The sequence below is a fragment of the Rhodococcus sp. ZPP genome, assembly GCF_017656075.1.
In the GTDB taxonomy this organism is placed as follows: domain Bacteria; phylum Actinomycetota; class Actinomycetes; order Mycobacteriales; family Mycobacteriaceae; genus Rhodococcus_F; species Rhodococcus_F oxybenzonivorans.
This window is the reverse complement of record NZ_CP058639.1, coordinates 458,541-689,226: the sequence shown is the minus strand read 5'-3', so window position 1 is coordinate 689,226 and position 230,686 is coordinate 458,541. Positions and strand designations below refer to the sequence as shown.

General features: G+C 65.0%; 194 protein-coding genes, 1 tRNA gene and 18 pseudogenes (1 of these 213 running past the window's edge). 101 read left to right on the top strand and 112 right to left on the bottom strand.

Annotated elements, in window-relative coordinates; all coding sequences use genetic code 11:
• A protein-coding gene (locus HYG77_RS34460) for a hypothetical protein (RefSeq protein ID WP_208964060.1) crosses the window boundary here: on the top strand, positions 1–364 show its 3' portion. Its footprint begins 197 nt before the window's first position; only the last 364 of its 561 coding nucleotides appear in the window; its start codon lies off the left edge, out of view; its stop codon occupies positions 362–364.
• Between the two features lie 2 nt (positions 365–366).
• Here HYG77_RS34460 and HYG77_RS34455 read toward each other — a convergent pair whose 3' ends face one another.
• Positions 367–822, bottom strand: a complete 456-nt coding sequence (locus HYG77_RS34455) for a helix-turn-helix domain-containing protein (protein ID WP_244461497.1) — start codon at positions 820–822, stop codon at positions 367–369.
• A gap of 204 nt (positions 823–1,026) precedes the next feature.
• Positions 1,027–1,458 carry a helix-turn-helix transcriptional regulator gene (locus HYG77_RS34450; RefSeq protein WP_109335866.1) on the bottom strand — a complete coding sequence of 144 codons (432 nt, stop codon included), beginning with the start codon at positions 1,456–1,458 and terminating at the stop codon, positions 1,027–1,029.
• 1,165 nt (positions 1,459–2,623) lie between these two features.
• On the opposite strand from HYG77_RS34450, the gene HYG77_RS34445 reads away from it, so the two are divergent.
• The 3 genes from HYG77_RS34445 (at position 2,624) to HYG77_RS34435 (ending at position 5,022) form a co-directional block, all read left to right on the top strand.
• Positions 2,624–3,001, top strand: a complete 378-nt coding sequence (locus HYG77_RS34445; protein ID WP_244461496.1) for a hypothetical protein — start codon at positions 2,624–2,626, stop codon at positions 2,999–3,001.
• Positions 2,998–3,315, top strand: coding sequence for a hypothetical protein (locus HYG77_RS34440; RefSeq protein WP_208964058.1), 318 nt, complete (start codon positions 2,998–3,000; stop codon positions 3,313–3,315). The genes HYG77_RS34445 and HYG77_RS34440 overlap by 4 nt, the downstream gene beginning before the upstream one ends.
• Before the next feature lie 381 nt (positions 3,316–3,696).
• Entirely contained in the window at positions 3,697–5,022 is a 1,326-nt protein-coding gene (locus tag HYG77_RS34435; RefSeq protein WP_208964057.1) for a Rep protein, read from the top strand.
• A gap of 792 nt (positions 5,023–5,814) precedes the next feature.
• Here the strand turns inward: HYG77_RS34435 and HYG77_RS34430 are convergent.
• Together HYG77_RS34430 and HYG77_RS34425 are read right to left on the bottom strand one after the other, a co-directional pair.
• Positions 5,815–6,615 (bottom strand): CopG family transcriptional regulator, encoded by an 801-nt coding sequence (locus HYG77_RS34430; protein WP_244461495.1) that lies wholly within the window; start codon positions 6,613–6,615, stop codon positions 5,815–5,817.
• A 183-nt stretch (positions 6,616–6,798) separates the two neighbouring features.
• Complete coding sequence (locus HYG77_RS34425) at positions 6,799–7,287, bottom strand: hypothetical protein (RefSeq protein WP_208964055.1); 489 nt, start codon at positions 7,285–7,287, stop codon at positions 6,799–6,801.
• 188 nt (positions 7,288–7,475) lie between these two features.
• Between HYG77_RS34425 and HYG77_RS34420 the strand changes: the two genes are divergently transcribed.
• On the top strand, positions 7,476–7,835 hold the full coding sequence (locus tag HYG77_RS34420) for a hypothetical protein (RefSeq protein ID WP_159928792.1): 360 nt from the start codon (positions 7,476–7,478) through the stop codon (positions 7,833–7,835).
• Between the two features lie 109 nt (positions 7,836–7,944).
• Here the strand turns inward: HYG77_RS34420 and HYG77_RS34415 are convergent, their stop codons facing one another.
• On the bottom strand, positions 7,945–8,880 hold the full coding sequence (locus HYG77_RS34415) for a hypothetical protein (RefSeq protein WP_244461494.1): 936 nt from the start codon (positions 8,878–8,880) through the stop codon (positions 7,945–7,947).
• 392 nt (positions 8,881–9,272) lie between these two features.
• On the opposite strand from HYG77_RS34415, the gene HYG77_RS40180 reads away from it, so the two are divergent.
• A complete protein-coding gene (locus HYG77_RS40180; RefSeq protein ID WP_244461493.1) occupies positions 9,273–9,440 on the top strand; it encodes a hypothetical protein in 168 nt (55 codons plus the stop codon).
• Between the two features lie 90 nt (positions 9,441–9,530).
• Here the strand turns inward: HYG77_RS40180 and HYG77_RS40175 are convergent, their stop codons facing one another.
• Positions 9,531–10,169, bottom strand: a complete 639-nt coding sequence (locus tag HYG77_RS40175; protein ID WP_244461492.1) for a hypothetical protein — start codon at positions 10,167–10,169, stop codon at positions 9,531–9,533.
• Positions 10,170–10,481: 312 nt separating this feature from the next.
• Positions 10,482–11,285, bottom strand: a complete 804-nt coding sequence (locus HYG77_RS34400) for an alpha/beta fold hydrolase (RefSeq protein WP_208964054.1) — start codon at positions 11,283–11,285, stop codon at positions 10,482–10,484.
• A gap of 99 nt (positions 11,286–11,384) precedes the next feature.
• On the opposite strand from HYG77_RS34400, the gene HYG77_RS34395 reads away from it, so the two are divergent.
• A complete protein-coding gene (locus tag HYG77_RS34395) occupies positions 11,385–12,446 on the top strand; it encodes an AraC family transcriptional regulator (protein WP_208964053.1) in 1,062 nt (353 codons plus the stop codon).
• Positions 12,447–13,603: 1,157 nt separating this feature from the next.
• On the opposite strand, the gene HYG77_RS34390 is transcribed toward HYG77_RS34395, so the two are convergent.
• Positions 13,604–14,851, bottom strand: coding sequence for an IS256 family transposase (locus HYG77_RS34390; protein ID WP_208962286.1), 1,248 nt, complete (start codon positions 14,849–14,851; stop codon positions 13,604–13,606).
• Positions 14,852–15,358: 507 nt separating this feature from the next.
• Between HYG77_RS34390 and HYG77_RS34385 the strand changes: the two genes are divergently transcribed.
• Both HYG77_RS34385 and HYG77_RS34380 read left to right on the top strand, forming a co-directional pair.
• Positions 15,359–15,430, top strand: a tRNA-Gly gene (locus HYG77_RS34385).
• A gap of 153 nt (positions 15,431–15,583) precedes the next feature.
• Complete coding sequence (locus HYG77_RS34380) at positions 15,584–17,290, top strand: DEAD/DEAH box helicase family protein (RefSeq protein WP_208964052.1); 1,707 nt, start codon at positions 15,584–15,586, stop codon at positions 17,288–17,290.
• An 817-nt stretch (positions 17,291–18,107) separates the two neighbouring features.
• Here the strand turns inward: HYG77_RS34380 and HYG77_RS34375 are convergent.
• Complete coding sequence (locus HYG77_RS34375; RefSeq protein ID WP_072948949.1) at positions 18,108–18,368, bottom strand: Txe/YoeB family addiction module toxin; 261 nt, start codon at positions 18,366–18,368, stop codon at positions 18,108–18,110.
• Entirely contained in the window at positions 18,365–18,616 is a 252-nt protein-coding gene (locus tag HYG77_RS34370; RefSeq protein WP_005569061.1) for a type II toxin-antitoxin system prevent-host-death family antitoxin, read from the bottom strand. The genes HYG77_RS34375 and HYG77_RS34370 overlap by 4 nt, the downstream gene beginning before the upstream one ends.
• Before the next feature lie 46 nt (positions 18,617–18,662).
• On the opposite strand from HYG77_RS34370, the gene HYG77_RS34365 reads away from it, so the two are divergent.
• Entirely contained in the window at positions 18,663–19,064 is a 402-nt protein-coding gene (locus HYG77_RS34365) for a hypothetical protein (RefSeq protein ID WP_244461539.1), read from the top strand.
• Between the two features lie 55 nt (positions 19,065–19,119).
• Here HYG77_RS34365 and HYG77_RS34360 read toward each other — a convergent pair whose 3' ends face one another.
• Together HYG77_RS34360 and HYG77_RS34355 are read right to left on the bottom strand one after the other, a co-directional pair.
• Complete coding sequence (locus HYG77_RS34360; protein ID WP_208964051.1) at positions 19,120–20,694, bottom strand: MFS transporter; 1,575 nt, start codon at positions 20,692–20,694, stop codon at positions 19,120–19,122.
• Positions 20,691–21,404, bottom strand: coding sequence for an LppX_LprAFG lipoprotein (locus HYG77_RS34355; protein WP_208964050.1), 714 nt, complete (start codon positions 21,402–21,404; stop codon positions 20,691–20,693). Before HYG77_RS34355 ends, HYG77_RS34360 begins: the two co-directional genes overlap by 4 nt.
• A gap of 1,720 nt (positions 21,405–23,124) precedes the next feature.
• Between HYG77_RS34355 and HYG77_RS34345 the strand changes: the two are divergent.
• Positions 23,125–24,144: pseudogene (locus tag HYG77_RS34345) on the top strand (LLM class F420-dependent oxidoreductase).
• Positions 24,145–25,205: 1,061 nt separating this feature from the next.
• Here the strand turns inward: HYG77_RS34345 and HYG77_RS34340 are convergent.
• Positions 25,206–25,544: an Lsr2 family protein gene (locus HYG77_RS34340; RefSeq protein WP_208964048.1), complete on the bottom strand. Its 339-nt coding sequence runs from the start codon at positions 25,542–25,544 to the stop codon at positions 25,206–25,208.
• A 223-nt stretch (positions 25,545–25,767) separates the two neighbouring features.
• On the opposite strand from HYG77_RS34340, the gene HYG77_RS34335 reads away from it, so the two are divergent.
• The gene (locus HYG77_RS34335) at positions 25,768–26,565 is read left to right on the top strand and encodes a class I SAM-dependent methyltransferase (protein WP_244461491.1); all 798 of its coding nucleotides are present in this window, start codon (positions 25,768–25,770) and stop codon (positions 26,563–26,565) included.
• Positions 26,566–26,708: 143 nt separating this feature from the next.
• Complete coding sequence (locus tag HYG77_RS34330) at positions 26,709–27,755, top strand: DNA ligase (protein WP_208964047.1); 1,047 nt, start codon at positions 26,709–26,711, stop codon at positions 27,753–27,755.
• A gap of 552 nt (positions 27,756–28,307) precedes the next feature.
• Here the strand turns inward: HYG77_RS34330 and HYG77_RS34325 are convergent.
• On the bottom strand, positions 28,308–28,511 hold the full coding sequence (locus HYG77_RS34325; RefSeq protein WP_208964046.1) for a cold-shock protein: 204 nt from the start codon (positions 28,509–28,511) through the stop codon (positions 28,308–28,310).
• Positions 28,512–29,075: 564 nt separating this feature from the next.
• Here HYG77_RS34325 and HYG77_RS34320 point away from each other — a divergent pair.
• Together HYG77_RS34320 and HYG77_RS34315 are read left to right on the top strand one after the other, a co-directional pair.
• Positions 29,076–29,438 carry a helix-turn-helix domain-containing protein gene (locus HYG77_RS34320; RefSeq protein WP_244461533.1) on the top strand — a complete coding sequence of 121 codons (363 nt, stop codon included), beginning with the start codon at positions 29,076–29,078 and terminating at the stop codon, positions 29,436–29,438.
• A gap of 583 nt (positions 29,439–30,021) precedes the next feature.
• The gene (locus tag HYG77_RS34315) at positions 30,022–30,294 is read left to right on the top strand and encodes a WGxxGxxG family protein (RefSeq protein WP_208964045.1); all 273 of its coding nucleotides are present in this window, start codon (positions 30,022–30,024) and stop codon (positions 30,292–30,294) included.
• Positions 30,295–30,484: 190 nt separating this feature from the next.
• Here HYG77_RS34315 and HYG77_RS34310 read toward each other — a convergent pair.
• The 4 genes and pseudogenes from HYG77_RS34310 to HYG77_RS34295 form a co-directional block, all read right to left on the bottom strand.
• A pseudogene (locus tag HYG77_RS34310) lies at positions 30,485–31,005 on the bottom strand (PAS and ANTAR domain-containing protein).
• Positions 31,006–31,119: 114 nt separating this feature from the next.
• Positions 31,120–32,352, bottom strand: a complete 1,233-nt coding sequence (locus tag HYG77_RS34305) for an MFS transporter (protein WP_208964044.1) — start codon at positions 32,350–32,352, stop codon at positions 31,120–31,122.
• On the bottom strand, positions 32,339–32,881 hold the full coding sequence (locus HYG77_RS34300) for a phosphopantothenate--cysteine ligase family flavoprotein (RefSeq protein WP_208964043.1): 543 nt from the start codon (positions 32,879–32,881) through the stop codon (positions 32,339–32,341). The genes HYG77_RS34305 and HYG77_RS34300 overlap by 14 nt, the downstream gene beginning before the upstream one ends.
• Positions 32,882–33,129: 248 nt before the next feature.
• On the bottom strand, positions 33,130–33,546 hold the full coding sequence (locus HYG77_RS34295; RefSeq protein ID WP_208964042.1) for a cupin domain-containing protein: 417 nt from the start codon (positions 33,544–33,546) through the stop codon (positions 33,130–33,132).
• Positions 33,547–33,811: 265 nt separating this feature from the next.
• On the opposite strand from HYG77_RS34295, the pseudogene HYG77_RS41055 reads away from it, so the two are divergent.
• Positions 33,812–34,188, top strand: a pseudogene (locus HYG77_RS41055) (lipase family protein); the annotation flags it as partial.
• Positions 34,189–34,730: 542 nt separating this feature from the next.
• A pseudogene (locus HYG77_RS41050) lies at positions 34,731–34,876 on the top strand (haloacid dehalogenase-like hydrolase); the annotation flags it as partial.
• 125 nt (positions 34,877–35,001) lie between these two features.
• On the opposite strand, the gene HYG77_RS34285 reads toward HYG77_RS41050, so the two are convergent.
• Both HYG77_RS34285 and HYG77_RS34280 read right to left on the bottom strand, forming a co-directional pair.
• Positions 35,002–35,163, bottom strand: coding sequence for a hypothetical protein (locus HYG77_RS34285; RefSeq protein ID WP_208964041.1), 162 nt, complete (start codon positions 35,161–35,163; stop codon positions 35,002–35,004).
• 38 nt (positions 35,164–35,201) lie between these two features.
• Positions 35,202–35,621, bottom strand: a complete 420-nt coding sequence (locus tag HYG77_RS34280) for a hypothetical protein (protein ID WP_208964040.1) — start codon at positions 35,619–35,621, stop codon at positions 35,202–35,204.
• 562 nt (positions 35,622–36,183) lie between these two features.
• On the opposite strand from HYG77_RS34280, the gene HYG77_RS34275 reads away from it, so the two are divergent.
• Entirely contained in the window at positions 36,184–36,378 is a 195-nt protein-coding gene (locus HYG77_RS34275; protein WP_208964039.1) for a hypothetical protein, read from the top strand.
• Here the strand turns inward: HYG77_RS34275 and HYG77_RS34270 are convergent.
• The 3 genes from HYG77_RS34270 to HYG77_RS34260 all read right to left on the bottom strand — a co-directional run bounded on the left by HYG77_RS34270 (position 36,365) and on the right by HYG77_RS34260 (position 39,004).
• Positions 36,365–36,547 (bottom strand): hypothetical protein, encoded by a 183-nt coding sequence (locus HYG77_RS34270; protein ID WP_208964038.1) that lies wholly within the window; start codon positions 36,545–36,547, stop codon positions 36,365–36,367. The genes HYG77_RS34275 and HYG77_RS34270 overlap by 14 nt on opposite strands.
• Before the next feature lie 258 nt (positions 36,548–36,805).
• Positions 36,806–37,489, bottom strand: coding sequence for a rhomboid-like protein (locus HYG77_RS34265; protein ID WP_208964037.1), 684 nt, complete (start codon positions 37,487–37,489; stop codon positions 36,806–36,808).
• Positions 37,490–37,702: 213 nt separating this feature from the next.
• Positions 37,703–39,004: an alpha/beta hydrolase-fold protein gene (locus tag HYG77_RS34260; protein WP_208964036.1), complete on the bottom strand. Its 1,302-nt coding sequence runs from the start codon at positions 39,002–39,004 to the stop codon at positions 37,703–37,705.
• Positions 39,005–39,177: 173 nt separating this feature from the next.
• Between HYG77_RS34260 and HYG77_RS34255 the strand changes: the two genes are divergently transcribed.
• The 3 genes from HYG77_RS34255 (at position 39,178) to HYG77_RS34245 (ending at position 40,800) form a co-directional block, all read left to right on the top strand.
• The gene (locus tag HYG77_RS34255) at positions 39,178–39,495 is read left to right on the top strand and encodes a transposase (RefSeq protein ID WP_208964035.1); all 318 of its coding nucleotides are present in this window, start codon (positions 39,178–39,180) and stop codon (positions 39,493–39,495) included.
• Positions 39,492–39,908: an IS3 family transposase gene (locus HYG77_RS34250; protein WP_208964034.1), complete on the top strand. Its 417-nt coding sequence runs from the start codon at positions 39,492–39,494 to the stop codon at positions 39,906–39,908. Before HYG77_RS34255 ends, HYG77_RS34250 begins: the two co-directional genes overlap by 4 nt.
• A gap of 202 nt (positions 39,909–40,110) precedes the next feature.
• Entirely contained in the window at positions 40,111–40,800 is a 690-nt protein-coding gene (locus tag HYG77_RS34245) for a ZIP family metal transporter (RefSeq protein ID WP_208964033.1), read from the top strand.
• 305 nt (positions 40,801–41,105) lie between these two features.
• Here the strand turns inward: HYG77_RS34245 and HYG77_RS34240 are convergent, their stop codons facing one another.
• The 7 genes and pseudogenes from HYG77_RS34240 to HYG77_RS34210 form a co-directional block, all read right to left on the bottom strand.
• Positions 41,106–41,621: a hypothetical protein gene (locus tag HYG77_RS34240; RefSeq protein WP_208964032.1), complete on the bottom strand. Its 516-nt coding sequence runs from the start codon at positions 41,619–41,621 to the stop codon at positions 41,106–41,108.
• A 231-nt stretch (positions 41,622–41,852) separates the two neighbouring features.
• Positions 41,853–42,359, bottom strand: coding sequence for an RES family NAD+ phosphorylase (locus HYG77_RS34235; protein WP_244461490.1), 507 nt, complete (start codon positions 42,357–42,359; stop codon positions 41,853–41,855).
• 838 nt (positions 42,360–43,197) lie between these two features.
• A complete protein-coding gene (gene ribB / locus HYG77_RS34230; RefSeq protein WP_208964031.1) occupies positions 43,198–44,409 on the bottom strand; it encodes a 3,4-dihydroxy-2-butanone-4-phosphate synthase in 1,212 nt (403 codons plus the stop codon).
• A gap of 38 nt (positions 44,410–44,447) precedes the next feature.
• The gene (locus tag HYG77_RS34225; RefSeq protein WP_208964030.1) at positions 44,448–44,759 is read right to left on the bottom strand and encodes a hypothetical protein; all 312 of its coding nucleotides are present in this window, start codon (positions 44,757–44,759) and stop codon (positions 44,448–44,450) included.
• A gap of 6 nt (positions 44,760–44,765) precedes the next feature.
• A pseudogene (locus HYG77_RS34220) lies at positions 44,766–45,274 on the bottom strand (flavin reductase family protein).
• 31 nt (positions 45,275–45,305) lie between these two features.
• Positions 45,306–47,018 (bottom strand): AMP-binding protein, encoded by a 1,713-nt coding sequence (locus HYG77_RS34215; protein ID WP_208964029.1) that lies wholly within the window; start codon positions 47,016–47,018, stop codon positions 45,306–45,308.
• 126 nt (positions 47,019–47,144) lie between these two features.
• Positions 47,145–48,311, bottom strand: coding sequence for an LLM class flavin-dependent oxidoreductase (locus HYG77_RS34210; RefSeq protein WP_208964028.1), 1,167 nt, complete (start codon positions 48,309–48,311; stop codon positions 47,145–47,147).
• A gap of 565 nt (positions 48,312–48,876) precedes the next feature.
• Between HYG77_RS34210 and HYG77_RS40795 the strand changes: the two genes are divergently transcribed.
• Together HYG77_RS40795 and HYG77_RS34205 are read left to right on the top strand one after the other, a co-directional pair.
• Entirely contained in the window at positions 48,877–49,005 is a 129-nt protein-coding gene (locus tag HYG77_RS40795) for a hypothetical protein (protein WP_280123336.1), read from the top strand.
• A 342-nt stretch (positions 49,006–49,347) separates the two neighbouring features.
• Positions 49,348–50,367, top strand: a complete 1,020-nt coding sequence (locus HYG77_RS34205; RefSeq protein WP_208964027.1) for a helix-turn-helix domain-containing protein — start codon at positions 49,348–49,350, stop codon at positions 50,365–50,367.
• 180 nt (positions 50,368–50,547) lie between these two features.
• Here the strand turns inward: HYG77_RS34205 and HYG77_RS34200 are convergent, their stop codons facing one another.
• Positions 50,548–51,348 (bottom strand): CopG family transcriptional regulator, encoded by an 801-nt coding sequence (locus tag HYG77_RS34200; RefSeq protein WP_244461489.1) that lies wholly within the window; start codon positions 51,346–51,348, stop codon positions 50,548–50,550.
• A 517-nt stretch (positions 51,349–51,865) separates the two neighbouring features.
• On the opposite strand from HYG77_RS34200, the gene HYG77_RS34195 reads away from it, so the two are divergent.
• The 15 genes and pseudogenes from HYG77_RS34195 (at position 51,866) to HYG77_RS34130 (ending at position 68,879) form a co-directional block, all read left to right on the top strand.
• Positions 51,866–52,813 carry a recombinase family protein gene (locus HYG77_RS34195; protein WP_208964025.1) on the top strand — a complete coding sequence of 316 codons (948 nt, stop codon included), beginning with the start codon at positions 51,866–51,868 and terminating at the stop codon, positions 52,811–52,813.
• Positions 52,814–53,333: 520 nt separating this feature from the next.
• Positions 53,334–53,540 (top strand): hypothetical protein, encoded by a 207-nt coding sequence (locus HYG77_RS34190; RefSeq protein WP_208964024.1) that lies wholly within the window; start codon positions 53,334–53,336, stop codon positions 53,538–53,540.
• Between the two features lie 573 nt (positions 53,541–54,113).
• Complete coding sequence (locus tag HYG77_RS34185; protein WP_208964023.1) at positions 54,114–55,451, top strand: MFS transporter; 1,338 nt, start codon at positions 54,114–54,116, stop codon at positions 55,449–55,451.
• 351 nt (positions 55,452–55,802) lie between these two features.
• Positions 55,803–56,681: a crotonase/enoyl-CoA hydratase family protein gene (locus HYG77_RS34180; protein WP_208964022.1), complete on the top strand. Its 879-nt coding sequence runs from the start codon at positions 55,803–55,805 to the stop codon at positions 56,679–56,681.
• Positions 56,682–57,094: 413 nt separating this feature from the next.
• Positions 57,095–57,535, top strand: a pseudogene (locus HYG77_RS41045) (AAA family ATPase); the annotation flags it as partial.
• 54 nt (positions 57,536–57,589) lie between these two features.
• Positions 57,590–59,434: a LuxR C-terminal-related transcriptional regulator gene (locus tag HYG77_RS34175; protein ID WP_244461488.1), complete on the top strand. Its 1,845-nt coding sequence runs from the start codon at positions 57,590–57,592 to the stop codon at positions 59,432–59,434.
• A 464-nt stretch (positions 59,435–59,898) separates the two neighbouring features.
• The gene (locus HYG77_RS34170) at positions 59,899–61,098 is read left to right on the top strand and encodes a cytochrome P450 (protein WP_208964021.1); all 1,200 of its coding nucleotides are present in this window, start codon (positions 59,899–59,901) and stop codon (positions 61,096–61,098) included.
• 46 nt (positions 61,099–61,144) lie between these two features.
• Entirely contained in the window at positions 61,145–62,698 is a 1,554-nt protein-coding gene (locus tag HYG77_RS34165; RefSeq protein ID WP_244461487.1) for an aldehyde dehydrogenase family protein, read from the top strand.
• Between the two features lie 54 nt (positions 62,699–62,752).
• Complete coding sequence (locus HYG77_RS34160; RefSeq protein ID WP_208964020.1) at positions 62,753–63,865, top strand: Zn-dependent alcohol dehydrogenase; 1,113 nt, start codon at positions 62,753–62,755, stop codon at positions 63,863–63,865.
• Positions 63,866–64,026: 161 nt separating this feature from the next.
• A complete protein-coding gene (fdxA, locus tag HYG77_RS34155; RefSeq protein ID WP_208964019.1) occupies positions 64,027–64,380 on the top strand; it encodes a ferredoxin in 354 nt (117 codons plus the stop codon).
• 20 nt (positions 64,381–64,400) lie between these two features.
• Positions 64,401–65,750, top strand: a complete 1,350-nt coding sequence (locus HYG77_RS34150; protein WP_208964018.1) for an FAD-dependent oxidoreductase — start codon at positions 64,401–64,403, stop codon at positions 65,748–65,750.
• Positions 65,751–65,887: 137 nt separating this feature from the next.
• Entirely contained in the window at positions 65,888–66,154 is a 267-nt protein-coding gene (locus HYG77_RS34145; RefSeq protein ID WP_208964017.1) for a hypothetical protein, read from the top strand.
• Positions 66,155–66,366: 212 nt separating this feature from the next.
• Complete coding sequence (locus HYG77_RS34140; protein ID WP_208964016.1) at positions 66,367–67,260, top strand: NADP-dependent oxidoreductase; 894 nt, start codon at positions 66,367–66,369, stop codon at positions 67,258–67,260.
• A 97-nt stretch (positions 67,261–67,357) separates the two neighbouring features.
• Positions 67,358–68,347, top strand: coding sequence for a PDR/VanB family oxidoreductase (locus HYG77_RS34135; protein WP_208964015.1), 990 nt, complete (start codon positions 67,358–67,360; stop codon positions 68,345–68,347).
• 76 nt (positions 68,348–68,423) lie between these two features.
• On the top strand, positions 68,424–68,879 hold the full coding sequence (locus tag HYG77_RS34130) for a WhiB family transcriptional regulator (RefSeq protein ID WP_348273600.1): 456 nt from the start codon (positions 68,424–68,426) through the stop codon (positions 68,877–68,879).
• A gap of 467 nt (positions 68,880–69,346) precedes the next feature.
• Here HYG77_RS34130 and acs read toward each other — a convergent pair whose 3' ends face one another.
• From acs to HYG77_RS34040, 18 genes are all read right to left on the bottom strand, one after another.
• The gene (acs, locus tag HYG77_RS34125; RefSeq protein ID WP_208964013.1) at positions 69,347–71,305 is read right to left on the bottom strand and encodes an acetate--CoA ligase; all 1,959 of its coding nucleotides are present in this window, start codon (positions 71,303–71,305) and stop codon (positions 69,347–69,349) included.
• A gap of 402 nt (positions 71,306–71,707) precedes the next feature.
• Positions 71,708–72,337 (bottom strand): PaaI family thioesterase, encoded by a 630-nt coding sequence (locus tag HYG77_RS34120; RefSeq protein ID WP_208964012.1) that lies wholly within the window; start codon positions 72,335–72,337, stop codon positions 71,708–71,710.
• A gap of 11 nt (positions 72,338–72,348) precedes the next feature.
• Entirely contained in the window at positions 72,349–72,780 is a 432-nt protein-coding gene (locus tag HYG77_RS34115; protein WP_244461486.1) for an OB-fold domain-containing protein, read from the bottom strand.
• On the bottom strand, positions 72,777–73,946 hold the full coding sequence (locus HYG77_RS34110; protein ID WP_208964011.1) for a thiolase family protein: 1,170 nt from the start codon (positions 73,944–73,946) through the stop codon (positions 72,777–72,779). The genes HYG77_RS34115 and HYG77_RS34110 overlap by 4 nt, the downstream gene beginning before the upstream one ends.
• Before the next feature lie 35 nt (positions 73,947–73,981).
• On the bottom strand, positions 73,982–75,397 hold the full coding sequence (locus HYG77_RS34105) for an MFS transporter (protein WP_208964010.1): 1,416 nt from the start codon (positions 75,395–75,397) through the stop codon (positions 73,982–73,984).
• A 74-nt stretch (positions 75,398–75,471) separates the two neighbouring features.
• Positions 75,472–76,644, bottom strand: coding sequence for an acyl-CoA dehydrogenase family protein (locus HYG77_RS34100; protein ID WP_208964009.1), 1,173 nt, complete (start codon positions 76,642–76,644; stop codon positions 75,472–75,474).
• Positions 76,644–77,438: an enoyl-CoA hydratase-related protein gene (locus HYG77_RS34095; RefSeq protein WP_208964008.1), complete on the bottom strand. Its 795-nt coding sequence runs from the start codon at positions 77,436–77,438 to the stop codon at positions 76,644–76,646. Before HYG77_RS34095 ends, HYG77_RS34100 begins: the two co-directional genes overlap by 1 nt.
• Positions 77,439–77,452: 14 nt before the next feature.
• Positions 77,453–78,631, bottom strand: a complete 1,179-nt coding sequence (locus HYG77_RS34090; protein WP_208964007.1) for an acyl-CoA dehydrogenase family protein — start codon at positions 78,629–78,631, stop codon at positions 77,453–77,455.
• Between the two features lie 32 nt (positions 78,632–78,663).
• Positions 78,664–79,443 (bottom strand): aspartate/glutamate racemase family protein, encoded by a 780-nt coding sequence (locus HYG77_RS34085; protein WP_208964006.1) that lies wholly within the window; start codon positions 79,441–79,443, stop codon positions 78,664–78,666.
• 114 nt (positions 79,444–79,557) lie between these two features.
• Positions 79,558–80,307 carry an SDR family NAD(P)-dependent oxidoreductase gene (locus HYG77_RS34080; RefSeq protein ID WP_208964005.1) on the bottom strand — a complete coding sequence of 250 codons (750 nt, stop codon included), beginning with the start codon at positions 80,305–80,307 and terminating at the stop codon, positions 79,558–79,560.
• 11 nt (positions 80,308–80,318) lie between these two features.
• Positions 80,319–81,095, bottom strand: a complete 777-nt coding sequence (locus HYG77_RS34075) for an enoyl-CoA hydratase/isomerase family protein (RefSeq protein ID WP_208964004.1) — start codon at positions 81,093–81,095, stop codon at positions 80,319–80,321.
• A 50-nt stretch (positions 81,096–81,145) separates the two neighbouring features.
• Positions 81,146–81,901: an SDR family oxidoreductase gene (locus HYG77_RS34070; protein WP_208964003.1), complete on the bottom strand. Its 756-nt coding sequence runs from the start codon at positions 81,899–81,901 to the stop codon at positions 81,146–81,148.
• 32 nt (positions 81,902–81,933) lie between these two features.
• Positions 81,934–83,121: a thiolase family protein gene (locus HYG77_RS34065; protein ID WP_208964002.1), complete on the bottom strand. Its 1,188-nt coding sequence runs from the start codon at positions 83,119–83,121 to the stop codon at positions 81,934–81,936.
• 103 nt (positions 83,122–83,224) lie between these two features.
• The gene (locus tag HYG77_RS34060; RefSeq protein WP_208964001.1) at positions 83,225–84,169 is read right to left on the bottom strand and encodes a TIGR03620 family F420-dependent LLM class oxidoreductase; all 945 of its coding nucleotides are present in this window, start codon (positions 84,167–84,169) and stop codon (positions 83,225–83,227) included.
• Positions 84,166–85,875, bottom strand: coding sequence for an AMP-binding protein (locus HYG77_RS34055; RefSeq protein WP_208964000.1), 1,710 nt, complete (start codon positions 85,873–85,875; stop codon positions 84,166–84,168). Before HYG77_RS34055 ends, HYG77_RS34060 begins: the two co-directional genes overlap by 4 nt.
• Positions 85,876–86,178: 303 nt before the next feature.
• The gene (locus tag HYG77_RS34050) at positions 86,179–86,817 is read right to left on the bottom strand and encodes a TetR/AcrR family transcriptional regulator (RefSeq protein ID WP_280123335.1); all 639 of its coding nucleotides are present in this window, start codon (positions 86,815–86,817) and stop codon (positions 86,179–86,181) included.
• A gap of 186 nt (positions 86,818–87,003) precedes the next feature.
• Complete coding sequence (locus HYG77_RS34045) at positions 87,004–87,489, bottom strand: nuclear transport factor 2 family protein (protein ID WP_208963998.1); 486 nt, start codon at positions 87,487–87,489, stop codon at positions 87,004–87,006.
• A complete protein-coding gene (locus HYG77_RS34040) occupies positions 87,486–88,667 on the bottom strand; it encodes an NADH:flavin oxidoreductase/NADH oxidase (RefSeq protein WP_208963997.1) in 1,182 nt (393 codons plus the stop codon). The genes HYG77_RS34045 and HYG77_RS34040 overlap by 4 nt, the downstream gene beginning before the upstream one ends.
• A gap of 224 nt (positions 88,668–88,891) precedes the next feature.
• Here HYG77_RS34040 and HYG77_RS34035 point away from each other — a divergent pair, with 224 nt between their 5' ends.
• The 3 genes from HYG77_RS34035 to HYG77_RS34025 are packed head-to-tail and all read left to right on the top strand — an operon-like array spanning position 88,892 to position 91,770.
• Complete coding sequence (locus HYG77_RS34035; protein WP_208964269.1) at positions 88,892–90,013, top strand: Re/Si-specific NAD(P)(+) transhydrogenase subunit alpha; 1,122 nt, start codon at positions 88,892–88,894, stop codon at positions 90,011–90,013.
• A complete protein-coding gene (locus HYG77_RS34030) occupies positions 90,014–90,346 on the top strand; it encodes an NAD(P) transhydrogenase subunit alpha (protein WP_109328582.1) in 333 nt (110 codons plus the stop codon).
• Positions 90,346–91,770, top strand: a complete 1,425-nt coding sequence (locus tag HYG77_RS34025; protein ID WP_208963996.1) for an NAD(P)(+) transhydrogenase (Re/Si-specific) subunit beta — start codon at positions 90,346–90,348, stop codon at positions 91,768–91,770. The genes HYG77_RS34030 and HYG77_RS34025 overlap by 1 nt, the downstream gene beginning before the upstream one ends.
• 705 nt (positions 91,771–92,475) lie before the next feature.
• Here the strand turns inward: HYG77_RS34025 and HYG77_RS34020 are convergent.
• Positions 92,476–92,978 (bottom strand): annotated as a pseudogene (locus HYG77_RS34020) (integrase); the annotation flags it as partial.
• 443 nt (positions 92,979–93,421) lie between these two features.
• Here HYG77_RS34020 and HYG77_RS34015 point away from each other — a divergent pair.
• Positions 93,422–94,114 (top strand): alpha/beta hydrolase, encoded by a 693-nt coding sequence (locus HYG77_RS34015; protein ID WP_208963995.1) that lies wholly within the window; start codon positions 93,422–93,424, stop codon positions 94,112–94,114.
• Between the two features lie 69 nt (positions 94,115–94,183).
• On the opposite strand, the gene HYG77_RS34010 is transcribed toward HYG77_RS34015, so the two are convergent.
• From HYG77_RS34010 to HYG77_RS33965, 10 genes are all read right to left on the bottom strand, one after another.
• Complete coding sequence (locus HYG77_RS34010; protein ID WP_244461484.1) at positions 94,184–95,338, bottom strand: hypothetical protein; 1,155 nt, start codon at positions 95,336–95,338, stop codon at positions 94,184–94,186.
• Position 95,339: 1 nt separating this feature from the next.
• On the bottom strand, positions 95,340–95,696 hold the full coding sequence (locus tag HYG77_RS34005; protein ID WP_208963994.1) for a hypothetical protein: 357 nt from the start codon (positions 95,694–95,696) through the stop codon (positions 95,340–95,342).
• The gene (locus tag HYG77_RS34000; protein WP_208963993.1) at positions 95,693–96,700 is read right to left on the bottom strand and encodes a phosphotransferase family protein; all 1,008 of its coding nucleotides are present in this window, start codon (positions 96,698–96,700) and stop codon (positions 95,693–95,695) included. Before HYG77_RS34000 ends, HYG77_RS34005 begins: the two co-directional genes overlap by 4 nt.
• On the bottom strand, positions 96,697–97,899 hold the full coding sequence (locus HYG77_RS33995; protein ID WP_208963992.1) for an acetyl-CoA hydrolase/transferase C-terminal domain-containing protein: 1,203 nt from the start codon (positions 97,897–97,899) through the stop codon (positions 96,697–96,699). Before HYG77_RS33995 ends, HYG77_RS34000 begins: the two co-directional genes overlap by 4 nt.
• Positions 97,899–98,774 (bottom strand): cyclase family protein, encoded by an 876-nt coding sequence (locus HYG77_RS33990; RefSeq protein ID WP_208963991.1) that lies wholly within the window; start codon positions 98,772–98,774, stop codon positions 97,899–97,901. Before HYG77_RS33990 ends, HYG77_RS33995 begins: the two co-directional genes overlap by 1 nt.
• A complete protein-coding gene (locus HYG77_RS33985) occupies positions 98,771–100,450 on the bottom strand; it encodes a class I adenylate-forming enzyme family protein (RefSeq protein WP_244461483.1) in 1,680 nt (559 codons plus the stop codon). The genes HYG77_RS33990 and HYG77_RS33985 overlap by 4 nt, the downstream gene beginning before the upstream one ends.
• Positions 100,451–100,607: 157 nt before the next feature.
• Positions 100,608–101,372, bottom strand: coding sequence for a crotonase/enoyl-CoA hydratase family protein (locus HYG77_RS33980; protein ID WP_208963989.1), 765 nt, complete (start codon positions 101,370–101,372; stop codon positions 100,608–100,610).
• Complete coding sequence (locus tag HYG77_RS33975; protein WP_208963988.1) at positions 101,369–101,770, bottom strand: Zn-ribbon domain-containing OB-fold protein; 402 nt, start codon at positions 101,768–101,770, stop codon at positions 101,369–101,371. The genes HYG77_RS33980 and HYG77_RS33975 overlap by 4 nt, the downstream gene beginning before the upstream one ends.
• A gap of 1 nt (position 101,771) precedes the next feature.
• On the bottom strand, positions 101,772–102,923 hold the full coding sequence (locus HYG77_RS33970; RefSeq protein WP_208963987.1) for a thiolase family protein: 1,152 nt from the start codon (positions 102,921–102,923) through the stop codon (positions 101,772–101,774).
• 12 nt (positions 102,924–102,935) lie between these two features.
• Positions 102,936–104,267 carry an FAD-dependent oxidoreductase gene (locus HYG77_RS33965; RefSeq protein ID WP_280123334.1) on the bottom strand — a complete coding sequence of 444 codons (1,332 nt, stop codon included), beginning with the start codon at positions 104,265–104,267 and terminating at the stop codon, positions 102,936–102,938.
• A gap of 411 nt (positions 104,268–104,678) precedes the next feature.
• On the opposite strand from HYG77_RS33965, the gene HYG77_RS33960 reads away from it, so the two are divergent.
• Entirely contained in the window at positions 104,679–105,908 is a 1,230-nt protein-coding gene (locus tag HYG77_RS33960) for a CoA transferase (RefSeq protein ID WP_208963985.1), read from the top strand.
• Positions 105,909–105,940: 32 nt separating this feature from the next.
• On the opposite strand, the gene HYG77_RS33955 is transcribed toward HYG77_RS33960, so the two are convergent.
• Together HYG77_RS33955 and HYG77_RS33950 are read right to left on the bottom strand one after the other, a co-directional pair.
• A complete protein-coding gene (locus tag HYG77_RS33955; RefSeq protein ID WP_208963984.1) occupies positions 105,941–107,113 on the bottom strand; it encodes a CaiB/BaiF CoA-transferase family protein in 1,173 nt (390 codons plus the stop codon).
• Positions 107,110–107,958, bottom strand: a complete 849-nt coding sequence (locus HYG77_RS33950; protein ID WP_208963983.1) for an IclR family transcriptional regulator — start codon at positions 107,956–107,958, stop codon at positions 107,110–107,112. The genes HYG77_RS33955 and HYG77_RS33950 overlap by 4 nt, the downstream gene beginning before the upstream one ends.
• A 731-nt stretch (positions 107,959–108,689) precedes the next feature.
• Here HYG77_RS33950 and HYG77_RS33945 point away from each other — a divergent pair.
• From HYG77_RS33945 to fdxA (HYG77_RS33915), 7 genes are all read left to right on the top strand, one after another.
• Entirely contained in the window at positions 108,690–109,844 is a 1,155-nt protein-coding gene (locus HYG77_RS33945) for an acyl-CoA dehydrogenase family protein (protein WP_208963982.1), read from the top strand.
• 205 nt (positions 109,845–110,049) lie between these two features.
• Entirely contained in the window at positions 110,050–111,036 is a 987-nt protein-coding gene (locus HYG77_RS33940; protein ID WP_208963981.1) for an AraC family transcriptional regulator, read from the top strand.
• Between the two features lie 733 nt (positions 111,037–111,769).
• A complete protein-coding gene (locus HYG77_RS33935; RefSeq protein WP_208963980.1) occupies positions 111,770–112,267 on the top strand; it encodes an ester cyclase in 498 nt (165 codons plus the stop codon).
• A gap of 121 nt (positions 112,268–112,388) precedes the next feature.
• Entirely contained in the window at positions 112,389–113,621 is a 1,233-nt protein-coding gene (locus HYG77_RS33930; RefSeq protein WP_208963979.1) for a cytochrome P450, read from the top strand.
• The gene (locus HYG77_RS33925) at positions 113,618–113,824 is read left to right on the top strand and encodes a ferredoxin (protein WP_208963978.1); all 207 of its coding nucleotides are present in this window, start codon (positions 113,618–113,620) and stop codon (positions 113,822–113,824) included. Before HYG77_RS33930 ends, HYG77_RS33925 begins: the two co-directional genes overlap by 4 nt.
• A gap of 361 nt (positions 113,825–114,185) precedes the next feature.
• On the top strand, positions 114,186–115,658 hold the full coding sequence (locus HYG77_RS33920; protein WP_208964267.1) for an FAD-dependent oxidoreductase: 1,473 nt from the start codon (positions 114,186–114,188) through the stop codon (positions 115,656–115,658).
• 132 nt (positions 115,659–115,790) lie between these two features.
• Complete coding sequence (fdxA, locus tag HYG77_RS33915) at positions 115,791–116,108, top strand: ferredoxin (RefSeq protein WP_208963977.1); 318 nt, start codon at positions 115,791–115,793, stop codon at positions 116,106–116,108.
• A gap of 250 nt (positions 116,109–116,358) precedes the next feature.
• On the opposite strand, the gene HYG77_RS33910 is transcribed toward fdxA (HYG77_RS33915), so the two are convergent.
• The 3 genes from HYG77_RS33910 to HYG77_RS33900 form a co-directional block, all read right to left on the bottom strand.
• Positions 116,359–116,622: a hypothetical protein gene (locus HYG77_RS33910; RefSeq protein ID WP_208963976.1), complete on the bottom strand. Its 264-nt coding sequence runs from the start codon at positions 116,620–116,622 to the stop codon at positions 116,359–116,361.
• 1,930 nt (positions 116,623–118,552) lie between these two features.
• Positions 118,553–120,394, bottom strand: a complete 1,842-nt coding sequence (locus tag HYG77_RS33905) for an RNB domain-containing ribonuclease (protein WP_208964266.1) — start codon at positions 120,392–120,394, stop codon at positions 118,553–118,555.
• 883 nt (positions 120,395–121,277) lie between these two features.
• On the bottom strand, positions 121,278–121,991 hold the full coding sequence (locus HYG77_RS33900) for an HNH endonuclease family protein (protein ID WP_208963975.1): 714 nt from the start codon (positions 121,989–121,991) through the stop codon (positions 121,278–121,280).
• 1,760 nt (positions 121,992–123,751) lie between these two features.
• Between HYG77_RS33900 and mihF (HYG77_RS33895) the strand changes: the two genes are divergently transcribed.
• Entirely contained in the window at positions 123,752–124,069 is a 318-nt protein-coding gene (gene mihF, locus HYG77_RS33895) for an integration host factor, actinobacterial type (RefSeq protein WP_208963974.1), read from the top strand.
• A 74-nt stretch (positions 124,070–124,143) separates the two neighbouring features.
• Here the strand turns inward: mihF (HYG77_RS33895) and HYG77_RS33890 are convergent.
• Positions 124,144–124,486: pseudogene (locus HYG77_RS33890) on the bottom strand (Lsr2 family protein).
• Positions 124,487–124,984: 498 nt separating this feature from the next.
• Here HYG77_RS33890 and HYG77_RS33885 point away from each other — a divergent pair.
• The 3 genes from HYG77_RS33885 to HYG77_RS33875 all read left to right on the top strand — a co-directional run bounded on the left by HYG77_RS33885 (position 124,985) and on the right by HYG77_RS33875 (position 129,684).
• A complete protein-coding gene (locus HYG77_RS33885; protein WP_208963973.1) occupies positions 124,985–125,464 on the top strand; it encodes a helicase associated domain-containing protein in 480 nt (159 codons plus the stop codon).
• Positions 125,465–128,047: 2,583 nt separating this feature from the next.
• On the top strand, positions 128,048–128,968 hold the full coding sequence (locus tag HYG77_RS33880) for a ParA family protein (protein WP_208963972.1): 921 nt from the start codon (positions 128,048–128,050) through the stop codon (positions 128,966–128,968).
• The gene (locus HYG77_RS33875; protein ID WP_208963971.1) at positions 128,965–129,684 is read left to right on the top strand and encodes a hypothetical protein; all 720 of its coding nucleotides are present in this window, start codon (positions 128,965–128,967) and stop codon (positions 129,682–129,684) included. Before HYG77_RS33880 ends, HYG77_RS33875 begins: the two co-directional genes overlap by 4 nt.
• A gap of 636 nt (positions 129,685–130,320) precedes the next feature.
• Here the strand turns inward: HYG77_RS33875 and HYG77_RS33870 are convergent.
• Positions 130,321–131,178: a ParA family protein gene (locus HYG77_RS33870; protein WP_159928707.1), complete on the bottom strand. Its 858-nt coding sequence runs from the start codon at positions 131,176–131,178 to the stop codon at positions 130,321–130,323.
• Between the two features lie 112 nt (positions 131,179–131,290).
• On the bottom strand, positions 131,291–132,925 hold the full coding sequence (locus HYG77_RS33865; RefSeq protein WP_244461482.1) for a ParB/RepB/Spo0J family partition protein: 1,635 nt from the start codon (positions 132,923–132,925) through the stop codon (positions 131,291–131,293).
• Positions 132,926–135,096: 2,171 nt separating this feature from the next.
• Here HYG77_RS33865 and HYG77_RS41040 point away from each other — a divergent pair.
• A pseudogene (locus HYG77_RS41040) lies at positions 135,097–135,375 on the top strand (transcription initiation protein); the annotation flags it as partial.
• 5,752 nt (positions 135,376–141,127) lie between these two features.
• On the opposite strand, the gene HYG77_RS40165 reads toward HYG77_RS41040, so the two are convergent.
• From HYG77_RS40165 to HYG77_RS33850, 3 genes are all read right to left on the bottom strand, one after another.
• Positions 141,128–141,367 carry a hypothetical protein gene (locus HYG77_RS40165; protein WP_244461481.1) on the bottom strand — a complete coding sequence of 80 codons (240 nt, stop codon included), beginning with the start codon at positions 141,365–141,367 and terminating at the stop codon, positions 141,128–141,130.
• 58 nt (positions 141,368–141,425) lie between these two features.
• Positions 141,426–141,752, bottom strand: coding sequence for a hypothetical protein (locus tag HYG77_RS33855; RefSeq protein ID WP_244461480.1), 327 nt, complete (start codon positions 141,750–141,752; stop codon positions 141,426–141,428).
• A gap of 497 nt (positions 141,753–142,249) precedes the next feature.
• Positions 142,250–143,185 carry a recombinase family protein gene (locus tag HYG77_RS33850; protein ID WP_208963970.1) on the bottom strand — a complete coding sequence of 312 codons (936 nt, stop codon included), beginning with the start codon at positions 143,183–143,185 and terminating at the stop codon, positions 142,250–142,252.
• Between the two features lie 235 nt (positions 143,186–143,420).
• On the opposite strand from HYG77_RS33850, the gene HYG77_RS33845 reads away from it, so the two are divergent.
• The 12 genes from HYG77_RS33845 (at position 143,421) to HYG77_RS33790 (ending at position 155,379) form a co-directional block, all read left to right on the top strand.
• Complete coding sequence (locus tag HYG77_RS33845; protein WP_244461479.1) at positions 143,421–144,707, top strand: ATP-grasp domain-containing protein; 1,287 nt, start codon at positions 143,421–143,423, stop codon at positions 144,705–144,707.
• Positions 144,704–145,543: a hypothetical protein gene (locus HYG77_RS33840; RefSeq protein WP_208963969.1), complete on the top strand. Its 840-nt coding sequence runs from the start codon at positions 144,704–144,706 to the stop codon at positions 145,541–145,543. Before HYG77_RS33845 ends, HYG77_RS33840 begins: the two co-directional genes overlap by 4 nt.
• Complete coding sequence (locus HYG77_RS33835; protein ID WP_208963968.1) at positions 145,540–146,616, top strand: PLP-dependent cysteine synthase family protein; 1,077 nt, start codon at positions 145,540–145,542, stop codon at positions 146,614–146,616. The genes HYG77_RS33840 and HYG77_RS33835 overlap by 4 nt, the downstream gene beginning before the upstream one ends.
• On the top strand, positions 146,613–147,638 hold the full coding sequence (locus HYG77_RS33830) for a dipeptide epimerase (protein ID WP_208963967.1): 1,026 nt from the start codon (positions 146,613–146,615) through the stop codon (positions 147,636–147,638). The genes HYG77_RS33835 and HYG77_RS33830 overlap by 4 nt, the downstream gene beginning before the upstream one ends.
• Positions 147,638–148,894: an MFS transporter gene (locus HYG77_RS33825; protein ID WP_208963966.1), complete on the top strand. Its 1,257-nt coding sequence runs from the start codon at positions 147,638–147,640 to the stop codon at positions 148,892–148,894. Before HYG77_RS33830 ends, HYG77_RS33825 begins: the two co-directional genes overlap by 1 nt.
• Positions 148,891–149,721 carry a class I SAM-dependent methyltransferase gene (locus tag HYG77_RS33820; RefSeq protein WP_208963965.1) on the top strand — a complete coding sequence of 277 codons (831 nt, stop codon included), beginning with the start codon at positions 148,891–148,893 and terminating at the stop codon, positions 149,719–149,721. Before HYG77_RS33825 ends, HYG77_RS33820 begins: the two co-directional genes overlap by 4 nt.
• Positions 149,722–149,766: 45 nt before the next feature.
• The gene (locus HYG77_RS33815; protein ID WP_208963964.1) at positions 149,767–151,347 is read left to right on the top strand and encodes an ABC transporter substrate-binding protein; all 1,581 of its coding nucleotides are present in this window, start codon (positions 149,767–149,769) and stop codon (positions 151,345–151,347) included.
• Complete coding sequence (locus tag HYG77_RS33810) at positions 151,344–152,294, top strand: ABC transporter permease (protein WP_208963963.1); 951 nt, start codon at positions 151,344–151,346, stop codon at positions 152,292–152,294. Before HYG77_RS33815 ends, HYG77_RS33810 begins: the two co-directional genes overlap by 4 nt.
• On the top strand, positions 152,291–153,136 hold the full coding sequence (locus HYG77_RS33805; RefSeq protein ID WP_208963962.1) for an ABC transporter permease subunit: 846 nt from the start codon (positions 152,291–152,293) through the stop codon (positions 153,134–153,136). Before HYG77_RS33810 ends, HYG77_RS33805 begins: the two co-directional genes overlap by 4 nt.
• Positions 153,133–154,620, top strand: coding sequence for an ATP-binding cassette domain-containing protein (locus HYG77_RS33800; protein WP_208963961.1), 1,488 nt, complete (start codon positions 153,133–153,135; stop codon positions 154,618–154,620). Before HYG77_RS33805 ends, HYG77_RS33800 begins: the two co-directional genes overlap by 4 nt.
• A gap of 11 nt (positions 154,621–154,631) precedes the next feature.
• Positions 154,632–155,018 carry a hypothetical protein gene (locus tag HYG77_RS33795; RefSeq protein WP_208963960.1) on the top strand — a complete coding sequence of 129 codons (387 nt, stop codon included), beginning with the start codon at positions 154,632–154,634 and terminating at the stop codon, positions 155,016–155,018.
• A gap of 82 nt (positions 155,019–155,100) precedes the next feature.
• Entirely contained in the window at positions 155,101–155,379 is a 279-nt protein-coding gene (locus HYG77_RS33790) for a DUF1490 family protein (RefSeq protein WP_208964261.1), read from the top strand.
• Positions 155,380–155,704: 325 nt separating this feature from the next.
• Here the strand turns inward: HYG77_RS33790 and HYG77_RS33785 are convergent, their stop codons facing one another.
• From HYG77_RS33785 to HYG77_RS33770, 4 genes and pseudogenes are all read right to left on the bottom strand, one after another.
• Positions 155,705–155,968 carry a hypothetical protein gene (locus HYG77_RS33785; protein ID WP_208963959.1) on the bottom strand — a complete coding sequence of 88 codons (264 nt, stop codon included), beginning with the start codon at positions 155,966–155,968 and terminating at the stop codon, positions 155,705–155,707.
• A 771-nt stretch (positions 155,969–156,739) separates the two neighbouring features.
• Positions 156,740–157,806: pseudogene (locus HYG77_RS33780) on the bottom strand (potassium channel family protein).
• A gap of 156 nt (positions 157,807–157,962) precedes the next feature.
• A complete protein-coding gene (locus tag HYG77_RS33775; protein ID WP_244461477.1) occupies positions 157,963–158,628 on the bottom strand; it encodes a TrkA family potassium uptake protein in 666 nt (221 codons plus the stop codon).
• Positions 158,621–159,997 (bottom strand): potassium transporter TrkG, encoded by a 1,377-nt coding sequence (locus tag HYG77_RS33770; RefSeq protein WP_208963958.1) that lies wholly within the window; start codon positions 159,995–159,997, stop codon positions 158,621–158,623. Before HYG77_RS33770 ends, HYG77_RS33775 begins: the two co-directional genes overlap by 8 nt.
• Between HYG77_RS33770 and HYG77_RS33765 the strand changes: the two genes are divergently transcribed.
• On the top strand, positions 159,984–160,223 hold the full coding sequence (locus HYG77_RS33765; protein ID WP_208963957.1) for a hypothetical protein: 240 nt from the start codon (positions 159,984–159,986) through the stop codon (positions 160,221–160,223). The two genes, HYG77_RS33770 and HYG77_RS33765, sit on opposite strands and share 14 nt — an antisense overlap.
• Before the next feature lie 271 nt (positions 160,224–160,494).
• On the opposite strand, the gene HYG77_RS33760 is transcribed toward HYG77_RS33765, so the two are convergent.
• The gene (locus HYG77_RS33760; protein ID WP_208963956.1) at positions 160,495–160,689 is read right to left on the bottom strand and encodes a hypothetical protein; all 195 of its coding nucleotides are present in this window, start codon (positions 160,687–160,689) and stop codon (positions 160,495–160,497) included.
• Positions 160,690–161,025: 336 nt separating this feature from the next.
• On the opposite strand from HYG77_RS33760, the gene HYG77_RS33755 reads away from it, so the two are divergent.
• The 3 genes from HYG77_RS33755 to HYG77_RS33745 all read left to right on the top strand — a co-directional run bounded on the left by HYG77_RS33755 (position 161,026) and on the right by HYG77_RS33745 (position 163,351).
• Positions 161,026–161,490, top strand: a complete 465-nt coding sequence (locus HYG77_RS33755) for a hypothetical protein (protein WP_208963955.1) — start codon at positions 161,026–161,028, stop codon at positions 161,488–161,490.
• Positions 161,491–162,142: 652 nt separating this feature from the next.
• Positions 162,143–162,316, top strand: coding sequence for a hypothetical protein (locus tag HYG77_RS33750; RefSeq protein ID WP_208963954.1), 174 nt, complete (start codon positions 162,143–162,145; stop codon positions 162,314–162,316).
• A gap of 810 nt (positions 162,317–163,126) precedes the next feature.
• Positions 163,127–163,351, top strand: a complete 225-nt coding sequence (locus HYG77_RS33745) for a hypothetical protein (protein WP_244461476.1) — start codon at positions 163,127–163,129, stop codon at positions 163,349–163,351.
• A 332-nt stretch (positions 163,352–163,683) separates the two neighbouring features.
• On the opposite strand, the gene HYG77_RS33740 is transcribed toward HYG77_RS33745, so the two are convergent.
• Complete coding sequence (locus HYG77_RS33740) at positions 163,684–164,655, bottom strand: hypothetical protein (protein ID WP_208964303.1); 972 nt, start codon at positions 164,653–164,655, stop codon at positions 163,684–163,686.
• A 148-nt stretch (positions 164,656–164,803) separates the two neighbouring features.
• Entirely contained in the window at positions 164,804–165,085 is a 282-nt protein-coding gene (locus tag HYG77_RS33735; protein ID WP_208964302.1) for a hypothetical protein, read from the bottom strand.
• Here HYG77_RS33735 and HYG77_RS33730 point away from each other — a divergent pair.
• The 3 genes and pseudogenes from HYG77_RS33730 (at position 165,073) to HYG77_RS33720 (ending at position 166,187) form a co-directional block, all read left to right on the top strand.
• Positions 165,073–165,264 carry a glutaredoxin domain-containing protein gene (locus HYG77_RS33730; RefSeq protein WP_208964259.1) on the top strand — a complete coding sequence of 64 codons (192 nt, stop codon included), beginning with the start codon at positions 165,073–165,075 and terminating at the stop codon, positions 165,262–165,264. The genes HYG77_RS33735 and HYG77_RS33730 overlap by 13 nt on opposite strands.
• A 29-nt stretch (positions 165,265–165,293) precedes the next feature.
• Positions 165,294–165,524: pseudogene (locus HYG77_RS33725) on the top strand (hypothetical protein); the annotation flags it as partial.
• Between the two features lie 321 nt (positions 165,525–165,845).
• Entirely contained in the window at positions 165,846–166,187 is a 342-nt protein-coding gene (locus HYG77_RS33720) for an Lsr2 family protein (protein ID WP_208964258.1), read from the top strand.
• A gap of 447 nt (positions 166,188–166,634) precedes the next feature.
• Here HYG77_RS33720 and mihF (HYG77_RS33715) read toward each other — a convergent pair whose 3' ends face one another.
• Positions 166,635–166,946 (bottom strand): integration host factor, actinobacterial type, encoded by a 312-nt coding sequence (gene mihF, locus HYG77_RS33715; RefSeq protein WP_208963953.1) that lies wholly within the window; start codon positions 166,944–166,946, stop codon positions 166,635–166,637.
• Positions 166,947–167,122: 176 nt separating this feature from the next.
• Between mihF (HYG77_RS33715) and HYG77_RS33710 the strand changes: the two genes are divergently transcribed.
• The 4 genes from HYG77_RS33710 (at position 167,123) to HYG77_RS33700 (ending at position 168,694) form a co-directional block, all read left to right on the top strand.
• On the top strand, positions 167,123–167,440 hold the full coding sequence (locus HYG77_RS33710) for a hypothetical protein (RefSeq protein ID WP_208963952.1): 318 nt from the start codon (positions 167,123–167,125) through the stop codon (positions 167,438–167,440).
• Positions 167,440–167,568: a hypothetical protein gene (locus HYG77_RS40790; protein ID WP_280123333.1), complete on the top strand. Its 129-nt coding sequence runs from the start codon at positions 167,440–167,442 to the stop codon at positions 167,566–167,568. The genes HYG77_RS33710 and HYG77_RS40790 overlap by 1 nt, the downstream gene beginning before the upstream one ends.
• The gene (locus tag HYG77_RS33705; protein WP_208963951.1) at positions 167,565–168,395 is read left to right on the top strand and encodes a CopG family transcriptional regulator; all 831 of its coding nucleotides are present in this window, start codon (positions 167,565–167,567) and stop codon (positions 168,393–168,395) included. Before HYG77_RS40790 ends, HYG77_RS33705 begins: the two co-directional genes overlap by 4 nt.
• A gap of 95 nt (positions 168,396–168,490) precedes the next feature.
• Complete coding sequence (locus HYG77_RS33700) at positions 168,491–168,694, top strand: hypothetical protein (RefSeq protein ID WP_208963950.1); 204 nt, start codon at positions 168,491–168,493, stop codon at positions 168,692–168,694.
• A gap of 148 nt (positions 168,695–168,842) precedes the next feature.
• Here HYG77_RS33700 and HYG77_RS33695 read toward each other — a convergent pair.
• From HYG77_RS33695 to HYG77_RS33645, 11 genes and pseudogenes are all read right to left on the bottom strand, one after another.
• Positions 168,843–169,199: pseudogene (locus tag HYG77_RS33695) on the bottom strand (ferritin-like domain-containing protein); the annotation flags it as partial.
• A complete protein-coding gene (locus HYG77_RS33690; RefSeq protein WP_208963949.1) occupies positions 169,160–170,026 on the bottom strand; it encodes an NmrA family NAD(P)-binding protein in 867 nt (288 codons plus the stop codon). The gene HYG77_RS33690 and the pseudogene HYG77_RS33695, both read right to left, overlap by 40 nt.
• Before the next feature lie 4 nt (positions 170,027–170,030).
• Positions 170,031–171,980: a hydantoinase B/oxoprolinase family protein gene (locus HYG77_RS33685; RefSeq protein WP_208963948.1), complete on the bottom strand. Its 1,950-nt coding sequence runs from the start codon at positions 171,978–171,980 to the stop codon at positions 170,031–170,033.
• A pseudogene (locus tag HYG77_RS33680) lies at positions 171,977–174,080 on the bottom strand (hydantoinase/oxoprolinase family protein). The gene HYG77_RS33685 and the pseudogene HYG77_RS33680 overlap by 4 nt, the downstream one beginning before the upstream one ends.
• 180 nt (positions 174,081–174,260) lie before the next feature.
• Positions 174,261–174,917, bottom strand: coding sequence for a carbon monoxide dehydrogenase subunit G (locus tag HYG77_RS33675; protein WP_208963947.1), 657 nt, complete (start codon positions 174,915–174,917; stop codon positions 174,261–174,263).
• Positions 174,914–177,416: pseudogene (gene cutA, locus HYG77_RS33670) on the bottom strand (aerobic carbon-monoxide dehydrogenase large subunit). The gene HYG77_RS33675 and the pseudogene cutA overlap by 4 nt, the downstream one beginning before the upstream one ends.
• Positions 177,413–178,057: a (2Fe-2S)-binding protein gene (locus HYG77_RS33665; protein WP_208960954.1), complete on the bottom strand. Its 645-nt coding sequence runs from the start codon at positions 178,055–178,057 to the stop codon at positions 177,413–177,415. The pseudogene cutA and the gene HYG77_RS33665 overlap by 4 nt, the downstream one beginning before the upstream one ends.
• A 2-nt stretch (positions 178,058–178,059) precedes the next feature.
• Complete coding sequence (locus HYG77_RS33660; protein WP_208963946.1) at positions 178,060–178,971, bottom strand: FAD binding domain-containing protein; 912 nt, start codon at positions 178,969–178,971, stop codon at positions 178,060–178,062.
• A 76-nt stretch (positions 178,972–179,047) separates the two neighbouring features.
• Complete coding sequence (locus HYG77_RS33655) at positions 179,048–180,475, bottom strand: solute carrier family 23 protein (protein WP_208960955.1); 1,428 nt, start codon at positions 180,473–180,475, stop codon at positions 179,048–179,050.
• A 109-nt stretch (positions 180,476–180,584) separates the two neighbouring features.
• Positions 180,585–182,345: a PucR family transcriptional regulator gene (locus HYG77_RS33650; RefSeq protein WP_244461475.1), complete on the bottom strand. Its 1,761-nt coding sequence runs from the start codon at positions 182,343–182,345 to the stop codon at positions 180,585–180,587.
• A 91-nt stretch (positions 182,346–182,436) separates the two neighbouring features.
• Positions 182,437–183,540, bottom strand: coding sequence for an XdhC/CoxI family protein (locus tag HYG77_RS33645; protein ID WP_208963945.1), 1,104 nt, complete (start codon positions 183,538–183,540; stop codon positions 182,437–182,439).
• A gap of 183 nt (positions 183,541–183,723) precedes the next feature.
• Between HYG77_RS33645 and HYG77_RS33640 the strand changes: the two genes are divergently transcribed.
• Positions 183,724–184,911 carry a CoA transferase gene (locus HYG77_RS33640; RefSeq protein ID WP_208963944.1) on the top strand — a complete coding sequence of 396 codons (1,188 nt, stop codon included), beginning with the start codon at positions 183,724–183,726 and terminating at the stop codon, positions 184,909–184,911.
• A gap of 23 nt (positions 184,912–184,934) precedes the next feature.
• Here the strand turns inward: HYG77_RS33640 and HYG77_RS33635 are convergent, their stop codons facing one another.
• A complete protein-coding gene (locus tag HYG77_RS33635) occupies positions 184,935–186,296 on the bottom strand; it encodes an amidase (RefSeq protein WP_208963943.1) in 1,362 nt (453 codons plus the stop codon).
• 142 nt (positions 186,297–186,438) lie between these two features.
• Here HYG77_RS33635 and HYG77_RS33630 point away from each other — a divergent pair, with 142 nt between their 5' ends.
• Entirely contained in the window at positions 186,439–187,614 is a 1,176-nt protein-coding gene (locus HYG77_RS33630) for an MFS transporter (protein WP_208963942.1), read from the top strand.
• A 975-nt stretch (positions 187,615–188,589) separates the two neighbouring features.
• On the opposite strand, the gene HYG77_RS33625 is transcribed toward HYG77_RS33630, so the two are convergent.
• Entirely contained in the window at positions 188,590–189,534 is a 945-nt protein-coding gene (locus tag HYG77_RS33625; RefSeq protein WP_208963941.1) for a phospholipase D family protein, read from the bottom strand.
• 206 nt (positions 189,535–189,740) lie between these two features.
• Between HYG77_RS33625 and HYG77_RS33620 the strand changes: the two genes are divergently transcribed.
• From HYG77_RS33620 to HYG77_RS33575, 10 genes are all read left to right on the top strand, one after another.
• Positions 189,741–189,968, top strand: coding sequence for a hypothetical protein (locus HYG77_RS33620; RefSeq protein WP_208963940.1), 228 nt, complete (start codon positions 189,741–189,743; stop codon positions 189,966–189,968).
• 111 nt (positions 189,969–190,079) lie between these two features.
• Entirely contained in the window at positions 190,080–190,265 is a 186-nt protein-coding gene (locus tag HYG77_RS33615) for a hypothetical protein (RefSeq protein WP_109335661.1), read from the top strand.
• A gap of 227 nt (positions 190,266–190,492) precedes the next feature.
• Entirely contained in the window at positions 190,493–190,837 is a 345-nt protein-coding gene (locus HYG77_RS33610; protein WP_208963939.1) for a hypothetical protein, read from the top strand.
• On the top strand, positions 190,834–192,804 hold the full coding sequence (locus HYG77_RS33605) for a hypothetical protein (protein WP_208963938.1): 1,971 nt from the start codon (positions 190,834–190,836) through the stop codon (positions 192,802–192,804). Before HYG77_RS33610 ends, HYG77_RS33605 begins: the two co-directional genes overlap by 4 nt.
• Positions 192,804–193,601 (top strand): hypothetical protein, encoded by a 798-nt coding sequence (locus HYG77_RS33600; protein WP_208963937.1) that lies wholly within the window; start codon positions 192,804–192,806, stop codon positions 193,599–193,601. The genes HYG77_RS33605 and HYG77_RS33600 overlap by 1 nt, the downstream gene beginning before the upstream one ends.
• Positions 193,602–193,956: 355 nt before the next feature.
• On the top strand, positions 193,957–195,309 hold the full coding sequence (locus HYG77_RS33595; RefSeq protein WP_208963936.1) for an MFS transporter: 1,353 nt from the start codon (positions 193,957–193,959) through the stop codon (positions 195,307–195,309).
• Positions 195,310–195,327: 18 nt separating this feature from the next.
• Positions 195,328–196,089, top strand: coding sequence for an IclR family transcriptional regulator (locus tag HYG77_RS33590; RefSeq protein ID WP_208963935.1), 762 nt, complete (start codon positions 195,328–195,330; stop codon positions 196,087–196,089).
• A 189-nt stretch (positions 196,090–196,278) separates the two neighbouring features.
• A complete protein-coding gene (locus HYG77_RS33585) occupies positions 196,279–197,991 on the top strand; it encodes an FAD-binding protein (RefSeq protein ID WP_208963934.1) in 1,713 nt (570 codons plus the stop codon).
• 1 nt (position 197,992) lies between these two features.
• Positions 197,993–198,301, top strand: coding sequence for a YciI family protein (locus HYG77_RS33580; RefSeq protein WP_208963933.1), 309 nt, complete (start codon positions 197,993–197,995; stop codon positions 198,299–198,301).
• Entirely contained in the window at positions 198,298–199,050 is a 753-nt protein-coding gene (locus HYG77_RS33575; protein ID WP_208963932.1) for a glucose 1-dehydrogenase, read from the top strand. Before HYG77_RS33580 ends, HYG77_RS33575 begins: the two co-directional genes overlap by 4 nt.
• Before the next feature lie 73 nt (positions 199,051–199,123).
• On the opposite strand, the pseudogene HYG77_RS40160 reads toward HYG77_RS33575, so the two are convergent.
• A pseudogene (locus tag HYG77_RS40160) lies at positions 199,124–199,528 on the bottom strand (hypothetical protein); the annotation flags it as partial.
• A gap of 150 nt (positions 199,529–199,678) precedes the next feature.
• On the opposite strand from HYG77_RS40160, the pseudogene HYG77_RS33570 reads away from it, so the two are divergent.
• Positions 199,679–199,909 (top strand): annotated as a pseudogene (locus HYG77_RS33570) (transposase); the annotation flags it as partial.
• 377 nt (positions 199,910–200,286) lie between these two features.
• Here HYG77_RS33570 and HYG77_RS33565 read toward each other — a convergent pair.
• From HYG77_RS33565 to HYG77_RS33515, 11 genes and pseudogenes are all read right to left on the bottom strand, one after another.
• Positions 200,287–200,427: pseudogene (locus HYG77_RS33565) on the bottom strand (3-hydroxyacyl-CoA dehydrogenase NAD-binding domain-containing protein); the annotation flags it as partial.
• A complete protein-coding gene (locus tag HYG77_RS33560) occupies positions 200,418–200,576 on the bottom strand; it encodes a hypothetical protein (RefSeq protein ID WP_208963931.1) in 159 nt (52 codons plus the stop codon). The gene HYG77_RS33560 and the pseudogene HYG77_RS33565, both read right to left, overlap by 10 nt.
• Before the next feature lie 4 nt (positions 200,577–200,580).
• Positions 200,581–200,835: a hypothetical protein gene (locus HYG77_RS33555; RefSeq protein ID WP_208964301.1), complete on the bottom strand. Its 255-nt coding sequence runs from the start codon at positions 200,833–200,835 to the stop codon at positions 200,581–200,583.
• A 160-nt stretch (positions 200,836–200,995) separates the two neighbouring features.
• On the bottom strand, positions 200,996–202,066 hold the full coding sequence (locus HYG77_RS33550; RefSeq protein WP_208963930.1) for a PDDEXK nuclease domain-containing protein: 1,071 nt from the start codon (positions 202,064–202,066) through the stop codon (positions 200,996–200,998).
• Positions 202,067–202,251: 185 nt separating this feature from the next.
• Positions 202,252–202,794, bottom strand: a complete 543-nt coding sequence (locus HYG77_RS33545) for a sigma-70 family RNA polymerase sigma factor (RefSeq protein WP_208963929.1) — start codon at positions 202,792–202,794, stop codon at positions 202,252–202,254.
• 143 nt (positions 202,795–202,937) lie between these two features.
• Complete coding sequence (locus HYG77_RS33540) at positions 202,938–203,360, bottom strand: hypothetical protein (protein WP_244461474.1); 423 nt, start codon at positions 203,358–203,360, stop codon at positions 202,938–202,940.
• A gap of 186 nt (positions 203,361–203,546) precedes the next feature.
• Positions 203,547–204,479 carry a C39 family peptidase gene (locus HYG77_RS33535; RefSeq protein ID WP_208963928.1) on the bottom strand — a complete coding sequence of 311 codons (933 nt, stop codon included), beginning with the start codon at positions 204,477–204,479 and terminating at the stop codon, positions 203,547–203,549.
• 135 nt (positions 204,480–204,614) lie between these two features.
• A complete protein-coding gene (locus tag HYG77_RS33530) occupies positions 204,615–205,490 on the bottom strand; it encodes a hypothetical protein (RefSeq protein WP_208963927.1) in 876 nt (291 codons plus the stop codon).
• 209 nt (positions 205,491–205,699) lie between these two features.
• Entirely contained in the window at positions 205,700–207,628 is a 1,929-nt protein-coding gene (locus tag HYG77_RS33525; protein WP_208963926.1) for an Hsp70 family protein, read from the bottom strand.
• A gap of 236 nt (positions 207,629–207,864) precedes the next feature.
• Positions 207,865–209,292, bottom strand: coding sequence for a GTPase (locus HYG77_RS33520; RefSeq protein WP_208963925.1), 1,428 nt, complete (start codon positions 209,290–209,292; stop codon positions 207,865–207,867).
• A complete protein-coding gene (locus HYG77_RS33515) occupies positions 209,289–211,175 on the bottom strand; it encodes a dynamin family protein (protein ID WP_208963924.1) in 1,887 nt (628 codons plus the stop codon). The genes HYG77_RS33520 and HYG77_RS33515 overlap by 4 nt, the downstream gene beginning before the upstream one ends.
• A gap of 279 nt (positions 211,176–211,454) precedes the next feature.
• Between HYG77_RS33515 and HYG77_RS33510 the strand changes: the two genes are divergently transcribed.
• From HYG77_RS33510 to HYG77_RS33485, 6 genes are all read left to right on the top strand, one after another.
• Positions 211,455–212,729: a hypothetical protein gene (locus HYG77_RS33510; RefSeq protein WP_244461473.1), complete on the top strand. Its 1,275-nt coding sequence runs from the start codon at positions 211,455–211,457 to the stop codon at positions 212,727–212,729.
• Positions 212,730–212,935: 206 nt separating this feature from the next.
• Positions 212,936–213,145, top strand: a complete 210-nt coding sequence (locus tag HYG77_RS33505; protein ID WP_208963923.1) for a hypothetical protein — start codon at positions 212,936–212,938, stop codon at positions 213,143–213,145.
• Between the two features lie 455 nt (positions 213,146–213,600).
• Entirely contained in the window at positions 213,601–215,283 is a 1,683-nt protein-coding gene (locus HYG77_RS33500) for a CopG family transcriptional regulator (protein ID WP_208963922.1), read from the top strand.
• Positions 215,284–215,328: 45 nt separating this feature from the next.
• Positions 215,329–215,604: a hypothetical protein gene (locus HYG77_RS33495; RefSeq protein ID WP_244461472.1), complete on the top strand. Its 276-nt coding sequence runs from the start codon at positions 215,329–215,331 to the stop codon at positions 215,602–215,604.
• 147 nt (positions 215,605–215,751) lie between these two features.
• On the top strand, positions 215,752–216,102 hold the full coding sequence (locus HYG77_RS33490; RefSeq protein ID WP_208963921.1) for an Lsr2 family protein: 351 nt from the start codon (positions 215,752–215,754) through the stop codon (positions 216,100–216,102).
• A gap of 14 nt (positions 216,103–216,116) precedes the next feature.
• Positions 216,117–216,449, top strand: coding sequence for a hypothetical protein (locus HYG77_RS33485; protein ID WP_244461471.1), 333 nt, complete (start codon positions 216,117–216,119; stop codon positions 216,447–216,449).
• 410 nt (positions 216,450–216,859) lie between these two features.
• Here the strand turns inward: HYG77_RS33485 and HYG77_RS33480 are convergent, their stop codons facing one another.
• The 6 genes from HYG77_RS33480 to HYG77_RS33455 all read right to left on the bottom strand — a co-directional run bounded on the left by HYG77_RS33480 (position 216,860) and on the right by HYG77_RS33455 (position 223,030).
• Entirely contained in the window at positions 216,860–217,690 is an 831-nt protein-coding gene (locus HYG77_RS33480) for an alpha/beta hydrolase (RefSeq protein WP_208963920.1), read from the bottom strand.
• A gap of 79 nt (positions 217,691–217,769) precedes the next feature.
• Positions 217,770–218,696, bottom strand: coding sequence for a VOC family protein (locus HYG77_RS33475; RefSeq protein ID WP_208963919.1), 927 nt, complete (start codon positions 218,694–218,696; stop codon positions 217,770–217,772).
• 9 nt (positions 218,697–218,705) lie between these two features.
• A complete protein-coding gene (locus HYG77_RS33470; RefSeq protein WP_208963918.1) occupies positions 218,706–219,590 on the bottom strand; it encodes a fumarylacetoacetate hydrolase family protein in 885 nt (294 codons plus the stop codon).
• A 102-nt stretch (positions 219,591–219,692) separates the two neighbouring features.
• Positions 219,693–220,229 carry a carboxymuconolactone decarboxylase family protein gene (locus HYG77_RS33465; protein WP_208963917.1) on the bottom strand — a complete coding sequence of 179 codons (537 nt, stop codon included), beginning with the start codon at positions 220,227–220,229 and terminating at the stop codon, positions 219,693–219,695.
• A 50-nt stretch (positions 220,230–220,279) separates the two neighbouring features.
• Positions 220,280–221,785: an FAD-dependent oxidoreductase gene (locus HYG77_RS33460; RefSeq protein WP_208963916.1), complete on the bottom strand. Its 1,506-nt coding sequence runs from the start codon at positions 221,783–221,785 to the stop codon at positions 220,280–220,282.
• Between the two features lie 273 nt (positions 221,786–222,058).
• Positions 222,059–223,030: a LysR family transcriptional regulator gene (locus HYG77_RS33455; protein ID WP_208963915.1), complete on the bottom strand. Its 972-nt coding sequence runs from the start codon at positions 223,028–223,030 to the stop codon at positions 222,059–222,061.
• A 179-nt stretch (positions 223,031–223,209) separates the two neighbouring features.
• On the opposite strand from HYG77_RS33455, the gene HYG77_RS33450 reads away from it, so the two are divergent.
• The 4 genes and pseudogenes from HYG77_RS33450 (at position 223,210) to HYG77_RS33430 (ending at position 228,105) form a co-directional block, all read left to right on the top strand.
• Positions 223,210–224,598: an amidohydrolase family protein gene (locus HYG77_RS33450; protein WP_208963914.1), complete on the top strand. Its 1,389-nt coding sequence runs from the start codon at positions 223,210–223,212 to the stop codon at positions 224,596–224,598.
• 156 nt (positions 224,599–224,754) lie between these two features.
• Positions 224,755–226,050: an MFS transporter gene (locus HYG77_RS33445; RefSeq protein WP_208963913.1), complete on the top strand. Its 1,296-nt coding sequence runs from the start codon at positions 224,755–224,757 to the stop codon at positions 226,048–226,050.
• A gap of 167 nt (positions 226,051–226,217) precedes the next feature.
• Positions 226,218–227,308 (top strand): annotated as a pseudogene (locus HYG77_RS33440) (hypothetical protein); the annotation flags it as partial.
• Positions 227,308–228,105, top strand: coding sequence for a hypothetical protein (locus HYG77_RS33430; protein ID WP_208963910.1), 798 nt, complete (start codon positions 227,308–227,310; stop codon positions 228,103–228,105). The pseudogene HYG77_RS33440 and the gene HYG77_RS33430, both read left to right, overlap by 1 nt.
• Positions 228,106–228,240: 135 nt before the next feature.
• Here HYG77_RS33430 and HYG77_RS33425 read toward each other — a convergent pair whose 3' ends face one another.
• Complete coding sequence (locus HYG77_RS33425) at positions 228,241–229,536, bottom strand: acyl-CoA dehydrogenase family protein (RefSeq protein WP_208963909.1); 1,296 nt, start codon at positions 229,534–229,536, stop codon at positions 228,241–228,243.
• A gap of 36 nt (positions 229,537–229,572) precedes the next feature.
• Entirely contained in the window at positions 229,573–230,625 is a 1,053-nt protein-coding gene (locus HYG77_RS33420) for a phosphotransferase family protein (RefSeq protein ID WP_208963908.1), read from the bottom strand.
• Between the last annotated feature and the right edge of the window lie 61 nt (positions 230,626–230,686).

Genomic DNA, 230,686 nt, shown 5'->3' with positions numbered 1-230,686 from the left:
CGAGCGACATCTCTTGATCGTCGTGCTTCTGGTTGTTGCGGTGGGTGGTTTGATCATTCAGATCCTCGGGCACGCACCGATCGAGATGATCGCATTCATGTCGGCGGGCCTGGTGGCGCTGGGAGTCGCCGCGGTCATCACGAGCATTTTCCACTGGAAGGTAAGCGTCCATACCGGCGTTTCAGCCGGTGTGACCGTTGTGTTGGCTCTGGCGGTGTCACCGTGGTGGCTGCTGGCGTTGGTCTTCACACCGTTGGTGGGATGGTCCCGGGTCCATCTCGGGGACCACACGAAAGGCCAGGTAGTTGTCGGTTCGATCGCGGGTGCCGTCGCTGCTGGTATGACCTACGCATTGATTGCTTAGGACTAGTCCTCGTCGCTGGTCAGCTTCCGAAATGGGTCGTAGGTCCTGGCCGCGACACGCTGATCCTGTGAATCTCGTAGGTTCTGAATCCATTCAATCTGTTGCTTGATTTCTTGATAGGCCTCTTCGTCCCCGAAGTAGTCCATCGGCACACGGAATACCCGACAGATGTCTCGGACTGTCTCCAAGCCGGGCGACGATCGCTTCCCACTGAGCAACTGCGACATGTAACCAGTAGTCATCTTGCTGCCGCTGAACCGGAGCATATCGACGACCTCGGTCTGTGTGTATGGGCCCCGGTCCTTCGGGTGGACGGTGTCAAAGAGATAGCGAAGCCTTTCAGCGAAGCTGCTCATCGTTCCTGCCCAACCCTTCAACCTTTTAGCCCGGATTGACCCGTAGGTACAGGCAACACTCTTGACTACCCGCATTCTCGCAACAGCATAGATCTTTCGCAACTTGCAATTGTAAGTTGCGAAACGTAGCCTGATCCCTGGTCTAAGACGGACGTCACCATCGGAAAGAATGTGATGTGGCCAGATTCTGGAATAAGCAGTGGTAGAGAGCGGATTGACGCCGACCTGCACATGATTCACACAGAGCGAGCACGCCCGACAGTCAACCGGTTGGATACCGCCGCCGCAGCGATCGGTTGCGTAGGGTCACGCCGGGGTGCCAGCAGGCCGATTCCGTGCGCGCTCGTATGCGGCGCGGTAGACACTTTCGGACACGCCCAGAGCCGCCGAGAGTTTCCGGGCATTGTCTTCCGTCAACGCCGCCTGCCCACGCTCGACCTGAGCCACCGTCGTGGTGCTGACCTCCGCCAGTTTTCCGAGTTGCGGCTGCAGCAAACCTGCAAGAACTCGCCAATCGCCTGGGAGTCGCTCAGCCTCCGGAACAATGACGATATCGCTGATCTTCGCGCCAAGGGCGTCGGCGACCCGCTTAAGGAGGTCTACCTGTGGCGACGTTGCTCCCGTTTCCCACTGGTAGAGGGTCGCGTGCCCGATACCCGCTACGCGAGCGAGTTCGGGCCGACTCAGGCCGGAGCGCTCACGACGTGCCTTGAGCCGAGAAGGATCGAATCCGCGCATCACCCGTCGGCTCACCGAAACACTCCGTCCATCACTCCTGGACACCTTGCACTATCCCCCTTACGATCACTTCAGTACACAGTTTTGCCTCACGGAAATAGATCAAATATGACTCCGCCAACCAAGAAGGGTCTGTGATCTAACAAAAGGACCCCCGCCCGGTTACCGCCGGGCGGGGGCCTGAACCGAACAGGGTTGCCGCCCTGATCAGCGTATTTCTTCAGCTAGCAGAATGGAGATCTGCCAATGCAAACGATAGGCGACGTCGGCGGAAGTGTCGACGAGACTGACGTGCTGAGTTGGACAACTGCTCAACTCCGACGGTTCATCAAACATCACGACTCGCTATGCGCATGCTCAGGAAGTTCGAAGCGCTGCGCGGTCTACCGCGCAGCGCACGAAGAGGCCTTCTTCCGGCGGCTCAGCACAAACCTTCCCGATCGCGTCGACGGGCTTCAGGCCACTGACGGTCTCCCGTGCGCGCGCAATCCACGCGGATGGGACACCGACGTCGCCAGCACAGGTCAACTCTTGGCCGCGATCGACGCCTGCAAAAGCTGCCCGTTCTTTGCGAGTTGCGAGGAGCAGGCGCAGGTCGGCCCAGCACGATCGATGGTGTGGGCCGCGGTGGCTTATGACCGCGACGGCGAGCCGATCAAAATCTCAGCGCTGTCAGCGTGGGTGCGAACGCGGGACGGCATACGTCTTCGCGACCAGAAGCAGCCGTTCCCGGTCCCTACTCTCTCTGTAGCGCAGAGAAGGTCGACGCCAGTGCGGTGGGCGTCGTGATTGCGCCGCGGGAGGTAGATGAGGGGCTCTCTGGGGCGATGTTCGATACCCAGTGTGAGTGCGTGCAGCTCCCGGGATTCGAGACCTGCTGCGCGGATACGGTGGTGATGATGGAGGCCGGTGGGGGTCCGACGCCTTCCGTGATCCGGGCGGGTGTTGGAGATCGCCACGTCGGAACATTGATCGCCGCCAATCGTGAGCTTCGGATGTACTACAACCGTGGCGAGGGGCAACGAGTAGTCGATCGGGGGTCGGCGGGATGATCGGGCTTTCTGACCGCGTCCTTCTCATGGCGACCGGCGAGGTCGAGTGCCCTGGAACCGAAGGGCCCGCTTCACTGCGTTGGGGGTGGTTCGCTGATCTTTACACTCACCCGGTGTGGGGTCTTGCCACTGTTCCAGGCTTCTCCACGCCCGTGGGATACACCATGGCCGAGTTGTGCCGCGCCACTCCGACCGGAACGGTCGACTCTCTCACTGTCCGATGGGAGGCGATGGAGCGGCTGGCTGCGATCGGCGCCGGCCGCGCTCAGTCAGCGGCTATGTACGCCTGGTCTGCGGTCGCCGATTCCGTCGTCGACGCCCACGACTACCTGGGCGGCCATCAGTTCAGTGGTGCGGAAGCGGTCGCCGCCGCCTTCTGGGCGCATCTGGCCGCGAAACCAGGGGCTGTCGCCGAGATGTGCATCGCCGCGGCCATCGAGGCGTGGAACTCACGCCTGCATTACCCCGCGACGAGAGGGGCGGTCGCATGACAAGTGTTACTGCCACCGACCGCCACGGGCGAACGTGGGAGCTCATCGCGATGGACAGCGTCATCTGTGCGCTACTCGTCGCCGACGCGGGCACGCCGACCGTGATGTCCGCCGCGGATCTTATCGGCACGCATGGTCCAGTCCAGCTCTCGCCTGCCGGGTCTCGTCTCAGTCCGGGATCATGCGATGCGCTTGTCGACGTTGTCGATCTTGTCGCATCCGATCCTGAAACAGCGACCGTCGAGCAGATACGTGAGGTCGCCGCCGCGGCGCGCCTGTTGCTTGGGGTGAAATCGGTACCTCGGTCGGCGTAACTGATAGGGCCACAGCCACAACCGCGTTTCTCTGATCCCTTTTCAGCGGACCCGAGCGGAACCTCAGCCGTTCGCGGTGGCGGCCGTCGTGGATCGGCACTCACACATGCCCAACAGTAAGGCGATGCCCTTGACCGAGTAGATACCCGCGCGACCCCGAAACACAAACAAAATTGCGCAGACCTCAGAAACACGAAAACCCCCTTGGTGGGGGTGGTTTCGGATTCACGAACCGCTCCGCGGCATTTCGTTGAGGAGGACTTGCCGGTCCTCCTCAACCAAGAGGGTGAAGGCCTTGCCGGGCCGTCACATTCTCAGAGGTGAGTGGCGAAAGTTCACAGCTTTCGGCGCTCGTTCTGCATTCCCCGAAGGGACTTACCTATGCCAGGTACGTCTGATGCTAACGCATGCGCTGAATCAGCATCAACACAACACGTTGCCACCACCCACACCACGTCATCGACACACGCCGATACGCGCATTCCGCAGTCGGTAGAAGTCGACACCTGGGAAGCCTCCGTCCACGCCGCCACCCAAGCCATCAACCAGCTCCACCAGTACAACCACGACACCGGGCAACGCGGCCAATCCTTCACCCTCCCCACCACACCAGGACGCGAAGCCACCATCCCCGTATGGACCAGCCGCACCGAATGGCTCCGCCAACTCCGCCACCACATCACCCACACCACCACCGGCCAGACCGCACTCACCACACACAGCATCAGCATCGAACGCCTCATTGCCGTCGCCACAGCCCACGCCCGATTCGCGGATTCGACCACCGGACGCGGTGTCACCGCATCCCGGCAACTCATCGCGCACCACGCCGGCGTCTCACTCTCCGTCGTCAACCGCGCCCGCCGCGTCCTCAAGCAACTTCACATGGGCGTCGAACTCGAACGCGGCCGAACACTCCGCACCCACGAATACATGGCCGCTGAACTCCACCACGGCGGCCAACAACACCAAGCAGCCTCCGTCTGGGCACTCAGCTCCCCCAAAGACGTTGTCGAATCCACTCCCCCACGCCCACAACAAATATCGCGTCCACAGCGCGCCCGCACCAAACGGCCCCTCACACGCCACCGCACCCCACCCCAACAACGCACCCCCGCAGCCACCACAACAAATCCCCAAGCCGACAACGCTGACACCCTATCCCCCAGTACTTACGTTCCTTCCCATAATCTTTCGTCACGAAGTACTCACCAACGCGCACACGCGCGGCACAACGAACCCACCCCACAACCCCGACCGCTCCACCTCCAACGAGCAGCCGCCACACTCATCGCCTCCTCACCCGCACTCACCAAGCACCGGCACATCGGACACATCTGCGACGCCATCCAAGCCGCAGGCATCGACACCACACACTGGACCGGCCACGACATCGCACACACCCTCGACCGCGACACCCGCCAACGCGGATGGACCTGGCCCACCAGAGACCACATCAACTCACCGATCGCCCTCTTCCGCTGGCGACTCACCCACATCAACTGGACCGGACCCTCCCCCAGCCAACTCCGCACCACCGCCGACGCAACACGACGCCGCGAACAGACTGCTCGCCGCACCGCAATCGCACACCGCAACGCCAGCCAAGCAACCCCCGAGCAGAGGAACGCTGCACTCGCTGAGGTGCGCCGAATCCTTCACCGAACTCCTCGACATCACCGCCAGACCGGCCAAAGGCTGGAATGAAAGGCGCGACGATGTTCGACCCGATGCCCGGGTGCCACATCAGAATCGTCGCGTCGAGCGACCACTTGCCAAGAGGCGCACTGGCGGGCACCGTCACCCTTACCGGGTCAGACCTACATCGCGTAACGTGCCCGGGAAGGAAACGAAGCCGCTGACACCACCAGGTGCCGGCAGCTTCCCACCTCGGAGCCCTCGAACCGTCAGGTCGGGACCCCGCCCGCCCCCTGCATCAGCTCCGCCGATCCGCAACCGGATCGAACCCTCGCGTCGACGCAACACGTTGAACGCAATCGACTGCGTAACGCGTGGACAGGCGTGCCCGGTGCACACCGTGTCCGGCCCGGGCCGCCCCGTGCCGAAAGGGGCTCCGTACGCTGGGCCGAAAGGTTCTTGGACGTCGAGCGTGCATCCGGCCGCGCGAGGAGATCTCGTAGCCGCTGTCGCCATCCGCTCCCGCACCTCCCGGCCTGTGCGCAGGACCGCGCCGAGCTCGATTGCCGCCGCAGACGCCTCGTCGCACTATGCACCGAAAGCTTCCACCCATCTCGTGCCGGCAGTCATCCTCGCCAGATTGGAGACCCGCCCGCGACCGAACCTCGAATTGGCGGCCCCGAGCAGGTCGCGCAGACCAGCGCCGTTGTTCTTCCAGGGCGGAGCACAGCTCGACTCGAGGGAACCGCAGGTGGCCTGGAGACCGCCGGAGGCGGATATACCGAAACACAACCCAGCCCCGGCACACTGACCAGCGGCTGCGGTCGATCAGTTCGTGTAGAGCGAATGGCGTCCGGCTGATCAGTCCGGCTGCGGGCGGCGCCGCGCCTGGCGACGGGCGTGGCGGGCCATGAGATGCGCTCTGTTCTTTTCGCTGCGGAAGATCTCGCTGTTCACAGCCTGTTCGATCATGCCTGGGGCCTCGAGCAGACGCTGCGCGGCCAGACGCATCAACTCGGCACGATCGGACCCGACTCGTGCGGCCAAGGCGTCTAGCCTGTCCCGCAGTGGGGCGTCGAAGTGCACATTTACCCTGGCGGAAAAGATCTCGGGCCGGAGATCGCGCAACGGTGCGATGGCCTCCAGGTCTGCGGTGAGATCACCCGGCTTGTCGAGTAGGCGCCGAAGGGCAACCCGAAGAAGCGCGGTGCTGAGCTTGTCCCCGTGCCGGCCGGCGAGGCGCCAGATCTGTTGCTTCGCTGAGGGGTTGACCATGACCTCGAGCTTGTCGGACAGTCCGGTCCGCTCCGCCTCGCGGAGCATCGGATGTTTGTAGCGGCCGGGGGTTCCGAGGAATCGGTGCAGGGCAATCCGCATGAGTGCGCTGACCGTGGTGTCGTGCTCGGCGGCCAGCGCCGTGAACTTCTGCGCGGTGTCCGGTTCCAGTTTGAGCGTGAGCATGACCAGCGGGATCGCCCGCCGGACTGCCGAGAGTCGCCGCGCTTCCTCGAGACGGTTGCGGACGGCTTTGGGCTGGGTGACCAGTCGTCGGCAGGCGACGCGGATCAGCGCCCCGAACCGGCGAGGGCCGATGCCCTCGGCCATCTCGTCGAGTAGGTGTTTGGTCTCTGGGTCGAAGCGCAGCGCGATAGGATCACCCACCGGGATCCGCCCTGGCCTCGACTCCGTCATCCCTCGATCTTTTCTCGTCCGCAGGTGCGCAATAGTCGGCCCCGGCATCCGGGGGGCGGATTCCAGCGGTCGTCGCAACACACATGGTTTGGCAGAAGCATAGTGCAGCTCCGATTATGGATCCGTCAGAGACTCACGGACCAGGGTCTTGCCCTACCGCTCGATGTACTGACATAGCTCGCCAATGGCGGCAACCGTGGCATCGGTATGGGTATCGATCCACACCGGACCATCGTCGCGCTTGCGCGGCTGCAGCATGCGTTGCCCCTGTGAGGGCCACTGCACGAAGTCGTAGCCAGCGAGGTCTGACTGAACGGTGTCTGCCACCCAGACCGCGGCCTCAGTGAACGGAGCATCCATCGACAAGCCGTCGCAGCGGCTGAACCCACTGATGCCATGTACGCCCTGCCAGCCGATGGTGACGGCGTAGTTGCCGTTAACGGCAAGCTCCCACACCAATCCTCCCAACCGCACGTCGCGCCCGTACCGCAGGCACCGCAGATCGCGGGCGACGGCTTCGAGTGCACGCACCCATACCTGCGGCGCCTCGACGTCGTGATCGGATCCGATCGCCGGGCCTCCGTCGAACAAGCCGAAGTGCCACACCAAACTGTCCTGATTCCACAAGTCCCGGGTCGGCATAACGTCATCTTCGCGCGTCCGAGCTGCCCGCCCGTGTCATTAGCCTGATTGCACGCCAGGCCGGTCTCGACGCTGTTACCTCGGTGACGAAGCGGGGTATCGTGCGCACCATCCAGCTCTGCGATACCAGCCTGCTGGTTGGAAAGGCATCGGCAAGCGGAAAGCGAGAGGCAACGATATGGTTCGGTGTGCCCGAAATCGGCAGTCGGCGCCGGACCCAACCGCCGCCGCCTCGCATCGTCTACGAAGCCCTCACCGACCCTGACCGTGACCCGATTCGTCCGTGGCTGATCCTGCACAACGATGAACAACGTCCGACGATCGCAGAAGCTACCGATCCGAACCTCGTCGTATGGACATCGATCTGGCCGTGGCGACCGGATGCACGGATCCGATTCGACATCGTTGGCCCACCACACGGCGCCACTACTCTGTCCTGGACGTTGATCGTCGACGAACCGGTGCCGGACGGGGAAACGATCGTCCGCATGCGAAAGCGAATGAACGAACTCATCAACGCGAACCTGCGCTTCACGTTCGGTCAGTAGTCACCCGGTCAAGGATCCTTCTCCGGGGCTCAGACTCGTACCCAGTGTTCGTCGTCGTCGCACCATCGCCACAAGGCTGGCTCGTCGTCGAGGTGAGCGACGTGGTTGTTCAGCCACCACGTCGCGTCCGGGTTCCACCCGGCCAGCACAGTGCACCCTTGTTGCCTGCCAATGGGATTGCGAGACCGGGTGTGGTCAGGTAGCCGTGCAAAGTGAGGTGCACGGCGTCGTAGTCGTCGGCCACCGCAGCCCAGTCAGGAATGAACCAGTCGTGATACTCACCGGTGGTGTGGAACCAATCGGAGCGCTTGGACTCGCGGACGGCCAATGGATACGCGTCGACCAAACGCGCCCAGTCCGTCGGATTCGTGATCTCGTAGACCCGGGGTGTGCGGCGGACAGTGACCGGCCAGACCCTCGCTTCGTCCCCGCCGAACGAGTCCTCCTCCAGGAGCAATTCCAGTGCGCCCACATCATGCCGCGCCCGGCTGGTTTCCAACACGGCACTGGGTAACGGTGTCGACCACCATTCACCACCGATGTCGTTGTCCGGACGTTCCGCGCGCCAAGTACGAAATTGCGCTTCGTCCGCGAGTACGTGGTCACGCCATTGATCGAGACCGACAGCAGTACTGCGGTACGGCAGCGTCGATTCCGGCCACTCCTCGTTCGAAGGCAGTCGGACGATCATCCGCTGGTTGTCGAGGTCGACCGGCTCCGCCCACCACCGGGTGAGCGGGGTTTCCAGAACGGCGGCAGCGACCGGACGTAAAGCCGCCACCGTGTCCGGCGTGGCGAACATGACATCCTCCTCGTCCGGCGGCTGCCAGTACCGTGCACAGTCTGTCGCGAACGCGAGAGCATTGAGTAAGTTCAGTTCGGACAGCCCCGACATGGCTCGAACATCGACTGCCTCGATCACCTCGAGGACGTCCGCAAGCGTTCGTGGACGGGCGGCTCGCTCGTCCGCACCGCACATGTACGCGACGTTCGCGCAGAAAAATCGCCCGCGTGGTGACGCGAGAACGAGAGTGACCAGGTCCATCAATGAACGCTACCGAACCCGCGCTGTCCGTCGCACGCAGTTACCCGCTGTGAAGTTCTGCCCGTTCATACTCGAACGATGTCGCAGTTCAGCTGGATCGACGACCCCGTCTCCCCGGAACTGGGTGCAATCGCGCACGGGCCCCTCCTGCTATCCGACTCGAACGGCTACCGCGTGGGAATCCGATACCTCATCGCGTATCGAAACGTCATGGATATGACGCTGGCCGTCTCCGCTACGGATCGAAGTCTGCCGAACTCGCCCGCCAGTTCCGAGCCACTTACGGGACCGGCCGGCTTTCGGCTGCAAAACCCGAGGACGGGTTCAGTACATGGGTGGTCTCGCCCGAGCTGAACATCCATACAGAGCGATCGAGCCAGAATCCACACACGATGGAAGGGCACTACGTCCGCGAGTTCTCCTATGTCGTCAACGGGCGCCCGACAGGCACCTTCCTCGAGATCGAGTACCGCTGGCCAGCAATCGGCCTCGACCGCACACGCGTCGTCTTGGAGATCCCACCGGCTCATGCTCTCGACGAAGCGATTGTGCCGATCTAATCCGCCTGTGCCTCCGCGTCCGAAGGGTCGGCGAAGCGATGACCGGTCGAGCATCGCCGACCGAACACCGATCCTTGGCAACTCCGAGCGCTACCTACCGATTCGTTCGACGCGCCAAGGTGGGATCTCCCGCCGCGGCCTGACCTTGATCGCACGGAATTTGTATCCATCCTGATCGATGACCGACTCCCATTCGAAGTCGACCTGCTCGCCGACGTCGAGACCACGGATTCCTCCGCCGATGCTGAAACTGTCGCCCGGCTGGGCATTGATGACTTCGTCGGGGTGTAGGGCGCTGTAGAAGGTCCAACAACCGCCCGGTGTGTCCGCAGAGTCGATGACTCCCCAGCCTTCGTCGTCATTCCACGTGGTGACGACGCCGCTCGCTGGGGTGCCGATCCGGGGCGGGATCGTGTCGTCGAGGTCGGTAATCTCGTGGGCACTGCCGTCGGGATCGATATGCCAAGCCCTCGAGCTGAACGGCCCCGGCCGCGTGTAGGGCTCGGCGCCGACTGGCCATGCGCGCACCGTATGAAAGTCGTAACCGTCTGCGGACTCGTCGAGTTGATGCCACTCGAACTCGACTTCCTGACCTTCAGCCAAACCGGGGAATCCAGGAACCGCTACGGATATCCATGGAGTCCAGCTACCGCCGGGGGTGTGTGCGGAGTCGATCACGCCCTGCATACCCCGCACGTCCCAACTGCGGACCACTCCTCGGCTCGTCATGACCTCAGTATGTCCAAGACCGCTGGTGGCCAGCGAGTAGAACCCGAAAGCCGAACGCCTATCGGCGCCGGATGACGATCGTCAAACGCGACACCCGAACCGAAAATTCTGTTCTGCCGACCTACGATTCGCGGAGATATGTGGCGGCAATCTCACGCGATAGGAGGCGGTGCGGTCTCAGCCAAAAAGTCGGTAGATGGTTCGGCGTCGGAGTTGCGGCGTCCAAGTTTGTATGACTGTAGATAAGTGCACCGGACATGTTCCCGAGAGTCCGGACCCACTCCTGCAGCGTCCACAGTCTCGCTCATCGGCTCAGGCACCAACCGACTGGCTGCTGATGCCCTTCGTGTGGGCCCACCTGTCGAACTCCGCCAGGACTGCCGGCATGAAGGGACCACCAATCATCAGGTGATCCGAGCCGGGCAGTTCAACGTAGTCCGCGCGCCCGCGGTATCGCTTCGCGGTGGCCTTTACCATGGTCGGGACGCAACACTTGTCTTCGCTGCCCGCGACCACGAGCACGTCGCCGGTGATCTTGTCGAAGTCGACCCTGGAGGCCCGCTTTCGGTCGAACATCCAGAACACCATCTCCCGGTAGGCTCGGCCGGACTCGGCGCACAGGTTGCCGTAGAACTCGTCGGACAACTGCTGCGGCATGGCGTTGCCCACGTATTTGTCCCAGGTCGCCTTCTTGACCGGATACATCGGCCGCCCCAGGACCCAACGGGGAAGGAACCCTCCCCACAGTAGAACCTGGGAGGGATACAGGGCAAAGATGCCGGCTGCCGGGGCGGGCGCCAGGAGGACGATGCCCCGATGCGGTACCCGAGCCGCAACCAGCTGCGCCAGCAGTCCGCCGACGGAGTGCCCGAAGATCACCGGCGGCGTGTCCATGGTCCCCGCCAGTTCACACAGGGCGTTCACATAGTCGAGCAAACCGAGCTTGGTCACCTCCTCGGCCGTGCCCCAGATATCGATTTCCTTGGGATGACCGTGCCCGAGCCAGCTCGGGGCATGTACCCGGTACCCACGTGTCTCGAGCTCGGCAGCGAAGTCGTCCCACTCCGCGCCATGCCCCCAAGTGCCGTGAATGAGAAGAACGTCCTGCTGTGCCATGGATCCTCCTGCGCAAGTTGGCATGTGTCGCGCTCCAGAGTGCGACCGACCCCGACCCAAATACTTGACATATCGAGACACCATCCCGAGCCTGAACGGGTGACCCCCATCGTCCGAGCCGGAGCCCTTCAAGGCTTCGACGACCTCGTTCGCCGCTGGGGAGCCGACCCCGCTCGGCTTCGCCGCCAGCACGGACTCGCCGGCAAGGAGATCGAGGACCCCGAATCCATGGTCTCGCTCAACGCCGTAGCCCACCTGCTAGACGATGCCGCCCGCGTCTGCGACAGGCCGGACTTCGGGCTCCGCCTCGGGGCAACGCAAAACCCACAGATGCTGGGACTTCTCGCCGTCGTCATACAGGGTTCCAATACAGCTGGGGCCGCACTGCTGGACTCGTCGCGGTACCTGTTCGTTCACAGCCCCAGCTACCAGCTCGTCCTCGAACCCTCCACCGCGCCGAACCCGCACAACTGGGTCACGCTGCGGTTCGACGTAGAGGTCGATCCCGGTGTGCCCTACCGGCAGATCATCGATGGATGCCTCGCCTCGCTCCTCACCCTGGCGCGCGGTGTGACCGGCCTTCCGATCACACCGCTCAGCGTGTCGTTGCCGCACACCCCGGCGGCCTCGCCACGGGCATACCGGTCCGTCTTCGGTGCCCCCGTCGCGTTCGGACAGCCAAAAGGCGCCCTCCACCTCGACCCGAACGTCTTCGCTGTCAAGCTGCATCACGCGCGCCCGGCCATCAGGCGGGCCGCACTCGCATACATCGCAGCCCGACTTCCACACCAGGACACGAGCGCCGCCACCCGCGTCCGAAACACTCTCGGCAGCACGATCGGCGCCACCCGAGGCACCAAGTCGGAAATCGCCGATCTGCTCAGCATTCACCCCAGAACCCTGCAGCGGCGACTTCACGACGAAGGCACCACCTTCGAACAGATCCGCGACGAGGTCCACCGCACAGCGACCCTGCGACTGCTCACCGAGTCGAACCTGCCGTTCAGCCAAGTCAGCTATGCGCTCGGATTTTCCGATCAGTCCGCCATGAGCAGGAAAGTCCGCCAATGGTTCGGCACCACCGCCACACAGATGCGCGCCCAAGCCGCACGATCGGCTGCACGGACCCCCGAACTCGAGAGCATCACTGTGCCCAGCTGAAGCCGTGTCACAAGCTCGCACACAAGTTGGTCCGCAACAAACAGCTTCGCCCCAGACATCGGCCGCTCCGACGCCGTCGAACACGCTGCCGGCGCCCCGGCCTGGCATCGTTGCTGCGTCCACTTGCGGATCGGTCACCGGGCGGCCGGCGGAATCCATGTAAGAGGTGCTCGATAACCGCTCTCCGTACTAGATCACTACTCGTCGTTTTCGCTTCGGAGTCCCTTGTCCATGGTTTCCGTTCTTTGCCATACCTCGTACGCTCGGTCGACGAGTTGGTAGTGGCGCTCCACTTCTGAGATCGGATCGATACCCTCAAGTGCACGCAGCAAATAGTGCCAAGTAACTGCCCCGTGCAGCGCGGTTTCGTAGAGGGTGACCTCAACCCACTTGTCCCGATGGTCTAGGACACTCATCGCAGGTTCCGGAACGGGGTGGCCGCCAATTTCACAGTGATCGTGAAAGTCCTTATTCGGAAATCGTCCTCCGAACGCTGGCAGATCTTGCCCGGCTGCCATCGCTGTAGGCGGGTTCTTTGTCCGACTTGAACCACTCCACGCATCGTCTGGATCATTGGTCACCGCCCAAGCGAGGTACTCAATCTCGACCAGCTGGCGAACAAGGGCAGCACCGGCGTACGCCCAACGCCCCGCTGCGAGATACGTGACACTCGCAACGAGTTCACCACCAATTGCTCCAACTAATCCAGCAGGTAGGAGTCGGCGAACTTGGTCGCCCGTGAGGTTTCCGTCAGCGGTGAGGCTCCGGGCCTCCGCGCCGAAAACGACGAGACCAGCCCCAGTGACATGACGAGGTCGCGGCGCGACTGAGCTGGGGATGACGTGAAAGAGTCATGCATCGCGCAGGCTACTACGCGAGCCCTCCACACTGCCTCTGGCGACGCCTTGTGCCATTATCCCAACCCTGACCGGCGTGTATCTCGCCACCGGATCTACTTGCCCACTTTCGGATCGAGTGACGGGATGTGCCCCTCCACCTTTTCTCGAGTGAACTGAATGAGTCATCCGCATGGCATGCAACGCGGCGTCCGCCCAGCTGCAATGCGGATGCTCGACGACGTTGGATAGTGCCCCGTGGAGTGGTGGACTTCGGATCGGCACGCGGTACGCATAGCGATCAACGAGTCGCGGTGAATACTATGCTGTTCCGCTCGAGCCGGTCAACGACAACGCCGGCTCGGTAGCGTGTCCCTTCGCGGCGATCACCGCACGGAGCTCGTCCATGCTCACATCCGAGACGTAGCGGCGGGTGACCTGCCATTCGTCGTGCTGCTCGATCACCACCGCGGTCGCCAACCGCAGGAACGCGGCCGGGTTCGGGAAGATCTCCACCACATCGGCTCGACGCTTGATTTCCTTGTTCAACCGCTCAATTGGATTGTTGGACCAGATTTTTTGCCAATGCGCCTTCGGAAACGCGGTGAAGGCGAGCACATCGTGCTTGGCGGCTTCCATCAACGCCGCAACCTTCGGGAACGAACCGGTGAAGGTATCGGTGACCTGGTCCCACTGCGCGGCCACGTCGACCGGATCGGTGTGCGAAAAGATCGTCTTGACCGCCGCCATCACCGGCGGCACATGCTTGGCCGCCACTGCCGATCGGATGTTACGCATGAAATGAACCCGACACCTCTGCCACGATGATCCCGCGAACTGCTGCATCACAGCAGCTTTGAGACCGCTGTGCGCATCGGAGATCACCAGATGCACCCCCGACAGACCACGGTCTTTGAGGCTGGTGAGGAACTCACGCCAGAACTCGTAGGATTCACTGTCGCCGACCGCGGTACCGAGGACCTCGCGGGTGCCGTCGATCGACACCCCGGTGGCGACCACCAACGCCTGGGACACCACGTGCGCACCGACCCGGACCTTACAAAAAGTGGCATCGAGGAACACGTACGGAAAGCTCGTGTGCGTCAGGGTGCGCTCCCGGAACCGGGCGATCTCGGTATCGAGACCGGCGCAGATCCGCGAGACCTCCGACTTCGAGATTCCGGATTCGACCCCCAATGCACCGACCAGGTCATCGACGCTGCGAGTCGAGACCCCGTGCACATACGCCTCCATCACGACCGCGTACAGGGCTTTGTCGATCCGCCGGCGCCGTTCCAGCAAGGATGGGAAGAACGACCCGGACCGTAGCTTGGGGATCTTGACCTCGACATCGCCGCTGGTCGTGGAGACGGTCTTGGTGCGGTGGCCGTTGCGGTGGGTGGTGCGGGTAGCGGTGCGTTCGTAGCGGCCGGCGCCGAGCTTGTCGGTGGCTTCGGCTTCGATCAAGGCCTGCAGGCCGGCGCGGATCAGTTCGGCGAACACGCTGGCGCTGTCGGCGCCGGTGAGTGCGTCGAGTTGGGCGAGCAGTGCAGAATGGTCGTGGGTCATCGCGTAGCTCCTGGTAACGAGTCACTGTGAGAGGTAACTCGTTGATCACTACGCGATGGCCCACCCTTTTCGAGGGAGCGACACGCCCGGACCTGGCCGGATGCCGTCAGCCGATTCCCACCACTCCCTGGGACTTACCCCGACGTTGCACTCGACGACGTTGCAATGGTGTTGCGTCCGCTACGCGCCCGGAATGGCCTGGTTGACTAGGGCGGCCGTCGATAATGCCGATGAGCTGGGTGTGGTTGCCTGCGCCATGGAGCCACTGATCCTCCCTGTAACGGTTGCGCCTCGGCTCTCCCGCTTCCCGCGCTCTCCTCGCGGCGGCGCAGCGGCGGCGTGACAGCAGGATCAGGCCACCCGTTAACACCGCTGCGGGCGAGTCGGGCGTCCCCCGGTGCGGGCGTTGATCCGCTGGATCCTCTTCGCGATCCCTGCGCGTCAGTGGGCGACATATGCTTCCGTCGCAGGGTGTTGGGAAGCCTACGCGCACCCAATGTCGTGCGCGCCGATGTAGTTCAATGGCAGAACATCAGCTTCCCAAGCTGAAACACGCGGGTTCGATTCCGGTCATCGGCTCCCTCCATTCCATTCCCTCCCTCCACTCCATCCCTCCCTCCCCGGTGGCTGACGCCGAGAAATCGCGTGCTGTCGCGGCGGGCGATGGACGGACTGGCCCGGCCGAGGATGGTCGTTGACCTCGACGATTCGTCTTTGGAATAGCCTGCACTCATGGCCGCACGGAAGACCACCCAGCGACGCTCCAAGCCCAGACGAGCCAGCGCCGCGCCGCTGATACCCACCCCGGGGCACGGGGAGCAGATCTGGATCCTCGATGTCCCTTATCGGGCATCCGCGCCCGGTGCCAAGTACTACAAAGCGCTCAAAGCGTATGCCTACATCGGCGCTCAATTGCCCGACGAACTCACCGTCTACGCGTCGAAACCGTACTCGTACAGCCGCTGGGTCGAAGAGGACCTCAACGGCGTGCGGCAACCGGGCGCTACTGGTTTCCACAAGATACCGCGGCCCGAACAGGTGGACGCCGCGAAGGCGATCGCGACGGCCTTTCACCACGGCAAGCGCGGATTCCTGTTGGCCGACGAGCCCGGTGTAGGCAAGACCGGCAGCGCAATCATCGGCGCGAAGGCTGCGCTGAAATTAGGGGGCGGCGAAACCGTACTCATCACCGTGGACCGGCCGGCCCAGATCACCATCGCCGCGTGGCGCGACGCCCTCGCTGCGTTCGGCGACGGTGGGTATCGGTGGCTGATCATCTCCCCGGACCAGCTCAAGAAGTTACTCGGACGCAACGGCCAACCGAAGTACTCCTTCTCCCTCATCATCAATGACGAGGCACAGCAATTCAGGCACCTCACGGCCCAGCGCACCCAATACCAGCGGCGCATCAACCGTCTCTCCGCGACGCCTGAGAAGGCGCCGTTCGTCATCACCGTGACGGCGACGCCGGGTCATCACCCAGGCGAATACACCTACTTGTCTTCGCTTTTCGCGCAACTACACGATGACCCGCCGGGCGAGTGGGCCGATCTCGGTAAGAAACTGGTCGAGCGTGGCCTACCCCTGGCTCCCGGGTGGGACAAGGGCAAATGGGACTGGAACGACCAAGCCAAAGGCTCTCAGCGGCTGCAGCATCAGGCCGTCACCCGCGTCCGAAAATGGATGACCGACTGCGACCCGCCCGTCATGGTGCATCGCGACGCGCCCTGGGGGGCGCCACCTATCGACGGCCTGCCACTCGACTTCACCGCCACACAATGGGCTGCGTACCAACAGGACTGGAGTGAGTTCCGGAGCGCGATGAGAATCGCCCGGCAGGGGAACGACACCGCCCGCGGCCGGGCCGCTCTGATGCGGTTCCGGCAGAAGGCAGGCATGCTGCGAGCCCCGCAGACCGCCGAGTTGGTAGCCGCACACGTCGAACGCGGCTACCAGGTACTCGTCGCCGTCGAATTGGTCACCACGGCCGCCGACCCGGTAGCCAACCTCCTGGAGGAGCAGGGCATTGGCGTCTCGCGTATCTTCGGCGGCGGCGATCTCGAGACGGAGCGCATTCGATTTCAGCGCGGCCACAACCCGGTCGTGGTGTTCAACACCGCATCTGCGATCAATCTGCAGGCCTCCGAGTTGATGGTCGACGGTTCCCGCGCCTCATCGGCACGTCGCATCGGGTTCTTCCACCAGCCTCGCTACTCCGGAATTGCCGCACGCCAAACGATGGGTCGTGCGCATCGCGACGGGCAGGTTTGCTCATGGTCACTCCTGTTCGCCGCCGGAACGGTGGAGGAGCAGGCGGCTCGGATCATGATCAATCGGCTCATGGTGACATCAGCCAGTGTCGATGGCGATCTCGGGGCGTTCGGAAAGCTCGCCCGACTGTTCGACGCAGACTGGCTTCCCGAAAGCATCTTCGAGTAGGCATGATGCCTGGACCAGGGACTCCTACAATCGAGAGCGAGCGGATGTACATAATCCCCGCAAGTGTGCTCACAGTTGGGTGTCCACCTTGGTGTGGGCCGCCGAGTAACGACACAAGGATGGGTCGCTACCCGATGAGCGGGAGCGCAACCAGACCGAGGATCGGCAGAGAGTTCGCCGCCGTCGATCTTGGTCGGTTCGAGGGGGCGGAGAGACGGCGATGGTGAACGCGTGCGCGGCCGGCGGGTGGTCCTGGGCTCATACTGGCCGGCGCGCACTCGGCATCGGATTGGGCGAAGGGGACTCGCGAGTGGAGCGCCGCTGGGTTCGAGGGCGCGGCTCGTCGCCGGTTCCTCCTCGGCCGGTGACACATTGCTCCTCCGAGTCATCGCGGTGATCGTGATCGGCAGAACCGTGGAAACGACCGTCAAGGGCACCCTGCCACTCGCCGGCCGAAACACGCCGTCCATACGCATCAGCTGGCTGCAGCGAGAGCGTCGGTGCGGGGAGTCCGTTCGCCGGCTGAGGTGATGGCCTGTGCAGCGATTCGCGTGGTGCACGATTTCCCCGAAGGTCGTCGAAGCCGATCGTCAGCAGACGCTGCCGATCGGTTCTACGGGTCAGCAGGCCGCGGTCGGTCAGGGCGTCCAGCCCAGCCTCCAAGACGTCCCCAACTCGGCGGGTCGGCCACACCTCAACCACCAATCCTGCCTACTGCGAGCCCTCCCAAAACGCGGACAGTCGGAGCGTCATGCCCAGTGGACTAGAACCATTCCGCAGTCGTTGTCGACAAGCCCAGCCGCCGCGGTGAGCGCGATCAGTGTCCGTAGTGGTAACGGCAGGCAGCAATGCGGATCTGATCATCGACAATTTTATAGACCAGCCGGTGCTCATCGGTGATACGCCGGGACCAGTAGCCTTGAAAACCGTGCTTGAGGGGCTCGGGCTTGCCGATTCCGTCGTTCCCGTTGCGTTCGACATCCTTGAGTAGTGTGTTGATCCGCTTGACGATCTTCCGATCCTGCGCCTGCCACCAGACGTAGTCCTCCCACGCGGACTCGTCCCAGACAAGTTTCATTCAGCCAGATCCCGGACAGTTCCCCCGCCGGACTCCAACCGATCGATCGACGCCAACAGCCGGCGGGCGTTCTCCGGACTCCTGAGCAAGTATGCCGTTTCCTTCAACGACTCATAGTCGTCGAGCGAAACCATCACCACCGGCTCGTGACCCGCCCGCGTGATGACGATTTCTTCCCGGTCATCGACGACGGCGTTGAGGACCTCGGCGTACCGCGCGCGAGACTCCGAGTAGGTCATAGTTCGCATGAGCACACCTCCGTTATTGCGTACAAGAAACTGTACGTTACCTGACATGCTTCCACAATCCAAGGGGGACGACCCACCGTGGGGCGAGCTCCAGAACCGAAATTCACCCCGTGGTCCGCATCCCCTCACCGCCCGCCGACCCCCGCCGCTCCGGCGAGCGACTCGTCCGGACCCGGGACCGAGCGCGTCCACCAACCGGTGCGGGGCTGCGCAGCGATCCCTGGCCGACGCCCATCCGGATCGAAAATCCGAAAGTGAGGACCCGCAGCGGGACAAATGGGCGGAGCAGCTGCTGCGCAGCCTGGACGTCGCCCCCGAGGACACTCCCCTGGTGATCTGGCACGGCGAGAAGGTGCTGCGCAATCCGACGAATGCGGAACTCGCCCGCATCGTCGGTCTTCCGGTCCCGGACTCGGTCCGGACGCGGACGCGGACGCGGCGACCGTGAGCGCCAGGCTGTAGTGAGGATGCTTTGTACTCGGTCAGGTCGCCATTCGACGGGGTCATGTCCGCTTGGTGATGCTGTTCTCGGCGGAGTCCGAAGCCTTGGCTGGGCGGCGGCCGAGGAACAATGCCAGCAGCGCTCCCGCCGCGCACACCACCGACGTGATCAGAAATATCTCGGTGTACTGGGTAAGCAGAGCACGGTCGACTGCCCCGGTGTACTCGGCCAGCTCCCTCGCCGCCTGCTCGGGAGGTTTGCCGACGGGGAACGGCACCTGCAGGTTCGCAGTCAGGCTGTGGAAGCGGTGCAGCCCCCACGCGGATAACGCGGCAACCCCGACGAGCATCCCGGTCATCCGGGCGACCACCACACCGGCAGAGGCGATCCCGTGCTGGCTGGGCGGCACGGCGCGGAGCACCGCAACGGAGAGCGGCGCGATCACCAGGCCGAGACCTAGTCCAGCGATGGCCAGGTCGGTGTCCAGCCGGGGCACCGCAATCGGCCCGACCTGGTACGGCACGGACAGCACGTCCATCGGCCACCGGGCCATCCGGAAGTAACCCGCCGCGGCCAGCAGCATGCCGGCCGCCGCGACCACCCTGTCGCCCAGCCTTGCCGCCAGCAGCCCACCGAGCAACGCGCCGACCGGGAGCGCGGCCAGGAACCGCAGCAGCAGTATGACCGCTCCCCGGTCGTCCCGATCGAGCAGCGACTGGGCGAACAGGTCGACGTCTACCAGGGTCACCATCAGCGCGACGCCTGCCGCACCGGATACGCCGAGCGCGGCGAGGAACGCGCCCATCTGCACGTCGACCGGGTCGATCAGCCGGGTCTTGGCGCGCAACTCCCAGCCGACGAAGGCGACGGTCGCGACACCGACCCCGATCAGCATCGGCCCGCCCCACGGTGGCAGCACGGCGGTGCGCGGGTCCGGGTTGTACAGGCCGACGACGGCCAGCCCAAGGGCGACCGCGAGCAGCACCCCCCCGGCCACGTCCACCCGGACGGGTTCGTGCGCCGGATCGCGGCGCGACACCGAAACCTGCACCGCGATCATGGCGAGCACGCCGAGCGGTACGTTCATCCAGAACACGCCGCGCCAGCCGGCGATGCCGAACGCGTTTGACCACACGGCAAGGCCTGCGATCGCCACTCCGTATAGCGGGCCCAGCACGCTGCCCAGCTCCTGCACGGCACCCACCGCGCCGAGCACGTTCGACCGCTTGTGGGTTGCCCACAGGTCGGCGGCAAGCGCCATGGTCACTGGCAGCAACGCTCCACTTGCGACACCCTGGACGACCCGCCCGGCAACGAGCATGGGCAGGTCGTCGGCGAGCGCGGTGACCACCGAGCCGACCAGGAACCCGGCGAGGCAGCTCTGCAGCACTAGCTTGCGGCCGAACCGGTCCGATGCCTGGCCGAGCAGCGGCATCGCGGCAATGTAGCCGAGCAGGTACCCGGTGACGATCGGGGTCACCCGCTCCAGTCGGTTCACCGGGATCAGCAGGTCGTCCATGATCTGCCGGATCATGCTCACCACGACGTAGGTGTCCAGCGCGCCGAGCAGCACGGCGAGCGCCGCGGCGCCGATGGCGACGGTCCTGCTCCGCCCCGGGATCAGCTCGACACTCACGGCGGGGGTGTCACCGTCACGGGCTTGTCCAGATCGGACACCACCACGTCGACGGTCGGGGCGTCTGCGCCGGCCGGCTTCGGGAACGTGACCAACGCTCTCATCGGGAGGTGCATGCCGTCCTCGTCAAGCCACACCGTGATGTCCACCTCGGACTCGACCCCGGGAACGATGTTGCCCACCGCATCCTTGTCCGCCCGTCCGGTGATCTTGTACGCCGGTGTCCCGTCAACCTTTTCCCTCGTCTCGGTCTTCGCATCCGTGATGCTGGTCAGCACCTTCGCGAAGCCCCGGTCCGGGTCGAGAATGGCGGTCGGGTCGTAGTACTCGGAGGTGAGCGAGGACGGATACCGCTGAAAGGTGCCGGTCGGGCCCCTCAGGTACAACGAGTCGTCGACCAGCACGAATTCACCTTCGATCAGCTGGCCGGCCAGGGTCAGCTTCACCGTGCCCTTCGCGCCACCGGCCGGACCGCCCTCCCTGGTCAAATCGCCCTCGGCGGTCTGCACGCTGATGCCCGGAATCGAGCCGTTGACGGTCATCGTGAAGTGTGCGCTCTTGATATCGCGGAGGGCGGACGCCGACTCGGCGAGCAGCCCGGCCGCGTCCGGCAGGTTCTCACTCCCTCCCGGATTGGTGTCGGTGCTGCAGCCGGCGACTACCGCCACGCTGAACGCGAGGGTCCTGAGGAAGATACGGCGGGTGAGCATGCCCGAATCCTAGGACGCCGGCTCCGAAAACGCCCGGGCTTGCGGCCAGAACCGGTGTCGTCGCGGGAACGCCGGGCGGCCACCGAGTCACCGGGCACGGCAGGTGCGCCGAAATGGCCGGCGTTGCGCAAGTCCCGGTACGACGCACTTGACGGTCTCGGCGCGGGGCGCGCTTCGGTGACCTTGTGGTTTCTGGCGCTTCCACATGCGCGGGTGATCGCAGTTGCTCTTCGTCCCTTCCACAGGAACCGTCTGCTCTCTACCACTCTTTACCGCCCTCTAGCGTCTACGTAAATTTCATACTTTCTGACACCGAGGTGGCAGGCGGTGAAGATGTACGTGCTTCACGGCTATCCGTAACACCGTGCGGTGCTGCGGGTTCGACCGTGTCCCACACCGACGCTTGTGATGCAGGACGGGTAACCAAAGTCGCCTCGCCTACGGTCAGCAGCTGATCTGCCGGGACTGCGCCTGAGAACATCGATACATCCGCGTGTCTCGGACATCTCCGGGACTCTTGAAATCCTGAGGTCAGTTGCCCGACGGGAGCCATCACCGCCGTGGGCGTAACCGCACTCACCCCTAACACTCCCACAAATGTGGGACAGACACCACGATCCGCACCGCACTCAACAACGCAGCCACCGGCAACGGAGACATCTACGACGCCCGCGCCCACGCCAGCCAATTCGCCGTCATCGCCGCTGCCTACTGCGCCACCGCCGCAGGAAGCCTATCCATCCATCGCGGCCAACCCACCGACAGAATGGTCCGGGAAGCCGCCTTCAGCATGGCCTGCACCACCACCCCGGAAATCAACTCACGCATCCTGACCGCACGCACTCCCTAGTAAAACCGCCGACCGAGATCCATGACGGCGCACCCAAACCCCCGACTACTCGCACCCTCACTCCCACCGCAAGCCTCCCCGTCTCGCTCCACCGGAACCGGCGATCAGACGGACCGACCTGCCCGTCTGATCAGTCAGCAGAACAGCGCCCGAACCAGAAGAATCGTCCGCCAGGTCGCCATGCACCATGATGCACGGTGCATCACCCCAACCCCGGCGTATGTGCCACCTACCCCGGGACGACCAGTCGCGCATCGGCGACTTAGTTAAGGTCATCGACCCAGACACCGGTCATCGCGTGAACGAAGGCGAGAGCGGTGAACTTGCGATCAAGGGATGGAGCCTGTTCGCAGGGTAGATCGATGGCACAGACGGACGTGAGGAGAACGGCTTCCTCCGCACTGGCGATCGAGTGAGATTAGGCCAGGACGGCGCCTTCACCTTCGAAGGTCGGCTGAAGGAGATGGTCAAGACGGGCGGCGAGAACGTTGCCTGCACGAGGTCGAAGACTTCCTTGTAGCCAACATCCCCTCGGTGCGATCAGCCGTCGTCTTGGGCGTTCCAGATCCGCGGTGGGGTCAAGCTGTGGTCGCCTGTGTCGAGTTCGCTCACGGGTCTTCGTTGTCCGACTCCGAGATTCGAAAACGATGCTCGGGGAAGCTGTCAGCGTTCAAAATCCCCAAGCATGTACTCAGCGTGGCACCCGGAACGTGGCCCTCGATGGTGACAGGGAAGGTCGACAGGAAAGCCCTGACTGAGCTGGCCACAAAGACACTCCATTCTTCGCTGACCTCGGCCAAGGCATGACGAGATCCGCAATTCCAACCAACGCACATCTGCAGTCCTCCCGGAATGTGAGAACAAATCGTTATGAAACTCGGCCTGCCACTTGATTATTGGACCGGAAGGCCGCCACCGGGACAAGAGGATCTCATAACGACTGTGGAAGAACTGGGGCTCGATTCCGTTTGGACGTCGGAGGCATATGGCTCAGACGCAATTTCTCCGCTGGCCTGGTTGGGTAGCAGGACGGCGCGGCCCAGGCTCGGAACCGCGATCATGCAGATGTCCGCTCGAACTCCGACCGCAACCGCGATGGTTGCTATGACGATGGACCATCTGAGCGGCGGACGCTTCATCCCCGGCCTCGGAGCATCGGGCCCCCAGGTTGTGGAGGGCTGGTATGGGCAGGAATTCGCGAGGCCGTTGGCGCGAACACGCGAGTACATCCAGATTATTCGACAGGTCACGACGCGCCAACTTGTCGAGTTCACGGGCAACCATTTCGAGATTCCGGCGCGAGCGAGCGGTCTTGGGAAGCCGTTGAAGTCGACGCTGCATCCGCTGCGTCCCGAGATACCAATTTTCCTTGCCGCCGAGGGTTCGAAGAACGTCGCGTTGGCGGCCGAGGTCGCAGACGGTTGGTTGCCGTTGTTCTACTCGCCGTTCGCCGACTCCGGATATCGTGCAGCCCTGGCTGAGGGCTTCGCACGTCCAGGGGCCCGTCATGGTCTCGACGATTTCGAGATCGCTTGTCAAGTAACGGTGGGCCTCGATGAAGACTTGGACGGAGCAATGACCCGGGTGCGGCAGGGGCTTGCGATGTACATCGGAGGAATGGGCGCGAGAGAGGAAAATTTTCACAGCAATGTCTTCGTTTCGAATGGGATACGAAGGCGTGTGTGCAGACGTAGCCGAACTGTTTCTCGACGGGCGCAAGGCTGAAGCGGCCGCGCGCATCCAAGCCTCGCTAGTCGAGAAAGTGGCCCTGGTCGGCCCCAAGGAGAAAGTCGCTGAGGAACTGTCGATATGGAAAGGCACCCTGCTAACACAATGCTGATCTCGGGGAGCCCGGCGACCCTTCGGGTGATGGCGAACCTGCTGAGGTAGGGCCAACTGTTCCGAACAGCACTAAACAGTTGCAACCTGCACGCTCCGCGATGTCGGCTCCAAATCAAACCTCGGCCGCCGTTGACAGACCCTCCGATCACCAACCACTTATGGCACGTGCGCACCACGGGACATGTTTACTGCGCCTCCCCACGAGATTCTGGGCTGGCCGCCTGCTGGCTGCGTGAATGATCTTCGTGGTCAGGAGGCGACTCATCCCGCAAGCGTAAACCGGCTCCAGGAGTGACTGGCCCTCGAGATGACGCGAGCCATGCGTACCCAGTGCCCCGACGAAGAAGTATTCGCCCATCTTGTCCGGGGATACGTCCGCATAGCACTCGAGGAGACCGATCTGTTGGCCGTCTCCCTCACCGAGCGGCTCTACCTGCCCGCCACCGTCAGCGAGCGCATCGACCGCGTCCAGGCCGACTGCTCTGCTGAGTGGCCGCGCTGGTTGTCAATCGCCGCCGCGACCTGTCCGAGGCACGCGCAGCAACACTGGTCAAGACGGCCAAGACGTTTATCGACGACTGCGTGCGGATCCCGCATCTCCGGCAATATCGAGACTTTCCTGCAGAACCCACGCACGCTACTCTCGCGACACTCGGACTTCAGCTCAGCTCCCCTGTGGTCGAGGAGTCTGCGTACGGCCTCGATCTGGTGAAGCCAACCCGACTGCCAATCAACAGGTCGGCACTTAGAGTAAAAGAAGAGTCTCTGTTCGAGCAGCTCCGAGCACAGTCGCACGCGTGTTGGCTTCTGCAAAGTCTTGTAGCAGGGGATTCTCACTAATGTCAGAATCTTTCGCCGACGTACAGGTCTCTGACCTGGGGGTAGACCCTAGGTTCGCGAGCTAGGGACACGAAGTCGAGACTTTCGCGCCCTGCATCAGATCGTCGAGTCACACTGCCCAAACCCTCATGTCGACACGACGCGGCGAGCGGGACCGTCTGGGAGTACTACGGAGTTCAGGCGTGCCCGGTATTTCGGAGTATCGGTCGCGTTTAGGCCGCGCACGGTTCTGCAGTGAGCCGGCGCTGCCGCCTCGTGTCGTGATGGGTTCAGTGCGCTGCGTCGAACGCTTCCTGGACGTCGGCGGGGATCCGGCCGCGTGCGGACACTTCGTAGCCGTTCGCGGTCGCCCACTCCCGCACCTCCCGGGCCTGCGACCGGGACCGCGCCGCGCCGGCCTTGGCGGTCGGGCGCTTGCGGCTCCCGACCTTGGTGGCATGGTCGATGTAGAACTCCATCGTCTTGAGGAACTCGCGGGCGTTCTTCGTCTTGAGGTCGATCTCGTAGTCGACACCGTTCACCGAGAACGTGATGTGCTCGCCCTCGCCGGCCTCGATGACACTGCCGTCGAGGTCGTCAACCAGGTCCACGACAATCTTCCGCGCCACCTGTGCACTCCTTCGCTTCAGGAAACAGCCAGGCAGACACTACTGCCCAGGCGACCACAGCCACCGGATTCATTGTCGCGCAGGAAGACAATCACCACGGAATAACCGCTCGTCGGGCGGACAATCAGCGGATGAGCGATGCCAACCGGGGGCTGATTGCCCCAATGTTGGCGACCCTGACGGAAAGGGAAGAGGTTTCCTGACGCGGCGCTACCGTCATGAGATGACAGGAATCAATGCCGACCGGCGATGGTCAGAATCCATGCCGGCGGCCTATGAGCAGTACCTCGTGCCGGTGGTCTTCCGGCCCTTCGCCGAGGACCTGACCGCCCGGGCGGCGGCACTCCACCCTCGACGAATCCTCGAACTCGCGGCGGGGACTGGCGTGTTGACAGCGAACCTGCTCGCAGCGGCACCCTCGGCCGAGGTGACGGCCACCGACCTGAACGAGGCCATGGTCGCTTTCGGGTCGACCCGCGCCCCGGGCGCGGTGTGGCGGCAGGCCGACGCGCAGCGGCTGCCCTTCCGGGATGGAGGCTTCGACCTGGTGGTTTGCCAGTTCGGCGTGATGTTTTTTCCCGACCGCATCGCGGCCTTCAAAGGGGTCCGCCGGGTGCTGGCCCCAGGCGGCCGGTTCCTGTTCAACACCTGGGGCCCGCTCGGGACGCATGCCTTCGAAGTCGCGCTGCAGGCCGGGCTGGAGCGGGCCTGTCCGGTCGATCCGCCACGGTTCTTCCAGACGGTTCCGCACGGCTACGCCGACCCCACTGTCGTGGCCGCTGATCTGGCGGCCGCCGGGTTCGCCGTCGAGGACGAGCAGGAACTGACGCTTCAGGGGCGGGCCGCGTCGACCGCCGACCTTGCCACCGGGTACCTCAGCGGGACACCGGTGCGCGCGGCCGTTGAAGAGCGCGGCGACGGACCAGCCATCTGGGCCACCGTCATCGCGGAGATGACGGCCAGGCTGGGCCCGGGGCCGGTCACCGCCCCGATGACGGCGTACGTCTTCCTCGCGGCCTGAACGCAGCACGCGCCTGCCCAGAGGGTGGGCGAGTCGACCAGCTCCACGACCACTGCCCAGGCGACGGAAAGCCACCGGATTCATTTGTCGCGCAGGAAGTCAATCACCACGGAATAACCGCTCGTCGGGCGGACAATCAGCGGATGAGCGATGCCGACCGGGGGCTGATTGCGCCGATGTTGGCGACCCTGGGCGCTCCGCCCGAGGGTGAATCGAGTGGGTCGTCGGCGGCGGAGATCAAGTACGACGGCTGCCGACTGCTGGCATCGGCCGGTCGCCACGGCGATCCGGTCCTGTGGTCCCGAAACTTGAACGTAGTGACATCGTCGTATCCGGAACTGGTCGAGGCCCTGGCCGACGCTTTCGGCGGCCGCCTAAGGGTGGTGCTGGACGGGGAGGTCGTCGCATTGGGAGACGATGGGCGGCCCTCGTTCGGCCGTTTGCAACGCCGCATGAACGTGGTGCACCCATCTGCGGTGCTGCGCCGCCAGGTCACCGTCAACTTCTTCGCCTTCGACCTGCTCGTCGAGGGGTCATCACTGATGTCGGCGCCGTATCTCGATCGGCGGGCGGCGCTCACCGAGCTCGTCCCGTCCCACGGTGCGGGTCTGCCGGTCCAGGCACCTCCGCATTGGCTCGGACTGGACGCGGACACCATGCTCGGTGTGGCCCGCGAGACCGGGATGGAGGGGTGCGTTTTCAAGAAGGTCTCCTCGATCTACCTGCCGGGCAGACGAACTCGGTCGTGGATAAAAACACTCGTGAGACAGAGAATGTCGGCCGTCGTCATCGGTTGGATCGCTGGAGGTGGGGCGCAGCGGAACGTAGTCGGCTCCCTCCTCCTGGGGGCCTATGACCGCAAGGGCGTTCTGGTGCATATCGGTCAGGTCGGCACTGGGTTTACTGCATCGATGCGCCGGCAGCTGCGCGACCAACTCGAGCAGCTCGAACGCCCGACCAGCCCCCTTCCCGCCTCGCATGCTGACGCCCCTCGTGGTGCGCACTGGGTCGAGCCACACGTCGTCGTCGACGTCGAGTTCCGCGAGTTCAGCAAGGCAGGCGGCCTGAGACATCCCTCGTACAAAGGCCGCCGATCGGATATCCCGCCGGAGGAAGCCAAATGGGATTATTGCCGTAGCTGCAACATCACGCATCGCGCGAAGCTGACGTTTCTGCCGGTCGACGCCTAGCGAGCCCGTGACACCCGATCCGCGAGATCACGTGGGACAGCGACACGATCAACCCGCTGCCTTCCGGCCTGTCGGGCCTGTGACCCACCCGCATGCCAGCGAAGGCCCCACCCACTACGGGACCTGAAGCAGCAAGCGAGCTGATCTCCAAGGAATCGACCCGATCGAGAGTCTTCTCTCGTGTGTAACGCCGCCTTCCCTCCGCCCGCTACACCAAGTAGGCCGGAGCCCCGCGACGGAGGGACGAGCGCATGACCAACCCGTGGTATCCGCAATGGTGGGTCGATTTCGTGGCAGCCGTCGCCACGTGGTGGATGAGCGTGACGTGACGGAGTGACGAGAGAGGCACCGGAGATAACTTGCGCCTCGTCGCAGACAAGAGCGCTGGCACCTCTCGCGGCCTTCCTCACCCTCGTGGTCTAGATTTCCCCCCAGCCGCCGCAGCGTGACAAAGCCCGTGCCACATCAGCCCCCTTGGATGCATCTGCATCAACGATCCTCATCCGGCTGCTGAAGGGGACCGCACCCAACGGGTGCGGTCCTCCAGAAATGTTAGACAGCCCGCACATTCGTGGCCTGCGGGCCCTTCTGCCCCTGGCCCACCTCGAACTCCACCCGCTGGTTCTCCTCGAGCGACTTGTAGCCGCTGCCCGAGATTTCTGAGTAGTGCACGAAGACGTCCGCACTTCCGTCGTCGGGTGCGATGAAACCGAAGCCCTTCTCCCCGTTGAACCACTTCACAATTCCCTGCGCCATGCCGATACTCCCTGCAACCACGATCCGGGAACCCACATCGGATCCCCGATCTCGATACCGCTGAATCCTGCCACCCGAAGAACGGTTCCGGACAACCGTACCCGAACCGAGGAAAGCGGACAGACTGCTCGACACCTACTGCGACTGTTGACACTGCCACCTCACCATCGATGTGAACCGATCCGCCGCGGGGACTGCCCGTCCATGTCGGAGCCAACGCGCCTCTCGATGCATAAAAAAAGCCTGGACAACCCACTCCAGAATATCTGTAGTGGCGACTGTAGACATTGAGGATTCGCCGTTGTAGAGTTCCTGTCGTTGCAAGGAAAGAGTTCACGAGGTGCGGGAGAGAATGAACTGCCCGCAGAGCTGTACCGCAAGAGACGGGCGTGACGGGGCAAGCGTTGATATGAGTGTGTGAGGCCCCGGCACCTCCGGCCGGCAGTCGAGCAGCACGATGAGCCCGACCGCCGGAAAAGTGCAGGAAATAGGAAAGTGAAAACCGCTCCGGCCCCCGGTGCCTCACGGCGCCGGGGGCCCTGTCCGTGTGAAAGGTGTTATCCCATTCCGGAAGATTCACCCGACCGCAGCCCGGCCGGGGACAAGCTCGACGACGAGGACTACCCGGCCTACAGCATGGGCCGTGCCGCCGAGATCCTCGGCGTAACACAGGCCTTCCTCCGCAGCCTCGATGCCGCGAAGCTGCTCGCTCCCGGACGCTCGGAGGGCGGGCACCGCCGCTATTCCCGATACCAGCTCCGCCTCGCCGCCCGGGCCCGCGAACTGATCGATCAGGGCACCGCGCTCGAGTCCGCGTGCCGCATCATCATCCTCGAAGACCAACTCGCCGAGGCCCACCGCATCAACGCCGAACTCGAGCGCACCCACCGCCCGTCGACGGACGGGCCCTCCCCCGCACCCGGCTGAAACCCCCACCGACCGTTGCCGAACGCCAGTCGAGGTTCCCCACCCGGTCGCCTTCGTATGTCAGGTGCAGAACCCGTGCGGCGCAGCACGCGGCGCAAGGCGTCGGGGGCGGCCAGGCCGGCTCCTGGCTGAACCGACGCGGCCTGGACACGACCGGTACTCCGGAATACCGGGCACATCTGAGAACGTGGTACCCCAGCGGGCGGCGTCCGACACTGCCCGCGGAGGGACCAGCCCATGATGGGGGTCGGATCAATCACGGGCTCGATCCCGAGGTAAACCGGAACTTCGAGGTCCACGACGTAAGAAGTCGCCGGCACCCGGTGGGGCCAAATCCGCCGATTCGTGGAGCGCCGTCAGGAAAAACCCCCTCAGGTGCAGTGCACCAGACGGGCGGCACCTCGTCACGGTATGCAGTGTCGATCGGCACGGACGGCCGATCGGCAACGTCACCGGGTAGCCGTACGCATCAATATGCACAACTGGTGTTTTCGCGGAACATGCTTCGGGTACAGGGCACTCCAGCGATGGTCCGCGAAGCCGGACCGAGGCTTTCGCTACATCCGAAGAAACAGGAGACACGATGCGCAAGACCATTGCCGCCACCGTTGCCGCTACCGCGATCACGTTCGGTGGCGTCGGCGTCGCCCACGCCACCGCTCCCGAAGCCGCAAGCACTACCGCCGTCGTGGCGCAGCAAGCGCAGGACGAGCACAGTGACAGCGAAGGCAGCGACAACACCGGACTGTGGGGTCTGCTGGGCCTCGCAGGTCTGCTGGGTCTCGCCGGACTCAGGCGTCGCAACGAGCCGACCGTGCGCACAGGCGTCGGAGCCGACCCGACGCGCCGCCCCTGAACCTCAAACCGTGACGATGCCCCGGCCGCGAGGTCGGGGCATCGCCGTTGACCACATGAATTCCTCACGTCCACACTCCCCGTAACCGCATCCCTCGCAACCTGGCAGCGGAACCCTCCGCAGAGGGAGGTGATCCGGTCGGGAACCATTGCGGTGGAGGACATTCGGGCTGGTCACTCGCAACAGGGTGTCAGTCCCGCTCCCCCGGCAAGGTGTCGGGGTGCTCGTGGGCGGTCAGCAGTAGGTGGTCGAACCGGGCGCGAAACGACTCCGGGAAAGTCGTCTCGGTGAGGGCGGCGACGAAGCGTTCGGCAAGGACGCGGAGTTTGGGGTTCGTCTGCCGTGAGCGCCAGGTAAGGATGCCGAACGCGCGTTCGGAGGAGATGCCGTACACGAGCATGAGCGCACCCTTGGCCCGCTCGATCACCGCCCGCGATCACGTGGTGTATGCGGAGATCGGTGTCGATGCGGTGCTTGCTGCTCAACGGATCACCGGCATGGATCATCTTGTCGAAAAGAACAGCGCTCTGCGCTTTGTCTGCTGGATGCTTGTGGGAGAGCAGAAGTTCGGTGGTGGGCGTGATCTCGCCGGTTGGTAGCCGTGCATCCGGGCGACGGGTCGGACCATTCCCAGCGTTCGCCGTCGAGGTAGAACCGGAAACTCTCGCCCTGTGGAGGTGCATTCGAGACAACGAGCTCATCACCGTCCACAGCGGCCCCACGGCCCTCCGCGCTCGCACCACCCTCGCATCGGATAGTTCTCCCGGCTGTGGGCCTGTGGCCTGCGACGGTAATCGGACCCCACCTGAGCCGCCGTGTGTGCGTTCAGCCGACCGGCGCAGCCACGGGTTCTTTGCTGCTGGACAGCTGTCGGACTGCGGGAACAGCGACCGTCCCGACACACGCGACGACCGCCACCGCGGCCAGCAGCAGCATCCCTTCGCGGAGTCCGATGAACGCCGCCAGCGGGCCGATGGCGAGGTAGCTGATCGGCGTGAACAACGCGCAACTGAAGTCGTCGATGGACCTCACCCGTGAGAGCACCGCCAGCGGTATCCGTTCCTGCAACACGGTTTGCCAGTACACCAGTGCAATCGAGAACGCAGCGCCGGACAGCGCGCTGTACACGCCGATGATCGGCAGCCCCGCACCGCTGACCAGAACCGCGGGTCTCGCTGCCGCGACTGCCAGCAGTGCGGCGCACGCGGCGACCGGGTATGCCGCGGGCACTCGCAACGCGAATGCGCCTCCGAGCAACGCCCCTCCTGCGAAAGTCGCCATGATCACTGCCCAGCCGTCGGGGCCACCGAAGTCCAGTAGCGCGACCTGCGGGCCCAGGACCAGCACGGCCGGCCATGCCAGGGCGGTGAACACGGTGAAGTTCACGATCGACGTCCACAGCCAGGTGCGCGAACGTACCTCACGCCACCCGGTTTTCAGTGCAGGGAACAGGCGCTCCGGTGTCGTTCGTTGGGCGGCTGGCGTCGCGCGGACGCCCATCAGCGCAAGCGCACTGACCGCGAAGGTCGCGGCGTCCATTGCCACGGCCGCTCCCGGTCCCACTGTCGCGATGATGATGGCGCCTACCGCGGGGCCGAGCACGCGGGTCAGGCTGGTCGACATCGAGATGAGCGCATTCGCCTCGCGGAGCGACGCCGACGGCACGAGTTGCGGAAGGATCCCCCCCAAAGCGGGCGTGAACAGCGCTTCAGCGCTGCCGTAGACCACCTGCAACGCGATGATCTGCCACAGCTGCGCGGTCCCCGCGACGAGCAGGACGGCCAGCACGGCTTGCGAGCCTGCGCGCGCCAGGTCCGACGCGATCATCAGCCCCCTGCGCGGAAAGCGGTCCGCGAGTACTCCACCTAGCAGGAGCAACCCGGTGAGTGGCACGAAGCGGGCGGCAAGCACGGCGCCGAGCGCCGCAGGCGAGCCGCCGATCTCGAGCACGACGAAAGTGATCGCCAGCATCGCGGGGGCGTCGCCGGCCATCGATGCGGTCTGGGCGACGAACAGCAGCCGAAAATCGCGCTGCCGCAGCACCTCACGCGCGCGCATCGAGCCAGTCGTTGACGATGGGGACCGCTTTCTCTGGGCCGAGCATGGAGACGCCGTCACTATGGCTCCCACGCCACATCTCGTAGACCACCCGGGATTCCGGGTCGATGACAGTTTCGCCCGATTCCCGCAGGCTTGCCACGTGCCGCTGGATCACCGGCCTGTCCCACATGGCCTTGTTCATGTGGGGAAACCAGAGGCACGGCGCCGGCGCGGCGAGCAGCGCGGTGCTCGCCGGCGTCGAGGCCAGTCCAAGCGCGGTCGCGGCCACCAGGTGCGCGGTCGCTGGGAGTACCACAATGGACGTGGCGGTCATGGCGAGTTCCACCGGGTTGAGGGTTGGGCTGTCGGAGGTGATCACCTCGTCGGCCAACCAGCCGATCACTTCCCGTGGCACGAACCGTTCCGCGCTCTTGGTCAGCAGGACGACGATCTCGCTCTGTGTTTTGCGGAGCTCGCTCAGGTAGAGCGGCAGGACCACCGAAGCGCTGGACCCTGCGGCGATAACGACGAGCGCACCATGGCGCATGACGACTCAATTCTCGGGATGGGCGGGCATGTTTGCAGTCAAGGGACCGCCCAGCGGGTTGCCGGGCGGTCCCTCAACTTAGGGAAATCAGCAGGTCTGGCCTCCAACGGCGGTTTCAACCATCTCGACACCTCCATTTCGGTTCGGTGAGTGCGGGTTTCAGGTCGGGACGTAAATCAGCAGGTCTGGCCACCAACGGCGGTTTCAACCATGACGACACCTCCATTTCGGTCGATCGAGTGCGGGGTTCAGAACCGGCAGTTGCCGGGGTCGGGTTCGCTGACGCCGGGCGACATGCCCGTTGGCGTGATCAGGACGACATTGAGTGTCAGCGGCTTGTCGGTCTCGTTGCGGACGGTGTGCACGTGGTGCGGATGCTCGACCCAGCCCTGACCAACGGTAAATGTCGCTGGCCTGCATAACTTGTCGTCAGCCTCGTATCGGGACGCGGCTCCATCGGCGATATTGACGAGCACATCACCGGGATGTGAGTGCCAGCCAACGCTTCCGCCGGGATCGACGATCAGGACGGAGAACTGAACGTCAACCGGCCCGCTGGGGGCGATGTGAACGCTCTCTGTCACCAACGACTTGCTGAGCACCTCGCCGTTCACTCCGACGTTGGGGGCGGCTTGGGCGGGCAGCGTCGCGGAAGCCAGAGACATGGCCGCTACGATCGCCGCGCCTAGGTAGAAAATGAGCCGCCGACCGCTTCGGGCCATGGTACCTTCTTCCACAATCATTGGGGCTGGCTTCATTCCGTGCCTGCTTGCTACGACCAAAGGTAGGCTGGCCGGCACCGGTCCGATACCTATCCAAGGGTGCGGCTCAGGCACCCCTTGAATGCAGACGTCACACCAAGGGGTGGCGGCCGATCCCCCTCTTATGGGTGTGCGACAGATTTGTAGGTAGTCGGATTTGATCATGAAATTGAAACAGCAAATCGGCAACGGGTGCACCAACGACATCATGATCCTCGGACTCGGGCACAGCGCCGCCGAGATGACCGACAACACCTATTTCATGGACGATCCCGCGGCCTGGAAGGTGCTCGACGAGAACAGTGTGGAACTGTATCCGGGCGTGCCCACCACGCCGATCTTCGAGTGGCACAGCCCCACCGACGCGTTGATCCCGGTGGACTCGATCGACAACACTCTGCGCCCCTACTGCGCCACCGGAACCCCGGTCACGACCCTAACGACCCCAACCCCCGATCACCTCTCCGCGGCCGCGCTCGGTCTGCCACAGGGTTGGACTGGATGGACGCCCGCTTCCGCGGCGACCCGGCACCCTCCACCTGCTGACCATCACCCCGACAGCGCCCAGCCGCCGTGTCGCGGGCAGGACCTGGACACTTGGATTCAACCGGCGAGCCCCTGGTCGTGCCACGACCCCGGAGACTGCGCGGCCCACATGAGACAGGCCCGGCGCGGGCACCTTCGGATCGCGCCGGGAGATCACCCGAACCTTGTACTGCGGGCCGGCCGAACTCGCCGGACTCGACGCTGCTACCTCGCTGACGGAAGCGGGGATTTGCCCGCGCGTCGCCGCCGCCGCGGAGATCGTCTTCTGGACTTGGGGCGGGCGCACCCTCTCAGCATTCGACCATTGGCGACTATGCCGCCTGGCGGCATGAGGCGAGGATTTCCGGATGGCCGAGGCTGCCCGGAAACACAAATGCCAACGGACACGTCAGAAGCCTTGTAGACGGGTCGGTTCGCTCCGATCGGAGGGATACGGTGCTTTTCCGGATCAGTGGACACGAGAATTCCGGGTCGGCGGCCAGGAAACCGTTGATTGACACCTTGGCGTAAATTGGCGCGACGGCCCGAGCAATCAAGGATTCCTGGATTTCGTCCGGCGGGCGACCGGTCCGACGGATCGGACCCGTCCCTCCCGAGGACCGGGTCGCGGTCTTCGACAACGACGGAACGGTGCCAGATGCCGATCCAGCTCGATTTCATCCTGCGCCGCCTCGTCGTGATGGCGGAATAGGATTCGGCTCTGCGCATCCGGCAGCCCTGGCAGGCCGCCTACACCCGCGGCTACCCGAATTCTGGCGCCGAGGCTGCCCAGTGAGGGATCGTGCCGGCCGTCGGATCGCTGCCCGAATAGGGCTACACGTCGCGGCCCTGCATCACGGCAACACCCTCCTGCGCCAAGACCTCGACCACCGCGGTCAGCTCGTCGCTGTCGACCTCACCGCAGCCATGCTGTCGGGGGTCCTTCAGCCGATAGCCGACGTCTCGTGACCGGGCGTCGTATGTCGGCTCGATCACTACGGCGTCCGCACCGCTCGACTTTTCGGCGGGCGGTGTCAGCGGCGGCGGTCGTCCATCGCGCGCAGGAAGTGGCGCAGGCTGCGCGGAAGTCGGGGACGTCCGTCACGATCGCGAGGCAGGAAACTCTCGCCCGCCGCGCGGAGCAGCAGGGTTGTGACGTCCGCACTGACGGCGGTACCCGAGGCGACGTGCATGAGCGCCGCGCGTTCGGCGGGATCGAGGCGCTCCCACAGGTCCAGGTAGCCGCCGTGATGGGTGCGCGCGGCGATCGTCTCGGCCCAGTAGGTGAAGGTGAACCGGCGGATCAAATCCGTGCCGGTCGATGCGGTGGCGCGTAGCTCGAGACCGGACCAGTGCTCGATGCCGCGGTCGCGGAGCTCCTCGGCCGCGGTGGCCAGTGCCGTGGGCCGCGGCCAGGCGCGTGGCAGGTCGAGTATCAGCAGACCCATTCCCATCCGCCCACGATAAGACCAGTGCCCGGCACCCGCAGCGTGATCACCGTTGCACAGTGACGGGACGTACCCGCACGGTGAGCGCGACGCGAGCGCTCGGATTTCCGCCGACATGCCCGCTGTTGTGCCCGAAATGAAGGACGCGAAGGGTGACTTCCCCCTGCGCCCATTCGTTACGTTAAATACCAGTCCATCCCGGATCGAGTGAAGAGCTATGAACGTCCCGCTGAAGGACGTTCCGCGATCGGAACTGATGGTTGCTCGCCGGATAGCGCCGTGTTCGTCGAGAACTACGTGGACGACCCCGATGACACCGCCGAATGCTGTGGGCCTGGGTTTCCGCCAACCACGACAACGACGGGAATTCGGCGGAGGCCCCGACCAATTCGCCTTCGTCTTCCGACCAGCACTCCCGCAGGCGGCGGCGCCGGGTGCGTCCGGGTCAAGCCCAGCCCGGCGACTTCCCTGGCGATCCCGGCCACCCAGCTTCGTGCGGCCGAGATGACCCGGTGCCAGTTGCTGGCTTCCTCGTAGGCGACGATCTCCCCGCACATCGGCGGGAGCGGTGGTCCTTGTCCGCGGTGACGGACTGGGAAGCGGTGAATTCGTCGAAGTCCTCGATCGGCAACTCACCGGATTTCCGGACATCGGTCGAGGTGCCGGTGCGCTGAGCGGCGGCTATCGGGGCGGTCCTGAATTCTGGCAGACGGGGAGGGCCGGCGAGGCTCAGGCGCGGGTCGGTTTGCTCATCGTTTCCTGACTACTGCGGCGAACCGGGTGGGCGCGGTCCGGTGTTCCATCCGGGCCCAGGCAGCATCGGCGGTGAACGGTCCGAATGTGCGACACGTCCCATCATGGCGGTCCACTTCGACCACCCAGTACTCGGTCACCTGGACGGCCGCTCCAGCGTTGACGGTGGTCTCAGTCATCGGTGCTCCATGGGAAGTGGTGAAGCCTCGCGGTATGTCGAGATCCATTGTCCGCCGACGCGAACTCGCCGGTCGGGCGAACAATCGGTGGACGCCTGGCGTGAGAGCGGATCGAGCGCTCACCCGTTTGGCAGTGCACCCGCACCACCCGTCCACGACCACCAAGCAGGGGCGGAATTCGTGACGATCAGGGTCCGAACCGGGGCCTACTCAGGGGAGCACACCCATGCGGTCATCGGATCTACCGTGATCGGCCGTCTACGCATCACGGACTCCGCGTATTCGGCGGACCGCGTCGACCGGAGAGTACGTGCCCGTACGTGCACTAACCAGCGGATAGCACCCCAGCCCGAGAAGTGCGGCGGTGAAGTGGCCGATCGCGGTGAAATTCAAATCCACAACAAGCGGGACAGCGAAAAACACCAGCACTGCTCCGACGTAGATATAACGCCACGGCGCGGCAATACGGTAAGTCAGCACCGCGATCACTCCGGCGAGCCCGTAACTGACCCCGTAATCGAGTGTGCCGACCGCCGACCCGGGAGCATGGCCATGACGAATGGCCCAGTACAGTGCCCCCTCGCTGAGGTAGGTGGCGCCGACGTGCGCGATCACCACTACGCACAGCCACCGAAGTGTCCCCAGCCAACGCTCCGCCGGGACGTGGAAAACGTTGAACAACATGAAATAGCTGAACCATCCGCCGCCGGCCAGCCAGAAAGCACTCGAGATCAGGACCCGAACCGGATCCTCGGCAAGATGATGCAGGTTGGTGGAACGATTGCCCAGCACTTCGTTCAGGGCGTCCGCAGGCAGGTGCCTCATCACCACCGATGTCACCAGCAGTATCGCCAACCAGATGAAGGTGCCGGGCGCCCGCCGCACATAGGTCCACGCGGCCCGCGGAAACGCTCGAAGACGTGACGAAAGGGGGACGTCCATCACGACAAGTGTGCACCGGCCCCGCCCTCCTCGCAGCAACCGGCCGGTGCCCGGGTCACCGAACTGGCAGCAACACCGAGCCCGGCGCGCGGTCGGCGACGAGGGCGAATGCCGATCGTGGAATCCCCCTCCTCGCCGGAAAGGAACCGCAGCATCCGCCTGCCCCCGACCCGGTTTCATCGCCGGGCTGCCGTTCCAGGAGGCATCGGGTCATCAGGTCAGCCCCAGCCGTGTCGCCAGCCAGTCCATCTCGGCATGCAGCCCGGTGGACCATACGGCGAAGTTGTGGCCGCCGCGAAGCTCCATGTAGGACACCTCCATCCCCGCCTGCCGGGCGGCGTCATAGGCCTTGCGGATCTGCGGTTTGAGTTCGTCGTCACCGCTGCCGACCACAAAAACACCGGCCGAGCCGGGATAGCGATGTTCGGCGAGCAGATCGAGCGGATTGATCCTGGTGAACGCGCTCTGATCGCCGCCGAACGCGGCGTTCAGGGTGCGCTGATGATCACCGAGGGTGGGCTCCGGGTCGCCGGAGAGGTCCAGGAACGTCGGATATCTCTGGGGGTAATTGGTGGCCATCTGCAGCGCGCACGTTCCCCCCAACGAGAGCCCGCCGATCGCCCACGCACCCGGGTCGGGATCGACCTGAAGATGCGCTGTAATCCACGCGGGCACGTCCTCAGCGAGGTAAGTGGCGGCATGGCCGAGTCGGGAATCAACGCAGAGCGGGTTGCCCCAGGTCGACCCGGTCGCGTCGGCGACCACCACCACCGGGGCCAGCCCGCCGTGGTGGTCGGCGAAATCGTCCATGGTGCCGGCGAGCCGACCCCCGGTGAGCCAGTCCCTCGGCTGACCGGGCTGACCGGCCAACAGCACCAGGACCGGTAGCAGTGGTCGCGGGTCGGCGAAATAGGCGGGGGGAAGATAAATTTCGGCACGGCGAGCGGTGAATCCGGAACGGTCGCCGGGGATGATGGCCGCGGTCACCCTGCCCGACCGCGGCATGCCCGCCGGTGGTGTCCACACCGATTCGAGGGGGCGCCCCGAGATCGGTGCCGGTGTGGGCGGGGGAACCGTCTGGAAACCGATGCGGGTGCCCTGCTCGAACCCGACCGCCGCCTCGACCGTCGGATACGCGGCGAAGAACAGGTTGATCTGAACGGCGGCGGCCGCGACCACGGCAACCGCGGCCACCACCGACACCGCAACCGCCCGGACCCGGCGCGTGCCGGCCCGGATGCGGGGCACCAGCAACGCCATCGCCCACAGCGCCAGGGCCACCCACAGGTAGACGGTGACGGGGATCGGGTCGGGAAGTGGACGCCACACCCGCTCCACCCACAACCACAGGCATCCGGTAAGCACTCCGGCCGCGGCGGCGGCCAACGCTATCGCCCGGCGCCGGAACCACCTCGCCCGCCCGGACAACAACCAGAGCCCTCCCCCGGCCCCGACTGCGGTGACCACGAGCGGCACCGGACCCGATAGCAACGACAGATCGGTCAATACGTGCACCGGCACAACTCCTGAACTCTCACCACCACCGTTCTACTCGTTCCCTACCGACCGACCACCACCGCACCCTGCCCGGTACACCGCTATCGGCCGTTAAAACTCGGGGAATCGGGTAAGGCCGTGCTCCGCCCCGGGTTTGATGGAGGCATCCAAGACCCGGGAGGATGATCCATATGGTCGCACCACGGAAGTACCCAGACGAGCTGCGCGAACGCGCCACCCGAATGGCCATGGACGCCCGCAAGGATCCCGAGACCAGGGCCGGCGCCTACAAGCGCGTCGCTGACCAACTCGGCGTCCACCCTGAGGCGCTACGCACGTGGGTCAAACGCACCGAGATCGACGAGGGCCAGCGTCCGGGGACCACGAGTGAGGATGCATCCCGCCTCGCCGAACTCGAACGCGAAGTCAAAGAGCTCCGCCGAGCGAACACGATCCTCAAGCAGGCTTCGACTTTCTTCGCGGCGGAGCTGGACCGCCCACACAGGTGAAGGTCGAGTTCATCGACCAGTTCAAAGGTGAACACGGCGTCCAGCCGATCTGCGACACGTTGAAAGATACCGATGCCGCGATCGCGTCGAGTACCTACTACGCCGCCAAGACACGGCCGGAATCGGCCCGTTCGAACCGTGATCGGGAGTTGACCGAACAGATCACCACCATCCACGACGACAACTACAGCGTCTACGGCGTCCGGAAGGTCTATGCCGAAATGCACCGCCAAGGCACACCGGTGGCCCGGTGCACGGTGGCACTCCTGATGAAGGAGGCAGGTTTGAAGGTATTGCGCGGAGCAAGAGTCCGCGCACCACACGCCCGGCTGCGGAGATCGAGCGTCCCGCCGATCTGGGCGAGCGCAAGTTCGTTGCCGACGCTCCGAACCAGTTGTGGGTCACTGACATAACCTACTGACGAACGTTCTCCGGCTGGGTCTACGCGGCGTTCGTGATCGACGTCTTCCACCACACCGCGACGGACGACTAACCTTTCACGCCTCGCCGGCATTCACTGTCCGCTCACCACGACCGTCACCCGTCGCAGTGCCTCACCGGGCACCCGCGCGATCGGCCGGTAACGCCAAAGGGTCGGCCCCGTACCATCCCCGCATGCTCACTGCCGCGTTGTATGGACTGGGAACTGCATTACCGTTGCTGATCGGGGCCGGTGTCGGCCTGCGCTACAACCTGCCCAGACCACTACTCGCTGCGCTGATGGCGTTCGGTGCCGGCACCATGGTCGCCGCGGTCTCCACCGAACTGTTCCAGCCGGCGTTCGAGACCGAAGGAATCTGGGGGGCAGGCGCGGCCCTGTTCGCGGGCGCACTGGTCTACGTCGTCGCCGACCACCTGATCGAGAACAAACTCGGCGCCGGTGCCCTCGGATGGGCTCTGATGCTCGGTGCCCTGCTCGACGGCGTGCCGGAGAACACGGCACTCGGGGTCACCCTCGGCGGCAGCGGCGGAATCGTGCTGCTCGTCGCGGTCGCGGTCGGCAACGTCCCCGAAGCCGTCGCCGGGGCGGCGTCGATGCGCGCCCAACCCGGTTTCAACCGTCGGCGAGCCTTCGCCGTGTGGGCAGCGACCGCAGTACTACTCGTCCTCGTGGTGATCGGAGCGAACCTGGTGTCCGACCATATCTCCCAGGGCGCGATCGCCACCATCCAGGCCTTCGCCGGCGGCGCGACGATCGCGGTACTGGCGGATTCGCTGATGCCCGAGGCCTACAAGGAAGGCGGTTGGTGGGTGGGCCTGTCCACCGCGCTGGGATTCCTCGTAGCGTTCGGTCTCGGAGCATAGACCGAATACGACGACGTCCTGGCCCCACCGCACCATGGGTGCGGCCGGTAACCGCGGGTCGGGCGGGCAGGTGCCCTGCCGGAATGATCGCGGCTCGCAGCAGGTCCGGGCTCCCGCGACGGGCGCCCTAGCCCAGGCCCCCTCGCCGACCCGGTGTTCACGATCCAACGAACCCGCACACCATCACGGCGGCGGCCCGCACCGGAACGGACATCGAGCTGCGGATTCACACGTCGATTGAACCGTTCGACGTCGCTGCGAACATGGTTCCCGCGGAGCCCGCCGAGTGGGTGCGCGCGATCTTCTCAACCGCCGGCGCCTCGCACGAATACTTCCTCGGCGCCGTCCGACCCGGCCACCGGCGGCCACCGAAACGAACAGCTCGCATACCGCTCTACCTCGACACCGACCGGCAGACGATTCCGGTGCCTCCTCGGGTGCTGACCTGCCCGCACTATCTGCTCTCTGCCCATCGCCGGCAACGAGCAGATCACCATTCCCACGACGGCCTGACGATCACCGGCGTTGCGGCGCAACCAAATCTGATCTTGACTGCGATGTCGACATGTCCCCCAGTGACCAATACGCGCGGCCACAACATCCTGGACGTGGTCGTCACAGCGTCCGGCGACCGCGACCCGGTCAGGGCGGGTACCGATTGATTCGGTGAGGTCGGTGATCGTGGTCGCGATGGTCGCCGCGACGATGTGGGCGTGGGCCAGAGGATCGATGCGAACTGAGGACACCTCGGGCCGGCCACGGTCGTCCTCGGCGGCAGCGAGTTCGGCGGACCGGGTCGGCCCCAGGGCCGGCTGCCTCACGCAGCGCCCGCACGGCGTCTTCGATCGGGGTTCACCCTCGCCACGCCGCCAACCGGAGTTCCCGGCCCCGAGCCCAGTTGCCACCCGACCACGAGATGAGCGGATCCGCCCCTACATCTCGAGTGTCGGTACACCTGGAAACCTCACCCTGCCACGTCCAGCCCACCGGCGAACGATCAAACCCACCCCGGCGGCCCGACGCCCGAACAACAGGCCCCCCTACGCTCCGGGCTACGGGCAGATGTGGCAGTCGGGCACCAGATCCGCGCGCATACCCATACTGACCGCGGCATCGACGATGCGCGGCCACATCCTCGGATCCGCCAGCGCGAAGTCCTGGACCTCCCCGCGCGCACTGCGGACCACCTCGATCCGAGACTCGGTGTTCCACAACGCTAAAGCGGGACCGTTCGAATGCGCAGCATCGTAGTAAACTCCGTGGATCCGCTGCCGGGCCACCGGCTGATCCTCATAGATCGCCCGCGCCCAGGCCTGGGTACGCGGACGCGGATAGTCGCCGGTGGCCAACGACGGCAACGCACCGATCCGCATCGCCGCTCCCTGACCCCGCAGATCGAGCACGGCCAGCGGCGCCGTCGGTCGCAGCAACGCCACCCGGAAGCGCGGGCACACCGCGGCAGCCGGGTAGTCGCCGAACACCTCCCCGACGGCGGTGGCCACGTTGCCGGCGACATACAGCACCGACCGGCCTTCATTCCCGAATCGAACTGCGACCACGAAGAAAAGCGTATTTTGGCGAGCGCATATCCCTGTTCCAAGCCCCACACGTAGGCGAAGGCCTCCGCGGTCATTGCGACTGAGGTTCATCGTGGCGGGGATCGATCGCCAGATCAGGGTCGAGGAGCACCGGATACGGCCACATCAGCACGACCGATCCAGTCACCCGGGGCGGGAGGGCGAGATTGTTGTCGGTGTTGTTTACGGAGGTACCAACACCGACAACGGATCACGTCCAACCTAAAGCCGAAATGGGCCGCGGGCACTTCTAAGCCCGTGGGCCCGTCTGCGCATTCCTCGAACTGAGGAACCCGCCATTCGTGCTCATTACCAGCCTCTGGGACCACTGAAAGTAAGAGAATATTGCCAGGCGTGCGCCAGGCTGAACGTGCCCCGCGAGTGTCGTCTCTGGCCTTCGTAATGTCAGCTTGGCCAGGGACTGAGTACCGCGCCCGTCCGGCATAACCTGCCTACCCCGTCTAAGGGGTGACCACGTAGCTGATGTCGCGGTCACTGACACCCTCAGCTGTTACCCAGCTCGGCGGCGGCGGCAAAACAGGCTGAGCGCCGTTCTGCGCTGATGTGGTCCGTTTTGGCCTTCGTTATACCGATACACCGGAGAACGGCGCTCCACGGCGAACCTGTCAGTTTCAGGAGTCGAGTGCACTACGAGCAGGTGGTACTCGGTGTGTGCAACGCTCGTCGGAGACAGCTGGTGAGTAGATGCCTGCACTACGGCACGTCGACTGAAGACCCGATCCTTGGTGTCGAACGATGGCGGGATCTCGTGATCGGCTACATCGCTATCTGCAAGCGCGTAAACCGCTTTGCCGAGGACTTATCCGATGAGGTGGTGCAGACGGTCGCGTTTGGTGGCGAGGTAGGAGACGTTGTGTGCGGTCGGCGCGATCTGGATGGGCACGAGGCCGGTGACCTCGATACCGTTTCGTGTGAGTGAGGTTTGCTTGTCTGGGTTGTTGGTGAGAAGTCGGATGCTGCCTGCGCCGAGTTGTTTGAGGATGGAGGCTGCCGCGGAGTAGTCGCGGTCGTCGACGGCGCAGCCCAGGGCGAGGTTCGCATCGACGGTGTCCAATCCTGCTGTTCGTTGCAGCTGGTAGGCGCGAAGTTTGCGGCCGAGGCCGATGCCGCGGCCCTCGTGGCCGGTGAGGTAGACGACGACCCCGGCACCTTCGCGCTCGATCGCTTCGAGTGCGTATTCGAGTTGGGGGCCGCAGTCGCAGTGCAGGGATCCGAAGAGGTCTCCGGTCATGCATTCACTGTGGATGCGGACGAGCACTTCGTCGGCTTCTGTGATGTCGCCGACGACAATGGCGAGGTGTTCGTGGCCCTGGCTGTCCTGGAAGGCGGTGGCGGTGACAGATCCCCGGGTGGTGTGGATGTCGGTGGATCCGGTGGCGGAGACGAGGGCGGACCGGTAGCGGGCGATGTCGGCGATGCTCACCACCGGCATCTGATGGGTGCGGGCGAACGTGATTGCGTCGGCGCCGCGCAGCATCTCGCGGCAGTCGGGGGTGACCAACTCGCAAATGACTGCCACCGGGGAGAGTCCTGCCGCGATGCACAGGTCGATACCGGCTTCGGTGTGGCCGGGGCGGCCGAGGACTCCGGCGGTATGAGCGCGTAGTGGTAACACGTGTCCGGGGCGGACGAGGTCGTCGGGTCGGGAGGTGTTGGATGCCAGTGTTCGTAGGGTGGTGGCGCGGTCGGCTGCGCTGATCCCCGTGGTGATGCCGTGGGCGGCGTCGGTGGTGATGGTGAACGCTGTGGACATCGGTTCCTGGTTGTCGTACACCATGAGTGGCAGATCGAGTGCGTCGGCTCGTTCGCCGGACATGGGTGCGCAGATGTAGCCCGAGGTGTGGTCAACGAAGAAGGCGATGGAGTTGGTGTCGGCGTGCTGTGCGGCCATCACGAGGTCGGCTTCGTTTTCGCGGCTGGCGTCGTCGAGGACCACGACCATCTCGCCGCGGGCTATCGCGGCGATCGCCTCGTGGACGTCGTCGAATCCGTCGTGGGGTGTGCCGTTCATGTTGGTCGTCCTGTTCTACACAGTCGCCGGGGCTCCGGCTAGAGGGTTTCGGTTCGTACGATGTGGGCGCGTACCGCCGAGCCGTCGGCGGAGATCCACTGCTTGCTCGTCGCGTACTCGACCATGCGGTTGAACGCGGCTTCGTCGACGAATCCGTGGCATTCGCGTCGGCGTCGTAGCCCGTCGATGTTGAGGTAGACGTGATCGTGGTCGATATGGCCCATGTCGGTGCGGCGTAGAACGGCGTCGATCGTGGTCAGCGGCAGGGTGGACGCGCAGGAGAGATGGAGCTGTTTCAGGTTGTCGGCGTCGCTGAGTTCGACGGCGTCGGAGGTGACGGTCACGATCATCGGTGTCTACCTCGCCGTCTCGTGGAGTGGGCTGTGGGTTCCGAAGTTGCGGGCGTGGTAGGTCAGCGGCGGGGCGGGGAAGTGTTCGACTTCGAGAACGGTGCCGGTGAGGATGGTGTGATCGCCACCGGGCAGTTCGGCTGCGATCTCGCATCGCAGCGAGACCGAGGTTCCCTCGAGCACTGGTCCGGTGCTCGCAGTTCGCCAGCTCACGCCACTGAACTTGTCCTGGCCCTTCTTGGCGAAGGTGAGGGCGAGGTCGTTCTGGTCGGCACTGAGAATGTTCACACTGAAACGGCCTGTGCGGGTGGCGATCGCCAGCAGTTCCGAGGTGTTGTCGAGCGCGACAGCCACGAGTAGTGGTGACATCGACAGCGACATGAAGGCACTGACTGTCGGTGGGGCCGGTCTCCATCGAACGCGGTGACCACGGCGACCGGAGTGCACACGTGCGCCATCGCGGTTTTGAACTGGTGTGTCGTCGACTCGTCGAGTCGGACGGTTTCGGTACTCATGACTTTGTCCTTGTCGCGTGGGTTTGGTTTCTTATGACCGCAGTTCCGGGAACTGGTCATCGCGCCACTCGGTGGCCTCCGTCGTCGGTCTCTGGGCGAGCGCGGTTTCCCGCTCGCGCAGTTCGACCCGGCGAATCTTCCCGGAGATGGTCTTGGGGAGGTTCGCGAACTCGAGCCGGCGAATTCGCTGGTACGGGGCCAGGTTCTCCCGCGCGAACTTCAGGATCTCCAGCGCGAGTTCCCGGCTCGGTTCGTGTCCCGGGGTGAGGGTGATGTACGCCTTGGGTACGGCCAGGCGTACCTCGTCGGGCGCGGGAACGACGGCAGATTCGGCCACCGCGGGGTGCTCGATGAGCACGCTCTCGAGTTCGAACGGCGAGATCTTGTAGTCGCTGGCTTTGAAGACGTCGTCACTGCGGCCGATGTAGAACAGGTAGCCGTCGCTGTCGCGTCGCGCGATGTCGCCCGTGTGGTAGTAACCACCGCTGAGTGCTGCGGCGTTGCGCTCGGCGTCGTCACGGTAGCCGGTCATCAAGCTCATCGGTCGCAGTGCCAGATCGACGCAGATCTCGCCTTCGTCGGCGGGCCGGCCGGTGATCGGATCGACGAGGACGATCGGCAATCCGGGCAGCGGCAGCCCCATCGATCCGGGTTTGATCGGCTTTCCGGGCAGGTTACCGACCGCCAGGGGCAGTTCGGTTTGACCGAAGCCGTCGCGGATCGACAGCCCCCATTTGGACCGAACATGCTCGATGACTTCGGGGTTCAACGGTTCTCCCGCCGAAAGCAACTCGCGGAGCTGGCCTTTGTCGTTCGACAGCTCGGCGCCGATCAGCATCCGCCATACGGTGGGGGGAGCGCAGAAGGTGTTGACCCCCACCCGGCGGATTTGGGCCAACAGCTCGGCGGCGTCGAATCGCGGGTAGTTGTAGATGAAGATGGTCGCCTCGGCGATCCACGGTGCGAAGAAGCAACTCCAGGCGTGTTTCGCCCACCCGGGTGAGGCGACGTTGAGGTGCACGTCCCCGGGCTGGGCGCCGATCCAGTAGGAGGTGGCGAGGTGGCCCACCGAGTACGAGACCTGGTTGTGTTCGACGAGTTTGGGGCTGCTCGTGGTGCCGGAGGTGAAGTACAGCAGCTGCGGGTCGGACGGGGCCGTCCCGGGATGCGGGGTGGCCGGCACATCCTGGCCGGTGTAGGCATCGCGGAGCGAGAGGATGTTCGCGGCACTGTCGACGTGCCCGGTTGCCACGAACAAGGTGATGTCGCGGTCTGCTTGGCCGAACTTCGGCACGTCGGTGGAGTTGACGACGGCGTATCCGATGTCGGCCCGGCTGATCCGGGCAGCGAGGTCGGAGGCCCCCAATGCGGTGGTCGTCGGCAGTAGAACGGCCCCGAGCTTCATCACCGCGAGCATGGCATCCCACAACTCGACCTGGTTGTTGAGCATGACCAGCACCCGGTGCCCACGCTTGACGCCATGGGCGGCCAGGTGCGCGGCAACCCGATCGGAGCGACGCGCCATCTCGTCGTAGGTGTACTTGCGTTCTGAGCCGTCCTGTTCGGCGATCCACAATGCGACCGTGTCGTTGCCGCGAGCGATCGCGTCGAACCAGTCGATCGCCCAGTTGAACTGGTCGCCCATCTCGGGCCAGGTGAAGGTGTTCACCGCGCCCGCGTAGTCGTCGGACAGCTCGCGCAGCAGGTCACGCGCTGCACGGTAACGCTCGGTCGTCGTTGACATCGGAATCGCTCGTTGCTTTCTTCTCGATACGGACAGTCCCGGTACGACGGGCCCGCCAGCGTTGCTGCTAGCTGTGCGGACCCGCGCGCCGGTTCGGCTAGTTCCTGGTGGTCCCGGGTGAACCGGTCAGGCCAATGCGCCGGCCTTCTCCGCCGCGTGCCGATCGTTCGCCTCCTGCAGGGCATCGCCCTGTCGGGCGTACAGCCGGGCACGCGATTCGCGCGCCTTGGCCTCGGAGGCGGCGAGGCGGTCGAGCCGGTTCTGGAAGTGCGGGGCGACCGCCTCGGCGAAGAGTTCGTAGTGGCGAGCTGTCGCGGCGGGGTTCGCCCACTCGTGGCCCATCATCAGGTAGGCGCCGAATCCACCGTTCGACTGCTCGTCGAGCAGTCGGATCTGCCGGATGGCGTCGTCGGGGGTGCCGATGACACCGATTCCGCTGTTGTTGATCCAATCCACCCGCTCGGTGAAGGTGGTTCCACCGGGTTCGAAATGGGGAACGGCGGCGACGTGCTGGAGGTAGTTGCACCAGTCGTCGAGACCGTGCTCGACCTCCGCGTAGGCCTGTTCCTTGGTCTCCGCGATGTGCATGGGGCCCACCAGGCGCCACCCGTCACGATTCATCGAGGTCCCGAACTGGGCGGCACGTTCTTCCGCGATGCCCCAGTGCTGGCCGAGGAGGTCGAGGTCCCCGGTCAAGGTCGCACCGATGGACAGCAGGCTCATCCCGTGCCGACCGGCGATTCGGGGACCCGACGGCGACGCGATGGCGGCGACACCGACTTCGAACCCGCCCTGGGTGTAGGGACGGAGCTGACACATCGCATCCACCAGCTCGTAACGGGCCGTCTTCACCGACACCGGGCTGTCGCCGTTGAGCAACTGCATCAGCACCTCGGTGTCCTCCTCCAGCGCGCCACGCTGGCTGACCGGATCCAGGCCAACCATCGACGCATCGGTCGGCAGGGATCCCGGCCCGAGACCGAGGATGAAGCGACCCCGAGTCAGGTAATCGAGCAGGATCGCACGGTCGGCGACCCAGAGGGGGTTGTGGTACGGCAGCGACAGCACCCCGGTGCCCAGCTTGATCGACGTGGTCTGCGCTGCGACGTTGGCAATAAAAACCTCGGGGCTGGCAATGAGTTCGGTTCCACAGGAATGGTGCTCACCGATCCACGCTTCCTCGTACCCGAGTCGGTCGAGAAGTTTCACCGTCTCGATATCTCGCGTGAGCGCACTGACCGGACTCTTGATCGGTGAAGCGTGGAACGGGGCCATGAATACGCCGAAACGCATGAGAATCTCCTCGAGGTGGTGATTTCGTTGACTCGGCTGCACTCGATTTCGAAAGTCCGCACGCGCTGGGCCGAGTCACGGAATAGGTGTTGTTGCGTGCCAACAGAATCTAATGATTGAGAGCTGAATCACAAGCCCAGCGGCGGGGTTTGTTCAAACATTGGACAACCACCCGTCGCGGCATTCGCCGCGTGTCGCGCCCGTCACATACCTTGGGCGAACACGGCCGGCACCCACAGACGAGCGGAGGAGTGACGAATGCGTGCAGCGGTGTACTACCGACCGAACAAATGGAGGTTGCGGACATCCCCAACCCATCCCGGGGCTGGGGTAGGTCACGGTGAAGGTCGCCTTCAACGGCGCGCCGACACAGTCTTCGACGCAGCCGGCGTCGGCGCGGCAGTCGAGACGCAATTGGGGTGCGTGGACGCCCGCTCACCCATGGTGAGCGCGGCTATCTACGAAAAGCCCTCACGATGCCCTTCATGAACTTGGTGGTGAACGCATCCGGAATTCGGGGCTCGTTTCGCACACCGCCGCCGATTACGACGCGGTCATCAACCAGATGGCGCAGCAGGCAACTACCGCCACCTCGGGTTGGGTCAGCAGCATCGGCCTCAACGATCTGATTGACGAGGGATTCGAAGCCCATGACGGCAAGAAGATGAAGGTACTCGTCGATCCGACCCGGTAGCAGCCCAGACCTCCGATCCCGGTGAGCGCCTCTCCCAGCAATAACACAGCAGGGTGGGGCGTGGACCGGCCGGAACAGTGCACATTCGCTCTCACCCGACCGATGCCCATCCCGCCTCGGGAGGCGGCCGGGAATGATCACTACAGGGCGGAACGTGCGGTCGCTTCCCCGGCTCCTGCGCCGGGAGGATCCTCTTCTAGCCAGGATGTGTTCATTCTTTGAACAACTCCCCTGTCCAGGGCGCCGCGGATCATTTCCCGGCCCGTACCATATGAGGTGTGCCTCAGATCACAATCGCGTCGACTGTGGTGAGGCGACAGCTGACAAAATGTGGGAGGTGAAATGTCGAGTTCGGGTTCGATGAACGCATGGGAGACGTTCCACTCCGGTGGCGGCGATGCAATGGCGCGTCCGGAGATTCGTCAATCGTGGATCCGCTCACGCGAATCCGGAGTAGATCCCGAACACCTCGACCTCCTGCCCCGGGAATATAACGACGACGCCAGCCTGGTCACGGTCGGCAGCCAAGTAATCAGCAGCTGCGCAGACCTGCTCGTCGGGGACACCGCATCGGTAGCGCTCTTCGACGACACCGGCACCCTCGTGTGGCGCTGGGAAACCCAGCCCGAACTACGCCGCGAACTCGAACGAGTGTCCGTCGTACAGGGACATCAGTTCGTCGAAGACGGCGTCGGAACGTGTGGCGTCGGTTTGTCGATGGCCGTCCACCAACCCACAGTCGTGGTCGGCACCGAGCATTACAAACATGCCTGGCACCGATTCACCTGTGCCACCGCACCCGTCGTCGACCCGATCACCCGCAGACGACTCGGCGCGCTCAACGTGTGCTGCCTCGCAGAAGACACCAACCGCTATGTCATCGCGGCGGTCATGGCGTTCACCGAACGCATACGCACGGCGCTTCGCGACGTCGCAACACCCCGGCAACGCCGCCTCATGGACGCTCACCTGCGGTTCCGCGGAGAAGGACTCGCGGTCGTGACACTCGACAGTGAAATCATGATCACCGACGACGGGTTCACCGACCATCTTCCCGATCGCGCCACTCTCTGGGCTGCCCTAACCGAATCGGGTCCCGCGACGACCGAGCTTGCACTTCCCAACGGCAGGGTCGCATACAGCCGGCCGGTGACACCCGGCCGCTTCGAAGACGGATGCGTACTCGTCTTCAGCAGCACGGCCCCGCCCACGCCTGACGACGACCCGCTCGGACGCGCGGAAGCCGACGTAATCCGCCGCGCTCTCATCGACTGCCGCGGAAACAAGAGTGCCGCTGCCCAGCAACTTGGCATCTCCCGAGGCACCCTCTACCAGCGCATCCGTCGCTACAAGCTCGACTAACATCGCGCCCAGCGGTCATTCAAACCCAGGAACGACACCCTTGCGCGTGCAGTCGAGTGCTGACGCACTGCTGTCGGCTTCTGGAGCTGACGCAGGCTGAGCGCCATTCTGCGGTCACAGGTCCGTTTTAGCCTAGGCAATACCGGAAACGTGCAGATGGCGCGGAGGATGTGCGGTTGATCAGTCGGGCTGTGTGCGGCGACGCGCCTGGCGGCGGACGTGGCGTGCCATGAGATGCGCTCTGTTTTTCTCGCTGCGAAAGATCTCCTGGTTCACTGCCTGTTCAATCATTCCCGGGGCCTCGAGCACACGCTGCGCCGCCAGACGCATCAACTCCGCACGATCGGACCCAACCCGTGCTGCCAACCCGTCGAGGCTGTCCCGCAGCGGGGCGTCGAAGTGCACATTGACCCTGGCGGGAAAGATTTCGGGCCGAAGATCGCGCAACGGTGCGATGCTCTCCAGGTCCCGCATGAGGTCACCAGGCTTGTCGAGCAGGCGCCGGAGGGCAACCCTAAGTAGCGCGGTGCTGAGCTTGTCCCCGTGCCGACCGGGGAGCCGCCAGATCTGTTGCCTGCTGGACGGGTTGACCATCACCTCGACCTTGTCGGACAGTCCGGTCCGCTCCGCCTCGCGGAGCAGGGGATGTTTGTAGCGGCCGGGGGTTTCCAGGAATCGATGCAGAGCAATCCGCATGAGTGCGCTGACCGTGGTGTCGTACTCGACGGCCAACGCCGTGAACTTCTGCGCGGTATCCGGTTCCAGCTTGATCGTGAGCATGACCAGCGGGATCGCCCGCCGGACTGCCGAGAGTCGCCGCGCCTCCTCGAGACGATTGCCGACGGCTTTGGGCTGGGTGACCAGTCGTCGGCAGGCGACGCGGATCAGCGCCCCGAACCGGCGCGGTCCGATGCCCTCGGCCATCTCGTCGAGTCGGTGTTTGGTCTCCGGGTCGAAGCGCAGCGCGATGGGATCACCCACCGGGATCCGCCCTGGCCTCGACTCAGTCATTTATCGCTCTTCTCGTCCGCCGATGCGCATAGTTGTGCCCCGGCATCGGTGACGCCGGGGCACAGGGGTGTTCCGGGAACATGAATGGGGGGACGCACCAGAACGAATCCGAGTCTACGGATCGCCACCGACAAGGGAGCCGCGCGGCCGCAACTGGCCAGTCGGCAAATACCTCGTGGATCCGCTGCCGAACACGGACTTCCAGTGAAGTGCGGACATCATGCTCAACTGAGCCGGTCGGCACCATCGGCATCCGACTGGAGGAAGACAAGGTCTACGAGCTGAACTACCAGCGACCTTAAGCAAAGGCGAGGCGAGGCGAGGCGAGGCGAGGCGAGGCGACTACAAGCTAGCCAAAAGGCCGGGCTGACGATAATCGATTCGTCTCCGACACCCGCCCCGAACACCACCTTCACGAACTCACGCGCGTCGAGAACCAATGTCGAAAACTGTGTCGATAAACCCTGCGTCTGGGTATTGTCGACACATGCTGATTGGTTACGCCCGCTCCAGTGCAGACCAGAACCCCGACCATCAAATCGATGCTTTGGTCCGCGCCGGGGTGGCCGCCGAGAACATTCACGTCGACCATGCGGGCGGGGCGAAGGCGTCACGTCCCGAGCTGGATCTGGTACTGGCGCGGCTACGCGAGGGCGATGTCCTGGTGATCACCCGGCTCGACCGGCTCGGACGGTCGGTGCTGCACCTGGTCACCCTCGGCGCCGAATTCCGTGAGCGCGGCATCGGCCTGAAGGTGCTCGAGCAGGGCATCGACACTGCCACCGCCGAGGGCCGCGCCATGTGCGGCATGCTGTCGGTCCTGGCCGAGCTCCAGCGCGAGCTGATCGTGGCGAACACCCGAGAGGGGTTGGCCGCCGCCCGCGCCCGCGGCCGTAAGGGCGGCCGTCCGTCGAAGCTCAGTCCGGATCAGATCGAACTCGCTCAACGCCTTTACGACGCGGGCGAGCACACCGTCGCCCAGATCGCGGGCATGCTGAAGGTGCCGCGCACCACGGTGTATGGGCATTTGAACAAACGGCAGATGGACAGCGCACCGGCCGCGCAGGAGAGCGCGGTGGTCGCCGATCCTGCTGGCCGTCCGTCTCGGACGTGCCCATCCTGCGGATATGAGCCGACCACTCGCGCCGAGGCAACGCACCAACGTGCCGACCTGGCGGTGACCTGGCTCCACGCCGACCCCCACCACCGAGGGAGAGTTATCAGCCTGCACCACTGCCGGCATTGCGAACCCGGGCAACCGGCATTCGACATTGCCTGCAGTGTCTGCGGCGACGGACCCATCCTCGCCGGCGCGCTCGCCGAGCAGGCGAAGAAAGGCAACCTGACCGAGCCTGTTCGACGATGGCTCACGGCAGCGGAATGGGCAGTCACCCCGGATCTCTTATGTCCGGGCCACGCATATGCCGCTGACTGATCCTGGGTGGCCACGCTGGCCTACCTGGTGCCGCCAAGCCGAACTGGCCGCCACTGGGACCATACCGTTGAGATGTTGCGATAGCTGTGCCGCCGCGGGGCTGCGGTAAGGCAGCTATGGCGGCTTCCGCGACGAGCAACAGGTCACCGACATGCTGCGCAACATGCTCGACGAACGCTCAGATCGTGGACGGCCGAGGAACTGAACGGCCTGCTCCCCCAACGATTTTCATTAGCCGATAACGGTTATTACGTCATCTAGGCGCGGAATCGCGCTCCTTATCGAGGATTTCAAGTTGTCCGTTGACGGGAGAGTTGGCATTTTTGACAAGTTTTGCGACACATTACGGTTTGGCGCTCGACTGTCAGGCATTGTGGCATACGGTCCGCTGCCGATGCGATCGGCCGCGAATGCGCTAGCCCGGCGATCATCGGCGTCTACGAGATCCGGGCGCCGCACGGAAACCGGCATCCACCACTCGACCGCATTGATCTATCCGGAGCAGGTAAGAATCGCGCGGATGATCACCCGACGATGGTTTCTGCACGCTGTCACCGATCCCGACGTCGACGGCGTTCACCGACGCGTCCTCGTCACCAATGAGGTCGCGAAGATGGTCCCGGCCACGGCAGGGCGAAACCTGGCGAGCCGTCGCCAGGCGGTCCCACCGCAGTCGAATCCGATACCGCAGCGTCAGGGCCGATCGATCGACGCGGGTCGGGTCTAAGAGACACATCAAGCCGTCGGGGGATTGCAACCGAACGCCCCCGGATACTCAAACGTGTGGATGCCAGCGCATCTGAAGCGCACCACGTCTGCGGTGGTCGTCATCGGTCGCGGGTACCTATCTATGGCCTGTGGACTTGCGACACGTAGGTCGGGCGCGATGGTCACGGCTCCGCCCGGTTAGCGCTGAACCTCCACTACGAGCTCCGATACGACGACAAGACTATTAGGACAACTTCGCAGGTGAGAGCGGTGATTTGGACTCATCTCCTCACCGCTACCGCCGCCGACGACAATCGCCAAATGTGTCTTGACTCACGTTCCCTATGAACCTACACTCTGGATTATTGAATCGGTTGCTCGATTCAATACCGATCCACGATGGCTTCTCGACTCGACGATCGTCGTCGATAAGAGAAGTGAACTGCGCCCCATTTGCGTCGGCCGACGCGAGTCTCAGCACTGTCGAGGCTCGCGTGGGCCAGTGCTAGCGCCGGCTCGGCCGTGGACTCATTGCGTCACGTGCCCGCCGATGCCTCGATCGCCGTCCGTCAGCACCTACGAAAGGGTCGCCATGGCTGCCGAACCACACATCAAACGACCGCCACTACACAGGTTCCAGTTGATGATTGTCGTGCTGTGCGCGCTCCTCAACGCGCTGGACGGTTACGACATCTTCATCATGGGATTCGCGATCCCATACTTCCCGGACGACTTCGCCTCCAGCTCCATGCAGGGCTACCTGATCAGTGCCGCGTTGGCAGGAATGGGCATCGGATCCGTCGCGTTTGCGCCGCTGGCCGACCGGTACGGTCGTCGCCTCGTCCTGGTGGCGGGACTCACCCTCAACGCCGTGGGCCTGACCATCTCTGCTCTGGCGCCGAACTACTGGGTTCTCCTCGGCTCACGCGTCATTACCGGGATCGCGGTCGGAACGATCGCGACCGTCGTCGTGGTCCTCGCACCCGAAGTGGTCCCCCGGGCCTGGCGAAGCTTCGCGGTCGGCACCGTTATGTGCGGATATCCGCTAGGCAGCACCATCGCCGGCTTCGCCGGTGCAGCGCTCCTCGCTGCGGTCGGAGGGTCCTGGCAGGGCATGTTCTGGGTGGGGCTAGTCCTGTGCGTCTTCGCACTGATCGCCACGGTCGCGTTCATGCCGGAATCGACCGCTTTCCTCATCAGTAAGGGCGATCCAGAATCGTTGCAGAAGGCGGCCGTCACACAAAGTCGCCTCGGATTGGAAGACAACGCGCCTGTACGTCAAGCCGACGAAGACGAGGTCCGCAAGAGTCCCGCGACCGTCCGGTTGCTCGGACGCGAACTCCGCACGCTGACATTGCTGCTCTGGACCACATACACCGCGTTGTCCGCGTCCTTCTACTTCATCAGTTCATGGACACCCAAGCTGATTACGGATGCAACATCCGACAAGGCCGAAGGCGCACTTGCCGGTCTCATGATCTCGTTCGGCACGTTGGCCGGAGCCGCGTTGTACGCGACCGTCGGACATAAAGTCTCACCACCTCGGTACGTCGTCGCCGGGTCAGTCGCCGCAGTGGTGGCGTTGATCGGATTCGCGTCCACCCTCAATGGGGGGTTCGCGCTCATGATGGCTGCAGTCATGGGGATCACCGTGTATGGAGCGATGGCGGCAACGGTGACGAGCACTCTGGTCTATCCGGTGCTTGCGCGAACACGCGGCATGGGCACGATGATCGGCGTGGCACGAGTCGGTGCGATCCTCGCGCCGATCCTCGCCGGCTATGCTTTGTCGTTCGTATCAATCCGTAGCCTGTACTTCTCGGTCGTCGTGCTTCTGGTCTTCGCCCTTCTCGCTGCCGCTTCTCTGCTCAGCCTTTCCCGGAAGACCAAACAGTCCAGCGAAGTACAAAGTCTGCAGACCAGTCGATGAACTGCTCCACAAAGTGATTCGACTACCCCGTGCGGGATGAAGGTACGTATTGCACACGATGTGTGGTGCGGGGGCCCCGCCAATGCCACCATCCGGACTGATCGGCCGAGCCACAGTATGAGCCGAGCCGCCCGGCCCTCGCATTCCAGCGAGGACCGGGCGACATCGGTTATCGACGCTGTGAAACGGCGCCGGATAGGTGTCGACCTATCCTTGGCGGCCAGGCAAACACCTCAGCGAAGCAGGGTTTGCCTGCACGACAATTACTTCGGACGCCTTTGTGGCGTCGAGTCGGCCATCCGCAGGCGGAGCGGGAACCTCGGCGGCTGACCACGAGCACTGGGAGCGGACATGCAATTCACCACGATCCGACATGAAATCGAGGACGGAATCCTCACTGTCATCCTCAATCGGCCGGAGAAACTCAATGCCTTCACCGTCGAAATGGCCGACGAGCTCGAACGCACCTTCGTGGCCGTCAACGACGACGACTCCGTGCGGGCAGTGATCGTCACCGGTGAGGGGCGCGCATTCTGCGCCGGCATGGACCTGTCGAGCGAAGGCAACGTGTTCGGGCTCGACGGGTCGAAGACGCCGTCACTGGACGACATGACCGACCTCGACGACCCCGAGCTGGCTCGCGTCCGTGACACAGGAGGCCGGGTGACACTCGCGATCTACGCATGCCGCAAGCCAGTGATCGCCGCGATCAACGGCGCAGCCGTCGGAATAGGCGCGACGATGACGCTGGCCATGGACGCGCGCCTCATGTCGACCCAGGCTCGATTCGGTCTGGTGTTCGGGAGGCTGGGTATCGTCCCGGAGGCGTGTTCGACGTGGTTCCTTCCCCGGATCGTCGGTCTGCCCACCGCGTTGGACCTGGTGTATCGCGCCGACATCCTCGATCCGAACGCCACATGTGAGACCGGTCTCGCACAGGCCGTGTACGAACCGGACGCACTCCTTACCGAGGCGCGGGCGCTGGCGAATTCATGGACGAGGGACCGATCCCCGGTGTCCGTCGCACTCATGCGTCAGATGCTCTACCGGAACTCTGCTGCGCCGCACCCCGTCGAGGCGCACCGGGTCGATTCGCTCGCCATGTTCTACACGAGCATTGGCGATGGCAACGACGGCGTACACGCCTTCCTCGAGAAGCGCGACCCACTCTTCCAGGGGCGGGCGTCGGAGATGCCCCCGTTCTACCAAGAGTGGATTCGAGGCGAGTAGCGGCGATGCACAAACCGCACCAACAACCTCCATGGCGTAAGGCGGGATCCTCCAGACCCGGTGACTGCAGATTACAGATGATGTGATACAGGTTGCACACGGAGCGATTGTTGTATCGCCGAGGGTCGAGAGGAAAATGTGCGGAGCAAATTCGGACCGAGTATGACGGCCACCCTGGGTGGCCCCGCCCCGATTGCACAAATACTTCTGGACTCGAAGTTCGTTACCGCCACCGGCCAGGCTTCACTGACTGTCGTGACGCCGGAACAGCAGGGCGCCACATCAGGTCTCTTACCTTCTTCATATTGCGCGCCCCACAGCAACTTGACCAGAACGATCACCACGCATGAATTGTTCGATATCGCGGAGCGCTGCGCCGAAGATACCGACGACCATACTCCCAGGAGAATGTGATGGCGGCGGATAAGCAACTTGTTCCATCCGTCCGCGGGTTTTCGTGCGAAGTGACGAGTTTCGTCGGACGCCGAAATGAAGTAGCCGCGGTCAAGACGCGTCTGTCGGGCTCTCGGTTACTGACGCTCACCGGATTCGGTGGGGTAGGAAAAACCCGGCTAGCTTGCCGCGTCGCCTCGGAAGTACGCCGAAGTTACACCGACGGCATCTGGTTTGTGGACCTCGCCTCGATCTCCAATCCTGAACTTGTCACCCCCACAATCGCCGAAGCACTCGACATTCGGGAAGGGCCGAGTCCAGGCCATATTCACACTCTCTCCGAATTCCTCAGTGGAAGACATGCGCTCATCGTTTTGGACAACTGCGAGCACTTGATCGAGGCCTGCGGAACGGTCGCCGCCGAGATTGTTCGACGGTCACCCGGCGTGCAGATTTTGGCAACCAGTCGGGAGCCTCTCGGTGTGCTGGGTGAAACCGTGTTCGAGGTCCCGCCCATGTCGATTCTGGACGACGCGCAGTTGGCCGAGGGACGAGAAGGTAAGAGCTTCCATAGCGAGGCGGTCGATCTTTTCGAGCAACGCGCTGCATCCGTCATCCCGGGATACACCATCGATGACGAGAGCCGCGTGGCGGTTGCCCGTCTCTGCCAGCGGCTGGACGGCATCCCTCTGGCTATCGAACTCGCCGCCGTCCGGATCAGGTCCCTTCCCCTCGATCGCGTCCTGTCACGGGAGGGTCCACTTTTCGATCTTCTGACTCAAGGGAACCGTGGCGGCCCGGTCCGGCATCAAACGCTGCGGAGCGCCATCGATTGGAGCTTCAATCTGTGCTCGCCGGACGAACAGACCCTGTGGGCGCGGCTGTCGGTATTTGCGGGTGGTTTCGATTTCGATGCAGTCGAAAGCGTGTGCACTGATCCGGAAATTGTTCCGGACGCCTTCGAAGTCATCTCCAGCCTTGCCGAAAAATCGATCATTGTCACCGCTCACTCCGGACCTACAGTTCGATATAAATTACTGGAAAGCATCAAGGATTACGCGGCCGAGAAACTTGCCGAGCAGGGCGACGGGGAAACCTGGCATCGGAATCACCGGGATTATTTCCTGCGTTTGTCGGAACTCAGCGAGAGCCGGTCACTGGGATCAGGACAGCTGGAGTGGAATCGTCGACTCCAGCCCGAGCGGGCGAATTTGCGGTCAGCGCTGGAGTACAGCCTGTCCACCCCCGGCGAGGCCCGCACCGGTCTCCGGATGGCGAGTTCGCTGTGGTTCTTCTGGAATGCGAGTGGCCTGCTGCAGGACGGACGGTACTGGCTGACCCGCGCCCTGGAGACCGACCGGCAACCGAGCCAGGAGAGAGCGAAAGCGCTCTGGGTAATCGGTTGGTACGCAATGATTCAAGGCGACAACGCCACGGCCATGCGATATTTGCTCGAAAGCAGCGCCCTTGCGGAATCGATCGGTGATCGAACCGCTCAGGCGTTTGCGCTCCAGTTCCGGGGCACCGTGGAGCAGATCGACGGAAATCTCGACGGAGCACTGGAGCTTCTCAACGCCGCCATGAAACATCACGTCGAGTCAGGTGAAGTCAACTCCCTGACACTGCTGGGCGGCGCTCAGCTGGCTTTCGTGCACTGCCTGTCCGGAAACCTGGACCAAGCAATCGCTTCGGCGGAGGACACCATCGCCCAGGGCAAGTCGCTGGGGGAGCGTTTCGCGACGTCGTGGGCGTTGTGGGCGCGCGGACTTGCCCTGTGGACCCGGCGCGAGTTCCCGGACGCATCGGACTCGTTGAAAGAAGCGATCGAACTGAAGCAGTCATTGAGCGACTGGTTGGGCGTATCCGTATGCACTGAGATTCTCGCGTGGATCGCGATCGAGGAAGGAAACCCTGTTCGAAGCGCACGCCTGTTGGGGATCGGGCGGACGCTGTGCGGCGAAATGGGGAGCTCTCCGCTATTCGGAAGTGACGCGTTGGTCCGGACACGGACTCGTTACGAGAAGCGCACCCGTCAGTTACTTGGTGGTCCTGCGTTCGAGAGGGAATCCCGGGCCGGGGAAGGGCTCGAACACCACGAGTCGATCGAATTCGCCTTGCAGAAGCGCACATCGGAGCCGGCTACGCCCACCCCTCCTTCGGCGGAGGTGAAACTCACACCGCGCGAGAAGGACGTCGCGAAGCTGGTGGCGGAGGGACTGACGAACAAGGAGATCGCGGAGAGATTGGTGATCTCGCGCCGCACCGTAGAGGGTCACGTGGACCGCATCCTCGCCAAGACCGGCCATAGGTCCCGCTCGCAGCTGGCCGCCTGGATCGCCCGCGACGAGAGCGTCGAGTAGACCCGGGAATCAGTCGTTCGTGTTCCCGATTCGGTCGACCCTCCTGCCGTAACACCTGCTGGTGACGAGAGTCCCCGTGCTGCGGTGCCTTATTCCGGCGACCATAGCGCTGCATGCGCCTGCCTGCACAGATCGGTTTGGTCCTGCGGTGGGTCCACGGTTGCCAATCACTACTCCTGTGTGCGACCCCCCAGGTTCGGCCGGTTGGCGCGCGCAGGGGGTGACTCCGGGTTCCGCGGGCATACCTGCATAGGGAATACAGGTAGTGAAGCAGGTATATCTCGCCCATCACACCCGTCCCGCAATTGAGATCCTCATCACTGGATGTTGGCGGTGGCTCGGACTTACGTCAGCTGTCGAGCACGACGACTCGTCGGTAGCGAAGTTCGCACCGCTCGGTCCTCGACCGCCTCTTACCCCCTACGAAGAGAAGCGAGAATGTGGTGACGACAAGTATCCCCGCGATGCCGGACGTCCTATCGGATGATTTCGCCCGGGACCCGCACAAGTACTACAAGATCATGCGCGACCACTACCCCCTGCTCCACCACGAAGCCAGTGGCTACTACTTCGTCAGCCGGTACGACGACGTGGCGCGGGTGTACCGCGATTCGGACGCCTTCAGCAATGAGAACTACGCCTTCCAGATGGAGCCGGTCATCGGGCGGACCGTCATCCAGATGTCTGGCCGTGAGCACACCATCAACCGGCAGTTGATCACTCCGGCTCTGCGCGGCACCTATCTCGATGACCTGCTTCCGCAGGTCGATCAGCTCGCAACCGACATGATCGCGGCCCTGCCCGAGTCCGGGGCGGTCGATGTCATCGAGAATTTCACGAAGTGGTTCCCGATCAATGTCATCGTCAAGATGCTGGACCTGCCCAAGGAGGACCTGTCCAAGTTCCACGAGTGGTATTCCTCGCTGATGGCGTTCCTGGCCAACCTCACCCAGGACCCGGAGATTCACGCGTGGGGCATGCGGACCCAGCAGGAGTATCCGGCATACATCTTGCCGATCATCGCCGAGCGGCGCCGAAACCCCGGAAACGATCTGATCTCCCGGCTCTGCCAGGCCGAGTTGGAAGGTGAACAGCTCTCCGACGAGCAGATCAAGGCCTTGATCGGTCTTCTTCTCATCGCTGGCGGCGAGACGACCGACAAGGCGATCGCCAGCACGATCAAGCACTTGCTGCAGCACCCCGACCAGCTCGAAGCGGTGCGCGCGAACCCGGCACTGGCTACCAATGCGCTCGTGGAAAACCTGCGCTACCACCCTCCCGTCCAGATCATTCTCCGCACAGCAACTGCGGACGTCGAGGTCGCGGGCGGAATCATCCCGGCCAACAGCGTCGTCGCGTGCGTCAACGGCGCCGCCAACCGGGACGAGCGCAGGTACGAAGATCCGGACAAGTTCGACATCTTCCGCGAAGACATCGCCATGGATCGGGCCTTCGCCGGCGCAGCCGATCACATCGCATTCGCACTCGGCCGGCATTTCTGTGTGGGTTCCCTGCTCGCGAAGCGCGAAGCGGAAACGGCACTGACCCAGCTGTTCGAGAAATACCCCAACCTGCGCTTCGCGGACGGCTTCGAACCGGTGGACGTCGGCTTGTTCACTCGCGGACCGGAAAAGCTCCTCCTCGAGCTCGCTCCGGAGCGTTGAGCGAGTCGATGGATCACGCGAACAACACACGGAGGCGGACAGTCCGATGACAACCACGACGCAACCCAGCACCCACGACAACTCCACCACCGCGGTGACTCACTACCAGATGTTCATCGACGGCGAATGGGTCGACAGCGAGGACAAGTACAACCTGACCGACCCGGCCACCGAGGAGGTATTCGCCACCGCGGCCAAGGGCGGAACACAGCATGCCGACGCCGCGGTGCAGGCCGCGAAACGCACATTCGAGTCGGGGATCTGGCGAAACATCTCTCCCGGTGGGCGGGCCGAGATCCTCGACCGCGTTGCCGACGCATTGGAGGCCCGAGCCGAGGAGCTGACCATCCTCGGCAGCCGCGAGGGCGGCGCCCCCCTCAACCTGTCCAACGCCTTCAGTGTGGGCATGCCGGTGAGCAACACCCGGTACTTCGCCGACGTCCTCCGCAAGCAGGATTTCGAGCGACCGGGGCCGCTGGTCGGACCGGTTCTTTCCGGTGGGCTGATCCGGCGCGAGCCGATCGGAGTCTGCGTGGCGATCGTGCCGTGGAACTTTCCTACGGCTCTGGCCGTGTGGAAGGTGATGCCGGCCCTGGCCGCGGGTAACTCGGTGGTGCTCAAGACGGACGAGAAGACACCCATCGGAGCACTCGAGCTTGCGAAAGAGCTGAAGAATGCTGGTGTTCCCGACGGGGTATTCAACGTGGTCACCGGTGACGGTGAGGTAGTGGGAGCTCACCTCGCCGCCCACCCGGACGTCCGCAAGGTGTCGTTCACCGGATCCACCGCCATCGGCAAGGAGATCGTCCACGCCGGCGCCGGGAACCTCAAGAAGGTGACGCTCGAACTCGGCGGCAAGGGCGCCAACATCATCCTCGACGACGCCGACCTGAGAACGGCTGTCGACGGATCGATCTGGGCCTTCATGATGCACGCCGGTCAGGCCTGTGAATCGGGAACTCGACTGCTGGTCCCCTCGTCCCTTCACGACGAGTTCGTGAACCGGATGATCGCCCGACTGCGAACCCAGAAGATCGGCAACCCGCTCGAGCCCGATACCGACGTCGGACCACTCATCAATGCAGCACAGCGTGACAGGGTGCTCGGCTACATCGAATCGGCGAAGAACGAGGGTGCCACGGTCGCGTACGGCGGCGGCGTCCCTGCGGGCGAACGATACCGGCGAGGCTTCTGGGTCGAACCGACCATCCTCACCAATGTCACCAACGACATGACGGTGGCACGCGAGGAGGTGTTCGGCCCCGTCCTTGCGGTGATCCGCTACGACTCCATCGAGGAAGCAGTCAAGATCGCCAACGACACCGAGTACGGGTTGTCGGCCGGGGTGTGGAGCCAGGACCTCAACCAGGCGCTCGCCGTGGCCCGCCAGCTCGAGGCCGGCTCGGTGTGGATCAACGACTGGCACATGGGCAATCAGGAATATCCGTTCGGCGGATACAAGCAGAGCGGTGTCGGCCGGGAACTCAGCGCGCACGCCCTCGATGAGTACACCGAACAGAAATCGATCCAGATCTGCCTGGAGCCGAAGCTCGAAAATCGGGCATACGGCCTGGTCCTGTCGGTTCCGCCGTCCGACTGATCTGTAGTTCCTCGGCGCTGTGCGCCTGACGCTCTTCAACGAAACGGAGTAAGCATGAAAACCAAAGCCGCAGTGCTCTACGAAGCGGGCAAGCCCTTCGAGATCGAAGAACTCGAGGTCGTCGCCCCCGACGAGAACGAAGTCCTCGTCCGGTACGACTACTCAGGGCTCTGTCACTCCGACCTGCACATGGTCAAGGGACACCTGCCCTTCCGGGCACCTATGGTGTTCGGTCACGAAGCAGCCGGAGAAGTTCTCGAAGTCGGATCCAAGGTCACGAACGTCAAGCCCGGCGATCACTTCGTCGCATCATTCTTCCCGGTCTGCGGTCGGTGCAGGTGGTGCGCGACCGGCAACTCCCGGCTGTGCGACATGGGTGCCAACGGACTCGAAGGCTTCCTGCCCGGTGGCCGGTTCCCGTTCAAAGGCAAGAACGGTGACTACGGGTCCATGATGACCGTCGGCACGTTCAGCCAGTATGCGACCGTCCACGAAAATTCGGTGATCCCGATCCACGATTGGATTCCTCTGGACAAAGCCGCCCTGGTCGGCTGCGGCGTCCCCACCGGTTGGGGATCGGCGGTCAACTCGGCGAATGTGCGGGCGGGAGATACCGTCGTCGTCTACGGCATCGGCGGCATCGGCATCAACGCTGTTCAGGGAGCTGCGTATGCCGGCGCCCAGCACCTGATCGCGGTCGATCCGGTTCCGTTCAAGCGGGAGAACGCCAAACGTTTCGGGGCCACCCACACCGCGGAGTCCGCCGAGGAAGCTCTCGCCCTGGTACAGGAACTGACGTGGGGTGTCGGTGCCGACAGCACCATCATCACCATCGATCAGCTGACCGCCCAATCGGTCTCGGACGCCGCCGAGGCCACATCGAAGGGCGGCACCATCGTCATCACCTCGATGGGCCAGTACGAGGATGACACGATCCAACTGTCAGGGGTCCAGCTCGCTCTGTGGGGCAAACGTATTCAGGGCTCACTCTACGGTGGTTGCAACCCCGTCTACGACATCCCGAAGCTGCTGAGCTTGTACCAGAGCGGCCACGTAAAGCTCGATGAGCTCATCACTCAGACCTACTCACTCGAACAGGTCAACCAGGGCTACGAAGATCTCGAACACCACAAGAACATCCGCGGCGTCATCGTTCACGAACACTGAACCGACTCCCCGCTAGGGCCGGACGTGTCATCGACGGACCGACCTGCATAAGGCCGACGACGCCCAGGGCTCGAAGTCACCAATGTCGACCCTGGGCGCCGATCCCCCTCAGCCGGGCACCGATCCACGTGGAGAACCGCGCGACATCAAGGAGAAAGAAAATGGCCTACGTCATCTCGGGCCCCTGCACCGACATCATGGACAAGAGCTGCATGGAAGTGTGCCCGGTTCATTGCATCTACGAAGGTGCCCGCAAGCTGTACATCCATCCCGACGAATGCATCGACTGCGGGGCATGTGAACCGAACTGCCCGGTCGAGGCAATCACGTACGAAACCGAGGTACCCCCGGATCAGGAGCAGCACGTCGCCGACAATCGGGACTTCTTCTACTCCGTCCTGCCCGGACGTGATGCCGAACTCGGTCTGATCGGCGGTGCCCGAGATTACGGTCCGGTCGGTGTCGACACCCCGCTCGTGGCCAGCCAGCCGCCTTGCCCGTCGAACCAGCTGTGACTCGCTCCGAGGACCTTCCCATGAGAAATGCCCGCATAGCCGTAATCGGCTCCGGCCCCGCCGGCCTGTTCGCCGCCGACGAGCTGGTCCGGCAACACGACGTCTACGTCGAGGTCGACATCATCGACCGCGTTCCCGCCCCATACGGGCTCGTCCGCTACGGTGTTGCACCAGATCACCCCCGGATCAAGGCCGTCATCGGAAGCCTGCAACGCATCCTGGAAAATCCCAAGGTCCGATTCCTCGGAAATGTGGAATTCGGCACCGATGTCGACCGCCCGTTCCTCGACGCGCATTACAACGCGACGATCTACGCAACCGGCGCCTCGCGCGACCGAGCGATCGGAATCGCAGGAGAAGACCTGCTCGGCAGCCGCTCCGCGACCGCCTTCGTGTCCTGGTACGGCGGCCACCCCGACAGCCCGAATGATTTTCACCTGCGCGAGGACACCGTCGCTGTGATCGGCGCCGGAAATGTCGCCCTCGACGTAGCAAGAATCCTCGCGAAAACTGCCGCAGAGCTCGACAGTACCGACATGCCACCGCATGTCCTGGACACGCTGCGCGACAGCCGCGTCCGCGACATCCACGTGATCTGCCGCCGCGGACCGGAATTCGCCAAATTCACCACGAAAGAGCTCCGCGAACTCCGCAATCTCACCGACGCAGACATCATCATCGATCCCGCCGAGCTCACCCGCGCACCACGCGAAGGCCTCGACAAAGCCACCCTCGCCAACCTCGCAGTCTTCGAGGAGTTCGCGTCCCGGCCGCGCACCGACCGAACTCACCGAATTCACTTTCACTTCTGGCGAAATCCGGTCGAGATCCTCGGCTACGAGCACGTCGACGGCCTTCGCATCGAGCGCACCGAACTCTCACCGGACGGCACCGTGCACGGCACCGGCGAGTTCGACACCCTTCCCGCCCAGCTCATCCTCAGATCGGTCGGCTACCGCAGTGTTCCCCTCGACGGCCTGCCGTTCGACTCTGTCCGAGGCACCATTCCCAACCAGCTCGGCAGGGTTGTCGATGGTGACGGGCATGTTGTCCCGGCGCAGTACGTCACCGGATGGCTCAAGCGTGGACCCTCGGGGGTGATCGGAACCAACCGCGTCGACTCGGTCGAAACCGTCGCCAGTGTGATGGAGGACCTCGCCTCCGGTCCCGAACCCGGTACCAGTGTGTCCGCTGATGCCGTAGACGCGGCACTGCGGACGCGCGGAGTCAAGGTCGTCGGATACGACGGCTGGCTACGAATCAACGGTGACGAGATCGAGCGGGGCCGGGTTGCAGGTAAGGATCGAACAAAGATCCCCGATTGGGACACTCTGCGACGGCTCGGGCACGAAGTGCTCACCTCAGGGTGAGCGAGATCGTCGCCCACTCGATCGCTCAACGGACAGAACCCTCAGTCGGTGTACGTACATAGGTGTCGCGGCATATGAAAGTCACTGCCCTATCTGACGTGAAGCAACCGTGTTCGCGCATGTGAAGGAGGACGACCGTGTCTGTCACTGTCGAAGAAGAGCTGGCTCCCGAAATCGAGCTGCCGCCACGAGCGCATGCGCACGGCCTCCCAGTACTCGAATCACAAGTCGACCAAGTCGTACGCTGCGAACTCACCCGGTTGTATCGCCGGTTGGCCTTGACCAATGAGGAACGCGACGTCGTCGAAGAAGCCGTGCAGCGGGTCTGCCAGCTCGTGGTCCTGGTCCCGGTCGCGAAGTGGCGCGGCGATCCCGGCCTGGTGAAAGAACTCCTGTGCGAATGACCCGCGGTGACGGAACATCGCGGCCTGTCTCGAATTACTGCGTGGCGAGCCCGAAGTCACAACTTCCGCGTAGACAGACGCGACGGTCAGCCGGTTCTGGTATGGGACACCGCCGGGATGAATGCGGCCTGGCGTCGAGGTTCGATCGCATGTGGATCGCTCCGTCCCCTCCCGAGATCGTCGTCGTTCTCACACACGAAAAGGTATGAACCATGTTCGCTGTTCAGTTCGACTCTCCTGGGGACATCGATGTGCTCCAGTTGCGAGATATTCCAGTCCCCAGTCCGGGCGAGGGCGAAGTACTCATCGCCCTCGAGGCATCGGCGATCAATCCCGCGGACGTAAAAATTCGTAGCGGGATGATCACACCTCGTCAGGGAAATGCGCCATTCACTCTCGGGTACGACCTGGTGGGCATCGTCAAGGAGACGGGCCCGCAGGTCGGCAGGTTTCTGCCCGGTGCTCGGGTAATTGGTGTCTCGACGTTGGCCGTCACCGGTACCGGGACATGGTCGGAGTTCGTTTGCCTGCCGGAAACGTCCCTAGCTCGTGCCCCCGAGGATGTCGATCCGGCCATCTTGGCCCAGTTACCCCTCCCCGGTTTGACCGCGATGCAGGCCGTCGACGCTCTGCAGTTGCCCCAGGGATCTGAAGTGCTTGTCTCCGGCGCCGTCGGCGCGGTCGGACGTATTGCACTGCAGCTTCTCCAACTCCGCGGATACCGCGCGCACGCGTTGGTTCGGCGGGCCGAGCAGGCAGAATTGGTGCCGGCCGGTGTAGCCGAGGAAGTGTATATCGGCTCCCCGCCGACCTCCCGCGTCGACGCAGTGATCGATGCCGCCGGAATCGACCTGTCCGCCGCGTTACGGCCCGGGGGACACTACGTCACCGTGGTCCCGGGAAGCCCACCCCACAGCGTGTCAAAGGACAGCGCGACGCTGGTAATCGCTCGCGAGTCCGGCGCGATGTTGCACGCACTCGCCGAACTCCTCACTGCCGGTGAGCTCGACCTTCCCGAGTCGACAACGTTCAAGTTTTCGGAGATCGAGGCTGCTCACCGCGAGTACGAGCGCCATCTGGGGCGCCGCATCACGCTCGTCGTCTGACCCCCACCGCACTCGCTCGCCCGGCAACCCTGCCCAGCGCGTACACCTCGCCGAGCCTCCCACATGAACACATCACAAATCTCGCAGAAGGCCAGCAATGAACCCCCCACCAGTACAAAACTTCACCCCCGCTCCCTCGACCGCACCCGCCGACTTTGTGCAACTGCGGGTTTCGGAACGAATCACCGAAGCATCAGGCGTGGTCTCGCTGCGGCTGGTGCACCCAGATGGCGGACAGTTGCCGACATGGGAGCCGGGTGCGCACATCGACATCGGGGTCGCCGGGGTGACCCGCCAGTATTCGCTGAGCGACGCCGAACCCGACCCGAACTCCTGGCGCATCGCGGTGCTGCGGGAACCCGCGAGCCGCGGGGGTTCCCGAGCGATCCATGACGCGGTGCACGCAGGGACGGAGCTGGTCGTCAGCGCCCCCAGGAACCGCTTTCCGCTGTTACCCGCGCAGAAATACATCTTCGTTGCCGGCGGAATCGGCATCACGCCGATCCTGCCCATGATCGGCGAAGCAGAGAGGCGAGGCGCCGAGTGGTCCTTGGTCTACGGCGGCCGCTCCCTGGACACGATGGCTTTCGTCGCTGACCTCACACGATACGGTGACCGCGTCACGATCGTGCCGGAGGACACGAAGGGGCGGGTCGACTTCGCTGAGTATCTCCAGCAGGTGCGCGATGACACCCTGATCTACGCCTGCGGTCCGGGCCCGTTGCTCGATGCCCTCGCGCAAGCATCCGATCATTGGCCGACCGGCAGCCTGCACGTGGAACGATTCGTCGCACAGGATGTCGATTCTGCCGGTGACGTCGAATTCGAAGTCGAGTTCGCGGCGAGCGGTGTCACGGCGATGATTCCAGCGGATCGGTCGATCCTGGATGTGGCGAATGATCTCGGTTTGCCGACGTTGTCATCGTGTGAGGAAGGGGTCTGCGGTACATGCCAGACCGCCGTGTTGGAGGGCGACCCGGACCACCGCGACGCGGTCATGACCGATGACGAGAAGGCATCCGCCTCGTCGATGTTCATCTGTGTGTCCCGGTCGAAAGCCGGCGCTCGGTTGAAGCTCGACCTGTGAGGACAGGTACTGGCCATCAGCTCTTGCACCGGCGTTGCACCTGACGCGACCAGGCTTCCGATGCACGCCCCGACAAATGTCATCCACCCGCATCCACTGGCGATTTCGAGGGACGCGTCCCGCTCTGACGTCGAATGCCTACACCTATGACCCGGCGCATCCGAGGAAGGTGCCGAAAATGAACCGCCAGCAATCGCTTTCGACAGGCACCGTCGTCACCGCTGTACCCGGCGATTGGAGGTTGCGCGCTGCGTGCCGGCGAAGTGACCCGTCGGTGTTCTTCGGCCCCGACGGTGAACGCAGCCGTGACCGTGCCCGTCGGGAAGACCGGGCACGCAGGATATGTCAGGTCTGCCCGGTCCTCGTGACGTGCGGCAACCATGCCCTGACAACGGGCGAACGGCACGGACTGTGGGGCGGCATGACCGAGGCCGACCGCAGGAGCACCCGCCGTCGGCAACGAAAACGAATCAGGTGCCTACCACTTGCTTCCCTACCCGCCGCCCGCACGGCCGGTGGCCACGCGTTCTGACCGCCCGGAACGAGTGCTTCGGATCGACTACCTTGACGCAGCACATTCCGAGAAGTGAAGCCGACCGCGGCAGCCTCAGCCAAAGATCGGCGTCACTCACGGGTTTTCCGCCCCGCCCGGCCGCACGGTTGCTCTCATATGCGGCGGCCTCGACCAGCGATTCGGAGCGCATGGGTGTGACCCACCCTGAAACTGAAGGACCTGGCGTGGATGTGGTTTTCGTGAGGAGACTGGAGACCACGGTAGCGACACCGGATTGACTGGAATACAGCACGAGTGCGTGGCCGGCACGGCTTTGAGAAGAGCCCGACTGTTGTCGACGGCCGCTCTTCGTTTCCGGCCGGTAGCGCTGCTTCCACCATGCCGGCGTGCTCACCCACCGGCAGGACCGCGGGTTAGACACTATCGATGCAGCAGCCATCCCCGGGTGTACAGGTGTCGTTCGCCCGTTGCTGCGAGTCAGCGCCCTACTTGCCGCGGATGGCGTCGAAGACTTTGGGGTCGACGAGGGTGGAGGTGTCGCCGAGGTCGCGGCCTTCGGCGATGTCCTTGAGTAGTCGACGCATGATTTTGCCGGAGCGGGTTTTGGGTAGTTCCGGGACGACGGTGATCTGCCGCGGCTTCGCGATGGGGCTGATTTCCCGCGCGACCTCGGCTTTGAGTTCGGCGATCAGGTCGTCGCCGGTGTTCTCGACGCCTTCGCGGAGGATGACGAACGCGACGATGCCCTGGCCGGTGGTCTCGTCGGCGGCTCCGACGACGGCGGCTTCGGCGACTCCGTGGTGTCCGACGAGGGCGGATTCGACTTCGGAGGTGGAGATGCGGTGGCCGGAAACGTTCATGACGTCGTCGACGCGGCCGAGGACCCACAGGGCGCCGTCTTCGTCGTACTTGGCGCCGTCACCGGCGAAGTACCAGCCCTGCTCGGGGTAGCGGGACCAGTAGGTGTCGCGGTAGCGGTCCATGTCGCCCCAGATACCGCGCAGCATCGCCGGCCACGGCTTGTCGAGCACCAGGTAGCCGGATTCGCCGTTGCCGAGTTCCTTGGCGTCGTCGTCGACGATCTTGGCGGAGATGCCGGGCAGCGGTGCCATGGCGGATCCGGGTTTGGTGGCGGTGATGCCGGGGAGCGGGGAGATCATGATCGCCCCGGTCTCGGTCTGCCACCAGGTGTCGACGATCGGTGCCGTGTTTCCGCCGATCACCTCACGGAACCACTTCCACGCCTCGGGGTTGATGGGTTCGCCGACGCTGCCGAGGAGCCGGATCGAGGACAGGTCGTGGGCGTCGGGGATCTCCCGGCCCCACTTCATGAAGGTACGCACCAGGGTGGGAGCGGTGTAGTAGATGCTGACACCGTACTTTTCGATGATCTGGAAGTGGCGGTGCTCGTCGGGGGAGTTCGGGGTGCCTTCGTAGACCACCTGGGTGACGCCGTTGGACAGCGGTCCGTAGACGATGTAGCTGTGCCCGGTGACCCAGCCGATGTCGGCGGTGCACCAGTACACGTCCTGCCCGACTTTGTGGTCGAACACGTTGTGGTGGGTGTAGGAGGCCTGGGTGAGGTAGCCGCCGGAGGTGTGGATGATGCCCTTGGGCTTTCCGGTGGTGCCGGAGGTGTAGAGGATGAACAGGGGATGTTCGGAGTCGAACGGCTTCGGCTCGTGGGTGTCGGAGGCTTTTTCGACGGTGTCGTGCCACCACAGGTCCCGGCCCTCGGCCATGTCGACGTCGATGCCGGTGCGTTTGACGACGAGCACGTTCCTGACGGATTCGGCGCCAGCATCCGTCGGATCATCGGCTGCGCCGGCCAGAGCGTCGTCGACCGAGGGTTTGAGGGGGGCCGCCTGGCCTCGGCGCCATTGGCCGTCGACGGTGACGACGAGTTTGGCTTCGGCGTCGTCGATGCGGGAGCGCAGGGCGCTGGCGGAGAAACCGGCGAAGACGACGGAATGGGTCAGGCCCAGGCGTGCACAGGCGAGCATGGTGACGATGGCCTCGGGGATCATCGGCATGTAGACGGCGACGCGGTCGCCGGGGACCAGTCCGAGGTCGCTGAAGGTGTTGGCCGCCTTGCTCACTTCGGTGAGGAGGTCGTGGTAGGTGAGGTCGCGGGTGTCGCCGGGTTCGCCCTCGAAGTGGATGGCGACGCGGTCGCCGTTGCCTTCGAGGACGTGGCGGTCGACGCAGTTGAATGCGACGTTGAGCCGGCCGCCGACGAACCACTTCGCCACGGGGGCATCGGACCAGTCGAGGACTTCGGTGAATGGTGCGTGCCAGTGCAGTCGTTGCGCCTGTTTCGCCCAGAATGCGAGTCGATCGGCATCTGCCTCGGCCTGGAGTTCGGGTCCGGCGTTCGCGGTCGCGGTGAACTCGGGGCTCGGCGGGAACATCTCGATATCCAACGATTCTGTGTTATAAGGCATTACAACCAACTCCTTCTCCCTGCAGTCACGCCTGGGTCGGTACTTCGCCTCGGGCATACTGCGATCCAATCGATGGTCTCGCTGGTTTTTCCCTGCGGCGTGCGCGCCGGATCTCCGCAATTCGATTAAATGGTGTCGAACCGTAGCTAACTGCTCCTCGCCGACGTCGCGAAGACCTTGTCACGTGCACCTCCGGCATCACTGCACATTGGGACGATATCGGCGCCAACAGATGCGACCTGGAACGCAACGACAAGACTCGCTTCCGTCAGACTAATTCGAGAGAAATTGCGGAATCAAAATTCGCCTGACCGCGCTGGACGGCGGTAAATGCGGTAAGCGGGTGGTGCGTACACCTGCTGGGTGCCGCAGGTAAGTGGCGCACGTATTTTCATCTTCACATCATCGACGCGGTTCGATGAACAGTCCTCTGGCTTCCACTGTGCGAGTGCCCTCACACTCGATCCACGAGTTCACCCATACTTTGCGGCCCGAGCTCGAGTCGGCGGTCGCGTACAGGTTGAGCGGACGGTTCAAGGGGGTGGGTGCCAGGTACTTGAGTTCGAGCTGGGCGGTGACACATGTTCGGCCCGTCGACTCGATCAGCAGGCCGAGCATGCAGTCCATCAGCCATGCCCCCAGACCACCGTGCAGACAATCTTGGGGGCCTTCGGCGAGGGCGTCCGCTGTCACAGTTGCAGTCGCCGTCGCTCCATCGACGGAAATCTCCAGCGGGATACAGGATGGATTGTGAGCACCGATCCGCCGTGTGTGGGCGGCTGCGGTCTTCCCTGGGTTGTCGAACTCGCCGAGAAGCACGCCCGGTCTGAGCTGCTGTTCCATGAGTTGCGAGGACTGCGCGATCAGGTCGGCCGACCGTCGCAGGTCTTCGATGTCTGCGCTTGTCGTGGCTGCCGCATGCATCAGCCGCCGCACGGATGTCACCAGGTCACGGTGGGTCTGCAGCCACGGTTCCGGGAGATCGGAAATGTGGGTTCGCTCCCGGGTGAGGTCCTCGTCGATCTGCTGCATCGTGTCGTTCCTCATTGCTGCCGGGGATCGTTGAGAGCAGGCTCAAAGACGGGTATGCGGGTGTGGTTTCGGTTTTCGAAGCGCACCTTCAGGGCCATGCCGATCGCGAGGTCGGTCTCGGCGCAGTCGACCACGTTCGACATCATGGTGGGGCCTTCCGCGAGGCGCACCAACGCGACCGTGTAGGGAGTCAGTGCTTCGAATTCACCGGCGGCGCGGCGGACCACACTGAAGGTCTCCAATGTGGCTGCACCGCTCGCCTGGCGCCACACCACATCCAGGGAGGCGCAGTGGCTGCACAGGAATCGAGGATAGAACTGCCATTGTTCGCAGGTGCGGCAGTACTGGATGAGCAGTTCGTCGCGTTCACAGGCGTTCCAGAACGTCGCCGCCGGATCCTCGTGAGAATCGACTGCCTCGAATGTTTCTTTCGGTGCCATCATGCCCTCCCCAGGATCAGGAATCCGTTGTTGGCCAGCCAGCTTCCCTGGCCGTGTACCAGTCCGAGTTCGGCGTCGGCGACCTGGCGCTCGCCGGCCTCGCCTCGAAGCTGGGTCACTGCTTCGACGACCGAGTCGAGAGCAGCACCCATGCCGGGGTGTCGGAAGGCCAGGGTCCCGCCGTGGGTGTTCATCGGGAGCGGTCCGCCCAGTTTGATTCCGCCGTTTTCTACGAAGGCTCCGGCTTCACCCTTGTCGCAGAAGCCCATGTCTTCGAGAAGGATCAACGGCACGATCGCTGCGGGGTCGTAGACCTCGAGGAAGTCGATGTCCGCTAGGGTCACGTCCGCCCGGGCGAGAGCCTGCCGGGTAGCGAGACCGATGTGGTCGAACTTGGCGACGTTCGGTGCCTGGCTCAAGCTCATGAACGCGGCCGCTTCGCCGTATCCCCGTATCTGTACGGCTCGGTCGTTGCGGGGTCGTTTGGTGACCAGGAACCCTTGTCCTCCGCCGGTGGAGATCAAGGCCAGCATCGAGCGGGTCAGTGGGCTGCTGGTGACGGTATCGTTCAGCACGGACTCAACGGTGAGCTCACCCTTGACTTCGGTGTGCGGATTGAGCAGTCCGTGCTCACGGATGGTCACCGCCAGGTGCGCCATCTGTTCGAGGGTGGTCCCGTAGTCGTGCATGTGGCGGGTGGCCATCAGGGCGAAGGCGGTCGGGATGATAGGGCCGAAGGGGCGTTCGAAGGTTTTGTCGAAGCTCTTCATATAGAGGTTGATCGCGCCGTCGATCCCCAGAGTGGTCGCGAAGTTGTCGGCGGACAGTACCAGGACGTTGGAGGCGAGCCCGGAGTCGATGGCTGCTTCGGCGATGTGGATGACGTCGATTGCGGGTCTGCCACCGTACGGGGCCATCGTGGTGTACGTCGGTAAGATTCCCAGATATTCCGCGAGTTCGGCTGGGTTGCACTCGAACGGCTGCGGGATCGACGAGGACAGCACCACACCGTCGACTTCCTTCAGATCGACCTGGGCGTCGGCCAGTGCGCCCAGTGCCGCGTCGACGAGAAGTTTCATGTACGACGGCGCTGGGCGGCCTCGGCCGACGATCTGCTGTGACACACCCGAGATGTAGGTCGGGGCCGCGTGTGTTTCGTTGGTTTTCATGTTTCCCACCTCCTTGCTGGAAGAAACTTCCGGCGTCAGGCCTCCGAGTCCGTCACCGGGATCGGATTCCGTTTGGATTTTGATGCGTGTGACAAAGGCGTGTGACGTCGGAGCTGGAAGCGGACGACGACGATCGCGGCCGTCGCGAGGAGCGCGAGCAGGGCGGAGACCCGGAAGGCGCCCGGATAACTCACGAGCCCGAACCGGCCGAAGGCGCCCTCGGTGGAAGCATCGAAGACCAGGGCAAGCCCCGCAAGCCCCAGACCGCCGCCGATCTGTCCGGCCGAGTTGAACATCGCACCCCCGATTCCGGCGGAGTCGAGACCGACGAGAGTGACGACCAGGTCGCTCTGCGCGACGAAGGCGATGACCTGGCCGACGATCGCCAAGAGCAGGACAAGCAGATACAGGACCGCATGTGATCTCCCGGAGAGGAAGGAGGCCGCGAGGGGTCCGAGAGCGCATACCGCTCCCCCGGCGATGATCAAGCTGTCTCGCGACTGTCCGCGCGAGAGGGCTCTGGCCGCGACTCGGGATCCCAGAAGCGCTCCAACTGCCAACGGAGCCAGCCACAGCGCTGCGGAGGTCATGCTCAACCCGACAAGGTCTTGGAGGGCGAGCGCACCGAAGTAGTAACTGCCCGCCCAGGCCGCGTAGAGCAGCCCCGTCGCGATCAACACGCCGACAAGGCCCGGGACACGCCACAGGTGATGCGGAATCATCGGACGCGTACTGCGCCGTTCGTGGACAGCAGCACCTACCCACAACGCTCCTGCGAGGGCCATCGTCGTCAACGCGGTTACCTCTCCCCACCCGGTTTTCGACCCCAGCGCCAACCACAAGGCGAAAAGCAACAGCGCCGTCGAGATGAGTATGGCCCCCCAATAGCTCGGGGCGGGTTTGTTCGGCGCTGCTACCGACGGTAGCCGCCACGCCAGCAGGGTGAGGATCAGAACGACAACGAACTCGAAGACGAACACCGACCGCCAACCCAACGCATCGGACAAGATGCCACCGGCGAGCGCTCCGGCACCGAACCCGATCGCGCCCGAGGCGGCGAAAGCCGCCAGATTGCGCGACCGCCGGCGTGGATCGGTGGTCGAGACGGCCAGCCACGCCAGCCCGCCGGGAACAGCCAGTGCCGCACCGATGCCTTGGATAATCCGGCCGGCGATCAGCACCCACGCGGTCGGTGCCACCGCGGCCAACGCGGCACCGGCGGCGGAGATGGCGAAGCCCGTGATGAGGATCGGGCGGCTTCCCACCGCATCCGTCAGACGTCCTCCCCACAGCACCAGTGCACCGAAGACGATGGCGTAGGCCGACACCACCCATGACAGGCTCGATGCGCCGCCACCCAGGGTGCCGGCAATGTCCGGCACCAACAGGGGGCAGGCACCGATATTGATCGCGTTCATCAGCTGGGCGGCGCAGGCGACAGCGACCGTCACCCGCGCGCTCGGCTTCGACCGCGCCCGATACCGGTGGCTGCCCGCGCGATTCGGCCGGCCCGGTACCGCGGGATTCACTTGCGGGTCCGGGACCACTTGTGAATGTTGTTGCGTTGGATGGCGGACGAGCCGCCGATGATCGGCATGACGAGGACGTCGCGAACGTAACGTTCGCAGTCGAAGTCCTTGACGTATCCGTATGCGCCCATGATGGTCTGGGCGTTCAGAACCACCGTTTTCGAGGCCTCGGTGACGAACAATTTGGCCATCGAGGTCTCGACCCCACATTGGACGCCGCGTCCGGCCAGCACAGCCGCGTCGTCCAGAACGAGCCGGGACGCGTGCAGCTGAACCTGCATGTCGGCAAGCGTGTGGGCTATCGACTGGTGCTTGCTGATCGGCACGCCGAATTGTTCCCGCTCCTCGCTGTAGGCGAGGGCATCCTCGTAGGCGGCGGTGGCGATACCCAGCGACATGGCGGCCACCTCGAGTTTCTCGATATCGAGGCCGCTGCCGGTGATGAGTTCCCAGCCGCGGTTCCACGCCTGCTCACCACCCATGAGGTTGTCGACGGGGATCCGCACGTCCGTGAAGGAGACGTCGGTCGTGTAAGTTCCCTTCAACCCCATCGTGTCGATCGGAGTGATCGTCACGCCCTCGGCGTTCGACGGGATGACGAGCGTCGAGAGGTTGTGGTACTTCGCACCGTCGGGGTCGGATTTTGCGAGCGTGTAGATGTAGTCGCTCAGCCCGGCGCCCGTACAGAACCGCTTGGAACCGTTGACCACGAGTTCATCACCGTCGCGACGGACGGTGGTCTTCACGCTCGCGAGGTCGGCGCCGACATCGGGTTCGGTCCATCCGTACGCGAAGATCATTCGTCCCTCGGCGATTTCGGGGAGCCAGCGCTTCTTCTGTTCCTCGGTACCGCACTCGACGACGGTCATCCCCGCGTAGCAGCTCGCCATGATGTACGGGACTGCGACCGCCAGGCTCCGCTTGGAGAGCTCTTCGATCGTCATCAGCGTCGCCGGTATGTCGGCACCCGATCCGCCGTACTCCTCGGGAATCGCCAGGCCCATCACACCCAGCGTGGCCAGGCGATCGAACACCTCACGCGGGAAGGTGTTGTTCTTGTCCCACTCGGCGACGACGGACCGGGGCATCTGTTCGGCGACGAATCGACGCACGACGCTCCGGAGTTCGACAGCGTCCTCCGACAGGGCGCGCTGCGTGTTGCCGGCCATCACTTGCCCTGGAACTTCGGTGTCCGTCCCTCACGGAACGCGGCCACGGCTTCGGCGTGGTCTGCCGTGCGGTTGGACAGGCTTTCGTAGGCCATCGACGTGTCCATGATCGAATGGGCCAGCTGCTTGAGACCGATGTTGGTCGAAATCTTGCTCCAGCGAATGGCCTTGGTGGCGCCGTTGCGTAGACGTCCGGCGAATTCGTTGACTCGTTCGTCCAAGGCTTCGCTGGGCACGGCATGGTTGATCAGGCCGATGTCCGCGGCGACGCTGGCAGGGATCAAGTCTCCGGTCAGCAGGTACTCCTTGGCCCGGGCGTAGCCGATCAGCTGCGGCCAGATCACGGCGCCACCGTCGCCGGCGACGAAGCCGACCGAGACGTGCGGATCGCCGATCTTGGCGGACTCGGCGGCGAAGATGACGTCGCAGAACAAAGCGAGGGTGGCACCGAGGCCGACGGCGTGACCGTTCACCTTCGCGATGATCGGCTTCTCCAGATCGAGCAGGGAGAAGATGATGCGTTTCGCCTCGCTGACTGTCTGTTCGAACGACTCCGGGTCGTCGACGGCTTCCTGCATCCAGTCGATGTCTCCGCCCGCCGAGAATGCCCGGCCGGCGCCGGTGAGCACGACCACGTCGACGTCGGCATCGCGTTGGAGATCGTCGAAGATGGTGGACAGCTCGGTGTGCAGTCGAGCGTTGGCGACGTTGAGCTTGTCGGGCCGGTTCATCGTTACCGTCGCCACACGATCGACGACATCGACGATGAGGTACTGGTATTCGGTGTAAGACATGATGGTTCCTCCGGTCAGCGGGACTTGGCCGCGTCTTTGTAGGTTTCGCGGGCGATGATGATTTTTTGGATCTCACTGGTGCCGGCACCGATCTCGTGGTGCTTGGCATCCCGGTAGAGTCGCGCCGCCGGGTACTCCTCCATCAGGCCGTAGCCACCGAGAACCTGCACCACCTCTCGGGAGGCCTCGACAGCGGCCTCCGAGCTGTACAGCTTGAGGATCGAGGCGGCACGGGTGACCTCTTCACCGCGTTCGAGGGCCCTGATCAGGTGGTAGAACATGACCCGGCTCATCTCGACACCGGTGGCCATCCGGGCGATCTTGTCCTGCGTCAGCTGGTACTCCGACAGGGCCTGGCCGAACACCTTCCGCTCGCTCGAGTACGAGACGGCGAGGTCGAGGCAGGCCTGCGCGATTCCGGTGTTGGATGCACCCTCGAAGACCCGTTCGAGGTCGAGGCCCTCGAGCATGTAGTAGAAGCCCTTCTCGGCCTCGCCGAGAATCTGGTCGTCGGATACGCGCACGGAGTCGAAGAAGACCTCCGCGGTGGGGGAACTGCGCAGCGACATCTTCTTGAGCGGGCTTCCCACCGTCAGTCCCGGAGTTCCGGCGTCGACGATGAAGCAGGTGCCGCCGTGCGCGCGCCGGTTCTCGCCGCTGGTGCGGGCGAAGACCAGGAAGTGGTCGGCGATCGGGGCGTTGGTGATGAAGGTCTTCGAGCCGTCGATGATCCAGTCGGAGCCGTCGCGGCGGGCGGTGGTCTTCGGGCTCAGAGCGTCGGATCCACCGTGCGGTTCGGTCAGGCAGATCGATGCGGACGCCGTGCCCTCGATCAGGGGAACCAGGTACCGCTGCTTCTGCGCCTCGGTTCCCCGCTTGATCAGATGCCGGGCGACCAGGCTCATGTTGACGAAGAGTGTGGCGTCCAGGCCGGCGTCGGCTCGGGCGGTTTCCTCCGCCACGATCGCGCGGGTCATCAGGCTTCCGCCACCACCGCCGTATTCCTCGGGCGCGAACGAGCCGAGGAGCCCCTGCTCGCCCATCTTCTTCAACAGTTCCGCCGGCGGGCGCCCGTCGCGTTCCATGTCCGCAACGATCGGCCGCACATGCTTGTCCATGAACTTCTGGACGACATCCTGGAAGGCGCGCTCTTCATCGGTAAGTAACGAGTGCGCCACTGACTTGGTCGACATAGTGAAAGTCCTTTCAAAACAAGGGTTAGAGGTCAGAGACCGAAGAGGGAGCGGACACGATCGGCGTCCTTGTCGGCAAATCGCTTGGTGTAGCCGGCGCGGCTCGTGGGCAGAAGTCCGCTCTTGCTGAGATCCACGCGCATCTCGAGGGTCTTGAGGCCGACGACCAGTGAGTCAAACACCGGCACGTCCAGGCCTTCCACCTTGTTGTAACCGGCCGCGGAGGCAATGGTGCTCAACCCCGCGCTGCCGAGGACGATGGCCGTGGCACCCTGGTCCACGAGTTTGCGGGCCTGCTTGTCCAGCTCGGCCACAACCTTTTCCGGGTTGACGAAGCCGTCCGTGAAGGCTTCTGCGGAGGGGATGTCGATGCGCTGTACGCCGGCGCAGCGGCCGAGCAGTCCGCTCTTGGCGACCAGACTGTGGCACACCTCGGCCCAGGCACGGTCTTCGACCGTGATGACTCCGAAACGGTAGGCATACATCGAGGCCAAGTGCAGCGAGGCTTCCCACGGTCCCACCACGGGGACGTCGACAAGGGCTCGCGCTTCGATGACGCCCGGGTCACCGGTGCAGGCCACCATGCAGCCGTCGACACCGTCACGGCCGGCCTCGGAGATGTTGTGGACGACGTCGACGGCGTTGAGCGCATACGGGTAGCCGAACACGGTGTCGGTGGCGCGCTTGAGCTTGGCCCATCTATGAACGATTTCGGTGTCCGGCCGCTTGTACCTGTCGAAAACTTCGTTGACGAGCTTGGTGTACGGCTCGGATCCCTGCTGGGAGTTGATGTGTACGACTGAGAGCTTCATGGATTCACCATTCTATCGAGCGACCGTTCGATTAGTGTAAACACGGAAACGCCGTGGAAACAAGGGTCGAGGGGGCGCTGTGCCGAAACTAGGTTGGGATGCGGTTGTTTTCGTTCACTTCAGGGCTCCGACCGACAGTCCGCCGCAGGCGACCAGCGTCTGCCCGGTGATGTACCCCGCCCCGGGGGAGGTCAGAAACTCGACGCACGCGGCGATTTCTTCGGTCGTCCCGGCCCGGCCCATCGGAATCTTGGAGGTTTGTTCCTCACGGAACTCTGCTGGGGTGGACAGGAACATCCCTGTCGCGATGACCCCGGGTGAGACACAGTTGACCGTGATTCCGTGGCGGGCGAGTTCGATGGCGGCCGACCGCGTGAGCCCTTCGATCCCGGCCTTCGCCGCGCTGTAGCTGATGCCCGCCACTGTTCCGCGGGAGGCGATCGAACTGGTGTTGACGATGCGGCCGAATCCACGCTCCTTCATCCCGGGTGCGAAGGCGCGCAGGGTGTTCAGGGTCGATTTCAGGTGCGTGTCGAGAACGAGAGCGAAGTCCTCGTCGGTGATCTTCGACAGTACGGCGTTGCGCACCGCCCCGGCCAGATTCACCAGGACCGTGGGGGCGGCGAACTGCTTGGTGACGTCGGCAGCGAGACCATCAACGTAATCGCGACGGGAGACGTCACCGGCGTGTGCGGACGCGCTCAGTCCTGCGGCCGCCAGTTCCTTGGCCACCCGCTCGGCGCCGGAGGGGTCGATGTCGACCACGCATACGTGCGCGCCGGCGCTGGCCAAGGTGTGGCACACGGCCGCCCCGATGCCGCCGCCGCCGCCGGACACCAGCGCGACTCGATCGGACGAACTCATCACGGTCTCCTTCATCGGCCCTGATATTCGGGGGCTCGTCCTTCGAGGAACGCGGTGATGCCCTCGCGGTGATCGTCGGTGTCGAACAGTGCGGAAAAGATGTCCACCTCACGTCGGTGTCCCTCGTCGAGCGAGTGACGAAGTCGGTGATTGGCCGAGCGCTTCGCGGCCTCGACGGCGAGCGGGCCGGCCTTGTTGATCCGCTCGGCGACCTCGAGGGCCGCCTCGACGACGCTTCCGGAGGGGCAGACCGAATCCACGAGACCCGTCCGCTGTGCTTCCTCGGCGGTGATTCTGTCGCCGGTGAACAGCATCCGCTTCGCGGTACCGGAGGGGAGGGCGCTGAAAAGCATCTGAGTGCCCCCTGCTCCTGGGATCAACCCCAGCTGCACCTCGGTGACGCCGATCTTGATGTGTTCCTCGGCGATCGCGAAGTCACAGGCGAGCATGAGCTCTAATCCCCCGCCGAGGGCGTGACCGTTCAACGCGGCGATCACCGGTACTCGGAGGGAGAACAGTTTTTCCTGCATGGCCTGTACCCGCAGCGCCATCCGGGCCGCGCCGGCGCGGTCGATGCTGGTGAAGTACCGGATGTCGCCGCCGGCGACGAAACACTTGCCGAGTCCGGTGAGGATCATTGACCGGTAGCTACGATCCTTCTCCACCTCGCCGGCGGCGCGGGCGATCGCGTCGGCGACATCCGGGTGCAAGGCATTGACCGGGGGATTGTCGATCGTTACGACCGCGGTCTCCCCGCATCTCTTCACTGACACGTATTGGTCGATCACGTTTTCACCTGCTTCGAATGGGGCTCGTGAGGGCCGTCTGTCTGGGATTTTCAGAGAATGCGCTTGACGAGCGAATCGGGGGCGAACCGCAGCACGAGCTCGAAGAAGGTCCAGGGCCACCACGGCACGCAGGCGTCTTCTACTTCGCGCTCGATGGCCCGGACGAGGGACGCCGCACCGGCGGAGGCCTCGACCAGCAGGGGGTGCCGCTTTCCTGTCCGGTCCTGCATTTCCGACTCGATGTACCCGGGCCGGATGGTGCTCACCTTGATGGGCACCTGCTTGGCTTTGACGTCCGAGCGGATACCCTCAGCCAAATGCGCGAGCGCGGCTTTCGTGGCCGCGTACACGTTCATCGGTCCGGGCAGGCCACGTCCAGCGGTCACCGACGACATCACCACCAGATGGCCGGTGCCTTGACGGTAGAACAGCTCCATCGCCGCTTCGCACTGGGCGATGCCGGCAATGAAATTCGTCAGGGCGGTGTCCCGGTTGGCGGCGAACCGCCCGCTACCGACGCGACCGCCTTTGCCGATTCCGGCGTTGACGACGATGCGGTCGAGTCCTCCCATCTCGGCGGCCGACTTCGCGAACACCTCGAAAACGGCGTCGTGGTCGGTGACGTCGAGTTGGTGCATCAGCACGCGCCTGCCCGGTGACTGCTGCTCGATCTCGGCCTTGACCTTCTCGAGCAGTTCCAGGCGACGAGCGGTCAGAACCAGATCACAGCCGCGCGCAGCGAACGCTTTCGCCATGCCGGCGCCCAGCCCGGAGCTGGCACCGGTGATCAGCACTCTCGTGTTCATGCATTCTCCTCGAGTCTGCGGTGACCCGCCGTTCACAGCACCTCGACGATGGTGGCGTTCGCCATTCCGCCGCCTTCGCACATGGTCTGCAGGCCGTAGCGGCCTCCCGTGGCCTCGAGGTGGTTGACGAGGGTGGCCAACAGCCGTGTGCCGGATGCCCCCAGCGGGTGGCCCAACGCGATCGCTCCGCCTCGCGGGTTGAGCTTGGCCGAATCCACATCGAACTCGCGCTGCCAGGCCAGGGGCACGGGTGCGAAAGCCTCGTTGACCTCGAAGGCATCGATGTCGTCGATGCTCAGACCGGAGCGCTTGAGTGCCAGTTCGGTCGCCGGGATCACACCGGTCAGCATCAGCAGCGGATCCGATCCTGTGACGGCGAAGGTGTGGAAGCGGGCGCGTGGTGTCAGACCGAGTGCCTGCGCCCGCTCCTCGCTCATGATCAGTGCCGCGGAGGCACCATCGGTCAGTGGCGAGGAATTGCCGGGTGTGACCGACCAGCTGATCTCCGGGAACCGCTGTTCGAGGGCGGCATCGAAGAAGGACGGGCGTAGCCCGGCGAGGCCTTCGGCGGTGGTGGATGCGCGCACGGTTTCATCGCGCAGGTGCTCGGTGGTGCCGTCGTCCGTCGCAAGGTCGATGGGAACGATTTCGGTGTCGAAGGCGCCGGAGGACGCGTGGGCGGCGGCCCGTTCGTGCGACCGCGCCGCGTAGTCGTCCAGTTCGGTGCGCGACATCTTCCATCGCGCGGCGATGAGTTCCGCGCTCACGCCCTGGTTCACCAGTCCGTCGGGATAGCGGACACTCAAGGGTGCGAGCGGGTCGCCGCCGTGCATTCCGGAGAACATCGGGACACGGCTCATCGACTCGACGCCACCGGCGATGACGACGTCATAGGCGCCGGCGAGCACACCCTGGGCGGCGAAGTGCACCGCTTGCTGGCTGGAACCGCACTGCCGATCGATCGTCGTCGCCGGGACCGACTCGGCGAAGTCGGCGGCGAGTACTGCCGAGCGGGCGACATTGACGCCCTGGTCCCCCACCTGCCCCACGCATCCGATGATGACGTCCTCGATCACACTCGAATCCACACCGGTGCGGGCGAGGAGTTGCCGCATGGTGCTGGCCAGGAGGTTGACGGGGTGCACTGTCGACAGCGCTCCTCCGGGCTTTCCCTTTCCCGATGCGGTACGGACGATGTCGACGATCACTGCAGTTGGCATGTGTTCCTCACAGAGGTGGTAGGTGGTGCTGGCGTTCGGTGACGGCGGCACGGGTTGGCTTCGCGCTCAGTCGATGCCGGGCGATTGGTGGTGGCTGCCGCGGTCATCGGGATACTTCTTGGGAGATGAACTCGTCGACGGCGGTGCGGAGTTCCCGCCACTCCTCGAGTGGGGGGCTGTCACGATTTTCCGCGAGGAGATTGATCGCCACGTGGTCGGCGCCGGCGTCGAGTTGCGCGGCGACGCGGGAACGGATTCCGTCGGCCCCCCATGCAAACAGTTCGTCGATCAGGCGGTCACTGCCATTTCCCTCGAGATCGCTTTCGGTGAAACCGAGGCGTCTGAAGTGCCGCACATAATTGGGCAGCTCGTGGTAGAACCGCAGGTAGGTGCGCGCGATCTTCCGCGCTTCACTCTCGCTGTCGGCCATGATGGCCGGCTGGGTGACGGCGAGGAAGGAATGCGCTCCGAGCGCGGTCCGGGCGCGCCGGGTGTGATCGACGGTGGCGTTGTAGGTGAGTGCGCCGCCGGCCGCAGATCGTGCGAGGTGCAGCATCTTCGGGCCCAGGGCGCCGAGGATTGTCAGCGCCGAGTCGGGCACTTGCTGTCGTTCGGGCTGGTGCGCGATCTCGGTCAAGTACGCCGTCATCGCGGGGATCGGGGGGCCGAAACTCTGGCCTCGGCGCGCCACGAACGATTGGTGGCTCACGCCCAGCCCGAGCACGTAGCGGTCCCCGTACAACTCCCACAGCGCCCGGCGTCCGCTTGCCACCGACCGGGCGTCGCGTGCGTAGATGCTCGCGACCCCGGTTCCGATGGTCAGTCGTTCGGTGGCCGCCAGATAGGACGAGGCAGCGACGAGCGCGTCGCGGCCGGCGTCTCCCGGTAGCCACAGCGATGTGAAGCCCTGTTCTTCGATCTGGCGGGCAACCTCGAGTGCGCGCGGCACCGGCAGTGGGTCCAGCGTCGCGGTCCAGATCCCGACGAGCCCACCCGCGAACCGCCGGCGCTGCCGGTCGTTCTCCTCGCGAGTGGGCGGTTCGCTCATCCGCCGACTCCTACCGTGCCGCCCTGTGCGAGCTGATCGGTCAGAACGAACTTCTTGATCTTGCCCGATGGGGTGCGTGGAAGGGACTGGGTGACAACCAGTTTCTGCGGCCAGAACTGCTTCGACATTCCGACCTTCTCCAGGTGCTTGACCAGATCGTCGAGGGTCGGCGCGGGACCGGCGGGCACGACGACGGCGCACACACGCTCACCGAGTCGTTCATCGGGGTAAGCAACGACGGCGGCTTCCTGAACGTGCTCGTGGGTGAACAGCGCGTTCTCGATCTCCACTGCGGAAATGTTCTGGCCGCCCCGGATGATGATGTCCTTCGTTCGCCCTTCGATGCGGATGCCTCCGTCGGGGGTGACCCGGCCGAGATCGCCGGTGTCGAACCACCCGTCGGCGGTGAACGCCGCCGCAGTCAGCTCAGGCTGCTTGAAGTAACCGGCGAAAACGCTGGGGCCGCGGACCTGCAGGCTTCCCGTGGCACCGGTGAGCACCGATTGCCCGTGCTCGTCGACGATCCGTACGTCCTGCCAGGGAACCCGGAAGCCGTCACTCGCCCCGAGGGTGTGCACATCGGCGCCGAGTTGATGAATCGAGGCGATTCCGGTCTCCGAGCACCCCCAGAGCGAGACCAGGCTGGTCCCGAACAGCTTGTGCATGGACTCCGCCAACGAGGCGGGGATCGCGGCCCCTCCACAGGCGAACGCCCGGAAGGTCTCCTGAGTCCGAGGCCTCTGCTTCTGGGCCTCGATCATGTCGAGCGCGAAGGTGGTCGCCGACAGCGTCCAGGTGATGCCCTCCACGGCGATCGCGTCGAGCAATCCTTCGACGTCCCACACGTCTTGGTAGACGATCTTCTGCCCGGTCGACAGTGGAACCAACATGCCGTGGATGAAGCCGGTCAGATGGCCGAGCGTGGAGGCCATGAAGGCGACATCGTCCCCGGTGAGTTCGAGAGCACTGGTGACCACGCGGTGATAGCCCGACCACGCCGTGTTGTAGGTGTGCATGGCGGCCTTGGGCGTGCCCGTGGTACCAGAGGTGAATACGAGCATCGCGATATCGTCGGAACCGGGACGTCGCCGATCCAGTGCCTCGCACACGTCGGCGTCGATCTGACCCGACGATCCCAGGAACGTCTCCTCGAAGGACGAACACCCGGGCGTCTCCCGTGACGCGTTGAGCACGAAAACATGTTTCAGGGTAGGAGTTTCAGCTTTCAGTCCCTGCGCCATGGTCGCATAGTCGTACCCGCGGAATTCCTCGGGCACGAACAGCACCTTGGTGCCGGCATGGGCGAGCATGAACCGGAGTTCACGCTCGCGGTAGATGATGGGGATCGGGTTCGGCACGGCGCCCACGCGCATGGTCGCCAAGGCCAGAGCCGCACCCTCCCATCCGTTAGGGACCTGAATGGTGACGACATCGGCCGGCTGCACTCCGAGTTCGAGAAGCTGCGCCGCGAAGCGATCGACGAGTGCGCCGAGCTGTCCATACGTCACGGTGCTCGGAAGCACGGTCCCCTTGCTGTACGAGACCACGGCCGCCTTGTCGGGATGCCTACCGGCCGCGACCAGGAAGTCATCCAGGAAGGTTTCCTCACGCCAAAGGTTCTCCGCCTCGAATCGAGCCACGTCGTCCGCGTTGAACGGCCGCAGTGATGACTCGAAGACCGCACCCTTGTGCTGCCGCATCCGCATTTTTTGCCTCCTCGAAGCATCTTCAGCGCACTCCGCCAATATTCGAGCGGGCGCTTGATTTAATAACTGTAGGACGCCGTGCTGCTGCGGTCAAGGTCTGCTGGCTCCGTCTCTTGCCGGAACTCGAGACCTCGCCGACGCATGAACCGCTCGCATCGGTGACACGCTGAACTGTCTCCCACGATGACGGGGAAAATGTGCACGCCAGCCCGGCGCCTTCTCGGCTTCACGCGCGCCGAACGCCGGGTTTCGTACCTGAAACCCGGCGTTCGGCCTGTTCATCGCATTTCCGAGAAAGTGCCGTCAGGTGGGAGTAGGGAGTCCCACCATGCGGCGCGCCAGTCGCACGAAGTCGGCGGTGATTTCCTCGAGCCCCAACGGTCCCTGGGGGTCGTACCAACTCGACAGAGCGGTGATCATCGAGAGCAACGAATTCCGGGTGATGGCCAGGTCGACGATGTCGAATCGGTTCAGCAAGGTGCCGTCCCGGAGAATTTCGTGCAGTGTCGAATCGAATCGGTCCCGGAGTTCGATGTAGGACTCGTGACGGGCCCGGGACAGCGCCCGGGTCTCGATGGAGGCGATGAACGTCTCCTTGTGGCGCGCGATGTGCCATTTGACGAGAATCCGAACGAAGGTCTCGAGCCGGGACTCGACGTCATCGGGGTCGATCTCCCCCAGGCCCAGCTCGAGGTCTGCGACGATCTCCTCGAGAAGGTCGACAAGTAGCCGGTAGAGAAACTCTTCCTTACTTCGGAAGTAGTAGTAGAGCGACCCTGATTTCAACTCGGCCGCCTCGGCGAGCTGACGGGTGTTCATTGCCTCATAGCCATGCTCGAAGAGGAGCTCGACACCTGCCGATCGAACTCGTCTCCATGTCTCGTCACGACTAGAGCCCGCCGTCCTCAAATCAAACCTCTTCTCATGTCCGCGTCCTCTCACGTCCAGGCCGCGCCCGACCGGCAGCTGCGCCGCAAGTGAGCGACCCTCACGCGCATCCCCGATGTGGTCGCCGAATTTCCTCAGTCTAGCGACAGCTTCGACGGCGTCCGATCACCATTGCCGAAGGTCAACGCAACAGCCGGTGCCTTTGAGCCTCGATTCGATGACAGTGATGTGGGTGAGTTCCTAATTGCCCCCCACCCGCACGGGGGGAGGCGTGATGAGAGCAAGATCCATCGGCTCGGAGACGAACCATCGGCTGACCACTCGCTCGTGGAGTTTCCACTGCCCGTCTCGGCGTTCGCACTCGTCGTCGTACGTTGCGGCCACCAGGCATGGGTCACCCTCTGCGGTGACGCAGATCGCGAAGGAGTCGCTCACCGTTCGGGCACGGTCCGGCGAGTCGAACTCGATGATGTGGTTCGTCGTCCAGTGATGGGTGCTCACATAGCTTTTCGCGACGAAGTCGAGTGCGCTCGCCAACTCTGTCAGGCCCTTGAACCGACCGTTCTTGCGTCCCACGACATACTCCGCTTCCTCGTGCCAGATGGACAGGAAAACGGAGGGGTCACGGCGATCGATACCCAGACAATATTTGGCACCGAGTTCCATGATGGCGGCACGACTGTGCAGCTCGTCGATCCGGCGTGAGAGTTCCGTCGAGTCCGTCATAAATTGCTCCTCGGGGCCGTGGAGTTCGCGTGTTCACGTGACGGAGCGCCGGCGTCGGTGGCAGTGACGCGGTCCAGCTGGCGTCGGCGTTTACCGATCCAGGATTTGCTCTGCACCGGCAGGAGATCGAATCGGTCGCCTTCGCCGAACTGTGCCAGTTCTTCTCGTGCGGTCACCGGCCAGGATGGGTTGATGAGGGCTTCGCGACCGAATGCCACCAGGTCGGCGGCAGCGGTTCGAATGACGTCGTCGGCTTGTAGTGCATCGGTGATGAGACCGACCGCAAGGGTCGGAACTTCCGCTCGCCGCCGTAGTTCCGCGGCGAGTTGCACCTGGTAGCCGGGCCGGATCTCGTTGTAGTAGGGGCCGATTCCTCCGGAGGAGCAGTCGATCAGGTCTACTCCGACCTCCTTCAACTGCCGCGCAAGCTCGATCGAGTCCTCGATGGTGATGCCGCCGTGATCGCCGTCGATCACAGAAATTCGCACAAATAGTGGGCGCTCGTCCGGCCACACCTCACGAACAGCTTTAGCGACGCGTAGCGGAAAGCGCATGCGCCCTTCGAGATCCCCACCGTATTCGTCCGTTCGGGTGTTGCTCAGGGGCGAGAGAAAACTGTGCAGCAGGTAACCGTGCGCCGCATGGATCTCGAGGACGTCGAACCCGGACTCGGCGGCGCGCTTGGCTGCCGACGTCCAGGCGTCGAGCTGCTTGTCGAGTTCGGCAACGGTGAGCGCAGAGGGTCGTTGCCATCCCGCGGAGTGCGGTTTCTCCGTTGCCGAATAGATGTCCCACCGGCTGTCGTCCGGGCGCTCGTCCTCGGAAACCCATGGGGGAAGGGTTGCCGCCTTCGCCCCGGCATGGCCCAACTGCAGTCCGATCCGAGCGCCGTACGCGTGTGCGAAGTCGACGACACGGCGCAACGACGGAATCTGAGAGTCATCCCATATACCGAGGTCACCATAGGTAAGTCGCCCCTCAGGACTGATCGCCGTCGCCTCGACCATCACCAGACCGAAGCCGCCGAGAGCGAAGCGGCCGAGATGGACAAGATGGTAATCACTTGCGATACCCTGGTCGGCCGAGTACTGACACATCGGCGAAACGACGGTCCGGTTCCGGAAGGTGACGCCACGAAGGGTCCACTGGTCGAAGAGCCGATCAGGCGTGCCTTGCATTTCGGGTCCTTCCTCTCTTCCACATCAAACAGCCAGGTGGACGGCCTGTCACGCAGGTACGCCGCTTCCATCCCAGATTAATCGATCGGGTGATTGATTTATTGGTAAGCTATGCCACAGCGTCCGGAAGGTCAACGGTGAATCCGTGAAGCCGACGCGTCAACGCGACATCGTCACCACTTAGGCGATGCCTACCCACCAGCGCAGGAAGCCGAGAGATCGTGATTGCCGAGCCAGAAAACACGCAGGGTACGGCCAGAACCCACCCGACGGTTGGCGTTCCTCGTGAGTCGAACGAGGGCGAACGTCGGGTAGCGTTGGTGCCGAAGATCGTGGCCGCATTGACGGGTAAGGGTGTCGATGTGGTGGTCGAGTCGGGTGCCGGATTGGGCGCCTTGATCCCGGACGAATTGTACGTCGGGGCGGGCGCGAAGATCGGCGATCCGTGGTCGGCGGACGTGATCGTGAAGGTCGCGCCGCCGTCGGACGAGGAAGTGGGCCGGCTGCATGCCGGGCAGACGTTGATAGGGTTCCTCGCCCCCCGCAATCAGGACAACCAGGTCGCCGCGCTGAAGTCGGCGGGGGTGCAGGCGTTCGCGGTCGAGGCGATCCCGCGGATTTCCCGCGCCCAGGTGATGGACGCGCTCTCCTCGCAGGCGAACGTGGCCGGATACAAGGCGGTGCTGCTCGCGGCGTCGGAGTCGACTCGGTTCTTCCCGATGCTCACCACCGCGGCCGGTACCGTCAAACCCGCGACCGTGCTGGTGCTCGGTGTCGGTGTCGCCGGCCTGCAGGCATTGGCGACGGCGAAGCGGCTCGGTGGCCGGGCCACCGGCTACGACGTGCGCCCGGAGGTGGCCGATCAGGTTCGCTCGGTCGGTGCGCAGTGGCTCGATCTCGGGATCGACGCCGCCGGTGAAGGCGGGTACGCCCGTGAACTCACCGAAGCTGAGCGCGCGCAGCAGCAGCAGGCGCTCGAGGACGCGATCAAGGGCTTCGACGTCGTCATCACCACCGCCCTGGTGCCGGGACGTCCGGCCCCCCGGTTGGTGACCGCCGCCGCGGTGGAGGGCATGAAACCCGGCTCCGTGGTGGTCGACCTGGCCGGAGAGACCGGCGGTAACTGCGAGCTCACCGAACCCGGTCAGACCGTGGTCAAGCACGGGGTGACGATCTGCTCGCCGCTGAACCTGCCCGCGTCGATGCCCGAGCACGCCTCGGAGCTGTACTCGAAGAACATCTCCGCGCTGCTCGAGTTGATGTTGGTCGAAGGCCGGTTGGCCCCCGATTTCTCGGACGAAGTCCTTGCCGCGTCCTGCGTCACCCGTGAGGAGGGTGTGTCCTAGATGTATACCGAATTGTTGGCGAACATCGCGATCCTGGTGTTGTCCGGGTTCGTGGGGTTCGCGGTGATCTCGAAGGTCCCGAACACGTTGCATACCCCGCTGATGTCGGGGACGAACGCGATCCACGGCATCGTGGTGTTGGGTGCGTTGGTGGTGTTGGGCAAGGTCGACAATCCGCCGTGGGGTCTGCAGGTGATCTTGTTCGTGGCGTTGGTGTTCGGAACGATCAACGTGGTCGGTGGTTTCGTGGTCACCGACCGGATGCTGGGCATGTTCAAGTCCAAGCCCGCTTCTCCCGCCGCTGCTGTCGCTGAGAAGGGTGGGGACAAGTAATGGGATATGTGGTCAACGTGTTGTACATCGTGGCGTTCTCGATGTTCATCTACGGTCTGATGGGTTTGACCGGGCCGAAGACCGCGGTCCGCGGTAACCAGATCGCCGCGGTCGGCATGGGTGTCGCCGTGGTCGCCACCCTGATCGCGATCCGGGACACCTCCAACTGGGTGCTCATCGTCGCCGGTCTGGTGATCGGTGTGGTCCTCGGTGTGCCGCCGGCGTTGCGGACGAAGATGACGGCGATGCCGCAGCTGGTGGCGTTGTTCAACGGGGTCGGCGGCGGCACCGTCGCCCTGATCGCCTACGCCGAATTCCTCGACTCGGACGGGTTCACCGCCTTTCAGCACGGTGAGTCGCCGACCGTGCACATCGTGATCGCCTCGCTGTTCGCGGCGATCATCGGATCGATCTCCTTCTGGGGATCGGTGATCGCGTTCCTCAAGCTCCAGGAAACCCTGCCCGGCCGCCCGATCGGCATCGGCCGGTTGCAGCAGCCGCTGAACGCTCTGTTGCTGATCGGCGCGGTCGCGCTCGCGGTGATCATCGGGATCAAGGCGATCGACCCGACCGGACCCACCAGCGGGTGGTGGATCGTCGGAGTCCTCGTCCTCGCCGCGATCTTGGGGTTGATGGTGGTGCTGCCGATCGGCGGCGCCGACATGCCCGTGGTCATCTCGCTGCTCAACGCGCTCACCGGCCTGTCCGCCGCCGCCGCGGGTCTGGCCCTGAACAATCAGGCGATGATCGTGGCCGGCATGATCGTCGGCGCGTCGGGTTCGATCCTGACGAACCTGATGGCGAAGGCGATGAACCGGTCCATCCCGGCGATCGTGGCCGGCGGGTTCGGTGGCGGCGGGGCTGCCGCAGTGGCCGACGACGGCACGGTGAAGACGGCGAAGTCGACCTCGGCGGCGGACGCGGCGATTCAGATGGCCTACGCCAATCAGGTGATCGTGGTCCCCGGCTACGGGTTGGCCGTCGCGCAGGCCCAGCACGCGGTCAAGGACATGGCCAAGCTCCTCGAGTCGAAGGGCGTCGAGGTCAAGTACGCCATCCACCCGGTCGCCGGCCGGATGCCCGGGCACATGAACGTGCTGCTCGCCGAGGCCGATGTCGAGTACGACGCGATGAAGGAAATGGACGACATCAACGACGAGTTCGCTCGCACCGATGTCACCCTGGTGATCGGGGCGAACGATGTCACCAACCCGGCCGCCCGCAACGACCCGTCCAGCCCGATCCACGGGATGCCCATCCTGAATGTGGATCAGTCGAAGTCGGTGATCGTGCTCAAGCGGTCGATGAACTCCGGGTTCGCCGGTATCGACAACCCGCTGTTCTTCGCCGACACCACCTCCATGCTCTTCGGCGACGCGAAGAAATCCGTCGCCGACGTCACCGAGGAACTCAAAGCCCTGTAAAGCGTTCGAGATAGCTGCAGAGCGGGCCGTGCACCTGCCGCAGCCGATACGGCGGACATCGATCAAAGATTCACGCGCCTAACCATCCCGGCGATACCTGGTTCACAGAGAAAGGCAGTCAGATGAAGTACACGGATGACGCGGTGCTTGCATTCGCCTAAGTCCGGGCGCCGTACGGCGGCCCGTCGCAGGAGGACATTTTCGTCGAGTTCGGCATCACTCGGGTCTCGGTTTACCATCGTGTTCAATCGATGCTGGAGCCCTTCCTTCGGCCCCTATTTCCGATACTGAGAGACATCGGCTCACCGAGATCATCAACGGAATGTCAGGTCCGTGAGCGGTAGTATCCGCCGATTCGCCCAGCCGATCGCCATGTGCAAACCCAGATCGAGTTCCACAAGAGAAGTAACTACCTACCGGTCACAGCAGCCGTGATGCCAAACAGCCACAGCAACGAGGACCAGGGTTGGAACGCGTCGGCCAACGTCCACCCGACGATCACGAAAGCACCACCGGTTGTGGACTGTTACCCACCCACTCCAGTCACGGTGATCACAAGGTCGACGTACACGCCCAGAGGCCCGATCTCGGTGACAGCGTTCCGATCAGCGGGCGTTCTCCCGTATATCTCCACGGTCGCCGGGTGGGATTGCCCGTGCCGGCCTGGCGCTGTGATGTCGTGCGCGTCGGCACCGTTGCCTCCCCCACCGCGGGGACAGAGCTGTTGCGGAAGGCCTTGGTGACGAATCCGCCCGCGATGAGTGCCCGCCGAGTTGGGCGACGACATTCGCGTCGTACGCGGCTGTGTGGGCGCGGCGGCGGATCGCCGCATGCACCGCCGCTTCCGACCCCACTCGACCGGAACAGCGGTGCCCGCACCCGAATCCGCGGCAGAGCGCCCCGGCACATGCAACTCGAAAACCAGTGCGGTACGCAGCAACGGAACCTACCCGGTCGGCCGACGGTGTCGAACGCGGCGATCACCTGTTCCCACCGGAAATAGGGCGCACGGTGGACAACTGGCGTGGGAGGTGCGTGAACGGCAACGCCCGCGCAGCATCGGTACCTTCCTGGTCAGTCTTCGACCACCGCACATGGACCCCGTCCAACCGGTGCAGAGAGACGTTGCCACAGGTGAGGCCGACGAGGTCGCTGCGCCGGAATGCGCCGGCGAATCCCATCAACGACAAGGTGGAATCGCGGCGTTCGTGGGCGCGTGGCTTCTATCTATCCACAACTGGCACAGGCCCGTAGTGGCGACAACGAGACCGGTGTGCGGTCACGCGAAATCCGGGCTTGGGCTCGTAGGGAATCAGCGCTGCCATGACCCACGGCCTTCTTCGCCGCCGGATTCGCCCACCTCGAGTCCAAGCGCAGTCTGTTTTTCCTCTCGGGGCATTGGGAGCGGGTCAACTCGTGGGGTTGACGAATACGTCCTGCGCAGCTTAAATCGTATTCGAGACATCGAGTTGAAATTCGAATTCTCGAATAATTCTCGACCGCGTCGACGTGCTCGGGTGCCTCTCACTAGGCGCACGAGATCGTCCTGCGGGGTTTGACGTGTCGGGGCGAACGAATGCCTCGCTCACGAAGTAGCCACCTGCCGGGCGTCGATGCGACTCCCCGGCGTAAGCGGACTGAGGTGAATCGTATGGCCAAGCCCGTGCTTCTCGTGCACGGTGCCTTCACCGGATCATGGGTGTGGGACAAAGTGATCGCCGAACTGAAACGGCGCGGCATAAGGACAAGTACGGTGGAACTACCGAGCCAGCGTGCGGATGGAACGCTAGAGCGAGATGCCGAGGTAGTTCGTGACGCGCTGAAGGTTCTCGATGAGCCGGCCGTCTTGGTCGGTCATTCGTACGGTGGTGCTGTGATTACTCTTGCTTCTGCGGACAACGACGGCGTGGCACACCTCGTCTACGTCTGTGCGGCACTGCCGCAGGCGGGCGAAGCGGTAGGAGACCTCATAGGCCGCGACCCGGAGCCTCAGGGTGACCTCGGGGCAGCGCTCGAGCCGCGGGAGGACGGGACCGCCACGCTCAAGCGGGAGGCAGCACGGGAGTCCATGTTCAACGACGCCACAGACGAGCAAGTCGGCCCCATACTGGACAAAATGGGCCCACACGCTCTCGGCACGCTCGGTGAGGCTGCCACTGGACTGGGCTGGCAGCAACACCCCGCCACGTACGTGATCACGCTGCAGGACAGGCAATTTTCTGTCGCCTTGCAGCAGGAGTTCGCAAGCCATGTCGACACTGTCGTGAAGGTGGACGCGGGGCACGGACCGATGTTCACCAAGCCGGTCGAGATCGCCGAGGCGATTGCCGCAGCGGCAACCTGATCCCATGCAAAAAGGGCCGGGCCGGAATTCCTTCCGACCCGGCCCTTTTGCTACGGGATCAGCTGTGTCTCAAAGGAAGTCCCAGCCATTCCGCTCGGACACGCACGCCTCGTAGGCGACCGGATCGATGGTCTGATAAAAGCCGAGCACACTGGTACCGTCGTCGCGGGTGACACGGCAGAGGTGCTCATCGAGCCCGCGAATGCCGATGCGGGTCTCTGGCCGGGTGACGTCGAAGGTTTCACCCTCAGTCCTATCCGGGCCGTCATAGCCGCCTTGATGGATATCGCCGCCGGGAGTCCCGCCGTACATGCCACACCTCAGAAAGGCGCTTTGCTGGCCGATCTTCTCGTAGTGCAGTTGGGCCTTCTCGCCGGTATCGAACTGGTAGTCCACTACGCCCTCGGCGAAGATCTGGCTGTCCGGCTCGAAGCGCAACCGGCGGGTGGGCTTGAGGACCTTGGCGCAGCCTTTGCGGGCGTCGCCTAGGGGGTAATAGAGGCGGTCGCCCCAGATCGTCCAATCGGGGAAGGGGACGAAGGCATTGCCGTTGGTGCCGACGTGCAGGCCCGCGCCAAGCGACATGGCGGGACCACCGACGCCGCGGCCAGTCCCCCAGTGCCTGTCTCTCGTCCCGGCAGAACCGGGTCCGAGGTCGAACCGTTCACCGTCGACCTCCACCCAGCCGGAAACCTCGCCGAAACCTTCGAACCCGGTGGTCACGTCGTTGCGACGGCCGGGCGGCGTGCCCGCCGCTGAGTTGGACAGCGGTTCACGAAATATCTGCCGGGTAGTGTCGCGAAAGGTGAGATCGTAACTGATGCCCCACTCATTGGGCTCGAGAACGTAACGCCACTCGCGCAGACCGCGCACGATCACCGGAGCGATTGGCCCAACCCGCAAATCCGCACGATCGGCACCAATTGGGCGAAAACTGCGGACTGTGGTGTGTCGCCCACGGACATTGACGATCGCGTAAGCCTCGGCGCGGTCGAGATTGGGATAAAAGCTGCCGCCGGTCGCGATCACGACATCGCCGGTGGCGTCGTGCGAGACCATCCAGTAGCGCTCGTACGCGCGGGGGTCGCCGGTCCACATGACGCGGACCGGGTCGGGGGTTTGGTGGATGAGGAAGTCATCGAGCGGGGAGAGTGGGAACTGCTCGGCGAAGTATTTGTCGTCCACAATTAGGCCAGGGTGATCACTCATTTGCTCGTCTTCCATGTCAGGTCGGGTTGTTTACGACTCGGTTGCGCAGGTGTGCGCCGATCTGGGCGCGTGCGGAACCAGCGGGGAGTTCGTGAATGCGACGGGTTAGTGCACCGCGTAGCTCTTCGTTGCGGGCGATGGTCTCCGCTAAGTCACCCGGCTCGGGCTCCTCGACGTCGAGGAGTGCCGCAAGCCGGGCATTGTCGTCTCGGAGGAAAGGCAGGGCGTGGGACCATGATTCGCTTACCCGTTCAATCAGGCGTCGGGCGTTACGAACCAGTTCCCCGATGCCCAGTGGGGTCTGCGGGTCGCGCTCGACGAGGTGGAGCAGCCTGGCGGCGCCGGTGAGTTGTTCGTCGATCGTTGGTCTCATGCGGGTTCCTCCAGTACGGCGTCGAGCAGGGTGGTGAGGACGCGGCGGGTGGGGCGGTAGGGCTCCTCCGCGCGTCCGTCGAGAAACGCGCGCAATCCGCTGACTTGCATGACAGCTGTTTTGAAGGCCGAGAACGCGACCCACCAGTGCAATGCGATCCGGTCGACGGCGCCGCCGGTTTCCTGCTCGTAATAGCTGAGGAGATCCTCGGCTTCCCATGACCCGTCGATGGTGTGCTCGGAGGAACGCAGCGGCTGGGTGACCCAGCCGAGATCTTCGAGGGGATCACCCAGGTGCGCCAGTTCCCAGTCCAGCAGCGCGGAGACTTGGCTGTCCGCGAGTAAGAGGTTGCCCGGTTTGAAGTCGGCGTGGACAAGTACAGTCCGGCTCGACTTAGGGGCGCGTTCGCTGAGGATCGCCACCGCGTACTCCAGCTCCGGCCAGGGTTCGAGTTGGTTCTGGCGGAGGATTGCCGTCCACTGATCGAGTTCGGCGCGGGCAGCATGCGGCCCCGGATCGGAGAGCACTTCGCCGAGGCCGAGTGTGTACCAATCAACTGCGTGAACCTTAGCGAGCAGGGCACAGAATCGTCGAGCCAGGTCAACTCGCTCGGTAAGAGGGAACGCGGAGTTGTGCAGCACGCGGTAGTCGCAGATGCCAGGCAGTCGCTGCATGATCAGCGAGGGTCGGCCCAGTGCGTGGCCATCGGCGTCGAGCCAGCGGACGACGGGCGTGGGCAGCCCGCTCTTTTCCAGTGCCTGCAGAACCGCGAACTCCGTCGCGCGATCGGTGTCGATCAGTCCGCCCTCTGGGTCCGTGCGCAGGATCAGCGACTCCCGCTGCTCGGCCCCGTTGGAACCCTCAAATACGAGGTCGAAGAGCCAGTTGTCGCGGGAGCGACCACTGCCTGCCCGAGTCAGGTGAGCGATTCGCCCGTGGTGGGCGTCGGGATGCGCGGCAAGGAATCGTGCCAGCCGCGTACCGACCTCGGTCTCTTCTGTCATTGGTTCAGTCCTTCCCAGAGTGAGCCGCGATGCTCCGGCGCAGCGATCGAAATCATCAGTTCGGCCCGTTCCTGGAGGCCTCGGCCGCGCAGGTCGGCCACACCGTGCTCGGTAGCAACGAAATCGACGTTCGATCGAGCGGTGGTCACCGTCGACGGATTCAATCGGGTCACGATGCGGGAGTGCCGACCTGCGGTAGCCGGCAATGCCACGATCGACCGACCGTCCGGGCAGCGCTGAGCAGCGCGCAAGTATTCGGCTTGGCCACCGATCCCGCCGATGTATCCGGCGGGGATTTCCTCGGCGTTGACCTGACCGGAGAGGTCAACCTGGAGCGCGGAGTTTACCGCGACGAACCGGTCGATGGTGCCTGCCGCGGCTGGGCCCACGACTTCGCGGACCGGTCGGACCTGCACGGGCGAGACGGACACGTACTTGTACAGCTCTGGCGATCCCGCCGCTTCGCTGATCACCACTGCCCCTGGCGCGGAGCGCAGCGCCCCGGCGGTGGCGAGGTCGAGCAGCCAGTCTCCCGCCAGGGTGGAGCGGATCGCGAGACCTCGGCGTTCGGTCAACCCTTGCCCGATTGCCGACGGCACCGCCCCGATCCCGAGCTGGAGGGTGGCGCCGTCGGGTATCAGATCAAGGACGTGAGCGGCGATGCGCCGGTGCACCTCACCGATGGTGGGAGGGGGGAGGGCCGGCAGTGGCCGGGAGGTCGCGATGGTGGCCGTGAATGTCGAGTGGTGTAGTCGTGGAGCGCAGGTAGTGGGAAGCTGCTCGTTGACCTCGGCGATGACTGCTCGGGCATGTCCAATCAGCTCGTAGGTGTGATCTACGGCCATTCCGAGGCTGTGACATCCCTGCGGGTCGGGTGCCGCGACTTGTATCAGGAGCACCAGCTTCTGACCGCGGTGCGTTAGAACCCGGGGCAAGTCGTCGAAATGTGTGGGGATCACCTCGAGCTGGGCATTGTTCGGTGGGCGGGCCAGTGGACCCAGCGCCCCGAACGATAGCAACGGCAACGACGATGACCGTGTCAGTGCCGTGCTGTGTGACAGCCCGACGAACACCTCGACCCCGGACGGGGCCGCGGCCAGCAGCTGCTCCAGAAGGGGGGTGGGCTCGCCGACACCCCCGGCTACGACGACGAGGTCCCCGTGCCGCAGCAGTGATGTCCAGTCCTTTCCCGCCGGCATCACAGCACGGCCACCGGGGTGACCGGGCTCCCTGTCGACCCCACCAGCGGGAGAGGGGCGAACAACAGCAGAAAGGTCGATCGCGCGTCTTCGGCCAGCGTGCGCGCCAGGACGGCGAGGTTCAGGTTCTCTATCAGCGGCACCCCATGCTGATGTAGCAGGACAAGATGGGCGGGGAACCCGGGCTCGGAAGTCTGCCGCTCTACCGCGTAGTTGTCCGCTCCGACCAGCGCGACGTCGCGTGCGGCGAGCCAGTTCGCCGCCTCGGCGGTGATTCCGGGCTCGTCGGCGAAGTAGTCCGCAGCTGTCCCATGCGACTCCCACCAGCCTGTCCGGACCAGCACGGCGTCCCCGGGCTCGGGGGCGACTCCCGCCTCCGCGATCCCGCGCTCAAGATCGGCGGCGTCCACCGGTGTTCGCGGCGGCAGCGGGCCGCCGGTGACCGCGACCATGTCGACGAGCACTCCGCGTGTGACGACGGGGGTCAGGTGTTCCGCCCCGCAACGCTGGGCACCGCGGGTGGTCCGGGTCGAGCTGTCGGGATGGCCGTTGTAGAGATGTTCACCGGACCAGGCGTGAGACAGCGCATCCACATGCGTGCCACTGTGCGTGGAAAATTGCACGGTGTCCTCGGCGAATTTGAACCCGCCGGGGGCGCGGGCGCCGAGGGCGTAGTCCCCAGCATCGCGGTTCATGAACCGGAGGGGTCCGGACCGGTGCCCCGGGGACGGGGTGTGTGGCCCGAGCGGCTGGGCCAGTGACAACGTCCGACCGGACCGGACCAGTCCCGCCGCCCGCCGTGTGACTTCCGGGGTGACGAGGTTCAATGCCCCAGCCTGATCCTGCTCGCCCCAACGGCCCCAGTTCCCGATCATGAGGTGCCGGCCCCCTCCGCCGCCAGCGCGGCGTCGACGAGCACGACTGCATCCGGTTTCAGCAGCCGTCGGGCAATCTTGCCGGTGTCCGTGCGCGGCAACTCAGTCACGAAGGAGATCAGCCAAGGAACCTTGTAGCCGGCGATCCGCTCCTTGCAGTAACGGGTCAGCTCCTCTGGTGTGATCCGGTCCGAGCGTGGGATCACGAAGGCGATCGCCACCTCATCCTTCGACGGATGCGGGGCTCCCACGACCAACACCTCACGCACGTCGGGATGCTCGGCGAGGAAGCTCTCCACCTCCGCGGGCGAGACATTGATCCCGGAGACCTTGATCATGTCGGTTGCCCGGTCAACAAAGGACACGGTGCCATCCGGATTGAGCATGAGCCGGTCACCGGTCCGGAACCATCCGTGGCTCGTGAAAGCGGCGGCATTAGCGGTCTCGTCGCCGAGGTAACCGGGGGTGATGCGGCCACGTACCTGCGCCTCGCCGGCCTGGCCCACGGGAAGCACGGCTCCCGTCTCTTCGTCCACCAAGCGGATCTCGACGCCGGGCAGCGGGTGGCCCTGGGTGGCCATCCGATCGGCCAGCGACATCCGGTGATCGGTGACGCAACAGTTGCCGTAGGTCTCCGTGGAGCCGTAGATGTTGCAGATCTCCGGCACACCCAACTCGACTACTGCGCGCTGCACGGTGTCGGGACGACCGATGGTGAGCCCGGTACGCAGTGAATCAATCGCCCGCATCTGCTCTGCACACTGAGTGGTGAGAGCGTCGATCATCGCGGGGAGAAGATATGCCGCGGTGACACGCTCGCGTTGCATCAGGTCCACGGCCTCAGTCGCGATGAACTGTTCCTGCACAACGAGACAAGCCCGGTGGGTCATCGTGGCCAGTGCCGCGTTGGCGCAGCCGTAGCTCCAGAACAGTGGTGATCCGAGCCATACGCGATCCTGCTCGCTCAAACCCATCCGCTCGCCGATGTGGAACGCATTCACTAAGAGGTCGCGGTGGCAGAGTGGCACTGCCTTGGGCGTACTCGTCGAGCCTGAGGTGTAGAGGACGTACGCCACGCGTTCGCCCAGACCGGTCGGCTCCTCGATCGGGGTTCCGGTGGTGTGCCGATCGATGAGATCGGCCCACGAACTCACGGCGGCCGGATGATCGTCGCCGATGACCAAGACGTGTCGGAGGTTGGGGAATCGGGTGCTGCGCAACGGTCCTGGGTCATCGATCTCCGGAATCAGGGCGCGAAGCTGGGCCACCAGGTCCGTGCCCCGCACTCGGTCGGCCATGACGAGGACCGACGCTCCGGAGGAGCGCAGTAGGAAGTCGAGGTCGTAGGCCTTGGCCCAGGTGTTGAACGCGTCTACCCGGGCGCCGCAACGCATGGCACCGAATGCCACGGGAATCCATTCGGCGATATTGGGCGCCATCAAAGCGACGGCGTCATCCTCCCGCACTCCGAGATGGTGGAGCACCCGCGCAGCGACCTGGCTTTTCGCGGCGAGTTCTGCGTATGTCAGCCGCGTCGTCTTGGAGACGAGCGCATCACTCGAGGGTGTTTCCGCAGCGCAGGCGTCGAGTAGTTCGGGCAAAGTCTGGGCAGTCGGCGGCGGCGCGAGGAATCCCTCGGCTCTGGTGCCCTGCTCCGGCACGGTGGTTCCTGACACGGTATTGCCTCTCCTCATGCATGCCCCTGGGGTTAGCTGCAGTCCGGGATTCAGATTAATGAATGTAATTTCTATATATCGAATCTAATTATTTACTGTTACACCGCCAAAAGGACCGCGGCACCAGGTAGCCGGTGAAACTTGTTGCGAGCGGGCGTCAGTGGCCGGTCCACTTCGGCTTGCGCTTTTCGGCGAAGGCACGCGCGCCTTCCTCCGCGTCGTCGGAGGTGAGAACGGTCGAGGTGATCTCGTCCTGTCGGGCGAAGCTCTCCTCCGTGGACCAGTCACGCTGCTCGAGGATGACTTGCTTACTCGCGGCGACAGACAGTGGCGCGTTATCGATGATCCGGCGGGCAAGTCGGGTGGCCTCAGCAAGCGCCCCACCGGGCTCGGTGAGCCGGTTGACCAGGCCATAAGCATGCAGGCGTTGTGCATCGACGGGGTCCCCGGTCAGGGCTATTTCCATCGCGACGCGCTGCGGAATCACGCGCGGCAGGCGAATAAGGCCGCCGGCCGCGGCCGCGAGGCCGCGCTTTGCCTCCGGCAGGCCGAAGACCGCGTCCCGCGCGGCGACGACGAGGTCACAGGCCAAGGCAGCCTCGAACCCACCGGCGAGCGCGTACCCCTCGACGGCTGCGATCAACGGCTTTTCCGTCGGCGTGCGGGCGATACCCATCAGCCCGCGGTGCTTGACCCGAGTGCTCTCGCCGCGCAGGAACGCCTTGAGATCCATTCCGGAACAAAAGGTGCCGCCGGCACCGGTGAGGATACCGACCCGGAGATCCGAGCGGGCGTCGAGCTCATCGACGGCCGCGCACACTCCGTAGGACACGGCGCCGTCGATGGCGTTACGGACCTCCGGCCGATTGATGGTGATGACCATCAATCCGTCATCGACCTGAACGAGTACAGGGTCGGTCATTGTGGTTGCTCTTCCTGTCGTACTCGAGTGGCGGCAGTGAAGACGGGGATTGGCCGCTCGTCTGCCCGCGTCTCGAAGCCGAGGTGAACGGGGAGGCCGATACGGAGCGGCGCGTTGTCGGCGAGACGACCGAGCACTCGGACGCCCTCCTCCATGTCCACCGTGACCAGGGTGTAGGGGACCTGGTCGCGAACGTCGGAAGTGAAGGCGTGGTGGCTGACCGTCCACGAATGGACCGCGCCGTGCCCGCTCGCCGTTACGTGTTCCACGGCAAAAGAGTGACAGGTGGAGCAGAGCATCTGCGGGTAGTGGCGAATGCGCCCGCAGTCCCCGCACTTCTGCAGGACCAGCCGGCCCTCAGCAGCGCCGGCCCAGTAGGCGTCGGACAGATCAGCCATGTCAAGCCCCTTCCATGATCGCTACGGCGCCATCGCCCATGTCGCCATAGCCGGTGACCAGACCGACCCGGGCTCCGTCGACCTGCGCGGCGCCGCCGTCCCCGCGCAGTTGCCGGACGAGCTCGACGACGTGATTCATCCCCAGCATGTGCCCCTGGGACAGCAGTCCGCCGTGGGTATTGGTGGGCAGTGCCCCGCCGAGACGGAGTCGGCCGTCCTCGACGAATTTGCCGCCGTCGCCCTTGGCGCAGAATCCGAGGTCCTCGAGCTGGCAGAGCACCACCCAGGTGAAGCAGTCATAGATCTCCGCGACATCGATGCTCGCGTGCGAGATGCCAGCCATCGAGAAGGCGATCGGCGCGGCCTTGGCGACGCCGACGGTGGTCAGGTCGGAACGCTGAGTGATGGCACTAGGCGAGTCAGGATGACCCATCGCCACCCCACGCAAGACGACGGGGCGGTGCCGTAGGTCCCGGGCACGTTCGGGGGTGGTAACGACGTAGGCGGCGCCGCCGTCGCTTTCGAGGCTGCAATCGAGCAGTCGGAATGGATCGGTGATCATCCGTGAGTTCTGGTGGTCCTCGACCGTGATGGGGGTGCGCATCACGGCGTGTTCGTTGAGTACCGCGTGTGAACGCACCGCGACGGCGATCTCGGCCAGCTGACGGCTGGTGGTGCCGTAGAGCTCCATGTGCCGGCGGGCCATCGGGGCGTAGAGCTGGGCGGGGGCGATAGCACCGACGGGGCGCTCGAACTCGGTAATGTAGTGGAACTGGGGCATCTGGTGGATACGCACCCCGGCTCGGGCGCCGCTGCTGACGTTGCGCCCGGACGGAACGAGAACAGTGGTGCAGATTCCGGCGGCGACGGCGGCCGTAGCCATCTGGATGGCACCGACAGCGCTGGCTCCGCCGTGCGGTACCAGTCCGGAGAATCGAAGGTCGGTGAGGCCGAGGTTGTGGATGTACTCCTCTGCCGGGGCCCCAGTGATTCCGATGGGAATCACCCCGTCGACGTCTCGCGGCCGCAGCCCGGCGTCTTCGATTGCGACGAGTGAGGCCCTCAGCTGCAGCTCTAGAGCGCTCTCCGTGGCCGACCGAGAGTATGGGGTCTCGCCGATGCCGGCGATGGCCGCGGCGCCGTTGAGTGTCATGGGGGGAGTCTCCTATTTGGGGTGGTTGTCAACGGTCCGCGTCGTCGCCCCGCCGAGGAGCTTCCGGATTTGGCGGCGGTAGCGCACCGGATCCAGTTCCAAGCCGTAGCGGGCGCTGCCGGGGAAGTGTTTAGCCAAGAAATGATGCTCGCGGGCGATGTCTCGGTGCATTCCCGCGGCGTCTGGGAGGGCGGCGTCGCCACGCAGTGCGGCGGTCACAAGCCGCGACTGAACGTCCATCATCGCGATGTTCGCGCCACCGGAAACATTGAAGAACCCGATGAAGTACATTCCCGGCCAGTCTGGGTGCACCACCCGCTTGTAGGCCTTGATCTGGTGTTCGACGATCGGGGAGACCTTCTTCGACAGAAAGGGCAGGTCGATCTCGTATCCGGTGGCCGCAATAATCGTGTCGACCTCGGCGCTGGTGCCGTCGACGAACGTCACCATCTGCCCGTCGATTCGTGCGACGCCGGGGCGAACGTCGATGCGACCGTAAGACACATGCGCCATATAGGTGGCGCTACTGGCAGGGTGCGTGCGAGTTGTCGGGGTCCGGAACCCCCATTGTTCCGGGCGCCCGTGGTAGACCCGGCTGATCCAACGCATAGCTTGCCGTTGCACCACCCACGGCAGCCAGCGTTTGTTGATCTTCGCCAGCACCCGGGCCGCGGGAACCCCCAGGATCATCCGCGGCATGATCAGAATAGGCGAGCGCGCGGAGCTGAGAGTGTGCGCCGCGAACGGCACCAGGTCCGATGCGATGTCGAGCCCACTATTTCCCGCCCCGACTACCAGCACCCGCTGCCCTGCAAAGGGTGCAGGTTCGCGGTAGGAGTTGGAATGCAGGTATCGGCCGGTGAACTCGGTAGCCCATGGCGGGTGCGCGGGTAGGCCCTGATGCCCACTGGCAACCACGACGACGTCGAATGTCTCCTCGCTGCCATCCTCGGTCCGCACGGTCCAGCCGGTGCCGGGCTCTCCTTCGACCGGTTCAACCGCACTCACCCGGGTGCGAAAGCGGATGCGCTCGCCTATGCCGAAATGATCGGCGACCGACTCCAAATATGACCGTACGTGCTGGTGATCAGGGAACAAAGGCGTGTCGTCCGGAAACGGAAAGCCCTCGTACGACGTGCTCCGAGGCTCCGAATTGATGTGCAACGAGGAGTAGGCGACGCTGAGACCATTGTCGTTGTCATAGACCCAGAGTCCACCGACATACGATCCCGCCTCGAACACTACGACGTCATGTCCGTCTGCCAACAGGTGGCGGGCCGCGCTCAGGCCTGCCGCCCCGGCCCCAATCACCGCACAGCGCCTCGCCTCAGACACTTCGCACATCCGAATGGTCGGCACCGCCGAGCGGCAAGGGAATGCTAGTCATCAACCGATCTCCTCTATGGACAGTCGGATCCCAAATCTCGAATCACAATTCCTAACTTCGATAAGTTAAGCGGATGCGGCACCCTAAGGTCAAGGTGTACGACGCGACCGGCATCCGTCAGGCGGGAATAGGCGCCGAACAACCCTCGCTCCCGGTGACCACACCAAATGTCTTGCTATGCGAGGAATCCCGGTTCGACGAGCGAATGGCCGGAACAACGCCTGCGGCCGGGGACCGCCGCGGATGTCGGTGCGCTGACGCGGAAACAACGGTGCCGTCCGGGCACTGCCCTTGACGTAATGACCCAACCGGGGTTACACATTCTCGAATATGACTTCCGATTTTCGACTAGATGACGAGGTAGGCGAATGACGTCGCCAGATCCGCACCCGCACCGTCCCGACTCACGGTTAGGGCCGTTGAGCGGTATCCGTGTCGTTGAGAACGCTTCGATCGTCCTCGGACCGCTCACCTGTCAATATCTGGCAGCGATGGGCGCGGACGTGATCAAGATCGAGCCTCCAGCCGGGGACATGACCCGTCGCATAGGCCCATGCCGCGCTGAGGGCATGGGGGCACTGTTCATGACCAACAACAGAAACAAGCGCAGCGTTGTTCTCGACCTGAAGACCCCCGTCGCGCGTGAGGCTCTGCGCCGGATCGTGGATACCGCCGATGTCTTCGTGCACTCGATCCGGACGGCCGCCGCCCGCCGAATCGGCCTTGTTTATGAGGATCTTTCGGCGCGCAATCCGGGCCTGGTGTTCTGCCACGTTGCCGGATTTTCGGACGACGGCCCCTACGGCCCCAACCCTGCTTACGACGACATCGTCCAGGCGCTCAGCGGTCTGGCGATGCTCCAGCGAGTAGTCACCCGCGAGCCACGATACGTCCCGTCGATCTTGGCGGACAAAGTTACGGCGGTCCATGCGGCTTTCGCCATCAGCAGCGCCCTTCTCGAACGCTCACGCACCGGGTTCGGGCAGGCCATCGACGTCACGATGCTCGAGACGATGACCGCGTTCGTCAGTGCCGAGCATCTGTGGGGCCACGCATTCGATCCGCCGCTCGGGCCGATGGGCTATGAGCCGGTTGCCACGGCTGCCCGCCGACCCTTCAAGACCGCGGACGGCTATCTCGCTCTCATGCCCTACTCCGATGCGCAGTGGGTCCGCTTCTTCGAGATCGTCGAACGATACGACGTGCTGGCCGACTCGCGTTACACCACTCTCGCTGGCCGGCAGAAGAACGTCGCACTGGTATGGAACGAGCTCGGAATTGAGCTAGCGAAGCGGACCACCGCCGAGTGGCGCGAAGTCCTCGAGAAGGAGGACATCCCGTTCGCGCAAGTCAATTCGCTCGAGGATCTGCTCGACGATCCCCACTTGGAAGCCACCGGCTTCTGGCGGATGATCAGCGACCCGGACGGCGGGCAACTGCGTGTCCCCGGTGACGGAACTGCCTTCTCACGCAGCGAGACTCCGGGACCGACACCACCACCGCATCTCGGAGCTCACACCCGCGAGGTGCTCAGCGATGTCGGATTGACCCCGGATGAGATCGCCGACCTGGCGAGTTCCGGCGCTTTGGGCGCATAGCCGGACGGCGTCGGCCGAGCGCTCGACTGCGCTCAGCCGACGGCGCCCGCCTCCCGGAGTTCCTCTATCCGCTTGGTCGGAAGGCCGAGTTCGGTAAGAATCTCGGCGGAGTGCTCGCCGACGCCCGCTGCGGGACGGGCGACGGAGCCGGGTGTCCGGGAAAACCGTGGCGCCGGCGCAGGCTGCACCACGCCGTCCACATTCACGAACGCCTTCCTGTGAACGTTGTGCGGATGGCTCGGTGCCTCGCTCATCCGCAGCACTGGGGCGAAGCAAGCATCCGTGCCTTCCAGCAAACGGCACCATTCGGCACGCGTCCGAGTACGAAAGATCTCGGTGAACCGACGGGAGGCCTCCGGCCATCCTTCCGGGTCCCACTGCTGCGGCAGGCCGGAGTCGGTCAGGCCGACCCGATTGAGCAGTTCCAGATAGAACCGGGGTTCCATTGCCGCGATCGCGACGTGCTCGCCGTCGGCGGTCTCGTAGACGTCGTAGAAGTGCGAACCGCCGTCGTTGGGATTGGACTCGCGTTCTTCGACCCACGCACCGCGGCCAAGTAGCTCATACATCATTGTCATCTGATAGGCGGCACCGTCGATCATTGCGGCGTCGACCACCTGTCCGCGACCGGAGCGCATCGCCTCCACAAGTCCAGCCAAGAGCCCGGACACCATGAGCATGCCGCCGCCACCGAAATCTCCCACGAGGTTCAGTGGGGGTGCCGGAGGCAAGGCACGGCGACCCATCGGAGCCAATGCGCCTGCCAGCGCGATGTAGTTGAGGTCGTGCCCGGCGGTGGTCGCGTAGGGCCCCTCCTGGCCCCATCCGGTCAATCGGCCATAGACCAGTCGCGGGTTTCGCCCCAGGCACTCGTCGGGGCCGAGCCCGAGTCGCTCCATGGCTCCCGGCCGGAAGCCCTCGATCAGAGCATCGGCGCTCTCGACAAGGTCGAGCGCGGTGGCAAGTCCGGCGGGATGTTTAAGGTTCAGCGCGATCGATCGGCGACCGCGACCGAGGATGCCGACGGTTATCGAGGACATCCCGCTGCCTTCGGTTGGTCCGGGTATCGCTGGCCGGTCGATACGCACGACGTCCGCACCGAGGTCGCTCAGCATCATCGCACTGAAGGGTGCGGGTCCAACACCCGCGAACTCCAGCACCTTCACCCCGCGCAGGGGTCCGGCCGGAGCCGCATCCGATGTCACCGTCCAGCTTCTTCAGTCTGGGGTCCGCTCAGCGGGCCGACATGGTGGGCCCGTCCAAGGTCCCGTTCTATCTGCATGGCGGTGGCGGCCGCCGCCTCGAGGAGAGTGCGCTCTGTTTCCGAATCCATACTGTTGCTGAGGGCGGATATGTGGATCGCCGCGACAACCGCGCTGTGATCAGCTCGGATGGGAACGGCGATACCGACGACGCCGATGATGGCCTCCTCGCGACTCACGGCGAAGTCCTGCTCGGTGATGCGGTCCAACTCACGCTCGAGTTCCAGATCCTCGATGAGGGTGTGCTCGGTCAACTGCGGTCGGTCACCGGTGAAGAGCCGGCGGCGCAGCTGCCGGTCGTTGGCAGCGAAGAGCTTGCCCACGGACGTCGCGTGCAGGTACAGCGACTGGCCGAGCCTGATGTCTACCGTGACCGGCCGCGAGCCCTGGAACCGATCGACATAGGCGACCCGGCGGCCGAATGGAACAGCGAGGTAGACGTCGTAGCCGGTGTGCCGGGCCAGCTCGCCCAGATGTCGGCGACTGATTGCCCGCACTTCCAACCCGTCGACGATCCGGATACCGAGCCGGATGGCCCGCGGCCCCAACGCGTACCGCAGGTCTTCTCGAACCGCGGCGACCTCGGTCGCCACCATCCGCTTCAGCAGGTTGTGGCTGCTGCTCATCGGTAGGTCGAGTCGCTTACTGATCTCGGTGACCGTCATCCCATCGGGACGGCTTACCAGGAGTTCGAGGACGTCGAACGTCCGCGAATATCTGTCATTGCTGCCCATGAGCACCACCGAGTCGGCTGTTTCCTTCTGCCGCACTGATTCCTTTTGCCGCACAGACCGATGGTAGCGCCACTATTCCGTAATCGGGAAATGATTTCGGATTATGGGCTGCCTCGAGCCGAGGAGCCGGCGAGTTCAAGTTCAGTAGACAAGGAGACCGCCAGTGGGCCTTGACACACGGCACACAGCCTCCTTAGATTCGAAATGTGGAATGATTCTTCGAGAAAGGGGGCCTGCCTCTCAGTGACCACCAGGACGTTGACCGACCGCCAGCGGACTACGAAGAGGCACATCTCTCGATCCACTCCTCCAGCAGTCGGACCGCACATCAAGGTTTGTCGTGAGTCTGCGACGTGCCGGTTGGTCGAACCGCGAGGTGACCGGCACGCTCTCGGCGGAGTTCGTCAGCGCCCTCGCTTCGGGCATTTCATCTAGTTCGTCGAGGGGTGTATCTACTCCGGACAGCCGCACGCCTGGTCGTCGAACACACTTACCGGGACGACGACCCCCGATCGAGCAGCAGCGCGGCACACGGAGGACCCCTAGTCCACATGCTGGGGGCTGAACCGGTACGCCCCCGCGATCCCCGTAGACGAAGTCCTGCGCGCCTCGGGTCATTGCGCCGCGGTGGCGGCGGCCTTGTACAAGATTGACGCAATGGATCAACATAGCCGTCGGCAGAGCGGTCGACATGGCTACGAATGCGGAGGCACCCCTGTAAGCACCTCGACAAATTCCGAGGACCCCGCCAGCTGACCGACTCCGACTCAAGGAACCAGGAAACCGTGATCCCTCGCACCATTTTCTCGACCGAGCATGATCTCTACCGCCAGACCGCCCGACGCTTCATCGCCGATGAAATCCTCCCTCACTACGAGCAGTGGGAGGAGGAGGGGATCGTCCCGCGGCATGTCTGGCACGCCGCGGGCAAGATCGGGCTCCTGTGCCCCTCCGTTCCTGAGGAATATGACGGCGCCGGCGGAAACTTCCTGCACAACACCGTGGTTATCGAGGAGATGGCCCGGGTCGGGGCCACTGCCCCAACCTTCTACCTCCAGTCGGACATCATCGCGCCCTACCTCGTGCACTTCGGTACCGAGGAGCAAAAGCAGCGCTGGCTGCCGCCAATGCTCAGCGGCGATGTCGTCACAGCGGTGGGGATGACCGAACCCTCTGGCGGGAGCGACTTACAGAACTTGCGGACCACCGCCCGGCGGGACGGCGACGACTTCGTAGTCAACGGACAAAAAGTGTTCATCACCAACGGCCACTCCGCGGATCTGCTTGTCCTGGCCTGCCGCACCAATGACGCACCCGGCGCGAAGGGCGTCAGCCTCCTACTGGTGGAGACCGATACCGGGGGGTTCCACCGCGGCCGCAAGCTCGGCAAGATCGGATGCAAGGCACAGGACACCGCCGAGCTGTTCTTCTCCGACCTGCGTGTCCCAGCCGCCAACCTACTCGGCGAGGAGGGCCGCGGCTTCTACCACCTAATGACCGAGCTTGCCCAGGAACGCCTGGTTCAGGCCGTCCGCGCGGTCTCGTCAGCCGAGGCCGCGCTCGGGTGGACGATCGAATACTGCCGGGACCGGTCGATGTTCGATCGGACACTTGCGGACTTCCAGAACACCCAGTTCGTGCTGGCCCAGCTGCACTCCGATGTGCTGGCTCAACGGGTGCTCGTCGATCGCTGCATCGAGCTGCACGTCGAGGGAGGCCTCGACGCCGTCGACGCTGCCAGGGTCAAGATGACCACCACACAGCTACAGGGTCGGGTGATGGACGAATGCCTCCAGCTGTTCGGCGGCTGGGGATACATGACCGAATACCCCATCGCGCGCGCCTACGTCGATGCTCGGATGACTCGCATCGGCGGCGGCTCGATCGAGGTAATGAAGCACATCATCGGCCGCTCGCTGTTCCGAGAAGCGAGGTCCTGAGAAGCCAGTAGAGCGAAATCTTCGACAGCAGTAGGATCATCCTCCGAATGACCTGGCTGAGGTGACCTGAATGAGCGAAATGATGAGGGTATGAGCACACCACTGTGATACATCATGAAGATGATGCAGTCCTCAGCGATCAGGTTCGACAGCGGTGCACGCTCCCCTCAGCGACGGCGTGCGGTGGGAAAGGAGCCGAGCAGAGGTGATTTCTAGCGATACTGATCCATTCACCGGAATCTCCGATCCTCTGACCACTCACGATCTCGAGGAAGCGCGCACCTACATCGACCAGGTTTATGCCTCACATCGCCTCGAGGCGCACACGGACAGACAACTCGATTTTCGGCATCGATACTCGAGATCGGGGCGATTGACGATCGGTCATCTCACCTATGGTGCCGATGTTTCCCTCGATATCGTGCCCACCGAGCAGTCGTATCATGTTTGCCTGCCGCTACAGGGGCGATGTTTCGTCGAGGACGGAGCCGAACGCGCGCAGATCGGTGATGGTCATGCCGCGATCCTTCCCCCTATGCGCTCGCTGAGCGTCCAGTGGACCCCCACCTCGGTACAACACGTCCTCAAAGTGCCGCGGGCGGCACTCGAGATGCAGTTAGCACGGTTGGTCAATCAGCCGATCGACAGTTCGCCTAAGTTTGCCCTCGATGTCGATTTGAAAACCGGCGCAGCTCAAGCCCTTCAGTCGTCGGTCGCTTTCTTGTGGAGTGAGCTCTCGCGTGTTGACGGCCTCTCCACCATTTCCTTGGCCCGTGAGCATTTGGAACAGAGCATATTGACTCAGCTGCTCTTTGCAGTCGACCACCAGTATTCGGAGCTCCTACGCGCGGACGTGCGCCAGCCCCGCCCTAGCAGGATCAGGAAGGTGCTCGACTATATCGACGCCCACCCTGAGCACGACCTGACCACGGCATACCTTGCGGAGATCGCGGGGGTCACCGAGCGGGCGTTGCAGGCAGGTTTCCGGAAGCTAGTTGGGGTTTCCCCGAGTATCTACGTCCGGGATGTGCGCCTCGAGCGCGTCCATGCTGAACTCTTGATGGGTCCTGCATATGGCACCGTAACCGAGATCGCGTCCCGTTGGGGTTTCTATCATTTGAGCCGGTTTGCCGGTCAGTACAAGCACCGCTTCGGTGTGCTGCCGTCTGAGACGATGACCCGATGCCGCTGAATCTTGAGGCCGCGGTCGTCCTCCTCCGAGGTCGATTCCTCTCTTACCGACTGCGCCGGCCGTCCACCGACATGCAGTGAAGCGCGGGTTCGAAACCGAGTTCCCGGAGTTGTTGAGATCTCTGGGTTTGTACGCTGGGTCGTCTGAAAACTCCAGGTTTCCGTGAGTAGTGGCGGCGGCCAGTCGTTGGCAGCGGTGATGGTGGACTTCCCGGCTCGCCGGTGCAGGCGAATCACAGGTATCCTGCAGTGCCGCCACCACCTGGTGGCCCGCTGCCGAGTGTCAGCGTTGCCGTCGAATGTCGCCTGCCGCCCAGTCGATCTGGCCCGAAGGGCGGCTGGGCACTGGACGAGCACGATGAGCACCGCGCCGTGAGACCAGTCCGATTTGTTCGCGCTTCGAGACGGCAACGGATCCGGTACGCGGGTCGGCTAGTAACGATGCGGGTCGATATTGGGAACCGGCGGCGCGGGTGACCTCGCGGATGGGTATCGGATGAGGAAGACACACCGATGATCAATCCCTCGTCGTATGCCGAGCCCCGTACCCGAGACGGAGACACCGCGAAACCGGAAACCCGGCCGAACCCCGCGAACAACATCGACGGGACCCAGGTTCGGAATCAGGATAGTCCAGCTTCGCAGTCGGGATAGTGACGCAGAGCACATAGACGTACGGTCATCGGCAAGGGATCTTCGCGATCCAGACTTCAGATTCGAAAGGTCGAATATCGATGACTGCCAGCGTTGCTAAAAAGTGGACTGATGCCGAGAGGATCGAGGCTCAGCGTCAGTGCGTCGAACATCATGTCGCTCTGGAGAATGCCGGCGAACAGAGTCGAGTTCTGACGGAGACTTTCGCTACCGAAGGGGTCTTTTACGACGTAGTCCCCGGCGTCACCCATTTCGAGGGGCTTCAGGGCGTCGCCGACTTCTACGACATGCTCTTCAGCGTGCTCCCAGATATGCACATCAAGGTCACCCACACCTACGACGTTCCTGGATGTTGTGTTCGCGAAGGTGTTGTGACAGGAACGCATTCGGCCGAGTTCGCGGGGGTACCGGCCTCGGGCCGATTCATCTCCTTCCCCTTCTGCGGTCTATACATTTTCGGTGACGACCCGACCAAGCTCATTGCCGAACGCGCCTACTGGGACAACGATGGACTGCTTCGCCAGATGCGAGGCGAGGAAGACGCCCCCGACGGAACTCCCTGGGACAACTCGCAATAGGCAGAAGCGGCTAACACGCCAGGCGAACTCAGGTCCTGTAGCCGAATCTTTCATTTTTGGCGTGGTCTTCACCGACGCAGCTACGTCGGCATACGAAAGATCCTAAAGCGAAGGAGTAACAATGACCGTAGACGACAAAATCGACCGTCGCGACTACTTCAACGATTTCGACCTCGACGCACCCGATTTTGCGGAGAACTACGAGGAAGTCCTGGGCGAGCTCGTGGCCAAGTGCCCGGTAGCGCGAAGCAACGTCGCCGGCGGCTACTGGGTAGTGAGCCGATACGAGGACGTCCGCAGGTGCGCGCAGGACTGGGAAACATTCTCCAGCGAGGGCGGATTCGAGCCCGGGCGAGGTGGTGAGGATGGTGGCGCAAAACTCTATCCCGTCGAGCTCGATCCCCCGTATCAGACGCGTTGGCGCGGGGCGCTCGGCCCCTATTTCAATCCCCGAGCGATCAAATCGCGCACCGAGAGCATTCGGGAGCAGATCACGGACCTCATCGACGGGTTCATCGAAAAGGGAAGCTGTGATTTTGTCGACGAGTTCGCGGCCCAGCTGCCCGGACGCGTATTCTTTGCAACGTTCCTCGGCGTTCCTCTCAGTGAGCTGCCCTACATCCAGGAGGCCACGGACGTAGCGATGCGTGGGCCGATGGACCAACGTCCGCAAGCGTGGGGACAGATCGCGGAGTTTCTCGACAAGTACCTCAAAATGCGAGAGAAGGAGCCGCCACGCAACGATTTTGTCGACGTGATCCTGGCCGGAGTACTCGACAAGGACGGTCAACCGTGCTCATGGGAGCACAAGCTGTTCATTCTGATCGATTTGCTTGCCGGCGGAATCGGAACGACCACCTACCTGCTCGCTGGAATGGCGCATCATCTGGCGACTCACCCCGAGGATAAGGCGCGTCTTGCGGCAGATCCCTCGCTGCATCGCGGTGCCATCGAGGAGTTCATCCGCTATTACGCGTCCATCGTTGCCTTGGGACGGACGGCAACCCGCGATACCGAGGTGGCGGGTCAGAAGATCACCAAGGGCGAATTCCTGATGCTCTCGTTCGCTGCAGCTTGCCGCGATCCAGAGGTGTTCGACCATCCGCACGAGGTGGACATCGATCGCCACATTGCGGTCAACCCGGCATTCGGGTCATCGGGACCGCACCGCTGCATTGGATCTCACATCGCCAGGCTGGAAGCCGCTGTCGCGTTGGAAGAAATTCTTCGCCGCCTTCCGGATATCGCCATGGCCAGCGGGGAAGAGCCGGTGTACAGCAACAGCACGATCACTCGGAACATGGACAAGCTCCCATTGGTATTCACTCCCGGACCAAGAGAGGTTAAGCAATGAAATACGTCGTTGATGAGGCGTTGTGCTCCGGCCAGGGCCGCTGCTATGCGGTCGCTCCCGAAGTATTCGGCGAGGACGACGACGGCTACAACAAGGATATCGGTCGGGCCGTCGAGGTGCCTCCCGGCCTCGAGCAAGCAGTAGAGGATGGGGTCGGAGTCTGCCCGGAGCAGGCGATCAGGGTGTTCGCCAACCTTCCCTGACACAGTCACATCGGTCGCCGAAAGTTACGGCATCTCCTCCCTCGGTGTCCTCGGTCAAGCGGCACCCCCTCGGGGCGCGTATTTGACCGCGAGAGCGGCCGGACTGTGCCGAACATCCTGAATGCCAGTAGGTAGACCATGAAGGTGGTTGCTGATCGGAGGGGCATCGCCGACCAGGTTGTCGTCGCGGACGACGACGGTTGCCCAGTTCCAAGGCCGTAGAAAACTATGCAGTGCCGCCCCGCGTGCCTCAAGACGCAGCTCCGCCTACCGACAATCCGGAAGCAAGGCCCAATCCGCCGTTTGCGGGACCAAAGTGACTAACCGCCCACAACACCAACGAAAGGCCAGCCAAGCAGACATGAGACCGATTGCACGTATTTCAATCATCGGAGCTGGTCCCGCCGGTATCTACGTGGCGGATGCCCTTGCCAAGAGCGATGTCCCCGTCTCTATCGACATCTTCGACCGGCATCCAGCACCGTACGGACTGATCCGGTATGGTGTGGCGCCGGATCATCCGCGCATCAAGAATATCGTGAAGGCTCTGCACGAGGTACTTGAACTACCGCAGGTTCGATTCCTAGGAAATGTCCAATACGGAGTCGCCATCGATCTCGCGGACCTTCAACACCGATACGACGCTGTGGTCTTCGCGACCGGCGCAAACAAAGACCGTGACCTCGATATACCCGGTATCGGTTTGACCGGAAGCTTCGGCGGAGCGGAGTTCGCGTCGTGGTACGACAGTAGTCCCGACGCCCCCCTGGATTGGACGCTCGCCGCCGAAAGTATCGCGGTCATCGGCGCCGGCAATGTCGCTCTCGACGTCGCCCGGATGCTCAGCAAGACAGCAGACGAGTTCCTCAGCACGGAGATCGCCGACAATGTCTATCGCGCTCTGAGATTGTCGCCGGTTCGTGAAGTCCACCTCTTCGCTCGGCGTGGACCTGCACAAGCCAAGTTCACTCCGCTCGAACTACGTGAACTCGGCGAGTCACCGAACGTCGAGGTGATAGTAGACCCAGCCGACATCAAATATGACGAAGCTAGTCTCGCAGCGAAAGAACAGAATAGCCAGATACGCATGGTAACCAGAGAATTGGAGAAGTATGCAACCAAGCCCCGTGATGATCGACGCCCACGCAAACTATACCTGCACTTCTTCGAGAACCCCGTCGAGGTAATCGGCACCGAGCGCGTCGTGGCGCTTCGCACCGAGCGCACGCAATACGTCGGCGACGGTGAGACGGCGGGAAGCGGCGTTCACACTCAGTGGCCGGTACAGGCGGTGTATCGGTGCATAGGATATCGCAGCACCACCCTGCCCGGTTTGCCATGGGATAACAACGGAGCCGTCGTACCCCATATCGCAGGTCGGGTGATTGACCATCATGGTGGCGCGCTTCCCGGTATCTATGTGAATGGCTGGATCAAGCGAGGTCCCGTTGGCTTGATCGGGCGGACTCGCAGCGACGCCGCCGAAACCGTGAAGAGCCTACTCGAGGACCTTGCGGTGCTACCGAGGGCAGTCGATCGTGAGCCGAATTCGATTGACGCGCTCCTACTATCGCGTCACGTGCAGTACACGACCTGGAGTGGATGGCTTCGCCTCGACGCACACGAGCGTGAACTCGGAGCACAGTGCCACCGAGAGCGCGTGAAGATGGTGGATCGCGCAGCGATGATCGCCATCAGCGGTGTCGATCAGGACAGCGTCTGGGGTTTGACCACTGGAAATCTTTCCGTCATCGGCTGTTCGGCGTCGGATGGTGGATCGCGCGACCCGGCTTGCACCTCCAGTATCGAAGCCATCATCGGGGACCCACGCTGACAGTCACCTGTCGCGGTCACACCAACATCGTCAGCAATCGAATCAGTTCACTGACGTTACGTAACCGAAAAATCGGACTAGATCCTCCGCACGCGATATCGCCCATCCCGATTCACCGAGAGTGAGCCAGTTGTGCCATACGTAGTCGCCGAGCCCTGTGTAGATGTACTCGACAAGGCCTGCGTTGCAGAATGCCCAGTTGACTGCATCTACGAGGGCGCACGCATGATGTACATCCACCCCGACGAATGCGTCGATTGCGGCGCTTGCGAACCGGTATGTCCCGTCTCGGCAATCTTCTTCGAAGATGACGTACCCGAGGAGTGGACCCGTTACACCACTGCTAACGTTGAATACTTCACCGAACTCGGTAGCCCAGGCGGCGCCGCGAAGGTTGGCCCGACTGCCTTTGATCCCGAGTTCGTGAAGGCTCGGTTATCCGCTTCTTGATCCTGGTCCTGCGCGTTTCACGGACAGACAGGTGGAGCCCCAACCAGTCGCCGAACCTGATTATCGGCTCGTAAGACCTAGATTGGCGCGAATTTCGAATGATTCACGGGCCACCTAGTCCAGATTCCGTAGTTGTTGACTAGCGGCCGGCTCTTGGGGACCTGCACCCGGTGCCGGGCACGCATCCGCAGCCGCCACGCGCCGTCCTCACCGCGAGCCTCCGCCGGCAAGCTCCGGCTGTCGCCCATTTCTAGAGTTGCCGCAGCGCATCCTGCGGGGCCTCGCCCTGGTCGACCGCGAACCCCAAGAACCCCCGCACCGCGGCCAGCACGGCGTTGATCCGCCGCGGTCCACGCACCACATCGGCGCCTGGACCGGCCAACACCACCGACGCGCCCGGTCTGCCTCGATCAGAGGGAGTGTGCCGCAGCCACAAGATGAATGTCCCCAGTCGGTCGGCGGCTGTCCGCCAGTCCAGGTGTGCCAGTCCGCACCACGTCAAGTAGAGCGACACCGCTCCGGCGTAACTCTTGGTCGTCGACTCGGCGTCGTCGCGTCCGAACGCACGTATCGCAGATACGCATCTGCGACCGCCACCGTCCGCAAATTGTCGTCGATCACTGTCCAGTACCGGGTACCTGAGGGAAGCTTCACGGGAAATGGTCGCAACTCTCCACCTCCTGCGTCGATCATGACCGCCGGAACACGACAGCCACCTGACCGACACGGGGTGAGAACCCGTTGCCCACCGAAGGACTGGGTCACCTACAGCAACAGTCAGCAACACCGTCCAGACCCGGAGGGAACCCCGCATAGTGCCCGCGCCGATGATGGCTCCGGACTCGTCGAACCGGCAAACCATGAACGACTTGATGCGGATCCACGGCAGCGACCGTTGTCGCGACAGGACCGCCGTCGTCCTGCACGTACCTGACCTCGACCTCTCCGGTCCTGGGCACGCATCCAGTGTTGTCCCGAGTGACACGAAACCTGGAAAGTGACATGCGAGTGACATGAAATTTGGAAAGTGACACCGCTCCGCGGAACCTACAAAAAATGTGTCCGATGCCATTTAAGGCGAGGTGGGAGCGGCCCGTTGACCTGGGATGCCTCAACAATGTGGCAGAGCGGCCCGTTGACCTGGGATGCCTCAACAATGTGGCAGAGCGGCTCGCTGATTTCCTGCCACATTCTGGAGGTAGCCGTCCGCCGGACGGGGCGGCGCGCAGCCCAACAAACGCGCGGGTCAAGCCATGTGAGAATTCCCGTCGGAGTGTCAGTAGCAATTCCCGTTTCGATGTCAGTGGCCGAGTCCCACCCGGGGATGACAGCATCCGGCGCTGCACTCTCCTCGACCAGGACGGATGCATCAATTTCTTCCTCCATCCCATTCCCCAAAGTCAACCTCAACGCCCGGACAAAACTGACATCGAGTGGGAAAATCCGCTGACGCAGATGGGAAAAGCCCAGTTCACCGCACTGACATCCCGACGGAAGTCTCACCTGTCACTTCACATTGTGAAGTGACACCGGAGATGTCCAATCGGACCAGGTAGTTGTCCACCGCTTTGCTGCTGGAATGCCGGGCCAGTGTGCCAAATAACCTGTCAATGATCGAAAATCGTCGGTCTCCGTGCGCGTCGCGAAAGACCCAGCGGGAGCCGTCCTCGTGTGGGAATGAAGGGTCTGGGCCTGCGGCGATGACAGGGCAGCGAGCGCGGTCGGGGCTTTCATGAGGGCGGTCGTTCGGTGGCTGGACAAGCCCGTAGGCACGATTGGACAAAAAGGTTGTCAATTGGACAACTCGCCTGTCACTTCACACACATTGGCAGAGGACAAATGTAGGTTCCGGCGCTTCATGTCGGCAGCGCAGTCCGTTGACCTGCGTATTTCCATCGCTGTGTCGGTGCGGGATTCTTACCATCTTGTCGGATCCCTCAATCGCCTGTACAGGCGTCGCTCTGCCATCCAGTTCTCTGAGCTGCGAAAACGCGCCTGGTTAGGACTCCCTACCGACACGAAATGTGGAAACCGACACGTCACCGACGCGAAATCTGGAAAACCGACACCGAAATGTGGAACCTACAACAAAATGCACTCGGGGCCCTCTCCATGGCGTCGCTCCGTGTCACTCATGGTTTGTGCGCACTAGGCCGCGATAATTTCAATTATCGCACCGTCGGGCCCGAAACCGCACGTCAGCGCGTTTTTGCTCTGCAGCGTGTCGGTGCACCTCGGTACCCTGGCGTCGGTGACGATCGAACCGGTGAACGAGGCCACGAACGGCCTGTAGCAGCACCCCGCGGGGCCCGCGCTACCGGAGGAGGTGGCGGCGCGGATCGCTGGCGCCATCCAGCGGCTGTATCGCTGCCCGGAGCCCCAGAACGAGACCTTGCTACGGACGGCACTGCGTATGTTCGAACGAATCCGCGGATAAGATCGATCTACGGGTGTGATTGAGCAGGCGACGCCTCGTCGAGAAGCGAATCGATAAGATACTCTGCCGCAGCGGTTTTCGCTTGCGTCTTTGTTGTTCCGCGGCCAGTCGCCGTGTGGTCCCGGTAACGGACTTCGCATGTGAACACCGGCGCGTGGGCGGCGCCCTCCACCGTTACAGCCCACTGTGGGGAGGGATGCCCGTGGTGTTGCGCATGGCTGAGCACCCACGCGATCGGATTCTTATGCGCTCGTTCCCGCTGTTTCGCCGCCTGGACCGAATCCGAATCTCCGTTGCGCGCTGATGCTGGTCGCGCCCGAATCCCTGCGTGCGTGGTGCTCAGGGGAACTGCTTGCGGCTCGTCCCGCAGCGGGGAGTCCGCCTCCGGATGGCTCTCTCCGGCTGCGATCGCCTGGGTTAGGCCCCATGCCGCGTCCTGCTCGGCTCGCTTCTTACTGCCCGCGGTTGCCCACGGTCCGCGGACGTCGCCCACTCGGAGGCGGGCAGCGTATACCGGGGTGTGCGAGGGCCCACGGTGATCGCTGTCGATTTCGGGTTTGGGCAAATCGGGATGGGCTTGTAGCCACATCGACACGACACTCGGCCCGAATTCCGGGTGCGACTGCGATGCCCAGTCGAAGACCTCGGATCGGATCGGTGCCCAACTCTCCGGAGCGTCGAGCAACGTCACGATGGTGGTGACCGTTACCTCGTCAGCCTTCATTCGGCGGCGGAGCTCGGTGACTACTTCACCGATCGGGTCGCGTGTGGTCGCGGCCGCCAGCACCTTCGCCCACCGCTTCGAGTCGAGACCCTCGAGTTCACCGGCGGCGACGACCTGCGCGGTCACCTTCCGATCGAGTGCCTTGAAGTGTGCTGCCTTTTCTTCCCGGTCCGCGGCGATGCGCCGGTTGATGTCGACGGCGAGGTTGCCGAGTTGTTCGGTTGTGTACGGGGCAGGCGCGGAGTCGAGGTGGGCGAAAATTACCCGCTGAGTGATCAGGTCCGACACTCTGCGCAGCGGCGACGTCGCGTGCGTGTAGGCCGCCAACCGAAGCCCGTGATGGCCGTGCACCGTCGGGGCATACGTGGCAGCACGAAACGACGACTGCAGACGCGAACGCAGCTTCTCGAACAGCACCGGATCAGTCATCGCCACCGCCACCTCCGCTGCAAGGTCCTCGGTGCTGCCCGCGGTCACCGCGCTGCGGTGATTGCGAAACAGGACCGGGAGATCCTCCCGCACACACCACATGGCGATCGCCTCGTTGGCTGCGATCATCATCTCCTGCACGATCACATACCCGACCGTCCGCACGTCGGATGGAATCGGTGCGATTCCCCCTTCCTCGGTGGAACGCCAGCCATGCGTGAGGTCGTAGAGCGCGAAGGCACCGGACCGGCGACGCCCCTGAAGCAGCACCTGCGCGGCGTCATTCGCAGCTTTCACGCACTTGTGTAGCGGGTCGTCGACTGAACCCAGAATTTCGGTGATCTGCGCGTGATCGACCGCGACGCACCGGCCGGCAGGCACCCGCCCGCGATCGACACTCACCCCGGACACAATCCCGTCCGCGGACAGAGCAGCCTGGACGCGCAGTGTGGATCTCGCCGCAATCTCGGTCAAGGTTGCCGCTTGCTCGGTGTCGCGGCCAAGCATCGGTACCGTCCGTCGGGAAAGGTACTTCGATTCACGGCGCAGGAAAGCCGTCGCATCAGCCGCGGAGCCTAGGGGCACGACGTCCGCGACGCCGGCGATGTGCACCTCCAGCTTCCACCCCGAACCGTCGGCGAGTTCGGTTACCGCGAACGCGTCATCGCGGTCGAGGGCCTCGGACCGATCAACCATCAACAACGGCACACCGCTATCGGACACTGCGCCTCCTCGAGAAGTAATCGGCAGCGACACTGCACCAGGAACCATCAGTACCAGCGATGGACATCAGTGTCGATCACCTCTTTCCTTCGACACGCCCGCCGATCCGGCTGGCATTGGGGCGTGCCAGGTCAAATTTCGTCGAGGCACTTCCGTCCCGGCAGTTCTGGTTGACGGGACGTCTCCAGTGCCGTGCCTGGTCTCCTGGCCGATTAAGTACCCGGTGTTGCCCGGTCTGACGGGCACCGGCCCGCGACCCCCTACGTACCGGAGCATCCTCCCGCGTGTATCGACGTGCCCGAACAGCACGAACAAGACAACCACCTCGCTCACAACAGTAGATTCGATCTAACACCCGGCGCGATACCGTGAGGTAAGGCGCGCCGTGCATTCGGTGAGCATTCACGTGGCCAACATTGGTCCAATCGACCTGCACGGCCCGGAAAGCCACAGCGCACTCCGCATCGAACTCCTCCACTGAGCAACCCCATAGCCGCGAGGGGTGGGAAACGTCTTCTGTGAGGAGGATTCGGCCATGACTGTTCGTGGGCAGATGCCACAAGATGCGCCTGGACCAGGCGAGGCGCACCGTTCCAGTCGCCTTCGACCCCTTCGATCTGCCGATGCACCGCGGATTGTCGATCAGGCGGTCAACCCGGTGTGAGGCTAGTTGCAGAAATTGCGCAGGACGTGAATCCGCTGTGTGAGCACCGCCGAGTAACGCGAATCCTCCTCCGAGTGGCGGCTTCGTCGACATCCGGCGGCGCGGAAAAGCCTCCGTGCCGGGTCGACCCGAAAGGGTGACCATAGCGGAGTTGCCGTAAATGCATCCCCCTCGGCGCAAGGAACTTCGTTCTCAGCAGGAGTGCAGGACCTGGCTCATCGCGTCCTTCTCTGCCTGCGTCACCCACAACCGGTACAGGGCCTTGACGTCGATCTGCCGCGAGACGTAGGTGCATCGGTAGCTCTTGTTCGGCGGCAACCAGGATGCGGCGTCGGAATCGGACTTCTTCGAATTGGTGGGGCCGTCCACAGCTTGCAGGTTCCGCGGGTCGTTGGCCAGGTCGCGGCGCTGCTCCGGGCTGAGCTGCTGGGCGCCTTTCTGCCACGCATCGGACAGGGCGACGACGTGATCGATCTGCACCGCGGTGGAGGTGTCCTGGCCGCGGACGAAGGCGATGATGGTGCCGGTGTAAGGGTCGTGCAGGGTGCCGGTCGCCACCACGCAGTCCCGGGTACTGGCTTTATAGGTGAGGTCCACCAGGTCGCGGCGCAGGATGTCGTTGCGGGTATCGCAACCGTTGTGGCCGCCCTCGACACCGTTGTCGTCGGACCACGACGGACCGAACTGCTCACGGGTGTACCCGGTCTTCGGGGCGCGACCTTTCACCGCCAGGGTGTCGAGCTTCGCCAACGCCGGTGCCGCATCAAACCCCACCAACGGGACGGCCGGCGCGTCCCCGAGGGAGCCGGTTCCAGGGTCCGCATCAGCAAGGGCCGAGCACCCGGTCAAGCCGAGCGCGGTGACCGCACCGAGGGCGAGCAGAGCGGACCGGGGACGACGACGCATGTGGCAGTTCTCCTGTTACCTGTGGGACTGAAGTGGCACACAAGTATGGCGTGGTCCACCGACAGCCCTTGTCGCCTGTCCGACGGAATGCCCACGTCACCCGAAACGTCACCGCTGAGACCAATTGGCCAGCAAGCTCCCACCACAATCGCCGAACCAGATATCCGCCCACCTTGCCCAACCGAACAACGCAGTTCGCCACCCGCCACACCCAGCCTTCCCCATCGACTCACACCAGCATCGCCGGTCCGCCCGCTTCTTCAACATGCTTCTGACCTCGGACACAGAAATCGGCTCCCGGCTGGTGGAGAAGCGTCACGGTGGTGGATAATAGAACATATGTTCGAGAACTGGCAGGCAGTGCACGACCCAAAGCCATGGCGCAGCGTAGACCCACCCCGGCCGGTCACTGTCGACCTAGCTACCGCGATCGCGCACGGCGGCGGACGCCTCGCTCACGACCTCCCGTTGCGAGTCCGCGCCGACGGGCTCAATCTTGACGTCCACGTTCCCGGCGTGCTGCACGCCTGGGCGCGCACATCCCGCGGAGCCTGGCTAGGAGCCTGCACATTTACGATTCCTACCGGCAACAAACTCGGCTCTTTGAAGGTCACGCAATGGTGCCCCGCAACGGCAATCACACCCCGGGAGCCGGACCGGCACAGATGAATCCAGCACTCCGCACCAGATCACACAGTCGCTCCGCCACCACTCAGCAGCGATATGACCGGATGAGTTGGTCGGCGCCGGGGACGCGATGCAGCGAAAAGACGCATCCACCCAACGCCCGCATGAAAAGTGCTCAACCAGCCGGACAGTCCAACGCGCGCCTCGCCACCGACAGCGGCCGGCACACCCCACAAATCAAGCACGCAGTCGCCGACATTAAGTGAAGCGGTCTGACTACGAATCCGGCGGAGCATCCGGTCGTTGCTCTGCGTCAGGCCATTTCGCGAGCTTCACACGATACAAACACGGAATCTTCCGTTCATAGCCGTCTTTCGTGACACAGCGCTCCCCAACGCCCACACGACAATGCGGGCACGGAATGTGAACAACGAACTCGAATGGGTCCATCACTCACCTCCACCGACGCCACCTGATCACCCGCACCGACACCTGACATCGCGAATCATGCCGTACCCACCATGTACACACCACCCCGCACCGTCGGGTATCCACGTCGGGCGCATCCGACCGCCGCATCGCACAGGAAGCCGCTCGACCGCGGCCACCACGAATCGCCTCAACGAAAACCACACGGCCGCGCCAACGTACCCACGAAGTATCCCTCCGAGATCTTCCGGCAGGAGATGAGTGAGTGCAGCATCGACTCGCCAGCTGACCAACGAGCAAAGACACCTGGCGTCAGCGTCTCGATAGCACCCAGATAGGAGGTGCCCGCCGTTTTGCGGTGTCTCGGCCGTAAAGCCCTACAGTCAGTCAACACCAAGCTATTCGGCGCCCGCCCGGTTCACGTCCGCGCGAACAAGTACACAGTCAACGGCGCAACGCTTTTCAACCAACTTGATCCCGACCACAGTGCGTGATGACTTCCTGCGCATCTCACTCCCACTCGGAAGCGAAATTGCTTCAGGGCCATTGACTCTCCCCCGATCCGGCAACACCCTCCGACCCCCGAATCGACCACCAAACTGTAGGACTCAAGCCGATCACTACCCACGCTTGTCCGGGCCACCTGGCACTATGGCGAACAGCAGCCAGACGAACTGGCTGAGCGATGCAGCAAGGAGCACCACATGGCATTACCTGTATTAACTGCAGAACAACGCGCTGACGCGCTGGCGAAGGCAACCGAAGCCCGCAAAGCGCGTAGCGAACTCCTCTCAGCCGTGAAGGCTGGAGAGCTCACGGTGGCCGCGGTACTCGCCAAGGCTGAAACGGACGAAATCGTGAAGAAGACGAAGGTGTCGGCCTTGCTGAAGGCACTTCCCGGTGTCGGATCAGTGAAAGCCGCGAAACTCCTCGAGGAACTGTCGATCGCCGAGACCCGCCGGATCGGCGGACTCGGAGCGAACCAGCGCCAAGCACTCATCGAAGCTTCCACAGCTTACTGATCGGACAGCCGCGCGGCCTCCAGCCAAATCCGAATACCCTGGCTGGAGGCAGTGGCCGAGTACACGCACAAGTATCAGTGCGCTGCGTTGTACGCCTCCTCGAGCTGGGCAGGGATGCGTCCACGCGAGGACACTTCATATCCCTGGGCCGTTGCCCATTCCCGAATGTCCTTTGCCCGCTTTCGCCCATTCGATGGAGCCACTGCCGCAGTCGACCGACGCTTCCGCCCGCCAACGCGAGTTGCATGCTCGATGTAGTAGTTGAGAGTGCTGTGGAACTCCTTGGCGTTCTTGGCCTTCAGGTCAGTTTTCGTAGTCGACACCGTTAACGGAAAACGCAATGGTTTCACCCTTGCCATTTTTGATCGGTGTCCCGTCGATGTCGTCGAGGCGTTCGACAACAATTTTGCGCGCCACAGTTCCACTCCTTCATCGTCGATTCCCGGCGAACACTACTGCGAAGTAAGGCGTACCTGCGAATCCGACAAGGCTATCGGGGTCGCCGTTGCATCGAGTACGTTTTCGCTGCGGTATTTGCGCGCATCCAACCGACACACGCGGTCACGTCAGTGCCCCTTCGGGCTCACAATGCACCGAGCAGCCCCAAAAAGGACCCATTCCGACGCTCACCCCAGGTCATCTATCAACACTGCCGGCGGCCGGCCGAAGCCAGGTATGCCCCTCATCGCGACTACGCATCCGCTAAGTGCTGAAGCCGTCCATGTCTACAGGCATCTTTCTCACTACGATTTGTGGCGATCTTGCAACTGCCGACGAGCCGAATGCCGCTCGCTGCGCCGAATCCCTCGACCAGATTGCCCGGGTCATGCGTGGCACGCGCTCTCAGCGATTGACATAATCGAAGCAGTGACTAACTACTTGCCATGTCGGGTTTTCACAGAAGGACTGATCTCGATGCGAACTCAGCGGTCCGCAACCTCAGCAGTGGAGCTGTACTCGGCCTTCCGGCAACAACACCCCGGAACCGCGATGCCCGAGGACTACGTCACGGAGTGTGGGTTCAGGCTCGGTCGTTGGCAGTACCGTCAGCGCGTCGCTCGGATGCTCGGGACACTGCCTGCCGAGCGGATCCGCGAGCTCGATGCGATCGGATTCGTGTGGAGCGAAGACGACGCCCCTGTACCCGCCGTGACTCGTACCGACAGCAAGCGGCGTCGCATGCTCGCGGAGATTGCTGCCTACCGTGAGCAACACGGCGATGCACTCGTTCCCGCGAACTATGTGAACGACGACGGGGAACAGGTAGGTCAGTGGCTGTACCGGGCGGTGAAGAAGTGGCGAGCGGACCAACTGCCCGACGAGGAGCGCGGCCCACTCGCAGCACTTGGAGTCTCCCCCGGCCCGCGCCCCCGTGGACCAAGGACCGCGGCGTAATACCCACCCGATTCACCATGGAGACCGACGATCCACAGAGAACGTGGAGACATCAACGACGATAATCCCAGCCACTCAATGTTGGCTCATCTTCCGAACGGAACTATCTCACTGTCTCCGGGCAACCTTCACACGAGGACCAGACACGCTGACTTTGAGAGTCCGGGTCAGACGAGATAGCGCCATCGGCACCGGGGAGGCGACACTCACGAGCACTCGAAACATACAACCGTATTGCGCAGCAGCGGCGCCCTCATGGAACACTCTGGGACGTCCGACCGCATCTAAAACTCGAACTCCATCGAGTCATTCCACGACCTCACAGACGCACCCAGTCGTATCAAACGAGAAGAGACTTCAAGGCCCATGCTAGCGCCGGCACGCCCCCATACTGCGGCGTATAGCGCAGAACCAGAGGACCGACGTTGCCGTCCCTTCGAGTGACGCGGTACGCCGGGAGCGTACGGGTTCCGCAAGAACTGCACTGCTGAGAAGGAAGACCCAGCAGATGAATTCGCCCCGCAATGAACTGGCGGCGGCTGCGGCCGGGCCCACACCTGGACGACCGAACTCGCCGACAGTAGACGACGTCGAGTCAACGCCAAGGCCCGCATACGGGCGCGCAAATCGAGTGGTCCCCCGATACGTGAACATGCTTGACCATGGCGTCACCAATCTGAACTCACACCACGCCGCCACGAACACGCAGATGGCCGTCTCGGCACTGAGCCACGCTGCAACTGGAGCCGCAACCAACTCCGATCGCCGAGATAACGCCACACAACAGCATGAACACGCGACAACGCGACGATTTCCACTCGCTTGACCCACGTAGTGGCATCCCGACGACTCACCTCGGAGGTCGCCAACACAATATGGATGCGCCCGTTCGCTGATGTCCCTGTCCCCCTACGTCATTACACGCGTTCACCAGCACCTGCCGCATAGCCGGGCAGTCACACTCCGGATAGACAGTGTCAATAGTCGATCGAGGCTACCCATCGACCCGGAGGCCGGGTGGACGAAGTCTCGACTGCCAACTTCGGCCCTCCCTTCGCAACCTCGCTCTCGGAATCCGCGACAGTACGTGCATGGACATTCCGCTCTGGCGCAGCCATTGCGCCTCTCACCCATCCCTGCGGCCGATCCGGCTGGCGCTCTCAGAACCTCAGTTGCTCAAGTTCGCGGTGGTTCGTATATCAAGTTCGGGCGGCGCGGCGAGGGCACCCACTCGAGAAATTTGGGAGGCGCTGGCGCCAAAGGACATTCGGCCCGAGGCGTCGGCACATCCCGATCGCTCAAACGGACATCATCAGCGGGTGCATTTCAGACCCGAAGGGTGTCCGCCGAAGCGGCGGCGCTATATGGCGGTATTGCAATAGCGGCTTGGCCGCGGTGATGCAGCGTGCATCACCGCGGGGCGTCCACCCGCAATGTATTTGCACCGAACGCAAACGTCCAAGCTGGATGCCCGGGTGATGCACCGTGCATCACCCGCATCACCGCGCAGCAATGGAAACGCATCACGCGATCGATTGACGATGCGCTCGAGCCTGCCGCGCGGACACCCACTCTGGCACCACTGGCGAGAAGAACAACCCTTTCAACATTTCGTCAAGTGACGAAACCGCCTGCGGGTGCTTTGATTGGCTGTAACCACTGATCGGCGCGTGATGATAATGACCAACGAGTTAAAGAGGTTCGGGCTTGGCGCGCCCCGAAGGGGTATCGGAGCAAATCAACGCCACGCCTACTCAGTAACATATGGCCTCATGTACGGCCTTAGGTATGGCCTTACACGCAACCGTTCATCTGACCTTGCGTCGGGAATTCGGCTAGCGAAAGAGGCTGCGCGCTCGCACGCCGATCCCCCGTCGTCGTAAGTGCTCGCACCATCTGCCCATACGCGCCGATGTGACCCCTCCATTCCGTGGGGAATGCCGGATTTCGTGGTTTCCCGCCTCTGCGTGGGGGATTCAGCACTCCTTGGACACCCCTTCTCCACTGAGGGCTCTGGGGAACCGGGAGTCTAGGCCCTCTTCGTCATGTATGACGATCTACCCGTTTTCGACTGCGCTGCTCGTGCATTCATCTAGCGCGCGAGGCGGAGTCAGCGTCATAATCTTCCCGCAAAAGCGGTCCAGTCTCTTGTTCCAGCACTGCAGAAAATGACTCTGACATGCAGTTATCTTTGCGGCCTTACGTATGGCCTTAACTACGTCCGTGTATAACACCTGCGCAATGCCCGCAAATCACACCGTGTAACCGGTCGTACCAATCCCCTTACTGATGACCTGCAGCAACGGCATATCAGTGACCGCACACTAGGCCTTCCTCAAGCCCTTTGACATCCCGCTATCTACGACCATGTCTAAGAGCTATTGCACGATCTTGTACACGGTGTTTTCAGAGGCCATGGATTTGACCTGAATACTGATCGGGTGTCGAACCTTCTCGAGGACCTTTTGACAGCTGCTGTTTCATGGCCATGATCCAGGTCCTTGTCATGGGTTGTGAGAACGCCTTACCAATGGGGTGTGTCGGTGGCCGTCCACCCGGCCGCATTGCCGTAGCCTGCTAGGCATGTCGCCAACGCAGCCCCCGCGCAGTGTGCTTGTCGCCAATCAAAAAGGCGGTGTCGGTAAGAGTTCCATCGTCTCAGCCGTCGCAGGCATGGTGTCTGCTGCGGGCCGGCGGGTGCTCGTCGTCGACGCCGACCAGCAAGCGAACGTCACGTCCTCGGATCTCGGTGTCGAGGGGGATCGAGGGAAGGGGCTCAGCATGGCCCTTCAATACGCGCACCCGCTCGAACCGACGCGAGACGTCCGCCCGAACCTCGACCTCATTCCCGGTGGTCCGGCGCTCGCAGTCATCGGTGCCATCGCCGCCACAGCCGCTCAATCAGGGATGGACCTGAGGGGCAATCTCGTCTCTACCCTCATCGACTTGCAGGCAGCCGAGCAGTACGACCTGATCCTCATCGACTCCGGGCCAGGAGACGCGCCACTCCTCGATGCCCTGCTGGGGACCGCTCGATACCTGCTCGTGCCGACCAAAGATGACGACGCCAGCTTGTCCGGTGTGGAACTCCTCGCAGCCCGCTACCTCCGGGCCCGCAAGAGCGGTTCACTCATCAAACTTCTCGGTGTTGTGCTGTTCGACGCGAATCCCCGCGCGACCGCCCGCAACCGCGACGTATTCGAACAGGTAGAGGAGCTACTCGAAGGGAGCGGCGCCGCCCCGTTCGAAACATTCATTCGGTCTGATCGCGCAGCCGCGGTCGATCTCCGAATCCGGCACATCACGCCCTCGGAGCTGGTTGCAGTCGCAGAGGATCCACTGAAGAACCGGATTCAACGGCTACGCGAAAAGAAGAACATCGCGGAACGTTTGTGGTCCCGCGACCCTTCCGGACTCGCCAAGGACTACCAATCTCTCACCCGAGAGGTCCTCAGTCGGCTCTCTGCTGCGGAGAAGGACGAAGTCTCCGGGGGAGTGGCATGAGTGCACGACGCAGAAAGGCTGCATTCGATCCCGGTGCTCTCGGCGATCTCGATGACTTACTTCCCTCGCTGAGCATCGTCACCGAAACACCAGCGGACTCACCAGATCCGCAACCAGCGGCCCCGGAAAACAGCAGAGAAGACGGCCCGATCCAGGTCGACGCGGAACCCACCGCTGAGGCGCCGCAACCGGCACCAGTCCCCGACGAAGAGTCGCCTGACGCAGAAGAACTCGAGCCAGAACCCGCCCTGCCTCAATCGGAGGCGGCAACACTGGTCGCTCCGCCCCGCCGAAAAGCCAAACCCCGCAGCGACACCGCACCGACCCGGATCGCTCCACCCGAGGTGTATCTACCCCCAGCCGTGTACACGGCACTACGCGAACTGACCCTGAACGAGCGCCACCGCGACCGGGCGACCGCGCGCGCCTACGGCCAGGTCGTTCTGGACGCGGTCGAAAAGCACGCCCACGAACTTCAACGGCATTGGACAGCCGAGCCTGTACAGACCAGCGGAGGCCTCTTCAAGAGGCGCGACGTCGGCACCCAGCCTCGGCGGCGCCGGCACAGCGAGATACAGGCACGCGTACCGCTCGCCGGGATTATCGCATCAGATACAGCCACGCTCGATGCGCTCGCTGAGGAATGGTCTGCAGGGAGCCGCAGCGCACTGGTCGAGCAAGCGTTGCGGCTGTATCTCGACGTCCGAGCGGACTAAGAACACCAACTGCGCCCTCGAAAGGCCAGAACGGTCGCTGCTGTCCCCGCCATCGCAATACCGACGGCGACCCCTGCCGATACCGGGATGGACCAGGGCGCTACATGGGCCCAGTCCCGCTGTGCGCCAGGTCCGCGCTCTCGGCACAGACTCGGCGAATTCAACGCCTCACCCCACCGTGTGTCGCGTAGCGCTCCCACTGACCTCCAGCGACCGGCATGCCCAGGACAGACACCGAAACTTGCTTCAGCGCGGCGAAAATCCTTATGCAGGAAACCCAGCCAGGAGCGGATCTACCTCAGTACGACGACGCACAGTCTTCAAAAAGTTCGTCACCACTCCTGGACCGCATCACAGCCCACGCTGCCTCACACAGCCTTGCCAGGCTCCAGAGGCTCGGCGTCCGGCTCGATCGCGCGACCATCGTTGTAGGTCTCCGCAATCACTCTCAGCTGCGCCGCGAACGCCTCCTGCGTAAACTGCATCAGCGAGTACGACCGCCCAGTCTTACGCCGCACGAGCCGCACAGCAGCCCGAACGAGCGCGTGCAGATCATGGGGCACATTGACTGTGCTGGTCCCACGCGAAGGCCGCATATGCCGCCCAACATCGTTCACCACGGGTGGTCTCCAGCCCCTACGCGACTGCCGCCCGTTGTCCGAACAGCCCCAGCTTCTGCATATGAGTGAGCGCGGCTCGATAGTCGGCGGTAACCGTCTTCGCCCGGTAACCGTAGATCGGCACAGGAACATAATTCGTGTAGGCCTCGTCCACGATGCTCGCACGACGGATCGGGGGCGTCACCCTGTCCCCATATTCGCTGAGCAGATCCTCCATCTGCTCACGGTAGACATCGCCGATCGGCGGGACTGCGCAGGGGACGATAGACAGCAGCGGCACGTCGACTCGGTACGTCCGCTTGATCTTCCGCAGTTCCTGCTCCAACGCGGGGATGCCCTCGTTCTCCTTACCGGAAGGCTTCGTGCACGTGATCAGACCCCACGAACCGTACGGACTTTCCTCATCGACCATCGTCGCGAGAATTCCAGCGATCACCAGAACGTTCAGGGAGCCGGGGGAGTCGATCAAGGTGACGTCGACTGGATCCGCTTCCTCCAGAGCGTCACGCAGATGAAGTACACCACCCGTCACGGCAGGCAACTCCACGATCAGCTTGTCGAGTGTGTCGCGTGCGGCGGGCACGATCGTGAGGTTCGGGATCTCCTCGTAGACGGGCCGGTCGCTTTCGTCGTACCCCCGTAGCACCCGTGCTGGGCGCTCAACTTCCTTGATGGAGGCTTGGCGCCGCAGGACGTCGGCGGCTGTCTTTCCGGAGGCCTCTGGATATCCGAGCCACGTACTCGCGTTTGCCTGACTGTCCATGTCGATGACTCGGACGCGGTATCCGTCCTGAGCAAGCAAAGTGGCGGTCGAGGTGACTGTTGTCGTTTTGCCAGCACTGCCTGACAGGGTTGCTACTGCATAGGTAGCCACGGGAACTCCTTGAGGTTAAGTATCTCGATTAGCTGATGTCCACTCTTGGGTGATGCACCGTGCATCACCCGGCGGAGGCAATACGGATCGGTGATGCACCGTGCATCACTGATCAATCGGCGACACGCAATGCCCGGCGCGCAGCATCGAGGCGGGCTTCCTCCCACGCAGTCGGTCTGTACCCGGCGCGCTCGGCCAGCAGATCCAAGTACGTCAGGTCCGACGGTCCCCACTCGTCCGAGCCGTTGGACGCCGCAAGTTCGTATCCCGCGACCGCACAGGCCCACGCGATTTCAATGCGACGTTTCTCGTCACCGTTCTGGGCGCTCATTCTGAACTCGGTCGCGTCGAGACCCTCGAGTCTCAGATACTCCTGTGCCAGTCGCCACCCCTCCACACTCGTAGCCAGGGCTGAGACACCGTAGGCGTACTGGTCGATGAAATGGGTCACCAACTTCTCCCGCGAAGGAATGGAAGCCACGAGCTTCTTGCCCGCTTCTCGACGCGCCTTCTGTGCTGCCGCCCGAGCTTCCGCCGCTAACGTCGCAGCCGATTCGCTGGCATCCTCAGTCTCGCCAATCGGCTTGTCAACTGCATAGAAGACCAGCGTTCCCTGGCTGGAATCGATCGCGCCGACAACGTTCGCGCTCGCGAGATCAATATCGGAGACTTCAAACAATCGATGCTCATGAAAGCTGTCGCCAAATCGCTCGCGTGGATCCACGATCTCGAGTCCCGCGGCCAACGCCTGCTCCCGAGACTTCCGCTCGGTCAACACACGTTCAGCGGCACGAGTCGGACTCATTTCCCGATCAGACATCAGCGCGAACGCCGCAAGTTGCTCGGCCCGACGAGCATCCGTGCCCTGGGCCGGATCGGCCTTCTTCTGCCAACTCCGCACCGGCCCGTAGGGCAGCGCCCCCGCCAGAGCGGCACCTTCGGCGCTAGGAATGACGTCCTCTGCAATCGCTGCTTGAACCTCGGGAACGAGCAGCAGCAGCGAAAGCCGCCGCGATACCGTTGCCTGGTCGACACCGAGCTTCTCGGCGATGGCGCGCTGCGACAACCCCAACTCGGAATACCGAGCGAACATCTGGGCTTCCGCGATCTCGGAAAGATCCTGGCGTCCAAGATTCTCGAGCGTCATGGCATCAAGGTCGCCATGATCATCCATCACGGCGTCATCGATCACCGCAGGAATCGTTGCCAAGCCGGCCGCAATAGCGGCCGCACGGCGGCGGTGCCCGTAGATGACGACATACTCGGCGTCGTCACCGATAGCGTTAGCGAGGTCAGGCCGTTTCGCAAGGAACCCCTTGCGAGTCACTAGGAGTCCGGGGACCTTAATGCCGTTGGCCCTAGCCCCATTGACCAGCTCGTCCCACTTCGGATCGCCGACCTGAGGCTCGGACCTGCCTGGGTCATTGAACGGATGAGGAACGGTCTGGTGCACCGGAACTTGCACCACGGTTTGGCCATCAGCCGCCGCCAATCCGGCGAGCGCGGCGGTAATGCCGCCAGAATTTGCATCACCATTCACTGGCGTAGTTACATCAGAGGACGCTGCGGCCGCCAGTTCCTCGCTATCTTCGCCGCCAGCGAACTTGCGGAATCGACTCGCGGTCTTCCTGCCTGCCGGTTTACGCGCGGTCGGCTTCGGCTTGGTCGAGGCCGCACCTGTCGACTGAGTGGTGGCCACCATTTCGGATGTCACTCCGGCGTTCATCGCCCTCCATTCTGTACGCATGCTTTGCATGTATTTAGAAGGAGCGTAGTGGGCGGGGGCGCCTTCGCCTGAGACCTCCGGCGGCGTGTCGCACTCTGGGTGATGCAGCGTGCATCACCGCGGTGCGGGCGGTCAGGTCAAGCCACGCGCCCTATCGAGCGGGACTCGCACCTTCCGTGAGCGCATCGGTGATGCACGCTGCATCACCGATGAATTTGCACCGCCCGGTCTGAAGGCGGTCGTGTCCGCCGGACCGAAGCTCTGCCTCTCCGAGCGACCCGGTCTCCGCAATGCACTCGACATGGTCCACCACCCACGTCTAGCAAGTCCGAGCCGACAGCCCCAGGGTGATGCAGCGTGCATCACCCGGCCTGTCCCCGGAAGGCGAGGCACCTTCTGCCGGCGGGATCCGGTACGGCCACCCTGAATGCGGCATGTGTGGTCTTGCGGCGCGGCGATCGGGGCCGGTAGGCGCTATGTCCGTCCTCTTCGAATTCGACATCCATCCCGATCGGTAAAAGTTGAGCTCCTCGATCTGGCCGTTGGAGTTCACTCGTCGATGCCCCAACCGGTCGTACTTCGGTGATGCGCGATGCATCACCGGACGCGATTCCTCGGGAATGTAGTCACACCGAGAGTAAAAGGCCGAATTGGGATCGGAGGTGATGCACCGTGCATCACCGATGAGATTGCAGCTACGGCCTGAAGGTCGCGTGCCGCCGGGCCGAAATGCTGCTTCTCCGAGTGGGCCATTCCCGCGATCGACTCACCGGCTGCCCGCCCGGCATCGGCTACCGAGACACTTCCCAGTCCACCGGGTCGGACGGACTGGCGCACCGGATCCGTCTGTTCGCGGACAGACCAAGGAGATTGCCGATTTCACCACATGGGCTAAAGGCACCGTTGCTGACGCTTTCCGGTTAGGTCCTCCGCCGTACGGCAGCTTTGGTGATGCACCGTGCATCACCCGGGCTGTCTCGCTCGAATACTCGACACGCAAGCGAGTTCGATCCGATTCCCGGCACCCCGGCGAACGCGTCAGGGATTGCATCCCTGCACGCTCTGTGAGCGCATCGGTGATGCACGCTGCATCACCGATGGGCTAGCACTACCCGGTCTGAAGGTCGTCGTATCCGCCGGACCGAAGCTCTGCTTCTCTGAGCGGTCCGGTTTCTGCGATCCACTCGAGTGCACCTCCAGGTGATGCACCGTGCATCACCTGGGCTGTCGCCGGAAGGCGACGCACCTCCTGCCGACGGGATCCGGTACGGCCACCCTGCATGCGGCATGCGTAGCCTTTCGCCTCGAAACGAGCGTCGGATTCGACGTCCGTACCGATCGGCAAAGCAGAGCCCCTGCATCTGGCCGTGGTTGCTCGCCTCGTCGAGGCACTGCCCGACCGGATCCTGGGTGATGCACGGTGCGTCACCGAGTGCGTCGGCCCCGCCGACTGAGACGAAGGCTCAAGATCGCGGTCGGTCCGACGCGGTACAAAGACAACACCGTCCGGGAATTGGCGACCGCCATCAGAGTTTCCGGTGGACTCGAGCGTGACGAATCCGCTTCCATTGAGGTCATCCGCCACTCCCGACAAGCTCATCGTTCACCCACCGGTCGGAAGACTCGCTCAAGAGTGCCCCGTTCCAATTCGATGATGCCGCCGGATCAGGAGCAGGAGCTACATTTTGGTGGCGGGTAGGGGGCAGTGCGAGCACCTCGGACGACCACGGTGGGATTCGAAAGTCGCACCTACGACTCGGCGAGAGCGTCGGGGACGCGCGTTCCACTAAACCACTGGAACCGTTCAATCGCCGTGGCTCTCCGTTGTCAGGCACTCTTCTCAGTGCGCAATCCTCCGCGAGAGGTCGTATGTCCACACGCATGGAACGACACGAAGGCGTCCGTCGCAACAGGCAACAACTGAATGTTCCGCTGGGGGAGTGGGCACAATCTAGAGCGGGGAAACGAATAGGGACGGCGGACAAGACACAGCAAGGGTGCGTGGATCACGTGCAAGGCCGCCACGGTGCCGTGTACGCGGTGGACGCCTTGAGACGGCCAGTTCCGCTCGTTGGGCGAGCGAGCCTTGTGTGGACCGCGCCCGTATCGGCGAGCACCGTCCGATCTCTCAAACAGGGGAGGGGTCGGGGCGCCGTCGAAGTTCTTAATCGCGTTCCCGAAGAAAGTCTCTCGCAGTCTCGGATGCATCGGATGCGGTGGTGGGGGAGGCGAAGGCCGCCGGCGTCTGGGTGTTCGGCGGTGGAATAGACGAGAGTGTTAGGCCTGTCCTGGTCGATGAGGATGAGACGGTGCCAAAGAAGGCACTCACTCGCACAGGAAACCGCTCGAAGGTGGCCACACGGACTAGCATCGCCGTCCTTCGAGGCCGCACGGGAACGGGCTGCGAAGATTTGCGTCCCCTGCCGGTCCCGCAGGAGGTGCGCGTTTTCCAGTTCGATCCTGCCAACTGACGGGGCCCCGCCACGCGCAATGCGATCGGTTCGCCCGCTCGGGCACCCGCTCAAGACTTCCAGGGCCGGTCTAACACTCGCCACACTGAGAGGCGCGCCATAGGCCGCGGGTCAATGTGCTCTCACGCCTCGCCTGTCCGCGCCCGGAATCGACCTCGACGCATCATCTGAAGAGGGGGTTCGGGTGACAGCGATGCCGCGGCTCGCCACTCCCTGAGGACTCGCACCGCGTCGTCACTCTCCCTCTCCATCACCATGCGAGTAATGGGTGGGGATAAGCCTTCAGCAGGCATATCGGCAACATTCAGATTCCCGTATCGGCCTTCCGTCGCTTGAGAAGCCCCGACGCGAACGCCTCCCGACACCGCTGACGATGATCTGGGGCTGCAATCGGGCGGTCGCCGCGGCTGAGGCTGTGGCGTGCATCGCGGTCAGCAATGCGCTGACGGGCCTCCTGGGCGGCTTTTTGGGCCATCTCAGATGGTGAGGGCCGGTTCCAATCGATCTGAGTCAATCGCCAACGGAGGTAGCCAACGGGCCGCTCGATGCGTTCGGGCCAAATCCAGCCTCGTTGCTGAGTGTCACGTGTGAGTTCGGCGGCGATGTCCCGCCCACGCCACCGATTCACATCGACGCCAACACTCGTAAGAACATCGCAGATTGCACCGATGTGCCCAGCCGATTCGAACGCTGGCGCATAAGAGACCAGCTCAGCGGCTGTGCGCTGCAGGTCGATCGGTCGCGGCTGCTGTGCCAGGGTCTTCGGATTTCTTGAATACTTGCCCGCGCGCGTCTGCGCGCGTTTTGGTGATAACTCTCTAACAAGAGATAAGAACTTAAATCCCCTGGAAGGGGATAGGGGGCCACGAACGCCCACCTGTGGATAACTCGAGCGAGCCGCATCCTTCGACCGCCGGACCGTCTTGGACAGCGACTTCGCCGCGCGCCTAGCAGCGATGACCAGCGACTTCGGCGACGTTAGTGCCCAAACAGAGGCCGCGCGACGTTGAATTCGCCCATGGTGTGATTCAGCAGCGTGCGATTCGTCAGCCGTCAAATACCTTCCTCGCACCATCTCGCGGGCGACGGAAAATGTTTGGAGGGCCCTTCGGGCGCGCTTCACTACCGACACGCTGACTCCGCTGCGGTGGGCGATCGTGTCCCTCGAGGCGCATACCCGACGGCCCGTCGACCGCTCTGCGAACGAGGCCATCGTCACAGCCACGGCAAATACGAACTCTGTGCTGACCCTGAATCGGCGGCAAACCTCACGCCCGGTCGAGGAGTTCAGCATCTCGCGGACCTGGTGCTGCCAGGCCGCCCGCCCGGTCCACGCCGGCGTCGATGCCTGTCGGCCAGGGTCAACGGGCAGTGACCAGGAGCGGCCCCGCTGCTGGCTTTCCGCGTTAAGCCGCTCGACTTGATTAACCCGTTCGACAGCGGCGGAGACGAGAGCGTCCCATTCGACGTCAATGGGCGAGGGTGCCTCACTGACAGGGGCAATCCGAACAGAGTTAACGGAAATTGCGACCGCAGAGGTCGCAGAATTGGGGTGCATGACGCGCCTTTCACGCACCCTTAACCAGGTTGTTGCCGTGAGTCGCTGGCATCAGCAGCGGGACATGGCTTACCCTGGCAAGAGCGCACGGTATCGACACGACTGCTCGCGGGACTGCCAATCACAGGAGCGGTCGTGTTGGAACGGCCAAATATGAGCGGTGGGTCTCATCCGGAAAGGGTGGGACCCACCGACGTTTTCGCTAGTGGAAGAGGCACCCCCTCACGGCGTGCGTGATCGCCGGAAGAGCCGGCGGCAAAGTGTCTGCGTCCACGGAATTCCCACGTCGACGCTGGGACGAGACGTCACGAACACCAATATCACGTCGTGTCGCGTGCGCACGACGAATCGCGCGTTCTATACTCATAGAAGGCAGACCTCCTCCATTGCGTGGCGGTTTGTACGACGAGCGGAACCCCCGGAGCTGGCGAGCGAAGGGGGGTTTCGCCTTTTCTGGGTTCTGTTCAGCCCGTCATCGGCAACTCTTCCTGTCTGGCCTGCGCCGGAATCGCTGGCTCGTTCTCAAGTGCCAGCTGAACGAGCGCGATCATTCGATCGGTGATTGTCTTAACCCGACCATCGTCAACCGGTGCGAGAATCCGGTCGGCGATCTCCGCGGGAAACTCAACCCCGATATGGCGAACGGCGACGTCGCGGGCTGGGCGCCCGCCCCGACTTTTCCGAGTTGTCATGCCTTAAATCCTGCTCTTTCGGTTTAACTAAACCGCGCAGCGACACGCCGAGTTAAATAAAACCCGAAAATGACGCGCGGAAGCCGCTCCGGGCGTGAATCTGGCTCCGAATCGTATGCGATCGGCACACCTACCCAACACAGAAATATTTGATCAAACAGTTTTGCGAACAGGTAGGTAATCACAGCACCCTTGAAACGTCACGTGATGAAAGAAAGTAGGTGATACATCGAGTTACACATGACTTTACGCTGGCCGCCAACAACAAAAGATGAGGAACGACGTAAGTAAAGTCCACCGCGAAATCACCGGCAAATCCCCAGTCGACCAACCATCACACGCAACCTGCAGCTCAGCCACGTTGAAGAAATCGAGCGGTCTTTCTCGGCGTAGAGGCCGGAGCGCATTGCTCGATGTAAATCGGGCCGGCGACGAATCGACGGAACATTCGGGCAAGAACCACGGACAGCTGCATCCAAGGAGAAGCCCATTTCGGGGTGCCAACGAAACGGTCGATCCGCCAAACCTCCATTTAGCACGGTGCCGATGACACCCGAGTGGCTGGCTGCTGGCATGCGAAAGGACCATTGATACTGAAAACAACTGGAAGCGCGCGCAACGACCGCTGCAATTTGGAGGAGAAACTCTTCCAGCTTCGCGATCGTGTCGGCTATGACTTTTTGACGGCTTACACGTCGTCGTCGAGGCCGGGCTGACTCTCCACCTTCGTGCCCCGGTAGAGCCTCGAGGTCGCGTTGCACTGTAATCCCTGTCGGCATGACATATCCGAAAGTACTAGACAGAAGATTCCGCGATGCCCGGCGGTCGCTGACCTTTACTCACCATCCCGACCGAGATCGAAGCGGTCCTCGCGAACAAGCCAAGACGACTCTGTAATTGCGCTAACAGGTCGGGTGCTGCGAAGAAGGGCATAGCTGGCGACTGGCGACCTTTCATACAGGACGCACGAGTTGATGCTTCGTCCTGCAGAACGATCAAGAAACGACTGGGAACCACGCCGACCACACCGCAGTTCGCGGCGACCGGTGTGGGATGCACACTTTTGAATCCCACGGCGAAGAGTGATGCGTCATCGCAACCGAAATATCGACCCAGGGAGACGCCCGTTCCTTAGCTAACGGGAGGGGATCGAGTTGGGGGAGAATGTGGAAACGCCCGCCAAAACTGTTCGCGGCATTCAAAGTCGGATGGGTAGTCGAAAAATAATATGCGTCGGCGCGACTCCCAAAGCCGGCTGAACATGAGCTTCGCGATGAGGTGGACCGGTCGATGTCCCCATCATGGCGGTTCGAATCCGGGAGAAAAGCGCCATCTCCCTCGATCGGTGAGACCGACGGAACGGGGTCGATCCCATACCGGGCGATAGTTCACCGTGATGCACGGTGCATCACCTGGGCGCGCCGTGATGCACGGTGCATCACCCGGTGGGTCGGTGATGCATGGTGCATCACCGCATGATGGTCGATCCTGCACGTTGTCGAGTTATGGACTCTGGAATGGAAAAGAATGAGCTGTTGTCGATTCCGGGTAAACGGCCACGGCGGATCGGGTGCGCGTAAAGGATTCAGATTTGGCAAGTAGCAGTACGAATAGGACTAGAGACAAGGGGCCGCTCCAGCTGCGGACCGGCGAATCTGATGTCGCACGAGACGCCGCCCGTACTCATGGCGAGGTGCACCGTGTCCTTGCGAGATGCGCGGTGCTCCTCCGAGCGGCCTGACCCGCCCTCCGTGGGCGGTGCCGGCGACGAGTGCGTGCGCAGCTTTGGACTCTTCCCCGCACCCCGCCCGGAGATGGTAGGTCGACGCAACGCGGAGGGAATCTTGGTAAGGCTGAGGGGAAACCGTTGACGGTTGTCCAGGATCATCCCGTCCTTCTGGCCACGCCACCGGTGGCTAGGGGGTTGGCGGGGGAAGTTCGCCGCTGAGCGACCTGAGGAATCGCCGTATTCAATAGCGGTGTCGGCTTGCTTGGGGATGAGTGAGACCACACGCAGGTTGACCCAACAGAATGCACCATGCCAATGGTCTATGGCTCGGGCGAGCGATGGCCAGGGCGTCACCACTGCGACACAGGAGGCCCGCCGTAAGAAAACGGCGGCGGTCTGCAACGAGGACATGGACTTTAGCCGGTCTTCGTCACGTGACGAATCCGACCGTGAGTGGTACGGCTGTCCACCGGGCGCGACTAGAAGCGGTTCCCGATATTTCGAAGCGACGGGGGTGACCTGCGCCAGACAGACTCGAGATGTCTACCTCCCCATGCTTCGCGACGCCTTCACCCCCTACCCGAGTGACTGCCACGCAGTGATGCACGGTGCATCACGCGGTAGACGGGTGATGCACCGTGCATCACCCTGATGCTGCGGGAAAGTTTGAGCGTCTGCGAAATCTGAGGGACAAGATTCCGGAACAGGGTTGGCCATAGTGAGATTTCATATGGCGCCCTGGCGAACTGTGGCAATCGCTAAAACTTCATAACAAACCTGCGGTGTGATGTGGCCTCCGCCGACATCCAGTCAAGAAGGTAGTGCAACGACGTCTCGGGATGGGGAGGGGGAGCGGTGCATGCCTCCGGATATGGTTCTATTTCTACGGGAAGCCATGTTCGACGACACTCCCGGTGGCGACGGTGCCGTAAGAGTGAAATTTGTTTCCTTGCAATGAAATCCGACCGCCGTTTGACCTTGGAGCGCTCGTCAATCGCGGTGAGGAACAGGGCTGAATGAATCCTCAAGGGCTGGAGAGGGTTACAACACCACGAACTCGAAACGGGAGGTTTTCACTGCTTCGCGAAGGCGGCCGAATGAGGCTTTGCCGCCGACGCTGAGCACGCGGAACCCCGCCGGAGCTGGCGGACGGCGGGGCCGCGACACCGGCAGTTCGAGAATCGGTGATGCAGCGCGAAGCGTGACAGCTGAACAAAATTCAACTCACGGGTTGCGGCACCGCCGTCCTGCGCATCGGATCAGCCGGTGCGAACAGATCGTATGACGCTAACAACGTCCATCCCAAGAGTGTGTCGTACGCCACGCCCGTTTCGGGTAGTGGTCGATCTCGGTTGGGTGCTGCTGTCGACCACTACGATCTGCTCGGGCTGTGCCAAGCGAGCGGATTGAGAGCGAAAAACGGGTCGCATGAGATGCTTCCGAAAATGCTGAAGCTGCTGACCCGCTCCCGTAGCATGTCAAATTCGTGGTTGCGTCGTTATTGGCGCGGATGATTGACCGGGATCGAATGTTGTTGGCGGTCAGGGGCACTGGATGCAACTTGGCGGTGTGCATTGATGAGCATGACCTGGTCGGTAGGTTCGGCGGCGACCGCCGCACCTACGCTCGCAGGTGCTGATGGGCATCCCGCGGATCGGCTTCCGACGGCAGTAGCGCCAGAGGTTTCTGGCGGCGTCGATGGCCGTAGCGGTGGCGGGACTGTGCCCGTGCGTATCGCCCTGACGCCGGGCGGGATGCCGCCAGGTAGCGGCGTTAGAGGACAGCGGCAATCAGACCGGCAATGCCTGCGACCGCGACGAGCACGAGAAGAGCCAGCGCGAGCGACCCGAAGACGGCGCACACGAGGGTAGTCAGCAGCGCCAGACCGATGGTCACGGCGATGCCGGCTTCCCAAGACTCGAGGAGCGCCGCGCAGTGAGGCACACCGTCGTCCAAGTCAGCGTCCGGCGGAGTTTGAGTGGTGGGGAGATGCGGGCCGGCGGCGACGGTCACGGGCGGTGCGGATCCTTCCAAAGGTCGAGGACAAGAGATAGGTGGACTGGTGTGCCGATCACAGATAGGCCAACACCGGAAAGAGAGCGGTCGCAGACACCGTGATCCCCGCGACTCCGGCGACGACTCCGAGCAACGCTCGCAGCGATGCAGGCTCATCATCCGCTACACCGGACCGAGAGGTAGCGAGAGCGCCGCAGACCACGGCGCTCACACCCAGGATGAACCCGAGTCCGGACACCCAGAACGAGGCGATGGACAACGCGCCCAGTAGAACCGACACGGAGGGTAACCGTGATCGCCCGCGCGGTACCCGTGGTCGTGCAGGGTTGGAGGAACTTTCGTTGCCGGTGGCACCTGAGTTGCGCGGGGTGGCGGCGGTCATGATCCCTCCTCTAGTGCCTCGGGTAGCCCGGTCGTCGATGCGACGAGACGGAGGTGCCCATCGATTCAACGGCAGCCGTCCAGCCACTGCCCCAGCCGGAACGGTGCGATTGGGCAGCACCTGAGGACTGTGTTTGGGCCCAGCCGTTCTCGCGGGTCCAGGTCATCCGTCGTACAGAATTTAGCACTCGCAGTGTTGGAGTGCTAATGAAATGTCCACGGCATGCCGTAAACCGGGGACTTCATCGCGGCGACCGGGGGATCGATCCATCTCGTCCGATGGGGCAACGACCGCCGCGCACCGCACCGCGGCAGGCAACCACACGAACCTGCCCAGCGACACTGAAAAACAGGTCGCCACACCACCAACCGATCTGAGGAGACTCCGCAGATCAGGACCATGAACGATCCATGGTCTTTTGTCAGTGTGCAGCGACCTGTTGCTCGTCGCGGAAGCGACCATAACCCGCCCCACCGACACCACCGTGGCGGCAACAGTCATCGCGACATGTGGGTCGCGGTGGGCGGCCAGTTCGGGCTCAGGGCTGTGAGCCATCGTCGAACAGGCTCAGTGAGGGTGCCGTTCTTCGCTTGCTCGGCGAGTACACCGGCGAGGATGGGTCCGTCGCCGCAGACGCTGCAGGCGATGGCGAAAGTCGGTTGTCCGGGTTCGCAATGCTGACAGTGGTGTCGGCTGATGACCGTCCCCCGGTGGTGGGGGTCGGCGTGGAGCCAGGTCACCGCGAGGTCGGCACGTTGGCGTGCCGCTTCGGCGCGAGTGGTCGGCTCGTATCCGCAGGATGGGCATGTCCGAGGCGTGCGGACAGGTGGATCGGCGACCACGGCGCTCTCCTGCGCGGCCGGTGCACTGTCCATCTGCCGTGTGTTCAGATGCCCATAAAGCGTGGTGCGCGGCACCTTCAGCATGCCCGCGATCTGGGCGACGGTGTGCTCGCCTGCGTCGTAGAGGCGTTGAGCGAGTTCGATCTGGTCCGGGCTGAGCTTCGACGGCCGGCCGCCCTTACGGCCGCGGGCGCGGGCCGCGGCCAACCCATCTCGGGTGTTGGCCACGATCAGCTCGCGCTGGAGCTCGGCCAGTACCGACAACATGCCGAACATGGCGCGGCCCTCGGCGGTGGCAGTGTCGATGCCCTGCTCGACCACCTTCAGGCCGATGCCGCGCTCACGTAGCTCGGCGCCGAGCGTGACCAGGTGCAGCACCGACCGTCCGAGCCGATCCAGCCGGGTGATCACCAGGACATCGCCCTCGCGTAGCCGCGCCAGCGCCAGATCGAGCTGGGGCCGTGACGCCTTCGCTCCGCGCACATGATCGACGTGAATGTTCTCGGCGGCCACCCCGGCGCGGACCAGCGCATCGACCTGATGGTCGGGGCTCTGGTCCGCGCTGGAGACGCGGGCGTAACCGATCAGCATGTGTCGACAATACTCGAACAGGGGTTTTTCGACATAGTTTTCCGACACGCGTTATCGACGCTCTAAAGCCTCGCAAATGTCCTGTTCAGGGCAGGTGTCTAATAACGCCGTTCTCGACGTGCGCGAGATGGTCTGTCGGCACATGTGTTACGCGTCAGAGGGCCTCATTATTGCTATTGGTAACGGTTGTCATTACTGTTCCTTGTTTGGATGGGTCGGGGAGCGGAGGACATGGGTGACACACCTGTTGCTGGTAGAGAGCTGGGTTGGCGCGATGGGCACATTGCTGCCCAGGGCGGTCGCGGACGCGGGGGTCGAGTTCACGTTCCTGACAAGACGACCTGAGCACTACCCGGAATCCTTGCCCGATGGGTCGCCGCATCCGCTGCGACGGGGCCGGGCCGTGGTCACGGCCGAAACCAACGACCCGATCGCCGCCGTGGATGCGGCGCGCCGGATTCATGCCGATGAGCCGATCACGGGGGTTTTGACCAGCTGCGACTACTACCTGCCCACAACCGCGAGAATCGCGCGGGAGGTGGAGCTTCCCGGTCCCGAGCCGGAGGCGGTCGAGATCGCCTGTGACAAGTCGCGTACCCGGGCGACGTTGGATCGGATGGGGATCCCGGGGCCGCGCCACGCGACCGCGCCCGTCGCCGACCCGGCTCAGCTTCGCGCTGCGGCCGAGGCGGTGGGATACCCGCTGGTGGTCAAGCCGACGGATCTGTGTGCCGGGATGTTCGTGCGCCGCGCCGACGACTGGCCGACGGTGGAGGATGCGGTCGACGAGTTGCGGGGTTTCGCGGTGAATGCGCGTGGGCAGCAGCGCAGTCCGGTGGTGTTGCTCGAGGAATTCCTCGACGGCCGCGAATTCAGCGTGGAGAGCTGGATTCGGCAGGGCGATATCCACACAGTGGGGGTAACCGACAAGAGTCTCGGGGGAGTGTCCGGTTTCGTGGAAACCGGACACATGTTCCCGGCCGACCTGGCCGCCGGGGACCGCGCCGTGCTGGTCGCCACCGCCGAGGCCGCGATCGGTGCGATCGGGCTCGATCACGGGGTGGTGCACACCGAGCTGCGGTTGACCGCCGCCGGTCCGCGGATCATCGAAATCAATCCTCGTCCGGCGGGCAACCAGATCACCGAATTGATCAGGCTGGTCACCGGGATCGACCTGCCACGAGTGGCCGTCGAGCTCGCGCTCGGCCGTGAGCCCGCCACGTCGGCTTCGGAGCCCGAGGACGGTGTCGCGCGACCGCGCAGTGCCGCGGTGCGCATGCTGGTACCCGACGAGGCGGGAATCGTCGCCGAACTGCACGGGGTGGACGCGGTCGCGGCGCACCCGGCGGTGGCGTCGTCGGCGTTCAAGGCGCCCGGACATCACACGGGCGCCGGGGTGGACAACAACAGCTATTTGGGCAGTGCGATCGTCGTTTCTCCGGATCTGGCCGGGGCCCGGCCACTTGCCGAGGAACTGTTGTCGTCGATTTCGGTCACCTACAGTGAGGTCTCCGCGCGATGACCAAGAGCGCCGAGGCGAATACCGGCACCATCGCGGCGCTGCTGGATCGTTACCGCACCGATCCGGCCCTTGTCCCGGCCGGTGATCTTGCGGTGTCCGTCGCGTTCACCACCTATCAGGGGGTGCGGCACGGCGGGCGCAGCGGGGGTTACCGCAATCAGGTGCTCAGCTTGCGGGTGGGTGCGGCGACCGGCTCGTGCGCGGTCGAACCGGGTGCGTTGGATCCGGAGGTGGTGCACGCCTGCGCCGGGGTGCCGGTCACCGCTCTGCTCCAGCACGAGGATTCGGCCGTGCGGGTCGCTGCTCTCGACGCGTATCTGGCGCATCTGCGCCCCCACCCCAGCGATGCTCGTGCGGAAACGGTGCAGGTACCTGCGGGCGATTCCGTGCAGCGCTCACTGGCCCGCGCATGGGCTGTCACCGGGTTGGTCGATGCACCGCAGAACGGGCAGGTGTTGGTGATCGGGGTGGTCAACTCGCTGCTCGCTTGCTTACGTGATCGCGGCCTGCGCTATGTGCCGTGTGACCTGAAGGGCGGGGTCACCGAATGGGGCGAGGCGATCGTCACCGACTTCACCGAGGCACTCGGCGACTGTGATGCGGTGTTAGCCAGCGGAATGATGCTCGGCAACGGCACCTTCGACCACCTGCTCACCCGGGTGGCGGCGTCCGGCCGGCCGATTCCGGTCACGGTGTTCGCGCAGAGCGGGGCCGCGGTAGCCCGCGAGCTGCTCGGGTGCGGGGTCGATGCCCTCTCGGCGGAGCCGTATCCGTTCTTTTGGCTCACCGGAGATGTCAGCCCGATCCACCTGTATCGCGGGTCGTGTCCGCGATGACCGTGATCGAACCGCTGGCACGGGTCGGGCACAGCCCGCTCGTGCGTATCCACACTCCGGTGCCCGGGCCCCATCCGGGATATTTCGCGAAGATCGAGTCGCTCGGCTTCGGCGGCCTCAAGGCGCGCTCGGCGCTGTCGATGCTGGTCGGTGCCCGCCGGCGCGGGGAGTTACGGGACGGCGCGCGGATCGTCGAATCCACCAGCGGAACCCTGGGAGTGGGATTGGCGTACGTGGCACAACCACTCGGTCACCCGGTCACCCTGGTGGTGGATCGCGAACTCGAACCCGCCATGCGCAATCTTCTCACGGCACTGGGCGCGACCCTCGAGATCGTCGAGACACCCCATCCCACCGGCGGGTGGCAGCAAGCCCGCCTCGACGCGCTGCACCGCGTCCTGGCCGCCGATCCGGGCGCGTACTGGCCCAATCAGTACGACAACCCCGACAACGCCGCCGGCTACCACGGCTTGGCCGACGAAATCGTCGCGGACCTGGCCACGCACGGTATCGATCGGGCCGATGCGTTGGTGTGCAGTGTCGGGACCGGTGGTCACAGCAGCGGTGTCGGACTGCGGTTGCGGCAGATATGGCCGGATCTGCGGATTATCGGGGTCGATGCGGTGGGGTCGGCGATCTTCGGTCAGCCTGCCACGAGCCGGGTCATGCGCGGTCTCGGCAGCAACGTGCACCCCGGCAACGTGCAGTACGAAATGTTCGACGAGGTCCATTGGGTGGGCCCGCGCGAAGCCGTGCACGCCTGCCGCGCCCTGGCCCGCGGCGGCTTCCACACCGGCGGCTGGTCCACCGGCGCGGCCGCGACCGTCGCCGGGTGGGCCGCCGCCCGCTGGCCGGGCACGGTGGTCACCATCTTCCCGGACGGCCCGGACCGCTACCTGCGCAGCATCTTCGATGACGACTGGTGCCACCGGCACCATCTCCTGCTCGACCCCCCACGCACATCACCACACGAAATCGACGACTGCCACGACCCCACCGGGTGCTGGACCCGATGCCAAACGGTGCGGGCACCGCACCCGATCACGAAGAAGGCGGAGGTATCGGCGGTATGAGGCTGACCTGGACCGTCGGAACCCTCGACCTGGCCACCCCGTTCCGGATCAGCCGCGGGGTGATGTCCACCCGCGACGCCGTCACGGTCACCGCGACCGACCCCGCGACGGGGCTGTGCGGCTGCGGTGAGGTCGTCACCTCGGTATACGCGAGACTCGATGTCGCGCGCATCGACACCGAACTCCGTGCAGTCCGGGCGCGGGACGACGACTCCATCAGCCTGGACGACGCTCTAGCCCTGGTGCATCCCGCGATCGCGGCCGCGGTGTGGTCCGCGATCGCCGACCTGACGTCTTGCTCGGCCGGCGTGGCGGTGGCCACCCACCTCGGGTTGCCGTTGCCCGCTCAGGTGCCGATCGCCCGCACCGTCGGAATCGGGACACCGGAGGAAATGGCGGCCGAGGCGGCCGACCTGGTCGGGCACGGATTCGGCCTGCTGAAGGTCAAGGCGGACGGCGACGCGGCCGCATCTGTGCGGCGGCTCACCGCGGTGACCGCGGCAGCGCCCGGAACTGAAATGATCGTCGACCCGAACGAAGCCTGGACCGCGGAAACCGCCCTCTCGGTGCTCGCTGACATACGTGGGCTGCCGGTCGTCGCGCTCGAACAACCGCTACCCGCCCAAGACCGTGACGGGATACGAGAGCTGCGCAGCCGCAGCGGGATTCCGATCCTCGCGGACGAGGCCGTCCACACGCTGGCCGATCTCGACGGGCTCTGCGGCCTGGCGGATGCGGTGAACATCAAACTACCCAAGTGTGGCGGCATCTACCGGGCTCACGAGCTCGCGACCGCGGCCCGCGACCGCGGCATGGACGTGATGCTCGGCTGCCTGGTGAGCAGCTCCCTGAGCATTGCGCCGGCGGTGCACCTGGCCTCGCTGGCGCGGTGGTGCGATCTGGACGGGCACCTGCTGCTCGCCCGGGACCCGTGGACCGGACTGGGCGGCGAGGACGGCATGCTACGCCCGAGCGGGCGGCCCGGCCTGGGCGTGCACCGCCGAGAGAACGAGATGACGTGATGACCGAAACACAGTCCCGGGCCGGGACGTTCGCCCTGCTGCGTAGCTTTCCCCGCTCGGTGCAGCTGCTGGTACTCAACCAGTACGGCGTCAACACCGGCTTCTACATGCTGGTGCCCTACCTGTCGATGCACCTGACCGGGAATCTGGGCCTGTCCCTGGCGATCACCGGCCTCGTCCTGGGTGTCCGCACCCTGAGCCAGCAAGGATTGTTCCTGATCGGGGGCACCGCCGCCGACCGGCTCGGACCGCATCGGGTCATCATCGCCGGCTGCGCCCTGCGGTCGGTGGGTTTCGCGGTGTTCGCCTTCGGCACCAGCGTGCCACTGCTATTGCTCGCCTCGATCCTGTCGGGACTGGCGGGGGCACTGTTCAACCCGGCCGTGCGCTCGTACATCGCGGTCGCCGAACCGACCCGGCGGGCGGAGGCGTTCGCGGTGTTCAACGTTTTCGCCCAAGCCGGGGCCCTGTCCGGGCCGCTGATCGGCAGCGCCCTGCTGGCGGTGGACTTTCGCACCGTCGCGATCGCGGCGGCGGTGACCTTCGCCGCCCTCACCCTGGCGCAGCTGCGGTTCCTGCCCGCCCACCCGGTCGAACGCGCCGACACGACGGTGCTCCGCGGTTGGGGTGCGGTCCTGGCCAACCGCCGGTTCGTCTTGTTCACCGTTGCCATGCTCGGCATGTTCGCCCTGCAGACCCAGATGTATCTGGTGTATCCGGTGCTGGCCGGGCGGATCACCGACTGGGGCGGTGCGATCGCGGCGCTGTTCCTGTCCACCACTATCTTCAGCCTGTTTGCTCAGGTCCGCCTGACCCGGTGGTTCGATCGCCGGACCAGCCGGGGCCCCGCCATCACCGCGGGACTGGCGTTGATGGGGGCCGCGTTCGTTGCGGTACTGCCCGTTCTGTGGGCCGCCCCGGCACACACCGCTGCCCAGGTGGCGTTCGGGTTGGCGCCGCTGGTGCTCTCCGCGCTGATCCTCGAGGCCGGGATCATGATCGCCCAACCCTTCGTGATGGAACTGATTCCCGCCTACGGTAATTCGAATATCTCGGGAACCCTGTTCGGGATGTTCTACCTCGTCTCCGGGATCGCGGCTGCCGGCGGCAACGCCCTGATCGGCTACGGCATCGACCTCGGCAACGGCTGGCCCGGCGCGGTGGTGTGCATCGTCCTTGCCTGGGGGTCGGCAGCCGGGATCTGGCTGCTGCATCGTCGCAATCTACTCGCCGACCCGGCCGGAGCCCGAACATGACCACCGACGCCGAGGCACGGAACCTGCTGACCGACAACCCGGCACTGTACGAGGCGCGGTTTCCCGACCCCGACCACACCGCCGCCAGATTCGTCGACGACATCCTGCGGACATACTTTGGCTCCGAAGTGGACGCTTCAGAGACCCGGCCGAAGTCGGTGCTGGACCTGGGCTGCGGCACCGGCCGCGACCTGGGATACCTGGCCAAGAAGGGATATCACTGCGTCGGCATCGACCAGTCCGAGGCGATGGTGCACTACGCGCAGCACAAGTACGAGGGTGTGGAAGCCGCGGTCGGCGACCTGCGGAGCTTCGAGGTCGGTGCACGGTTCGACGCCATCACCTGCCTGGACAGTTCCCTGCTGTACTGCCACACCGACGACGAACTGGAATCGTGCCTGCGCTGCGCCCGTACCCACCTGCGCACCGGTGGGCTGCTGATCGCGGAGATGCGTAACGGCGCCTTCTTCCTCGGCAATACCGAGCTCCTCGACGCCCCCACCTCCTCGTCCTTCGCGTGGAATGGCCGCCTCTGGCGGGCGGAAACCACCCTGTGGATCGACCACGCCGCCCAGCTGCTGCGCCGCCGCCGACAGTGGCAGATCCCCGATTCCGTTGACCCGCTCGTGCAGACCTCGGCGTGGCGGTTGCTGTTTCCGTTGGAGCTGACCGGCCATCTGCGCCGCGCCGGATTCGCGGTGCGCGCGGTGTTCGACACACCCGGGCCCCGCACCGACACCGGCTGGCCGGGCCCAGCCGCCCTGGCCGATGCCGGTGCGAGCACGTTGTCCGGCGACCGGATGCATGTGATCGCCGAGGCCATCTAATTCGCTTACCTAGCTGTCGAATTCACTGTTCAAGGAGAAACCCCGATGAATCCGGTCCCCCGATCGCCCCTATCCCCGCGCCCTCGCCTGAGTCGGCGCTCGTTCCTCGGCCTCGGCGCCGCCGCCACCGGCGCCGTGCTGCTCGGGGCGTGCGGCACGGGCGGTGACACCGCGCCCGCGGTGACAGCGGCGCCCCGCGACGGTGGCCGGTTGCGGGCGGTGTTCGCCGGCGGCGGCGCACAGGAGGTGCTGGATCCGCACAAAACCAACCTGTATGCCGACGTCGCCCGCGCGAACGCACTCTACGACAAGCTCGTCGAATACGGCGACGACCTCAGCCCGGTCCCCAGGCTGGCCACCACCTGGCGACCGAACGGCGACGCCACCGTGTGGACGGTGGAGTTGCGCCCGGCGGTGTTCCACGACGGGCGCCCCGTGCGGGCCGCGGACGTGCTGTACTCCTACCAGCGGATGCTGGACCCGAAGAACGCGCTGCGCCCGCGGGCCTCACTCGAGGTGATCGACATCGGTCGCTCCCGGGCCGTCGACGAGCGCACCATCGAATTCGTGTGCGCCCGCCCGTGCGGGGACCTGGCCAACGTCCTCGCCGCGTTCGGCGCCTACATCATCCCCGAGGGCACCACCGACTTCACCCGCCCGGTCGGCTCCGGGCCTTTCACCTTCACCTCGTTCGAGCCGGGCCGATCCTTCGTCGCCGCCCGGTTCGGTGACTATTGGGACGGTGCCCCTCATGTGCAGGAACTGGAAATCCTCACCGCCCCGGACGAGACCGCGCGGATCAACGCCCTGCTCGGCGGGCAGGTGGAGTACGCCGACGACCTCGGGGTGACCTCGGCCCGCACCTACGCCACCGATACCCGGCTGCAGATTCTGCGGTCCCCGCGCAGTGCGATGTCCGGGTTCGCGATGAAGGTGGACCGGCCGCCCTTCGACAACCTGGATCTGCGGCGGGCGATGTTCGCCCTGGTCGACCGGGACGAGTTGGTGTCCACCGTGCTCGGCAGCACGGGGGTGGTGGGCAACGACCTGTTCGGGCGGGACGCCAAGTACTACGCCACCGATCTGCCCCAGCGCAGCCTGGACCTCGATGAGGCGAAGGCGCTGATCCGCAAGGCCGGCGCCCTGAACACCACCATCGAACTGCAGACCACCGGTGCCACCAACGGGTTCGTCGAGGCCGCCAACATCCTCGCCGAACAGGCCGGACGTGCCGGACTGACGATCGACGTGAAAGTCGGTGAGGGTTCCACGTATTGGACGCGGACCCTCGACGAGGGTGTGTTGTCGAGTTTCCGGTCCGGGGCCATGCCCATCGAAACCCATCTGGCGCAGCGGATGCTGTCGACGTCACCGAAGAACTACACCCAGTGGCGCCGTCCCGGCTTCGACGCGCTGTTCGCCACCGGGAGTGAAACCACCGACGAGAACATTAGGGTCGACGCGTACCGGCAGATGCAATCGCAACTCCACAGCGAGGGTGGCCTGCTGGTGTGGGGGTTCTCCGACGGTCTGCACGGTCTGGCACCGAATCTGGCCGGGATGGCCCAGAATGCTCCCACCAACACCCGCGGGTACGCCCGATTCGACAAGGCCTGGCTGGAGTGATCCTCGCCCGCTACGCCGGCACCCGGCTCGCGGTGGGGCTGGCCCAGGTGCTGGGGGTCCTCGTCGTCGTCTTCACCATCGCCGCCGCGCTGCCCGGCGATGCGGCGGTGGTCATCGCCGGTGACGACGCCGACCCCAAGCGGATCGCGCAGCTGCGCGAGCTCCTCGGCCTGGACCGGCCGCTGCCGGTGCAATTCGGTCACTGGCTGACCGGGCTACTTCACGGCGACCTGGGGAACTCGGCGGTCTCCGGGCGGCCCGTCGCCGACATGCTGGGGGTGGCGCTGGCGCCGACACTGACGCTCGCCGCGCTGGCGTTCGTGGTGCTCGTGCCGTTGGCGCTTCTCCTCGGGGTCGCGGCCGCGGTGCGCCGCGACCGACCGGTCGACCGGACCATCACCGCCCTGGCCGTAGCCCTGTATGCGGCACCGGAATTCGCGATGGCGATCGTGCTGGTCGCGGTGTTCGCGGTCTGGCTGGGATGGTTCGCCCCCACCGCCGTCGGCGCCGGCGGGTCGCTGCTGCTGCAACCCCAGCTATGGGTGCTGCCGGTGCTGTTGTTGGTGATCCGGCCGGTGTGCTCGCTGTCGCGGCTGGTGCGCGCGTCGATGATCAGCACGTTGGATTCGGAGTACATCCGGCACACCCTCCGGCTCGGGATACCGATGCGCCGGGTGATCTGGCGGCACGCCCTGCCCGGCTCCCTGACCCCGGCCACCCAGCACCTTGCACGGGTCACCGACTGGCTACTCGGCGGCGTCGTGGTCGTCGAAGCAGTGTTCGCGCTCGGCGGACTCGGCCAGGTACTGGTCGCTGCGGTCAGCAGCCGCGACCTCCCGTTGTTGATGGGGCTGGTGGCGCTGTTCGCCGTGGTCACGGTGACGGTGAACACGGTCGCGGATATTGTGGCGTACCAGCTCAATCCGGTGGCAGGAGTCGCCGCGTGAGCGCCCCCGCCCGGCCGCAGCGAGCCCGCGGGCCAAAAATTCCGGCGCGGGTGCTCGTCGGTGCAGTCCTGACCGCGGTGCCACTCGCGGTCGCGGTGCTCGGCCCCCTGATCGCCGGGGACGCCGGCCGGGGCCCGGCGTTCACCCAAGGCGAGAAGTGGCTGCTCGGCACCGATTCCGAGGGCCGCGACGTCCTGACACAGGTACTGCTCGGCGGCCGCTCGCTGGTGATGGTGGCCGCAGCCGCGGTAGTGCTGACCTATCTGCTCGCCGTGCCCTGGGCAGTGGCGGCCGCGACCGCCCGCCGCCGGATCGTCGACGAGATGCTGATGCGGCCATTGGATCTGCTGCTGTCGCTGCCGTCGATGATGCTGCTCCTGCTGATCGTCGCGATCACCGACGCCGATCAGGTTGTGCTGGCGTCGGTGGTGGCGGTGCTGCTGTTCCCGGATGCGGCGCGTCTGGTGCGGGCCAGCGCGCTGCACGGTGCGCACACCCCGGCCATGGAAGCGTTGATCCTGCAACGCGAAACCTGGTGGCGCCGCCACCTCGGCTACCTGGGGCGCTCACTGTTGCCGGTCCTCGCCGCGGACGCCGGCCTGCGGTTCGTCGGCGCAATCTATCTCGTCGCCTCCGCCAGCTTCCTCGGGGTGAGCGCGGACTCCGCCGGCACCGACTGGGCCGTGATGATCGACCGCAACCGCGCCGGCCTCGCCCTCGTCCCCTGGGGGGTGATCGTGCCCGCAGTACTGATCATCGCCCTCGCGATGGGCGTGAACCTGCTGTTCGACTCCGGGGCCCGCGCGGCCGCCCGCGAACTGCCGACAAGGAAGCAGCGATGACCGACACTCTCCCGGCGGCCGCGTCCGCTCCTGCCACCACCGCGATCCGGGTGCGCGGGCTCACCGCCCGCACCCTCGGCCGGATCCTCGTCGACGGTATCGACCTCGACATCCCCCAAGGTGTCGTCACCGCCCTCATCGGCGCCTCCGGCAGCGGAAAGACCACCACCGCACTGGCCCTGCTCGGTGAGCACCGGCCCGGCGTCGAGGTGACCACCACAGAGGTGCACGCGGACGGGGTGCGGTTCGGGTACGTGCCCCAACAACCCTCCTCGGTGCTCAACCCGGCACTGCGGATCGGCACCGTACTCGGTGACATCGCCCGCGCCGCCCACCGGCACGGACACCGGGTGAGCGTCCCCGACGCCCTGCAGCGCGCCGGATTCCCAGAGAATCCCGGCATGCTGCGCCGCTACCCCCACCAGCTCTCGGGCGGACAGCAACAACGACTCGTCATCGCGCAAGCCCTGCTGACCGACCCGACGTGCCTGATCCTCGACGAGCCCACCACCGGGCAGGATCCGATCAACCGGGCCGCCATCCTCGACGAAATCCTGCGACTGCGCGGCCAGGGGCTCACGATCGTGCTCGTCACCCACGACCTGGACGCCGTGCACCAGGTGGCCGAGCACGTGATCGTCATGGCCGAGGGGCGGGTAATCGACACCGGCGACACCACCATCGTGCCCGCACCGGCCAAGTCACAGAGCCCCCGGGCGGGCGCCGCGGCGAGGAACCACACCACCCCGGCCGCCCCCCGACTCGAACTGAACGCTGTCACCGCCGGGTATCGCACCACCCCCGTGTTGCACGGCTTTTCGCTGTCGATAGATGCGGGAGAATGCGTGGCGTTGGTCGGCCGGTCGGGATGCGGCAAGTCCACCGCCGCGCGGGTGGCCGCGGGCCTGCACCCACCCACCGCCGGGGGTGTGCTCCTCGGCGGGGTGCCGGTGGCGGGATCGGTGCGGCGGCGTGCCCGCGATCAGGTGGCCGACATCGCGTACGTCTTCCAGGACGCCAAGGCCGCGTTCGACCCGTACCGCAGCGTGTGGGAACAGATCGTGCGCGGGCCGACACGCCTGCGCGGCGCCACCGAACGGCAAGCGGCCGCGGCAGCCCGCCGCGCGCTCGAGCAGGTCGGCCTGCACGAGCAGATCGCACACCAGCGCCCCGGAGCCCTCTCCGGCGGGGAGGCGCAACGCGCCGCCCTCGCCCGTGCCCTGGCAGCGGCACCGACGGTCCTGATCTGCGACGAAATCACCACCGGCCTCGACCCGATCTCCCAGCGCCGGGTGCTCGACGTTCTGGCGGATCTCACCCGCAGCCGACACCTGGCTCTGCTGGTGATCAGTCACGACGCGGACGTGGTGGATTCGATCGCCGACCGGGTCGTCGACCTGCACAGCGGCACCACGACTCCGGACGCCTCCGGGTCGTCGAGCGCTGGGAACCCCGATACCGTATTCGATAATCATTGCCATTAAGGAGAGCTGCGATGGGTGCCAATGATCACTCGCCGGACGCGGGCGGACCGACGGTGGGGTTGTGTGCCGGAATGCGCTGTGCCGCTTTGTGGTGTCGGCACGAGACGGACACTCCCGGCGACGTGTTCGACGCGGACGGGCCCTCGCGAATCCGGGAGGTGGTCAGGACCACGCGGGGTGCAGTGCTGGTGCGGCTACCGTGCGTGGGATCGTGCAGCGCCGGACCCGTCGTCGCGGTCGGGTACCGGGCCGCGGACTGTGCCGGACCGGTCGCCGCGTTCTGGGTCGGCTGCGCCGACACCCCGCAGACCTACTCCGCCCTGGTGGAGTGGGTGGCCGCCGGTGATTGGTCACACGGTCCGGCGCAGGCGCCCCCATCGTTGCGCCGATCCTCGTAGGGTGAGCAGGAGGACACTCCCGTGCGTCCTACCAACTGGACTACCTGGCATGAGCCCGCGGCCAAGTCGCGAAAGGTGTGAGCTGATGTTGCAAGCGCTGGTGGTGAAAGCCGCGTCGACTGTGGTGACCGGCGCGGTCGGGGTGGCCGCCTATGAGGGAGTAAAGAAAATCGCCCGACGTACCCCGGTCCGACAGGCCGCGGTGACGGTGACGGCCTGGGGCTTACGTGGAGTCCGCAAGGCCGAAGAGGGCGCCAAATCCGCTCGCCTCGCGGTCTCGGACGTCGTGGCCGAAGCCAAAGAACACATCGGCGAAGAGGCCTCACTGCCCACGGAACCCGGACATGGTCACACCCACTGACCGGCACCTCCGGATGCCCGATCGTGACAGGCGCCCGCCCGCTGACCGACGCCGAGACGCCGGATGACGAGCGGGTGCTCTCCCACGCGGCCGGCCGCCTCCGCCTACGGGTGGAGTAGCTGAAATCGAGCCCAGGACGCGCGGTCGCGATCGAGGACGCAGTCACCAAGATCTCCGGGACACCGTTGGACCGAGGACAGCGGCGTAGCCGGCCGCGGCCTCGAGCGGACCGGGCTGCGTGCGGTAGAGCTCGAGGACGCCGACGCGTGATCCGCGGGGACGTTCTACGGCTCGGACCGATGCAGAATCGGCTGTCCCCGGTCGGTTACTTCGAGGACAGCCACAGTCTGAAAGCTTCGGTCGTTGCCGCCTGCAGAGTCGTCCCCCGGGTAGCTACTTCGATCTTCACCTGCCGCAGCAACTCCGGGTCCACGCGGGCAGAGAACTGCGGGAATTTCGTCGCGCCCACGGACGGTGCGGCGAACTCGGCTGTAGTCCTCGGTATGAGCGAACTGTTATCACCATTGGGCGCCGCGGTCTGCACCGCGGTCTCGGATGCTCTCATGAAGTGCTCGTTGGACATCTTCATCTCCTTGACGAACCGATGAGGTAACTGTCGGCGAGATCGGGCGGCCTCGGCGCCGTCCGTTCCAGGAAGGGGCTTTAGAGGCGCAGGTGCGGGTTACGCGGAGTATCGGAAATTCTGTTGCCGACAGCGACGACCGACCGGAACCGAAGCCCTACGGGCAGAAAGATAGCAGACGTGAAGGCAATATAAGTTGTTACCAAGAAAACAACGGGATTCGGGATGTGTAGCGTCCCGTCCATCAAAGGGATATTGCGGCCCCGATAAGGGTTTGGACCCAGTTATCATACCGCTGGTATGAAATGCCGTCCAAGGCGGTTAGGTAACAAACTATCAATCTACTCACTGGACGTCCAACCAGTAAGTGAAACCAGGTTGAACGGGCGAACAGAACACGAAACTTACTGTACGTCCGACCAATTCGCAGAAGTGCATTACCAGGGCATGATGAAGCCAGCCTTTTCCCCTCTCGGATTCATCGCTCTCTGTCCTTGCAGAAAGCGATCCTTTGCAGGGCAAGGGCGTCGGCCCATCTCAGCGAATTCCCGTGGAGCGCACACGCGAACTTTCGGCGACAATTATCCAATTAACCGACACGCCGTCCCGATCGTTGACACATACCGGGGGTTTGCGAAGTATTCCTTTCGTATACCGCTCCACGGGAGGGAAATTCGTGACATTGGCGGATGCGGCACGCCGGTGCTTGGACTACCGATCGGTCAGTCGTCGGACACTGCATGCAGAGGTATCTGCTTATGAGGCATTCGTGGTCGCTCAGTCGTTCACATGCCGGATGTAGAGCAGATTGTCGCCGGCCTCGATTGCCTCCACCTCGGGGGTTCCGCTGCGCAGCAACTGTCCGCCGCGCACCACACCGAGGACGATGTCCGGCAGCTGCCGCGGTGATTCGCCGACCTCGCCGGGGTCGACGGGGCGTTCGGCGATCGCGAAACCGGTCTCCGGGTGAGCAGATCCTCGATGATGTCCACCACGGTCGGGGTGATGGTGGACGCGCCGAGCAGCCGGCCCGCGGTCTCAGAAGAGACGACCACGGTGTCGGCGCCGGACCGGCGCAACAGGTGAACGTTGTCGGCTTCGCGTACCGAGGCAACGATCTTCACGGTGGGTGCGATCTCGCGCGCGGTGAGCGTCACCAACACCGCGGTGTCGTCGCGGCTGGTGGCCACGATGATCGACGACGCGTGCTGCGTGCCTGCCAGCCGGAGGACGTCCGACTGCGTCGCGGACCCGTGCACCGTGACGAATCCCCGCTCGGTGGCGGTTTCGAGGATCGTCGGATCGGTATCGACGATCACGATGTTCGAGGGGTCGGCGCCGTCTCCGAGCATCGCGTCGACGGCGGCGCGGCCCTTGGTGCCGTAGCCGACGACGACGGTGTGATGGCGGGTGCTGCGCCGCCACCGCTGAATCTTGAAGCTCTGCCGGGAGTTCTCGGTCAGCGCCGCGAGGGTGGTGCCGACCAGCACGATGAGGAAGAAGATTCGCAGCGGGGTGACGATCAGGACGTTGACCAGCCGCGCCTGCGCGGTGATCGGGGTGATGTCGCCGTAGCCGGTGGTCGACAACGACACTGTCGCGTAGTACACGCAATCCAATAACGAGAGCGGGTTCTCCTGCACGTCGCGGTAGCCGTCGCGGTCGAGGTACACGATCAGGACCACCGCAGCCAGGGCGGCGAGTGCGTAGCCGATCCGCCGGGTGATGGCACGCCCGGGACTGCCGTGTAGCTGCGGTACCCGCAGGATCCCCACCAGCGCGAAATCGGGGCGTTCGGTGAGCACGTCGGATCGACGCAGCCGTGCGTGCAAACTGCCGGGCATCGCTCGATCACCCCGTTCTCGTCGCTGGTCTCCGGGCGGAGCCTACGCGCCGACAGCTGCCGGGACTCGCTCACCGGACTATCGGGGGCGCCACCGCAACATCCTCCGCCCCGGTTCCTGGGTCAGACCGCGGATCGGGCGAGAAGCGGCACGAGGTCACGTCAGTTCGCTGAAGCGTTCGGTGTCCCGCACCTGACCGGAGACGATGATGGTGTCACCGGGTTCGATGACCGTCTCCGCGGTGGCATAGGTGAAACCCTCGCCGGGACGTTTGATCGCCACCACCGTGACCCCGTAGGTGGAGCGGACGGTGGTTTCGCCGAGGCGCTTCCCGATGACGGTGGCGGGTGGGGTGGTTTTGACCATGGCGAAGCCGTCGTCGAATTCGATGTAGTCCATCATCCGGCCCCGCACCAGGTGCGCTACCCGCTTGCCCATGTCGTGTTCGGGGCGGACGACGTGCTGCACACCGATCTGGTGGAGGATCTTGGCGTGGGCGTTGCTGATCGCCTTTGCCCACACGTTCGGCACCGCCAGGTTGATTAGCGCCGACGCGGTGAGCAGGCTGGCCTCGAGGTCGGAGCCGATCCCGACCACGGCCCGGTCGTAGTCGTGTACTGACAGTTGGCGGAGCGATTCCTCGTCGGTGGTGTCGGCGACTGCGGCGTGGGTGAGGCGGTGCGAGATCTTCTGCACCACCGCCTCGCTGGAGTCGATGCCGAGCACTTCGGTGCCCTGCTCCATCAGTTCGAGGGCGAGGGACTTGCCGAATCGGCCCAATCCGAGCACCACGACGACGTCGGAGGACGGTTTCCTAGCCAATGAAGGGCCTTTCTTCGGGGAGTTCGTAGCGGCGGTCGCGTTGGCGGGCGGCGAGCGCGCTGACGAGGGTGATGGAGCCGATCCGGCCGAGGTACATCAATCCGATCAGAATGAGTTGGCCCCAGACGGGCAGTTGCGCTGTGATGCCGGTGGACAGCCCTACGGTCGCGAACGCGGAGACCACCTCGAACAGCAGCACGTTGAGGTCGAAGGCGGTACCGGCGAGCAGCACAATGGTCGGAAGCATGACCAGCGCGACGCCGATCAGCGCGACCGACAGGGCCTGGCGCTGCGCCCGCGGTGCGATCCGTCGGTCGAAGATGGTCACCGATCGATCGCCGCGGACTTCGGCGACGATCGCGAAGAGCAGCAGCGCGAAGGTGGTGACCTTGATGCCGCCGGCGGTGCCGCCGCTGCCACCGCCGATGAACATCAGCACGTCCGTCACCAGCAGGGTCGCCGGATCCATCTGGGCGTAGTCGACGCTGTTGAAGCCTGCGGTGCGCGGCATGATGCCCTGGAACGCGGCGACGAGCAGTTTCGCCCCGAGATCGTGCCCGCGGAGCGTGTGGCCCCACTCGAACAGCAGCACCAGTGCCGGGCCGAGCACCAACAGGATGGCGGTCACCGTGACGGTCAGCTTTGTGTGCAGGCTCCACCGGCGGGAGGTGCCGCGCACGCGCCGGCCGACCTCGAACAGCACCGGGAATCCGATGCCGCCGAGGATCACCGCAGCCAGCAGCGGCACACAGATGAAGGGGTCGTCGGCGAAGCCGATGATGTTGTCGCTGTAGAGCGCGAAGCCTGCGTTGTTGAACGCCGAGATCGCATGGAATATCCCCAACCACACAGCCCGACCGGGTGGTTCGTCGTAGCCGAGGGCGAACCGGGCCGCCAGGCACACGGCGGTGACCGTTTCGATGAGGATGCTGATCCGGATCACCCCGACGACCACGCTCCGTACGTCCCCGAGACCGGACGCGCGAACCTCGGCGGCTGCGTTGAGCCGGGCCCGCAGCCCGATCCGGTTGGCGAGCATGAGCCCGACCACCGAGGCCATCGTCATGATCCCGAAGCCACCGACCTGGATCAGCCCGAGGATGACCCCCTGCCCGAACCCCGACCAGTGGGTGGGGGTGTCGACCACGACCAGCCCGGTCAGGCACATCGCCGACGTCGCCGTGAACAGGGCATCCACGAACCCGGTCTCCGCTCCCGGTTGGCTCGCCGCCGGAAGCAGGAGCAGCCCGGTTCCGAGCGCGATCGCGGCCGCGAAGCCCAGGGCAACCACCCGGACCGGGGTCAGGGTCGCTCGTGCCGCTGCCCGCCGCAGCGGGGTGTTCGGCGACGCGCCGGTGCGAGAAGTCACGAACAGCAGGGTAGACCCGGACGTCGCCGTCCTGGCGTTCGTGTCCAAGGCTCCCGATGCACCCCGCGGAAGGATGGTCGTCGTGATGGAAACCGGCAGTGCCAGCCTGGACGAGGTGTGTGATAGTTGGGGAACTGCGATTTCTTCGACACCCTCCGACGAAGGGGCAGCCGCAGCCGTCAAAGACGCCAACAAAGCGGGCTGCGACATAGCGATCGTCGAGTAGTTTCGATGGTCGAACCAGAAACTCGATGGTTGTCACGCTCACCCCTGTGAAGGGTGTACGTGGCTTCGGTTTACGAGAGGTCCTCCTCCCGGAAAGCGGCCCATGACAGTGGGCGGGGAGAAAGACTCGAGAAGCAGAGATCCGGCCGAGAATGTGAACGCATTCCAGGGCGAACCCCTGTCTGAGGAAAGTCGCGACAACACCAGCGCAGCCGTAGACGTTCCTGCCGTACTCGCGCGCCCGCCCGACGGGCCGAGCTCCGGGCCTGCCGTCATACGGACTCCATCTCGGTCCTTCCTGCACCCAACCCGCCTGGTGCTGACCCCGTATCCCGGTCGGGGTGTCCGGTCAGGTGTGTGGTGTCTAGGTCGATGTTCTCCTGGACCGGGTCGAGTCCGATCTGGAGCCACCCGGCCGTCACCGTGAGAGTGCTCGAGTCGAGTTTGTGATCCAGTAGCGCGGACATGTGCGGTACTGGATTGCCGAGCAGGTACGGGGCGACCTGGTGACGGGGAGGTACGGGTCCGCCTCACACTCGAGATACCCGGCACGCACCCGCACGCACAGGTAAGAAAAGCTTCCGGAGAAGTCGTCGGGGTTGGTCAGCGGGCGGGTTTCGTGGTGCGCGAGTTCGGCACACAGGCTGTTGGCCTATCTGGCACGTGTGCCCGACGCTATTTGGCAACAGCAACGGATCGGTCAACGTGGTCGGTTATTCCTCCATCCTCCTCGCGTCGCTCCGCGATGCGGCGCTTGCACGACGTGGTGGCACCCCACGAGCTGTCGGAGGACTATCGGGGTCATGGGCAGACACCGGTGGCCGGCGCAGCCACCACCGACCACCGGCGGCAGACGGGTGCACGGCCCCAAGGTTCTCGCCGACCTGCACTGTGTGCGTCTTCAGCTCTCGGAAATCATCGCCTACCCCTCCGGGATGCAGATACGCTTGGCGCTGACCGCCACCGAGATCTGCGCCGAGATCGCCCGCCACGAAACCCGCGCCCTGACCAACCGCGACGACTTCTCCGCCCAGTGGTCATATCTGACCGTGACCATCGGAGTCGACGACCTCTCCGGTGAGGCAGACCCGTACTACCCGCTGACCACGAACACCGGGGTGGGGAAAGGCATGGAATACCGCACCGTGCCCCGGTACTGGATTAACACCCTCCCCACCTCCGGAACCATCACGCTGATCGCCGGATGGCCACAGATCGGGCTCGAACCCGTCACTACCACCGCCGAGGTCGGAGAGCTCGCCGAATAGTCGCCAACGCCTGAGTGGGAAACGGCCTGCCGGGACAGAGCAGTCTGTCCAGTGGGTTTCGGGTCCGTCCGGGTCCGTGCACAGCCGAGTGTGGGAATCTCGCCACTACCCGCCCTGTCGCGTCATGGTCGATGACATGCGACGGCCTTCATCTGCTCCAACGACCGCCGGCCGCAACGGTGCCGAGGCGAACTGCTCTGTGTAGGCCACAACGGTCTAGACATTTTTTAATTATCTGTCGTCCAGGACGGCTGACCAAATGATCGAGTGTCCAAATGGGAATTGGTCGATCGTTCGAATCGATAAACCCGAAAGATATCCGCGCCGTGAAACGATTCGGGATTTTCGGCGATATGCAAGTAAGCGCGGATCAACGGATCCCGTGGAAATGTAACAAGGGTAAGTAGTGACTTCTGATGGGCTCTGCAGGTATTGACTTCAGTGTCGCATTCGACGCTTTCCTGAAGTGGTTGAGCGTCACCTTCGGCGGTGGCATCGGCATCGGCTGACCGCTCGGGGCCTAGTTCCAGGACGGCAGCAGCTCGACTCGCCAGCACAGGGGGCGCCGGGTGACTCATCCGGCGTCAGGAAACTGGTGGGTGACCTGCTCGGTTTCTTCCGCGGTCGGGGCGGCGGGGGCACAGCTGCCTAGTTGCCATTCGGTGTTGGCAACGCCTGGCCCACACAGGTGGCCGGTGGCCAGCGCCCTCTCGATGCGGCACCGGACAGCGCTTTCATGGGCCGGGTCGACGGCGAACACGACCCGGATCCGGACCTCCACGCCTTCACGCGTGTGCGGTGCGGTGCCGGCGAGCAGGGCCGCTGACGGCCCTCATGAGTGCATAATGCGGACGTCACCGCGGCCCCGGGGGCACCGATATCAGCCTCCGAAGTCATGAACAGAACAGCTTGGTGCGCGAACACGCTCCGCATACCTCACAGTGTCCTCCCGGGACGTATTCCTGTCAGGACGATCGGCGCCGAAACCCTCGGTCAGAAATCGCATCCCGGCGGCGCGTGAGCGTAAATTCGGCCGTTGCGATTGGCCGCGGTCCGCGCGTATATTGGAACTCGCGGATCGAGAGAGTAATCGGTAACGATGAAAGACTCGAGAAGCAGAGATCCGGCCGAGAATGTGTACGCATTCCCGGCCGAACCCCTGTCTGAGGGAAGTCCCCACAACACCAGCGCACCCGCCGACGTCGTACTGCCGTCCCGCGCCCGCGCCCGCGCCCGCGCCCGCCGACGGGGCTTCGGGATTCGTGTCTATGTTGATATTCTCCTGGACCGGTTCGAGTCCTTGTGCCTGCCCCGGGGAACTCGCGTGTGGACTACCTGGCTGCAGCAACCTGTTCTCGCACCGGCGGCGAGGGTCGTCTTCACTGCGTTCGAGCCGGACCTGGATACCCGCGCGGGGATGATCGCCGCCGATCTCCGGTTCGGGTGGCCCCAGATGCTCGCCCGCGCGACCCTGCGGGATGACCAAAGGCGAAGTGGACGGACTGTGTCCAGCGTGGCCGGTGATGAGGGAACGGCCGCTCCGTGATCAGCGAGTTCCGGGGCGCCGTAGTCGATGCGCTGCTGTCTGGGTCATCCCTGGCCGGGCGGGCGCGAGGCTCGATCGCAGCGGGCGCGGATGGCCGAAATCGCGGCGACGCTAGATCGCTTCCAGTGGTTGGTCCTCGAGGAACTGGCCGAGGCACGCCGGGCGTTCCAGCACCGAGACCGCCAACGGGGGAATGCAGAGGTCACGGCGTTCCTTGCGGCCCACGAGCGCGCCAGGATGGTCGGTATCCCTGACGAGCGGGCGGTGTACCGCTTGGTTGATCGGATGGCCCAGGCGCGCGACAGACAGGCCTGATGTGGGGCCCAGCGAGTGTGCTGGCTGCGCTAGGAATCGGCCGGGACGAGGTACTTCACTTGGACGCTGAACGGGTAGGTGCCTGGGTTATGGATAGGGTTTGACCGTTGACCACTACCTCTGAGCTGACTGACTGGGCCCATGCCGAAGAACCCTGGGGGGCTGAACGCTCTGTTTATTTATTGGGGTAGGTCCGCGACACCGGAAAGTTCGTAGTGCGGCGTCGGGATACGCACCAATCGGTGTACAAGACGAATCCCGAGCGGGTCTGGAGTTGGACAACTTTCTCTGCGCGAAGCGCGGCAACGCCGACGATTCGTGGTCTGACATACTCACGCCGCGACCTTCGAGACCTCGCTCGCCGGAGACACTTCCTCGACGAGACGCAGCGCACCTCCGATGGCGCCAGCGAATGCGCCGAGTAGGACAAGCAGGGTCAGCGCCGCATTGCCCGGATCTTGGCGGGACGCGCCCCACGCCTCGGCGTCCACAGCGAGGGTCGTCAACGTGTCTTTGAGCGCACTGGTGAACGTCACGGAGGTGCCCAACCAGATGAGCGTCAGCCCGGAGATCGTGAGTCGCTTCCCCCTGAGTAGACCGACCACGGCTGCGGCACCTGCGACAGCGGACAGGGCCCCCGCTACGAGGAACACCCTTTGAGCGGTCGTCAGATCGGAGAACATCCCACCACCCCATACCGCCCAACTCAGCTGTTGAAGGGCGAAGATCGTCGCGGCGACGACGAAGACAGCCCCCAGGAGATTCTGCAGGGGACGGGTCTTTCCGGCGCCGTCGCGCATGCGGCCACCGTCGGCTACGACCGCCCAGCGGTCGCGCGCGTAGAGAACGAAACCGGCCAACAGTAGGACGGACTGCAGCGCGAAGCCTCCGTACACCAAACCGAATACCCATCCGGCCATTTCGTCGTTGCCGCTGTATGCGTTTCCGCCACCGGTCACCGCTTGGATCACACCGCCCAGCACCGAACCGACTGCAACGGGGACGAGCAGACCGGTCGCAACCCAGACGGGGAAAGCGATTGCGAAGGCAGGGATCTTTCTTCCCCACGAGGCGACCAGTCCGATCGCGATCACGATCGCGACCAGTTCCATACCGGAGGTAGCGAGATTGGCGACCCGGGTGGTGTCGGCGAAACCGGCATCCTCGACGCCGATCGTCCAACCCATGATCCATGCGACTTTCAGCAGAAGATACGGCAGGCATGCCACCACGGTTGCGATGCATATCCCGCCCCGAAGCACGGATACATCATCAGGGCCCGAAGGGTGCACGATCAGGTTCATGACAAACCTTCCGGTCGAATTCGAGTACGCATAAGCGGAATTCAGCAAGATGTCCGAGCCGCTTTTCCCAGTCAATCACCCGCATGCCGTAAGCAACATCGGGGAAGACCCGGAACTCGAACCCTGAGAAGACGTGGCCGGAGTGAGCTCACAGGCCGGGAACGTTCATACGACGGTCAAGCGCTGCAACAGCTTCGGGTACGTACATCGCCCTACGCCGCTGCGGATGCGGCAACAAGATCGATCCGGACCCACCCGCCGTCGCTGCCGACACGATCGAGGGGGAACCCGCGGACATCGCGGTGCGTCGCAGTATGTCGAGGCGCTCGTCGTCGGTCAGATCCGGAGCGACACTTCGCAACAGCACCGCGGCGTCGACAGGAATATCGTTCGCCATCGACGGATCCAGCGGATCGAATCCGTAGGTCATCCGCGCACGGTCTCGATAAAGAGGGGATCGAGTACTCCGTGATCGATCTGGAGGGCGACCCTCGCGCTGTGAACGCTCTTCGGGCGCTCGGCTACAGCCAGGCCCCGGTCGTCATTGCCGGTGACCAGCATTGGGGCGGTTTCCGTCCGGACCGCATCAAAGCACTCGCGGCTGTCTGAGTCCCACCCACCGACCCGGCCCGCCGAACATGGCATCACGAAAGGACCGCTCAATGACCGCCGCCCTCGCGCTCGTCCCGGATGACACCGCCGTCGACACCGACCAGATTCAGGTCGGCGACATCGACACCAACACGCATACCGATGTCGAGGCCCTCTGCCTGTGCGCTCTCTTGTGGGCGCCAAGCGAGGCTGCGGCCCGGGCTGTCGCCGCCCTCGAGGCCGGAGATTTCGAACGACCCATCCATCGCGAACTGTTCACCGTTATCGCCCGACTCGTGCGCGCCGGAAAACCCCACGACTCCACGCTGGTCGCCGCCGGCAGAGGCCAGCAGTCGGCAGCCGTCGTACTTGTTTTCCGCAGCCCACGACCCACTCGATTCACCCTCGGGCGGTGCGCCCAGGGGCGCCAACATCGGAGCAATCAGCCCCCGGTCGGCACCGCTCATCCGCTGATTGTCCGCCCCGACGAGCCGTTATCCATGGTGATTGTCTTCCTGCGCGACAATGAAGCCGGTAGCTTTCGTCGCCGGGGCAGTAGTGTCCTGCCTGGCTGTTCCGAAAGCAGAAGGAGTCCACAGGTGGCGCGGAAAATGGTCGTGGAGCTGGTCGACGACCTCGACGGCACTGTCATCGAGGCCGGCAAGGGCGAGCACATCACCTTCTCAGTGAACGGTGTCGACTACGAGATCGACCTCAAGACGAAGAACGCCCGCGAATTCCTCAAGACGATGGACTTCTACATCGAACATGCCACCAAGGTCGGCGGCCAGAAGCGTCGCCCGACCGCCAAGGCCGGCTCGGCGCGGTCCCGGTCGCGGGCCCGGGAGGTGCGGGAGTGGGCGGCCGCGAACGGCTACGAAGTGTCCGCACGAGGCCGGATCCCCGCCGAGATCCAGGAAGCGTTCGACGCAGCACACTGACCCCATCTCGACACGAGGCGGCCGCGCCGGCTCACTGGAGAACCGGGCGCGGCCTGAACACGCCCGATACTCCGGAATACCGGGCACGCCTGATCCACGCCTTACCCCAGTCGGTCCCGGTCGACGCGCCGCATCGACGTGAGGGCTCGGGCAATGTGAATCGACGGAGCTGACGCAGGGCGGCAAAGCCAGGTCCCGACCTGGCGCTTCGAGTGCCTCTGACGTGGGAAGCCGCCGGCACCTCGTGGTGTCAGCGGCTTCGTTACCTGCTCGGGCACGCTACGCACTGTAGGTCTGACCCGGTCAGGGTGACGGTGCCCACCAGTGCGCCTCTCGGCAAGTGGTCGCTCGAAGCGACGATTCTGATGTGGTACCCGGGGCATTGGATCGAACACCGTCGCGTCCTTCAACGGCACCGATGGCGCCGATATTCCAGCCTTTGCCGGGTCAGGCGGTGATGTCGAGGAGTGCTTGACGCTGGTTGGTGCCCAGCCCACCGATTCGACGGGTGTCAGCGATCGCCAGCTCTTCGAGGATTTGCGTTGCCCGCACCTTCCCGACGCCAGGCAGGGCCTTGACCAGGGCCGATACCTTGGTCTTCTTGACGATTTCGTCCGTCTCCGCCTTCGCGAGGACGCCCGCGACCGTGAGGTCACCGGCCTTCACCGCGGACAGCAGTTCGGTCCGTGCTTTCCGCGCTACTGCGGCCTTCTCCAGTGCCTCTGCACGCTGCTCGGGGGTCATGACGGGCAATGCCATATACGGGTCTCCTCGTTGCTCTCACCGCCCAGGACAGGGGCGGGTTGGGGGTTTATTTATCGTTCCAGGTAGAACGCCAGCGCGGCGTGGAAACGAACGGCGACGCCAGCGGCCTGCGCTTCCCTCGCCGACCGCTGGCGGCGGCGACCATCACGATAGCAGCTAGGATCGAAAGTGTGTTCGAACGATGGGAGTCGGTCTACGACCCGAAGCCGTGGCGGGTCGTCGACCCACCCCAGCGGGTCATCGTCGACGTCTCGGCCGCCATCGCTCACGACGGCGGACGATCCGCGAACGACCTGCCCCTTCGAGTGCGAGCCGAGGGGCTCGACCTGGATGTTCGAGTCCGCGGACAGCTCCAGGCTTGGGGGCGTACCTCCCGGGGCGAATGGCTGGCGGCATGTACGTTCGCCATTCCCACCGGTAACAAGCGGGGGAGTCTCGAAATCACCCAGTGGTGTCCCGCATCGGCGATCACAGCCGAGTGCGAGTGATGGAACGGCTGGCCGATGCCGGGGCACACTCATGCGCACCGGCGGACGGGAAGGACGAGAAGGACGAGAAGGACGACAAGGACGACAAGGAGGAGAAGGACGAGAAGGACGGGAAGATGGAGGGATGACGGAGTCGAGGCCCGGGCGGATCCCGGTGGGCGATCCCATCGCGCTGCGCTTCGACCCAGAGACCAAACACCGACTCGACGAGATGGCCGAGGGCATCGGCCCCCGCCGGTTCGGGGCGCTGATCCGCGTCGCCTGCCAACGACTGATCACCCAGCCCAAAGCCGTCCGCAACCGTCTCGAGGAAGCGCGGCGACTCTCGGCAGTCCGGCGGGCGATCCCGCTGGTCATGCTCACGCTCAAACTGGAACCGGACACCGCACAGAAGTTCACGGCGCTGGCCGCCGAGCACGACATCACGGTCAGCGCACTCATGCGGATTGCCCTGCACCGATTCCTGGAAACCCCCGGCCGCTACAAACATCCGATGCTCCGCGAGGCGGAGCGGACCGGACTGTCCGACAAGGTCGAAGTGATGGTCAACCCATCGGCCAAGCAACAAATCTGGCGCCTCGCCGGCCGGCACGGGGACAAGCTCAGCACCGCTCTTCTTCGGGTTGCTCTTCGGCGCCTACTCGACACGCCGGGTGATCTCACCGCAGACCTGGAGAACATCGCACCGTTGCGCGATCTTCGGCCCGAAATCTTCTCCGCCAGGGTAAATGTGCACTTCGACGCCCCGCTGCGGGACAAGCTCGACGCGCTGGCCGCACAAGTTGGGTCCGATCGTGCCGAGTTGATGCGTCTGGCCGCGGAGCGTTTGCTCGAGGCCCCCGGAATGATCGAACAGGCGGTGAACCGCGAGATCTTCCGCAGCGAAAAGAACCGGGCGTATCTCATGGCCCGCCACGCCCGTCGCCAGGCGCGACGCCGCACGCAGCCCGACTGATCAACCGCACACCCTTTACGCTCCACACGAACTGATCGCCGCAGCAGGTGCGGCGGCTCGACCATGGAACCACAACGAGTAGTGGAGGTCAGCACATGGCAGGTATCGCCTCGAAGTTCGACAAGGCCTACGAAACCCGTCCGATCGAGGAACTCGCCCCGGCCCCGGTCGCCGCTCGAGGGGGGAGTGAGTCCGACGCCGAACACCGGAAGGCGGCGTTCAACATCAAGACCGTCGCGGACCTGGGTACCAACAAGTTCTTCCTCTGGGCGCAGGCAGTCGCGAAACTCGCCGAATAGGCATGTGCCAGGTCGGGCCGGCAACCGTCCCGCTCGGGCCTGGTTGCAGAGGAATACCCCCGCAGACCCCTCAAGGCTGCGGGGGTATTCGCATGGAACGGGTGTGGGACCGCGGATGCTGACGGCCCCGGCACCCGCTGCGTCCGGGTCAGCTGATCCCGGCGACTTCCCTGGCGATCGCGGCCAGCCGGGTCTGCGCGGCGGAGACGACTCCGTGCCGGTTGTTGTTCGCTTCCTCGTAGGCGACGATCGCGCGGATGTCGGCGGGATCGGTGAGTTCCTTCACCGCGGCGACAGCTTGGGAGAAGTTGAGCTCGTCGAAGTCCTCGATCGGCAAGTCGTCCGATTCGGGGACACGGGTGGCGGTGCCGGTGCGGACCGAACGCAGGGCGTCGGCGACACCTTCCGCGCCTTGCTGGCGGGTGACCCTTTCGGCGGTCTCGAGTGCGGCGTCGCGGCTCGCGGTCAGGGTTTTGACCGCGACGTCCCCGGCGTGCGCGCCCCGGCTGGGCAGTTCCCCCTAGGGAGGGTGGTGGGCGGACGCCCGAGCAGCGACTCGAACATTGCGCTGCCCGCGAGGAATCCGTACCGGTCGTAGAACTCGAACATCGCCGACAGTCGCGCGCGACCATCGTCCGTCAGGTCCCGCCCGTGCCGCGAGATCCACTCGTTGACGGACACCTGCTTCACCGACACCGGGCCACCCGCCCGGGCGCACAGGTCCCGCACGCTGAGGGCCTCCGGGCCGCCGAGTTCGTAGGTGGCGCCGTGGTGGATGTCGGGGCCCTCCATCAGCACTCGGGCGGCCACCTCGGCGACGTCCGCGAGTGCGACGAACGAGAACGCCGCGTCGGGACTGTAGGGCAGTTCGACGGTCGTCGCCGTGCCCGCCAGCACCGCCCCGAAATTCTCGGCGTAGGCGCAGGGCTGCAGGACGGTCCACCGAAGCCCACCGAATGTCCGGAGTTCGTCCTCACACCGCGCCTTGTCGACGTGGTGGGGCATGAGCGGGGTGTACGGCCAGGCCACGGAGTGGTAGACGAGGTGCTCGACGCCCACCGACGCTGCGGCGCGCATCGCGTTCCGCAGCAGCGCGGGCTCGTCGGGATGGACGTTAGGGGCGATGAAGTACACGCCCCGGCACCCCGACAGCGCCTCGGCCAGTCCCGCACCCGTTTCGAGGTCGACGGCGAAGTCGGCGGGACGCCGGGCGGTGTGCACCACCCGGCGTACGTCGGCGAGTCCCTCGAGCGCCGTCACGACGGCGGCTCCGGTCTTCCCCGCGGCGCCGATGACAGCGATCTCGGCGGTGCGGGAGAGTGACTCGGTCATCGCATCACCGGTCGATGAAGTCGAACTCGGCGAACTTCGCGCCGCCGGAGAGACGTTCGTAGCCGGGTCCGCGGTCGAAGAAGGGCTCGTCGAGGCCGCGGTCGGCGCGCATCTGCTCGCGCAGCGCGTCGGTGGCGTCGACGTCCGCGACCGGTTCCCCGGTCGACGACGCCAGCACCACGCCGTAGTCGGCGCGTGCGCCCTCCACGGACACCTTGCCCCACAGCACGTCCCGGACGACTTCTTCGATCGGACGGTCGAGCGGGTCACCCCAGCCGCCGCCACCGGTGGTGCGGATGCGCACCACTTCGCCGGCCTTGATCGGTTCGGCGTCGGTCAGCGCGTCGAACTCGCGCTCGTTCGGGCCGCCGGGGTCGAGGACCACCGAGAACGGACGTCCGGCCTTGCCGCCCTTGACTCCCCAGCAGGAAAGGATCGAGCGGTCGGCGATGGACATGAAGTTCGCGTCCTTGAGCATCCGGATGTGCTTTTCGTACCCGAGGCCGCCGCGGTAGCGTCCGGCGCCGCCGGAGTCCTTCGCCAGGCCGAGCTTCTCGACGATGAACGGGAACCGGCTCTCGGTGAACTCGGTCGGCAGGTTCCGTGAGTCGGGCACGACGTGGATGGTGTCCTCACCGTCCGCGTAGTGCCTGCCGCCGGACCCGCCGCCGAGCACCTCCCGCATCAGGTAAGAGTGCCCGTCGAAGTCCTCGCCGTACACCCCCGTGTAGCGGATGGTCTCCTGGTCGGCGGGCATGTTCCCGTCGACGGCCTTCGCGACGACGCCGGCGAGCACGCCGAGCAGCCGCAGGATCACGAACGTCCGGGCGTTGGTGGGCGCCGGGAAGATCGGGGTGATCAGTGTGCCCTTCTCCGGGAACTTCATCTCGATCAACGGCACGACACCCTCGTTGACGTCGAGTTCCGCCATCCGCTCGGGACTGTCGGCGAGGTTGCGCAGGATCGGGGCGAGCCATTTGATGAGGAAGTTGCCGTCGGCGTAGTCACCGCAGTGGTTGATGGGCCCCTTGGCCTGCGGTCCGGTGCCATTGAAATCGAGGATGAGGCGTTCGCCGCCCTCGTCCTCGGGGCCGGTCTTGGTGAGTGTGATCCGCTGGCGGTGCAGCATGGGTTCGTCGACGCCGTCGTGTTCGGCGTAGTCCTCCCACGTGTACTCGCCCTTGGGGATCTTGCTGAGGATTTCCCGGCGGTACGTCTCGGTGGTCGCGTCCATCATGGCGTCGAAGCAGGCCTCGACGGTGTCGCAGCCGTACCGCTCGAACAGTTCAGTGAGGCGACGGGCCCCCATGAGGCAGGCCGAGCACTCGGCGTCGAGGTCGGCGGCCAGCGCGTCGGGCATCCGCGAGTTGCGGGTCATGATGCGCAGTGCGGCCTCGTTGGGCACACCCTGATCCCACAGCTTGATCGGCGGGACCATCAGGCCCTCCTCGTACACCGTGGTCGCGCCGGAGGGCATCGATCCGGGGCAGCAGCCGCCGATGTCGTCGTGGTGGCCGAATGCCTGCACGAACGCGACGACGGACGGTTCCTCCTCGCCCGGCCGGGTGGCGAACACCGGGACGGTGACGCAGAGATCGGGGAGGTGGCCGATGCCGCCTTCGGACAGGTAGACGTCGTTGTGGAAGTAGACGTCGCCGGGCTTCATCGTGTCGAGCGGGAAGTCCCGGGCCACCGGGTGCACCAGCGCCGAATACGAACGGCCCGTGAGCTTCCGGAGGTTGCGGTCGTGGATGCCTGCGCGGAAGTCGTGGGCGTCGCGGATCATGGGGGAGCGGGAGGTCCGCGAGATCGACGTCTCGACCTCCATCTCGACGCTGGCGAGGTAGCCGGCGACAATCTCCACCAGCACCGGGTCGGGCGTCGCGCCGTCGACCGGGGTCAGCCGGTAGGGCTTGACCGCCTGCACTGCAACGGGTTCGGTGGTGACGGTCATCGGTTCGCTCCGTTCGAGTCGGCGATCTTGGTAATGCGGATGTTTCCGAAGGTGTCGATCCGCGCCCGGAAACCGGGGTGCACGGGGATGGTGGAGCTGAATTCCTCGATCACCGCCGGACCTTCGAGGACGTCACCCGCGCCGAGCCGGGCCCGGTCGTAGACCTGGGTGGTGACCCACTCGTCGAAGTACGCCGGACGGGTCCCGGTCACGGCGGACTCCGCTCCGGTCCCCGCCGCGATCTCGTTCAGCGTCGGGCGCTTGATCGGGCCGATGCCGCTGACGCGCAGGTTGACCCACTCGACGTGCTGGTGCGGGTCGCCGCGGAAGTCGTAGCCGTACAGTTCCTTGTGTGCCTGGTGGAACCGGTCCGCGGCGTCGTCCATCAACTCCTGCGTGACGGGACCTTCACTGACGGGCACCCGCACCTCGAATGCCTGGCCGAGGTAGCGCAGGTCCGCCGAGCGCGCGTACTTGCGTTCCGCCTCGCCGAAGCCCTCGTCGGCGAGTGCGCGTTCCGCCTCGGCGGCGAGCGCGTCCAGCCCCGACTGCAGTTCCTCGATCTTCAACCGGTCGTGCCTGCAGACGTGGGTCTGCACGTAGTCGTTGCGAACGTCGACGGTGAGCAGCCCGAATGCCGACACGTTGCCCGGGTTCAGCGGGACGAGGACGTCCTTGAGACCGAGGATGTCGACCAGCCGGCAGGCGAGCAGCGAACCGGATCCGCCGAACGTCACGAGGGTGAAGTCGCGGACGTCGAGGCCCCGCTTGACGGTGATCTGCCGCAGCGCGTTGGCCTGGTTCCACGCCGACACCTCGAGGATGCCGGTGGCGCACGCCTCGAAGTCGAGCTTCAACTGGTGGGCGAGCTGCTCGACGCCCTTGCGGGCCAGTTCGGTGTCGAGGGGGATCTCGCCGCCGAGCAGGTGGGGTGGGATACGGCCGAGCAGCACGTGTGCGTCGGTGATCGTCGGCTCGCTGCCGCCCTTGCCGTAGCAGAGCGGGCCGGGGTCGGCGCCCGCCGACTGCGGTCCGACACGGAGCGTGCCCTCGGGGGTCTGCCAGGCGATGGAGCCGCCTCCGGCGCCGACGGTGACGACGTCGATCATCGGGATCTTCGACGGGTACGCCCCTACCCGACCCTCGGTGGTGAGCGCGGGCTCACCGCGGACCACGACGGTGACGTCGGTCGACGTTCCGCCGCCGTCGCACGTGAGGACCTGTTCGACACCCGCGACACTCGCGATGAGCGCCGCACCGAGTGCGCCCGCCGCCGGGCCGGACAGCACCGTCGTGATCGGCTGGTGCACGACCTCCTTGGCGGAGAGCACACCGCCGTTCGACTTCATCACGTAGAACGGGATGTCACGAGCCTCACCCTCGTCGGAGGAGAACTCGCGCAGCCGGTGCGCGATGTTGTTCACGTAATTGCGGATGTTCGGCTTCACGGCCGCGTCGACGAGCGTGGTGATAGACCGCTCGTATTCGCGGTACTCGCGCAGCACCTGGCTGGAGATGCTCACCGTCGCCTCGGGATATTCCTCGAGGAGGATGTCGCGCACACGGTTCTCGTGGCTCGGGTCGGCGTAGGAATGCATGAGGCACACACCGATGGTGCGGATGCCGCGCTCGGCGAAGAAGCGGAGCCGCTTCGCGGACGTCGTCCTCGACGAGGGGGCGGATTTCGCTGCCGTCGAACGCGAGCCGGCCGCCGATGGTGCGGACGCGGTCGGCGGGGACGATGCGGTCGGGCTTGACCCAGAAGTAGGAGTTGCCGTAGCCGTCGGGAACGGACTGGCGGGCGATCTCGAGAACGTGCTCGTACCCCTCGGTGGTGATGAACCCGAGGTTCTCGACCTTCCCCTCGAGGAGCTTGTTGGTGGCGACGGTGGTGCCGTGGCTGACGGCGCCGATCGCGTCGCCGGTCTCACCGAGCTTGGCGAGCACCTTCTCGATTCCGGTGAGGAATCCCTGCGCCGGGTCGGCAGGCGTCGAGGGTGTCTTGGTGGTGACGACGGCTCCGGACTCCTCGTCCACAGCCACGACGTCGGTGAATGTTCCGCCGGTGTCGATACCGACCCGAATCTTTCTGGATTCCACGATTCCTCCTGGGCTCGTCTCTGTAAGGCAATTGCACCGCTTCGGACGCCCGGTTTCTTTGTCACATATCGCCGAACTCACCGGTCCTCGTTCGGCGTTGCCGCGACCGGAGACCCCCGGACAGACGACAGCACCCCGAACCGGACGGTTCGGGGTGCTGTGCGACGAGTTGTGGCGGCGTTACTTCGAGCAGGCGCCCCGCACGAGGATGCCGCCGACGAGAACACCGGCGAGGGCGATGCCCGCACCGAGTGCGGCCGACGCGAGAACGGTTGTCGTGGAGGTGCCCTCGGACACCCGCACCCCTGCGGCGGCTGCCGCGGGAACCGGGACCCCCTCCGCGACGCCGGCGACCGCCGGAACCTCGGCCGCCACCGCGGCGACCTCGGCAGCCGGGATGCCGTTGGCGATCACACCGTCGATGCCTTTGAAGAACACTCCGGCCATCTTCTTCGCGACACCGGTGATCATCCGCTGCCCGACACCGCCGACCATGCCGCCGACGACGGCGTCCGCGTCGTAACTGAGCAGGGTGCCGCCGTCGCGTTCCTCGAGCCGCACCGTCACGTCGGCCTTGACGGTGCCGGGAGCACCGGCACCCGATGCCGTCATCACGAACGACTCGGGCCGATTCTGCTGCGACAGAATCACTTCGCCGTCATAGGTGCCCTTGATGGACGCGACGCCCGCGGTGATGGACAGCTTGTAATGGTTGTCGCTGAGCTGCTCGAGGGATTGCACCCCCGGGATGGTCGCGGCGAGGACCCGTCCGTCCTGCAGGTTGTCGTACACGGCCTCCGGTGGGGCCGTCAGTAGGGCGGTGCCGGCGATTCTCATTCGTTCTCCTTGCTCTGTGACGACGCGTGCGCGAGGCGAAGCTCGAACAACTCGGAAGGGGATATCGGCATGGAGGTGATAGGGATGCCTTCCGCGTCCTCGATCGCTGCCGCGATGACGGCGGACGTCGGAATGACGCCCGCCTCGCCCGCGCCCTTCATCCCGAGGGGATTGAGACCGGACGGGGTGACGGTGTGGTCCATCTCGAGCGAGTCGGGCATCTCGGTGACGAACGGCATCAGGAAATCCATGTACGACGCGTTGAGCATCTGGCCGTGCTCGTCGTAAACGATCCTCTCGTACAGCGCGCCACCGACACCCTGCGCGACGGCACCCATGACCTGGCCCTCGACGATCCGCGGGTTGATGACGTTGCCGCAGTCGTGGATCACGGCGTACCGCCGCACATGGATCTCCGCCGTCACCGGATCGGTTTCGACGATCGCCGCGTGCACACCGGACGCGAACGTCGACGTCGGTGGCGAGTAGTAGCCGGTGGCCTCGAGCCCGGGCTGTTCGCCCTCCCGGACCGGCGGAATCGTCATGTCCGTGTCGGCCTTCGCGAACCCGGTGGCCTGCCGCGACGCGTCGTCGAACGCGTAGCGCAGCGGATTCGACAGCACGGCGACCACACCCAGCGAGATGGACGTGCCCTCGGCGCCGGGCAGCGTGCCGATCTTGCACACGTGCCCACCGCGCAGTTCCAGTTCGGTGGGATCGAGGTTCAGCGCCTCACCGGCGATCGTCCGGGCCTTCTCCGCCACCATCTGCGCGGCCACGTGGAACGCCGAACCGGACATCACGGCGCCGCGGGACGCGAACGTGCCCACCGCGTAACCGAATCGGCGGGTGTCGCCGGTGACGATCTCGACGTCGGTGACCGGCACGCCGAGGTCATCGGCGACGATCTGCGCGAACGCCGTCTGGTGGCCCTGCCCTGGGTGGTCAGACCCGTTGCGGCCTTGACCTTCCCGGACGTCTCGACGAGAACGTGGGCGCCCTCGTACGGTCCGGGTCCGGTGCCCTCCACGTAGGCGCCGATCCCGATGCCCACGGCCCGGCCCTCGGCCTTCGCCTGCTTCTTGTACTCCGGCGAATCCGTCCCAGTCGATGAGCTTTTTCAGTTTGTCGATCCCGGCCTGGTAGTTGCCGGTGTCGTAGATCAGCGGGCGGCCGTCCTGGAACGTGAGGTGGAAGTCGTACGGCATTTCCTCGGGTCGGATGAAGTTGTGTTCGCGGACCTCGATGACGTCCTTGCCTAGGTACTTCGCGATCGCGTCCATCGCGCGTTCCATTGCGAACACGGCTTGCGGTCGGCCGGCGCCGCGGTAGGGCGTCACGATGACGGTGTTCGTGTACAGCGAGTACGCGTCCACCCGGAACGATTTCGGCTTGTACGGCCCGAGCACCTGCGTCGACGTGTTGAGCATGACGATGATGCCGTACGGCAGGTAGGCGCCGTTGTCGTGCCAGAACGTGAAGTCGAAGGCGAGGAGTGTGCCGTCGTCGTCGAATCCGACCGTCACTTCCTGGATCTGGCCGCGCTCGTGCGCGCTGGACACGAAGTGCTCGCGCCGGTCCTCGACCCACTTGACCTCGCTCGAGATGCCCGCCGTCCCGAGTTGCCGCGCCGCCCAGGTGACCATGACCTCTTCCGGCCAGGGGTGGACGATCTTGACACCGAAACCGCCACCGACGTCGGGGGGCGATGCAGTGGACCTTGTTGTGCGCCATTTTCAGTCGCGCGGCGATGGCCGCACGCGCCGACGTCGACGTCTGCGTGGAGGTCCAGAACGTGAGCGCCTGCTCGTCGGTGTCCCAGCGCGCGTAGACGCCCTTGCCTTCCATCGGCATCGACGCCGACCGCTCGATCTCGAGGTTCAGGGTGAGCCGGTGCGGTGCGTTCGCCAGTTCGGCGTCCACGTCGCCGAAGCCGTGCTGCAGGTGCGCCGCCACGTTGTCGGGGACGTCGGGGTGCACGGCGTTGTCTGCCTGCCGCGCCACGTCGATTCCCACGACCGGCGGGAGCATCTCGTACGTGACGTCGATCTTGGCACACGCGTCCTCGGCGATGTACCGGTTGTCGGCAACCACCATCGCGATCGCCTCGCCGACGTGATTCACTTCGTCCTTGGCGAGCGGATACCCGTTGCGCGGGGCGGTGATCGCCGGGTGCGGGATGAGCAGGGGCAGATTCTCGGCCATCTCCGGGGAGTCGTCCGCGAGGTCGTCGTACGTGTAGATCGCGTGCACACCGGGCAGATCCAGCGCCGCGTCGACGTCGATCCCGGTGATGCGGGCGTGCGCGTGCGGCGACCGGACGAACGCGGCGATGAGCGCGTTGTGCCCGAGGTCGTCGAGGTAGCGGCCGTTACCGGAAAGGAGCCGCGCATCCTCCGTGCGGGGAATCGGCTTACCGAACAGCTTCTCGGATTCGACGGTCTCCGAACCGCTTTCCTTCGTGCGCGCCGGATCCGTGCGGGGTGTCGTGACGCTCATGCTCGCCCTGCCCTTCCGCCGACGGGGTTGGTGGTGCCGCGGACCTTCGGATCGAGTGAGGCGCGTGCCGTCTCGTCGTCCTTGCCGAGCGGGAATTCGCCCGAACGCTCGCGCTTGATCTCCGCGGCGCGTAGCACGGCCGCCCGGATGTTCTGGTACCCGGTGCACCGGCAGAGGTTGCCGGCGATCGCGTCGGTGGCCTCCTCGCGGGTGGGCGAATCGTTCTCCTCGAGGAACGCGGCGATGGTGGTGACGAAACCGGGTGTGCAGAATCCGCACTGCAGGCCGTGACAGTCGATGAACGCCTGCTGCACCGGATGCAGGGTGCCGTCGGGTTCGACGAGACCCTCGACGGTGGTGACCTTCCGGCCCTCGAGGCTCGCCGCGAGCACCAGGCACGACCGCACGGGTTTGCCGTCGAGCAGCACGGTGCACGCGCCGCAGACCCCGTGCTCGCAGCCGACGTGTGTTCCGGTCTGGCGCAGATGGTGCCGGATCGCGTCGGACGCCAGGGTCCGGGACGGCAGCACCACCGTGTGCGTCACCGCGTTGAGCGTGAACGTCACCGCGACGTGCTGTTCGCCCGTCTCCTCCTGCAGTTCGGCGAGTTGCTCGTCGATGCTGCGTGTTGCCTTTGCCATTTTCACCTTCCTCCCGCCGACGCGTGCACGGCGGCAGCGTCGAGTACTGCATCCTGCGCGGCCGCGAACCCGACCCGGGCGGTCAGGGCAGCGACCAGCTGCGACCGGTACCGCGCCGTGGCGTGGATGTCGGGTTCGGTGTCGATCCGCTCCCTCGCGAACTCGGACAAATTCCGCCACAACGGGTCCCGGTCGTCCGTCGCGGACGCACCCTGGAGGACATCCGTGTAGTCGACGACCTCACCGAGCTCGCCGGCCGACACGTACGTCATCCGGGCCTCCGCCACCGCGCCGCCCTCGACGCGGACCTGCGCCACGACCCCGACGAGGGCGTAGTCGCCGTGCCTGCGGGCGATCTCGTCGATCGCCGTCCCGACCCCGGACTCGGCAGCCGGGACCGTGACACTGGTCGCGATCTCGTCCGCCTCGAGCGTGCTTTCGAGCGGCCCGGCGAACAGGTCGGTCGACCGGATCTCCCGGACCCCGCGCACCGAACGCACGGTGACCGAGCCGCCGAGCAGCGCAAGAACGGCCGGCATCTCCGCGGACGGGTCTGCGTGCACGATCGATCCGACCGTCGTGCCCCGGTTGCGGATGGTCGGGTGCGCGACGAGACGCAGTCCGCGGCCGAGCAGCGGCTGCACCTGTGCGGCGCCGCGGTCGGCTTCGAGCACAGAATGGGTGGTCAGAGCGTCGAACGTGACACCGAGCTCGCGGGACGACGACACCGCGTCGAGCCGGGGGATCGAGCCGATGTCGACAAGGTGAGCCGGTGCGGCGAGTCGCATCGACAGCAGCGGGATCAGCGACTGCCCGCCCGCGAGCACCTTTCCCTCGTGAGCCACGTCCGCGAGAATCCGACAGGCCTCGTCGATCGACCGAGGTCGGTGATAAGTCAGTGGCGACGGTTTCATTCCTCAGATCCTGCCCGTATCGTGCGCTCGACGTTTCGTGAACTAGTGACAAAACTCACGTGCTGTCGCTGGCAGATCACGTGAGTTGGCCTACCCGGCCAGGCACGGTTCCGTCGTCCGCGGTCGGCTTCGGGGTGCGGTCGCCGGCCCCCGCGTCGCCGGCGTCCTTCGGGGCGATGGCGCGGCACAGGTGGTACATGCCGATCACCACGATCGTGCCGAGCGCGATGCCGCTGAGGGAGAAACTGTCCGTGAACGTCAGCTCGGTGTCACCGATCGCGATGATCAGGCCGGCGGCGATGGGCATCAGGTTGAGCGGGTTGCCGAAGTCGACGCCGTTCTCCTTCCAGATCTTCGCACCGAGCAGGCCGATGATCCCGTAGAGCACCACCGTGATTCCGCCGAGCACCCCGCCGGGGGTCGCGGAGATGACGGCACCGAACTTGGGGGAGAAGCCCAGCAGCATCGCGATGACGCCTGCCGCGGCGTACGCGGCGGTCGAATACACCTTCGTCGCGGCCATGACGCCGATGTTCTCGGCGTACGTCGTCGTGGGCGATCCGCCGACGCTGGTCGCGATCGTGGTGGCCAGGCCGTCGCCGATCAGGGCGCGTCCCATCATCGGGTCGAGGTCGGTCTTGGTGATCTCGGCGACCGCCTTGACGTGTCCGGCGTTCTCGGCGATCAGGGCGATCACACCGGGCAGCACGAGGACGATGAACGTGAGACTGAACGACGGCGCGTGGATACCCACGATGCCGTTGGCCTCGTCGGAGAACGGCGGCAGCCCGATCCACGACGCCGAGGAGACACCGTCCCAGTTGACGCGGAAGTGCTCGGTAACCCCGCCGGCGACCGGGTCGTACGACGTGATCATGCCGGTCGTCAGGTCGAGCACCCACGACAGCACGTATCCGAAGAGTAGCGTCAGGAAGATCGCGACCCGCCCGAGGAACCCTCGGAGCGCGACGCTCGCCACCACCAGCACCACCATCACCGTCAACGCGACCCACTGGTCCTGCGGCCAGTACGTTCCGGCCACGACCGGGGCCAGGTTGAACCCGATCAGCATGACGACGGCGCCGGTGACCACGGGCGGCAGGATCTTGAACACCACCCCGCCGCCGAGGAAGTGGATCAGCACGCCGATCCCGGCGAGCACGAGACCCGACACCAGGATCGCCCCGGTCACCTGCGCGGAGGTGCCGCCCTGGGCGCGGATGGCGGCGATGCCGCCGACGAACGCGGCCGACGTCCCCAGGTAGCTGGGAATCCGGCCCTTGACGACCAGCAGGAAGAAGAGGGTGCAGAAACCCGACAACATCACGGCCAGTTGAGGATTGAGACCCATGATGATCGGGAAGACGAACGTGGCCCCGAACATCGAGACCACGTGCTGCCCGCCGAGCCCGATCGTGCGACCCCAGCTGAGCCGTTCGCTCGGGGCGACGACCTCCCCAGGCGCGATGGTCTTGCCATCTCCGTGCAGTGTCCAGATAGGCATAGGGGGACCTTTCAGACAGGTGACGGTGCAGGGGTGCCGGGCGGCCAGCTTCGATGATGTGCCGCATGTCACAGTTGCACCTCGATAGGAGGGAAACGTTATTACAGCGTCAGCCACCCGGCGTGAGAAGAATCTGCCAGTGCGTGCCCGGCGAAATTGGCAACTTTAGGAAATTGATGCCGCGCATCGCCATGATCTTGAGGGCGAGCGACAGGTCGAGGCGCAATTCGGGGTGATCGGTGAACGACCCGAGCATCTTCTCCAGCTTCACCACCCGGTACCGCAGGGTGTTGTAGTGAAAGTGGAGTTGACGTGCGGTTTCGGCGATGTTGATGTTGGTGGCGAGCAGCACCTCGAGGGTGCGGCGCATGTCCTGCGCCTCGGGTGTGTCGGCGGTCAGTTCGCGGAGGGTCTCGGAGGCGAACGACTCGAGCTCCCGGTCGTCCTCGACGAGGCTCAGCAGCCGGTAGACGCCGAGGTCGTCGAAATGCGTCACGGCCCAGGCTCCGGTGATCTGCCGTCCCACCTTCAGTGCGGTCCGGGCCTGGCCGTAGAGGGCCGGGATGCCGTCCACCGAGTCCGTCGGCCGGGACACCCCCACCCCGAAGGGCATGCGCCCACCGCCGCCGTCGCCGCGCACGTACGCGACCAGTTCGTGGACCAGGTTCAGCGTGTCGGTGCCGACACCCATCAGGATCACCGTCTCCGTCGCCAGTGCGGTGACGGCGGCGCCCGTGTCCCGGCCCGCGACGGCACTCGTGAATGCCCGCGCCTGCCGCTCGACGAGCGGCATCCGGGTGGGGATCGACGGCTCGTCCTCATCGACCGGATCGGGTTCGATCACCACGACGACCACGGGACGGTCCAGGTCCCAGCCGAACGTCTTGGCATGCGCGGCGACGTGCTCGTGTTCGCCGCCGCGGCCGAGCAGCAGGTCCCGCACGAAGTTCGCGCGGTGCTTCTCCTCCACCGAGGACACGACCAGTTCGCGGGCGACGACCAGGGCGCACACCGCCGCCGCCTGCTCGACGAGATTCAGGTCTTCGCTGCGCAGCGGGTGCCCGGTGCTGAAGTGCACCAGCCGCCCGTGGTCGATGCCGTTGGCCGAAATCGCTGAGACGGCGAGGAACTCGTCGCCCAGCCGGTGCAGGCCGAGCCCGCCCTCGGTCGAATCGGTGCGGACCCGGCCGGTGGAGTCGAGCGCGGCACTCGACGCCAGCCGGTTCAGCTCGGACTCGTCGCCGGCACGGCACAACTGACGTCCGTCGGGTGTCGTGATCAAGACGGCCCCGCCCAGTTCACCGTGGACGGCGACGGCGAGTTCGGCGAATCCACCGCCTGCCATTACGACGTCGACGAGCACTCTCCGCAACCGGTCGGCCTCGAACACGGCGTCGACCTGCCGGGCCGACGACTCCGCGAGCGCACCCGCCAGCGGGTGTGCCTGCGAGTACAGGTCCGCGACCACGACGACGGGAAGCCCGAGTTCGTCAGCCGCATGGGACATCTCGGCCGGCAGCGTCGCAGTGGGGTCGTCGAGCCGGACGGCCAGTCCGGAGACGCCCCGCCTGTCGAGCCGGGCGAGAAACGCGTCGATCGGCTCGACCAGCCGGCCGAGAACCGCGGACGTGGTGAGCAGCAACTGTCCGGTCCGGAGCCACGGTCCGATGTCCGGCACCGCCATCACGGCGACGTTCGACACCTCACGCGAGGTGCCGGTCGCGCCGGCGACCAGGGTCGGGGAGACGAGGAGATCCGACATCAGCACGTCGGCGAACGGTTGCGGCGCAACGCCCGGACCAGGCCCGTCGCCGGTGTCGGCGGCTGCGCGGAACCCGGGAGCGGAACTACCGACGTCCCTCGTCGTCACTGCAACACCCTGCCCACCTGATCCGACACTCGCCCCGGATGGCGCGAAAGTGTGACCTTAAGTCGCGACCCGAATACCCGTCAAACGACGGTCACCTGGTGCACTCGAGCGGACGGCCGGTCCCGGCCGGCGCATCACGGTGAATCGGACCGCTCAGCTGCTGGAGCTCCCGCCCCGACGTGCCCCGGGTCGTCTTCATCATCTCGGCGAGGATCGACACCGCGGTCTCCTCCGGGGTGCGGGCACCCAGGTCGAGGCCGATCGGTGAATGCAGCCGCGCGAGCTCCGCCGCGGTGGTTCCCTGTTCCCGCAGCAGCGTGACCCGGCGTTCGTGCGTGGCCCGGCTGCCCATCGCGCCGATGTACGCGGCGTCCGACCGCAGGGCCAGCTCCAGCAGTGGGATGTCGAATTTCTCGTCGTGGGTGAGCACCGCGAGGACCGTCCGGTGGTCGACCGGCGCGGTCTCGAGGAACCGGTGCGGCCACATCACGACGACGTCGTCGGCGTCCGGGAACCGGGCGCGCGTCGCGAACACGGCGCGGGCGTCGATCACCGTGACGTGGTAGCCGGCGAATGCGCCCAGCGTGCACATGGCCGCGGCGAAGTCGATGGCCCCGAAGATGTACATCCGCGGTGGGGGCGCGAAGATCTCGACCATGCACGCCGTCTCGGACTGCAGCTGATACACCACCGACTCACCGGCGTCGAGACGGCGGCGGACATTCTCGACATCGGTCTCGGGCAGGTCGAGGTCGCCCGCGACCCCGTCCCCGGTGATCACGCAGCGCCGGGTCCGTGATCCGTCGCCGGTCTCCGTCACCACGGCGATCGACTCACCGCTGCGGATCCTGTGCGCCACGTTCGCGAAGTCCGGGAAGTCGTTGCGCCCGATGCGCTGAACGAACACCTCGATGGTGCCGCCGCACGTGAGTCCGACACCGATCGCGTCGTCGTCCGCCACGCAGAACACTTCCGTCCGGCTGCGCCCGTCGGCCAGCACATCCCCCGCCGTCTCGTACAGCGCGCTCTCGACACACCCACCGGACACACTTCCGAGCACCTCACCGGATTCCGACACGGCCATCGCCGCGCCCGGCGCCCGCGGAGACGATTTCCAGGTGCGCACCACCGTGGCGAGGGCGAAATTCTCGCCGCGGTCGAACCACGATTCCAGGCCCGTCAGGATGTCGCGCATCGTCTCGTACTCCTCGGGTGCTTCGTCGGGAACCTCACGCTAACCGGCGGCGACCGGCCGACGCGGCACACAATGCGCCGAAATCCCCAGCAGCCGCTTGTGCATTCTCGCCATCGCTATCGATCGGCGTCTCCGCAATTCTCGGACGGTCCCCCTTCCTTCACAGAGAACCGAGGATCCACCATGAATCAGTTGCTCAGCGGGATCCGGGTCCTCGACCTCACGCGGGCCCTCGCCGGTCCGCTGTGCACGGCACTGCTGTCGGATTTCGGCGCCGACATCATCAAGGTCGAGACCCGTTCCGGTGGCGACAGTTCCCGGCAGTGGCCGCCGTTCGACGGCAGCGACAGCCTGTACTTCGCCTCCGTCAACCGCGGCAAACGCTCCGTCGCGCTCGACATGCGCAGCGAGCAGGGCCGGAAACTGCTGCGCCGCATGGCCGTCGACGTGGACGTCATCGTGGAGAATTTCCGTCCCGGCGTCCTCGCCGACATGGGACTCGACCAGGAGTCGCTCGCCGAGGACAACCCCGGGGTGATCGTCATGAGTGTCAGCGGTTTCGGCCCGACCGGACCCGAGCAGTTCTCACCCGGACTCGATCAGGTGGCGCAGGGCATGTCGGGTCTGATGTCGGTGACCGGGGCCGGCGACCACACGCCGATGCGCGTCGGCGTCCCGATCATCGACACGGTGTCCGGCATCTATGCGGCGCTGGGCATCGCGGCGGCGCTCGTGTCCCGGGGCAATGACGGCGCCGGTCATCACGTGCAGACGTCACTGCTCGAATCGGCCCTGTCCATCATGTCGTTCCAGGCGCAGAACTACCTGAGCACCGGACGCGTCGCGGAGCCGAACGGAAACACGCACCCGACCATCACGCCGTACGGCACGTTCGACACGGCCGATTTCCCCATCATCATCGCGACCGGCTCGGACCGGCACTGGGTGTCGCTGTGCCAGGTTCTCGGAAACCCCGACCTCGCCGACCGGCCCGAATACCGCACCGGCCAGTCACGACTCGCGCACCGCGATCGGCTCACCAAGGAACTTCTCGAACTGCTGTCGGTGCGGCCGGCCACCGAATGGGTCACATCGATTCGCGCGGCGGGCATCCCGTGCGGTCCCGTCCACACGATCGATCAGGCCTTCGCCGACCCGCAGGTACAGGAGCTGAAGATGGTGCAGCCGGTGGCCACACCGGACGGCGGGGAAATGCCGCTGGTCCGGGGTCCGTTCTGGGTGGACGACGAGACCCTGCCGATCCGGACTGCGCCGCCGATGGTGCTGGGGCAGGACACGGCCGAGGTACTCGGTGAATTCGGGCTGAGTGACGAAGACATCGAGGGCCTCCGGCGAGACCGGGTGATCTGACGCGCGCGTCGGCCGTGGTCGCCTCACAACCGGGCGGCCACGGCCAACGCCACGTGCTCGCACCACGGCCGCGCGACGACCTGCACGCCGATCGGCAAACCGGACCGGGTGCTTCCCACCGGAACGACGACGGACGGCAGCCCCGTCACGCTGATCGCGCGGCAACTCGCCAGGGCCTGAGACCACGTGAGCGGCTGTCCACCGACGTCGAACACTTCGTCGCCGAGCGGCGGCGCCGGGATCGAGGCGACGGGAAGGACGAGGACGTCGCCCATCTCGCCGAGCAATCGGTGCACGAGTTCCGCTCGCTGCGCCCACAGTCGCTCGACCAGGCGCCGGTCCACGTCCCGCGCGTCGGCGAGCATCGTGGCGATGTTCGTTCCGAAGTCGGTACCGAGTTCGGTAATGTCGGTGTGGGTTTCGACCGCACGCAAACTGCCGAACAGATCGTTGCCCTCCGACAGCGCCCCGCCCTCGTACGGGCGGGCACCGAGCCTGCCGGCGGCGCCGGCGACGGCCGCGACAATCTCCGTGTCCACCGGGACGGTCCCGTCACCGGGCGCCCAGGTGATGTCGAGACGTGAGAGGTCCACCGACTCCGGATCCGTCCACGGGAACCGGGGGGACGAGAGCACCCGCAGCACCAGGGCCGCGTCGTCCAGCGTCCGCGCCATCGGGCCGATCGTCTGCAACGTGCCGTGCATGGTCGCAGGATTGGTCAACAGGTGATCACCCGACGGGACGCCGGGATACTGTCCGTCGGCGTCCACCCGGCCGATCGTCGGGCGCACCGAGCGCAGCCCCGTGCAGTGGGCGGGCCAGCGCACCGAGCCGCCGAAGTCGGTGCCGAGACCGACCACGCTCATCCCGGACGCGATCGCCGCCGCTTCGCCGCCGCTCGACCCACCGGGTGAGCGGGGAACACCGTCGGGTCGGAGGGGATTCACCGTATACCCGAAGAGATCGTTGTGCGTCAGGCCGCTCGCCCCGAACTCCGGGGTGTTCGTCTTCCCGACGAGAATCGCGCCGGCCGCCCTCATCGCGGCCACCGCGGGCGCGTCGACAGAAGGCACGTTGTGCTCGAGCGCGCGCGATCCCGCCGTCGTCCGGACACCCGCGGTCGCGATCAGATCCTTCACGGTGAACGGGACCCCGGCCAGCGGACCGACGACCTCCCCTCGGCCGATTCGGATATCGAGGTCGTCGGCGGCCCGGATCGCCTGCTCCTCGGTGACGGTGACGACGGCGTTCAGTTCCGGATTCCGGGCCTTGATGTGCGCCAGATGGACCTCGAGCACCTGACTCGCGGACACCTCCCGGTTCGTCACCGCGCGGGCGATCGTCTGCGCGTCCGAGCCGACCCAGCTGCCGTCGTTACCCCACACATGTCCTCCTCGGCTCGTGCTCAGGGGTCGACGCTAGACATCCCCGAACCCGCCGCACACGGCCAGTGTGCACAGGAATCCGTGGCCCGAGCTGTGAAGAGTTGATACTTCGCCGCGCTACGGGCTCTGGGAGGATCAGGTGATGCTCTCGCCCTGGGTCCGCCTCGCCGCCGCGCTGTTCGCGGTCAGCTGGGGTGCCAACCAGTTCGCCCCGATGCAGCTCGTCTACCGCGAACATCTCGGTCTCGGAAACGGCGCCTTCACCGCGATGCTCGCGTCGTACGTCGTCGGGCTCGTACCAGCCCTCCTGTACTTCGGTCGCGTGTCCGACCGGTTCGGCCGGCGCGCGGTGATCCGCCCGATGATCCCCGTGGGCATCGTCTCCTCGCTCGTGCTCATCGCCGGCGCCGCCGTCCCCGACCTGCTCTATCTGGGCCGGGTTCTGGCCGGACTCGCTTCCGGCATGGCGTTCGGCGCCGGCACCGCCTGGATGAAGGAACTCAGCTCCACCGCGCCCGCCGGGGCGGGTGCACGCCGCGCCGCCGTGTCGTTGTCCGCGGGATTCGGCTGCGGGGCCCTCTTCGCCGGCGTGATCGCGCAGTGGCTCCCCGCACCCGAACTGCTCCCGTACCTAGTGCACATCGCGTTGATGGTCGGCGCCCTCGCGCTGGTGTGGGCGGTGCCCGACGTGCGGGTCCGGGCGACCGACCTCACCGCCAAACCCCTGTCGGTGCTGGCGACACCCCAGTTCCGGTGGGGCATCGCCCCCTGGGCGCCGTGGGTGTTCGGTGTAGCGACCGTGTCGTTCGCGACCCTTCCACCGCTCGTCTCCGAGTCGCTGCGCTCCACGTCGGTGGCGTTCACCGGGCTCGTCGCGGCGCTGACTCTGATCACCGGGGCGGTGATCCAGCCGTGGGCCAAACGGTGGTCGCAGCAGGACGACGCCGCCGCCGGGATCCGGGTCGGTATCGCCCTCGGAGTGCTGGGCTTCGCCGCCGCGACCGTCGTCGCATACACCGGCGGTGCGCTGTCCGTCGCCGCGATCGTCGTCGCGGCGTTCCTCCTCGGATCTTGCTACGGCATCCTGCTCGGTTCCGGTCTCGCGTCTGTCGAAAAGCTGGCACCGGCAGACGAACTCGCGCAGACCGTCGCGGTGTTCTACTGCCTGATCTACATCGGCTTCGCCGTCCCGTTCGTCATCTCACTCCTCGCCCCGCACCTCGGCTACGCAACCTGCTTCGTGGGGGCGGCACTGCTGATGCTGCTGTGCGTGGCAGTGGGCCGGAAAGTGAAGGACCGGCAACTCACCCACACGTGAGCGAGTTACCGTTTGGTCGCGCCGCACGCGGGCACCAGCGGCTCACTGTGCGGCCGTGGCGCACCGACCCGCGACCGCACCGGGAGCGGCGGCCACGGCCAGTGCTGGCCGAGGCGGCCCCGCGCACGCAGAAGTCGAGGCCACGCACGAGACCGAAGATCAGGCGCTCGATCAGCGACAGGCGGCGCCGTGTCAACTATTGCGGTCGTCAACAAGACTGCCCACATCCACCTTTGGAACCGCGCTGCTGGTGGTAACCGGGTTTGGCAATTCCACATCTGGACGACGAAAACCTGCGCTGCCGTATCCAATCCGCCATCGCCGCAAGCGAACACCCACAACCCGCACGATGCAGCAACGTACATCCGTCGAGCTGTAGCGCGGTCTCCTCGGAGGTGTCTAATGACCTTACGCTCGCCACACGCCGCCCACGATCCCGAAGTGGGTGGTGACGGCGTTCAGTTGCTGAGCGGTTGGTGATTGAATGTCGTGCCGCCCTCGTGGGGGGAGGACAAATTTTCATCACAGTGACGTGGGTGCCCAAGCGGCCCCGGGTTCCCAAACTTCTCCGCCTGAACCGGATGGCGTGCCGCAGAGTGGCATCGTCATCAAGCGAGCGCGGACGCTCCGCACCGTGACGGCAAGGCGAGGATAGCTAACCACGCTACGCTAGCAAGCAACGCATTGGTTACGTGGTGGGCGTCGCACGGCGCCCGTCCTGTGGCTCACCGGTATTGATTGACCACCCCCGGCAGTCACGTCTCGTGGGGAGTGGGTAGGGGTGGAATCGGTCGACGGCAACGACAGAGACTGTGTTCGCCGTTGAGGGAGAAAGCAGCAGTTACACGCCGGGCATTGTCGAGTACGAGAGAGTTCGCGGACGAAAACGTTGTCGAGTTCCGTGCAGACCTCGGGGCGTTCGAGGGGCGGGGCGGCTCGGTAATGGTGCGCAGCTCATTTCGTGGCCGTGTCCGCTCAGAGGTCCCATAGTCCGAGTAGCGCGGTCCGGAGGCTGGGGGAGCGGACGTAGTGATCGGTCCGCAGCCGTGACCCCGGGTGCCCGAGGTCGGTGAGCGCCTTCTCGGCGTCAGTGAGAGGCACGGGTGGCAGGTCGGTGCGGGTGCGCAGGAAGAACAACACCGCACCGCCCGACCGCGCGATCCGCATCGGATCGGAGATCACCACGGCCGGCGGGTGGATCCACTCGTCACCGGCGGAGACGAAGACGATCACGTCACCGCGCCGAAGGGTGCCGCGTGTGTCGAGGCGGAGCGACTCGAGCTGGTACTTCACCGCCGGCCCGCCCGCCGTCGAATGCCGGCCCCGCTGGGTGTCGAGGACCTGTTGTTCGGTGTCGGTGGGTTCGTAATCGACGGCGTGTTTGACGAACATCCGGCGCACCGGGGTGGGCAGGAAATCTGTGTCGGTGCGAACGCGGCCGGTGACCCCGGGCAGGGGGACGGCGCGGCCGATCTCCCACTCGAGGATCGCGTCGTCGAGGAACACCTGATCGACCTCGGTGATCTCGTCGAGGCCGTCGATGAACGTGCGGACACCGGCGACGATCTCGGGATCATCGGTAATGACCACAGCGTCATCGGCGAGGGTGGAATTCTCGGAAGCGTTGGCCGACCCGATCACCGCCCGGGTATCGGTGGCGATCACCTTCGCGTGCAGGGTCGGCGACGACAGCACCCGCACCCCCCGATCGACGTAATAGGTGAGGGCGACGGGGGAGGTGGCGTGCGCCCGGATAGCGGCCTTGGACGCATTGACGACCAACAGGTCCCCCGCGCGCAGCGGGAGCAGCTCGGGTGCGTCCTGCCCGAGGTAGCCGATCGCGGCGTATCGGGCGCCCCGGGTGCGGATGGCGCGGGTGATATGCGGCCACGGGCTCGGCCCGTGAAAGGTGGTCCCCATACCGACAGACGGTAACCGCCCGTCTTGCCGGGTGTGACGCTCTCCCTACACCGGTCAACGGTGGCGCGCCTGACGGGCCGACTACGGTCACCCGAAGTGTAGAAATCCGGCCTAATTTCAGTTGAGGGAAAATGTGTCGGCACCGGCCACAACTCGGTCCAGCGCTCTTACGCTGTGAGCACCACGACATCAGTGAGAGAAGGATCATGAGTTACGAAGCGATCTACGATGGGGTCCGCTATCCGCTCGCCGACGCGGCCGCCGCGCACGGCCTCGAGGACGCTGTCAGGGGCATCTTCGAGAACAACGGCAACGGCGGATTCGTCGGTTTTGTCAGCCAAAACTCGACGGAACGTTTGCTGATTACACCGGCGACTCCGATTGCGATTCGCGGCAGCGACGAGCCGAACCCGAGCATCGTCTACCGCTGGTAACCCCATTCAGAGCCGATACCCCCACGCACCGCGACGGTACCCCCGTCCTCACCGATCGAAGTGTCACAACACTTTCCGTAACGGTCCACCGGTCAGCAGAAGGAGGATAGGGTGCCCAGCCTCATCTTCAACGGCGTCACCTACGGCATCAGCCCCACCAGATTCGAGGCCACCCGCGAACTGCTCTCCCGCTTCGCCGAGGGACACACCATTGGAGTGACCATGTCCCTCACCCACGGCGGCGCTCGACACCACCTCTACATCACACCTGGGGTACCCATCACGCTGGTGGAGTGACGAGTCCCGGATCCGGCGGAATCACTGCCGTGGGTTTCGCGAGGAAGGCGCGGTGGTCATGGAAACCGTGCGTGACGATTGCGCTTCGGAACTTTTGCACACGCCCCGCACCGAACTCTGCGGGCATATATGCAAGCAGATTTCAGCGCGTAGATGCGTGCAAGAAGGCCCGTAGTGGGTAGGATGATCCCCGCTGGAGGTACACGGGCGAAGACGAGGGGGTCGGTATGGCGAAGGTGGGAAATGCCGGAGGCGGTGCCCGCCGCCCGGCCGGGGGCGGGCGCGGCGGCGCCGCTCGGTCGGGAAAACGCGGTGCCGGCGCGGAAGGCGTCGCCGCGTCGGGAACGCCGAGTCCGGAGTTGACGGCGAAGCTGGAACCGCGGAAGGGACCGACGAAAGTTCCGCTCAACACCCGGGTACTGGCCTCGACGGAGGCCCGGTTGAACTGGCTGGTGAACCACCGCCAATCCACGGTGACCAATGTCGTGGACGTTGCCCTGCAGGAATTCTTCGACCGCTACCGTGTCCCACCGGCCGATCTCGACGGCCGGATCGCCGAGCCGGAGTCATGAGCTCGCCGTGGGAGCAAATTCCCCTCTTCACACTGCCCGGCACCACTCCGGCGACGTCCCCCGAATCCGCCGAAAAAGACGGTCTGCCCAACGCAGCCGAACACGTGGACTGGGAGCCAGCGGCCGCTACACACCCTGACTCACACGAGCAGGGGGACGCGGACTCGCACGAGGAGGGGAACGCTGACTCGCATGAGCAGGGGGACGTCGCCGAAAATCCCACGACCGCCGAAACTCCTACGATCGCTGAAACTCCCACGAGCATGGAGTCTTCCGAGCTGGTCAGCGCCGAGGCCGACGGCGACGTGGCCGACGGCGTCGCGGCCGATCCACCGGTGTGGGAAGCGCTGCCGGCGGGTGAGGCCGCGGACGGGCATGCGTTGATCGTGACCGCCGCCGGGACGTACACCCCGTCCGGGCGGGAGTTGACCGGTCCGGTCGATTCACTCGAGAAGCTGGACAAGCTGATTCGCTGGGCCTCGCTGACCCCGTTGGGTGCACCCGCACAGATCTGGGTCGTCGGGTTGGTGGCGTGTGAGCTACTCGGGTGGGTCATCGATCCGGGCAGTGAGGACGACGTCGACGACATGGAAGCGTTGCGGACCCGCGCCGCCACCGACCTGACCGCAGTGCTGCATGCCACCCTGCCACCGTTGCTCGATGCCGGGTGGGAGCTGCGCGGCGAACCGGGTCATGTGGTGCATTTGTCCCGCACGATCGGGAACTTCACGTCGATGGTCGATGTGGTGATCGAACCGTATGTGTGGACGTACTGGAACAAGGACTTCGGCTGGCACAACCGGGTCGGCGATATGGGTGTCCTCGGATCACCGGCCGCCGGCACCTATCTCCCGGACGACGACCTCCCGGCCGCGCGGGAGTTGGGCCGCCGGCTGGCATGGTGCGCACAGCATCTGGGGGTGCTTCCCGGGCCGACCCCGGCCCGCACCGGCGCGGCGATCATCGACAAGATCGCACGGGAACGCACCCGCAGCGGTAAGGGCATCGTGGTGACGACCGCGGGTCCGGTGCCGCCGCTCGATGGGGCGCCGCGCGGGGACCTCGAGCCCGCGGTCGGCTGGACCCGGGTCCCGGAGGCGGCTGATCTCGAGGAGGTGTGCCGGTTGGTGTCGATCGACCAACGCGCCGCCTATTTGGCCTCGGCCGGGATGCTCGAGCTCGGTTACGGGCAACCGAAGCATCTGACCGGCGGGGCGGCCGCGGCCGCGGCGGTGGGGGAGAAGGGCACCCCGTTCGGGTTGTGGCGGATCACCCTGCCCGCCGGCCAAACGCTGTCGCTGCCCGAGAAACTGCCTCTGCCGCATCCGCACATGCTCGCCGATCAGCCGGTGCAAACCTGGGTCACCACCGTCACCCTCGATGCCCTGCGGGAACCAGTCACCGATGGCGGGATCGGCGCCGATCTCGACGACCTCGACATCACCGAGGCGTGGGTGTATCCGCAGCAGGGGCGGGTGCTGGACAAATGGGCGAAGATCCTGCGCGAGGCCCGCAAAACCGCGGTGGACACCCGGGATGCGGCGATGAAGGGATTTCTCGGTTCCTGCTACAAGGGGTACATCGGGCGGATGGTCAACCCGGACATGTGGACCGCGACCCGGATGCAGCACCACCACCAGCCGTTGTGGCGGGCGTCGATCATCGCGCACTGCCGGTGGCGGGGCCGCCGCGTCGCGATGCGCATCGCCCGCGAACACCAGCGGTGGCCGGTCCGCACCGTCACCGACTCCTGGGTATACCTCCTCCCCAACGGTCAAGACATCGCCGACCCGAGCGGCGCCCTGGGAAAGATGACGGTGGAAAAGGACGTGACCCTCACCGACACCCTCCTTAATGCGGTGGCGTCGGCCGGAGACGTGCACGAGGTGAACCTCGCGATCAAGGCCGCCTTCACCGACCACGACGACGCCGCCGACGACGAAGACGAAGGGGCGGGTGAGGTCTGATGGCTTTGCATCTGCCGAAGCCGCGGACCAAGAAACCGGCACAGCAGGCGGTCGGGCTCGACGGCCTCAAAGTCTCGGTGGCCAACGCCGCGACCAGCGGGGTGGAGAAGTCAAAACAGGTCACAACCGGGGGACTGGCCGGGCTGACCAGCAAGGTCTCGATAAAACAATTGCGGAAGGAGCTCGGCAACGAGGGTTTGCGTCAGGCGGCGATCGATGCCGGCCGCACCCCGCCATCGGATCGCACGTTGCGCCGGTGGGCGCAACAAGGCCGCATCCCGCACCCGGATGTGCTCGAGCGGGCGCAACGGCGGGCGGCGATCGAGCGATTGGGTGGTATCGATGCGGTGGCCGCGAAAATTGGGCGGTCTCGTTCCGCGGTGTCCCGGTACCGGTCGGGGGAGACGAACGAGTTGCGCGCGGACGCCAGCAAGAAACTCAAAACTGTGCGGGCCGAGGACATCATGAAACGTGCGGGGGTGTTGCGCCCCGATGGGACACCGAAGACCGCGGTGATCCGGGTTCGGGGTGGTGTGATGGTCCGCAACGGTGCCGACGAGGGCTACGACTACCGGGTCCGGACCCTGGATTTCGCGAACTCGGATACCCCGTTCAGCCCTGAGGAGTCCCGTGAACTCGCCGCCGCCCTCGCCAATGATGATCATGCCCGGGTTGTGGCATTGCTCGAGCGGCATGCCACCCTCGATTACCCGGAGAACAAGGGCTTCGACAGATACAGCGACCAATTCGGATTTCACTTCGATCACATCGACTCCGTCCACATCGATTGGATCTGATCTGGGGACGTGCCGTTTGCGCAGGTCATAGCGCGGGGAAGAGACACGGGGGAGTGCGCGCTCGGAGGGTCGGTTAACGAAATATATGTGATGGCGTCCGGCGTCTATCCGAATTCCCCCGGCGCACGTTCTCCCTGGTCACCCCCCGTCGTAGCCGGTGCCTGTGCCTGACGAACGGGCGCTCGTTCGGTCTGACGCGACGAGCGTCCCGTTCGCCCGAGGGGGCACGTGCGCGTCCGACGGGGCAGGCGCCGCCTTTCCAATGGATGGATGTGACGTTGCGCACGGGTATGCGCGGTTGGCACGTTGTGTCACACCACACCACACCACGCCAGGCCCGATCGCAGGAGAGTCGATGAACGTATCCGCCGTCACGCACGACAGCCCGACCACTGCGAAACCCGCCGAGGCGGCGAAGACGCCGAAGAAGGCGGCGCTCGCGTCGTTCCTCGGCAGCGCGCTCGAGTACTACGACTTCTTCATCTACGGATCCGCTGCCGCCCTCGTCTTCGGACACATGTTCTTCCCGGTCGGCAACGACGCGATCGGCACCGTGGCCGCGCTCGCGACGTTCGGTGTGGGCTACGTGGCCCGGCCCGTCGGCGGAATCGTGCTGGGCCACTTCGGAGACAAGTTGGGTCGCAAGAAAATTCTGCTGCTGACCCTGCTCATCATGGGTATGTCTAGTCTGGCGATCGGATTCCTGCCCACGTACGACCAGATCGGCATCGCCGCCCCGATCCTCCTCGTGTTGTGCCGCCTCGCGCAGGGATTTTCTGCAGGTGGCGAGGCCGCCGGCGCCAGCACCCTCACGCTCGAGCACTCACCGGAGGGGCGGCGCGCATTCTTCACCAGCTTCACCATGACGGGATATGCCGCCGGGATGGTCCTCGCGACCCTCGTCTTCATCCCCGTGGCCGCGCTGCCGAAAGACCAACTCGACAGCTGGGGTTGGCGAATCCCGTTCTGGTGCAGCGCGGTGATGCTCGTGGTCGCCTACTTCGTGCGCACCAAGCTCGACGAGACTCCGGTGTTCGAGGAGTCGCGTGAGCAGGCGGAAGTGCAGAAGCTGCCCGTCGTCACCGTCGTGACCACCCAGTGGCGGGACGTGCTGCGGATCGCGCTGTGCTCGCTGTTCGCGGTCGGCCAGACGGTGTTCACGGTCTTCGGGCTCGCCTACGCCACCGGACCCGACGTCGGGATCGACCGCACCACGATGCTGTGGGTGTCGTCCGTGTCGATCGCGGGCTCCATCGTCGCGATCCCGCTGCTCGCCAAGCTGTCGGACCGCGTCGGACGCCGCCCCGTTTGGATCACCGGTGCCCTCGGGTGCGCCGTGACAATTTTCGGGTACTTCTGGGCGATCTCGGTCGGCTCCATTCCGCTGATCTTCGTCGCCGCGCTGCTCACGATGACGCTGTTCTACTCGATGGTGAACGGCCTGTGGCCGAGCTTCTTCACCGAGATGTTCGCGGCGCCCGTGCGCTATTCCGGTTTCGCGGTCGGTACGCAGATCGGCTTCCTCGTCGCCGGATTCGCCCCGGCGATCGGCTGGTCCCTGCTCGGTGCCGGGGTGAACGCGTGGGTCCCCGTCGCGGTGTTCACTGCCCTCTGCATGCTGGTCTCGTCCGTCGCCGCCTTCACCGCACGTGAGACGTACCGGGTGCCGCTGGCCGAACTCGGGCGTCCGTCGACCTCGCAGGAGTAGCCGGAGGACAATAGGGCGATGTCGCGGACACCGACGGGAGAATCGGTCACTGCCCGCGTCGTGAGGGTCTTGTCCTCTTTCGACGCGGACGCATCGTCGCTGTCGGTGTCCGACATCGCGCGTCGGTCCGACCTCCCCGTAGCGACGGCGCACCGCATCGTCGGGGAACTCGTGAAGTACCGACTCCTCGAACGCAACGACACCCGCATTAGCATCGGCGTGCGGATGTGGGAACTGGGGTCCCGCGGCTCGCACACCCTGAGTCTGCGCGAGGCCGCGATGCCGTTTATGGAAGACGTGAACGCCGCGATCAAACAACACACCCAGCTGGGCGTCCTCGACGGCAACGAGGTGCTGTTCGTCGAACGGCTCTCCACGCGCGGGTCCGTCGTCAACGTCACCAAGGTCGCCGGACGTCTGCCGGTGCACGCCTGCTCGTCCGGTCTGGTCCTGATGGCGAACGCCTCCCGCGACGTGCAGGACGAAATGCTGTCGCAGCCGCTCGAACGCTACACCGACGCCACGGTCACCGACCCCGACCAGATGCGTCGTCTCCTCGCCGAGGTGCGGCACCAGCACTTCGCGGTAGCCGCCGGTCTCATCACACCCGGAGCGACGGGAGTCGCGGTGCCCGTGCGGCACACCGACGGCGGGAGGGTGATCGCGGCCCTGTCCGTCGTCATACCGCACGATCAAGCGAACCCGCAGTCGGTGGTCGCGGCGCTGACGACGGCGTCGCGCGGCATCACCCGTGCGATGTCGCGCGGATCGCGGCACTGAAGAACCTTTCCATCCATTGGAGGCATGCTGTGACTCGGATCTCGGTTCGGTCAGAGTAGGTGCCACGAACACGACGTCACCGGTCACGAAGTCTGAGTCGAAAAGCGACTGCACACCAGAGCATTCGCACATTCTGATCGCGTGTCGACTCTCCAGGGAAGGTCCACGAATGAGCTCGAAAACGGTCAAATGCGACCTGTTGGTCATCGGATCCGGGGCCGCCGGCATGCGGCAGCACTCAAGGCGGCGAGTGAGGGCCACAGCGTCATCATCGCCGAGAAGTCGAAGTGGCTCGGCGGCACCACCGCCATTTCCGGCGGCTGGGCGTGGGTGCCGGGCAACAAGCAGGGCGTCGCGCAGGGCGACACCCGTGAGGAGATTGAAACCTACATCCGCGCCCTCGCCAAGGACTGCTACAAGGCCGAGATGGTCGACACTTTCCTCGACGAGGTCCCGGAGGCGATCGACTGGCTCGAGCGCGATACCGACGTCGAATTCGTCTATCCGGAAATGGCTCCGGACTACCAGATGGACGCGCCGGGCGCGAAGCCGTCAGGTCGTGCGATCTCGGGCAAGGTGGTCGACGCGCGCACCCTCGGCGAGAACCGGCTGCGGTTGCGCCCCTACCTCGACACCTACACCGTGTTCGGGTACATGCCGGAGGTCGGGCCCGACATCGCGCAGTTCCTCCACGCCAACCAGTCGTGGAAATCGTTTGCGTACGTGTCGAAGAAGCTCCTCAAGACGTGGATGGAGACGGTGCTCTGTCGCCGGTCGTTCGACCGGACCAACGGCAACTCGCTGATGGTGCGGATGGTCTCGTCCGCCGCGAAGCTCGGCATTCGCATGTGGACGGAGACTCCCGTCACGAAGATTCTGCAGTCGGAGAACGGCGTCGTTACCGGGGCGGTGCTCGGGGGCGTGCACGCGGGAACGGTGGAGGCGCGGCTCGGCGTCGTCATCGCGGCCGGAGGGTACTCCTCCGACGCGGCCCTGCGCGCGAAGTACTGGGGTCATGATCCGCACGGCGACAACCACTTCACTCCCACGGTCGGGCACGACGGTGACAACGTGCGTCTGGCCGCGCCGCTCGGCGGGCACGTCGACACGGACGTCCACGAGCCCGCCGCGTGGGCGCCGGTGACGGTGTTCACCGGTCTGCGCGGGCAGCAGCGGATCTTCCCGCACCTGCGGGCGTTCGGGCTTCCGGGGCTGATCGCCGTGAACCGCAAGGGTGAGCGGTTCGCCAACGAGTCGAGCTCGTACCACGACTTCGGCATGGCGATGATCGAGGAGAATGCTGGCGAGGACGAGACGTTCGGCTTCATCATCGCAGATTCGAAGGCCATGAAGAAGTACGGCATCGGGTACGCGAAGCCGTGGCCGATTCCGCAGGGCTATTTCAGGAAGACCGGGTTCCTCCACAAGGCCGACACGGTCGAGGAACTCGCGCGCACGATCGGGGTCGACGCCGCGGGGCTGAAGAAGACCCTGGCCGAGTTCAACGCGGGAGCGGCCAAGGGCGAGGATCCGAAGTTCAACCGCGGGTCCAACTGGTTCCACCATTTCAAGGGCGACATGGAGCACCAGCCCAACCCGAACCTCGAGCCGCTCGACAAGGGGCCGTACTACGCCGCGAAGATCGAGATGGGTGACCTCGGCGCCTACTCCGGCCTGGCCGTCGACCGGCACAGCCAGGTGCTCGACGACGATAACCAGCCGATCCCCGGTCTCTTCGCGGCCGGTTCCGCGGCCGTCAGCATCTTCGGGGGCGGTTATCCGGGCTACGGCGCCAACATCGGGCCCGCCCTCGTCTTCGGGTACACCATCGGCCGGGACGCCGAGATCCTCGCCTCGCTGCGCGGCGAACCCGCCACACCGACCGTGCTGGAAGAGGTCTGAGATGCCGTTCTTCCTCGTCCGCTACACCTATCCCGACGACACTGCCGGCCGGGACCAGCACCGGGCCGAACACAAGGACTACCTGGTTGCCGCCGCCGATCGCGGACTGATCCTCGGGTCCGGACCGTTCGCGGCGGGCGAAGATCCCGGTGCGGCCATGATCTACGAGGCCGCGGACAGGCAGGACGTCGTCGACGTCGTCGAGGGCGACCCGTTCCGCCTGCACGGGCACGTCGCGTCGTACGACATCACCGAGTGGATTCCGATGATCGGCCCGTGGGCAGTCGCCGCAGTGGGAGGTAGGTCATGACGGGTCGAGTGGCAGGGAAGGTCGCCGTCGTCACGGGTGCGAACGGCGATCTGGGCGGTGCGACCGCGCGGATGCTCGCACGAGAGGGCGCGAAGGTTGCTGCGCTCGACCTCAAAGTTCCCGATGCGCCATGGGATTCGACCGCGATCACGTCGTTCGCCGTCGACGTCACCGACGAGGCCAGCGTCGCCGAGGCCGTCGCAGCGGTGGTAAATACCGTGGGTGTTCCCGACGTCCTGGTCAATTGCGCGGGCATCATCGGCCGGCCCGCACCGTCCCACGAGGCGTCGGTCGCCGAGTTCGACCAGATCTTCGACGTCAACGTCAAGGGCGTGTGGTTGATGACCAAACACGTGGTGCCGCACATGACCGCCCGGAGGAAGGGCAGCATCGTGAACTTCTCGTCGATCCACGGGTTGACCGGAGGCTCCAACGTCCCGCTGTACCACGCGTCGAAAGGTGCTGTGCGACTGCTGAGCAAGTCGGACGCCGTCACCTACGGGCCCGACGGAATCCGCGTCAACTCGATCCACCCCGGGTCGATGCGCACGGAGATGAGCCGGCGATCGGCCGAGGGTAGCGCGCTTGGCGCCGAGGAGTACTACCGCCAACTCGTGTCGGGTAACCCCCTCCCGCGGCAGGGTGAACCCGACGAGATCGCGTACGGGGTGCTCTACCTCGCCTCGGACGAGTCCGGCTTCACCACCGGCACCGAACTCGTCGTCGACGGCGGCTACACGGCACACTGAGTTTTCTGCTCGCCCAACGTCGCACTGGCTCAGCTGGACTGCACCGGTGTGCCATTGGGCGAAGCCGTCGGCCGAAGTGCCGCGCCAGCCGCTGATTACGGTGCCGGAAGCACGCACCCAGCACACGTGGGAGGCCCGGCGTCAGCGGCACCAGCGGGAGCCTTGGCTCGAACGTGATCCGGTCGTGGACGCCGGTGCTCCCGTCGTCGAAAGGGGTGACGGTGCGTTCGTGCTCCCCCCCGCGCATCCTGAGCATCGTCGACTTCTCGTGAAACCGCTGGATCAGTCCGAGATCGGCGATGGTCAGGTCGTCGTCGAACGGGACGACCCCGAACAGCCGCAGCCACGCGGCCGAGCGGCTGCCCGACCGGACGGAGTCGATGGTGTTCGACTCCGCGCCCCGCAGAATGCTCATCGTCATCCACGGACGCATCTCGTCGTTGATCCCGCGAGGCGAAACGCACCGACATCCAAGCACTCGAAGCCGACGCCTGCGACCGCGGCTGGTCCGACGAAGCTGCTCGCCACCACCGCGTCGCAGACGCCCTGACCGATCACCTCTACCGGCTCAACCGCTGACTCCAGATCGCCAATCCGCGATTGACGCAGACGGGAAGGCCGGTTAAAGGAACGGCTCAACAAGGAGATCCGGCGCAGAACCGACGTGGTCGGGATCTTCCCCGATCGCACCGCCCTCATTCGGCTCGTCGGCGCGGTACTCGCCGAGCAGCATGACGAGTGGATCGAAGGCCGCCGCTACCTCGGGCTCGATGTGCTGGCCCGCTCCCGCGGTACCCACCCCGACGGAACCGCCACCGAAACTACGCAGGAGGTGACCCAAGCGGCGCTGACCGCATAACCACCCGACGAAGACTCACGCGACGATGTCGTACACCACCTCACGGGACTTGACCCCTTCCTCTGTGCGTGGCTCGTCGATCTGACACAGGTTTCGCTGGCACCGGCAGGATTCTTCGCGGTCTGCGCCGCACTGGTGCTGCTGGGTTCCATCCGGATGCGGGAAACCGCCGGAACCCACCTCAGGGTGGATTGATCGGCACCCAAAGGGCCTCGGTATCCGGGAACGGATGCCGAGGCCGTCCGCGTCGGCCACGCTGCACCTCGATGACTCGTGCGCGATGACGCGGACGGCCCCGCCGGACCAGATTGGCATGTGGTCCAGGGGCTATCCGAAGATCGCCGTACAGTTGCGTATCAGTCTTGGTGGCGACGACTGATTTCCACCAGTTCGCTGGCCGGGACCGGGTTGAAGAAGTGCAGGCCGAGGAACCGTTCGGGTCGAGCCAGACCTGCGGCCAGCTGATCGACCGAGAGCGAACTTGTGTTCACGGGGAAGGTGGCGTGGGTCAGTGTTTTCGGTCGTGGCTGTTGAGTTCGTCGAGGACCTGGTCGAGGGCGGTGGTCGGGATACGGAACTCCGGCCCTTCCGCGTCACGGAGGTAGGCGCGCACGTTCGCGAGCAGGGCGAGGTCACGCTCGAGGTCTTCGGGGGTCCGGTCGGTCACAGCGTCATCCTCCCTGAGTGTGTTTCGCAACCATCGGGGCGGATGCTTCACTTTCGAGTGGGGGATGGGCTGACGGTGATGCCGATCCCGCGGGCGGGGCGTGTTGGCTGAGCTGGACGCCGCCGACGGTGCCGAACTGGTCGAGGTCCATGCGGAAGATCACCCCGTGCTGCGGGTCCCATTGGTAGGTGCCGTACCCGTGCTCGGTGTGCTGCGGCCCGGCTCTGCGGATGGTCTCTGCCTGGTGATCGCTATCCATCGGGCGCTCTCTCTATCGTGGTCACACGAATCCGCAATGGTGCATTGCTGGATTGCAGCTGCAGGTGGGCTTTTCGTGCTCACAGCCAACGGGATCAAGGCGGGTGCTGTGTCACGTAGGCCGCGGGTATCGCGTTGCCGACCATCCTCTCACCGATCGCTCATGGCTGTGCATCACCGTCCGGTCGTCGGCTCGCCTCGAGGTGGGTGAGTGTCTCGCCGACTGCGGACGCGAGTTCATCGTCGGTGGGGACGAGTTCCCGGACTGGGGCGGGCAGGGTGGCGTAGGTGTAGTCGGCGACGGCCAACGGTGCGGTGGTCCCGGCCAGGGAGTAGCGGACGACGTTGTCGTTGCGGCCGGCGCAGAGCAGGATCCCGATGGTGGGGGCGTGCTGAGTATGATCGCGCAGGTTCTCGTCGATCCAGGACACGTAGAAGCCGAGTTTGCCGACGTACTCGGGTTCGAACCGGCCGACCTTCAGTTCGACCACCACGAACCGGGCCTGGATCCAGTTGAAGAACAGCAGATCGATGTAGAAATCGTCACCGTCGACCTCGAAGTGATACTGCCGGCCGACGAACGCGAAACCGTGCCCGAGCTCGAGCAGGAACCGCTCCAACCGGGCCATCAACGCTGCCTCGAGCTCCCGCTCGGCGACCCGATCGCTCAGATCCAGGAAGTCGAAAACATAGGGGTCACGGACCAACTGCTGCGCCAGGTCGGAGTCACCGGTGGGGAGGTGGTCGGCGAAGTTGGACGGCGCCGCCCCGATCCGCTGGTCGAGCCGGTTCCGTATCTGATGGGACAGGACGTTGCGGGACCAGCCGTGTTCGAACGCCGCGGCCGCGTACCAATCACGGGTCGCCTGATCGTCGAGACGGTCGATCAGCACCGTCACGTGTCCCCACGGGATTTGTCCAACAGGCTGCTGGACGAATGCGCTCCGCGGCCACGCCGAGGCGATCTTCCGCATGTAGTGCAGGTTGCTGCGGGAGAATCCGCGCATCTCGGGAAACGCCGACCGCAGGTCAACGGCGAGCCGGTCGATGACCTTGCTGCCCCACCCCTCGGCATGCTGGCGGTCCAGGATCGCGCGGCCGATGTCCCAGTACAGCAGCAGCAACTCGGTGTTGACCACCCGCGTGGCCCGGATTCGGGCCTGCTGGACCTGCGTCTTGAGGTGTTCGAGGAAGTCGCGGTAGTCGTCGGGCAGCAGTCCAGGATCACTCACCCGGTCATCTTCCCGCACGACCGAGGACCCGAACCGCCAGGGCGGGCCGACCGGGACGGTCGGCGCGTTTCACGGATAGGCCACGCGGAGGGGTGGAACCGCAGGAAGGTCAGCATCATTTCCCGCTCAGCGCCGGTGATAGTTGACCCCGGGGTGTGGCCGCCGCGCCACCCGGCCGGAGCCTTCTAAAGATCGAGCGCGGGGGTGAGCAGGGTGGCCAGTTGCTTGCGGGCACGGTGGATTCGGGTTTTCACGGTGGCGACGGTGACACCTTGGTGTTCGGCGATGTCGGCGTAGGGCAGGGCGGCGAACTCGGCGAGGACGATCGCGACCCGGAAGTCTTCCGGGAGCTGGGCCAGTGCGCGGCGGACCGCGTCGACGGTGGTGACCTGTTCGTCGAATCGGGGTGCGGGATCTTCCAGGAGAATGCCGTACTCGCCGTCGCCGTCATCGAGGCTGTCGGTGTTCTTGCGGCGGCGCACGACGGCGAGGGCGGCGTTGGCGGCGATGCGGTGCAGCCAGGTGTTGAAGCGGGCGTCGCCCCGGAACTTCGGCAGGTTCTGCCAGGCGGCGGTGAGCGTGTCCTGCAGGGCGTCTTCGGCGTCGTGGGTGTTTCCGGTGATCTGCAGGCATACGTGCCAGGCGTTGGTGCGGTAGCGGCCGACGAGGTGCGCGAAGGCGTGATGATCCCCTGCGCGGCACGCCGCGATCAGGTCCGCGTCATCCATGTTTGGTCCCCCCGTGCCGTCTCACTGGTTTTTCGCCGCCCCCGGGCGCCGAGGGAATCGTACCCGCCGTCACATACAGCCCGCCCGGCCAGGAACTCCGCTGCGAACCACACCAGAAATGGGGAGGGCGGGATCGGTGTGGGTTAGAGCGGGTCGATGTCGTGGTGCCCGCCGAGGTCGATGCCGGGATCGGCCGGGTCGTCGGCACCGAGAAGGGTCGGGTCGACGCTGTCGTCACCGAGAAGAAGATCCTCGCCTGCCGGGTGGTCGACATCCGGGTCGTCGGCGCCGGCGGCGGTATCGGTATCGAGGTCGGTGACGTGGCTGGCGCCGTCACCGTCGGTGTCGAGGTCGGTGTCGTCGTCGAGCAGGATGATCTCGTCGTCCTCGGGTACGACGGGAACGTCGTCGACGTCGGGGACGAGGCCGGGATCGACGGGGGCGGTGGTCGGGTCGAGAGCGATCTCGAGGGCCCGCGCCCACACCTCGTCGGGCACGGGCGGCAGCGCATTACCCGATACCCCCAGTGCGGCAAGGACGGAATCGTCGTCCACTGCTGCTCTCACCTCGTTTCCTTGGAGTCTGTTGGTGCACCGGCACAGCGCACGCCCACCTGTTGGATGCACCGGATCGCCGGAAGGTTCCCGCCGATCACCAAGTTTCTTTTTCCTGTCACCGTCACCGATGCCGGTGATGGTGGCGTAGTCCAGTGTGCACGCCCGGCCTGTGGCCGGCTGGTAGTGACCCGGCGACTAGAGGTCGATCATCGCCCACCGCCGATCGGATGCCGTCATCGGCGCCGCGACCGGTGCCCTGGCCGGGTCCGGATGGTCGGCCAGATCAGGGTCCGAGGTGTCGGCGACGAGTATCCGCTGGCCCGAGTCGGCCCAGGCATCCTCGAACTGGTCGATCGGCACCTCGAGCTGGTTGCCGTTCGGGGCGCCGGGGTCGGAGAGGATCACCACCCCGCGGGCTTCGTCGATGCCGGCGACGATGAGGAAGTGATCGGCCGTGTCGTCTTCCCCGACTTCGCGGTCCGGATGCCAAATCTCACCGGAGTCGACCATCGCGATCACCCCGTAGGCGTCCTGCAGTTTGGTTTTCAGGTCGTCGATCGAGCTGTCCTGCACCGTGCAGGGCACCCCTTGATCCTCGAGGAGGATCTCGAGGTTCGGCAACGTCATGCCGCGGGCGGGGTCCCCGTCCTGCATGAGCCCGAGTTCGAGGGCCCGGTCGACCAATTCCTGGGGGTCGTCGATGACCACCCCGGTGTACTGGGCGATCACCTGCGCGGCGCTCGCCGGCCCGCAGTACCCGTCGACCTGCTGGTAGAACCAGTTCACCGACCATTCCACCGGGTCCCCGTACACCCCGTCCCCGCCCGCCTCCGGGGCCGGAACGGGTGCGGTGCCCGGCTCCGCGACCGGCGGGTCGGCAGCCTCGTCCCGCGGCGGCGCGAGTACCGGAGGCTGGCCTAGATCCGGGTCGAGTGCGCTCAGGTCGATCCCGGACAGATCCACCGCTGCCGGCGGGTCGGTGATTCCCGTGAATGGATCCTCATCGACCGGGCCGTCAATCGCCTCGAAGTCCTCCTCGACCGAGGCCGGTTCGCTCAGGTAGGTGTCGTCGTCGAGTGGGCCGGCGGACCAGGCTGCGGCCGTGAGGTCCGCGTGCATGTCATCCATTCGGTGCTCTCCCGGAGTGATGGTTCGGCCCGCACCCGACGTCGGGCAGGGGGCAGGGGTGTGTTGCACCCACCGGCCGAATCCTGGCCGGGGGTGCGAGGGCGTCCTGGTCGGTGGGTCGGGCTGGGGGTGGGGTCAGGCCAGGTCGGTGGGCGTGGGCTCGGCCAGTGTCTCGCCGGGGTAGGTGCCGGCCTGCTCGTGGTAGTGGTCTTCGGCGGGGATGAGGGCTTCGAACTGCTCGATCGACCCGAGGTGCCCGTCGGTGGCGGTGTCGAACGTCTCCTGGGAGCCGTCGTTGTCGGTGTCGGTGGTGCCCAGGTCGAAGGTGCCGTCACCGTTGGTGTCGACCAGGGTGTCGTTAGTGATGCCGTCGGCGTCGGTGTCGAGGGCCGCGGTGTCGAAGCGGCCGTCACCGTTGCTGTCGATCAGGTGCACATCCGGGTTGCCGTCGGCGTTGGTGTCGAACTGGGTGTCGGTGATCAGCCCGCCCTCGATGACGTCCTGGCGGACCGGAGCGCCGGTGGCGGAGTCGAGGTGGGTAGCGAGGTCGACGGTGCCGTCGTCGTCGAGGTCCTCGGCGAGCCGCACCCCGCCCGCGGTCGGGGCGATCCCGGTCTCGTAGGTGCCGTTACCGTCGGTGTCCTGCTCGACGAGAGTGATGGCCCCGTCCTCGTCGATATGGGTGATGGTCTCGACTCCCTCGACGCGGCTGTGGATCAGGTCCACGTTTCCGTCGCCGTCGACATCGCGCGGCGAGGAGTACTCCCCACCAGCGCCAGCGCCCGTATCGCTGTCGGCTGCGGTTCCCGCGCCCAGATCGGTATCACCGCCGGTGTCCGGGCCGGTGGGGGCCGCGGCGGGGATCGGGTCACCCGCCGCCGGCGACGGCTGCCCACTACTGGCGGTGGGGGCGGTGGTGTAGGTGGCGTCCTGCGGGTCCCCGGTCAGGTTGGGGCTGGCCGAGGTCGCGTCGGCGGTCGGGGTGTCCTGGGCGCTGCGGGGGTTGCTCATGATCAAAAGTCCTTCTCGGTCGGGGAGTTACGGCGGGGAAGTGGTGTTCGCTTTGTGTTGTCGAGAGTTGGATGCGGTGAACGCCCCGAAAGGTTCCCGGCCGAGCCGAAAAACTTTTCCCCGCATCCGAAGACCGGTGCGCACATCGGGGCGCCCGCCCCGGAACAAGGCTGGGGCGGGCGCAAAAAACGTGTGTGGTCGGTGGGGGTTTAGTTGATCAGGCCGGCGCGGGAGAGGAACGTTTTCGCCCCGGCCAGGCCCTGGGCGTCGCCGAAGCTGGCCATCACCCCGGTCGATCCGTTGGCGTACCAGATCGAGTAGGTGCCCGCGTAGCCCGGACCGTCGATGTGGGCGGCCGCGGTCCGCGGAATGTTCTCCACGATCTCGTTGTCGGTGGAGGTGGTGTCGTTGTGAAAGCCCTGCCGGATCCCGAGGACCCGCTTCTTCGCTTCCGCGGCGTCGACGCTGACGATGATCGACTGGAAGTCCTGATCGGAGATCCCGGCGGTCAACGCGCTGCCCTCCTTCAGGGTGCACTGCATCTCCACGCCACCGTTCTCGGTCTCCCCAGTGCTCTTGCAATCGGTCAGGTCGGACCGCAATGCTGCCGGAAGCGCCGCCAGGACAGCCTCTTTCGTGGCCGGAACCTCGGTGGCCCCGTTCCCGGAGGCGCCCGCCGGCTCCGCTGCTGCGGGATCACCGGTCGCGGCGGCCGGGGGATCGGCGGCATTCTCGTCGCCGCCGGTGAGGGTGATGGCCCCGATCACTCCGGCGATCACCACGATGGCGGTGGCTGCGGCGCCGAACACCAACGCTTTCTTCCTCCCGGCACTGGCACTGGAACCGGCACCGGCACCGGCACCGGCATTGGTGTTGGTGCCGTTGGGTGCCGGGGCGTCGGTGGGTTGCCAGGTGGTCGCCGGCCGGGGTTCGGGGTTCGGGATGGGGGCGGTCGCTGCCGGACCGCCGGGGCTGCGGGGTGGGGCGGCCGGGGGTGGGCCTGGGTGCGTGTACCGCGGGGCTCCGCCGGCAACGGTGGTGTTGTCGAGGCCGCGGACGATTGGGGCGGCCGCGGCGATCGCGCCCTGCGCGACGACGGTTTTCGGGTCGTCGAGGGTGGCGATCGGCCCCAGCGCCTGGAGGTGGTCCTGCACGATCGGGATTCGGGAGGATCCGCCGGTCAAGTACAGTGCGTGCAGCCCGGTGGGGTCGGTGACGTGGGCGTCGGCGAGGGTTGCCCGGGTCAGGGTGACCGCCTTCTCCACAGCGGGGGTGATGAGTTCCTCGAACTCCTCCCGGGTGATCTGGAACTTTTCGGTGTGCCCGCCGCCGGTGACGGTGATGGTCGCCGACGGCGCTTCCGAGAGCAGTTCCTTGGCGCGGCGGATCGAATCGTCGAGGGCGTGCCGGATATCGATCGGCGCGGACCGCAGATAGTCACCGAGTTCGGGGTTGCGGGCCTCGAGTTGCTCGTTGACCCACCGGCGGATGTAGGCGTCGAAGTTCTTCCCCCCGAGCCCGTTGTCACCGCGGGCGGCGACCACGTCGAAGGTGCCGTGCTCGTTCGCGGCCAGCACCGCGATATCGAGGGTGCCGCCACCGAAGTCGAACACCGCGATCTTCGCACCCGGGGACAGGGTGTGGGACCGCGAGTAGTAGTGCGCCGCCGCCCGCGGTTCGGACACCGTCGTCACCTGCGAGGCGTCGAGACCGAGCTGGGCGGCCGCGTCGAGGAGGACCTGAATCTCGCGGGGCGACCACGCCTCCGGGTGGGTGAGGACCAGCTGGGCGGGTGCTTGCCCGGCGTGCGCGGCCCGCGCCCGCGCCATCACCGAATCGAGGACCGCGGCAACGGGCACCGACGAGGGGATCGCGTATCCGTTGACGTGCACCACGTCCTGACCGATCACCCGTTTCGGGGAGGGCAGGTAGGCGGCCGGGTTGGTCTCGGCGCGGTTGGTGGCCACGTCCCCGACCGCGATCTGGTGTGGTGATTCGACGAACACCGCCGAGGACATCGTGGTGCGGTTGTGGCTGAGCTGCAACGCTTCCACCGCACCGCTGACCGCACCGGTATGCGCGGCGGCGGTGTTGGAGGTACCGAAGTCGATCCCCAGCAACCAGTCCGGCCTAGACATTGCAACCCCCCGACCTCAAACCTCTCGAACCACATCCGGCGACGGCGTGGCCGCGCCCGGGCATCATGTCACGCCGGTCCACCGGCGGCGGCTCGGACGGTCGGTAGAACATCACAAGGGGTCCTTCCACACAAAAACGGGTCTTCTCGATCGAGCGGGTACCAGTTCGATGCACGCCGCGGGGATAAGGTTCCCACCCCGCCCACACCAAAAATCAGATCCGCACTCATGGTGGGTCAGGTGGCGGCGATCGTGCTGTAGGTGTGTGCCAGCACGATCAGGGCGGCGTCCTCGGCGGCAGTCATGGTCGACAGGGCCTGGGTGTGCGCCCAGTTCAGCTTCTGCTGCGCGGTGATCCGCACCTGCTCGGGGGTGGCGCTGTCGGGCAGGCCGAGTTGTCCGGCTGGAGTGCGGCGTTTGAGGAGGCGGCGTAGTTCGGTGGTGACGGGGGAGCGGGGGTCGGCCTCGAGCATGGACCGCAGGTGTTCGAACAGCACCACGGTGTGCAGGGCGGGGTCGCGGCGCAGGGTGTCCACGACGGCCCGGATCTGGTCGCGGGCGGGGTGGGTGAACGCGAGCTGGTCGAGTTCGCGGATGATCCGGCTGGCCCGGTGCACGGCGGCGAACCGGCCCAGATGCTGCGAGAGCACTCCCCGCAGCTGCGGGATCCCCGAATGCGCGGTCAACCACTCGTTCAGGGCGGCGGCGCCGCGGGCGGCGACGTCGCGGCCATGAATGATTCCGTACTCGCCGAGCAGATCGAGGAGCCGATCCCGTATTGCTGGGGGCAGGGCTGTGGGGGTGTCGGTGTCGAGGAGGTCGAGGACGTCCAACGGTCCGTGCCCGGTCAGCGAGGCCAACAGGCGGGCGTCGGCCTCGGTGAGCGCCCCGGTGTGGGCGGTTTCGGCGAGCAACCCGGCGATCGGCATCACCGTCATCACGGTGTCGGCGAGCCGGCCGGCCAGGACTCGGGCGTGGGCGATGGCGTGCTCGAGTGGGTTGCGTTGCCCCAAAGCTCCTTCGCCGAACCCATCGGCGCGGGAGAGCACCCCGAGGGTGTTGAGCGGGGTGAACCCGAGCTGTTTGAGGAAGGAAATCTCGTCGGCGCGCGGCGCGGAGTCGAACAGGAACACCGCGGCGTCGGCGTCGACGGACGCGGTGCGGGTCTGCTCGTAGCCGTCGATGAGGACCCGGCGGGTGCGGGCCTCGTTCTCGGCGGTCAGCGTGGCCAGGCCGGGGGTGTCGACCAGGGTGAAATCGCGGATCGCCGCGGACGGCAACCACCGGTGCACATAGGCCACCTGCTCCGGCGGCACCCCCAGCTCGGCGGTGTGCCCGCGGGCCAGGTGCACCGGCGCCCGCCCACCGTCCAGTAGCACCACCTCGGCGCGGGAGGGGGCACCGTCCTGGTAGACGGCGACGATGCTGGTGGCCTCGAGGGCGGCGGTTTCGGCGACCGGCGCCCCGATCAACGCGTTCACCAGGGTGGATTTGCCGGCCTTGAGGCGGCCGACGATCACGATCCGCGGCGGTGACCAGAGGATCTGGCCGATCCGGTTGGCGTGGACGGCGAGATCGGGGGCCAGCCCGGCGAGCGCATGCAACGCCCGATCCAGACCGGCGCGCACCGGATCCCACGCCGGGGCGGTCGGGGTGGCCGTCACCGCACACCCCCAATACCAGCCGGGGGAGCGGGGGTGGACAGTTCGGCGATCAAGGCTTCGGCGCGGGTGATGTTGTTCTCGACCACCCGCAGATTGTTCTCCAGCCGGGTCACTTTCTTCTCCCGGGTGGCCTTGTCCGTCCGCATGGTGTCCTCGGCGTCCTTGATCTGCTTCTGCAAGGTCTCGATCGAGGTCTTCACGTGTTCGCGGTAGCGGATCACGATCTCCGGGCGGGCCAGGGCGAGGGTGGATTCGAGCATCCGCGCGGTGGTCGTCTTCGTGGTCGCGATCGTCTCCCGCAGCCAGGCCAGCAGATTCGTCTTCCCGGCCCGCATCGCCTTGAACCCGAGATTGAACCCCACCCACGCGACGCCGACGACTGCCCCGACCCCCATCATCGCCGAGACCCCGATCAGACCACCGAGCATCGACGAACCCATCACCCCCATGGTGATCATCGACGGATCGAGCAGCCCCTGCCGTTTCCCGGCCACCTGATGGGTGTCGAGGATGCGGTTCGACAACGTCGCGAGGACCTTCTCGGAGATCTCGTGCCAGATGACCTCCGAGGCGAACCTCGGTTGCACGATCTGGGTGTAGAGCTGCTCGAGGAACAGATTCACCGCCCCGGCCATCGCCGCCTGAAAATCGCGTTCCATCTCCGCGGTGAAATGCTGCGGGTTCCGCCGCAACACCGCCATCCCGTTCTTGTTGATCCGGGTCGTCCACTTCTCCCGGATACCGTCGAGGCTGCGGTCGAGATCATCGGTGGCGTGCTGACGAATCAACGTCAGATCCCGCTGCAAATACTGCTCCCACTGCGCCGAGTGGTCTTTCAGGCCCTGCAACTGCGCCAACTGCGCGGTCAGATCCGGGATGACCTCACCGCTGCGGGTGATCGCCCCAATCTGGGTGCGCATATCCGCCGCCAACCCCGCCAATCCCTCGGCCGCGGTCCGCAACCCGGTGATCGCCGGAAGATGGTCGGCAATCCCGAGTTTCGACCCGATCAGCTCCCGCAGCTCGGTGATCCCCGACCGCACCTCCGCTGCGTCCCGGTCCGGGCCGGGCGGCATCTCCGCCGCGATCACCGCCCGCAGGCTCGACACCCCCACCACCGGAACCTGCCGGCCCAGATGCCGGGCCAACAGCTCCCGATTCTCTTCGACGATCAGCCGCCAACGGCGAATGTTCTTGTCCGTCTTGGTGACCACCACGATCAGCGACTCAACCGCGGACCCGGCCTTGTCGATGAACGCCATCTCCGGTGCCGTCAGCGGGGTACTCCCATCGCACACGATCACCAACACACACGCCTGCGATGCCGACGCTTCCGCCAAGGCCGCGTACGACGGATCCAACCCGCCCACCCCCGGGGTGTCGATCACGGTCACATCACCGAGCCGGCTGCCCGCCACCGGGACGATCGCCCGGGTGGGTAACTCCTGGGCCCTAGCGTCGGTGACATGGGCGCCCTCGCATGAGACCCAGTCCGCCAGGTCCGCGTGCGGAATCTGCTCGGTCCGGTCCGGGAACAGGATCTGCGCGCTCCCACCCGGCTGCCCGGGCGTGGCCTCACCGAAGCTGATCGTCGTCGACGTCGTCACGTCCACCCCCACCGGGGACGCATCCCGCCACCCGACCAGCGCATTGACCAACGAACTCTTGCCCCGCTTGACCTCACCGACCACCACCACCGACCGGGTCTGCCCCACGGCGGCAGCCCGCTGCTCGGCGAGATCGCTGATCGCGTCATACCCGAACGGCCGCAGAATCTTCCCGGTAATCGAGGAGAGCAACACCTCGGCGCGCTCCCGCGGCGGCGCCGGGGTAGCGGGGGAGAGGTCATCGGCCGGCTGCCCGGTGCGTGCGGCATCCTCCACGCCTACCCCCCTTTTTCCCGTCGTCGACCTGCGCGCACCGGTGAGGTGGGCGCCGGTCGAAACCCTAGCGTGAGCGGGCCCGGACCGGCACCGTCAACCCAGCCCACCTCCCACCACCGAATCGGGTGTGACGCAGGACACTCGCCCGGTGTGGGAACCTTCCAGGCGGCTGGAGCCTCCAACTACCAGAACCACACGCCCCGCCCGGCGACACCGAAAACCGGACACACGCACAACACCAGCGCGGGGCGAAAAACAGGGAAGGGACCGAAAAAGACGATGAGGACCACCATGTGGAGGCTCGCCGCGGCTGTGCTTACTGCCGCCGTGCTGTTGGCCGGCTGCGCCAGTACCGACGACGCTCCCGCCGAACCCACCGGCAAATCCGGCGGCGACGCCGCCCAAACCGCGGAGGTCGATCCGGCCGCCCTCGACACCGGCGACTACCCGACCACCCCGGCCCCGGAGTTCGGGCGGGCCACCCAGGAGACCATCCTCGACGTCGACGGGCAGCGGCTCGCCGAGTTCACCGTCGTCCCCTTCGAGATCGACCCCGAACTCACCTCGGTGAAGATGCCCACAATGGTGATGCGCAGCGGCAAGAACCTCGGTGTCGTCCTCAGCGACGCCGCCGGCGACATCGCCCACAACCACCAGATGCTCTACGGCTACGTCTCCACCGCCACCACCCCCACCACGAAAACCACCGACCCGTCCCGGTCCGTCGTGCAAGCGGTGATGCGGTTCAACAACCCCGACGCCGCCGCCGCCACCGCCCGCGAGATCCACCAGAACCTGCTCACCGTCGACGACGGCACCGGCCTCGAGACCGCCGAGAACATCGAAATCGCGCCCCACACCCTCGTCTCGACCGGTCAGACGAACTTCTCCGCCGGCCCCGAGGTCTCGGTCAACGCGTTCACCCCCCACGGGAATTACCTGCTCTACACCTGGGCGAAAGCCCCCGCCGCCGAGAAGGACTGGACCGCACGCGCCGTCGCGAAGGCCCTGTCCCTGCAAGAACCGCTGATCGACCAGTTCCCGGCCACCCCGACCCGCGCCCAGAACGGGGGCCAGTCCCCGGAACTGCCCATGATCGACCAGGACAAGGTCCTCATCTACGCCATCCCCGAAGACGACGCCCAAGCCCAACTCGGCGACGACATGGCCGCTTACGGCCCCCGCGGCATGGCGCACCGCTCCACCAACCCGCCCCTGACGTACAAGGTCCTCACCGCTGCGGGATCCGAACACAACGCCGTCTACAAAACCAGCGTCTACCGGGCCAAGGACGACGCCGGCGCCCACACCATCCTCACCGAATTCCACAACGATCTCCTCGCCGAGGGCTTCACCACCGCCCCCACCCCGCCCGGGATGCCCGCCGCCAAGTGCGTCACCAAGGACACCGTCAACGGCACACAGGACTACTGCATGGTCGCCAACGGCCGCTACGTCGGTGAAGCCAGCGGCACCGACAACAAAAAGGACGTCGATCAGCAGATCTCCGCCCAATATTTGATCCTCGAGCACGCCGACCAGGACGCCGAATAACCCCCTCCGGACAAGCACTGTTCGCCGGCACCGCCCCGACGGTTCACGTCATCGGAGTGACGCACCCAGGCCGCCGTCGACACCGGGGGCGGTCCTAGGCGAACCCGATTCCGCGCTGAACCGCCTCGATCACCGAGCTGCCAACGCAGCTGACCGGCCACAAAACCCGCACCATACGCAGAAATCAACCTAGGCAGGGAGAACCCATGAAGAAGCTCATCGCCAGTGCCGCACTGCTGGCCGGCATCACCTCGGCCGCTCTCGCGCTGGCGCCGACCGCCTCGGCCATCGAGACCGAGGGCCTGTACAACCAGTGCAGCGGCCTCCACGACGGCAGCACCTGCTGGTCGCAGGAGCACGGCGTCTTCGAGCACCTCAACCTCGACGGTTTAGAGATGGGGTACAAGCACAACTGATATTGCGCGAGTAGATGATTCCCCGGGGACGGCGGCCGCCGTCCTCGGGTCTCTCGCTCTCGCCGCCACTGTGATCGGATCTCCAGACGGTGCTGCCCAGGCCGAGGCTCGGCATTGCCCCCGGACTCATAACCCCGGACACCGGACCCTGGTGTGACCCTTCCTTCAGACGGCGCAGGCCCGATACTCATCGTGTGTGGATGACCGGCCGTTGCCGAGGCGTGTGTGCGCAACCGTTTCGTGGGAAGTACACTCAACGACGTTCGCAGAGCATCCCCCCAAAATTTGCACTGTTGAACGCCCCCCGTGTCCAGCGTCCCCCCGACCTGGACACCCGCGCCCCAGTGCCACCCCCCCGGTGCTGGGGCGCATTGCATTCCACCGATCAGCAACCTCCGACGCTTTGTCTTCCCATCCCGAACCAGCTTCGGAAAATCCCTCGCGGAGTGACAGCGATGACCGAGACCGCCACCGGCATGGGCCGCGTCCCTGTCGGCGATCCGATCCCGCTCCGCTTCGATCCACAGACCAAGAAGCAACTCGACGAGGTGGCCGCCGGGATCGGTCCCCGCCGCTTCGGCGCCCTGATCCGGGTGGCCGCCCACCGCCTCCTCGCCGACCCCGACCGCGTACCTACTGCACTCGATGAGTACCGCCGCGCCTCCGCCGCCGCCCGCAGCCTCCCCCGGGTGGAAATAGTCTTCGACCTGGACCCGGCCACCGACCGGCGCCTCGCGGAGCTGGCCCGGGCCCATCACACCAAACGCAGCGCGATCGTCCGCGTCGCCGCCCACCGCTTCCTCACCACGGCGGGCCGATTCCGCCCCCACCTGCTTCGCGAGGACGCCCGCGGCGACCTCACCTGCCGAACCCGCCTGCACGTCAACCGCTCCACACTCGACCGGCTGGACCGGCTCACCGGCCGCAACGGTGACGTCCTCACCGCCGCCGCGCTGCGGGTCGCACTGCGCCGCCTCCTCGACCACCCCGGCGACCTCACCACCGACCTGACCACGATCGGGGCGGTCCGCGACCTGGCACCGGAGGTCTTCGGCCCGCGCACGAATGTGCACTTCGACGACGAACTCCGCGACCAGCTCGACGCCCTCGTGCGCCAACTGGGGTCCGATCGTGCCGAGCTGATGCGTCTGGCCGCCCACCAGCTCCTGGCCCATCAGCGGGACCTCGAGCAGGCGGTGACCGACGAGATCTACCGCGGGGACGCGAACCGCGGCCAGCTCCTCGCCCGCAACGAACGCCGCAAAACCACCACTACCGTCGGCATTGTGCCCGCCGGCGCGGTGAAGGCGCCGTCCCCGGCGGGGCGACCGTTCGGGAAGCCGCACTCGTTCCTGGTGGACGAGGACACCAAACGCGAACTGCACGAGCTCGCCGACGAGTACGGGCCCCGCCGGGTCTCGGCTCTGGTACGGGTTGGGATCCGCCGACTGATCGCCGACCCGGACGCCGGTGCCGCTCTTGCGCAGGCCCGCCGGGTGTCCGCGCAGGCCCGGACGGTGCCGCACGAGCGGGTCACCCTGAGGCTCGAGCCGCCGGCCGCCGCCCGCTTCGAGGCCCTCGCCGGCGCCTATGCGGCGACACCGAGTGACCTCGTCGCCGTCGCGCTGCACCGCTTCCTTGCTGCACCCGGTGACTACCGCGATGTGCTACTGGCCGAGAGCACCTCGGTCCAGCTCGACGAGAAGTTCACCGTGTCGATCCGCCCCTCGATCCGCCGCGAGGTCGAGCAGCTCGCCAACCAGTACGGGAACCGGATGACCTCCACTTTGGTGCGCGTCGCGGTCCGCCGACTCCTCGACAAATCCGGCAACCTGACCGTCGAACTCACCACCGTTGTCCCCGTGCATGATCTGCGCCCGGAGCCGCCGAAGGCCAGGATCGCCGTCGCCCTCGACGACGAACTCCTCGTGCATCTCGACGCCCTCGCCGGCCGACTCGGCTCGACCCGTCAGGAATTGGTGTACCTGGCCGCCACACGGATTCTCCGCCAGCACACCGGCATCGAAACCCTGATGTTGGATGAGATGTACCGGGCCCCGGGCAACCGGCAGAAACTGATCACCAGACATGCCCGGCGCGAGCGAAGGCGCCGAACCGGCCGCGGGGATGGTGCGTGACCTGCGAGAATGGTGTGGGTCGGGCCCGCACCATCGGAGGATCCCATGTCTCGGTTTCGGCGCCTGGCCCTTATCGCGACCACGGCGGCCGTCCTGTCCCTGACCGCGGCACCCGCACACGCAGCACAACCACCCGACGCACCCGGGTGCACAGTGCACAGGTTCGTCCTCGGTGCGATGTCGACGTGTGCCCCGGGTTCGGCGAATACCCATCAGGTGGAGATGGTGTGCTGGATCGGCGGATTTCCCGCCAACCTGTACTACGCGTGGGGGCCGGAGGTGCCACGTTCCTGCCCTCCCTCGCCCTGTGCCCGCCGCTGAGCTACGGGTTCACGGCGACCGTGCACACCCGATAGTCATGCGCTGACCTGCGGAAATGGCACGTCCCAAGACCTGGTCCGCCGGTGATGGTCCGACCGCCAGTAGGGTTCGGTGCTGCTGTGAAAGAAAACATGAGATCGGGGAACTGTGGCGCGCAAGGTAGTAGTCGAACTTGTCGACGACATCGACGGCACCGTCTTCGGTGACGGGGAAGGGGAGAACATCACCTTTTCCGTCAACGGGGTGGACTACGAAATCGACCTGAAGGACAAGCACGCCAGGAAGTTCCACAAGCAGATCGGGTACTTCATCGGCTACGCCACGCGCACCGGTGGCCGCAAACGGCGCTCCGATCGACCCGTCGTTGCCGATGTTCCGGTGCGGCGGCGCGGGGAAGTCAAGGAGATCCGGGCGTGGGCGGCCGAGCAGGGTTACGACATCTCGTCCCGCGGCCGGATCCCCGCCGAGGTCGAGCAGGCGTTCCGCGACGCCCACTAGAAGGCCTGGGGAAGATGAGGCGGTCGCTGCGTGATCCCTGGTACCGGGCGTCGATCAGGGCGGCCGCGAGTGCTCACTGGCTGACCACCGGTAGCCGGGGTCTGCGCGGGATGACCGGGGAACCAGTCGAACTCGACGACACCGAGGCCGCGACCGTGCTGGCCGCCCTGGTGGAAACCACGGGCGGGCGCTGGCCCGACCGTCCGCGACGCATTACCCGGCTCCTGGTCCGCCTGGACATCGCCGGCCACCATCCCCACATGGCCGAAGTCATCCACACACTGGCCACTGACCCGACATGGCCACCACGCGCCCGCGAGATCGCGGCGACCTCGGCCGACTGGTAGCGCCGAAACGGAGATCTACGCAGCAAGCTGCTGCGCAAACGGGCAGGAAGAGGGTGAGGACATCACGGTCGCGGTCCTCGACCCCCCGGCCGGGTTGGCGGCGATCAACCAGAACGGCTTACTGGCCGGATGCGCCTGGCGTGACTACCGAGACTCCGGCATCACTTGCACGAACATCTGGCCGGCACCCCGACTCGGCGGGGTGCGATATCGGTGCCGACACGGGAAAGACGAACACGCCGTCATCCCGGTCGAACGGGCCACACCACCGGACATCACCATCGATGCCACAGGCCCTCTCGCCGACCGGGGATAGTCGCAGGATCGTGTCGAGTCCCTCCTCGACGACTTCTCATGCGCAGTCCCGGCAGACCTTGGCCTGACCTGTCTGGATGGTTTCATGAGGCGGGTTAGCCTTCTGGCGACAATTGTGCCTTCAGCCATGCCGCTGTGATTGCCAAGTTTGGTCCGGCGTCGAATCGGGGGTCTTCATGGCCCGCTCCTCCGATCATGCAGTAAGTAGCGTCAATTCGGTGCCGGGCTAGAGCTTTGAACAGATCGTGGCTGTCGGATTCCGGGACGATGCGGTCGAGGTTTCCATGGGCGATGAGGAATGGAGGGGCCGCGGCGTGGATGTTCTCGAGGGGGCTGGCTGAGCGTACTTCGGCGTCGTGGTCAGCGAAGTCGCTGCGGCAGAATAGGGCGGAGACCGCCGGTGGTCGGTTGAGGATGCGAGTTTCGAGGGGCGTGCGGCGGGTGCTGTCGAGTAGGTCGGTGGGGGAGAACCAATTGACTACGGCTTGTACTGCACTGGAGTGGTTGCCGTGAGGGCCGACGGTTCCTTCGAGGGCGTGGTTGTCGGCTGTGAGTCCGACGATTGTGGCCAGGTATCCGCCGGCGGAAGCCCCCCAAATGCCTAGTCGTTCGGTTTGCAGACCGTAGTTGCTTCCTCGTGCACGCAACCACCGCACTGCAGCTTTGACGTCGTGCACCTGGGTTGGGTAATGGATGTGGGGTGCGAGCCGATAGTTCGCTGAGGTCACGGCGACACCCATTTCGGCGAGAGGCTTCAACCGTTTGCCGGCGTCGTCGTTCTTGTCTCCGCCTTCCCACCCGCCGCCGTGGAGGTAGAGAACGGTCGGGGCGGTACCGCACGATTCTGGGCGGTAGATGTCCAGGGTCAATGACCCGCCGGAGACAGCAGCGTACTCGATATCTCTAATGACATTGATGGATTGCATTCGTACAACATCCCTTTCGCAGGACGTTTCGGTATGACAGGAGCGCTCCTGTGAGGTTTCGGGCAGCGCCGTTGTGTGCTCAGCGTTGAGTGGAGTGTGCTCCGGTCATCAGGGCGGCGAGGTCGTCGGGTTCGAGGAATGATGGGGGCGGTGGTGGCCCCCAGGCGTAGAGGCCTTGCACGCCGTGGAGTACTTCGGGTGACCAGAGTTCGTTTTCGGGGACGGTGTCCATGTCGGAGTAGTACTCGGAGAAGTTCCCGGCGGGGTCTTTGAGGTACCAGAAGAAGTTCGCGCCGGCGTAGTGCCGGCCGAGACCCCAGATGTGCCGCTGGGGGTTGTGCTCGAGCATCGTGTGGGCGCCGCGGCCGACGTCGTCGATGTCGTCGACCTGCCAGCTGGTGTGGTGCAGGAAGTTCACCGGGGCGGCCATCACGAGAATGTTGTGGTGCTCGACGGAGCAGCGCAGGAATGCTGCTTTGTCGCCCATGTAGTCGCTGACCTTGAAACCCAGCCCGTCGGTGAAGAACGTCATGGTGGTCTCGAGGTCGGTGGAGCCGAGCACGGCGTGGCCGAGTTTGCGGGGGCGCACCGGTTCGGTGCGGGCGAGGAACGGGGCTCGTCCCGACCGGTCGATCCGGCCGGGACCGTTGTACGGGGTGGGCGGGACGGGCGGGTCGATGGTGATGCGGGGGCGGATCGTGACCCGCACCGCGGTGCCGGTGACGGGTTCGACGGTGCGGACGGTGGTTCCATCGTGGTCGATCGCCTGCCCGAGCGCGGACAGCCGGTGTGCGGTGGCAGCGATGTCGTCGAGGTCATCCGCGGCGACGGTCAGCTCGATCAGTCGTCGGGTCGGGGCGTACACGATCGCGAGTTGTTCGCCGCCGTTGCGGGTGGCGAAGACTCCGTTGCCGCGGTGTGTGAGTCCGAAATCGGTGTAGAAGGCGATGGTGTCGTCGACGTTGGGGACGCCGATGGTGACTTTGCCCAGTCCGTGTAATGCCATGGTTCGTTCCTATTTCGCTTCGGGATGGTCGGTGACGAAGCGTTGGTGCAGTGCGCCGATGCCTTCGATCCAGCTGTCGAGCTTCTCATCGGCCTGCAGGAATCGCTGCGGGTCGCGGCCGACACCGACGCCGGCCGGGGTGCCGGTGAAGATGACATCGCCCGGGTAGAGGGTCACATTGCGGGAGAGGGTGGCGATCAGCGTGGAGACGGGGAAGATCAGGTCCCGGGTGCGGCCCTTCTGCACTTCCTCGCCGTCGATGGTGCAGCCGAGTTCGAGGTCGTCGGGGTCGGTGAACTCGTCCGGGGTCACCAACCACGGGCCTTGCGGGGAGAACCCGGCGAAGGACTTGCCGAGCCCGAATTGCGGCGCCGGACCGCGTAGTTGGGAGATGCGTTCGGAGATGTCTTGTCCGACGGTGAGGCCGGCGACGTGGGACCAGGCGTCGGCCTCGTCGATGTTGGTGGTTTCGCGGCCGATGACGGCGACGAGTTCGACTTCCCAGTCGACGTTGCCGCCGGCCGGGATCGGGACGTCGGTGTCGGGGCCGGAAAAGGATGAGACGTACTTGGTGAAGATCGGGGGAAGGTGGGTCGGGGACTCGAAGCCGGATTCGGTGGCGTGGGCGTGGTAGTTCAGGCCGACCGCGAACACCTGGCGCGGTGCCGGTGACGGCGCCCGCAGCAGGGTCCGGTCGATCGGGAAGCCGTCGTCGGAGAAGATCGACGGGCCCTGTTCGGCGACCCATTCGGTGACGTTACCCCAAGCCTGGTACACGGCAGGCAATTCCGGGCCGAACCGGCCGCGGGAGGTGGTGGAGAGGTCGACGGCCCGCTCGGAACCCTCGTCTCCGAAGACGAGAACGGCACGATCGTCGAGGTTGGCAATACGCATGAAACGGTCTCCTAAAAACAGATATGAATGTCGATTACGCGAGATTCTGAACGGCGACTCGATGGCGGTCGGGGAGCGTGGCCAGTGTTCGCCGAACGGGCGTCAGCCGGGTAGCGAGGTCGGTGCGGGAGGCGGTGTTTGTGCCGTGTTCATCACCATGGCCAGTGTCGAGTAGTACCCGGCGGTGACTACGACGTCGACGACGGATTGCGGTCCGAGTAACTCGATGCCTGCATCGAAGGTGGCGTCGGAGACGGCCTTGTGGGCGAGCAATTCGACGACGATGTCGTACGCCGACTGCTCGGAAGGAGCGAGATCGGGGGGAGTCGATCGCCGCGACAGGGCGGCGATCGACTCGTCCGACAGTCCCGCTGCGCGGGCCAACGGGAGGTGATAGGTCCATTCGAAGTCCTGGTCCCACTTCCGAGCCACCAGCAGGACAAGCATTTCGAAGATCTTCTTCGGCAGCGGGCTCGCGAACCGGAGGTAGGCGCCGAGCCGCTGAAGGTGCTCCATCGCTTGCGGGCTGCGCAGCAACGGAACAAATGGCCCGAACACCGCACCGCGCGGTCCGGCGGTGATGCGGCGCGCTGCGGCCTGTTGCTCGGCGGAGAGTTCGTCGGCCGGAGGCATGGGCATTCGGTCAGTGCCACCAGCTTTGGGGGAGGAGTCTGACGTCATCCCGTTCATCATGCGATGCGCAGGGTGTGTTTGAGTGCGAGCTGGGCGTCTTCGATTGCCGGCGGCTGCATACTCGCCCAAGCGATATACCCGTCGGGGCGAATCAACAGGCTCCGCACCCCCCGCAGTTCGGGTGGGGTGAGCACCAGATGCCCCGAATAGGTCCGTAGCAGCGGGACGGTGGCGTCCAGGGGAGCGTAGGTCTGCGCGCCGGTGCAGTCGAGGAGAATGAATCCCGGTCCCCGCAGCAGCTCTCCCACGCGATACAAGCCGGCCTCGGTGTGTAAATCCAGGTCCGGGGATCGGTGCCCGGTCATCGGGTGGCTGTTCGGTGCACAGGGATACGGAAAGGTCAGCCCGTTGAGGTCGAGGGCAAGTTGGCGATTGACCTCGGGAATCGGGAGGAGGGTGTGCTGGAACCATCGTTTGAGGGCGACGCCCTCGTCGGTGAAGTCGAATTGGATTGCGCACTGCGCCTGCACACTACGGAGCAGGGCTTCGGTCACAGGGCGCCGTTCGGTCTCGTAGGTGCTCAACAGGTCACCGCCGGCATGTCCGTGGATCGCGGCTGCGAGCTTCCAGCCCAAGTTGAACGCATCTTGCATGCAGAAGTTCATGCCGACCCCGCTGGCGGGGTAGTGGATCCGCGCAGATTCCCCGACCAGGAAGGTATTGCCCTGGTGGAAGGACGCCGCGAGCTTCATCGTGTCGGTGTAGCGCGAGCCCCACACCAACTCGTCGAAGGGCACCTTCACACCGAGAATGTCGGCGATGCACTGACTGACCTCTTCGGCGGTGACCGGTTCGGATTGGTCCGCATGCCGCCGCTCGGCGTGGACAATGTTGAATCGAGTGAGGGTCTGGTTCTCTCCGAACGGGAACGAGGTGATCCACCCGTTCGCGTTGTCGACCATGCGACGGGCCTCGGGCCACGGGCGGTCCATCCGCAGATCGGCGACGATCCCGGTGAACGTCGGTCCGTGGCCGACGAAGTCGATGCCGAGTGCCGACCGCACCACACTGCGCGCGCCGTCTGCGCCGACGAGGTAGTTTGCCGAGAACGCCTCGATCCTGCCGGTAGCCACCGAGGTCGCAGTCACGGTCACGGCACCTTCCTGCTGCACGATGACGTCGACGTGCATGCCGTGCCGTACGTCGACACCGAGCCGACGAGCCTCGTCGAGTAAGAGTTCCTCGGTGTCGTTTTGCGGCAGGATGAGTCGAAAACCGAAGCGCGAGCGGAGATGATGCCACTCGATCGGCTGCATTCCGCCCCAGATATGGACGGGGATCAGCGGGTTGGCGCGGATGCTCTCGGCGCGCTCGATGAACTTCTCGGCCAGGCCGCGCGCATCGAGAAGTTCGAGGACCCGCGGCAACACTGTGCCCGCACGAGACTTCACCGGTTCAGTCCGACGTTCCAAGACGACTACCTCGACGCCTGCACGGGCCAGTTCTGTGGCAACAGTCAGTCCCGACGGACCACCACCAACGACAACAACTTGGGGAGACATACGTATCGCCTTTCCGACCGCACGGTTCGCAGGGCGGTCCCGAGACCATCCGCGCCGGTGCGGGTGTGTAAACCAGTGATCGATGACGTCGACCTTGCCTGGTCCCCAGGTATACGGGAAGTCGATGTTCCGTATGTCAGTTATTCACGCGATGGATACAGTGTTGCGCGTCCCGTACGAAGCTGATCTGTCCGGCCCATGCGCGAGCAGTGAAACCCAATAGCGCGCTCGCTGCGAGAGCGCCCGTTGTGCCGCACACCTCGTTCGTGGCAGCTACTCGGCGACCCTACCGAGCTCACCGGATGTATCGGCTTGCGCTGTTGACCGAGCCGCCTCGACCACGACCGTGCGGAGCCAAAGAAATTCCGGGTCGGAGTTGTACATCGGGTGCCACCACAGGGCTTGTCGTAGCGGTGCCAAGGTCAACGGCGTGCTGACGATGCGCAATCCGTCGCTGTGAGCGAACTTCTGCGCCAAACGGTGTGGTGCGAGCGCTATCCGGCCGGTTCCCGCCAGGAAGTAGGGCAACGCGAGGTAGTTCTCACCGACGACCTGAACGCGTGGTTCGATGCCCTGCGCTTTGACCTGGTGCAACGGGGTGTTGGGAGAATGCGGGTCGGTCTGGAAGACCGCCCACGGACTGTCACGGAGCTGTTCGAGCGTGATGGTCTCGCCGATGTCGGGGTTGTCCGCCGCCACCAGACACACCCAGTGATCGGTGTACAGATCCATGGAAGGTAGATCCGTGACGAATCCTCGGGGAACGATCGCGAGGTCCGCGGTCCGCAGACGGTCGGAGATGCGATCGACGAGTTCGGGTCTCAACTCGACGAAACTGATACGGGCGAGCGGGGCTCGTGCCAGGAGGTGTTCGGATATCGCTTGCCCGATCGTGGCCAGCACGTATCCGGACACAATCATGGTGAAGACGCGGGTCGTTTTCTCGACATCGAGCCCCGGTTCGGTCTCGAGTACACGTTCGACCGCCGACATCGCCACCGTGGTGCGCCCGGCCAGGCGTTGGGCCAGCGGTGTCAGCTGGTAGGTATTGCCGACCCGGGCCAAAAGGGGGTCACCGAAATACCGGCGGAGCCGGGCCAGTGCCGCACTCATCGCCGGCTGACTCAGCCCCACCTCGGTGGCGGCGCGACTGACACTGCGCTCGCGAAGTAATGCTTCGAGCGCCACGATGAGGTTGAGGTCAAGTTTGGCGCGGCGCCCCCTCTCCGTTGATATCTGCTCCATGGATACGGACTATACGGTTCCCCTCCTTCGCAAATAACCCAGTGGAAACCACACTGGACGAACGTGCGTACCCGACCGCGGTAGCCCACCGCCGGTATCGATACGGCGGCGCGGCACCAACCCCCGGTCCGTGCGCTGTCGTCAGTTCCATTTCCGAGGAGGATCGAAGAATTTTGACCATGGAAAGTGCCCGGGTGAGAGGTCCCGGCAAGGTGGAGGAACCGAGCAACCGCCGGACCGTGCTGCGTGGGGCGACAGTGATCACCCTCGACCACGAACTCGGTGACTTCGAGCAGGCAGACGTCCTTATCGACGGAGACACCATCTCGATGCTCGCCCCGCACATCGAGGTAGCCGATGCGGCGACGACCGTCGATGCAACCGGGATGATCGCGATCCCCGGTTTCGTCGACACCCACCGCCATACCTGGCAGAGCGCCATCCGCCACGGTTATGCAGAACTGAACCCACTGCAGTACTTCGCCGAGGTGCTGCAAGGAATCGGGGCCGCCTACACGCCGGACGACGTGCAGATCGGCACCCTGCTGGGTGCAGCGTCCGCTCTCAACGCCGGAACGACCACCCTGGTGGACTGGTCGCATATTCAGAACTCGCCCGAGCATTCCGATGCGGCGATTTATGCGCTGGCCGAATCGGGGATCAGAGCCGTCTTCGGGCACGGTTGGCCACTGACGGACGACGACCGCTGGACAAATCGCAGCGCACTACGGCATCCGGCAGACATCGAGCGGCTGCAGAAGCAGTATTTCGCCGGCGACAACGCCCTGCTGACTCTGGCCATGGCCGCCCGAGGCCCCGAGATGACGTTGCCCTCGATCTGGCGCGATGATCTGCAACTCGCCCGCGACCTCGGGCTGCGCACATCGGTACATGTCGGCGCATACCCGCACAACGCGGCGCACCACGCAGTCGCCCAGTACGACGACGTGGGTCTGCTCGGTGACGACATGACGTTCGTCCATTGCTGCCGGTGCACGAACGACGAACTGAAGATGATCGCAGCCGCAGGCGCCTCCGTGTCGCTGGGCGTGCACTGCGAGATGAACTCGCAAGGAATCGGTGACATCCCGCTCGACCGGATGCTGTCCATGGGGCTACGCCCCAGCTTGAGCGGAGACACCGAAACGAAATGTACGGCGGACATGTTCACTCAGATGCGGCTGCTCTACGCCTACTACCGTTCGTGGCGTGGTGGGGGACATTCCACCGTACCCACCCCGCAGGACCTGACACTGCGGGACGTACTCGAATTCGCCACCATCGAGGGCGCGCGAGCAGTCGGACTCGACCACCGCATCGGTACCCTCACTCCCGGCAAGCAGGCCGATATCGTTCTTATTCGTGCCACGGACGTCAACCTTGCCCCAGTCCTCGACCCGGTCGCGGCGGTGGTCCTGGCAGCCCACGAAGGCAACGTCGATTCGGTTCTTGTCGCTGGCACCTTCGTGAAGGCCAACGGCCGGCCCGCTCGGCTCGACCACAGCGCCCTGATACAGCGAGCGCGGGCGTCCCAAAAGCGCGTGCTCGGCCAATGGACCCGCGGGTGAGGGGATCCACCACACGAATAGCCGCTATCGCGTATCCCGTCTTCCCGAATACACCCTGGCGGGACAAAGTGATAGTCCTCACAGTGATGATCAGGCGGTGTCAGAAGCAGGCTTCGGCGCCCCGGTCGATGTTTCGAAGGAGCAGAAACTTTGTCTATGTCGCGAGCTGCCGAGTTTCGGCGCGGTTGGCCCACCTTGGCCGCTGCCACGTTAGCCGTCGGGTTGGGTGTCTCCGGACTTGCCATCTACTCGGCAGGCCTCTTCGTCAGCGATCTCAGTCGTGAGCTCGGGCTCACGGCCACCACATTCGGGCTCGCCTTCTCGTTGTTGACACTTGGTATGGCGGCAGCAGTGCCGGTGGTCGGTTACGCCGTCGATCGGTACGGCGTCAAAATCCCGACGATCATCAGCGCGTTGTGTCTGGCCGCATGTTTCGCCGTACTCGGAACGATCGTCCATTCACTGCCCGCGTATCTGGCCACGATGGCGTTGATGGGATTCCTCGGCGCCGGATCGGGCCCGATAGCCTTCACGCGGGCGGTGAGCAGTTGGTTCGACCGCGCCCGCGGATTCGCTTTGGGAATCACCATGATGGGCATGGGCCTGGCCGGAGCGATGGTCCCACTCGTGATCAGCTCGGTAATCGAGGCCCGTGGTTGGCAGTCCGCCTACATCGCCCTCGCTTGCGCAGCGGCCGCCGGAGCGCTGCCCACCCTGTTGCTCCTTCGCGGTGCCCCAGGCAAAGACCCCGCCGCCACATTGGCATCAGCTGCGGACGATAACCAGCGTGCTTCTTCGGCGGAGCCGGTGGGTCCGAGCTTCGCGGTGATCCGCCGCAGTCGGCTGTTCTGGCAGCTGATCGCCACCTTCGGCTTGATGTCGGTCGCCTTCACCGGCCTCGTTCCCCATCTCGTCCCGATGTTGCGGCAGTCCGGATTGAGTGCTGGTACCGCGGCGTCGATCGCCTCGCTCCTGGGAATTTCCGTCATCGTCAGCCGATTGGTGGTCGGCTTCATGTTCGATATCTTCCGCCCGACCGTGGTTGCCGCATCCCTGTGCTGCATCTGTACCGTCGGCGTCCTCGCTTTCGCGTTCGGCGGCGTAGCACTTGCACCTGTCGCGGCAATCGCAGTGGGATGCATGCTCGGCGCCGAACTGGACATGCTCGGGTTCTTCACCTCCCGCTACTTCGGTCTCGCCGCCTTCGGCCGCGCCTACGCCGGCCCCTACACCGCCTTCGTGATCGGAGGTGCCATCGCACCGTTGTGGATCGGCGCCATAGCGGACCAAGCCGACAGCTACCGCCCTGCCCTTGTCGTAGTGGCGGTCCTGACCCTGCTCGTCGCCGCGAGTTTCCTGGCACTGCCGAACCCGAACCGCCGGGTCGAAGCGCTGCACGTCGGCGCGAAGACCGTGGCACCGCCACCGTCTGCCATCGCGGGACGGAGTTGATTGCAATCGGTTCGGACCACATTGGACGATATCCGTGTGGCTCAGCGATGTCGCGCTAGCCGCGCCGGTAAGGAGAACCGATCTCGGCACGCCACGTACCCCAGAGCATCGGTGACGTAGAGAAAGCCGGAGCAGCGCAAGCGGAAACACCGTCTCGAATAGCCCCCCGGGAACTGGGCCGCCGGCTGGCATGGTGCGCACAGCATCTGGGGGTGCTTCCCGGGCCGACCCCGGCCCGCACCGGCGCGGCGATCATCGACAAGATCGCACGGGAACGCACCCGCAGCGGTAAGGGCATCGTGGTGACGACCGCGGGTCCGGTGCCGCCGCTCGATGGGGCGCCGCGCGGGGACCTCGAGCCCGCGGTCGGCTGGACCCGGGTCCCGGAGGCGGCTGATCTCGAGGAGGTGTGCCGGTTGGTGTCGATCGACCAACGCGCCGCCTATTTGGCCTCGGCCGGGATGCTCGAACTCGGCTACGGACAACCCACACATCTGACCGGTGCGGCGGCGGCCGCCGCAGCAGCCGGGGAGAAGGGCACCCCGTTCGGGTTGTGGCGGATCACCCTGCCCGCGGGACAAACCTTGGCACTGCCCGAGAAACTGCCTCTGCCGCATCCGCACATGCTCGCCGATCAGCCGGTGCAAACCTGGGTCACCACCGTCACCCTCGATGCCCTGCGGGAACCAGTCACCGATGGCGGGATCGGCGCCGATCTCGACGACCTCGACATCACCGAGGCGTGGGTGTATCCGCAGCAGGGGCGGGTGCTGGACAAATGGGCGAAGATCCTGCGCGAGGCCCGCAAAACCGCGGTGGACACCCGGGATGCGGCGATGAAGGGATTTCTCGGTTCCTGCTACAAGGGGTACATCGGGCGGATGGTCAACCCGGACATGTGGACCGCGACCCGGATGCAGCACCACCACCAGCCGTTGTGGCGGGCGTCGATCATCGCGCACTGCCGGTGGCGGGGCCGCCGCGTCGCGATGCGCATCGCCCGCGAACACCAGCGGTGGCCGGTCCGCACCGTCACCGACTCCTGGGTATACCTCCTCCCCAACGGTCAAGACATCGCCGACCCGAGCGGCGCCCTGGGAAAGATGACGGTGGAAAGGACGTGACCCTCACCGACACCCTCCTTAATGCGGTGGCGTCGGCCGGAGACGTGCACGAGGTGAACCTCGCGATCAAGGCCGCCTTCACCGACCACGACGACGCCGCCGACGACGAAGACGAAGGGGCGGGTGAGGTCTGATGGCTTTGCATCTGCCGAAGCCGCGGACCAAGAAACCGGCACAGCAGGCGGTCGGGCTCGACGGCCTCAAAGTCTCGGTGGCCAACGCCGCGACCAGCGGGGTGGAGAAGTCAAAACAGGTCACAACCGGGGGACTGGCCGGACTGACCAGCAAGGTGACGGTCAAACAATTGCGGAAGGAGCTCGGCAACGAGGGTTTACGTCAGGCGGCGATCGACGCCGGCCGCACCCCGCCCTCGGATCGCACGTTGCGCCGGTGGGCGCAACAGGGCCGGATCCCGCACGCGGATGTGCTCGAGCGGGCGCAACGGCGGGCGGCGATCGAGCGATTGGGTGGTATCGATGCGGTGGCGGCGAAGATCGGACGGTCCCGCTCGGCGGTGTCCCGGTACCGGTCCGGGGAGACGAACGAGTTACGCGCCGACGCCAGCAAAAAACTGAAAAACGTCAAGGCGCAGGACATCATGGCCCGTGCCGGGGTGCTGCGCCCCGATGGAACACCGAAGACCGCGGTCATCCGGGTCAGGGGCGGGGTGATGGTCCGCAACGGCGCCGACGAGGGCTACGACTACCGGGTCCGGACCCTGGACTTCGCGAACTCCGACACCCCATTCACCCCTGAGGAGTCCCGCGAACTCGCCGCCGCGTTGGCCAATGATGATCATGCCCGGGTCGTGGCACTCCTCGAGCGGCACGCCACCCTCGACTATCCGGAGAACAAGGGCTTCGACCGATACAGCGACCAGTTCGGATTCCACTTCGACCACATCGACTCCGTCCACATCGACTGGATTTGATACGAAGGGGACTCATCTGGCTGTGGACGGTGGTTATCTGGCGCAGTAACCAAGCCCGCAGTGGCTCACCGCCGGGAGGCCGGTTGCGGACGAGGTCTCGTGGAGAAGCGCCCACAACCGCCCTTTTGATTCGTGTCAGACCGAGGCGAGTACCTCGTCGAGCAGGTCGGCGTAGCGCTCCTGCGCCGCGCGCCGACGGGTGGGCACGTGTTCGGTTGGGATCCGGTCGGCCGGGGCTTCGTATCGGCGCAGGATGAGCTTGGCCACGGTGTCGCGGTGCACCTCGTCCGGGCCGTCGTAGAGACGGGCCGCGCGGGCCGCCCGGTACATGAAGTCCAGGGGCAGATCCGAGCTGAACCCGAGGGAACCATGGGTCTGGATGGACCGGTCGATGATGTCGTGCAGAATCTTCGCGCCGAAGTACTTGATCATCGCGATTTCCTTGCGGGCGGCCTTGGTCCCCTGGGTGTCGATCACCCACGCGGCCTGCAATGTCATCAGGCGCAGGGCCTGCATTTCGGCGGCGGAATCGGCGATCCAGTTGCGGACGGTCTGCTTGTCCCCGAGGACGCTGCCGTGCGCGAAGCGGTATGTGGCCCGTTCGCACATCATGTCGAAGGCCCGGTTGGACTGGCCGATCCACCGCATGCAGTGGTGGATACGGCCGGGCCCGAGGCGCTTCTGCGAGATCAGAAATCCGTCGCCGGGATTGCCGAGCAGGGCATCGGCACCGACTCGCACGTCGCGCAGCACAACCTCGCAGTGCGAGCCGTAGGTGTTCTCCCGAGGTGAGGGGTTCTCCATCGACGCGATGTCGCGCACCACGTCGAGGCCCGGTGCGTCGATCGGGATGATGAACTGCGATGCGCGGCGGTGCCGTTCGGCGTCGGGATCGGTGACGGCGACGACGATGAGGAAGTCGGCGGTCGACGCGTTACTGATGAACCACTTGTGCCCGTTGAGGACCCAGTTGTCGCCGTCTCGCACGGCGGTAGTCTGCAGGTTCGTCGGGTCTGCGCCGGCGTTGTCGGGTTCGGTCAGTGCGAAGGCCGAGTACTTCTCGCCCGCCAGGAGTGGGTCGAGCCAGCGGCGCTTCTGCTCGTCGGTGCCTACCGCGGCGAGGATTTCTGCGTTGCCGGAATCCGGTGCTTGGCAACCGAACACGAGTGGTCCGAGGGGGGAGGACCCGAGGATTTCGTGCATCAGGCCGAGCTTGACCTGGCCGTAGCCTTGACCGCCGAGTTCGGGGTCGAGGTGCGCAGCCCACAGTTGCTGGGCCTTGACCTTGTGCTGTAGTGGCGCGATGGCTTCGAGCAGCTGCGGCCAGGTCAGTTCGAGGGTTTCGAGCGGACGGATCTCGTCGCGCACGAATGCGGTCATCCAATCCAGCTTCTGCTGGAAGTCGGGTTCGGTGGAGAAGTCCCATGCCATGTTTCGTACCTCCGGTGTGGATCAGTCGGTCAGGGGTCAGTCGAGGAAACGCAGGGTGCGCTCGAACAGTTGGAGGGCGTACCGATGGAGCCGGTCGCCTACCTCGGTGGATGCCTGCCCGGAGCAGGCGCGGGCGTAGGTGCCTTCGAGGATGATGGCGAGCTTGAAGCCGGCGAGAGCGGTGTACCAGTCGATGGCGCGCAGATCACGCTCGGTGTTCGCGGAGTACCGGTCGAGCAGTTCCGACCGGGTGGGCAGGCCGCCGGCTGCGGCGAGGCGGCTCTCCAGTAGGTCGGTGCCGCCGTCGAGGTCGGGCCACATCGCGAAGATCCATCCGAGATCGAGTAAGGGGTCGCCGATGGTGGCCATCTCCCAGTCGACGATCGCCGTGACCGTCGGTTCGGTGCGGTCGAACATGACGTTGGAGACGTGGTAGTCGCCGTGCAGGATGCCCGGTGTCCAATCGCGGGGGCGATTGTCGTCGAGCCACGACGCGATCCGATCGACGCCGGGAAGCAGCACCGTGCGGTATCCGGGAAGGAGTGTGTACGACTCGAGTTCGCTGCTCCACCGCCCGACCTGGCGTTCGAGGAAGCCGTCCGGCCGCCCGAAGTCGGTCAGTCCGATGGCGGTGTGGTCGACCCGGCCGAGCTCGGTGAGGGCATCGACCATGGCCAGACCCATGCGGTGGCGGACCTTGGGGTCCGCTGCGTGGGCGGGGGAGAGGCGTTCGGCGGCGTTGTAGCCGTCCACAGAGTGCATCAGGTAGAACACCGCACCCAGTACGGCGGTGTCCTCGCTGCCGGCGACGAACGTCGGGTGAGGCACGGCGGTGCCGGACAGGGCACGAAGCAGCGTCATCTCTCGGACCATCATGCGGTTCGAATGGGGGCGCAGGTGCTGCGGTCCGCGACGCAGGACATAGCGGGTCCCGGCGCGTTCGAACCCGAGCATGATGTTCTGGGTTCCGCCTCCGATAGGAGAGACTGCGGTCAGATCGCCGGAGCCGAGTCCCTGCGCGTCCATCCAGTCCCGCAACGCGGCGAGATCGACTCCGAGGAGGTCGCTGTCGGTGGTGTCGGTGGGCATGATTAGAACGTATCGGCCGTGTCCTGCGGCGGCACTGCAGTTTCCGCATGGCGTTGTGGAT

Excerpts from the sequence above, each read along its gene's own strand:
- HYG77_RS33640 (WP_208963944.1), top strand. The coding sequence starts at position 183,724 with ATGAATCAGTTGCTCAGCGGGATCCGGGTCCTCGACCTCACGCGGGCC.
- HYG77_RS33500 (WP_208963922.1), top strand. The coding sequence starts at position 213,601 with ATGACCGAGACCGCCACCGGCATGGGCCGCGTCCCTGTCGGCGATCCG.
- HYG77_RS33420 (WP_208963908.1), bottom strand. The coding sequence starts at position 230,625 with ATGCCCACCGACACCACCGACAGCGACCTCCTCGGAGTCGATCTCGCC.
- HYG77_RS34390 (WP_208962286.1), bottom strand. The coding sequence starts at position 14,851 with ATGACCCACGACCATTCTGCACTGCTCGCCCAACTCGACGCACTCACC.
- HYG77_RS33975 (WP_208963988.1), bottom strand. The coding sequence starts at position 101,770 with ATGGCTGATCTGTCCGACGCCTACTGGGCCGGCGCTGCTGAGGGCCGG.
- HYG77_RS33745 (WP_244461476.1), top strand. The coding sequence starts at position 163,127 with ATGGCCGAAATCGCGGCGACGCTAGATCGCTTCCAGTGGTTGGTCCTC.
- HYG77_RS33510 (WP_244461473.1), top strand. The coding sequence starts at position 211,455 with ATGAGGACCACCATGTGGAGGCTCGCCGCGGCTGTGCTTACTGCCGCC.
- HYG77_RS33645 (WP_208963945.1), bottom strand. The coding sequence starts at position 183,540 with ATGCGCGACATCCTGACGGGCCTGGAATCGTGGTTCGACCGCGGCGAG.
- HYG77_RS33740 (WP_208964303.1), bottom strand. The coding sequence starts at position 164,655 with ATGAACCTGATCGTGCACCCTTCGGGCCCTGATGATGTATCCGTGCTT.
- HYG77_RS33505 (WP_208963923.1), top strand. The coding sequence starts at position 212,936 with ATGAAGAAGCTCATCGCCAGTGCCGCACTGCTGGCCGGCATCACCTCG.
- HYG77_RS34025 (WP_208963996.1), top strand. The coding sequence starts at position 90,346 with ATGGGATATGTGGTCAACGTGTTGTACATCGTGGCGTTCTCGATGTTC.
- HYG77_RS33970 (WP_208963987.1), bottom strand. The coding sequence starts at position 102,923 with ATGACACTCAACGGCGCCGCGGCCATCGCCGGCATCGGCGAGACCCCA.
- HYG77_RS33920 (WP_208964267.1), top strand. The coding sequence starts at position 114,186 with ATGAGACCGATTGCACGTATTTCAATCATCGGAGCTGGTCCCGCCGGT.
- HYG77_RS34265 (WP_208964037.1), bottom strand. The coding sequence starts at position 37,489 with ATGGACGTCCCCCTTTCGTCACGTCTTCGAGCGTTTCCGCGGGCCGCG.
- HYG77_RS33930 (WP_208963979.1), top strand. The coding sequence starts at position 112,389 with ATGACCGTAGACGACAAAATCGACCGTCGCGACTACTTCAACGATTTC.
- HYG77_RS33495 (WP_244461472.1), top strand. The coding sequence starts at position 215,329 with ATGTCTCGGTTTCGGCGCCTGGCCCTTATCGCGACCACGGCGGCCGTC.
- HYG77_RS33995 (WP_208963992.1), bottom strand. The coding sequence starts at position 97,899 with ATGCCGGCGGGAAAGGACTGGACATCACTGCTGCGGCACGGGGACCTC.
- HYG77_RS34010 (WP_244461484.1), bottom strand. The coding sequence starts at position 95,338 with ATGGAAGACGAGCAAATGAGTGATCACCCTGGCCTAATTGTGGACGAC.
- HYG77_RS33445 (WP_208963913.1), top strand. The coding sequence starts at position 224,755 with ATGTCGCGAGCTGCCGAGTTTCGGCGCGGTTGGCCCACCTTGGCCGCT.
- HYG77_RS34090 (WP_208964007.1), bottom strand. The coding sequence starts at position 78,631 with ATGTCGACCAAGTCAGTGGCGCACTCGTTACTTACCGATGAAGAGCGC.
- HYG77_RS33855 (WP_244461480.1), bottom strand. The coding sequence starts at position 141,752 with ATGACCGCCGCCACCCCGCGCAACTCAGGTGCCACCGGCAACGAAAGT.
- HYG77_RS33875 (WP_208963971.1), top strand. The coding sequence starts at position 128,965 with ATGAGTGCACGACGCAGAAAGGCTGCATTCGATCCCGGTGCTCTCGGC.
- HYG77_RS34370 (WP_005569061.1), bottom strand. The coding sequence starts at position 18,616 with ATGCGAACTATGACCTACTCGGAGTCTCGCGCGCGGTACGCCGAGGTC.
- fdxA (WP_208964019.1), top strand. The coding sequence starts at position 64,027 with ATGGCCTACGTCATCTCGGGCCCCTGCACCGACATCATGGACAAGAGC.
- HYG77_RS34055 (WP_208964000.1), bottom strand. The coding sequence starts at position 85,875 with ATGCGGATGCGGCAGCACAAGGGTGCGGTCTTCGAGTCATCACTGCGG.
- HYG77_RS34280 (WP_208964040.1), bottom strand. The coding sequence starts at position 35,621 with ATGGGAATGGGTCTGCTGATACTCGACCTGCCACGCGCCTGGCCGCGG.
- HYG77_RS33755 (WP_208963955.1), top strand. The coding sequence starts at position 161,026 with ATGGGCAGACACCGGTGGCCGGCGCAGCCACCACCGACCACCGGCGGC.
- HYG77_RS34000 (WP_208963993.1), bottom strand. The coding sequence starts at position 96,700 with ATGACAGAAGAGACCGAGGTCGGTACGCGGCTGGCACGATTCCTTGCC.
- HYG77_RS34330 (WP_208964047.1), top strand. The coding sequence starts at position 26,709 with ATGAGCGATGCCGACCGGGGGCTGATTGCGCCGATGTTGGCGACCCTG.
- HYG77_RS34325 (WP_208964046.1), bottom strand. The coding sequence starts at position 28,511 with ATGGCGCAGGGAATTGTGAAGTGGTTCAACGGGGAGAAGGGCTTCGGT.
- HYG77_RS34415 (WP_244461494.1), bottom strand. The coding sequence starts at position 8,880 with ATGGACCTGGTCACTCTCGTTCTCGCGTCACCACGCGGGCGATTTTTC.
- HYG77_RS34140 (WP_208964016.1), top strand. The coding sequence starts at position 66,367 with ATGTTCGCTGTTCAGTTCGACTCTCCTGGGGACATCGATGTGCTCCAG.
- HYG77_RS33850 (WP_208963970.1), bottom strand. The coding sequence starts at position 143,185 with ATGCTGATCGGTTACGCCCGCGTCTCCAGCGCGGACCAGAGCCCCGAC.
- HYG77_RS34065 (WP_208964002.1), bottom strand. The coding sequence starts at position 83,121 with ATGCCAACTGCAGTGATCGTCGACATCGTCCGTACCGCATCGGGAAAG.
- HYG77_RS33785 (WP_208963959.1), bottom strand. The coding sequence starts at position 155,968 with ATGAAGATGTCCAACGAGCACTTCATGAGAGCATCCGAGACCGCGGTG.
- HYG77_RS34115 (WP_244461486.1), bottom strand. The coding sequence starts at position 72,780 with ATGATGGCACCGAAAGAAACATTCGAGGCAGTCGATTCTCACGAGGAT.
- HYG77_RS40180 (WP_244461493.1), top strand. The coding sequence starts at position 9,273 with ATGGAAGGGCACTACGTCCGCGAGTTCTCCTATGTCGTCAACGGGCGC.
- HYG77_RS34170 (WP_208964021.1), top strand. The coding sequence starts at position 59,899 with ATGCCGGACGTCCTATCGGATGATTTCGCCCGGGACCCGCACAAGTAC.
- HYG77_RS33470 (WP_208963918.1), bottom strand. The coding sequence starts at position 219,590 with ATGCGTATTGCCAACCTCGACGATCGTGCCGTTCTCGTCTTCGGAGAC.
- HYG77_RS34295 (WP_208964042.1), bottom strand. The coding sequence starts at position 33,546 with ATGTCTCTGGCTTCCGCGACGCTGCCCGCCCAAGCCGCCCCCAACGTC.
- HYG77_RS33595 (WP_208963936.1), top strand. The coding sequence starts at position 193,957 with ATGAACGTATCCGCCGTCACGCACGACAGCCCGACCACTGCGAAACCC.
- HYG77_RS33960 (WP_208963985.1), top strand. The coding sequence starts at position 104,679 with ATGACGTCGCCAGATCCGCACCCGCACCGTCCCGACTCACGGTTAGGG.
- HYG77_RS33840 (WP_208963969.1), top strand. The coding sequence starts at position 144,704 with ATGACCAAGAGCGCCGAGGCGAATACCGGCACCATCGCGGCGCTGCTG.
- HYG77_RS33690 (WP_208963949.1), bottom strand. The coding sequence starts at position 170,026 with ATGACCGAGTCACTCTCCCGCACCGCCGAGATCGCTGTCATCGGCGCC.
- HYG77_RS33575 (WP_208963932.1), top strand. The coding sequence starts at position 198,298 with ATGACGGGTCGAGTGGCAGGGAAGGTCGCCGTCGTCACGGGTGCGAAC.
- HYG77_RS34435 (WP_208964057.1), top strand. The coding sequence starts at position 3,697 with ATGCCAGGTACGTCTGATGCTAACGCATGCGCTGAATCAGCATCAACA.
- HYG77_RS40175 (WP_244461492.1), bottom strand. The coding sequence starts at position 10,169 with ATGACGAGCCGAGGAGTGGTCCGCAGTTGGGACGTGCGGGGTATGCAG.
- HYG77_RS33925 (WP_208963978.1), top strand. The coding sequence starts at position 113,618 with ATGAAATACGTCGTTGATGAGGCGTTGTGCTCCGGCCAGGGCCGCTGC.
- HYG77_RS34335 (WP_244461491.1), top strand. The coding sequence starts at position 25,768 with ATGACAGGAATCAATGCCGACCGGCGATGGTCAGAATCCATGCCGGCG.
- HYG77_RS34195 (WP_208964025.1), top strand. The coding sequence starts at position 51,866 with ATGCTGATTGGTTACGCCCGCTCCAGTGCAGACCAGAACCCCGACCAT.
- HYG77_RS33545 (WP_208963929.1), bottom strand. The coding sequence starts at position 202,794 with ATGGATGACGCGGACCTGATCGCGGCGTGCCGCGCAGGGGATCATCAC.
- HYG77_RS33580 (WP_208963933.1), top strand. The coding sequence starts at position 197,993 with ATGCCGTTCTTCCTCGTCCGCTACACCTATCCCGACGACACTGCCGGC.
- HYG77_RS33430 (WP_208963910.1), top strand. The coding sequence starts at position 227,308 with ATGGCTTTGCATCTGCCGAAGCCGCGGACCAAGAAACCGGCACAGCAG.
- HYG77_RS34245 (WP_208964033.1), top strand. The coding sequence starts at position 40,111 with ATGCTCACTGCCGCGTTGTATGGACTGGGAACTGCATTACCGTTGCTG.
- HYG77_RS33735 (WP_208964302.1), bottom strand. The coding sequence starts at position 165,085 with ATGACCTACGGATTCGATCCGCTGGATCCGTCGATGGCGAACGATATT.
- HYG77_RS34085 (WP_208964006.1), bottom strand. The coding sequence starts at position 79,443 with ATGAAGCTCTCAGTCGTACACATCAACTCCCAGCAGGGATCCGAGCCG.
- HYG77_RS34070 (WP_208964003.1), bottom strand. The coding sequence starts at position 81,901 with ATGAACACGAGAGTGCTGATCACCGGTGCCAGCTCCGGGCTGGGCGCC.
- HYG77_RS33450 (WP_208963914.1), top strand. The coding sequence starts at position 223,210 with ATGGAAAGTGCCCGGGTGAGAGGTCCCGGCAAGGTGGAGGAACCGAGC.
- HYG77_RS33865 (WP_244461482.1), bottom strand. The coding sequence starts at position 132,925 with ATGCGTACAGAATGGAGGGCGATGAACGCCGGAGTGACATCCGAAATG.
- HYG77_RS33480 (WP_208963920.1), bottom strand. The coding sequence starts at position 217,690 with ATGCAATCCATCAATGTCATTAGAGATATCGAGTACGCTGCTGTCTCC.
- HYG77_RS33880 (WP_208963972.1), top strand. The coding sequence starts at position 128,048 with ATGTCGCCAACGCAGCCCCCGCGCAGTGTGCTTGTCGCCAATCAAAAA.
- HYG77_RS33485 (WP_244461471.1), top strand. The coding sequence starts at position 216,117 with ATGAGGCGGTCGCTGCGTGATCCCTGGTACCGGGCGTCGATCAGGGCG.
- HYG77_RS33815 (WP_208963964.1), top strand. The coding sequence starts at position 149,767 with ATGAATCCGGTCCCCCGATCGCCCCTATCCCCGCGCCCTCGCCTGAGT.
- HYG77_RS34110 (WP_208964011.1), bottom strand. The coding sequence starts at position 73,946 with ATGAAAACCAACGAAACACACGCGGCCCCGACCTACATCTCGGGTGTG.
- HYG77_RS33820 (WP_208963965.1), top strand. The coding sequence starts at position 148,891 with ATGACCACCGACGCCGAGGCACGGAACCTGCTGACCGACAACCCGGCA.
- HYG77_RS33600 (WP_208963937.1), top strand. The coding sequence starts at position 192,804 with ATGGCTTTGCATCTGCCGAAGCCGCGGACCAAGAAACCGGCACAGCAG.
- HYG77_RS33830 (WP_208963967.1), top strand. The coding sequence starts at position 146,613 with ATGAGGCTGACCTGGACCGTCGGAACCCTCGACCTGGCCACCCCGTTC.
- HYG77_RS33525 (WP_208963926.1), bottom strand. The coding sequence starts at position 207,628 with ATGTCTAGGCCGGACTGGTTGCTGGGGATCGACTTCGGTACCTCCAAC.
- ribB (WP_208964031.1), bottom strand. The coding sequence starts at position 44,409 with ATGAACGGCACACCCCACGACGGATTCGACGACGTCCACGAGGCGATC.
- HYG77_RS34225 (WP_208964030.1), bottom strand. The coding sequence starts at position 44,759 with ATGATCGTGACCGTCACCTCCGACGCCGTCGAACTCAGCGACGCCGAC.
- HYG77_RS34375 (WP_072948949.1), bottom strand. The coding sequence starts at position 18,368 with ATGAAACTTGTCTGGGACGAGTCCGCGTGGGAGGACTACGTCTGGTGG.
- HYG77_RS33425 (WP_208963909.1), bottom strand. The coding sequence starts at position 229,536 with ATGGCATGGGACTTCTCCACCGAACCCGACTTCCAGCAGAAGCTGGAT.
- HYG77_RS33665 (WP_208960954.1), bottom strand. The coding sequence starts at position 178,057 with ATGGCAAAGGCAACACGCAGCATCGACGAGCAACTCGCCGAACTGCAG.
- HYG77_RS34040 (WP_208963997.1), bottom strand. The coding sequence starts at position 88,667 with ATGCAAGGCACGCCTGATCGGCTCTTCGACCAGTGGACCCTTCGTGGC.
- HYG77_RS33590 (WP_208963935.1), top strand. The coding sequence starts at position 195,328 with ATGTCGCGGACACCGACGGGAGAATCGGTCACTGCCCGCGTCGTGAGG.
- HYG77_RS33935 (WP_208963980.1), top strand. The coding sequence starts at position 111,770 with ATGACTGCCAGCGTTGCTAAAAAGTGGACTGATGCCGAGAGGATCGAG.
- HYG77_RS33795 (WP_208963960.1), top strand. The coding sequence starts at position 154,632 with ATGGGTGCCAATGATCACTCGCCGGACGCGGGCGGACCGACGGTGGGG.
- HYG77_RS34215 (WP_208964029.1), bottom strand. The coding sequence starts at position 47,018 with ATGTCAACGACGACCGAGCGTTACCGTGCAGCGCGTGACCTGCTGCGC.
- HYG77_RS33980 (WP_208963989.1), bottom strand. The coding sequence starts at position 101,372 with ATGACCGACCCTGTACTCGTTCAGGTCGATGACGGATTGATGGTCATC.
- HYG77_RS33455 (WP_208963915.1), bottom strand. The coding sequence starts at position 223,030 with ATGGAGCAGATATCAACGGAGAGGGGGCGCCGCGCCAAACTTGACCTC.
- HYG77_RS33825 (WP_208963966.1), top strand. The coding sequence starts at position 147,638 with ATGACCGAAACACAGTCCCGGGCCGGGACGTTCGCCCTGCTGCGTAGC.
- HYG77_RS34165 (WP_244461487.1), top strand. The coding sequence starts at position 61,145 with ATGACAACCACGACGCAACCCAGCACCCACGACAACTCCACCACCGCG.
- HYG77_RS34190 (WP_208964024.1), top strand. The coding sequence starts at position 53,334 with ATGATCACCCGACGATGGTTTCTGCACGCTGTCACCGATCCCGACGTC.
- HYG77_RS33965 (WP_280123334.1), bottom strand. The coding sequence starts at position 104,267 with ATGTGCGAAGTGTCTGAGGCGAGGCGCTGTGCGGTGATTGGGGCCGGG.
- HYG77_RS34080 (WP_208964005.1), bottom strand. The coding sequence starts at position 80,307 with ATGAGTTCGTCCGATCGAGTCGCGCTGGTGTCCGGCGGCGGCGGCGGC.
- HYG77_RS33535 (WP_208963928.1), bottom strand. The coding sequence starts at position 204,479 with ATGGATGACATGCACGCGGACCTCACGGCCGCAGCCTGGTCCGCCGGC.
- HYG77_RS34355 (WP_208964050.1), bottom strand. The coding sequence starts at position 21,404 with ATGCTCACCCGCCGTATCTTCCTCAGGACCCTCGCGTTCAGCGTGGCG.
- HYG77_RS33610 (WP_208963939.1), top strand. The coding sequence starts at position 190,493 with ATGGCGAAGGTGGGAAATGCCGGAGGCGGTGCCCGCCGCCCGGCCGGG.
- HYG77_RS34150 (WP_208964018.1), top strand. The coding sequence starts at position 64,401 with ATGAGAAATGCCCGCATAGCCGTAATCGGCTCCGGCCCCGCCGGCCTG.
- HYG77_RS33685 (WP_208963948.1), bottom strand. The coding sequence starts at position 171,980 with ATGACCGTCACCACCGAACCCGTTGCAGTGCAGGCGGTCAAGCCCTAC.
- HYG77_RS34205 (WP_208964027.1), top strand. The coding sequence starts at position 49,348 with ATGTCGAGTTCGGGTTCGATGAACGCATGGGAGACGTTCCACTCCGGT.
- acs (WP_208964013.1), bottom strand. The coding sequence starts at position 71,305 with ATGCCTTATAACACAGAATCGTTGGATATCGAGATGTTCCCGCCGAGC.
- HYG77_RS34365 (WP_244461539.1), top strand. The coding sequence starts at position 18,663 with ATGCTTCCACAATCCAAGGGGGACGACCCACCGTGGGGCGAGCTCCAG.
- HYG77_RS33885 (WP_208963973.1), top strand. The coding sequence starts at position 124,985 with ATGCGAACTCAGCGGTCCGCAACCTCAGCAGTGGAGCTGTACTCGGCC.
- HYG77_RS34255 (WP_208964035.1), top strand. The coding sequence starts at position 39,178 with ATGGTCGCACCACGGAAGTACCCAGACGAGCTGCGCGAACGCGCCACC.
- HYG77_RS33620 (WP_208963940.1), top strand. The coding sequence starts at position 189,741 with ATGAGTTACGAAGCGATCTACGATGGGGTCCGCTATCCGCTCGCCGAC.
- HYG77_RS34130 (WP_348273600.1), top strand. The coding sequence starts at position 68,424 with ATGTCATCCACCCGCATCCACTGGCGATTTCGAGGGACGCGTCCCGCT.
- HYG77_RS34315 (WP_208964045.1), top strand. The coding sequence starts at position 30,022 with ATGCGCAAGACCATTGCCGCCACCGTTGCCGCTACCGCGATCACGTTC.
- HYG77_RS33465 (WP_208963917.1), bottom strand. The coding sequence starts at position 220,229 with ATGCCCATGCCTCCGGCCGACGAACTCTCCGCCGAGCAACAGGCCGCA.
- HYG77_RS33705 (WP_208963951.1), top strand. The coding sequence starts at position 167,565 with ATGACGGAGTCGAGGCCCGGGCGGATCCCGGTGGGCGATCCCATCGCG.
- HYG77_RS34175 (WP_244461488.1), top strand. The coding sequence starts at position 57,590 with ATGTCGATTCTGGACGACGCGCAGTTGGCCGAGGGACGAGAAGGTAAG.
- HYG77_RS34305 (WP_208964044.1), bottom strand. The coding sequence starts at position 32,352 with ATGCGCGCGCGTGAGGTGCTGCGGCAGCGCGATTTTCGGCTGCTGTTC.
- HYG77_RS34270 (WP_208964038.1), bottom strand. The coding sequence starts at position 36,547 with ATGACTGAGACCACCGTCAACGCTGGAGCGGCCGTCCAGGTGACCGAG.
- mihF (WP_208963974.1), top strand. The coding sequence starts at position 123,752 with ATGGCATTACCTGTATTAACTGCAGAACAACGCGCTGACGCGCTGGCG.
- HYG77_RS33625 (WP_208963941.1), bottom strand. The coding sequence starts at position 189,534 with ATGGGGACCACCTTTCACGGGCCGAGCCCGTGGCCGCATATCACCCGC.
- HYG77_RS34450 (WP_109335866.1), bottom strand. The coding sequence starts at position 1,458 with ATGCGCGGATTCGATCCTTCTCGGCTCAAGGCACGTCGTGAGCGCTCC.
- HYG77_RS34180 (WP_208964022.1), top strand. The coding sequence starts at position 55,803 with ATGCAATTCACCACGATCCGACATGAAATCGAGGACGGAATCCTCACT.
- HYG77_RS34095 (WP_208964008.1), bottom strand. The coding sequence starts at position 77,438 with ATGTCTTACACCGAATACCAGTACCTCATCGTCGATGTCGTCGATCGT.
- HYG77_RS34160 (WP_208964020.1), top strand. The coding sequence starts at position 62,753 with ATGAAAACCAAAGCCGCAGTGCTCTACGAAGCGGGCAAGCCCTTCGAG.
- HYG77_RS33530 (WP_208963927.1), bottom strand. The coding sequence starts at position 205,490 with ATGAGCAACCCCCGCAGCGCCCAGGACACCCCGACCGCCGACGCGACC.
- HYG77_RS33555 (WP_208964301.1), bottom strand. The coding sequence starts at position 200,835 with ATGGATAGCGATCACCAGGCAGAGACCATCCGCAGAGCCGGGCCGCAG.
- HYG77_RS33990 (WP_208963991.1), bottom strand. The coding sequence starts at position 98,774 with ATGATCGGGAACTGGGGCCGTTGGGGCGAGCAGGATCAGGCTGGGGCA.
- HYG77_RS34030 (WP_109328582.1), top strand. The coding sequence starts at position 90,014 with ATGTATACCGAATTGTTGGCGAACATCGCGATCCTGGTGTTGTCCGGG.
- HYG77_RS33460 (WP_208963916.1), bottom strand. The coding sequence starts at position 221,785 with ATGTCTCCCCAAGTTGTTGTCGTTGGTGGTGGTCCGTCGGGACTGACT.
- HYG77_RS34425 (WP_208964055.1), bottom strand. The coding sequence starts at position 7,287 with ATGCCGACCCGGGACTTGTGGAATCAGGACAGTTTGGTGTGGCACTTC.
- HYG77_RS34210 (WP_208964028.1), bottom strand. The coding sequence starts at position 48,311 with ATGCGTTTCGGCGTATTCATGGCCCCGTTCCACGCTTCACCGATCAAG.
- HYG77_RS34400 (WP_208964054.1), bottom strand. The coding sequence starts at position 11,285 with ATGGCACAGCAGGACGTTCTTCTCATTCACGGCACTTGGGGGCATGGC.
- HYG77_RS34005 (WP_208963994.1), bottom strand. The coding sequence starts at position 95,696 with ATGAGACCAACGATCGACGAACAACTCACCGGCGCCGCCAGGCTGCTC.
- HYG77_RS34185 (WP_208964023.1), top strand. The coding sequence starts at position 54,114 with ATGGCTGCCGAACCACACATCAAACGACCGCCACTACACAGGTTCCAG.
- HYG77_RS34100 (WP_208964009.1), bottom strand. The coding sequence starts at position 76,644 with ATGGCCGGCAACACGCAGCGCGCCCTGTCGGAGGACGCTGTCGAACTC.
- HYG77_RS33905 (WP_208964266.1), bottom strand. The coding sequence starts at position 120,394 with ATGGTTGATCGGTCCGAGGCCCTCGACCGCGATGACGCGTTCGCGGTA.
- HYG77_RS34300 (WP_208964043.1), bottom strand. The coding sequence starts at position 32,881 with ATGCGCCATGGTGCGCTCGTCGTTATCGCCGCAGGGTCCAGCGCTTCG.
- HYG77_RS34045 (WP_208963998.1), bottom strand. The coding sequence starts at position 87,489 with ATGACGGACTCGACGGAACTCTCACGCCGGATCGACGAGCTGCACAGT.
- HYG77_RS33700 (WP_208963950.1), top strand. The coding sequence starts at position 168,491 with ATGGCAGGTATCGCCTCGAAGTTCGACAAGGCCTACGAAACCCGTCCG.
- HYG77_RS34015 (WP_208963995.1), top strand. The coding sequence starts at position 93,422 with ATGGCCAAGCCCGTGCTTCTCGTGCACGGTGCCTTCACCGGATCATGG.
- HYG77_RS34440 (WP_208964058.1), top strand. The coding sequence starts at position 2,998 with ATGACAAGTGTTACTGCCACCGACCGCCACGGGCGAACGTGGGAGCTC.
- HYG77_RS33900 (WP_208963975.1), bottom strand. The coding sequence starts at position 121,991 with ATGCGTCGTCGTCCCCGGTCCGCTCTGCTCGCCCTCGGTGCGGTCACC.
- mihF (WP_208963953.1), bottom strand. The coding sequence starts at position 166,946 with ATGGCATTGCCCGTCATGACCCCCGAGCAGCGTGCAGAGGCACTGGAG.
- HYG77_RS34380 (WP_208964052.1), top strand. The coding sequence starts at position 15,584 with ATGGCCGCACGGAAGACCACCCAGCGACGCTCCAAGCCCAGACGAGCC.
- HYG77_RS33475 (WP_208963919.1), bottom strand. The coding sequence starts at position 218,696 with ATGGCATTACACGGACTGGGCAAAGTCACCATCGGCGTCCCCAACGTC.
- HYG77_RS33630 (WP_208963942.1), top strand. The coding sequence starts at position 186,439 with ATGCTCTCGCCCTGGGTCCGCCTCGCCGCCGCGCTGTTCGCGGTCAGC.
- HYG77_RS34060 (WP_208964001.1), bottom strand. The coding sequence starts at position 84,169 with ATGAGCGAACCGCCCACTCGCGAGGAGAACGACCGGCAGCGCCGGCGG.
- HYG77_RS33585 (WP_208963934.1), top strand. The coding sequence starts at position 196,279 with ATGCGACCTGTTGGTCATCGGATCCGGGGCCGCCGGCATGCGGCAGCA.
- HYG77_RS33660 (WP_208963946.1), bottom strand. The coding sequence starts at position 178,971 with ATGAAACCGTCGCCACTGACTTATCACCGACCTCGGTCGATCGACGAG.
- HYG77_RS33605 (WP_208963938.1), top strand. The coding sequence starts at position 190,834 with ATGAGCTCGCCGTGGGAGCAAATTCCCCTCTTCACACTGCCCGGCACC.
- HYG77_RS33800 (WP_208963961.1), top strand. The coding sequence starts at position 153,133 with ATGACCGACACTCTCCCGGCGGCCGCGTCCGCTCCTGCCACCACCGCG.
- HYG77_RS34135 (WP_208964015.1), top strand. The coding sequence starts at position 67,358 with ATGAACCCCCCACCAGTACAAAACTTCACCCCCGCTCCCTCGACCGCA.
- HYG77_RS33675 (WP_208963947.1), bottom strand. The coding sequence starts at position 174,917 with ATGAGAATCGCCGGCACCGCCCTACTGACGGCCCCACCGGAGGCCGTG.
- HYG77_RS33760 (WP_208963956.1), bottom strand. The coding sequence starts at position 160,689 with ATGTCCGCGCTACTGGATCACAAACTCGACTCGAGCACTCTCACGGTG.
- HYG77_RS33655 (WP_208960955.1), bottom strand. The coding sequence starts at position 180,475 with ATGCCTATCTGGACACTGCACGGAGATGGCAAGACCATCGCGCCTGGG.
- HYG77_RS40795 (WP_280123336.1), top strand. The coding sequence starts at position 48,877 with ATGGCGCAGCAGGCAACTACCGCCACCTCGGGTTGGGTCAGCAGCATC.
- HYG77_RS40790 (WP_280123333.1), top strand. The coding sequence starts at position 167,440 with ATGGAACGGCTGGCCGATGCCGGGGCACACTCATGCGCACCGGCGGAC.
- HYG77_RS34120 (WP_208964012.1), bottom strand. The coding sequence starts at position 72,337 with ATGCAGCAGATCGACGAGGACCTCACCCGGGAGCGAACCCACATTTCC.
- HYG77_RS33835 (WP_208963968.1), top strand. The coding sequence starts at position 145,540 with ATGACCGTGATCGAACCGCTGGCACGGGTCGGGCACAGCCCGCTCGTG.